A 230686-nucleotide genomic window follows, 5' to 3' on the forward strand; every position below is an offset into this window, starting at 1 on the left:
CCGTTGAAGAACGGCCGGGTCCTCTTTCTCATGGAAGCGCGATAGACCAAAAACTGAGGATGGAATGAAAGTAAGTTTGTTTTTTGAAAGTGCGGGAGTGGCAATTCTCGCATTGTTGCCCTTTTTGTGGGAATTTTTGCTGCCAGACCATTTGGTGATTTATCACAATCTTCAACCGGTCTCTACCATTACTGGTTCCCTTGCCATCATCCTGCTTCTGGCCATTGTTTTTGCCTTGATTCTTCTGTTCTTTCTTGACCGATTTGATCCTGGGTATAACAGCCTGGGGTGGGCTGCCGTCCTGATATGGGCCTTTGCCCGGAGCACGGGCAACTTGTTCTTTTTGCTCAGTTATTACGATGTGGAGACCTTTCCCGGAAGGCATGTGAAAACCCTCCTCCAGTACGGAATTGCGGCTATCGTTCTGTTCCTCTGGTGGCGATTGCGCGGGAAATTCCAAAGCGCGGTCCGGGCCAGCCGGGTCTTATTTTTCTCCATTGGATGCTGCGTTGTATGGATGCTTCCTCAGCTGGTCGCCATTACTGTACACTGTGCGGCCCCGGTCCAGTCTTTCTCCCGCCCAAAGCTGAAGGACTCTGTCAACTCTTCATCGGCCCGAATTGTCTGGGTCCTTTTTGATGAATTGTCGTATGCCCAGGTTTTTGAGCATCCTCAGCCCGGGCTTTCTCTGCCAAATTTCGAGCAATTCAAGAAAAAAAGCGTCTCTTTTGCCAATGTTCAGCCAGCCGGGTACTTTACCGACATTATTGTCCCCTCGCTTTTTCTGGGGCGGAGATTAGACAAGGTCCGAAGCTCAATCCAGGGAGACTTGTTCATTTATCCCAGAGAGACGCAAAAGTGGGAGCCTTTTCGTCCGGACGAGACGGTCTTTCATGATGCGCAGCATCTGGGATGGAGCACCGGTGTTGCAGGCTGGTATAACCCATATTGCCACATCCTTGCCAGCGTTTTGGATTTCTGCTTCTGGGAATCTATCAATCCGTTCTTTCACGGAATGTCAGACCGCGCTCCCATGCTGGTGAATGTCCGCGACTTTTTGGTCGAACTCAGCTTCTCCCGAATCAAGGGAAACTCCGCCAGTGTGCATTTTGCCAGTAACGCACATGCGCAGGAATATGAAAATATTCTCCCTGCCGCCGAGGCCCTGGCCGGCAATGATGCTATTCGATTTGCTTTTATCCACCTTCCCGTGCCGCATCCTCCGGGAATTTATAACCGGGCCACGCATACCTACAGCGAGCATGGTACGTATCTTGATAATCTTGTCCTGGCAGACCAGACGTTCTGTGCTCTTTTACAGGCCCTCAAGCACGGCGGCGGCGATTCTCATACCATTTTGATTGTCTCTTCGGACCATTCCTGGCGTGTTGGGATGTGGAAGATGAACAACACGACGTGGACGAAGGAGGAAGAGCGGGCCAGCGGCGGAAAGTTTGACCCTCGTCCTGTATTGATGGTGCATTTCCCGGACGAGACCACCGGAGAAACAATTGCTCAACCGTTTGCAGAAATCAAAACACGGCAACTGATTGATGCCATGTTGCAGGGCCAATTGCATTCACCGCAGGACCTGGACCGCTGGCTTGCCACCAAATAATGCAGGCGCCCCGTGAGGCGCCTGCATCTTCCAGTCTTGCAGCATCCCTCCCCCCAGTGAAGCTGCATGACTGAAACCTGCTTTACATGGGCAATCCGTTATATGCATCCACGTAGGGCTTTAACTGGTCGAGCACGACTTCAATGGGTACGGCCTGTCCCTGCTCTACCTTCAGGCGTGGGTCCTCTACGATTGGCACCAGTACCAGCCTGTCCTCCACACGTCGGCCCACAAAGTACATATTGAAGGCCGGGATGCGAACAACAAACTCATTCTCATTGTGACGGTTGCCTGCAAGGCGTTTCACAATGTCTGCATTGCCAAAGCTGGAGGGCGTGTAACCGGATTCGTTATGGACAATGGTTACGCCTGTCTTCACCTGACCATCTACCGTAACGGGGTACATGGTTTCGGTGCTCTGCGTCAGCAACGTATTCGGGTCCTGGCCGGCCTGATAGCTTTTCAATCTGTCCAGACCAATGTTGTAGACCTGCAGAGGCGGGGCCAGCTGCGCACGCCGGACCTGGTCCAGTGAGTCAAAGCCCAGGCTTTTGTAGTTTTGTTCGTTGACAAGCTTCTGTAACACGCCGATGGCGTCCTGTGCTGCCTGCTGCGGCTGCTGCGCCGGAGGCTTAGGCTGACTGGGGTGCTTAGAGCAACCTGCCATGAAAAGAACACCCAGGGCAAAAATTCCCAGATACCGCATGTTATTGCCCTCCCGTGTAGGTGATGTTGTAGAAATCGTTCCAGTGGGTGTGGTCCCAGCCCGTGCCACCCACATATTTGTCATAGGTATAGACTTCCTGCACGCCACCTGTAGGGGGCCATGGATTGTTCACGCTCACATAATTTGTGCCGTCTATCGTTACATATCCAGTGGCCACCATCATGTGCCCACCTCCGCCATTCCAGTGCCAGGAGAAGGCAAAGGGCTTCTTGGAGCAATAAATCTGGCTTTGGATCTGCGCCCAGCTCAAGGGTGCATCCGAAGTACTATCTGCTTTGAAGCTGTATTTGTCATATTCCGGCCAACCGCCATTGACACAAGCCGAGGGTACAGGAGAATTGCAGCAGTCGCTGCGTCCGAACTCCTTGTTCGCCTCATCACACTGCTGGATGTTCGAAGCCGGATGAATGTAGTTCATTGTCATTTGTCCGCTCGCCGCCCAGCACCACATATTGGTCTGCTGTCCATTGAGCGTCACTGGTACGGAACCAATGTTGCCCGGGTTGCAGCATCCCGCCAAAGAAGCAGACAACGCAAAAATGCACGCCGTCTGCACCGCTTTCCACATGGAACGCCTCCTCGCGCCGGCCCTCCTTCAGGACTTGCGGGCCATTTGCTATGCAGGGTAGTGCGTTGCAATGCAAGGGCGTTTCATCAGAAGTGCGTCATTTCACGCAAAACACGCTAGTATTTGGAAAAACAATGCCTTTCTTGCGAACAACGCGCCGTTTTTTCCGTCAACGCCGACTGGGCAGGCGGGCCATTTTTGTCCAACCGGACCGTAACCTGAGAGAGCGCACGCAGTCCTTTTGTGAAGCATCGACGGCCATGGCCCGCAGGCGTCATCTTGTGGCCCTGTTTTCGTATATCTGGCACCGGCCCAACGAACGGGGATTCGCCTTTGTTTTGCTGCGCTGGATCCGTCTACTGGAACAAAACAAAGAGCTTCGGCTCAAGTTTGAAAGCGCCTGGAAGGTCTTTCTTGCAGAGCATGACACAGTGCCGCTTCTCTCAGACACAGGGCTTTCCTTCCATCCTGCCCTCATCCCCGAAGTTTTTCGGCGGTTTTTTCAGAGATTGTTGCCCTCCGCGCGTGAAGACGAGGACATCGGCCGTTTATTCACGGCGATTTTTTCATCGCCCCATGCGGTCCGACGCTTTCTGGATTTGGACGGAACAACTTTCCGTCGTCTGATCCGTTTGTTATGGCCAAAGCACGGACTTGCTGCGTTGCCCCGCTTACGCGAAGACTTGTGCCAGTCATTGATTCTGCTGGCTACACGCGTAGCCGGACGAGGTGCTTCCGCTGCGCTCCGCCGACGAAGCACAACTGCACGGGTCGAGGACTCGCCCTTTTACAAACTTATCTTCGCCACGGAGACCTTTGTCCAGTCTGTTGAAAAAGACCCTCACAGCGCGTTGCAGCAGCTTCTGGAGGCAGTGCAGGCGTGTCGCGCTGAGATGCGTCAGATTCACGCTCACATGGAGGAAGCAGGAGTCAGCACGTCCCTGGTCTTTGACCTCAACAGTATGGACGCGTCGCTCGATCGTATGCAGCAGATTGCCGCTGCGTTTGTGTCGAATATCAAACAGGACCTGCGTCCTGTGCGTCAGTTGCTTACTGCTCTGATTGAAGGACGGCTGGAAGACACGCGCATTCTGCCGTTGATCCGTCAGAATGTGAATCTGCTTGCACGTAAGACCGTCGAAAGGACAGGACACAGCGGCGAGCACTATATCGCAAACAATCGTGAAGAATATTGGCAGATGTGGCTGGCTGCCGCCGGAGGAGGTCTGCTCACGGTCTTTACAGCGGCCCTCAAGCTGCGCATCATGGAGAGCCCGCACTCGCTTTTTGTAGAAGGATTTCTGATTGGCACAGACTACGCCATCAGTTTTCTGTTGATGCACACACTCGGTCTTGCGCTTGCCACCAAACAGCCCTCCATGACCGCTGCGGCCTTTGCTGGAATCGTACGTGAAAACCGAGGCGTTTCTCGCTGGAGCAAGATTGCAGAGTTTGCAGCGCGGATCTGTCGGACGCAGCTTGCCGCGGCCTTTGGCAATGTGCTCGCAGTCTGCCTGGGGGCGGTGGCTTTTGAGCAGTTATGGGTGCGCATTTTTTCGGCGCCTTATCTGCCGCAAAAAACTGCGGCCTATGTGTATGAATCGTTGCATCCGCTGACTTCCGGTACGGCCATCTACGCTGCTGTTACTGGAGTGATTTTGTGGCTTGCCGCAGTCATTGGCGGTTGGTGCGAAAACTTTGCCGTATACAATCGCATACCCCAGGCAATTGCCCAACATCCGCTGGGCACAAAAATTGGTGCACGCCGGATGCAGCGCCTCGCAAACTGGTTTGAGAACAATATTTCTGGCTGGAGCACAAACATCACGCTCGGCTATATGCTGGGTTTTACGCCAGCGATTGCGCACTTTTTCGGCGTCCCGCTTGATGTGCGCCACGTAACGCTGAGTACTGGAATGATGGCCCTCGCTGCTGCGCGTTTTGGGCTGAGCACGCTTGGTCATCACTGGTTTTACATGGCAATCGCCGGTTTGGGGATTACCTTTTTTCTGAATCTCGGCGTCAGTTTTTTAATTGCTGCCAATACGGGACTGCGTGCCTACAATGTTCCCCATCATGAGCGGATGCAGATCCTCAAATACCTCGTCAGTCAGATATTCCGCTCTCCGATACGGTTTGTATTGCCCATGTATGGAAAGGAAGTGGGTCCTCTGTCAGACAAAAACTCCGGAGTTGCGGCGGAGCGCCCGTATCACGATGCCGAATCATGGCGCACGTAGGTTATTGAGAGATGTCCTGCCCTGGAGCATCCCATCAGGAAAGTGGTTGGGGCGTCTGGACTGTAACTGCATGTTAAAAAATTTCATTGACATCAACGAGACAAAACAATGATCTTCATCGACTCCAATATCTTCTAAGCTTGATGTCAGGAGGAGGGCCCATTGCGAATCAGCGCTACGTCAGCCGTCTATCCGCCGCACTATTACACACAGCGGCAGGTCGTAGAGGCACTGCTGGAGTTCTGGGGTAGCAATCCGGAAAAGGCCCAGGTCCTGGAGCGTCTCCACGCGCGAACGGGTGTGGAGGGGAGATACTTTTCGTGCAGGCTGGAGGAGTATCGCGCGCTAGACACATGGGGAAAAGCCAACGATATCTGGATCAAAGTTGCTGAGCAGCTTGGGGAAAGGGCGATTGATTGTGCGTTACAATCAGCCGGACTCGCCCGCGACCAGATAAACGCAATCTTTTTTGTGTCTGTTACCGGCGTTGCCAGTCCATCCATCGATGCTTTGTTGGTAAATCGTCTTGGACTTTCGGCTCATATCAAGCGAAATCCTATGTTTGGACTTGGTTGTGTCGCCGGAGCGGCCGGCTTGGCGCGTGCTGCTGACTATGTGCGCGCTTATCCGGATCAGATTGCTTTGCTGCTCTCGGTAGAGCTGTGCTCGCTTACATGGCAGCGTGATGATCTTTCCGTAGCAAACCTGATTTCCTCCGGTCTGTTTGGCGACGGCGCAGCGGCTGTGCTGATTGCAGGCGAAAAGACAGGGCTGAAGGGGCCGCGCATTCTGGGGAACCATCAGGTCTTTTACCCGAATACGAAGGACGTGATGGGCTGGAGAATTTCTGAGAAGGGCTTCACAATTGTGCTTTCCCCAGATGTGCCAAGGGTTGTTGAGGAGAACCTTGGCCGCGATGTAGACGCCTTTCTGATGGCCCAGGGGATGACGCGCAAGGACATTGGGAGGTGGATCATGCACACCGGAGGGCCAAAAATTCTGGAGGCCACGGCCAGGTCTCTGGGGCTGAAAGACAGTGATCTTGCTGTTTCCTGGGAGATGCTGCGCCGTGTGGGAAATCTTTCCTCTGCTTCGGTCCTGGTGGTACTGGATGAAGTGATGAAAAAACATCGTCCGCAGCCAGGCACCACGAGTGTTCTGGCCGCCATGGGGCCAGGTTTTTGCGCAGAGATGCTGCTTCTGGAGTGGTAGGAAGAAAACCGGAGCGCCGGGCATCTGACGCTCCGGAAATCAACAGGAACACACTTTACTGGAACTGCTTGATTGCGTCCCACACATAGACGCCAATTATGGTTGCGGACAAGATACAGGTTGCGCCTGTTGCCAGGCGGACAAGAGGTTGAAGTCGGTTTACCTTCTGCACAATCTCACTCTGTTGCTGCTCTTCATGGCTTCCTGCCGGATCGAGAAAGAGCTGGTCTTCCTCATAACGGGTGAGTGTTCCACGATAAGCGAGAAGGACCAGAAGGAAGGCTGTGACGACGGCCCAGACGATCCACAGAACAAGCATGATGCTCATGGAGCACCTCAAGGGTTCGAATTAGAGCCGGTCCCAGGTACGAGCGGGCCGAACGGATGGCCCGGGGGTAAGTGAGGCCGTTCGCAGACATATTAGTCCCAAACGCCTCAAAATGAATAGTGTCTTTTTGTTGAGAATGAAGCTGGATTGGCAACCTCTTGCTATGCAAGCGATTCCATATAGCTGTATCGCTTGACGGAGGGCCATTCAGCATGATTTCGTCCCGGAAATTTCGTTCCGTCCAGTGGGTTGCTACTCTGCTGGCCAGCGTTGCCCTCATCTGGTTGGCCGGCTGCACGTCAAGGCCCCACTCGGATGAACAGCTACAGCAGCAGGCAGCCAAAACTACGGAACAGGTAAAGGCCGGAGCCAAGCAGGCGGCTGAGGATGCCAAGGTCGCAGCGGCCAACGCCGAACGCAAGATCAACGATGTTGCTCAGGGGGTAAAAGAGGGATGGAAGAGCGGCTCCCCGGCCCGGGTCAATATCAACACAGCTTCCCAGCAGACCCTGGAAACCCTGCCCGGAATTACGCGGTCCCGGGCAGCACGCATCATTCAGGGACGACCCTATGCGGACCGGCAGGACCTGGTCAGTAAAGGGATCCTCACGCAGCAGCAACTGGACCGGATCTCAGAAAAAATCACCACAGAATAGCAGAGAAAGATGATTTTCCCACCCGATTGAGCAACAGAGAGGTTGAATCCAGCGCGGTCTCCCTTTCATCCAATAAACCGAGTTTGTGCGTTAAACTGATAGAAGCAGCTTTCTCAAGGAGAACCGCATGGCAACGACAACGGTAACCCCCGAAACCACGGAAGTGAAAAAAACGCCGATTACGCTTACCAGTAAGGCAGTGGAAAAGGTCCGTGAAATTATGGCAACGCAGGACCCTCTTCCGGCAGGGCTGCGCATCGGTGTAGTGGGTGGCGGATGTTCCGGTTTCCAGTATTCGATGTCATTTGAGAATCAATCTGGCATGATGGACAAGGTCTTCAACTTTGATGGCTTGAAGGTCTTCGTGGATGCGACCTCGCTGATGTATCTGAATGGCTGCACAGTGGATTACGTCGAGACCCTGGAAGCGGCTGGCTTCAAGTTTGACAATCCTAACACCAAGAGCACCTGCGGTTGCGGATCTTCTTTCAGCGTATAAGCTATCGGCTGGCGGGGTAGGACAGGGTCTGAAGAGAAAGGCGTGGTCATCCACGCCTTTTCTATTTGAGCGAACTCCCGATGGGTCCTCTGGAAACCTGCTGCACCTCTCTGGAATAGGTAATGTAGCCGGTCCCTACACGCATATGGTGATGCAGGGAGTCGGGTACGGTGACGGCAACGCAAATCCCTAAGACGGCGTGTGCCATGCCCAGCGTATAGAGATTGCGATAGCGCAGATAAAGCGGACAGGCAATCAGTCCCCAGAGCAATGTAAGTACGGTCAGGACTGGATTTGGCAGATGTGCGATGGCAAACAGACCAGAGCTGAGGCCTATGGCAATTGCACGATTACGGAAAAGATGCAGCAGACGCAGCAGAAAATAGACCTGCAAAATGAATTCCTGAAGCAATGACCACAAAGCATACCCGCCGATACGCACAGCCAGCGGCGCTTTTTTGCCAAAAAGAGGATGGAATGTTCCGACGCGCATTGCGATGAGGACGGCAATGCCGCAAAGGGTAGCGGCAGCGAACAGGACCCAAAGAGAAGGCAGCAGGCCGCTGAACGTCAGGCCCATCGCAGAAGGTTTTTCGCCCCGGAGAAACGTAATGAGAAGGACCCAGGCAAAGGCAATCCAGAACAGGATTTGCTGCGCAGGCATTGGGGTCCAGAGGACGGCAAGAATCAGGGCATAGGCGGAGACAATCTCAAAGGAATCGCGCAACTGCGGCCGGGGATTCATAAGGCCCGTTCTGCAAGCAGTACCGGTATGTTGTCTTCTATTGGATACTTGCGGCCGCAATTACGGCAAAGAACAGCATTTTCATCCCATGCAAGGCTGCCGTGGCATACCGGACAGACAAGCTGGGAGAGAATTTCCGGCGAAAGAACAGGTGCTGGCATAAGAACAGTGTACGCATCCTTTACCATGAACATGAGATGACTACTCCACGCATTCTTGATGGAAACGCGATTGCCACGCAGATTAAAGCGGAGGTAGCTGCAGAGGTCCGGCAGCTGTCCGGGCAGGGAGTGCGCCCTGGCCTGGCGGCGGTGCTGGTTGGGCATGTGCCGGCTTCAGAGATTTACGTGCGCAACAAGGTCCGCACCAGTGAGCAGCTGGGACTGTATTCAGACCTGATTACTCCCCCGGACACGGTAACGACCGAAGAGATGCTGGACCTTATCGCCGCGCTGAATGCGCGCGAGGACATCGACGGCATCCTCATTCAACTTCCGCTACCCAAACAGGTGGACGCGAAACGGCTTCTGGAAGCTGTTGCACCTGAGAAAGACGTGGATGGATTTCATCCGGTGAATGTGGGTCGCCTGCAGACCGGACAACCAGCACTGTCCCCCTGCACCCCGGCTGGAATGATCGAAATCCTCAAGCGCAGCCATCTGCCGATTGCAGGCCAGAATGCTGTCGTCCTTGGCCGCAGTGATATTGTTGGCAAGCCCATTTCCATCCTGCTCTTGCAGGAAAACGCAACCGTGACCATCTGCCACAGCAAGACGCGCGACCTTGCGAGCTTTACCCGGAAGGCAGACATTCTTGTGGCTGCCATCGGGCGTCCCGGGTATGTAACGCCGGACATGGTCAAGCCCGGCGCGACGATTCTGGATGTGGGCATCAACCGCATTACTACACGCGAGGAGTTCGATCAGTATTTCGCTGGAGACAAGAAGCGCGAAGAAGCCTTTCTGCTAAAGGGTTCTACGATTGTCGGGGATGTGCATCCGGCGGCTTTTCGACATGCCGGTGCCTATACGCCTGTGCCGGGTGGGGTTGGTCCACTGACCATCGCCATGCTGATGTCAAATACTGTGCGCGCGGCCAAGCTGCGGCGTGGACTCTGATGCTTCGTGTAGGACTCACCGGCGGCCTAGGCAGTGGAAAGAGCACTGTGGCCCGAATGTTTGCTGAGCGGGGAGTTTTTGTCACTTCTGCTGATGAAGTCGGCCGCAGGCTTATGCAGCCAGGAGAAGCGGTCTATCAGAAAATTCTTGAGTGCTTTGGCCCTGAGGTATTACTGCCCGGAGGAGAACTGGACCGCAGGAAGCTGGCGACCCTGGCTTTTCAGCAGGGCAGGCTCGATGAACTGAACAGAATTGTTCATCCGGCCGTGATTGCTGACCAGGAAAAGTGGATGGAGGCAATTTTTGTCCACAACCCGGGTGCGATTGCCATGGTCGAGTCGGCGCTGGTTTTTGAGGCCGGTGCTTCCGGCAGCGTCCCGGGTTGGCACAAGCGCTTTGACCGCATCGTTCTCGTCACGGCCCCGGACGAATTCAAGGTCCGGCGCTTTGTAGAGCGTGTGGCGGCGGACAAGAGCGAAATCGAGCGGCAGCAAATCGAAGCGGACGCAAAAGCAAGACTACGGGCGCAGATGCCGGATGACCAGAAACTCTCCTGGTCCGATTATGTGATTGACAACAGCGGACCATTGGAAAACACTGCGCAGCAGGTAGAAAAGGTACTGGCCCAGCTTCGCAACCATGCAAATTATTAAAATGGAAGGTGATGCTTTCTACGTGCCTGCGTCGATGGGAGCAGGCAGGATTGGACAATGATTGCCATGATCTTTCGCAGAATTGTTTTGGTGCTTTTGCTGGTGGGCGGTTTTTGGTATGTAGTCAACCACAACCACCCAGCAAGCCTGCAAACCGGCAGCGGTTTTGGTGACCTGCATCTGACCGAGGCCCATGCTGCCCCGGAGTATGACGCCGAAGAGCTGAACAATATCGCCGTCTATAAGAAAGTGCTGCCTTCGGTGGTGAACATCACTGCCACATCGCAGGCCTTCAACTTTTTCTACGGAATCGTACCGCAACAGGGACAGGGGTCCGGTTTCATCCTCACGGCCGACGGCAAAATCCTCACCAATTTTCACGTAATTTCCAACGGCAATTCTCGTGTCAGCCGCGGCACGGTCGTGGATGTAACGACCTACGACAAACATCACTATAAAGCCAGTATCGTGGACGTGGATCCGCATCATGACCTTGCCCTGCTGCAGATCCGAGGTGCGGCTCATCTGACGCCGGCAGTCCTGGCTGATTCGCGGAATCTCGTCGTAGGACAGAAAGTTTATGCCATTGGTAACCCATTTGGCCTGAATGGAACCATGACCACGGGCATCATCAGCGCCATTCGTTCGATTCACGGTCCGATGGGAGACCCGATTGAAAACGCAATCCAGACCGACGCTGCCATAAATCCGGGCAATTCCGGTGGCCCACTGCTCAATTCGCGCGGTGAGGTCATCGGCATCACTTCGCTGATTGCTACCAATCCCAATGAACCGGTCGAGCAGAACGCAGGCATTGGCTTCGCGATTCCCATCGATACCGCAAAGGCCGTTCTGAGCGATTTCCAAAAGTACGGCCGTGTGCGTCGGCCCTGGCTGGGCATCTCGTCTCTTGAGATAGGCCCGGACCTGGCCGAGCAAATGGGCCTGCCCGCCGAATATGGCCTTCTGATTGATCGGGTCATTCCCGGAGGGCCTGCGGAGCGTGCAGGGCTGCGTGGTGGCAATGAGCCCGCTTTGCTGGACAACCAGCAGATCCACATTGGCGGTGATTTGATTGTGGCCATTGATGGGAGGCAGGTGACCAGCCAACAGGACCTGGCCGACATCATGGTCAACCATCAGGTAGGAGACACCGTAAATGTGACCTTCTATCGTGGGCGGAGGAAACTCTCTACGCGCGTCACTCTGGGAGAAGCCCCCAGCGACCGGTCTTTATGAAAGCCGTCTCTCTTTCCAGCTTTTCCGCCATCCGTGTTCTCGATGGCGGAATGGCCACGGAGCTGGAGCGTAGAGGATGCAATATCAGCGGCCCTTTGTGGTCAGCGCACGTTCTTGAAGACAGTCCGGAGACCATCGAGGCCGTCCATCTCAGTTATCTTGAGGCCGGGGCCGACTGCATCCTGACTGCCAGCTATCAGGTCTCTGCCCTGGGATACGGAGACATGCAAAAAGCGGCCGTGGCGCTACGGCGGTCTGTGGAGCTGGCCCTTCGTGCCCGGGAACAGTATTGCCGGCAATCGCTTCGTCCCGTCTGGATAGGGGCCTCGCTCGGCCCTTATGGCGCGTCCCTGCACAATGGCGCAGAGTATCACGGAAACTATGAGATCAGCCACGCCCAGCTGGTCCAGTTTCATGCAGAACGGCTGGCGGTCCTTCAAGACACAGAGGCGGACTTTGTGGCCTTTGAAACTGTTCCCTCCCTTGAAGAGGCCAGTGCCATCATTGAGGCGCTACGGCAATTTCCTGAAGTACGAGGTTGGGTCTCCTTCACGTGCAAAGACGAAGTACACGTTGCACACGGAGAGAGATTGGCGGACTGTGCTGCTTTTCTGGATACTGTGCCGCAGGTCCTCGCCGTGGGTGTGAACTGCACGCATCCTAAATATGTGCGTTCACTGGTCCACGAGCTGAAGCGGAGCACTCAGAAGGCGATTGTCGCTTATCCCAACTCTGGCGAGGTGTGGGACGCGGAAAGGCGCTGCTGGACGGGGAAGTCCAATGCGGCGGAATTTGGCCGTCTTGCTTCAGAGTGGGCCGAGGCTGGTGCGCAGACGATTGGTGGATGTTGCCGCACCGGCCCGGAACATATTCGGTGTGTTGCCGAAGCCCTAAAAGCGGAATAGAACACGGAAGGCCGCCACGTTGTGCTAGATGGACGAGTTTCTGGCGTTAAATCATCTCCGTTTCCCATAGATCATGCAGATGGATCACCCCCTCGATCTCTCTGTCGCGGTTGACGACAATCAAAGAAGTGATTTTCTTTTCTTCCATGATGCGTAGGGCTTCCACCGCAAATTCTTCTGCGTGGATGGTCTTGGGAGAAGGGTTCATGGCCTCTCCGGCGGATTTTTCAAGTGTTCGTGGACCTTCGCGCTGGAGCAGGCGGCGCAGGTCGCCGTCGCTGATGATGCCTGCGAGTTTTCCATCCTTCTCCACCGTCGTGATGCCGAGGCCCTTGCGTGACATCTCATAAATCACCTCGTCCATCCGTGTTTCTGGTCCCACTCTGGGTACTGAGTCGCCGGTATGCATCATATCGCGCACGCGAGAGAGCCTTTTTCCCAGCTTGCCGCCCGGATGCAGTGCGGCGAAGTCCTCAGCTCGGAAGCCTTTACGCAGAGAAACGGCAATGGCGAGCGCGTCACCAAGGGCGAGCATGGCTGTGGTGGAAGCCGTCGGCGCCAGCCCCAGACCACAGGCCTCTTGCCTGACGCTGCAATCCAGCGCAACATCGCTGGCCTGGGCGAGTGTAGACGCCATGTTGCAGCAAAAAGAAATCACCGCATCACCAATACGCTTGATCGTTGCCAGCAAACGCAGGATCTCTTCCGTCTCGCCACTGGCCGAAAGTGCAAGGATAATGTCACCCCGCGTGACCATACCCAGGTCGCCATGCACTGCCTCTGCCGGATGCAGAAAGAGTGCCGGACTTCCGGTCGAGCTGAGGGTGGCTGCGATCTTCTGCGCGATGATGCCGCTCTTACCCATGCCGGTCACAACGATGCGCCCTCTGGACTGACTGCATTGGACAATCAGATCTACGGCGCGCTCAAAGTCCACTGACATAGGGCCTTCCAGACGTGTGGCAAGCTCTTCGAGCGCCTGCGCTTCAATGCGCACCAGTTCTGCTGGAGTCAGGTGATTCATAGGATCAAAATGGATGGTAACAGGCGCGTCCCGTAAAATTGTAGTCAAGATGAAACGTAATCATGCAGTCCTGCTGGTTCTGGTGGTAACGCTTGTACTGATGGTCTGGGCAGGAATCAGCAATTATCGCCGGCGCAAGGCCGAAGAGGCACGCATGCGCCAGATGCAGGCCTTACTCATGTCGTCCGCTCCTGCGGCAAGTTCCTCCTCGTCGGACGAGGATGAAAAGTCCCCCTTGGAGGGGAAGCCTGCTCCGCAATTTGAGTTGGAGGACCTGAGCGGAAAGAAAGTATCACTTGCCAGCTACAGGGGCAAGGCGGTGCTGGTGAATTTCATGGCGACATGGTGCGCTCCCTGTAAGGTGGAGACGCCTTGGCTGATTCAGCTCCGCAACCAGTATGCTCCCCAGGGATTTGAAATTCTCGGCATTTCCACTGACGATCTGGACAAGGACGATCAGAAAAAGAACGCGGAGGACAAGGCGGAAATTGCCAAGTACGCTGCCAACATGCACATCGATTATCCAGTGCTAATTGATGGCGAGTCCATTTCACAGAAATATGGCGGCGTGGATGCCCTTCCCACATCGTTTTTCATTGATCGCAGCGGGAAGATTGTTGCTGCGACAACTGGTCTGCATGACCGAGATGAGCTTGAGGCCGACATTAAAAAGGCGCTGGCAAGTGGGGGTGCTTGATGCTGAAGATTTTCCTTATGGCGATCTTGCTTGCACCCTTTGCCGGGCCTGCACAAAAACTCGCCTGGCAGTCTGAGGCGCAATCAAAACTGCCGCAGCAGGTGCAATTTCTTTACCCGGAACAGGTGACCATGCCCGCCGGGAAGCCAGGCACGGTAGAACTGCACTTTCGGGTCAATGAAGGCCTGCACATCAATTCCCACACGCCAAGGGAAAAGAGCCTCATTCCTACACAATTGCTTGTGGAAGAGCCAGCGGGATTAAAGGTCGTCTCCGTAGACTTTCCCTCAGGCACGGACTATTCGCCTGCTTTCAGTCCCAAGGATGTCTTGAGTGTCTATACGGGCGAGTTTGTGCTGCGTATGCATGTGATAGCGCAGGCTGGGGAACACCTGATGCAGGCAGCGCTGCGCTACCAGGCATGCGATGCAAATTCGTGCTATCCACCAAAGAAGGCCCCGGTGGCCGTGGATGTCGTCGGCAGATAGCTTTCCGCGGTTGATGTTCATGCAATCCGGGGTGCAAGGGCCAGCCGTCGGACCGTCCGCTCCCTGCCCAGATTTACCATCACGGCAAAAAGACTCGGAGCTACCGCCTGCCCAGTCAGCGCCACGCGGGCCCCATTGATGAGTGCTCCTGCCTTTATGCCCTTCTCTTCAGCGAAGGCGCGGAGTGTCTGCTCGGCAGAGGCTTCACTCAATTCAGCACTGGATTCGTAGCGTGATGCAAGTTCGGCCAGAAGGTGGCGTACGGATTCCTCTTTGAGAAATTTTGCAACTGCTGCGGGATCATATTCAAAGCGATCGCAGAAGTAAGCACGGAAGGCCCCAGCAAAGTCCTTTAAATTGCGCGCTCGGGGCTTTACTAAATCGATGGTCGAGAGAATTTCTTCTTTAGGCCGCTCTGGGGTAAAGCCGGTCTTACCCCATTCTTCCTCAATCAGCGGCAAAAGCTTTTCTGCGGAATACGCGCGGATGTACTCGGTATTAAACCAGGCGAGCTTGTCGTTGTCGAAGACGGCATTGGACTTCGAAATCCCTTCCAGCGAAAAAAGCTGGACCAACTCCTCAGAGTTGAAGATCTCGCGATCTTTATAGGCCGGTCCGGGGGTCCAGCCGAGCAGGGCGAGGAAGTTACGGAAGGCTTCAGGGACGATGCCCATGTCTTTGTATGCCATTACGCTGGTGGCGCCGTGGCGCTTGGAAAGGCGCGTCTTGTCTGGACCAAGAATGAGGGGCACATGTGCAAAGACAGGCAGGGGTGCGCCGAGTGCGCGATATTGCAGCACCTGCTTGGGCGTGTTGGAGATATGGTCCGCGCCGCGGATGATGTGGGTAAGGCGCATGTCGATATCGTCCGCCACGACGCTGAGATGATACGTGGGTATGCCATCGGAGCGGAGCAGCACAAAGTCTTCAATCTCAGCATTTGCAAACTCGACCTTGCCAAAGACCGCGTCATCGAAGCTGGTCGAGCCTTCTTCCGGAACAGCAAAGCGCACGGCGCAGGCTTCTCCAGAGGCTTTGCGTGCGCTGGCGACGGCCGGATCGATCTGGCGGCAGCGGCGGTCATACATTGGCGGACGTCCTGCTGCTGCGGCTTCTGCTCGGCGCTTTTCCAGCTCTTCTTTGGTGCAAAAACAGTAGTAGGCGTGTCCGCTGGCAAGGAGCTTTTCCGCTGTCTGGCGATAGAGGTCAAGGCGCTTCGACTGGTAAAAGGGGCCTTCATCCCAGTTCAGTCCGATCCAGCGCATGCCTTCAAGAATGCCTTCGACCATGTCCTCAGAGGAGCGCTCGAAATCAGTGTCCTCGATACGGAGAATGAATGTTCCGCCAAAGTGGCGGGCGAAGAGCCAGTTAAAGAGAGCAGTGCGCGCTCCTCCAACATGGAGATAGCCGGTGGGTGAGGGTGCAAAACGAACACGGGGAGCAACTGGAGATTCTGACATCATATTTGGAGCCACTTTTTGATGCTACGAGAGCCTGCGTGTCAGTGCAAAATGCTGGAACTCAAAGTGGTCATCGCGGCCTGCGGATTAAGCCCTTCTATGTGTTTTCATAGGCTGGATAGCTAAATTCTTCATAAATTGGAAATCGATCGTTCCCTAGTTATCAAAGGAAAGAATAATGAAATCGTTAAATGATAAGTAAGTATAAAGTATATTCCCAGTTAACAACTCCCTTGTCTGTCTCAAAAAAAAACAGCATTTCCTCTCATTTGAAGGACCTTTTCGGCTTTCGAAAAATGAATGCATTTGCAAAATGGCATGGCAAATGCATACGGAACGACAAAATTTCACATGAAAATGTGGTTCGGCACTTACTTGGACCTAGAACACCAGGAAGTCAATTTTCATAGAGAGGGGTGGGATTGCATGAAAAGAACAATTTATCTGTTCTTGGTATTTTTGGTGTCTTCGTTGCTTGCGCTGGGACAAGGCATCACTACCGGAGGAGTTTCAGCCACTGTCGTAGACAGCAGTGGGGCCGTGATTCAAAATGCGCAAATCACAGCAGTAAATGATGCAACGGGTGAAAAGTTTATGCAGGAAACCCGACAGGATGGGACCTTTTCCTTCGTTGCGATTCCTCGTGGGACTTATACGATCACGATTGACGCCTCTGGTTTCAAGAGCCTGAAGCTGGTAGGCGTGAATGTGGATGTAGGGATTATTCAGCTTGGACAAGAGAAATTGTCTGTGGCTACCAGTGAGAGCGTCGAGGTCACGGCTGAAAGCCAGTTGCTGGAAACCTCAGAAGCACAAGTCTCTGCAACTTTTGATACACAACAAATCGTAAACCTGCCTTTTGGTGGCGGCTTTGATACAACGGCGCTGCTGACACCCGGAGTTGTGATTACCCATGACAACAGCTTCAGCAACAACAATGGTGCCTATGGCGGGTTTTCTTCCCAGGGAGAGCGCGGCCGCTCCAACAATTTTGAGATTGACGGGCAATCCAACAACGATAATTCTGTAGCTGGGCCTCAGGTCTTTTTCTCTAACCAGGACGCCATTAGCGCAATCCAGGTCATTACGAATAACTTCAGCGCACAGTATGGTCGCAATGCTGGTTCTGTAGTCAATTACCTTACGCGTACTGGCACTAATTCATTTCATGGTACTTTGTTTGAATTCTATGAGGGCAACTGGGGAGAGTCCTTTGCGCAGGGACAAAAGAGTCCCTTTTTAGGGTTTTGTGCTCCCGGAGAAAGCCCCGCGACGACAAACTGCACACCCGCTACACTTCCTCGATATGTTGACAATCGTTTTGGAGGTAGTTTGGGTGGTCCGATACTCAAAAACCGCCTTTGGTTTTTCGGCAGCGCCTACTTTGATCGTTATCGCAATGGAGGTGGCACGTCGGTCAGTGGGCCTACAACTCTGACCCCGACGCCAACGGGACTGCAGCAGCTGCAAAGCGCTTTTCCTAACCAGCCTGGTGTTGCAGCCCTCGTCAATAATGGTCCTTACTCCATCAAAACAGGGAATCCACGGGTCATTGGCACACCTGTAAATCTGCCGGTTACCGTGAATGGCAAGACAGCACCCATTGAGTTTAGCGAAATTGGACGAACGGTCCCATCGTTGTCCAATGATGAAGAACTGCTGGGAAGGATCGACTGGTCCCCGACATCAAAAGACCATGTCTTCATCCGATATTTCTACCAGGATGATCCCTATTTCAATGCCGGAGGGAGTGTAACCGCAGGTAGTTGGTATAACGTACCGGACACTGCCCATTCCGTAGGTGCAGACCTGACACATACATTTTCGCCCTCATGGGTCAATCAGATCCGATATAGCTTTCAGCAAACTTCTTTGTTGTTCCAGGGTGGTGCTCAACCTAAGTGTGTGGCCACCTCGCCTAACCAGTGCACCGCCAGCATAGGAATTGCCGGCAAGATTGCTGCTGGAACTGCCTACACCAATCTTGGATTTGGTTACGCAGCCAACATCCCTCAGGGGCGGGTAGTGAAAGTAACGCAGGTCCAGGACAATGCCACATGGACCCATGGAAGACAGACCATCCTGTTTGGAGGGGAATTTGATTATCAGAATTCTCCCAATCCCTTCCTGCCTGACTATTCCGGGGCCTTCAGCTTCAGTAGCTTTAGCGGATTTCTTTCCGGGACAGGTTCGTTGACCCTGGGGAATGGGAACTTTACGACCAAGTTCACTGAGCCTGACGCGGCCGCGTACATTCAGGATGACTGGAAAGTGTCTCCCACAGTGACGCTGAATCTTGGATTGCGCTGGGAGTTTTTTGGGCAGGCTGTGAATCTCCTGCACGATGAGACTGTGAAGCGCGAAACAAATCCCGCCACTGCGTTTTGGGACATGTCTCTCCCGCTTTCCGTTCGGACATTTCCTTCGACAAACGAAAACTACAAGAACTTCCAACCCAGAATTGGATTTGCCTGGAATCCAGAGAGGTTTAAGAGCCGTTTTGTCGTTCGCGGTGGGTTTGCAATCAATTTCGATCCCGAGTTTTACAATATGTTCCTGAACTCGGCCACCGCTGCTCCGGTTGTGAATCTGGGTACAATTACAGGATGTGGCACCACGAAACAGTGCCTGCCGTCCAATGGGGCTTTGGGTACTCAGGTCCGGGCGCAGTCTTTGGGATATATACCGATTGGTGCGGGGGTAAATCCCGGAGGCCGCAATACGACGATAAACACGCCGAACTTTCATAATCCTTATACCGAGTCCTATAGTCTGGGAGTTCAGTATGGGCTTGGCGAGCACGCGGTCATCGATATTCACTATGCCGGCAATCATCAGGTCGGAAATTTCCTAAGTACCGATGGAAATCCTTATCTGCTTCCGATAGCGCAAAAGTATCCGAACTACACCTCCGGCGTGACGCTGTGCGGCACCTCTGGTGCAATCGGATATGGGCGTCTGGACTGCACCCATGCCAACGTTCGTGAACGCACCAATGGAGGTTTCGCCATTTACAACTCTCTGCAGGCGAAACTCTCTACTCGTAGCTGGCACGGGCTTCTTTCAGACCTAAACTATACATACAGTCGCACAATTGATAACGGATCAGAGGTATTTAGCACTTTTGCTGGTGGCAACACCATCGCATTTGCTGAAAACCCATTAAACACCGACCAGCCGGAACGGGCAGTCAGCGGGATTTCCATGACTCATGTAGTCTCGGCCGACTTCGTCTATGAACTTCCCTGGTTCAAAGAACAACATGGTTTCCTGGGAAAACTCCTGGGGGGATACCAGCTTAACGGTATCTATACCTTCAATACAGGACAGCCAGTCAGTGTATATCAGTATGGATTTTTCGGGTCAGGCGCAGGTTACCAAAGCTATTGCAGCGACATAAACTTTATGAACTGGCAGTTGAGTGGATACGATGTCTGCCGCCCGGTTTTATCAAATCCAAAAGCGCCTGTGACAACCGTTGGTGTTTATGACGGAACAGGATATTACGATTGGTATACAGGCAACGCTATCTCTCCGTCCGATGTGCATTGGTTACGAAATACACAAACGCTGGCAAGCCTGCAGGGCACAAATCCGTATATTGGCGTAGGAAGGAACACTCTCCGTGGCCAGTCATGGAACAACCTGGATGCCAGTCTGTTTAAGTCAACGAAGTTGTCAGAAAAGCTGACGTTGCAGCTTCAGTTGATTGCATTCAATTCGCTCAACCGCCAGTATCTGGGCGCTCCGGATACGTTAATTGATGATGTTGGCGGGTCCTTTATGGATTATCGCTATAACTACGGCAGTAATCGAAATACACAACTCGGCATCAAGTTTATTTTCTGAATTTTCAGGTTTTGGTGGTTTTTCCGGGGCCCTGTAGGGCCCCTTTTTTATTTCCAGCCTTGGTGGATCCTCTCCAGCTGATTCAGGTGGTTCAGGTCATGGCCGGCCATGGTTTGCACGATGGTAAAAAAAGACATGGTGCCCCGTTCAGGATGGGTGACTGGTTTCAGTCGCTGCTCCGGAGTTGTGCTTCGGATCAGGGCGAGGTTCCAGCGGCGCAAAGAGGAAAATACAGCAAAGGCAGCATTCGTGTCGTAAGCTGCGTAGTTTGCGGCCCAAATTGCCTGGTCGAAGGGCTGGATGATGTGGTGATCTTCGGCGAGGGTCTGGCGCAGACGGAAGGCGAAGGCAATTTCGCAGTCGGCCAGATGTGCCAGGATCTCGCGGGCGTTCCATTTGCCAGGAGCAGGTGGTTTTTCCATGCCCTCCGGGCCGAGTTCTTTCAGAAACATTCCAAGCTGGCCTGCAGTTTCGGAAAGGACTTCGAGCGGGTCCCGGGCTCCGAGAAATTTTGTGTATGGATTGAGTTCCATCCTCCGATTCTACTGGCAGTTCTTCAGATATTTCTCTCGCGCTTGTTTCAATTGATCGACGGCCGTGTTTTCCAACGGACGGGGAGAGCCGATTTCGCACGTCGCGAGGCACACCTGGGCGAAGTGTTCTGTGGTTTCCATTTTCATCATCGCGTCCTGTAGGTCTTTCCCGAAGGTGACAGCGCCGTGATTGGCCAGCAGGATCGCATCGTGGTCCGGCAAGAGCGGTTCGATACTCGCGCCCAGCTCTTCTGTTCCAGGAGTGGCATAGGGGGCCAGTGGGATGGAACCCAGCGCCATGACGAGTTCGGCGCAGAGAGGTGTATCCAGGGCGAGTCCGCAGGAGGCAAAGGCAGTTGCGATAGGGGGATGGGCATGGACGACGGCCTCGACATCAGGCCGGTTGCGGTAGATGGTCAGATGCATTCCGATTTCGCTGGTGACGTTGCGAGTGCCCGAAAGAAGATGGCCGTCGAGGTCGGTGATGACCATATCTGAAGGGCGCAAAAGGTACTTGCTGCATCCGGTGGGAGTGGCGAGGATGCGTTCCTTGTCCAGGCGTACCGAGAGGTTTCCAGCCGTGCCCGGGGCATAGCCAAGGCGGGAGGTCCACTTTGAGAAGCGGGCAAGTTCGCGGCGCAATTCGGTTTCGCGCAGCTCCAGTTTGGCTGCGTCAATCCGGACAACGTTGTCCTGCGGCCGAAATTGCCAGGGCCTGCCACTGACAGCATCGCGAAGCAAGCGCTGTGGCGTATCGAGCAGTTTCGTGAGAGGAATCCCGGCTGCGATCCTGCTATAGCCTGCCAAGGCCAGTCGAAAAATCAGCGTTTGCGATTTCATGTCTCTCCTCCTGCGGGATGGGCTTTTTCATATTCCGGGAGAGCGACGGTACCCATTAACAGCGTAAGACCGCGGTTTGGGGCAAAGGAGGGTGAGGCGGTATGGAGCAGGGTGCAGGTAAAGCGGCAAAACAGGCCGGAAGGGCATGCGGCGGCTGGATCACGACATGGCGGAAACTGGCTGCCAGGCCGGCCAGCATGACCAATGCTGCTAGTTTAAGCGCCTGCGGAGTGGTTTGCGGCGGATCTACCCAGGGGGCGACTGCGAGCGCAACCAGGCAGGCAAGGCAAAGCAAAATGATTGCTATCCGGTCCTTTGCCATCATCGTAAGTAGATTAGTGTTTGGGCTTTGTAAACTGCAACAGATCCATGAACAGAAAATCTGGTTGCATTTGAAATCCTGTGCCGGGAGGAGTAATCTAAGAGTGCAGACGAATTTGTCCGCGCTGTTTCCGTGAGTCTGCCGGAGCGCGGAGGAATGAGTGGGCCTGAAGCCCACTTTTCTTTTGCTGCAAAGCTCTTCAGCCAGATGGCTCTGAATCTCGACCAAATTCGCGCTACAGCAGAGCGGGTCGCCGCTTCCCACAGGCTTGACGTTGTCGACCTGGAGTTCCAGGGAGGAGGGAAGCACCGTATTTTGCGCGTCTTTATTGAAAAGAATGCAGAAGAGCGGGCCAGGCTGGCGCAGGCCGGGGGGCTTCCTCCGGGTGTGGAGGCTGACCAGTTGGCGGGCGTGACGCATGGTGACTGCGAGGCCTTCAGCCGGGACTTTGGGACAGTGTTGGATGTGGAAGATCTGGTCCCTGGGGCCGAATATACGCTGGAAGTTTCCTCGCCGGGCCTGGACCGCCGGCTGTTTGGGGAGAAGGATTATCGCCGCTTCGCAGGCAGTCTGGTCAAAGTCCAGACATTCGATCCGGTCTTGGGCAACCGTCACTGGCGGGGAAGGCTCACAGAAGTGAAGGAGGGGCGCGTGGTCCTGGAGCCCGGTACGGTGCGGCAGAAGGGCAAAGGAAAAGGGCCAGGGCCAGTGGAAGCCGTTGAGATTGAGATGAGCAATATTGAAAAAGCGAACCTCATTCCGGAAATATGAAACAAGCGGTGGCATCTCTGGTGGGAGTGAAAAGTTGCCGCCCGGGGCAGGATGGAAAGAGATTTTGTTAAAACCGGGCAGATGTGCCGTTTTAGAAAGAGTTTGAAAAGAGATCCATATGGCAAGTGCGCTGTATCAAAGTATTGAAGCATTAAGCCGGGACAAGGGCATTGATCCCGCAATTGTCGTTTCCGCTGTTGAAGACGCGATCGCACTGGCTACGCGCAAGTATTACAAAACACAGGAAAATATGCGCGCCGAGCTGGACAAGGAAACCGGTGAAATCCGGGCCTATGCGTATAAGACCGTCGTCGAGTCGCCAGAGCAGATTGAGGACCCAGTCAATCAGATAGCGCTTGAGGAGGCGCGGCAGATTGCCCCCGACGTAGAGGCCGGAGGCGAAATCCGCTACTACAAGCCGACTGACGTGCTGGGGCGAATCGCGGCCCAGATGGCCAAGCAGGTCATCTTCCAGAAGGTACGCGAGGCCGAAAGGGACATTGTTTTTCAGGAATACAATCATCGCGTCGGTGAAGTGCTCACGGCCACAGTAAAGCGGATTGAGCCGCAGGACGTAATTTTTGACCTGGGCAAGGCCGAGGCACGGATGCCAAAGCGCGAGCAGTCGCGTCTGGAGCAGTTTGCTGTGGGCGAGCGCGTGCGGGTCGTGCTGCTGCGGGTGGACAAAGCGGCAAAGGGGCCGCAGGTGATTGTTTCCCGCGCCGCCCCGGAACTGGTGCAGAACCTCTTCCAGACCGAAGTGCCGGAGATTTATGACGGGACCGTGGCCATCAAGGCCATTGCGCGCGAAGCAGGGGAGCGGACCAAGATTGCCGTGCAGTCCCGCGACAAGGACGTGGACCCGGTCGGCGCTTGTGTGGGCATGAAGGGAATGCGCGTGCAGTCCATTATCCGCGAGCTGCGCGGCGAGAAGATTGACATTATCGAATACAGCGACGAGGTGACCACCTTTGCTGAGAAGGCCCTGCAGCCAGCAAAGGTGAGTCGGGTGAGCATTACCGACCTCGGGGAAAAGCAATTGGAGGTCATCGTAGACGACACGCAGCTTTCTCTGGCCATCGGCAAGAAGGGCCAGAATGTGCGGCTGGCGGCGAAACTCCTCGGCTGGAAGATTGACATCAAGAGCGAGGAAGAGAAGCGGCAGGAGGTCGAGCAGCAGATGCAGGCCATGGCTGGCGGCCCAACGACCCCGATCGAGCGGGTCAGCGAGCTGGGTGACGCGATCATCCAGAAACTGATTGCCGCAGGCATTACCACGGTGGAAGGCCTTGCCGATATGACTCCCGAGCAGCTTGAGGAGATTCCGGGCATCGGAGAAAAGACCCTGGAAAAGATCGGGACAGCCGTGCGCCATTACTTCGGGCAATATGAGGAAGGCGAGGACCGGCCGGCTGGGGAGGACCTTGCCCAGGCGGTGCACATTGCTGATGCTCAGGCTGCGGTGGAAGTGGATTCTTTAAAGCAGGACCTGAAGCAATCCGGTGAAGACAGTCCAGCTGAGGATGGTTCCGGTTTCATCAGCGACGAGGTTGCCGAAGAGCGCATTGCTGAAGTGACAGAGACCGGGCCTGCACTGGAGGACGAGGGCGCATCGACCGTGGTCCCGGGAAGGGAAGACACTAGCCAGGAACTGGCCGCACACCACGCCGGAGCCGAATCGACGCAGGCGGATGAGGGTGGACGGCAGGAAACTGAGGAAGCAGAAAAAGATGAGGGGGGCGCATAATGCGCCGCCTGCAAGATGACAGGCCTGAGAAGAAGATTTCAGGGGATAATACAAACAGTAATGACTCCCACGGCCATGAGGTTGCTATGAACAGCTGAAGCTTGGGACGGTATAAAGATAAAGGGGCGGATGAGTAAAGTCAGAATCAACGATTTGGCGCGCGAGCTGGAAGTCAAGAGCAAAGCGATCCTGGATGTGCTGCCGGAAATTGGCGTGACAGAGAAAAAGACGCATTCCAGTTCGCTTGAGGCAGATGAAGCAGAACGTGTGCGTGCGCATTTTCAGCGCGGCGGCAACAAAGCCGGAACAGCCGCCTCAAAAACCGAGGCTGAGCCGAAGCCGAAAATAGACTGGTCGCGTGTTTCCAAGCCTGGTGATGTTCTGAAGGCAATCCAGCAGCGCAAGGAGCAGGAAGAGGCCTCCGCACGCAGCGCGGCGGCGAAGTCGGCAGCCGCACCCGTTCCCCCGCCCCAACCCAAGCCAGCTCCTCCTGCACCCCAGCAGCCCGCCGCGGCAAAACCGAGCACACCAGCTCCCGCCCCGACTGTGGCGGCAGCGCCGCCAGCACCGCGAAAGATCGTTCCCCAGCCCCGGCCAGCGCCCGCAGTCATCGCGCCGCCCCCTCCAGCGCAGCAGTCGCCTGCGATTGCCGCCAAGCCCCCGGCGGGTCCAGTGGTCGCTAAGCCTCCCGTGCCTGCTTCCGGCACGGAGATGAAGCCTGCCATTGCTACTCCGCCTCCGGCAGCTCCGGTTGCAGTAAAGCCGCCCGCAGCTCCGACGGTCCCGACGCCTGCTCCGGTTCCGGGGCCAGCGCCGGCGCCAGTGGTCCGGGAAGTCCAGGCTCCGGCAGCAGCGTCAGCACCAGCGGCGCCGGTTACACCGGCTGCGCCCTCTACATCATCTGCTCCATCTGCCCCTGCTGCTTCGTCTGCACCCGCTGCACCGGCGGCCCCGGCACCTCCCGCCGCTCCGGCGCGTCGCGTCATTATGCCTCAGACTGGGCCGCGTCCTGTCTATACGGCCCCACCTCAGGCCGCAGCGACGATTGCTGGTGGACTGCAGCGCGGCAAGCCCATCTTTGACCGGCGTCCCGCCACAACACAGAGACCGCCACAGCAGCAGTATCCAGGCGGACGCCGCCCCATGCATCCCACACGGAGCCAGCCGGGAGGGGGTGCTCCTGGAGGGCCGCGGCCAGGATTTGGGCAACGTCCGGGCGGGCGTCCGGGCATGGGCGCTCCTGCGCTGATTCCTCCGCCTCCGGGGGAGGCGCCCCGCGGACAGCGTCCCGGGGGGCCGCAGCGCCGCGGTCGTCAGGAGTATGAGATCAAAGAAGGCCCGATGAAGGGCTTTGCGCCACCGCGGATTGGTGCAGCGCAGGTCCCCAGTGGGCCAGTCCCGATTACACGCACCATTACGGTCACCGAAGGGATCAGCGTCAAAGACCTGGCAGAAAAGCTTGAGATCCGGGCCAAGGACCTGATTGCCACGCTGCTGATGCGGGGTGTTTTCGTCACGGTGAACCAGTCACTTGATACTGAGCTGGTGAAGGACGTGGCACGCCAGTTTGGTGCAGATACACAGGTCATTTCCTTTGAAGAGCAAATGGCCAATGAGGCCCTGGAAAGTATGCTTCAGCAGGAGAACCCGGATGAACTTGAGGTGCCGCGTCCTCCTGTTGTGACCGTCATGGGCCACGTAGACCACGGCAAAACATCGCTGCTCGACGCCATCCGGGAGACGGACGTGGCCGGCGGTGAGGCCGGAGGCATCACGCAGCACATCGGGGCATACAAAGTCCGCATCGGCAAGCAGGATTCGCCTGCCTTCGGCCGCGAAATCGTCTTTCTGGATACGCCGGGGCATGAAGCCTTTACCCGGATGCGTGCCCGCGGCGCCAAGGTCACAGACATTGTTGTTGTGGTGGTTGCAGCCGACGATGGTGTCATGCCGCAGACCCTGGAGGCCATCGACCACGCGCGGGCGGCCAACGTTCCGATCATCGTCGCCGTCAACAAGATAGACAAACCAGAAGCACAGCCGGAGCGCGTCAAGAAGCAGCTTGCAGACCGTGGTCTGGTCCCCGAGGACTGGGGTGGTTCCACCGTCTTTGTTGAGGTTTCGGCCAAGAAACACCAGAACCTGGACCTGTTACTGGAGATGATCTGTCTGGTTGCCGATCTGCAAAATCTGAAGGCGACGCCGGGACGCTCCGCAGTGGGTACAGTGATTGAAGCCAAACTTGACCGTGGACGCGGCGCTGTGGCCTCAGTGCTGGTCCAGAACGGTACGCTCCGTCATCAGGACAGCTTCATCGTCGGAAACACCTTCGGCAAAGTCCGGGCCATGTTTGACGACCGGGGCCGGGCCGTCGAAGAGGCCGGGCCTTCCACGCCGGTTGAAATCCTCGGACTTGAAGGCATTCCGGATGCCGGAGACACTTTCCTGGTGGTCAGCGACCGCGACAAAGCCAAGAGCATCGCGCAGTACCGTAAGATGAAGGAGCGCGAGGCGCAATTGGCCAAGTCTTCCCGGGTCTCTCTCGAAGGGCTGGCCGAGCAGATTCGTCAAGCCGGAGTCAAGGAACTCCCCATTATCCTCAAAGGTGACGTGCAGGGATCCGTCGAAGTGCTGGCTGATTCACTGCAGAAGATGTCGACCGAGAAAGTGCGCATTAAAGTCATTCGCTCGGGCGTCGGCGCAATCACTGAGAGCGATGTCCTGCTGGCTTCAGCATCCAATGCCATCATCATTGGCTTCAATGTGCGCCCGGAGCGCAAGGCGGCCGATCTGGCCGAGCAGGAGAGCGTGGAAATCCGCCTGCACTCGATCATTTACGAATTGCAGGATGAGATCCGCAAGGCCATGCTTGGGCTGCTTGAACCGGTCTTCAAAGAAAACTACCTGGGTCGCGCTGAAGTGCTCAACGTCTTCAAGATCCCGAAGGTGGGCACCATTGCCGGCTGCCGCGTGACCGATGGTGTTCTGCGGCGCGATGCTGACATCCGTCTTATGCGCGATGGAGAGCAGGTCTATAAGGGCAAACTTACCTCGCTCAAGCGCTTCAAAGATGACGTTCGCGAAGTTACGAATGGCATGGAGTGCGGCGTAGGCCTGAATTTTGGTGACATCAAAGTCGGCGACACGGTCGAGGCCTTCATCACAGAAAAGGTCGCCGCTGAGCTGACAGCCAGCTAAAAACCACACGGCGCAGTCCCCCTGCGCCGTCGCTCTTTTTCTACCCTTCTGGCCCTAAGGCCACATCTTTTATGTTGCTCGGCACTGTTCTCGGAAAACGAGCACGACTGTTTCTCCCGACGAAAGTTTGATTGCCTTCTTGTAACGCTTTCCGGCAAACTATCGACCATTCCCCCAGAAGAGGAAACTTCATGGCGCTTTTTGACATGGTTTTCAAAGGCGGCGGCGCCAAGGGAATGGCGTTTGTCGGAGCATTGCAGGCCTTTTCGGCCGCAAATCATCAACACCGGCGTCTGATAGGGACATCGGCTGGTGCCATCACGGCCATCATGACAGGAGCCGGGTATTCTCCGCAGGAAATGCTGGAGGAATGTACAAAGACGGACGCTGTCTCCGGCAAACCCATCTTTGCCACCTTCATGGATGCTCCGAAGGAGGACGATTTTTCTCCGCAAATGGTGGACAACTGCGAAACCATGACCTTAATCCGACAGGCGGGATTGACCCTGCCGGGACTGGCGATGGTGGAAGAGAAGATCATCAAGGGCCTCCTTCATCTGGAACTGTACCGTGAGCTGTTTTCCTTTAATGAGTGCGGCGGATTTTATGCCGGAGATGCAGCGCTGAACTGGATCCGGGACCGTCTGGTACAGAAGGGCCTTGCTGCAGATGTCACCTGGGCACAGTTCGAGCAGACCACTGGCAAGGACGTTTCCGTAGTCACGACCGATGTCACTGAGGAAGAGATGGTGGTATTGAATGCACGTACTGCTCCCCAGTGTCCTGTGGCAGAATCTGTGCGCATGTCGATGAGCATCCCTTTTGTCTGGCGCGAAATGATCTGGCAGCCGGAGTGGGGCCAGTATAGGGGGCGGGACAAATCAGGGCACATTTTTGTTGATGGTGGTGTGCTGTCCAACTTTCCGCTGCGACTGATTGCCGAATCGACTCCGGACGTAGTGGCCATTATGGGGAGTACGGATCCGAATGGGGCCGGGAACCTCGGACTTTTTCTCGATAGTTCTGTTATGGTTCCGGGAGCGCAGGAATCAGACACGGTCCGGCCCCGGCTGAGGGTCGCCGATCGTGTGACCCGGCTGATGGACACACTTACCGACAGCGCGGACCTGGCCGTCATGCGACGTTACCAGAACGATGTTTGCTGCATCCCGGTTGGCGGCTATGGCACGACAGAGTTCCGCATGTCGAGTGCACGGCAACAGTTGCTGATTGCTTCCGGCAAGACAGCCATGGAGAAATATCTGGCCGGGAACGCATAGATGGGCTGCTGCAGTGCGGGCAAGTATCATTTCTTTTGTGGACGCTCTGCTCGAACTCGACCAACTCTCCATTTCATTTGATGGGCGCATGGCAAGGCCGGCCGTCGACCGGTTGACGCTGCGTCTTTGTTCCGGAGAAGTCCTGGGACTGGTAGGCGAATCCGGATCAGGAAAGTCGGTCACAGCTTTGGCCATTCTGCGCCTGCTGGACCCTGCGGCCCGGGTGGAGGGCGCAATCCATTTTCAAGGTCGCGACCTGTTGGCCCTGAGCCAAGAACAGATGCGGCGCCTGCGCGGCAGTGAGATTTCCATGGTCTTTCAGGAGCCGATGACGGCCTTGAATCCGGTAATGCCTGTAGGAGAGCAGATTGCTGAGGCCGTGCGGGCACACCACCCAAAATACAACCGCAGACAGGTAAGGGAGGCCGTGTTGGAAGCCATGCACGCCGTGGCCCTGCCCGAGCCGGAGCAGCGGATGCGCGACTTTCCACATCAGTTTTCCGGAGGCCAGCGCCAGCGCATCCTGATTGCCATGGCGATTGTCAACCGTCCACGCCTGTTGATCGCCGACGAGCCGACCACGGCGCTCGATGTGACGGTGCAGGCGCAGATCCTCGATCTGCTGGCCAGTTTGCAGACGCGCTATGGGCTTTCCATGCTTTTTATCTCGCATGATCTTGCTGTGGTTTCCAGAATTGCCGATCGTGTTGCGGTGATGCGGCACGGCCTGCTGCTGGAAGAGGGGCCAAAGACGGCAATTTTTCAGTCGCCGCAACACCCTTATACGCGCAGTCTGCTGGGGGCCGTACCTACCATGCAGATGGAGATTGCACGGCCTTTGTCCACCCTGCCTGCGGAAATCTCCCAGGGCCATACATGGCGGGAGTCTTCGCCAGGACACTGGGTCCGCTGCTAAAGCATCTATATTAGATTGGAAGTTGATGCGCGCACTCATCATCTCGGACATCCATGCCAATCTGGAAGCGCTCCAGGCAGTTCTGGAGGCCGCACCATCGCATGACGTGGTATGGAACCTTGGGGACGTGGTGGGTTATGGCGCCAGCCCTAACGAAGTCATTGACCGGGTGCGTGCTCTGGGGAATGTGTTTGTGCGTGGAAACCATGACCGCGTCTGTAGCGGCCTGCCGGGCATCGAGGATTTCAATCCCATCGCCAGCCGTGCAGCGCGATGGACCCAGTGTGTGCTCTCGGCGCAGCATATCGCCTGGCTACGGCAGCTTTCCGAAGGGCCAGTGATGCCGGACGGGCCCAATGTCGCCTGTACCCACGGTTCCCCGCTGGATGAAGACGAGTACATCCTTTCGATGCGCGATGCCTGGCAGCCGCTGTTGAAAGTGACCACAGGGATCAACTTCTTCGGGCACACCCATTTGCAAGGGGGCTTTGCCACCAATGGGGAAGAATGGTTCAAGCTCGTTCCAGATTATGCAACGCACAATGAGCCAGAAGAATATGAAATCCAGCTTCGTGAAGGCGTGCGCTATTTATTGAATCCTGGATCTGTAGGGCAGCCGCGGGACGGAGACTGGCGGTCCGCCTTTGCGATTTATGATGATGCCCGGCGCGCGGTAACGTTTTACCGTATTCCCTATGATGTGCGTATGGCCCAGATGCGCATCCTGCGCGCAGGACTGCCCGACCGTCTGGCCACCCGTCTGCGCGATGGGCGCTGAATCTATCTCCCGCGCAGCCGGACGAGCTGGCGGCGCTCCCGCTTGGTGGGCCGGCCTTCAAGGAAGTCAAATTGCGGCATGGCTTTCCGCTCTTCTGCGAGCTTTCGGCGAAGCTCGCGACTGGCCTCGGTTTCGCGGTAAAGCGTCTGGGCGACAGCAGCTGGGCCGCGTGTATCGCTCAATTGCAGAACTTCCACCTGAAATTCCCCGCTCTCGTTCTTGATGTGCAACAGGTCTCCCACATGCACTTCGCGGGCCGGCTTGGCAATCTGTCCATTGGACGTGATGCGGCCAAGCTCGCAGGCGCGTGCAGCCAGAGCGCGGGTCTTGAAGAACCGCGCTGCCCAGAGCCATTTGTCCATGCGGACGGAGGTCATGAGGGCAGTTTAAACCCTCGGCTCCCAACCTTTTTCATAGGTACGGCGGCGAAGCCTGTTGGCTTCCTCGTCTCCGAGAAAGGCGCTGGTAGAGGAATCGAGCTTTAACTCGCGCTGTATCTCCCAAGCAATGTTCGACATCAGCAGGATAGAGACGGAGGGATATACCTCGTCGATGGGAGAATGCAGTTTCGCCCCTGTCCGGATGCCATCAATAAAGTTCTTGAAGTGCAACTGCGTCATGGAATCACTGCCGACAAGATCCGCGCTCGATGTCTTTCCAGCTTTCGGCACACGGTATTGGTTGATCAGCTTTCCCTTCAGGTCGCGGACCTCGTAACCATCACGGTCCACAATCACGGTGCCGTCCGTGCCGTGGATGGCCGATCCGCGGTCGCGATCATACAAGGGCATTCCATTGCAGGACATGCTCTCCCAGGAGATCAATTTGTCGGGATATTCAAAGCTGGTTACCAACGTATCGTAGAACTGCCAGTCATCTTTGTAGTGATAGCGGCCGCCGGAAGAGGTGATGCGCTCGGGCCATTTCACATCAAGCGCCCACCGGCAGACATCGACCTCGTGTGTGCCGTTATTGAGCGCCTCGCCGGTTCCGTAAATTCTGAGCCAATGCCAGTTATAGGGATGAATATTGTCCTTGTAAGGACGGCGCGGAGCAGGGCCCTGCCACAGGTCCCAGTCGAGATTCGGTGGTACGGGAACAACTTTTCCTGTACCCATGGACTTGCGCACATTGCTGTACCAGGCTTTAGCAAAATAAGCGCGGCCAATCAGACCGGAGTGGATCTTCTCAATGATTTCTATGGTATGCGGCGACGAGCGCTGCTGGTTGCCCATCTGCACCAGCTTGTTATATTTCCTCTGCGCCATCACCAGGAGTTCACACTCATGGACATTCTGACTGCACGGCTTTTCGACATATACGTGCTTCCCTGCCTGCAGCGCCATGATGGCCATCGGAGTGTGCCAGTGGTCCGGCGTGGCAATCGTAAGCGCATCCACGTCTTTGGATTCGAGTGTTTTGCGAAAGTCCTGGTCAGCTTTGGGAGCAGATCCGGTGACCTTTTCGACAAAGCCCGCATATTTGCCCAGGATATTGGTGTCCACATCAGCAACATGGGTAATCCGAGCCGTATCGCGATTTGCATGGAGTCCATCAAAATGCGCATAGGCACGGCTGTTGAGGCCAGCGATGGCAAAATTGACGCGCTCATTGGCCCCCATAATCTGGGAGTAGCTTTTTGCCGTCGTGGCAACTGAGAGTCCGGCTGTCGTAGCAAGTCCTTTGGCAAATTCGCGGCGTGTGAACATGGTTCTCCAAAAGAAAGTTGATTGTAACGCGCAGCACTTTCCCGGTTGGGTCAAGTGGGAATTGCAGAAAGAAAATTTCTGCAAGAACCAAGCCTATCAGGAGGAGAGACACCTGTGTACCGATGGGTGAAACAGGCGCGCAAAATGAAAGAAGCCACCCGGCAACAGGGCGGCTTCCTTCCTTAGGGAGAATAGTTCCAACGGAGGCAAAACCATCAGAACTTTCTGGCGAAATACTATGGGCACGCCGGAGGGGTGTCAAGGCAAAATCCGGACGAGATATAAACCATGAAAATTCAGTTACTTAAACTGGAGAGATTTGACAGATCCCAGGCTGGATATTTTCTCCTTTTCTTCGTATTTTCCTCGTGCTAAGGACCTAACCTGTCTATTTTGTTAGATTTACCCGTAGATGCACAGTTCGATGTGCAGTTGCGTCCACGACATCATGGCGCAGGGGGTAGGTCAGCGCAGCTTGAGCCGGATGAATTCCTCATCGCTCAACGAAGAGACGGGCTTCCCTCTCAGGCGGCGCAAGAGAGCGCGGCCTCCGCCGAAGAAGAAACCGAGAAGTATGGCAGCAGCACCGAGGATACCAACGAGGGCAGCGATCCCCAGAAGAAGCCGTGCTGTTTTTGAGGCTTCGCTGACATAGCCTTCGGTATGGTTCCACGTTACGTCCGCGGTGTAGTTTACGGATTCCAGCAGGCGGCGCGCTTCCGTGGCAGAAAAATTTCCGTTAGTGATGGCGAGAATGGGGCCGCTGCGGCGTATTTGCAGCGCTTCGCTCGAACTCTCAGCAAGCGGCTGCGGCCATTGCGGTGAGCTGCCGGATTTTAAGAAGTTCTCGATGGCCTTTGCACGCTCTCTTGCAATCTGTGGAGTCGGATACATGAGCAGCGTTAAAGTACCTCCGCCATGTGCCGAGGAGTAATGGGCAGTCACGGCTTCAGCATCTCGGTCAAAGCCCACCTGGGCCGGGACAAGGACACCTCCGCCCAGGCGATAAGAGTCAGGACCCAAAGCGTAACGAACGCTGCTGCTTTCCAGGGCGGCAGGGGGCAGATATGAGGGCAGAGCAGGCGGTATAGAACTAGGGCCGGAGATGCCGGGCAGTTGCTGTGCCAGCTCACGCAGTTGCGCTGCCGACATCGCAGAGAGATGTTCGAAAGACGCATCCACGAGGACTGCGCCTTTCCAGAAGAGCACATGGGAGCCGTCGAAGGCGCCTTCAGTGCCAATATCTTCCCGGCGCATTTCCGGCTGGCGGTAAAAAGTAAATGCTCCATAGGCTCCGGTGGCGTCTCCAAAGCGTATGGCACGGATGCTGAGCCTGTTGCCGGGCTGACTATAGTTGGCGGACACAAACTCAGCGAAACCATATTCGCGCAGGACGGAGGCGTTGACTGGGTCTGCGGCGTCAGGGGACGTGCTCTGCTGCGCTGGAGCAATCTCGTGCCATCCGGCAAAATCGCCAGGCAGGAGCGTTGCCTGCTGGGTCGCAAGGGCCGTCCGGGCAGCAAGCGGACTGAGGAAGACAAGAACAATCGCGATGGAAAGCCAGCGGCGCAGCATAGATACAGCCTGCCTTGAGACTACCACTGCGTGCTCTTTTATGCAGCGCTATGGTTTGGCCGGCGCAGACTTCCCCTCCAGAATGTTTCCGCCAAATCGAAATGCCAGACCGATGGAAGCGCGGGTGGTCCAGCGGCTGTCTTTGAGCAGATCATTGAACAAGTGGTTGTAGACCTGGTCCGCCTGGAGGCGCAGGGCCAAGTGTCGGGAGAAATTCCAGTCCATTCCGCCGCCGAAGCCGTAGAAGCTGGCCCAGCTGGTTTTATGTCCAGAAGGTGCGAGCTGCTGCACGATGAGCACGGCAATCGGGTCCCGAGGGCGCGGCGTAGCTTCTTCACGGATCGCGCCCAGGTCTGGGCGGACGAAAAGCGTGACGGGGACAAAGTGCCGGTAGGAAAACTGTGTTCCCGCGGCAAAGGTCTGTGTCGAGGAATCCGTGGGGACCGAAAGCTGATACCCAGGGGGAAGCAGCCCGGCCAGCGCCAGGTCTTTTAGTGCTGTGGCCACCTGGAGTTGCAGAGATTCGGTCAGTAGATCGGGTGTGAGGGAATTATGCCCTGTAACAATGGAATAGTCGAAACCAAGCGTCAGCAGCCGGCTTGTGTTGTATCCAGCTTGAAGATGGTAGCCATGTTCGGCCAGGTTCAGACTGGGCGAACTGAAGTAGGTAAAGCCTGAATAGAGGTCCAGGCGTTCAATGTCCGTTTGCTGTGCCTGCAAAAAAAGAGGAAAACCAAGCAGAACAGCAGCGGTGGCAAGGAAGAGTTTCATGGCCATGCGGTCCTCCGGGGAAAGGAACAGCCCTCTTTCTCAAAGACAGACGAGATTACTCATGCCACAAGGGGATTGGCAAGAGTTAGTTTCAATCTCTTTGGAAAAGTCTGGCCAGATGGAAGTAACGACGGGCCTGCTGCACATCGCGCAGAATCTGCTCCTTGAGCGCATCCGGGGTCGGAAAGCGCATCTCCGGACGGATGCGACGGAGAAAGATAAGTTCCAGTGGCGTGGTGTCGGACAACTCTACAGGCTGGAAGTCGAGAAGGTGCGTTTCCACGGCAAAGGACACTCCGTCAAATGTGGGACGGTTGCCGATGTTGGTGACTGCATCCAGGACGGGGCCATTGCCAATGCTCATGCGTGTGATGTAGACCCCGTTGGCGGGAAGCAGTTCGTCATAGGGGGCAAGATTGATGGTCGGAACGGTAAGCTTGGATCCGATGCCGCGTCCGCGCGTCGGAGTGGAGTGGACCGAAAAGGGCCGGCCCAGAAGGGCACGGGCCGCGGTCATGTTTCCGGAAGCAATTAATTCGCGGATTTTGCTGCTGGATACAGGAAATCCACGCACGATGCGTGTGGGATGTGCAATGACGGAAAATCCGTAGAGATTTCCCATCGCGATGAGGTCGCGGATCCCGGCCTGCGCCTGGTGGCCAAAGCGGAAGTTGTCGCCTTCGTGGACCTCGACTGCGTGCAGGCCGTCGCGCAATATGCTGCGGGCAAACGTCTCGGCAGATAGGCAGGAGAACTCGCTGGTGAAAGGTAGTACAAGGGTGGCATCAAGGCCGGTCCCAGCCAGCAGGCGTAGGCGTTCCGGCAGGGGAGTAATCAGCCGGGGTGCAGCTTCAGGCCGCAGCACGCGCACTGGATGAGGATCGAAAGTCACAGCCACGCATTTTGCACGGAGCTTCTCTGCCCGTTGCCGAGCGTGGTCAATGATCCAGCGGTGGCCGCAATGGACGCCATCAAAATTGCCAATGGCGATGACGGTTGGGCCATAGCTGGCGGGAAGATCTGAGAGCGCGCGAAATACCTGCATCGTTATAACTCAAAGGGAATACGCAGCCCGTCGTAAGCCAGACGGACGTGGGGTGGAAGCTCTTCCTCAGTTTCGGCGTGAAGCAGTTCATGCGACATGTGTGTGAACCATGCAGCGCGGGGTTTCAGGACCTCGACCCAGCGCAGGGCCTCTTCGAGATTGGCATGACTGGGATGCGGTGCTTTCCGCAAGGCGTCCATGATGACGATGTCCAAGTCCATGAGCAGCGGAAGGCTCTCGTCCGGAATGCGGTTCATGTCAGTGAGATAGGCAGCTTTCCCAAAGCGAAAGCCCGCGGCCTGCTGCTGGCCATGAATGAGCGGGATGCGTTGAAAAGAAACACCCTGGACGATGACAGATTCTGTGCCTTCCAGCCGGTTCATCCTGACACGGGCGCGGGTCGGATATTTCGATTCCGCTGAGAAGGTATAGTCGAAGACCTTTTCAATAATGCCGGCGGAGAAATCATCCGCATAAAGAGGGATATGCCCGTTGGGATGATGGAAGCTGAGCGGACGCAGGTCATCAAGGCCAAGAATGTGGTCGGCATGGGAATGTGTATAGAAGACAGCGTCCACGTGACGAATGTTTTCGCGCAGGGCCTGCATGCGAAAATCTGGTCCTGTATCAATGAGTACGCAGTGGCCTTCCCATCCAATGGCCACCGAGGGGCGCGAACGTCGGTCGCGAGGATCGCGCGATGTGCAGACACGACATTCGCACCCCAGCGTGGGCACGCCCATGGATGTTCCGCTGCCGAGAATGGTAAGAGTGGCTTGCATGATTGAGGCAAATGAGAAACGGAAAGCACACAGAAGCCTCAGGACCGGGTATCGCGCAGACCTACAGCAAACTCATACGCGAAGTGGCCCGCTGGCTGAAATCAGGGCTTATTTCCTTCCCGGCGGAGGCTGCTGTGCTGATTTTGAAATGGCATTCGTAATCTCGACATACATCATACGCAGGTCGAAGAGGGCATTCTGCAGCAGTCGTAACTCCTTTTCTGTCAGGTTGCCCTGGGTCTTCTGTTCCAGGACAGCAAGCATATCAATGCTCTGGCGGGCGCCCAAAATATCAATGCGGGCCTTCTGGCCGGGTTCAGTGCCCGCGCCCATGGCCACCAGGGCCGAAAGATAAATGGACTGAATGACGTGCTCGAATGTGACCTCCTGGGGCGCATCCAGGTCCGGGTTGGCCTGGCGCAGCATGTGATCGATTTCGCGCGTGGACTTCTGATAGGCTGCATGCTGCTCGGCAGATTCCTGGGCGGTCGGTCCTGTCTGTGGTTCCGAGAGGGTCTCAGGTGCGGGGGCAGGGTCCTGCTTGGGCGCGGGCATGGTAATGACGCGCGCGCTGGTTTCCGCAGGCCTGTCCTGTTGTTCTGGTTTCAATTCGCCTTCTGCGGTAAATTTACGGCGGTCTGTGACCGTAAATGCTGGCTGTTTCTCGTCCATAATTCCCTTTCCAGATTAAGGCAAGACCGGCGGAGCTTGCAGCGGTACAGCGGTACCACCCGCATAACGCAGGGCCGTCTTGCGCTCTAAAATTTCTACCCGGACATAGCCGAGCGCGAGCGCGCGGGTAAATCCAGGCAGGGCAAAATGCGCGGCGCTGGTCAATTCTCCCACCGGTTTGTCTTCGCCTTCGGCATAAAGCTCCGTACCCGGTTGGGGCAGGTCCCCGTCTAACTCAAACTGCCGCAGAGAGCGATGGATGGTGGCCCGGGAGCGGATGCGTTCGACAATCTCCTGCCCGAGGTAGCATCCTTTGCTGAAATTTAAGGCGCGCATCTGGTTGGTTTCCTGCGGCAGATGGCGGTCGAAGATATCAACCCCGTATTGTGGTACTCCGGCAAAGATGCGCAGTGCATCCACGGCGGCAAAGCCTGCGGGTCTGGCCCCGGCATCAGACAGGAGCTTCCACATGGTGCCCACATGACTGGCATCAAACCAAAGTTCAAAGCTGGGGACGTGGACGTCTTCCAGGCGGACGAGGGTCACCGGGACACCGCCGATTTCCGTGGGTACAAAGCGCAGATTTTCCGGGACAGGGGCCTTGAAAGATTCCAGAAGCTCGATGGTCTGAGGTCCACAGAGGCCCAGAGCGGTCTCTGATGCGTCTAACTCATGGAGTACTACATCATCCATGATGATGTAGTGGTTCAGATGGTTGAGGAGCCGGGGCGCTTGCAGGCGGTCAGTTTCCATCAGAAAATCCTCCGCCGAGCGGAAGACATGGCCATCGCCCTGGATCCGCCCCTGGGCGTTCAACACAAAGGTGTACAGGACGGAGCCTTCGGCCATGTCCCGTACGTTATTGCTGACCATTCCATTCAGCCAGCGAACGCGGTCTCTTCCCGTAATGCGGATGCGTGTTCGGTAGCCCAGGTCATAGATGGTAGCGGCGTGCATCAGATGGCCCAGCTCCAATGCGCAGTCCTCAAAGGCCTGGGGCGTAAGCTGGCCAAAGTGCATCTGAAGGTCAGATGCAATCCCGAGCGCTGCCAGCGGAGTGCGGTGGTCCTCAATGGCTGGTGGCGTTTGGCCCATAACAAAATTATAGTCGGGTAAGGATGCTGAGGATGAAGACGGTAAATTGGCTTGCTCTGGTGTGGATGGTGGTATTGGGAATGTGTTTCGGGCAGGCCGCCGAGAAAGTCGCCCCGCGAGAGACGCACATTACCCCGGCGCAGGCCCGGGAATTGTTTCATTCTGTAGGGGTGATTCTGAAGTTTGCTTCCGAGGACACCGGTCTGCCTGTCCGGCATGATGTGAAGCGCAAACTGACCACACGTGAAGCGGTGGAACAGTACCTCATCGAGAAAATGAACGATGATAAGGACGCCCGGCGCATGGAGCGGTCCGAGATTGTTCTGAAAAAGTTTGGTTTGCTGGACCGCGACTTCCAGCTGCGGCCCTTTTTGCTGGCGCTGCTCAAGGAACAGATCGAGGCCTACTATGACAGCAAGACCAAAACTGTGAATCTGCTGGACTGGGCAACACCCGAGACACAGAAGCCAGTTCTGGCCCATGAGCTGACACATGCCCTCCAGGACCAGCATGTAGACCTGGACAAATGGGAAGATGTGACCAGCGAAGACCTCTCGCGTACTGCAAAGCAGGACAACGAGCACATACAAACGGACGAGGCCGATACGGCGCGAGAGGCGGTCCTCGAAGGTCAGGCAATGGCCGTCTATGTCGACTATTCGCTGGCCCCTTCGGGCAAGAGCCTTCTGACGGCGCCAGACCTGGATGCCGAAGATCTGGGCGGCGACTCATCGGATTCCCCTGTACTTTCCCGTGCTCCGCTGGTTCTGAAGGAGTCGCTGTTGTTTCCATACCAGGACGGATTGCACTTCGAGCAGGTGCTGCTCAAGAGTGAGGGCAAGGACGCTGCCTTTGCCGGAGTGCTCGACCGCCCTCCCGCATCAAGCTATGAAATCATGAACCCGCGCGCTTACATGAGAAGGCAAAAGGTCCCAGTGCTTGCCATGCCCGATGTGCATCCGCTGCTCGATGCGGACTACAACCCATACGATGTGGGCGTCATGGGGCAGTTGGATGTAAGAATGCTGACGGAATTATTCGGCGGCGACCAGCTTTCCCGACTGCTTACACCCGCATGGGACGGCGGCATTTATTATGCAGTGCAGAGCAAAAGGGCGAAGACCGATGCTGAAAAGGACTCGACGGCCTCTGTTGCATTGCTCTACCTTTCCCGCTGGAAATCACCAGAGGCGGCAGCCGCATTCGCGAAAATGTATGCCGGCGAGCTGAGCAAGAAATATTCCGGAGTGAAAAGGGACCAGGGCCAGGAAGCCGACCAGACCGAACAGGTTTACCAGACCAGTGAAGGTCCTGCGCTTATGGTTACAAGAGACCGGATGGTCTTTATCAGTGAGAGCTTTGACCTCGCTACGGCCCGCAAGCTCGCTTTCATGATGATGGGGGCGCAGCAGGACGAAGGGAGCCTGCAGGCGGTAAAGCTGCATATGGCGCGTCCGGTGCGGCATGAATTAACAGCCAGCATGGTCCGCTTTTTCGCCGGCTGTGGTCTGATGCGCTCCGCAGTCCGTTAAATAAACTTACACCTTGTTCGGGTGTAGATGCATCCCTTGGGACGTGGACCGATTGCATCCGCTTGAAAATCTTATTTGGCATTCGCTGTCTGCAAATCATATGCGGTTTGCAGAAGGGAATGCTCTGGCCCTGCGGTATCTGCCTGAGATTGGGCCGCTGGCGGCCGTGCGGGAACAAAGCCCCGGTGCATACAAGGCGCTGGCGGAATTGCTGGGGCAAGAGGAGGTGGCGGTGCTTTTCCTGGATGCTCCGCCACAAGTACCAGAGGGATGGCGTATCGTACTCCATACCAGGATGGAGCAGATGGTGCTTGAGGGCGAAGTTCCCGCTTCAGAGCATGGCAGGCATCTCCAGGAACTTTGCCTCAAAGACGTTCCGGAGATGGTCGCCCTGGCACGCCTTACCGAACCTGGACCATTCCGTGAGCGCACCATAGAGCTGGGAGGATACTACGGCCTTCGTGAGCAGGGACGCCTGGTGGCGATGGCAGGACAACGCACGAATCCGCCGGGCTTTGTTGAGGTAAGCGCTGTCTGTACCCATCCGGATTTCCGTGGCCGCGGATATGCGCAGTTATTGGTCTCCTCAGTGGCACGCGCCATAGTTTGCTCTGGTCAGACGCCGTTTCTTCATGTGCGACAGGAGAATACGACGGCGATTCGTGTCTATCAAAGGCTCGGTTTCAGGAGCCAGAGATCAGTTGACTTATTGGTCCTGAAACGCCCCGTTTGAAACTTATTTTCCCTGCACTGCGTCATCATCCTCACGCATTTTCTGCCGAAGTCTGCTATTCTTCACACTTCCTTGGAAAACCTTTTGGAGGACCTAAGCATGTTTGATTGTTGCCGCCGGGCGCTTCCGGCCTTCCTGTTGATTGCATCCATTCCGGTATTTGCTGCAGACAAGACCAAGTCCAAAGCTCCGGTCGAAGACAACACTCCATCCTATGACCAGCCCCAGCCAGCCATAGAAAAGATTGATCTCACAATGTACCAACGTATCCGAGAAGAGGGGCTGCAGCATTCGCATGTGATGGAATATGCATCGGCATTGACCGATGACATTGGGCCGCGCCTGACCGGGTCGCCGAACATGGCCAAGGCCAATGCCTGGACCCGCGATCAATTGGCTGCGATGGGCTGCGTGAATGCGCATCTTGAGGACTGGGGTGAGTTCGGAATGGGCTGGCAGCAGCTGAATACGTGGGTGCGTATGACCTCTCCGGACACTGCCGTGTTGATCGCCCAGGCCACACCCTGGTCTCCTTCTACAAACGGTGCTGTGAGCGGCGAAGCTGTGTATGTGAATATTCAGGAGGAGAAGGACTTTGACAAGTATCGTGGCAAGCTCGCCGGAAAAATTGTTTTCCTCGGCGAGATGCGTGATGTGCCTCCGGTGGACAAGCCCCTCTTTGAGCGGTATTCCGAGAAAGAACTGGAAGAGATAGCGCAGTATCCGGTGAGCGACCGAGAAGGGCGGGACATGCAGGCCCGTCTGCGTATGTACTTGCAACGGTATCAGTTGGTAGACAAGATTGCGCAGTTTCTCGCCGATGAGAAGGCACTGGCCGTAGTCCGCCCCAGCCGCGATGGCAAAAACGGCGGTGGCTCCGGTGGAACGATCTTTGATGATAACGGCGCCGCGCTTGGGCGGCAGCCTTACCTGGCCGACCATAAAGTGAAGGTGCCCGTAGTCGTGATGGCGATTGAAAACTATGGCCGCGTTTACCGTCTGTTGCAGGCCCATGTTCCTGTGACCATTGAGATGGATGTGGAAACAAAATTCACTGGAGAGCACGAGCACGGCTATGACACCATCGCGGAAATTCCCGGAACGGACCCGAAGTTGAAAGACGAAATTGTGATGGTCGGGGGCCATCTCGACAGCTGGATTGCCGGTACAGGCGCAACCGATAACGGTGCAGGTTCCGTCGTTGCGATGGAAGTGATGCGCATTCTCAAGGCGCTCGACGTGCATCCACGGCGGACCATTCGGATTGCGTTGTGGAGCGGCGAAGAAGAAGGGCTCTTTGGTTCGCGCGGATATGTCAAGCAGCATTTTGGCTTTGCTCCTCCCCTGGAAATGCCCGACCAGAAGGCTCTGCCGGAGTTTTTGCGCAAGACCGGGCCGCTTGAGATCAAGCCAGAGCAGAAGCTCGTCTCTGCCTACTTCAATGTAGACAATGGATCAGGCAGGATCCGTGGTGTGTATTTGCAGGAGAATGCTGCTGTTGCGCCCATCTTTGCGCAGTGGATCGCCCCGCTCAAAGACCTGGGCGTCACCACGCTTTCCATGCGCAATACCGGAGGCACGGACCATCTCTCCTTTGATGCGGTCGGCATTCCCGGATTCCAGTTCATCCAGGATGATCTGGACTACGAAAGCCGGACCCACCATTCAAACATGGATACTTATGAGCGTCTTCAGGCTGCGGACCTCAAGCAGATTGCAACGGTGGAGGCAATCTTTGTTTACAATGCGGCGATGCGCGAACAAATGCTTCCGCGCAAGCCCTTGCCGCATCCTGAGCTGCGGGACAAACAAAATGCACCCATTCCGGACCTTTTCCCGGGAGCGGTGCCGCCAGCAAAGGAGCAAAAGTAGCAACTACAACACAGGGGGCGTGGCGTCCATGCCGCGCCCTCCGGTTTGCTGGAAAGGGTGGGGGATGTCATCCTTAAGGGATGCGGCGAAATTTTTTGCTTCTCTTGATCATGGGACTGCTCCAGGCAGGCAGTCTCACTGTGCTTGCGCAGGAGTTGGGTTACTGGCGCGCAACCAGTTCGACGGCCCAGTCCATTACCGGGGACATCGCCTTTTCTGACGCCAAACTGCTGATTAATTTTACGGCTTTTCCCATTGTGCAGGCGCGAGACCTTGCCCCGGCCGAGGTAAGCGCAGTTTTTGATGCCGACAGCAACTCCGGCGCAAAGGGGCATCTTTACAAGATTGATGTCCCCGCACAAAAGAAATTTCTACATAAAAACACGCTGTGCGGCCAGGAAGATGTGCAGTGGATGGCCACCTTTGTGCAGGGAAGGTCTTTGTCCGTCGCCTTCTTCTCCGGGCAAAAGCCGCCCATGTTCACACTCGATGCTATTCAGAATTCGACCAGCCTTTGCGGGACCTTCTTCTATTCACGCTGATGGAGCACTCTGACGCCATATCGAAGGCCTTTGGGCCGGCCGCGGCGGCCTATCTTACCAGCGCCGTCCATGCGCAGGGTCAAGAACTGGAACTGGTGGCCTGCCAGATTGCTGCTACTCCGCAATCGCGTGTGCTCGATGTAGGCTGCGGGGCGGGACATATGAGCTTTGCCGCAGCCTCTTCCGCCCAGGAAGTGGTTGCCTATGACCTTACGCCGGAGATGCTTGCGGTGGTCGAGCAGGAAGCGGCACGCCGAGGACTTTCCAATATCAAAACCCGGCAGGGAAGCGCGGAAGCGCTGCCTTTTCAAGATGCAAGCTATGACTGGGTCGTCAGCCGCTATAGCGCCCACCACTGGCGCGATCTCCGGCAGGCGCTCCGGGAGATCCGGCGCGTGCTGAAACCCGGAGGCACTCTCTGCCTGATAGACATTACAGGTGGACATGAGCCTTTGCTCGATACCTATCTTCAGGCCGTTGAAGTACTGCGGGACCCCTCCCATGTGCGCGATTACACAGAGTCGGAATGGCTTGCCTTCCTGCACGAGGCCGGATTCCGGTCCGAGGTCGCGCGCCGCTGGCGTGTTCCGATTGAATTTGCGGCCTGGGTCCGGCGCATCGGTACTCCTCAGGACCGTGCTTTGGCCATCCTTTCGTTATGGATGGCCGCTCCTGCGGTTGTCCGGCAGGCCTACTGCGTGCAGCCTGATGGTTCCTTTGTGATGGATGCGTGCATGATGATGGGGACCTAGCAGATCTTCAAAGGCCTTTCTCACGGTCCTTTGTCCCCGCCCCCGCTCAGATTTTCGGTTGTCAGATGCTTTGGTTTCTATAATATAGAAAAACAAACGTTTGTCTTTGTAAAATCGAGAGACTGTTTTGGATTTTCTTCAAAGTAAAACGTTTGAGCTTGACGAACGGCTTTTGCAGCCGATAGCATCTCATCGAAGAATTTCCGGAAGGAAGACCCAGATTCATGCGTATGTTGAGGAAATATCTGCCAGTGGTACTGCTGGCGTCCCTCCCTGCTTTTGCCCAGGACCGTCCCTGGATGAACAAAGGACTGTCTCCGGAGGAGCGTGCCGATCTTGTTCTGAAGCAGATGACCCTGGACGAGAAAATCGATCTGCTGCACGGCAACGGGATGGCCCACACTGGAAACTGGCAGATGCCGCTCACGCACCTGTCCAACGGGGGCGCGGGCTATGTCGTAGGTGTGCCGCGTCTGGGAATTTCCCCTCTGTATATTTCTGATGCCGCCTATGGAGTGCGCTCCAGCGGTGAAAATGGACGCTACTCTACTGCGCTGCCCTCAAACCTGGGTGCGGCCTCAAGCTGGGACCCGCAGGCAGCCTGCGAATATGGCGCCTTAATCGGGCGCGAACTGCGTGCGCAGGGCTATAACATGACACTCGGTGGCGGTGTGAACCTGACGCGCGAGCCCCGCAATGGTCGTACCTTCGAGTACATGGGTGAAGACCCGCTGCTGGCTGGAACCATGGTTGGCAATCTGATGAAGTGTGAGCAGGCGCAGCACGTGGTGGGTGACATCAAGCATTACGCCATGAATGACCAGGAGACGGGGCGCAACATTGTCAATGCCGTCATTTCCAAACGCGCGATGCGTGAAAGCGATTTGCTGGCTTTCCAGATTGGATTGAGGATCTCCAATGCTGCTGCGGTGATGTGTTCATACAACCGCGTGAATGGCGACTTTTCCTGTGAAAACAAGTATCTGTTGACCGATGTTCTGAAGCATGACTGGAACTTCAAAGGCTTTGTGCTTTCCGACTGGGGTGGCACGCACAGCACAGAAAAAGCCTCGGCTGCAGGGCTGGACCAGGAGCAGCCCATGGCAGACTATTTCGGGCCAAAGCTGAAGGAGGCCGTGGAGGCAGGACGTGTGCCCATGTCTGAAATTGACGACCATGCGCGCCGCGTGCTCTGGGCCGAATTTGCTTCCGGAGTTATCGATGATCCGGTGCAGAAGAGCGTGGTAGATGCCGAGGGTGGTCTAGAAATTGCCCAGCATCTGGAAGAGCAGAGTATTGTCCTGCTGAAGAATGAAAAAGGCGTTCTGCCGCTCGACGCGGCAAAGTTGCACCGTGTGGCCGTCATTGGAGGACACGCTGATGTGGGTATGATCTCAGGCGGCGGTTCGGCTCAGGTTGACCCGCCGGGTGGAAACGCCATTGCTCCGCCGGGACAAAAGGCTACCACCTGGCAGGCGCATATCTGGTTCCCAACCTCTCCTTTGAAGGCATTGCGTACAGAGCTGCCGAATGCAAAGGTTGAATACAACTCCGGCGAAGATCCGGATGCGGCCGCGGAGCTGGCGAAGAACTCTGATGTGGCCATTGTCTTTGCCTATCAGTGGGAGTCCGAAGGGATGGACCTGCCGAATCTGTCGCTACCAGACAACCAGGACGCATTGATTGAGCGCGTGGCCGCTGCAAATCCCCATACGATCGTGGTGCTGGAAACAGGCACAGCCGTGACCATGCCCTGGATCAATCAGGTCAGCGGGATTGTAGAGGCATGGTACGCGGGCAGCAGCGGACATCGCGCGGTTGCGAATGTCCTGCTGGGTAAGGTAAACCCGAGTGCCAAGCTTGCCATGACCTTTCCGAAGAGCGAGCAGGACCTGCCGCGTCCGGTGATCGCCCCGCTTTCGCGGGAAGACTTCGGGCAGGGAACGGGAGCTGTGAACGGTCCTGCCCATGTGCAATCCAGGTACAGCGTGCATTATGACGAAGGAGTAAAAGTCGGATACAAGTGGTATGAAGCTGAGCACAAAGCGCCGCTGTTTCCCTTTGGATTTGGCCTGTCATATACAAGCTATGCTTATTCCGGCATAAAGACAGACAGCGCGCAGAGGACCGTCACCTTCACCGTAAAAAACACAGGCAAGCGGGCCGGGACAGAAATTGCCCAAGTTTATGCCGTGCTGCCGGAAGCGGCTGGGGAGCCTTTCAAGCGGCTCGTTGGCTGGCAGCGTGTCTCGCTTCAGCCCGGAGAAGCAAAGACGGTGTCCGTTGTTGTGGACCCATTGATGTTGTCCATTTTCGATGAGCAGAAAGACGGATGGGAGCTGCTCCCGGGTACTTACGCCATTTTGGCCGGTCCTTCTTCAGAGGAGACACCGCTGCACGGAACATTCGAGATCCATTGAGTTTTTAGCTGGAAGGACTCTCCGGCTATCTCCCGCCCATCTTCCTGATGGAAGATGGGCTTTTTTCTCTCCGGCTTGAAAGTCAGTAGCGATACAGGCGTGGTCTGGAGCGGGTTCGCGATTTTGGGGCCATTCTGTGGAGATATTTCCATCAACTCCTGGAAACCGCGGGGCCATCCGGCCAGACGATTTTTGTATCAGTATCCTGCAGCCTTGCCATAATGGTGCCGGTGGTCCTGTCCACCCTCAAGCTCACCGGTTTGTGGATCGACAGCGATGCATTCGCCGTCGCTCCAGTGTCCCTTGCTGACTTTTACCTCGTATCCAAAGGCGCGGAGGGAGTTCACCGTGGCATCTGGAAATTCGGGTTCAAGGTAGAGAACATCAGGCAAGTACTGGTGGTGAAAGCGTGGTGCATCCACCGCCTGCTGAATGTTCAGGCCCTCTTCAGCGACGCTGAGAAAGATATTGGCGACGGTTGTAATAATACGTCCCCCTCCGGGAGATCCAAGCACCATGGCCACCTTACCATCTTTAAGAATGATGGTTGGCGTCATGCTGGAAAGAGGCCGCTTGCCTGGAGCAATGGAGTTGGCCGGTCCCTGGATTAGGCCAAACATGTTCGGTGAGCCTTGCTTTGAGGCAAAGTCGTCCATCTCATCGTTAAGGAGAAAACCGAGTCCTGCGGCGGTGACATAAGAGCCGAAGCTGTTGTTCAGTGTTGTCGTTACCGAGACGGCGTTCCCGTCGGCATCCATTACCGAGTAATGCGTCGTCTGCGGCGATTCATGGCGGACATCGGCCATCGTCGGCGGAGGCGGCAGGAAGCCTGCAGGGCGCTTCAATGCGGCCGAGGGAGTGGCCTGGTCTTCACGGATTCCGGCGCGCCATGCGGCAGCGTATTTCTTGTCCGTCAGTTGCTCGATGGGAATCTTGACATAATCGGGATCGCCAAGGTAATCCGAGCGGTCCATGTAGGCGCGGCGGAAGGCCTCAGTGATAAGGTGCATCTCGGCCGGAGAGCGGTCGCCAAAGCGGCTGAGGTTGTAGCCCTCCAGAATGTTCAGGATTTCCAGCAAGGCCACGCCTCCTGAGGAGGGAGGCGGCGAGGAAATGACCGTATAGTCCTTGTAGGTCCCGATGAGGGGCTCGCGCTCTTTCACTTCATAGGAGGCCAGGTCTTTTTCTGTAATCAGACCGCCCCCCTTCTCAATGTCCGCGGCAAGCTGTTTTGCAATCTGGCCGTGATAAAAATCCTGCGGGTCTTTGGCAATACGACGCAAAGTTGCAGCGAGCTCCGGCTGCTTGAAGACCTCGCCCGCATGATAATAGTTGCCGTCCCGCTGGAAAATATGCTTCGATTCCGGAAACTCGGCCAGGCCGGATTCATGCAACTCCTGTGCCTCCTCTTCTGTCAGAACAAATCCCTCAGAGGCCAGTCGGATGGCGGGTTCCATGACCTTGGCCAGCGTCAGTCTGCCATATTTCTGTTCTGCGTAGGCCATGCCGGCGACGGAACCGGGAACACCAATGGCCTTATAGCCAACAACACTCATTTCGGGGACAACATTGCCTTTGCCGTCGAGGTACATATTCGCTGAGGCAGCAAGAGGGGCCTTTTCCCGATAGTCCAGAAATGTGGACTTCCCATCGTGGAAGTGGATCAGCATGAATCCCCCTCCGCCAAGGTTTCCTGCCGCCGGATGCACTACCGCAAGTGCGAACCCTGTGGCCACGGCAGCATCCACAGCATTGCCGCCTTCTTTGAGGACCTCCACGCCTGCATCCGTGGCCAGGTGGTGGATGCTGACTACCATGGCATGTTTGGTCCGGACCGGCGTTTCCTGTTGTACCGCAGCCGGAACGGTCTGAGCGGCGAGAAAGAGGGAGCAGAGGCAGAGAGCAAAAAAAGCAAGTACGCGTTGGCTCATGGTTAGCGCCAGTGTAACGCGATAGAATCCTTTCTGAAATGAACTTTCGGAAGGTCCTTATTGCGAACCGGGGTGAGATTGCTCTGCGCATCCTTCGCGCCTGCCGTGAGCTTGGCATCCGTACTGTGGCTGTTTATTCAGATGCGGACCGCGCCGCGTTGCATGTCATGGAGGCCGATGAGGCCTATCGTCTTGGTCCGGCTCCGGCAACGGAATCCTACCTGCGCGGCGACCTGATTCTGAACATTGCGCACCAGACCGGGACAGATGCAATCCATCCTGGATACGGGTTTCTCTCAGAAAATGCAAACTTCGCTGAAGCCTGCGAAAAGGCCGGAGTCAAGTTCATCGGGCCGCCGTCCTCGGCGATGCGCGCGCTCGGCTCGAAGACAAGCGCCCGGCAAGTGGCCGATTCTGTGGGAATGCCGCGAACGCCCGGGTCCGTGAAAGGGCTGGCCTCACTCGAAGAGGCACGCGCCGTCGCTGCCGAGATTGGCTATCCTGTCATGCTGAAGGCGGCCGCCGGAGGAGGCGGTAAGGGAATGCGCGCTGTCTTTTCTTCCAGCGATCTTCCCTCCGCATTTACTGCGGCAGCCAGTGAGGCCGAACGGGCCTTTGGCTCTGGCGAGGTCTACCTGGAGAAGCTGATTGAGCGCCCCCGTCACATTGAGATCCAGGTGCTGGCCGATGAGCACGGCAACTGTGTTTCTCTTGGAGAGCGCGAGTGCTCTGTGCAGCGCCGTCATCAGAAAGTCATCGAAGAGGCCCCCTCCGCAGTTGTCGATGAGGACCTGCGTCGCCGGATGGGTGAAGCAGCAGTGCGGCTGGCAAAATCTGCCGGATACACCAATGCGGGTACGGTGGAATTTCTCCTGGACGAGGCCAGGAACTTTTACTTTCTTGAGATGAATACGCGCCTGCAAGTGGAGCATCCCGTGACAGAGCTGGTTACCGGGCTGGACCTTGTTCATCTGCAGATCCACATTGCGCAGGGAGGGGAGATTCCATTCCGGCAGGAAGAGGTCCGTCTGCGCGGACATGCCATGGAATGCCGCATCTATGCTGAAGACCCTGAGAATGGCTTCTTTCCTTCGCCGGGCCGAATCACACGGCTGCTGCAACCAGGTGGACCAGGGATCCGCGAAGACTCAGGCGTTTACGAAGGCTGGGTCGTGCCGATGGAGTATGATCCGATGCTCTCCAAGCTGATCTCGTATGCTCCAGACCGGCATATCGCCATTCAGCGGCTGCTGCGCGCACTGGATGAGTATGTGATCGGCGGCATCCGGTCAAACCTGAATTTGTTCCGTGTTGTTCTTCGTGACCCCGATTTTCAGGCTGCTCGGATTGATACTGGCTATCTGGAACGCCTGCTTTCCACGACCAGCCTTTCCAGGAAGCCGGATGCGGAACATCAGGAAATTGCCGCTCTGGCTGCGGCCATCTTTGAAAGTTCTCGGGCAGCGAATGGTGGTCAGCCAATGTCGTCCGCAAACAAGAACCGCAGCGCGTGGAAGCAGGCTGCGCGACAGGAGGCACTGCGCGCATGATCCTGCAACTGGAGATGGATGGCCAGCTGCGCCGCGTGGAACTGAGCGCGGGGGAAGCTCCGGGCAGCTTCCGTGCTGTGCTGGATGGCAGCATAGAAAGACAAGTCGAGGCCCACTGGATTCGTCCCGGAGTGCTTGCTCTCCAGGTTGCCTGCAGGTCCTATCGGTGTGTGTTGGAAGAAAGCATCGAAGGCCCAGTCCTGCATGTAGCAGGTGCCCGGGTACCCTATCACGTGGAGGACCCGCGGTCCCTGAAGTCCCGCCGCAGCCGGACTGGCGGACACGAGGGACCGAAAGCAGTGACAGCTCCTATGCCCGGGCGGGTCGTGCGCGTCCTTGTCAACGAAGGCGAAGAAGTGCAGTCGCAGCAAGGCACGGTTGTGATTGAAGCAATGAAGATGCAGAACGAGCTGAAGTCGCCCAAGGCCGGAAAGGTCATCGAGGTACGGGTGCAGCCAGGCGGGACAGTGGCCGCGGGCGAGGTATTGGTTGTGGTCGAGTGACGCACCCTCGCGAATTGATTTTGTCCGGAACCCGCTTCTGCTCTATAGTCAAATTAGGATGCGTGTTTTCTACCTCCATAAGCGCATGCAAGCTTCCTGGCTTCGATGGCTAGGAGTGCTCTGTATTGCGCTGGTTTTGCTGACCGGGTTCATCCAGGTCACACACACGCATACCGATGGCCATGCCGACCATGAGGGCTGCTCACTGTGCGTTACGGCACACCATGTGGTGCAGACGGTCGCGCTGATCATACTGGCAGTCTCTGTTCAGCCGGTTTCACCGCTTGCTGCAGAAAAGGGCCAGGACATGCCCCGCCAGCGGTTTCTATTAAAACTGGCCAATCGGCCTCCGCCCGAAGCCCGGAATACGGTCCATCCGTTGTTTGAGCGGCCTGCTTTTGCCTAAGCAGGTCCTTCCTATTCTCAGAAGTCCGGTCGATTTGGAGGATCCATTTATGCGCACGTTGTTGCGTCGCATTGCCTTTTCTCTTTTTCTTGTCTGCTTTTTTTCCGGCGCGCTTCACGCGCAATCCACGAGCAACTCTGGCACCATAACTGGTACGGTCACCGACCCCACTGGAGCGGTTGTCCCTGGCGCCACGGTGACCATTCACAATCCCGTCAGCCAGTATGAGCGTTCTGTCACCACCGACAAAACAGGGCATTTTCAATTTCCCAATGTTCCGTTCAATCCTTATCACCTTACAGTCACGATGTCGGGTTTCAGTAATGCGGCCCAGGATGTGGATGTGAACTCCATTGTCCCCGTAACAGCAAACATCAGCCTGAAACTTGGTGAGGCCTCAAACACCACGGTCGTTGTGACCGGAGAAGACCTGGTGGAAAATGACACCACCATGCACACTGACATAGACCGCAGCATGATGCAGAAGCTGCCTTTGGAGAGCCAGTCTTCCTCCATCAGTTCTCTGGTAACGCTGGCTTCCCCTGGTGTGGCTGCCGATTCCAACGGGCTGTTTCATGGATTAGGGGATCATGCTTCGAACTCATTTTCTGTGGACGGACAACCCATCAGTGACCAGCAGAGCAAGGTCTTCTCCAATCAGATCCCCGGCGATTCCGTGCAGTCTCTGGAGGTAATTGACGGAGCACCCCCTGCCGAATATGGGGACAAGACGAGCCTTGTGATCAAGGTCACCACCCGCTCCGGACAAGGCATGAAGAGGCCCACCGGCAGCATCAACACTTCTTATGGGACTTTCGGTTCGGTGAATGGAGGTTTCGACCTTGGCTACGGCGGCGATAACTGGGGCAATTTCATTGCTGCGAACGGCCTGAATACAGGACGCTTTCTTGATCCGCCCGAATTTCGGGTATTTCACGCCAAGGGCAACGAAGAAAACATCTTCGATCGTGTGGACTATAACTTTACCCAGGCCGACTCTATTCATCTGAATCTGCAATACACCCGTTCCTGGTTCCAGACGCCGAACGCCTACGACAACCTCAATGTTCTGGACCAGTTTGGAAACAGCGTGGGTGAAACTGACCAGAAGTCGAAGATTGAGACCTTCAACATCGCGCCTACCTATACTCGACTCATCAATAATGATGCCGTCTTCAATTTTGGCGCTTATGCACGTAAGGACGCGTATAACTATTACCCCAGCGGCAATCCTTTAGCAGATTTTTCGCCAACGCAGTCAGAGACGGTGCAGCAGCGCCGGACCCTGTTGAATGCCGGCGTACACTCGGACATCTCCTACGTTAAGGGTGCGCACAACTTTAAAGCAGGGGCTGTATACGAGCATACCTTCCTGCGTGAAAATGATTCTCTCGGAATTGTGAACCCTACGTTGAACTCTCCCTGTGTGGATGCAAATGGCAATCCGCTGAACGGATTCACCGACCCTTCGCAATGTGCGGCGGCAGGGGACCGGCCTAATCCAGGATTCAATTCCGTTCTACTGCCTTATGATCTGACGCGAGGTGGCAGTCTGTACGCTTTTTATGGTCCGGCTGACATCAAGGAACTGGCATTGTATGCAGAGGACCAGATTACAGCCGGGAACTGGCTTTTCAACCTGGGGATGCGCGGTGACCTTTACAACGGCCTTACCCGCGAACGGCAGGCGGAGCCGCGACTGGGCGCTTCTTACAGCATCAAGCCCACCAACACGGTCCTGCGTGTTTCCTACGCGCGCACGCTGGAAACGCCTTTTAATGAAAACCTGGTCCTGTCGAGCACAGGCTGCGCAAATTCTGTGCTTTCACCTCTGCTCTCGTGTACTCCGGGAGTGTCCGGTAAATTAAACCCGGGTTTTCGGAATGAATTTCACGCCGGATTTCAGCAGGCATTCGGTAAATATGCTGTTGTCAGCGGAGAGTACATCTGGAAATACACGCACAATGCATTTGACTTCAGCGTGCTGGGCAATACTCCCATTACCTTTCCGATCGACTGGCACAATTCGAAGATCCCAGGGTTTACGCTGCGTGCGGATGTGCCAAACTTCCACAATATCAGCGCTTTTGTTGTGATGTCGTCTGTTGCCGCGCGCTTCTTTCCACCGCAGATTGGGGGCGCCGGGGCGACCGTCGGACAAAGTGGATATCCTTTTCGCATTGACCATGACGAGCGCTACAACGAAACCACCCACCTCCAGTACCAGATTCCGTGGCGAAAGAGCCTGTGGTACAGCTTCAACTGGAGGTATGACAGCGGTCTGGTTGCTGGTTCTGTGCCTTGCTACAACGTGACGGACCCGAACAGCAGCTGCAATCCCATCAATGGAGGCACGTCCATTACTCTACCCAATGGTCAGCCGGGGATTGATCTGAGCAAACTCTCTGCGGACCAGCAGTTTCAGGCCGGACTTACCTGCGACGGCGTGCGGGCCACGCCCACCTCTGGCTTTACGGTGTGTGATGCCGCCGGACTTACTTCCAAACTGGTGAAAGTGCCCGCTCCAGGGACCGAGAACGATGACAAAAACCCACCGCGTATTCAGCCGCGCAGTCTCTTTGACATGGCCCTCGGCGATGACAATCTGTTCCATGGCGACCACTATAAGTGGGGGCTGCGCCTCACGGCTGTCAATGTGACGAATAAATATGCGCTCTACAACTTTCTCTCAACCTTTAGCGGAACGCACTACGTGACGCCCAGGACTGTAACCGGAGAGGTGAACTTTTCCTTCTGATGTGCAGCCAAGCACTGATTTCAGGCCGCCTCCAGCAATGGCAGAGGCGGCCTTTTCTGCAGGCCGCTCTGTCTGGATTGATTCCTTATCGTTTCTCCGGTAGCGTCTGAGTATGGCTGGAGTTTTGTTGTCCCTGGCAGGCAGGGTGGCCCTGATTACGGGCGGTTCACGCGGAATTGGCGCCGAATGTGTGCGATTGTTTCATGAAGCAGGGGCAAAGGTGGCCTTCAGTTGCCGTTCGGTCCGGGCCGAAGCGCAGAAGCTGACGTCTCAATGCGGTGGTGAGACCATTGCTTTGGAACAGGAGCTTTCTTCCTCAAAGGATGGACGCGCTCTGGTGGAGAAGACTGTGACGGCCTTCAGCCGTCTCGACTGCCTCGTTGTGAACCACGGGATCTGGCCTCCGGAAGATATTTCGATTGCTGAGATGAGTGACGCGCAATGGCGTGGGACGTTGGCAGTCAATCTCGATAGCGTCTTCGGGCTGGTGCAGGCCGCTGTGGCCCAGATGAAACGGCAGAAGTCCGGAGGGCATATCGTTCTGATTAGCTCGACGGCCGGGCAGCGGGGGGAGGCGTATCACGCCGATTATGCCGCAGCCAAAGGGGCCCTGATCAGTCTGACCAAGAGCCTGTCCAGCGAACTGGCCGGAGAAGGCATTTACGTGAACTGCGTTGCTCCTGGGTGGGTGGCGACAGAGATGTCTGCTCCCGCCTTGCTGGACCCGGCCCGCAGAGAAAAAATCTTTTCGACGATTCCGCTGGGGCGGGTGGCTTCTCCACGGGAGATTGCAGGTCCCGTTCTGTTTCTGTGTACACCGTTTGCAGGTTTCATCAGCGGAGAAATCGTCAATGTGAATGGTGGCGCAGTTCTGGTGGGGTAAAGATGGTCTGGATGGTTCTAAATCAGAAAGAGGGCCGCTGCAGGAGTCTGGTGGCGCGATGCATCAGCATGGGGGTCCTGGTGTGGGCGTTGGTTTTGCAGGGGAATTCTGTTCACGCTCAGGGGGCCCCATCACAGGACCCAGGCGCCAAGAAGGCCCAGATGCTGCTGGATGCCATGGTCCAGGCGATGGGCGGAGACCGCTGGCTCCATCTGCAGAATAGCTATATTGAAGGGCGCACCTCTGGTTTCTATCAGGGCAAGCCCACCGGAATGATAGGAGATTTCTACTGGTGGCACATCTTTCCCAGCCAGGACAGGATTGATCTGAGCAAGAAGCACGACGTAGTGGAGATCTTTGACGGCAGGCAAGGGTGGGAAATTACGTATCGTGGCAAGCGTCCTCTGCCTCAGGACCAGGTGGATGATTTTCTCCGCCGTCGCGACCACTCCATTGAAACAGTCGTAAAGGTCTGGATGAAAGACCCGAACACTATGTATTTATACGAAGGCCAGACACTGGCTGAACGTCATCTTGCAGACCAGGTGACACTCATCTCAGCCAGCAATGACTCCGTAACAATTCTGCTTGATGCCGATACGCACCTGCCGCTCAGACGTTCCTTCCAATGGCGCGACCCTCTTTACAAAGACAAGAATGAGGAAGTGGAAGAATACGACGACTACCACACGATTGATGGCATCCCAACTCCATTTACCATTACCCGTTTCCATAACGGCGATGAAACCAATCAGCGGTATGTATTCAAGGCCGCGTATAACGTGCCGCTTCCGCCAGACGGCTTTGATGCCGATGCCTTGGCCAAAAAAATCAGGAAATAGGACGCTTTTCTGTGGGCAGGAAGTACTGTGTTCCGTTTACCGGTCCTGTAATGCGCTTAAGAAGCCGCTGCAAATGGGCGGGGTTCCTGACGAAGTCGATCTCTGAGGTGTTGACGACCAGCAGATCGCTGGCCGTGTAATGAAAGAAAAAATGTTCATAAGCGGCGGCCAGTTGCTCAATATATCCATCGCTGATGGCCCGTTCTTCAGCAATGCCCTTGCGCTTCAGCCGCTGCTTCAGGACCTCTGGCGTGGCCTGAAGATAGATCACAAGGTCAGGCAGGGGCACATCTTGGCGTAGTTGCTGATAATAGCGGTTGTATAGCGCAAGCTCTGCATCACTGAGGTTTACATAAGCGAAGATTTTGTCTTTTTCAAAGATGTAGTCGGAAACAACCGGCCCGGCATTTCCCCCGGCCTTTTGCAGCTGCTCATGCCGCTCTTTCAGGAACCACATCTGCGCAGCAAACGCCATTCCCGGTTCGCCGCGATAAAAACGGTCGAGAAAAGGATTGTTTTCTGGTTCCGCAAGATGCTTCGTACCCAGCTGGTCTGCAAGCAGCTTTGCCAGTGTGGATTTGCCCACGCGTATCGGACCTTCCACAGCAATAAAACGGGAATCTTTCAGGGACCTGGGCATAATAGAATAAAAAGCGAAAATACCATATTTGCAGAGAGCACCTCAACGCGCAAGTTACACTAATTTTTCTGATGCTTGCTACGCTTGCCACTGCCGGGGCCGTTACTCTGGCTGCCGGAGCATACACTTATGCGGCCATGTCGCCTACATCGCAGATTTTTGGCCGCACCATCATCGGCGGTCCGGACCCGCACGAGTTTGCACTGACCTACGACGATGGCCCCAACGATCCTTACACTCAGCAACTGCTCGATTTGCTGGCCGAGCAGAATGTCCGCGCAACCTTTTTTCTGATTGGCCGCTTTGTGCGCCGGCGTCCGGAGATAGTGCGGGCCATTCAAAAGGCCGGACACCTTATCGGCAACCATACAATGACGCATCCGGTACTCTTGTTCCAGTCTCACCGGCGCGTGCAGGATGAGTTGAAGGCCTGCAACGCTGCGCTGGAGGATGTGCTCGGTCACCCCGTCCGCTATTTTCGGCCTCCCCATGGAGCACGTCGCCCAGATGTGTTGCGCGCAGCGCGCGAACTGGGACTGACGTCGGTCCTATGGAATGCAATGGGATATGACTGGAGGCCCACCACGCCTGAAGCCGTGCTTGCCAACCTGCAGAAAGGCATACGCCGTAATCGTAAGCGCGGCAGAGGATCGAATCTTCTTTTGCATGATGGTGGACAAGCAGGTATTGGCCAGGACCGCAGACACACAGTTCTGGCCACCGCTTCGCTACTCAGATCGGCCAGGGACGCCGGCATTCGGTTTGTGACCGTGGATGCTTGGGCGCAAACTACTGATTGAAAACCCTTTAGGCACGGAAGGCCTCTCGTGCTGCAGAAATTGTCGCATCGACGTCTGCCATGGTATGGGCCGCACTCAGAAATGCCGCTTCAAACTGCGAAGGAGGAAGCCAAATCCCGTTTTCCAGCATGGCGCGATGAAAACGGGCGAATGTGCTCGTGTTGGAAGTAGATGCCGAGGCAAAATCCTTTACCGGTTCGCCAGTAAAGAACCAGGTAAACATAGACCCGGCACGATTGGCAGTCAGGTGGATGCCAGCACTTGCCGCCTCTGCGGTCACTCCGTCCACAACTGCGGCCGCCAGTCTTTCCAGCTGCGGATAGATGCTGTCGCGATGTGTCCTCAGGTGGGTCAGAGTGGCCAGGCCGGCAGCCATGGCCAGCGGGTTCCCGCTGAGCGTTCCCGCCTGATAGACCGGGCCCAGCGGGGCCAGTAGGTCCATGATTTCTTTACGCCCGCCAAATGCAGCGCAAGGCAGGCCCCCTCCGAGGATTTTTCCCAACACTGTAAGGTCTGGCCGTACGCCATAGACCTCCTGAGCTCCGCCAAAGGCCAGACGAAATCCTGTCATGACCTCATCAAAGATGAGCAGAACACCTTCCTGCTGCGTGAGCCTGCGCAGCGCTTCCAGATATCCCTCCGCAGGCAGCACGCACCCCATATTTCCCACCACCGGTTCCACGAGGATGCAGGCAATCTCGTCCCGATGTGCCTCCAGGGCCATTTCTACTGCCTGCACGTCATTGAACGGCAGGGCCAGCGTAAAATGCGCCACCTCCTCAGGAACTCCGGCAGAGCCGGGGAGACCAAAAGTGGCGACCCCCGATCCGGCTTTGACCAGTAGCCCGTCAGCATGCCCGTGATAACAGCCCTCGAACTTAACAATATATTTCCGTCCTGTATAGGCACGCGCTAAGCGGATGGCGGACATGGCCGCTTCGGTCCCTGAGTTGACAAAACGCAGTTTCTCGATCGAAGGGAAGGCAAGTGTGACCAGCTCCGCAAGGTCGGCCTCCGCCGGAGTGGATGCTCCAAAGCTGGTGCTGTTTGCTGCTGCTGCCCGAATGGCCTCAACCACAGGAGGAAAGGCATGGCCCAGAATCATGGGTCCCCAGGACCCGAAATAGTCAAGATAACGGTTGCCGTCGGCGTCCCATAAAAAAGCCCCTTCCCCGCGAATGGCAAAGGGAGGATTGCCCCCAACGGCGCGAAAGGCGCGTACCGGCGAATCAACTCCGCCGGGAAGATACTTTTCCGCACGGGCCTGCAGGGCTGCAGAACGAGAAAGGGTCCGTCTCAAAGTACTGGGCATCACCAACCAGTATAGGGCTTCATGGCAGCGCCATTTGCCCAGGCAGTCAGAAGCGTTGCTTCCGGCTGCTGTGCATCGGCTTCAAGACCTGAGTACGGTGCGGATGTGCAGCTCCTTAAGTTGCGCGTCGCTCACCGGAGTCGGCGCATCCACCATCAGGTCAATGGCCTTGGCCGTCTTGGGAAAAGCGATTACTTCGCGCAGGCTTGATGCTCCGGCGAGGATCATCACCAGACGGTCCAGTCCAAGTGCAATTCCCCCATGTGGAGGAGTTCCGTATTGCAATGCTTCGAGAAAGAAGCCAAAGCGTTCCTTCGCTTCTTCTTCGGACATGCCAAGCGCCCGAAAGATCTGCTGCTGCACGTCCTGCCGGTGAATACGGATCGAACCGGAGCCTAGCTCAAGCCCGTTCATCGCAAGGTCGTAATAGCGAGCGCGCACCGATGCAGGGTCAGAAACCAGCCGGTCCATGTCCTCTTCATGTGGGGACGTGAACGGATGGTGTGCTGGCATCCACTTTCCGGTTTCGATGTCGTGCTCGAACATCGGGAAGTCCGTGACCCAGATGGGGCGGAAAGCGGCAGAGCCATCCACGATACCGGAATTGCGTTCCGGCGATGCGACAACCTGTTCGGTCACCGCAAATGCGCCGTGGCGGTCGGCATATTTCTTCGCCAGCTCCACACGGAAGCTTCCCGCGGCCGAATACACAGCAATCTCGCGCTCAGACAGCCGGCCCTCAAATTTCGTATCACTGGCCTGAATGTGCGTCGCTGCGTCTCCGGCCACGATGATGAGCAGATCGCCTTCCTCTGCCTTCGTCAGCTCGCGCAGTTTGGCAACCGCGTTCGGGAAGGACTTTTCCAGGCGTTTAAGGTCATCGATATATTTCGCTCCCTTGCGCGTATCGAAGAGCGGGCGGTTGTCGTCACGCTCTTTGCGCGAAAGCTCCCCAACTTTAGGAATCCGCAGTGCGACTACGGGCAAGGCGGGATCAATGGCCAGCGCTGCCAGGTCGCTTTCAGAAAAGATTTCTTTCACATCGGTCAGGCCAGGCAGACGGAGATCGGGCTTGTCGATACCAAACTGCCGCATGGCTTCGTCATAGGTAATCTGCGGAAACGGCGTCGGCAATGCAATGCCAACCGCTGCAAAGGCGGCCTTCAGAAAGCCTTCCACCGCACGGAAGATCGTCTTCTGCTGTGGAAATGTCATTTCCAGATCAATCTGGGTGAACTCCGGCTGGCGGTCGGCGCGCAGGTCTTCATCGCGGAAGCAGCGTGCGATCTGAAAATAACGGTCGAAGCCGGAGATCATCAAAATCTGCTTAAACAATTGCGGCGACTGCGGCAACGCGTAGAACGTTCCCGGATGCACGCGGCTGGGCACCAGATAATCACGCGCTCCCTCCGGTGTGGAGCGTGTCATAAAGGGCGTTTCAATCTCAAAGAAGTTCTGCTGTGAAAGATATTCACGCACAGCCAGGGTGATTTTATGACGCACCTCAAAGTTGTGCTGCATCTCAGCACGGCGCAGGTCAAGATAGCGATATTTCAGCCTCACCTCTTCGTTGCTGATGGCTTCCTCGGCAGGCGAAAACGGCGGGACTTTGGCGTCGTTGAGCAGGCGCAGTTCTTCGGCGACTACCTCAATCTCACCGGTGGCCATTTTAGGATTGATGACGTCTTTGCCGCGCAACCGCACTTTCCCGATGGCGGCCACGACATATTCCGGCCGCGCCTGTTCGGCCTTCGCGTGAGCAGCCGGCCCGAGCTCCTTATCAAACACAACCTGAGTAATGCCATAACGGTCGCGCAGATCAAGAAAGATGAGATTGCCATGGTCGCGGCGGCGGTTCACCCATCCCAGCAAAACAACGGATTTCCCCGCGTCCTCAGAGCGAAGCTCTCCGCAGGTATGCGTGCGTTCCAGTGTTCCTAAAAAATCCAGCAAGGTCTGTATCCTTATTTAACAAGAAGCAAATTCCTACGCAAATTCAGGCCAGCGAAATGTGCTGAGCGCGCATGCGAGGTTCTTGCAGGGGGCCAGTTCCATCGTGGGCCCCCATTGCTTCGCCTACCCGAAGCGTCGAAACTACAAGCGTCGGATTAGCCCTGACGCAAAACTGTTACCAGCTCCGCCCGGGCCACCTTCACCTGCTCACCCTTTGCAAAATCCTTTACCGTCAAGATACCGGATTTCACTTCGTCCTCGCCCAGCAACACGATCTTTCGCGCCAGCTTGTTCCCAATCTCGAACGACTTTTTTACCCGAAAGCTGCCATCGCCCAGCTCTACTTGCAGGCCTGCGCGACGCAATTCGCGGGCAAGATCAAGCGCTGCTGCGTTTTGTGCTTCTCCCACCGGGGCGACATATGCATCCGCCAGTTTGCCGTGCTGGGCAGCCTGGGCCTGAAGCGTCAGAACCAACCGGTCTTCACCCATAGCAAAACCGATGCCCGGTGCTTTCGGTCCCCCAATGACTTCCGACAAACCGTCATAGCGTCCGCCACCAAGCAGCGCGTTCTGTGCGCCCAGACCGCCATGCGTGAACTCAAACGTCGTGCGCGTGTAGTAGTCCAGCCCGCGTACCAGTCTCGGATTCACTTCATACTTCACGCCGCAGGCATCGAGTGCCGCGCAGACCGCCGCAAAGTGCGCCCTGGAATCTTCATCCAGGTAATCTGCAATCTTCGGCAGCGATTCGATGATCGGCTGGTCCTCCGGGACCTTGCAGTCGAGTACGCGCAGTGGGTTTGTTTCCGCGCGTCGCTGGCAGTCCACACACATCTGCAGGGCCTTGTCCTGGAGTGCCTCGCGCAATGCCGCCACATACCGGGGGCGGTCGCTTGACGAACCTACCGAATTGAGCACCAGCTTCCATCCGTGAATGCCAAGTTCATCGAGCAACGTGGCCAGCATCTCCAGCACTTCGGCATCGCGCAAGGGTGATTCAGACCCCGCACTGGGAGGTCCGATCACTTCAGCGCCAATCTGGTAGAACTGCCGATAGCGACCCTTCTGTGGGCGCTCTCTGCGAAACTGCGGCCCAATATAGTAGAGCTTTTGCAGCAGTCCTGTCTCGCCAAGCTTGTGCTCGATATATGCGCGGACCACGCCGGCTGTATTTTCAGGCCGCAACGTCAGAGACTGCGACTTTTCCGACTGTGCCCGCGCACGGTCTTCCCACGTGTACATCTCCTTGGAGACGATGTCAGTTTCTTCTCCGACGCCCCGCGTAAAGAGCTGCGTCTCCTCAAAAATGGGCGTGCGGATCTCCCAGAAGTTATAGCGGGCAAAGACGCGCCGCGCCGTTTCTTCAACGAAGTTCCACAGTCCAGTTTCCGGCGGCAGAAGGTCCCGTGTGCCGCGAACGGCTTTCAATGTACTCATTTGCTGTGAATTGGCCTAATCCTTAGATTAACAGGGGAATGGGCCTCATGCAGCAAGAGGGATTGACTTCCCGTTCTAGCTGGTTGCAGAGGACCTGCTCGGTCAAAATTCTTCCGAGTGGGTAGAATCCACGCTCTTGTCTCTGATTCTGGAACTGCCAAAGACCCGGAAATCCGAGACCTCTTTTAAGCGGAAGATGGGGCCATGGCTGTCTTTCGGGACCTTGATGCGGAAGAAGTCTGCTTCATGAACATCTTCAAGCACAAAGGCAGGACGGAGGTCCGGAGCGGCCGAGGCAATTTCCACATCCGTCAACTCGACATTCTTTACGTGGCGCAAATAAAAGCCGTGAGCGGGCAGGGGTCCAAACATGTGCGGGTCAGGATAGGCGTCCTCTTTTTCCGGCACCTGAAGGTTCGCTGCTTGCGCGTCCCCGCCGCCCTGGTGATGCAGGTAAAGATTGTTAAACCGGATCTCTTCGACCGGATGGCCGGGAATCCCGCTAATCAGCACAGCCTGGTGTGAGGCAGAATTGTAACTGACAATGTTACTGAACAGGATACGGCGCGCATCACCCACCGGCACACCCTGTGGTCCTCTCATCCGGCTGCCCAGACGCACAAAGATGGGCGTATTCATGATGTCGCGCATGGTGATGTTGGTAATTGCAATATCTTCAAGCAGGGCCCCATCCACGCTCTCAAGCGCAAATCCGCCGCACCCTTCAAAGACACAATTCGAGATGGTGATGTTTTTGAAGCCGCCGTTTGATTCTGTGCCGCACTTGATCCGCCCGGTACGAGGGACTCGCTGACCGGGGGGAAATTTCTTGAAGGTCCCGTCCAGCAAAGTGCCGAGCTCATATGTACCAGTGACATAACAATTCGTAATCGTCAGGTTTTCTGTGGCGCGTGCGTAGCCGAGTGCAAAAGAGCTTTTCGGGCAAATACCATCGTCCCAAGGCGAATTGACGCTGCAATTTGAGACACGGACGTTCTTGCAGCAATCAATGTCCATCCCGTCGCGGTTCGTGTCGATCTTCAGATTGTCAATCGTAAAATTGTCTACGCCAGTCGCAAGGATGCCAAAATGGCCGCCTTTCAGAATTGAAAAGTCACGCAGAATGACATTGCGACAGTTCTTTAGGGCGATCGCTTTATTGCCTACGCGCGGGTTTTCCGCCAGTGGCTGCTCATTCGCCCATCCGCGGCTGAGGCCTTTTCCATAAATCAGGCCTGGGCCGCAAATGGTCACATCGTGTAGGTCCTCACCCCAGATCAGGCTGTTGTGCCAGTGATTATGTCCGTAATCCTGATAGCTTTCCCATGGCGCATTGGATTCTGCAGGATCATAGCCCTCATTTCCCGTCGCAGGCGTTTCCGCAGCAAGAATCGTGGCGCCCTGTGACAGGTACAAAGCAACATTGCTCTTCAGGCGAATGGAAAAAGAATGATATGTGCCGGCAGGAAACAGAACCGTGCCGCCTCCCGCATTGGCCGCCGCTTCGATGGCTTTGTTGATGGCCGAGGAGTCGATCGACTTGCCGTCGCCAGTTGCGCCAAAGGCGCGCACATCGTAAATGCTTCCATGCGCTGGTGGAGCAGAGACTGTTGTCTGCGCTCCAATGCCCAGAGGGGCAAAGGCGCCGGCGGCTCCGACGGTTGCATATTTCAGAAAATCACGGCGGGGTTTCTGCATCGGGTACGTTCTCCTTGTGGTCAGACCTCGTAGAAACAATACAGCATCACCCATCGATTTGTCTGTTGGAGTTGTATACAAAGATGTATACTTAGCGCCAGTACGGTTCACGAGGGAATTCCATGCTCAGGAAATTGTGCATCTTTGCTGCGGGCTTGTACTTTACGTCATGCTTGCATGGACAGGTTACAGTTGCTGATTACGAGCGCGCCAACCATCTGCGCGACAAATATAAGGGGCTTGCGCTGAATCTTCCTGAGGAGCCGCACTGGATCGAGAAGACAGACAGCTTCTGGTACCGCAAAACCGTTGAGGGTGGACACGCCTTTGTCCTGGTGGATGCCAGTTCGCTGGCCAAACGACCGGCATTTGATCATGAAAAGCTGGCAGCGGCCCTCTCTTCGGCGAGCGGAGAAAAGTACTCAGCGGTTACGTTGCCGTTCTCGCGGTTTGAGTATGCCGAGAACCAGAGCGTCATCCGGTTCAGAATAGACCGCCAGCGTTGGCGTTGTGATGTGGTGAAGTATACGTGCGATAAGGCTGGACCGCCGGAACCGGAGGATGACGATGGCGGCTATGATGATACTCCTAAAGCCGTAAACAGCGAGACTGAAACTGTTCCATCACCCGATGGCAAGCTCGAAGCTTTTATCGAAAATTACAATGTCTATGTACGCCCGAAAGGCAAGTCGGAGAAAACCGCGCTGAGCTGGGACGGCTCTGAGGACAATTACTACGCACTCAGTACAGTGGTTTGGTCGCCGGACTCGCGGCATCTGGTGGCTTACCGTGTCCGTCCTGGATACAAGCGCGAGGTGCACTATATCGAATCATCACCCTCAGACCAGCTTCAGCCGAAGTATTCTTCCATGGTCTACCCTAAGGCCGGAGATGTGCTCGCTCTGCCCCAGCCGGTGCTCTTTGATGTGCAGCGGAAAGATGCGATTTCCATCGACAACGCGCTCTTTCCTAATCCTTACGAGTTGTCTCCGGCAGAATGGTGGAAGGACGGCCGCGGCTTTACTTTTGAGTATAACCAGCGCGGACATCAGGTATATCGCGTGATTGAAGTCAATGCTGCGACTGGCGCAGCGCGAACGCTGATTGAGGAAACCAGCAAGACGTTCATTGATTACCGGCCCCTGGTTCCCGACCAGTTTGACACGGGTAAGCGGGTCCGCATCGATATTCACGATGGAAAGGAAGTGCTCTGGGCATCGGAACGCGATGGATGGGAGCACCTTTACCTGTATGACGGGGTGACCGGCAAGGTAAAGAACCAGATTACAAGAGGAGACTGGGTTGTTCGCGCGATTGATGATGTAGACCCGGAAAAGCGCATGATCTGGTTTGAAGCCAGTGGCATGGAACCGGGCAAAGACCCTTATTATATGCACCCATACCGTATCAACTTTGATGGGACTGGCCTGACACCACTTTCAAAAGAAGACGCAGATCATCGCGTGGTCTTTTCACCGGACGGAAAATATTACGTCGTCACTTGGTCGCGGATTGATCTGGCTCCTGTGATGGAATTGCGGCGCACGGAAGACAATAAGACCCTGATGACGGTCGAGCAGGGCGATATTCATAAGCTGCTCGATGCCGGTTGGCACCCGCCGGAAGTCTTTACGGCAAAGGGGCGCGACGGCAAAACAGATATCTGGGGCGTGATTTACCGGCCTGCGAATTTTGATCCGCACAAGAAATATCCTGTGGTCGAGTCCATCTATGCCGGACCGCAAGGTTCCTTTGTGCCGAAATCATTCGGGCTATGGGCGCAGCCGTTAACGGAGCTTGGCTTCGTCGTCGTTCAGATTGACGGAATGGGAACGAACAACCGCTCAAAGGCATTTCACGATGTGGCGTGGCAGAATCTGAAGGATGCTGGCTTCGAGGACCGTATCCTGTGGCACAAAGCAGTGGCGGCCAGATACCCATGGTATGATATTTCGCGTGTGGGTATCTTCGGCACCTCCGCAGGCGGACAGAGTGCCCTGGGCGCGCTTCTTTTTCATCCTGAGTTTTACAAGGTAGCTGTCGCCAACAGTGGATGCTACGACAACCGCATGGACAAAATCTGGTGGAACGAGCAATGGATGGGCTGGCCGGTCGGACCGCAATATGCTGCATCATCGGATGTAGACAACGCTTGGCGGCTGAAGGGGAAACTCTTGCTAATTGTAGGGGAAATGGACAAGAACGTGGATCCCTCGTCTACATTCCAGGTGGTCAATGCGCTCATCAAAGCGAAGAAGACCTTCAGTCTGCTTGACGTTCCGGGAGGGGGCCACGGCGCAGGCGGCGAATACGGCCAGCGCGCGTTGGAAGACTTTTTTGTTCATAACTTGCTCGGACAGGAGCCTCCCGACTGGAATGCGATGGATGGTCATTAGTCTGGGCAGGCCAGACTTGGGCCTTAAAGATCTTGCGCCGTGCCGGTTCGCCAGCTTTGGTAGGCCATATCCAGCACACGTTGGTTATGGAGGCCGTCTTCTCCCGGCGCCAGATACTTGCCACGTCCTTCAATCGCGGCGGAAAAACTATCGATCATGCGGCTGTAGGCATCGGCGTTGGAGACACGCTGGTGGGCCGCAACTTTTCCGTTTCGATAAAGGACCACATCCACTGGATGGTCCACAGTCATGGCGTTTTCACAAACAATCACACCGGATTGGCCGGAAACTTCAATCAGGCTGCGATAAGCAGCCCGTGTGGTAACGGAAACCGATCCAATCGCCCCGTTCCCGAAGGAAACGGCCAAGACCGCGTGTGATTCAACCTCACCTGACCGGGCGTCTCTCCGTGCCAGCGTGCTCACGCGGGTGATATCGGTAGCCAGTAGAAACCGCAGGGCATCGAGGCAATGGATGGCAACGTCACCGATCGGGCCGCCTAGAGCCAGTTTCGGGTCATAAATCCAGGTCCGTGGGCTTCGCTCTGCTTCATAGCAGAATTGCGAATGTAACAGCGCGGGGGCGCCGATGCGTCCTTCAGCAATCCATTCACGGATAAGCTGAACACTGGCGTTGTAGCGCATGTTCTGCGCAACTCCAAAGACTACGCCTGCCGCCCGTGTGGCAAAGAGCATTTGCTCGGCTTCCGCAGCATTCATGGCCAGAGGTTTTTCGCAAAGAATATGTTTGCCATGCTGCGCAGCCAGCAGAACATGTGGCAAATGCAGTGCGTCCGGCGATGCGATAAAAACTGCATCGATCTCCGGCGAGGCGCAGAGGTCTTCCGGAGTACTGAAAACATGAGGAATGTGAAATTCGCGCGCGTTGGCGCTGGCCTTTGCCAAGTCACGCCGCCAGATTCCGGTGAGGTGCCTTCCTGCAAAAGCGGGAACCAGCCTTTTGACGGCGTGGTGTCCAAAGCCGAGGATCCCATAGCGGACCATAAGCGTCCTTAGTTTTCTTGCTGGCTACAACCCTTTCATGGCCAGGCTTCCGCGGCCTTCAGGAAGCAAATCCGAGGGCTGCGAGTCAATGGCTGCTGACCGAATCCGGGCGTCTACTGCGCACCATTTTTGAAGATTTCTTCGGCGAAGAAATTCTCCACCCTGGCCTGGTCGCGCAACATCTCCAGATACGCATTCCGCAACAACTGGGAACGGGCATCACGCAACTGGCTGCGGATACTCTGTTGCACCCGGGGATCATTCAGCTCTCGCTGGCCTGCTGCTTCTTTGTCCAGCAATTTGTAGATGGCATAGCCGACCACTTTATGTTGGGCGTCATACACGGGCAATACTTCAGTAATTTGCCCAGGTTTGATTTTTGCAATCGCAGCATATACTTCCGGGCTGCTGTGGAGTTGAGATTCAGAGACAAAACCCATGTCCCCGCCGTTGGATGCCGTATCCGGGCGTTCCGAGAAGTTCTGCGCTAGAAGCCCGAAGTCCTCGCCGCTTTCCAGGCGGTTGTGCAGCATCTCAATTTTTTTCCTGGCCTCAGCATCATTTGTGGCTTTGCTGTTTTGCAGGTTGGCCGTCTGCTGCTGTTGTGGAAGAGGTTGAGAGGTGACGATAATCTGCGCCAGATGGTACATCGGCTCAATCAGATTGAACTCTGACTTGTGCGCATTGTAGTAACTGGAGATATCAGCGTCTGTTATGTTGATTTTGGAATTGATTTCCTTGTTCAGAAGTTTGTCTTCGGTCTTCGAGCGGCGGATCTGGCGTTTCAGGTCCTCCAGCGTCAGGTGCTTTTCTGCCAGCCGGCGATTGAATTCTTCCTGGGTAAAGGGAGCTTTCAGCTCATTTAACTGATTGTCCACCTCTTCGTCGGTCGCCGTTAGGTTCAGCTTGGCCGCGCGCTGCATCAGGATTTCCTCGTCAATCAACTGACGGATAATGTTCAGGCGGACAATGTCAGCCTGTTCTTTTGACGGCTGCTGTTGGGAGTCGCCAAGGTTGTTCTGGTAGAGCTGTTCCACCTCAGCGCGCATGATGGGTTTGCCGTTCACAGTGGCAACCACGTCCGGTCCATGCGCGCGATGGCATCCCCATGCTGCGGCAATGGCCAGGGAAGCGATGCCGACCGCTGCCATCTGGTGCAGGCGAGGAATCAAAGCCGAGGACTTATGAGGAATGATCAATGCACGTAGCAACGCTTATCTCCCTGGGACAGTTCCGATGTAACCCACAAATTCTGAATGTATCATTCATTTCCCCTGGCCCTTATCGGCGGCGGGTACTTCTGGTTTTCCGGCCGGTGGCGGGGTCACTCCCTCCGCGGCCAGTGCCCGGTCAATCGCCATCCAGAGCTGCTCTTCGGGTAATGCACCGGAGAGCCGTTCACCGTTGATGAAGAGCGTGGGTGTGCCATCCACGCCCAGCGCGTCGCCTTCCTTCATGGAAGCGCGCACAACGGAATCATCTTGTTTGGCAAGGCACGCATCGAGTTTACCCGAATCCAGTTTGCTGCGCTGGCCTTCGTCCCGTGCCAGCTTGTCCAGTGTGGCAGCAGACTTGGCGGGATCGCGCTGGGGCCCGCTGATGTCTTCCCCATGGGTATGCAGATAATCCACATAGCTCCAGTACGCCGTGGGACTTTGCGCTGCCAGACAGTTCGCGTCCACCGCCGCATGGAGCGCCCAGGGATGGATCTCAACCAGAGGAAAGTCTTTATAGATGACGCGAACCAACCCCTTATAGTGGTCCATCGTGTCCGGAAAGAGCTGCGCGTGCATACGTGCACAGTAGGGGCATTCCAGATCGTCAAAGTTGATGATGGTCACCTTGGCGTCAGGGTTTCCACGCACAGGGCGGTTGGCGATAGAAATCAGATCGGCAGGGTTCTTGCTCAGGTCCCATTTGGAGAGTCGCGCCAGGGTATTGCCGTCTTTGGAAAGCAGAAAATTCAGGGTCTGCTGCTTTGACGGATCACTGGTAGAAGAAAAGGTAATGGGAATGGCATCGAAGCCCGGAATGTCACTCTTAGAACGTGGCCCCACGCTGACCTTCCAGTCCTGTGGAACATTCAACTGGGAACGCACCAGAATTTCAATACGGCGGTCCACTTTCGGATTGTTAGGGGTGTCCTGGGCCTTGCAGCCTGCTGCCAGAAGGAAAGCGAGGCAGCCAAAAAGGAAGCGGGTTCGAAGCAAGAAAACCACCTTTCCCAAAGGGGAGAAATCTGTTCTCTGATTATCTCATCCGCGGGGCAAATTGAAGGCGGCAATAAAGAAAGGGCTGCGGCTTTCCCAAAGGAGTTATATGGTTTTCCTCCACACTTTCCCTCAATTGGAAATCCTCACCTAGCTCCCGCATGAGCGTTTCAGCACTATAACGGAGGACCTCCAGTCCACTACATTTTTCCGGACCGTTGAAAGCAAAGGTGGCCAATATGATGTGACCACCAGGTCTCAGCGCTTCCTGTACTTGATGAAGATAGAGGCTCCGTTGTTTTGCTTTTGTCAAAAAATGGAAGACAGCGCGGTCGTGCCATAAGTCATACTTATGTTTGGGAAGGCTGATTGAGGTGATGTCAGCAGCAATCCAGTGAATCTGATCGGCACGGCTTTGTAATCGCTCCTTCGCAAGGGAGAGTGCGGTTTCTGAAATATCCAGGACGGAAATATTCTCGTAGCCGCGCGCCAATAAGTCATCAGCTAGCGTCGAGGCCCCTCCACCCACATCAAGGATGCAGGCGCTTCGTTTGAGCCCCGTGTTTTCAATCAGCTTAAGTGAAGTTTCAAGATGAGAACGGTACCAGCTGACCTCATCTGCCTTATGTGTGCCATAGATATATTCCCAATACGCTCTATCCATCGATCATGTGAACCGGCCCTTTGATATTTGCGCTGCAAGACTAAAAAATACGCACAGCTCTTCTTAAACTTCCCGCAGAACCCACCCCGGCCAGCGTAAAGCTGTAGAGATACTGTGTATCATCGCGTACTGCGCCGAGAGAGTATCGGCGGACTTCCAGACTCAGGCCACAGCAGTCCCAGTTCCAGGAGCTCTGGATTGCTCCATATTGCAACTGGTTCTGTACGAAATCATAGCCCAGCGTACCTCCAGCGCTCAGCCCTCCTTTTGTGGAAGAGCCATAGCTCGCCGTAAGGCGCAGCTGATTATAGTTAGAGATAATATTTGTGGCTTGCGTGCCCTGGCCTACAGTGGCGGGCGCTTCTGGGGCATTCAGATGAAATTCGCCCAGGTTGAAGCTGTAGTCTCCCACTTTGTAGCCCGCATACACATTGCTGGCGGTCATGCGGCCCAGCCGCGGATCGTAATCCATGTCCCATTCAAGGTCTGTAGCGGATGTTGTCCGCATCCTGAGCCGCGATATGATGGGCGAAAATGTGCGCGGTCCGGTGAGAAAGGCGATCCCGGTCAGATCGAGCGTGGGGGCCAGTACGTTCCTCGTTCCATTGGTGACTGCTCCGCCAAAAGTATTGTTCAGGAAATATTTCTGCGCCAGCTGCCAGGAGATCCAGTCTTCTGTTCCGCCTCCGCACAGTTCGTCAGGTCCGAGTGCTTCGTCACCCTTGCAGGGATGAGGCCGGAGATGGCGCAGGAAAAGCCGCTGGGTCAGCGAGTAATCAAGTTCATTCGTATCGCTGGCAATGTCCACATCATCAAAGCGCAGGATCGAATCAAAATTTCCAATGCCAGCAACATAGTGATACTGAAAATCCGGCTCAATGGAGTGACGCAGGCTGCCTCCAAAGAGGCGCACCAGCCATGGCGCTGTGAAATCGCGCTCCAGGGCGGGAGGATGAATGTCGATGCCTGCTTCCAGATCTTTTCGGTTCACACTAGCGTCGCGTAGTGAAGGGACAGTGCCCAGGGGGGCCGGCGTCTGGCTCTTTCCATAGAATGTCTCGCGGACAGCAGCTTCGGGCCGGAAAGTCCACTCGCCAAGCTGAAAGGGGAGAGCAATGTGTGGATAGAGGTCCACGCGGGGCACAAAATAGGCATGGAATGTGGCAGTGTTCAGACTATTGGAGGGTTCGGAGCGCGAAAGAGCAGCTACCGATGCGGTCCCTCCCCACATCAGCGCAGTATCGCCCAGATAATGGTCTTCAGCCTCCATTTGCAGTTCCGGAAGGTGCAGGATCCTGATTTCCGCATTCGTTGCGGTGTTCTGGAAGCTCTGATAGCGATCAAAACGCAGATTTTGTGAGAATCCCCCGAGGGAATGTACGCCAAAGATCTGTGATTTCACCTCTGAGTCAATCGCTGTAGCGTAGTTTTCCTCAAAGGCCTGTCGATAGATGTAGGAGCTGAGGTATTCAGCATCCACAATGCCTCGTGTATGACTTCCCCAGTCGCGACGTCCATCCACCATTAGGTCTGTGCCGCCCTGGTTGATGTTGTCTGGTGCGAGGCCACGGTCGAAGAGAGCATGAAAACGCACATTCAGAAAATTCTCACCGAATCCGCGATACCGAAAGAGCCCCATGGGTGAAAAGCCGCGTTTCGAAAAATATTCTGTGCCGATGGTGAGGTCCGAATTGCGGCTTAACGCAAAATAAATCTCTTCCCCAAAAATGAAGCCTTTTGTTGTGCTGTTGCCGGCGATGGGCAGGAGAATGCCCGTAGTGCGATCCTCTTCACTGACCGCATGGGTGGCATAAGGCAAATAAAGCAGAGGGACATGCCATAGCTGGAAAATCGTGTTTCGGGCCGCCGCCTGATTATCATTTACATTGATTTCTTTGGCCAGCAACCGCCAGTCCGGCTGCGGCAGGCGGCAGGAGGTCATAGTGCCGTCAATGAGTTTATAGTTTCCCTGGCCCAGCTGTATCAATTCCCGTCCTGTAACGGCAAAAGGATTGGGTGAAGTGAACACCTTCTTGTTGCGTTGCATCGTCCGGTTTGTACCGGTCCCGATGGTCCCGATTACGTCATAAAAACGCCCTGTGTCTTCATCCAGATTCATTTCACCGTGGGTGGCCGTAAGATGCAGGTCATCCCGACTGCTGTCCAGGGTCAGATGGCCATCTGCAACGACCTCTCCCGTGTCCCGGTTATAGATGATTTTGTCGGCCTGAATGACGTAGTCCCGATAATGGATGACCACATTGCCTTCGAGTGTGTAGATATTGTCCTTTTCCCGCTGCGAGACAGCGCGAATCTCTACAGGCACCCCACCCTGGGGCGCCGGAATGACCCGTGCCACCGGAACACTCGGAGCGTCCGGCAACTGAGATGCGGGGGGAAACTGCTTTGTCACTGTCTGCGGCCAAAGAGGCGGATGACAGAGAAACAGCAGCGTGATACACAAAAAGATGCGGGCTCTCATCACGAGGGGCGATCTGGAAATTTCAGCATAACAGGCTTCCGATCTGCTCTTCACAAGGAGAAGCGCGCTGCTCTGGCTTTCAACAACCCGATTTCGCCGCTCCAGCTTGTGTATAGCTGGAGACAGGTTGTGTGTCTCCGCGAGGCCTCCCGCTTTCCAACAGAAACGGTCATTCACTTTGAACGGGGAACTCCATTGAGCACTTCGACTTCTAGTCTTTCATCTGCCTCTGCCGCGAATTGGAAAGATGAGATCAATGCCCGTCTGGCTGCGCACCGAACGCGGCGCACCCGTGTACCGGAAACCCAGGCTTCCCTTCCCGGTCTGGATTTAACGCCTGAAGCCGCTGGCGGCCGGCGAAATGTCGCGGCGCGTGTGGCGGAGCGTTACGCGAAGGCCCCTTCGTATCAGGAGCTTCTGGCGGCGCAGGCTGCCGCCGCGCGTGCCGCTGAAGCGGCGGCTGAAGCTGCGGCCCAGGCCCATGCCGTCACCCAGGCAGCCCTGGCTGGCATGGAGGAGCGGGAGGAAGCTTCCGGACAGGACCACGTTGAAACAGCGGCGTCCCATCCGCAAATGGCACTCGCTGAGGTAACAGACCCGCTTGAGGAAGTCGCCATCACACCACCTCAGCCTTTGCCAGCCAAATTGATCGAATTTCCCCGGGAATTGATTGCTCCTCGAAAGGCGCGGCCCCGTCTCGCGGAAGGGCCCCTGCGTGAGGCGGACCCGAACCCGGAAGGGCCGCAACTGCGCATTTTTGAGGTGGAGCCAGAAAGTATCTCCAAAGAACCAGCCGTCGAACCAGTGCTTCCTGAATGGCACTCCATCCGCCTGGATCCAGAACCACAGGAGAACAGGCAAGCAAGCGAAACGGCTGCTCCGGTGAACTATGACCATCTTTTTGATCTGCCACTTCAAGTGGCATCCCTCGAAGACCGCCTGATGGCAGGAATTGTAGACTTGGCCCTGGTCATGGCAGCGTTCTTTGTCTTTGTGCTGGTTTTCGTGGCCTGTACTGCCCATCCACCAACGGGGAAGCCCGCAATCGCCGGAGCAGGTGTGGCTCTGGCGACGTTGTTTGTGCTGTATCAGTGGCTCTTTTTTGCTTATTCTGACGCCACGCCGGGAATGCGGTATGCAAAAATTGCTCTCTGCACCTTTGACGACGAGAATCCCACACGCAGAATGATGCGCAATCGCGTGGGGGCGCTTCTGCTCTCCGTTCTGCCGATGGGGTTGGGTTTCCTGTGGTGTTTTTTTGATGAGGACCGGCTGGGGTGGCACGACCGCATGACCAGGACCTACCAGAGAAGCTATCGGTAGGGCGTTTCTCTTTGCTGCTGTCGCCAATTTATGGTTTACCCTGATTTGGATGACGATGCGCATGGGCAGCGACCACTACGGTCCGATCCTGGTAACTGGCGGGGCAGGCTTTATTGGCTCCAATTTTGTGCTGGAATGGCTTCGGCACATTGGCACCCCGGTCCTCAATCTTGACGGCCTTACCTATGCAGGGAACCTCGAAAACCTCCGCTCTCTTGAAGGCGACGCGCGCCACATTTTTGTTCACGGAGACATCTCGGATGAAAAACTCGTGGCTGCACTTCTGCAAGAGTATCGGCCCCAGGCCATTGTTCATTTTGCAGCCGAAAGTCATGTAGACCGCTCGATCGTGTCTCCTGATGCGTTTATCCGGACCAATGTCTTCGGGACATTTGCTCTATTGCAGGCAGCGCGCTCCTATTTTTCAGCGCTGGGCGAAGAGCAAAAAAAGACCTTCCGTTTTCTGCATGTTTCCACGGACGAAGTGTATGGGTCCCTGACGCCCGAGGACCCAGCGTTTACGGAAGATACGCCTTATGCTCCCAATAGCCCTTATGCTGCGTCCAAGGCGGCCTCGGACCATCTGGTTCGCGCATATTTTCACACCTACGGGCTGCCTGTGCTTACCACGAACTGCTCGAACAACTATGGGCCATTCCAGTTTCCGGAAAAGCTGATCCCGCTGATGATTCTGAATGGACTGGAGGGCAAACCCTTGCCTGTTTACGGCGATGGCCGGAATGTACGGGACTGGCTCTTTGTCGAAGACCACTGCTCGGCCATCCGCGCGGTGCTCGAAGGCGGAAGGCCGGGAGAGACCTATAACATAGGCGGGTCGAGCGAGCGGACCAATCTTGAAGTCGTGGCTACAATCTGCGACCTGCTGGATGAACTGTCTCCAGACCAGAAGATTGGCAGCCGCCGGAATCTGATGACCTTTGTTCCGGACCGTCCCGGTCATGATCGCCGCTATGCCATCAATGCGGAGAAAATCAGACGCGAACTGGGCTGGTCGCCGGTGGAGAAATTTGAGACGGGGATCCGCAAGACCGTCCAGTGGTACCTGGAACACAGAGACTGGGTCGAGCATGTGCGTTCCGGCGCGTATTTGCAGTGGATTGAGACAAACTATGCGGGGCGAAACGCATGATGAAAGGGATTGTGCTGGCAGGAGGATCAGGAACGCGCCTGTATCCGGTAACGCATGTGGTTTCCAAGCAGCTGCTTCCGGTTTATGACAAGCCCATGATCTATTACCCGCTGAGCACGCTGATGCTGGCCGGAATCCGGAACATTCTCATTATTTCCACGCCGCAGGACACTGCGCGCTTTGCTGACCTTCTGGGATCGGGTGAACAGTGGGGAATGAGCTTTTCCTATGCCGTCCAGCCCAGCCCGGATGGTCTGGCGCAGGCTTTCCTCATTGGAAAGGACTTCATTGGCCAGGACCCTTGTGCTCTGGTTCTGGGGGACAACATCTTTTACGGACAGACTCTTTCCTCGCAGTTGCAACGCGCAGCGAAAAAGACCGTTGGGGCGACGGTCTTCGCTTACCCTGTCCATGACCCGGAGCGATACGGTGTGGTGGAATTTGATGCGAACGGACGGGCCATGAGCCTGGAGGAGAAGCCTGCAAAACCAAAGTCGCGTTATGCCGTGACCGGACTGTATTTTTATGACAATGATGTGGTCGGGCTGGCTTCTGGGTTGAAACCTTCCGCGCGAGGAGAGCTGGAAATCACGGACTTAAATCGCTGCTATCTGGAACGGGGCACTCTGGATGTGGAACGAATGGGCCGCGGCATGGCCTGGCTGGATACCGGGACCCATGATTCACTCTTTGAGGCTGGACTTTTTATTCAGACGATCGAGCGGCGACAGGGTCTTAAGGTGGCCTGTCCGGAAGAGATCGCCTATCGCTCGGGTTATATTACCTCCGAGCAATTGATGAAGCTGGCCGATCCGGTGCGTAAAAGCGGATATGGGCAGTATCTGATCTCGCTGTTGAATGAACCCTATTTTCCGGCCGGGGCATAAAAATCCATGAATGTGATAGAGACGGCATTGCCAGGGGTGCTGATTCTCGAACCGCGCATCTTCCGTGATGCCCGGGGATCTTTCTGCGAAATCTATAATGAGCGCACCATGGCGGCCCTGGGGCTGCCTACCAATTGGGTGCAGGACAATTTTTCTCTGTCAAAGCAATATGTGGTGCGCGGGATTCATTATCAAGTCCAGAACACGCAGGGAAAACTGGTGCGCGTCACCCATGGAGCAGTTTGGGACGTTGCTGTCGATCTCAGGCAGAAATCGCCCACCTTTGGGAGGCACATTGGGGTGGAGCTGTCCGGGGAAAACAACCGTATGCTCTGGATTCCGCAGGGTTTTGGCCACGGATTTGTGGTTTTGTCGGAGAGCGCAGGTTTCGCCTATAAGGTGACCGACTACTATTCGCCTGCCGGAGAGCGCACGCTGCTCTGGAATGATCCAGACCTGGCCATTCCCTGGCCAGTGACGGCCGAGCAGGCAATCGTATCAGAAAAAGACCGACAGGGCAGCTCCTTGCGTGAGGCGGAGTTGTTTCCATGACTGGACAGAAGGTCCTGCTGCTGGGAGCGGGCGGACAGGTAGGCACCGAGCTTCGCCGCAGTTTTTCCGGGGCGCCAGAGCTGCTGGCCTGCGGACGTCAGCAGGCAGATCTTTCACGGCCTGAGAAGCTGCGGGACCTGGTGCGGGAGTTCCGGCCCGATGTGATTCTGAACGCGGCCGCTTATACGGCTGTGGACCGGGCCGAATCCGAGCCAGACCTGGCCATGATGGTCAATGCGGCCGCACCGGGGGTTCTGGCCGAGGAAGCCGCAAGATTGGGGGCGCTGCTGGTCCACTATTCCACCGATTATGTTTTTGACGGCACAAAGAGCGGTCCATGGCTGGAATCGGACGCGACTGGCCCCTTGAATGTTTATGGCAGAAGTAAGCTGGCCGGCGAAGAAGCCATCCAGAGGGTCGGCGGGAGATATTTCATCTTCCGGACGAGCTGGGTCTATGGTCCGCATGGCAGCAATTTTCTGCTGACAATGCTGCGACTGGGCAGAGAGAGGCCCCAGTTGCGCATTGTCGATGACCAGACGGGCGCACCGACCTCTTCCATCGAGATTTCCCGGGCGACACTTGCGGCACTCAAGCGCGCGTCGGATGCGCCTTCGGGAATTTACCATATGAGCTGCGGCGGGTGGACCTCCTGGTATGGCTTTGCCTGTGCCATCTTCAGGCAGGCGGGCACCTCCGCGGAGCTGCTTCCGATTCCTTCGGAGCAATATCCGACCCCGGCCAGGCGTCCACGGAACTCGGTCCTCAGCAATGAAAAGCTGCGGGCCGTCTTTGGAGTGGAACTGGCGGGCTGGGAAGAGGCATTGCAGGAAGTTTTTCCAAGGCTTTGATGCCTGGGTGTCCTCCTCCATTCAAGTTTCTCCCGCAAGCGACGATAACCAGGACATGGGAACCGTTGGCCTCTCCTTTGGATCTCCTACGGGCGGAAGCGGGTTTGATGTCACGTCCACGGTCAACCAGATCGTGACGAACATGCAGGCGATTGAGACGCCGTGGAAGAACCAGCTGACTACGCTCCAGAATAAAGACACAGCGCTGACCACGATCGGGACCGATCTCAGCTCTCTGACGACTGCGCTCCAGTCGCTTACGGATTTTTCCGGGGTCCTTTCGCAGAAAGAGGGCTCCAGTTCGGACACCAGCGTATTGCAGCTGACCTCGGCAGCATCGAGTGCCGTGGCCGGCACCCACACGGTCACCGTGCAGTCGTTGGCCCAGACGGCCTCCTATGTCACAGGAACGATTGCGAACGCCAGTGATACCCTGAGCGGCAGCCTGAGCATCGGGGGACAGTCGATTGATGCAAGCGGTATGACGCTCTCTTCTCTGGCGGCCGCGATCAATGGCGGCGGCTACGGCGTCTCTGCCAACCTCATTACAGATTCTTCGGGCACGCGGATGGTGCTGGTCAGTCAGACAAGCGGCGCTGCCGGCAATCTTTCCATCTCCAGCAGTCTGCAGGATGGATCGACGGCCATCGGAATCACCCAGTCCCAGACCGGGCAGGACGCGCAGCTTACGGTGGATGGGGTCCAGATGACCAGCTCGTCGAACACCGTGACCAATGCCATCCAGGGGGTGAGTTTTCAGCTGCTTAGCGCAGCGGCCGGGGAGCAGGTGCAGGTCATCATCACCAACAACAACAGCGCGATTGAATCGGCCATGAGCACATTTGTGAGCGCCTACAACAAAGTGGTGGGCGACCTGAATACCCAGGAGGGGAAGGACTCATCAGGAAACGCCGAGCCGCTTTTTGGCAGCTCTGTGTTGGCCACGCTCCAGGAAAACCTGCAACAGGCACTGGTTTTTACCCAGGCGGCAGGAAATGGGGCGATTACCTCGATCACACAGCTTGGCATCAGCGTGAACAATGACGGCACACTGTCACTGAACACGGACACTCTTGATAGCGTGCTGAATACGAACTTCAATGATGTGGTGAGCTTTTTTGAACCAAGCGTCACCTATACCTCGTTCGGGGGCAATTTCAACAATGTGCTGAACAACCTTGGCAATCAGGCCCCGGATGGTCTGGTGTATCTGGCCCTGCAGGAGGATGCCAGTACGGAGAACGAGCTGAATACAAACATCAGCAATGAGGAGACTTTGATCAGCGCGCAGAAGACGCAACTGACCACAGAGCTGAACGAGGCCAACTATATTCTGACTTCCATCCCACAGGAGCTGGACCAGATCAACGAGATATACAGCGCCATTACCGGTTATAACCAGAAGGGCTAGGCCCCATGCAGAACAGACATTATCACCAGCAGTCGCTGGCAGGCAGTAATCCGGTGGAGCTGATTGTTGCTCTCTACGATGGCATGGCCCGTTTTTTGAACCGGGCCATCGCCGCGACAGAGGCCGGAGATGTTCAGGCCCGACGGGTCGCCGTCAAACGGGTGCTGGACATTCTCATGCATCTGCAATCGCGGCTGCGCATGGAAGTGGGCGGCCCGGCCAGGACGCTGGCGGAGTTCTATGCGGCCGTCTTTGCCTTATGTCTGGAGGGCTCGCGATTGTCCTCATCCGACCGCTTCCGCGAAGCGGTACGCTGTGTCCTGAATGTACGCGAGGCCTGGCAGCAGGTGGCCCGGGACCCGGAGGTATGTGCGATGTATGCTCCGCCCTCAGGGCCTGGGTCGGAAGCTACGTCGGTCTCCGGCTGGACGATTTAACCGGTGACGGCCAGCTCTTCTTCAAGCAACTGCTTCTGGAAGAGGCTGGCGTAGTGGCCGTTGCGGGCCAGAAGCTCCTCGTGGGTGCCCAGCTCGACAATGCGGCCGTGGACGAGCACGGCAATCTGGCTGGCATGGCGTACGGTGGAGATGCGGTGGGAGATGAGGACGGTGGTGCGGCCCTGCATCAGCTCGTGGAGCTCTTCGAGGATGCGCTCTTCCGTATACGTATCCACGCTGGCCAGGGCATCATCGAGGACCAGGATGGAAGGATTGCGCAGGATGGCTCGGGCCAGTGCCGTGCGCTGCTTTTGGCCGCCGGAGAGCGTGACGCCACGCTCGCCGACCATGGTCTGGAATCCGCGAGGAAATTCTTCAAACTCGCGGCGGATATGGGCGGCTTCCGCAGCGCGGAGGACCTGGTCGAGATCGGCCTGAGGCGCGCCGAAGGCGATGTTTTCCTGAATGGTTTCGCTGAAGAGAAAGGTCTCCTGAGGAACGAAGCCGATGCTGGCGCGCAGAACGTCGAGCGGATAGTCGCCGATGGGCCGACCGTCAATGAAGAGGGTCCCTGGGGGCGCATCATAGACGCGGGCGATGAGCTGGACCAGGGTCGTTTTTCCCGACCCGGTGGGGCCAACCAGTGCCAGGCTGGTGCCGGCCGGGACGCGGAGCGAGATGTTGTGCAGTACCTCAACGGGGCGGCCCTCTTGGTTGGAGTAGGAAAAGCTGAGGTCCCGGAACTCGATCTCACCGCGCAGCCTATGATTGGGCGGAACGGAGGGGTCGGCGGTGCGGTCGTCGATGGCGGGTTTGGCCTTCAGTAATGCATCAATACGGGCGACCGAAGCGGTACCGCGCTGGACCAGGTTGACGACCCATCCGAGGGCGATGATGGGCCAGGTGAGCATGAGCATATAGGTGTTGAAGGCGACGAAGTCGCCGACGCTGATGCGGTGGGAGAGGACTTCGTGTCCGCCGACGAGCAGAGTGATGGCCAGGGCGAGGCCGAGAATGAACTCCAGGGTAGGCCAGAGCATACCCATGAGCTGGACCAGGCGCAGGGCGCGACGGATGTATTCCTGGTTGGATTTTTCAAAGGCAGCGATCTGGGCCTCTTCCTGGGCAAAAGCGCGGACCAGGCGCGCGCCGGAGAAGTTTTCCTGGGCCTGGGCGGAGATGTCCGAATACATGGCCTGGATGCGCTCGAAGCGTTCGTGAATCCTGCGTCCCATGGTCTGCACCAGGACGCTGGCCAGGGGAAGGGGGACCAGGGCCACCAGGGTGAGGAAGGGGCTGATCTTGAGCAGGAAGTAGAGTGCCCCCAGGGAGAAGAGCAGTGTATTGGCGCTGTACATGATGGCCGGTCCTAAGAGCATACGGACGGCGTTCAGATCATTGGTCATGCGCGCCATGATGTCGCCGGTGCGGTGCTGCTGGTACCATGCGGCCGGCTGCTTTTCCAGCTGCAGGAAGAGGTCGTTGCGCAGGTCAAATTCGATGTCCCGCGAGAGGCCGATGATGATCCAGCGGGTGAGATACAGGAAGACCCCTTTGGCAAGGGAGACAGCGACGAGCAGGCCGGCGTAGAGCCAGATTTTTCTTTCCGTGACGCCCTGATTGAGGTCATCAATGGCGATACGGATGATCTGGGGGAAGAAGATCCAGATAAGGTTGCTGAGGACCACAGAGACCCCTCCCCAGAAGAAGCCTCTGCGGTAACGGCGGAGATAAGGGAAGAGGGGCCGGAGTTTCTGAAGCATGAGTTGATTTTATCCGGCCCTGCGAGCGCCTTAAAAAGTGAACTTCAATGACATTTCGGAAATACGCCGTCCAGTTCGGAGCGGAGCAGTTCCAAAGACCGCGGCATTTGTATTGGTTGCCGTTGCCAGGGCGGTGGGGAGCGGGACTGCAGAGGTTGTCGTATTTCCGTTGACAAGATTGCTGTAGTTCAGGGTGATATTGCTGGGTTCTACAGCGCTGGTAAAGGTCGTGTTGGCATGATTGAGAAAGTTAAATGCGGCGAAGCGGAATTGGAGGGCACGGCCTTCACCCAAATGGAAGGCTTTTTGCACAGTGAGATCGCTGTCTGTAAATGCAGGTCCATGAAGGTAAGGCATACGATAGGGCCCGTTGACACCTGTGGTTACTGGCAGAGCAAAACAATTCCCGTTTACATATTGATGTGGGCCACGTGTAACAGCCGGATTGCACAGCTGGCGCGGCATCAAATAAACGTCAGGGGTTCCAAGAAGCTGAGTATTGCTGACCGGGATCGTCAAAGACTCTCCATTGGGGCCAAGGACATACAATGAGCCGCCGATGGAGAAGTCAGGATTGTTCTGGGCAAAGATATTGCCACCGCTCTGCATGGTGGTAATCCCGGAGATCATCCAGCGATTGGCGAGTGCTGCCAGAAAGCGTTTGTGCACGACATCTCCGAGGGTGTAGGAATACGTTGCGTTGAAGATGTGCGTACGGTCGAAGGCTTCGGGACCGTAATCGTTGCGATAGTTGAAGGGATCGGCCGGGGTCCCGTTTCCATCTGCGCCCAGAACGCCCAGGGCCTTCGAAAAGGTGTAATCCACGCCATAGAGAAAGTGACCCTGCTGTTTGTTCCAAATGGCCTGGAGCGAATTGTAGTTTGTATTGATATTATGTCGCGCCACATAGAGGTGAGAGTATTGGGGATACGGGCGGAAGTCATTGACTTCCTGGGTTGTCAGTCCGCTTACTGTGGTAGTCCCCGGGGGGCCAATGATTGGGTAGGTAACACCTGTGATTGGATCGGGCCCAAAGAGTGCACCAACGTGGAGAGCATTGATGTCATCCAGCACGGTGGGCTGAGTAGAACCATTGTTTAACAAGTGACGGCTGACATTTCCGATGTAGGAGATCTGAAGCAGCGAGTTGAAGATGGTTTTCTGGTCGATTGCCAGGTTGTAAGTATAAACCTGGGGCTGGTGATCGTCATCGGGAAAGAAGCCGTAGCCGTTCTGGGTAGGAACAAAAGCATTGCCAGCAGTTGCCGATGGGCCCTGGGAGGGAACAGAAGACAGAAGGATGGGTCCTGTAATCTGCACGCTTCGCTCGCCGATGGAATAGCTGGCTGGGGTTTCAATGTCATTGGAGGAATCGTGGGCGGTATAAATGCCAAATCCGCCGCGGAGGACAGTATTCCCATTGCGATACACGTCCCAGGCGAAGCCGACACGTGGTTCAACAAATGCCCAGCGGGAAGGTAGACCCGAGGCGGGGACACTGCGATCCACCGAGTGCCAGAGGAAACCGGGAAGCAGGGGGTTCTGTTTGGTGGAGTAAGTGGATGGCATCCAGACTGGGATTCCAACACCGTGTGCATCGGTCCAGGGGGTAAAGTGATCGAGGCGGACACCATAGTCGATGGAGAACCAGGGTGTGATCCTGAAATGGTCTTGCGCGTAGCCAGCGATGTCCCAGAAGTAAACGTTGGGCGCAGGGGAAATATTCGTTTGCGAGTACTGGAACACACCCCCTTCCAGAAAGTCGGCAAGATAGTTGCCTCCATTTCCACTGCCGACTTTGCCGGTGTTATGGACTGTGCCTTGCACAGGATCGTTATAGGTTTCACCAAAGTAATAGAGGTCAAGCGCACCGTTTGTGGTGACGAAGGGAGTTACCTGGTGGTTGGTGTCCATCTGGGCGAAAAACCCGAGACGGAATGTATGGTGGCCCAATACCTTTGTTAGGTTGTCACCACCGGTGCGGACCCACTTCTTGGCGTAAATGCCGCCAAAGGTGGTATCTGGGTAGAGGTTTACGGGCAAGCCATCATAGCCATAGTCCTGGAATTCAGGAATGACTTTGGAGCCGTTATTAAAAAGGCCCTGATTTTTCCATGCACCATTGAGCGTTAGGGCGGAGAAATTTTTAGCGACGAAGGCATTATTAAACCAGGCACCGGAGAGGTAAAACTCATTGGTGAGCGTCGGGCTGAAGAGTGTGGTCCAGTTCAGTGAGCCAATCTGAGTATTCAGGTCGCTCAGAAGGCCGCCTCCGGGAGTATTGGTGCCTCCCATGCTTCCGCGCGGAGAGTAGTACTCGACCTGGGGTACGCCGGCCTTGCCCCGTTCGGTGCTGTACATGATGAACAACTTATTTTTGTCGCTGATGGCATCGTCGATGCGGCCTTGGGCCTGCCAAAGGTCATTGTTCACAAGATTGGTAATGATGTAGTTGTATCCCTGACTGGTGGTTGCAGTATTCGGCAAAGGCAGCGTGTTAAGGAGCAACTGGTTTACCGAATCGATATTGGATCCGAGTTGGCCATTGGTGAGAGGAGCACCATTTTTACCGGTGGCCGGCACCTGACTCAGATTGGCATATGTAGCACTATTGACCAAGGGCCCCAGATATTGGTTGATTTGTGTCTGACTGAAATCGCCATTGCGCATTCCTGCCGTTGGAACCAGGGCAGAGAGGATGGCGCTGCTTGAATTGCCATAAGCATATTCATTGCGTTGCGCGTAGTCTTCGGCACCAGCGAAGAAAGTAAGTCTGCGACTATGGTTGAAACCTGTCCCAGGAATGAGCACGGGACCACCTAAAGTAAATCCGGGATAGACTTCGCGGTCCGTTGGTTTGGGCTGGTTGGTGTAATTGGAGAGCCAGTCGGTTGAATCCAACTGATAGGTGCGGGCATAGGTATAGAGGGAGCCGTGAAATCGGGGACCTCCAGAGATGCCGACCGCATTAATCACAATGGGTCCGTGGGCTTGGTCGGCTGCAATGCTGGAGGTCTGTACTTTGACCTCGCTGACCTGGTCATAATTGATGTTCTGCAACATGCTGGCATAGGCACCCGGATCGGTCACGTCAACCCCGTTGTAGAGCAAGGCAACAGAGCTGCTGATGGTCCCTTCCCCGGAGTAGGAACCATAGGCCCCGGTGACTGTGACCTGTGAAGGGTCGTAGGTGGTATTTGTGATGTTGTTATTGCCGTTTGTAATGGCAAAACCGGGCAGTATCTTGAGCAGTTCGGTAACGTCGCGCCCTTCGACCGACAGGTTCTGAATGTCCTGTGCAGAGATTAAAGTGCTGGCTTCGCCGGAATCCAGTGTGATGGCCTCGGTAGCCTCTTTGACCTGAACTGTTTGAGTCGCCGCACCAGGCGTCAATTGAAGAGTGCGGAGGCTGCGCTGGTCGCCGGGATCGAGATGAATCCCGGCCTCTTTAAAATTCTGAAAGCCCTGGGCTGCGATATCAATTTCGTAATCGCCTACCGGTAGTGCGGAGAAGGTAAAGTCACCAGAGCCATTGCTCTGGCTTTGGCGAGTGTCATTCGTCGTCAGGTTTTTTAGTGTAACTATCGCATTTGGGATGACCGCGCCTGAGGGATCTACGACTGTACCGCTGAGACTGGCTGTTACGCCTGCCTGCGCATGAAGTCTGTTCGCAGCCGTAATTACCAGCAAAAGAACGACTGCGCATAGAGAAATACTGGAAATGAGCCTTTTCTGTGTTTTCACTGCCACCGCCTCCATGAAAGTTTGTAGGTAAGCTTTTTCGGGAATTACGATTTATGCACTCCCGGTGCACCCGATATTTCTCCATGGAGCAACAAGGACTGTCAACAGAAAAATCGTTTTTCTTTTTGACTATATCGATTTATTTCGATTGAAATTGTTTCTTTGCTAAGACCCGTTCCGGTGCAAATTGGAGGCAGCCCTTTTGAGGTGGTCGTGAGGGGTCATTTCGTGGATCAGGAGAAAGCGATTTCTGGATGGGGGTTTTCTCTCATGTTTCCAGCAGAAGCCCTGGATACCAGCCGCGGGCTGGGGTGCGCAAAAAATCTGTAAATTCTTGCAAGGACGTGGTTTGCAGAAAGATTCGGCCTTGACGGTGGGCAAGGTGCCGGGTTGGGGCGGGTCTGGTTCGAAGCCGAAGAAGCGGGCACCCCGCTCGCTGTTGCGGATCTTTTCCTCAAGTTCGGCCTTTTCGCGGCGTCTCCGCTCCCGGAAGAGCTCGGCTTCTTTCAGCAGAAGGCGGCCCAGGCTCCATTTGGATTCGGGGACGGGGATTTCTTCTGGATCAGGGCACTCTTTGGGCGGAGCAATCAGGGTGCCGTCGGCATGAGGGCAGGTTTCGCGAACGGTTTCTGGCTGATAGATTTTCGGCTCTTCTTCCTGCGGCTTGTTTTCGAGCTGTTGGCGGGCGGCCAGGGTATGACGGAAGTTCTGGCTGGCGATGCGAAGGACCATGGCCAGAGTGCGGGCGCGACGGACTTCCATCCTGCCGCTGGCGATGGCCTGGGCCAGTTGCGAGAGGGCGAGCTGGATGGCGTCGGGGTCTTCGAGCGGAGGCAGTTGCAGATCGGATGTGACTTCGGCATCCGGACGGACGCGGTGTACGGAGTGGAAATAGCAGAAGTCATGGTTCCGGAGCGCGGGGGACTGGCACCGCTTTCCATTGGGGAGAATATGCCTGCATTCGTGATACATCGGGCCGCCTTTCTGCGTGTTTGCGGAGGTAGAGCTGGCGGAGATGGTATATCGCCTTCCGCCGGGCACAAGCAAAAAGGCCAGACGGAGTGCGTCTGGCCTTTGAGAGGTGCTGTTTTGATTCCTTAATTTCAGGATAGCAAAAAAGGTGGAAATTCCCTGCCACTTCTTGCGGAAAATTTTTAAGGGGGCGGCAGGAATGCGTTTCGCGTTTCGGTGAGTTCAACGCAGATGCTGGTGGCCGGACGAGGAAACCGGTCTCAGGTATGGGTGCGCAGGAGCAGATAGCTGCCCGCCAGTCCGAAGAGGACATCTGGCGACCAGGCGGCGAGGAAGGCCGGCAGAAGGTTGACATTGCCCATGGCTTCAAAGGTCCCGTCAACGAACATGTAGGCGATGGCCATGCCGATGGCCACGGCGATTCCGGCAAGCGAACCCTTTCTTCCCATCGACAGGGCAAAGGGGATGGCGAGGATGGCCATGACAAGGGTGATGAGAGGATAGGCCACTTTGCGGTTGAGCTGGACGCGGAGGCGCATGGTGTCAAATCCGCTCTGGCGGAGGGCCTGAATGTAGCGGCGCAGCTCATTAAAGCTCATTTCCTGGGACGGGCGCAGCTCCTGCTTGAAGTACGAGGGCGGTTCGGTGACCTCAGGAAAGGTATTGACCTCGAAGGTTTTGTAGCCGGTAATTTCATCGCCATCAAAGCTGCGTTCCCAGCCATGCTCGAAGATCCAGCGGTTCCACTGCGGGTCCCAGTGGGCGCTGGCGGCGAAGATCCGGCGAGTGAGGGAAAAGGTGGCCGGGTCAAATTCAAAGACGGTGATATTGGCAAAGCGGTCGTTGTAGGCGTCGAAGAACTCGTAATAAAAGATGCGTCCGGGCTTGCCGCGCTGTTGATTGCCGAACATCCATTTGCGGTCGAGGCTCTGGTAGGTCTGGGCGGGCCTGCCTTTGATGATGTTGCGCAGCTCTTCTTGTTTGCGGTTCGCCGAGGGCAGATAGAGCTCATCGAAGATGAACAGGGAGAGGGCGAGCACAGAGGCAATGACCAGCACAGGCACGATCATGCGGTAAAGACTGATGCCGGTGGCCTTCATGGCGGTGATTTCGTTGGTGCGGTTGAGCAGTCCGAAGACGACCAGCACGGAAATCAGCACGCTGAGGGGCGTGAGGTTATAGACCATGTTCGGCGTGAGGTTGATGAGGTATTCGCCGACGATGATGAGGGGTGTCTGGTTGCGGATGATGTCGCCGAGCAGCTCGAAGAAGGTAAAGACCAGCATCAGCATGACGAAGGCGACGAGGACCATGAGAAATGTGCCGAGAAACTGGCGCAGGATGTATTCGTCGAGGATGAGGGGAAAGCGGCCGCGGATGTGGCGGCGCGAGACGGTCCTCTCCTGCGGTTGGGGCAGGTCGGCGGCGGCGGACTTCAGGGGCCGGGTCCTGAGGCTGATGGAGGCAACGGCAGCAACGGCGGCGCCCCCGGTAGACATCTGGCGAAGGAAGAAAATTCCGCAGACGCCGAAGAGGAGATTGGCGGCCCAGACGCCGAGGAAGATGGGCAGCTTGTGCTGGCGGGCTAGTGCGATTCCGGTAGAAGAGAGAAAGTAGTAGATGAAGACGAGAAGGATGGTGAGGACAAAGCCTGCACTTTTGCCGCCGCGTTTGGAGGAGATTCCGAGAGGGACGCCGACGAGCATGAGGACGAGGCAGGCAGCCGGGTAAGCGAAGCGCTTTTGCAATTCAATCTGGTACCAGTGGCCGCCTTTGCGGGCGCGTTCGAGCAGCTCACGGTTGGACATGGCCAGGACGGGGGCATCGCTGTGACCGAGATGGGGGTCCGAGGTGGACTCTGACTCAAAGTGCATGTCGGTCTGGTCGAAGGTGGAGACGGTGTATCCGTCGGGCTTGCCGGAGGAGATTTCGTGCTGCGCGCCGTTGCGCAGGCGCATGATCAGGCCCTGATTGTCACTGCTGACGACGGTGGCTTCTTCGGCGGTGGTCACTTTGGGGGCGGTGGGATCGGTGAGGTCGGCGAGAAAGACCTGGTGCCAGTTTGAGGCACCGGTGCCGGCCCGCACGTCCTCGACGTAAAGAACCGCGTTCTTCAGATCTTCATAAAAAACGCGTGGCTGGATTTCGTAGGTGGCCTGGGTGTTTTTCAGGTTGTCTTCCAGATGGAGCAGCCGGGCGGAGGCCTTCGGCGCCAGATACAGGCTGTTGGCCATGCCCAGGCACCAGGCGCAGACGGCCACTACGGCCACGATGCCGACAAAGCGCCAGACCCCAATGCCGGAGGCGCGCATGGCGGTGATTTCACTGTCTGCGGCAAGGCGGCTGAGGCCGAGGAGTATGCCCACCAGGACCGCCATGGGAATGGTGACGGTAAGCATGTTGGGCAGCATGAGAAGGAAGACTTCAAAGACCGTGCTGAGGGAGGTGGTGTTGCGCACGGCAAGCTCGACCAGCGGCCCCAGCTCCTTCATGAAGAGGACAAAGGTGAACAGCACACCCCCGATCAGGGCATGGGAAATGACCTCGCGCAGAACATAACGGGTGAGGATACGCACAGAGAAGCTTCCAGATTCCAGTTTACAGCGGTCGGGAGGAGGACGCGGATGCTTCCGTGCGCCGGCGGACACGGCCCGGATCAGCGGGAGTGCTTGTAGATGAGATCGAGGACCTCGTTGTACATCTGCTCGGCGCTTTCGGGGCCTTTTCGAATTGCATCTGTGGCGCAGTGCTTCAGGTGGTTGTACATCAGGTGACGGCTGGTCCCGCGCAAAGCTTCCTGTACAGAGGAGATCTGCACGAGGATGTCAGCGCAGTAGCGCTCCTCTTCGACCATCTTCTGGATGCCGCGGACCTGTCCGGCGATGCGTGCGAGGCGGCGCAGGGTGGCGGCTTTGATTTCGGGATCAACCTGAACGGCCTTGCGCTGGTCTCCGCAGGCGCAGTGGGCGTGGTCTGTTTTTTTGCTCATGGATGAAAACCTTTCAATCGCAGACTGTTGCTCAAGACGCTGACAGAACTGAGGGCCATGGCAGCGCTGGCGATGACCGGGCTGAGCAGGATGCCAAGTGCGGGATAGAGAAGGCCGGCGGCCAGGGGGAGCCCGATGAGGTTATAGGCCATGGCCCAGGCAAGGTTCTGGCGCATGACGCGCAGGGTCTGACGGGCGAGACGGATGGCTTCCACTACCTGGCGCGGATTGCCGTGCAGCAGCACGGCGTCGCCGGCTTCGCGGGCGAGGTCGGCACCCGTGCCGATGGCAAGGCCGGCGTCGGCCTGGGCGAGAGCGGCCGCATCGTTGATGCCGTCGCCCACCATGGCGATCTTGCGGCCCGCCTTTTGCATCTGGCGAATGGCGGAAAGTTTCTCCTCAGGAAGGAGCTCGGCGCGGAAATCGTCGATCCCGAGCTCGCGGGCCATGGCGGCGGCGGCCTGCTGATGGTCGCCGGTGAGCATGACGGTGCGGAGTCCCAGCGTGTGCAGCGAGGCCACGGCCTGCTGTGCGCCGGCACGCAGGGTGTCCTGCGCTTCCAGATGGCCGATGCAGGTCTGGTCCAGCGCGAGGTACAAAAGGGTGGCCACCGACGCCGAACCGGCAGGGACGGAGATGCCGAGGTCCCGCATGAGGGCGGCATTTCCTGCTGCGGCCCATTTGCCCTGGATGGTCCCGGTCAGGCCTTTTCCGGGGACGACATGGAGGTCAGCGGCAGGGGAGGGAGAGATGCCCTCGGTCCGGGCGCGCTCCATCACGGCGCGGGCCAGAGGGTGCTCGGAGTGCTGTTCGAGGGCCGCGGCGACGGAGAGAAGCTGTTGCGTGTCCCATCCGCTGGCCGGATGGATGGCAGTGATCCGGGGCCTGCCTTCGGTCAGGGTCCCGGTCTTGTCAAAGACGATGGTATCGACGCGGGCAAGTCGCTCGATGCTTTCGCCGCCTTTGAAGAGGATGCCAAGCTGGGCGGCGCGTCCGATGGCGACGGTGAGGGCAGCAGGAACGGCCAGCCCCATGGCGCAGGGACATGCGATGACCAGCACGGTGACGGCAGTGGCAAAGGCACGGCTGACTTCTCCGGAGGGGACCACCCACGCCCAGACGATGAAGGTGACCGCAGCCAAAGCAAGCACGACGGGAACAAAGACAGAGCTGACGCGGTCAGCAAGCTGCTGCATGGGTGCGCGCGAAGATTGGGCCTGCTCCATGAGGCGCAGCATCTGGCCGAGGACGCTTTCGGCCCCCAGCGAGGTGGCGCGGCCGGTGAGCACGCCATCAAAATTGACGGACCCGCCGATGATGCGGTCGCCGGTCTGGCGCGGGACCGGGACCGATTCGCCGGTGATGAGGGACTCGTCCACGCTACTGGCGCCGGCGGTCACGACGCCGTCTACGGGAATGCGTTCCCCAGGGCGGACGAGGAAGATGTCTCCGGGATGGACCTCAGCCAGCGGGACCTCGACTTCAAGGCCGTCACGGAGGAGGCGGACGGTCTGTGGCTGCATTCTGGCGAAGGCCTCCAGAGCATCCAGGGTGCGGCGCCGCGCCCGCGACTCCAGCCACTTGCCAAGCAGAAGAAAGCCAAGAATCAGAAGGACGGAGTCATAGTAGACATCGGGGTGGAGGCCATGCCGCAGGAAAAGCCGTGGTGCGAGGGTGGCCAGGGCTGAATCGAGAAATGCCGCGAGCGTGCCCAGAGAAACCAGCGTATTCATGTTGCTGGAGCCGTGGAGAGCGGCCCGCCAGGCCCCACGGTAGATCGGCAGCCCGGCCCAGAACATGCCGAGGAGGGTGATGCCCATCAGGGCATAGGCAAGCGCCGGGTGCGGAATGCGATCGAGCCAGGGAAAGATGCGCATCCAGGCTTCATGCGTATGCATGAGAGGCAGGGAGAGCACCATGGCGAGTGCCCCTGCGGCGAGGGTGGCGATGGCGCGCAGCTTCAGGGTGGCTTCGTTGCCGGCATCGTCATGGGCGTGCTGGTGTCCATGCGTCTGTCCATGCTCCTGGGGCACCACGGCGTCGTATCCGGCTTCACGGACGGCATGAACGAGGTGTTCGGGCTGCGCGACCTCGGGATCATAGGTGACGCGGGCGCGATGGTCCATTAGGTTCACCTGCGCATCGTTGACGCCCGGAGTCTGGCGAAGGGCCCTTTCGACGTGGACCTGACAGGCGGCGCAGCTCATGCCTGAGATGGGCAGTACAAGGGTTTTCGCAGGGGATTTCGCGGCGGTTTTCGCGGGCCCGGGCATGGCGCTACTCCAGATGGGCGGAATAGCCCGACTTGGCCAGGGCATCAAGGATGGTGGAAGGGGCCAGGGTGTCGGGCACAGAAAGACGCGCCCCGCCTACCCGCACTTCCAGCACCTGGGCATTGGGAATGTTGCTGAGGGCCTGGGTGACGCGGCGGACGCAGGCACCGCAGTGCATTCCATCAATGTGGAGCGTGAGATCTTTCATCGGTATACCCCCTATCCCTATTATGCACCCAGAGCGCCGGCCCGACAAGCGGGCGAGAGCAGGAGTGGAGGGGAAGTCATTCCCCATCGGGGGTGAAACGATATCCAACGCCGCGCACGGTCCGGAGAAAGATGGGGCTGGCGGGGTCCTCTTCGAGGTAGCGGCGGAGGCGCACGATGAAGTTATCAATGGCGCGGGTGTCGGTGTCTTCGCGCACGTGCCAGACCTGTTCGAGGATCTCCTTGCGGGAGACGATGCGTCCGGGATTCTGTGTGAGATAGCGGAGAAGGCCGGCCTCCATGACGGTGAGGCGCACCTGTTTGCCGGGAGCGGTGAGTTCGAGTGAGTCAAAGTCAATGCAGCGTCCTGCAAATTCAAATCGGGAGGGGGACGGCCCGGTCTGACCGGACGAGGGAAGGTGCCAGGCGACGCGACGCAGCAGGCCGTGAAGACGCGCAAGCAGGACGGAGAGGTCGAAGGGCTTGGGAAGATAGTCGTCGGCGCCGGCGGCAAAGCCGTTAAGGACATCTTCGGTACGGCCGCGCGCGGTGAGCATGAGGATGGGAACGTAGTTCTGCTGGCTGCGCAGGTGGCGGGCGACGGTAAAGCCGTCCTTGCCGGGGAGCATGACGTCGAGGATGATGGCGTCAAATGCGGGACTGGCGGCGATGGCAGAGAGCGCCGCTTCTCCGTCCGAGGCCAACTCGACTTCATAACCTTCCGCCTGAAGGTTAAAGAAGAGGCCCTGTGCGAGATGGGCTTCATCTTCGACGACAAGGATGCGTGCAGCGTTTGCAGGCATACATTCCACTGTATCGCGGGGGCCGGGTGCGGGGACTACTCCAATGGGGAAGGAGAGGCGTGTTCGAGCAGACGCGGCAGCAGCAGGCGGATGGTGGTGCCGCGGCCTTCACCTGCGCTCTCTGCCGTTACGTCCCCGCCGTGCTGACGTGCGATGGAGCGAACCAGGAAGAGCCCCAGCCCAGTCCCTTTGGTGCGGAGGACCTGACGGGCGGGCACACGATAGAAGCGCTTGAAGATCCGTTTGAGATGGGCCGGAGCGATCCCGATGCCTTCATCGGAGACGCTGAGCACGATCCAGGCATCGCCTTCCGGGGCCAGGCGGACACGCGCGCGGAGGCCATGGGGAGAGTACTTGACTGAGTTGTTGAGAATGTTCATGACCGCGGTCTGCAGCTCATCGGGATTGCCGCGCACCAGCAGAGGGGAGCCAGAGGCGGTGAAGGAGATGGTGTCTGCGGCGAGGTGGTGCTGGAGGAGAGTGGTTTCCACACAGTGACGCACGAGCTCGGCCATGTCCACTTCTACGCGGACCTGGTTGCGTGCGCGCTGGCCGACTTCACCGGCCTTGAGGACCTGCTCGACGGTGGCCAGGAGACGTTCGCTATCGGCCAGCATGATGCTGTAGAAGTGCTGCCGCTGCTCCTCACTGAGGACGCGGCGCTGGAGGGTCTCAAGATAGAGTCGGATGGAGGTGATGGGGGTCTTGAGTTCGTGGGTCACGGCGTTGAGGAAGCTATCATGCCGCTCGTTGCGGCGGACCTCACGGACGAGAAAGATGGTGTTCAGCACGACCCCCGCGATCAAAAGAAGAAAGAAAGGGATGCCCACCAGCATGGGCCAGTCGCGGCGCCAGTTGAGGATGATCCAGCCAATGTTGAGCGCAATGGCCACACCGACAAGACAGACACCCAGGGCGATGAAGAAGATGATGGCAGGGCGGCGTCGGGTGATGCGCATGGTTGTTGGTTAAGAGTGTAAGTCACGATGGGCAGCGGACGACCCTCAGCGTACAGGAGGGTCAGGCCGCGCCAGCGGGCCGGGGATCTTCAGGATCGTACTGGGCGATTTTGACGTCGTGCGCCAGACCCAGCTTTTTGAGCAGCCAGATGCCATAGTAGTTGGGGTCAAACTCATACCACTTGAGGCCGTGGCGGGCAGAGACGGGATGGGCGTGATGATTATTGTGCCAGCCCTCCCCACCGGTCAGCAGGGCGACCCACCAGTTGTTGCGTGAATCGTCGCGGGTCTGGAAGCGGCGCGAACCCCACATGTGGGTGGCGGAATTGACGAGCCAGGTGGCGTGCAGTCCGACAATGACACGGAAGAAGATGCCCCACAGGACCCAGCTCCAGCCGCCGATGGCGAGCAGGATGACGCCGAGGACGGTGAGGGGCACCCAGTGATATTCACTGAGCCATACGTAGAAGCGGTCCCGGGAGAGGTCCGGCGCATAGCGGGCATGGATGGCCGTCTGTGAGTGCATGGTTTCGCCGCTGAGGATCCAGCCGAGGTGTGCCCACCATCCGCCTTCATGCGGGGTGTGGGGGTCACCTTCGCGGTCAGAAAGCTGATGGTGCACGCGATGTGTGGCCACCCAGAAGATGGGACCGCCTTCAAGGGCGAGCGTGCCGCAGACGGCGATGCAATATTCAAGCCACTTGGGGACCTTATATCCGCGATGGGTCAGCAGACGGTGATAGCCCATGCCGATGCCGACATTGACAGCGACGGCGTAAAGCAGAATGGAGACGAGGATGGCGCTCCAGGAGAAGAAAAAAAGCGCTGCCAGGGCGCCGAGGTGGAAGGCGATCATAAAGGACGTGGTCAGCCAGTTGGTGCGTCCGCCCTGGGCTGCGCGCCCCAGCGTGGGGACTTCTGGCCGGGCAGCATAACGTTTCCGAGTGACTTCTGCTTCCGCAGCGACGGGTCTTTCGAGTAATTCAACAGGCATCTGGAGCAACATCCTTCAGGAAAAATCTTCCTGTTTCTACCGTATCAGCGAGGGGCTGGCGCGGATGTAAGACTTTTGTAATGTCACCGTGATAGCGTGCTAACGAGCCATGAAAAAGGACCTGCTGCTGCTTCTGTTGTGTGGCGCCTGTGCGGCGCAAACGATTCCTCTGCCCACCAGCAAGAAACTGATGGAACCTGTGCCGGGTTCGCCGCAACGGCTGAACAGTCTGCCGATGATGATGGCCTGGTCACCGGACCATCGCCATCTGGCCATGGTGAATGCAGGTTATGGGACGGTCGAGTCCAGCTATGCGCAGTCGATTGCAGTGCTCGACACGGAGACGCAGAAGCTGGCGGATTTTCCGCAGGAGCAGACGGCCCCCGGATCGGCGCAGACGCTTTACAACGGGCTGGCCTTTAGTCTGGACGGAAGCCATCTGTACGCGAGCCTGGACTCGCTGGCCCAACCGGAGAGCGGCAATGTGATTGCGGTCTACCGCTATGACGGAACAACGCTCCAGTTTGAGCGGAACATCACGGTGCCGCTGCAGAAGCTGGCCGCCGGCCACGTGCAAAATCCGCTGGGCGGGAACGTACCGGCTGGCATGGCGATCCCGGTGCCGACGGGGCTGGCGGTGGTGAAGGGGCAGTCCGGCGGGGAAGAGGTCCTTGTGGCCGATGAATTCTCCGATGATGTGCTGCTGATGGATGCGGCCTCAGGGAAGGTCCTGGAGCGGTTTGATTTTGCCGACCATGCGATGGTGCCCTCGGAGTATCCGATTACGGTGATTGCCAGTCGGGACAGCCGCCGGGCCTTTGTTGCGCTATGGAACGGATCAGCGGTAGCGGAGCTGGACCTGCATCAAGGAAAGATCGTGCAAAAGCTCGCGCTGCTGCCGCCAGACAAGGCGACGTCGCCGGGGTCGCATCCGGCTGCGCTGGTGCTCTCTCCGGATGAGAAGGTGCTGTATGTGGCGCTGGCCAATCGGGACGCGGTGGCCGCGGTCCGGCTCCATGGAGAGAAGATGCAGCTTGCCGGGATGTACAACACGCAACTGCCGGGGCAGCGGTATTTCGGGGCGATTCCGGAGGCGCTGGCGCTCTCAGAGGACGGCAGGACGCTGTATGTTGCGAATGGGGGTTCGGATGCGGTTGCAGTGTTTGCCACCAGCGAGCTGAAGCCGGGCGCGATGACGGAGGCCAAGGGCTTTCTGCCCACAGAGTGGTTCCCGACAGCACTGGCGGTGAAAGGCGGTCACCTCTATGTTGCCGCGGGAAAGGGACGGGGCACGGCTGCAAATGTTGCTCCGCAGCCTCTACCGGAGCGAACATGGGGGCAAACGCGGAGGGTGCGTCGTCCGCATACCTACATTGCGACGATGTTGCACGGGTCTCTGGCAGATGTGGACCTGGAGCAGGCACAAAGGGAGCTGCCCCGGCTCACGTCTGAGGTGCTGGCCAGCAACATGATGGAGGCAGCGTCGCAGCACCTGCAATTCGCCGGTGGAACCAACCCCATCCACCATGTGATTTACATCATCAAAGAAAACCGCACCTACGACCAGATTTTTGGCGATCTGGGGGTGGGAAACGGCGACCCTTCGCTGACGATGTATGGTAAGAGCATCACGCCCAATCTGCACAAGCTGGCGTTGCAGTTTGGTGTGCTGGACAACTTCTACGATTCGGGCGAGGTTTCCGGAGACGGCCACGTGTGGTCGAATGCGGCCATCAGCAGCGACTACACCGAAAAGACATGGCAACAGGCGTATCGCGGCAGTGCGCGAGTATACGACTTTGAGGGCATTGTCGAGAAAGGCAATCCGTACCGGGAAGGGATTCCGGACGTGAATGAGCCAGCCAGCAGCTACATCTGGACGGACCTGGCAAAACACGGCAAGACGCTCTACCACTTTGGGGAGTACATTGCGACGACCTTCTGCCAGGAGGAGACGGAGCAAGCCAGGGAGAAGTCTCCGCTGGCGGGAACGCCGGAGCCGGCACCGGAGCAGTGTGCTGCTCCCGTCATTCATCCGGGCCAGCCGATTCCGGCAAATTATGGCGGGGGAGTGAGCCGGTATCCATGGGACATTCCGCTGATTGCAAAAAATGTGGCCACCAAGCCGGAGCTGGAAGGGCATTTCGATCCGCAGTATCCGGACTTTGAGCTGGCCTTTCCGGACCAGCTTCGCGTTGAAGAGTTCCTGACGCACTTTCGCCGGTGGGTTGCAGAGCGCAAGCAGGGACAGGACACGATGCCGGACTTTGTGATGCTGCGGCTGCCCAATGACCACACGGCGGGGACGCGCCCGGGGATGCCGACTCCGCGGGCCTCGATTGCAGACAATGATCTGGCGGTGGGCCGGGCGGTGGAGGCGGTTTCGCACAGCCCCTACTGGGACGACACGGCGTTTTTCATCCTGGAGGACGATGCGCAGGACGGGGCCGACCATGTGGATGCGCACCGCAGTACGGCGCTGATTATCAGCAAATACGCACCGCGTCATGCGCAGCCCCTGGTGGACTCAAACTTCTACACGACGGTGAGCTTTCTGCGCACGATGGAGGACCTGCTGGGGATTCCGCCAATGAACAACAATGACGCGCTGGCGCCGCTCATCTCTTCTGTGTTTGCCGGAGCCGGGGACCAGCCGCCCTTTGACGCGGACTATTCGAACCGCGACAACGGGCTGATTTATACGGCCAACACGCCAAAGTCGCCGGGAGCAAAGGAATCAAGCCGGATGGACTTTACCCATGAAGACCGCGCCGATCCGGTGAAGCTGAATGTGATTCTCTGGCGGGACGCCATGGGCGACAGGCCGGTCCCCTGGATGGTGCTGCATCCGCACAACGGGCACAGAGACGATGATGATGGTGGGGAATGAGAGGACGACACGAGGCCGAGGGCTACATCCGGGGCGAGAACCGGCGGCAGGTTACACTGACTAGTCATGAAGCTATCTCGCCCCATACTGGCCGTTCTGTGTGTTGTTCTTTGCTGGAGCGCCGCAGGAAGCGCTCTTGATCGTTCCTCAGGTGCGGACTATCACGCGCGCCGTGCTGCTCTGGCAGGCAAACTGAATGGCGGAGTGGCCGTGCTGTTTGCCGGGGAAGAACCGCTGCTGGATTTCATGCCGTATCGGCAGGATTCGGACTTCTACTATCTGACCGGATGGAACGAGCCGGGCGCCGCACTGTTGATTGAGGCCCCGGCAGCGGCGCAGGGAACACGGCCTGCGCGTGCTTACCGCGAAGTGATGTTTTTGCCCACGCGCAATCTGCGCATGGAGCTGTTTACGGGCAGAAAGCTGGATGCGGCCTCTCCAGATGCTCCGCGGCTGACAGGGGTGGATGAGGTAAGGCCGATGAGCGACCTTGCGGTGATCCTGAACCAGATTGCGGCGGGGGACCGAACGATGATGTATCGCGTTTGGTCTGAGCCGGAGACGGAGCAGGCAAAATCGCTGCTGGCCTGGACGGCAGCCACGCTGGGGATGGAACATGCTCCTCCGATGAAGGACGTGCGCGGAGCGGTGGCGGAGCTGCGGGCGGTCAAAGATGCCGATGAGCTGATGCTGCTCCGGAAGGCCGCTGATGCTTCTGTACAGGCGCAGCTGGCGATGATGAAGGCCGTGCATCCGGGCCAGAGAGAACGTACCGTGGCCGGCATCATCCTCGAAAAGCTCATGGAGAACGGATGTGAACGGCCCTCCTATGCGCCGATTGTGGGATCAGGGGAGAAATCGACGGAGCTGCACTACGCTGAAAACAGCCAGACGATGCAGGCGGGTGATGTGGTGGTGGTGGATGCAGCCGGCGAGTATTCCATGTATGCCTCAGACATTACGCGCACGCTGCCAGTCAACGGACACTTCAGCGCGCGGCAGCGTGAGATTTACGACATTGTGCTGGGGGCGCAGAGGGCAGCGATGGAGGCCTTTGTGGCCGGGAAATCCCGCATCAATGATCCGCAGCACAAATATCCGGACTCACTCGATACGATTGCGTGGAACTACATGAATGCCCATGGCAAGGACCTGCACGGCGACCCGTTGGGCAAGTACTTTATCCACGGTATCGGACATTCGGTAGGGATTGACGTGCATGATCCCTATGACTACTCGCAGCCCATCCAGAAAGGGATGGTCTTTACCATCGAGCCGGGGATTTACATTCCAGAAGAAAAGCTGGGGGTGCGGATTGAAGATGTGTTCTATGTAAAGCAGGACGGCACGCTGGAGTGCCTGACCTGCGCGCTTCCTAAAGAGGCCGAGGCGGTAGAAAAGGAAATGCGCAGCCGATGAAGGAGATTGCGCAGTCTTTCTTTGTAATTTTGTCCGGTTTTGTGACCGTTGTGGGGCTTTCCGGAATTGTGGCGGCAGTGGTGAAGCGGACCTTTCCTGGGCTGGAGGAGAAGACGCCTGCCGACCCCTTTGCCATGGCCATGAACGTGGGCGTGGGTCTGGCCGCCTCGCTTACGGGCGGTTATGTGACCGCGCGGCTCTCGGCGGGCAATCCGATTGTTCATACGCTGATGCTGGCATTGGTGGTGCTGCTGTTCAGCGCCTTCTCTGCGGTGCAGATGAAGGACCGGCAGCCCATCCTCTATTTGCTGGTGCTGACGGTGGTTCCGCCGCTGGCGGTGCTTTGCGGAGGGTTGCTGCGGCTGAGGCAGCTGGGGATCGCTTGGTAAACAGCAAAGGGCGGAAACCAGGTCCGCCCTTTTTGATTTCGGAATCCGCCGGGATTACCAGCGCACGCCAAAGGTGACAGGAAGCGTTCCGAAGCTCCCGGTGCCCTGCTGGGTAGCAGAGGCAGAGGGCGAATCGACCCAGACATAGCGGACTTCTGCAAAGAGCTTGCCGTTGCTGTCCGGACCGAAGGCCTTCCATATGAAGCCTGTGCCGATGTTCATGCCGCCCTGATTGCTGGAGAAGTGCCCGATGGTGACATTGGCGACGCCTTCATAACAGAAGCCGAAATAATCGCAATAGAGCACGGCCTGGGGCGATGTAAATGTGGTGACCTTGCGGTAGAAGCCGCCTCCACCAGTAAAGTAGGCCCCGAAGCTCCCTTTGGAAGGCAGATAAACGATGGGGTCCACGGTGAAGGACCAGACATGCACATTGCCACCCGGGGCACCGACGGCGGCCAAAGTGCGGCCGGGGATTTTGTCATCCATGAACTGATATTCGACGAGGGTGCCCAGCCATTTATTGAAGTTCCAGCCTGCGCCCAGGGTGAGATTGCCGCCATAGGTGGCATAGTTGGTCGTGTGGCCGACCGGAGCATTGAACCCGCCGCCTGCTTCAAAGGCGATATGGCTCCAACGGCTCTGGTAAGAGGGGTAAGAGTTGCCTTGCCCGTACTGCGGCTTCGCCGAGGCGGAAGGAGCAGGATTCGGAGCAGCGGCAAGCGAGGCCCCATCAATATCTTCGGTCAGATAGGCCTTGTAGTCCGATGAGCTGGAGACCCCGGGACCGCTGGTCTGGGCCGAGGCTGAAGATGGAAATGCCGCCAGGGCCAAAGCAGAACATGCCATGGCAATTTTGAAAAGAAAAGAACGGGGAGTTGAACTGACCACCATAGAATTTCCCTCAGTGTTTTGGATTTGGGGCCTTCGTGGGCCGGGCCCCTGACAAACTGGTTAACACTATTCCGATGCTTTTGACTCGGTAAATGATGTTTCTGCGTGAAACACAGGGATTTTCCGGGGCCGCCGGCAGCCATCGGGACGACGCGGTTGCGCTACCATAAGAGAGAATGTCCGCTGCCCGTTCCAAAGCTGTCGTGAGCCTCTCCGGAGGCATGGATTCGTGTGTCTGCGCTGCTTTGGCCGCGCGAGATTTTGACGCTTATGCGATCCACTTCAGCTATGGACAGCGCACCGAAGCCAGGGAGCTCAAGGCGGCCCAAGCGGTGGCGGCGCAACTGGGGTTCCGGGATTTTCTGCATCTGAAGACAGACCTTTTCCGGAGGATTGGAGGATCGGCACTGACTGACGCCGGGATCGGGGTGCCGGAGGCCCCGGAAGATGGGCAGATTGGCGCGGAAATTCCGGTGACCTATGTGCCTTTCCGCAATGCGCATTTTCTTTCCGCGGCGGTGAGCTGGGCCGAAGTGCTGGGGGCGCAGAGGATCTATATTGGCGCCGTCGAGCAGGACAGCTCCGGGTATCCGGATTGCCGTCCGGCCTATTATGAGGCCTTTCAGCAACTTGTGCGCAGGGGGACCAAAGAGGGAGACATCGAAATTGTGACTCCGCTCATCCATCTCCGCAAGAAGGAGATTGTGCGGATCGGTCTTGAACTTGGTGCGCCGCTCCATTTAACGTGGTCATGCTATTCAGGCGAAGAGACCGCCTGCGGTGTATGTGAAAGCTGTGTGCTGCGGCTGCGCGCTTTTGAAGAGGCCGGAGCGCAGGACCGCATTCCCTACGCTGTGCGCCGGAGAGGGACAGGCAGGGAGTAGAGGGTTCAAAACATAAGCGCTTCCAGAGGAGGCGCAAGGAGAGGAACATGAGAAAGATGAAGCTCTGGCTGGCATTGGCCGTTGCCTTTTGCTTGCCGGTGTTTGCACAGGAGCAAACGGGAAAAATCCACGGCCATATTCAGGACCCGGCAGGGGTGGCGGTGACCGATGGGATTGTGACGCTTTCCACCGATGGAGGTAAGACGGCCAAATACACCTTCAAGGCCGACTCCAATGGCGATTACAAGGGCGACGGGATCGCCCCCGGCACGTACACGGTTTCTCTGCGGCGTCCAGACACTCCTGCCGACAAGGTCCTGGACCAATTTCTGAATGTAAAAATCACGGCCGGTGAGGACACGCAGCAGGACTTTGATATGACCCGCGCCGACTATATCTCCAAGCTGACGCCGGAACAGCGCAAGCAATTGGAGGAGCTGAAGCAGAAAAATGCCGAAGCGATGAAGGAAAACGCGGTCATCAAAAACCTGAACGCGGACCTGAAGCAGGCGCGCGATGACAATCACAACAAAAACTTTGCCGCCGCCGAGCAACTGATGCTGAAAGACACGCAGGCAAAGCCGGACGCCTCAGTACTGTGGCTGGAGCTGGGCGTGGCCCAGGCGGGCGAAAAGAAGTGGCCCGACGCTGAGACCTCTCTGAAGAAGGCCATTGATCTGGAAAGCCAGAGCAAGAAGCCGAATCCGGAGGTGCAGGCCGCGGCGAACAACTCGCTGGGCGAGGTGCTGGCCAACGAAGGCAAGATCCAGGACGCGCAGGCTGCCTATGAGGCGGCGGCGAAGGTGAATCCGACGCAGGCCGGCATGTACTACAGCAACGAGGCAATTGTGATGAGCCGCGCCGGGCAGACCGACGCCACGGTGGCAGCAGCCGACAAGGCCATTGCCGCCGACCCGAACAAGCCGATTCCGTACTATTTGAAGGGGCAGGCGCTCATCAGCAAGGCGACGGTAGACCCGAAGACGGGCAAGATTGTGGCTCCTCCGGGGACGACCGAAGCATACCAGAAGTATCTGGAGCTGGACCCGAACGGTCCGTTTGCGAATGAAGTGAAAGGCGTGCTGCAGGGCATGGGTGAGACCATCAAGAGCAGCTATAAGGCGCCGAAGAAGTAAGCAGGAGCGAGGAAGAAAAAAGAGGCAGGGAGCGTTCCCTGCCTCTTTTGTTTTTTGGGGGGGCTACTGGAGGAGTTTTTCAACCAGCTGCTGCGCGCTGTTGGCCTGGGCCAGGGCGCTGATGCCGGTCTGGCTCAGGATTTCGTATTTGGAGAGGTTGGAGGTAGCAGTGGCGTAGTCGGTAGCCATGACGTCATTTTCCGCCGAGAGTGTGTTGGTGGACTCGGTGCTCATGACGTTGGAAACCGCCTGTAGGGTGTTGATCTGTGCGCCGACGGTACCGCGGTCGGCGGCGATGGTGGAGATGGCGGAGGTGATCTTGGTCAGTTCCGCCTGGGCTGTGGCCTGGTCTGTGAAGCCGGCAAAGGTCAGTCCAAGTGTTGTGGAGTCGACCTGGGCCAGGGCCGTGGTATCGTTCTGCTGGCTGGTCGTGCCGTCGGAGGTGTAAATGGCGGCCGTGGTGCCGAAGGTCTTGATGCCGTTGTACTCGGTGTTGGTGTTGATGTTGTTGATCTCACCGATGATGTTGAGGTACTCGGAGTTGGCCGCTGAGATCTGGGTGGAGTTCAGCGTGCCGTTGGAGGCCTCCGTTGCCAGTGTTACTGCGCGGTTGAGCAGGCTGGTGATCTGAGACATGGCCCCGTCGGCCACTTGCAGGAAGTCGACGCCTTCGCTGGCGTTGCTGGCTGACTGCGAAAGGGCCGTGGAGGCCGCCTGCAGGCCATTGGCCAGAGAGAGACCGGCGGCGTCATCGGCGCCGGAGTTGATGCGTGAACCGGAGGAAAGCTGCTGGAGGGTCTTCTGCAGGTTGAGCTGCGTCTGGTTGAGGTTGTTTGCTGCATAGACAGCGGAGATATTATTCAGGACACCCAGTGACATAGATGCTGTGCTCCTCTTGATTTTGAATTTGGGGGGCCAGCATTTCCTGCGGCCCGGATTACCCACTGGCTTCATCGGCGCGGGCGACGGGGGCTTTATGGGGCGGGTCCGGTTTGGCACACTACGTGCGCCGGAGAAGGGTGAGAACGGGCGGTCCTCCCACATTTGAACCTTTTCCTCTCCTTGCCGATAAGCCCCTTATCACAGACAAGGACCCTCCACGCATGATTGAACTGACAAGATTGAACGGGCAGCCGATGGTTGTGAACAGCGACCTGATCAAATACGTCGAGTCGTCTCCGGACACGATGCTGACCCTGATCCACGGCGAAAAGATTGTCGTGGCCGAGCCGGGCGAGGAGGTGGTCCGGCGCGTGACCGAATACCGGACGCGGCTGCTGGCCGAAGTGATGAGACGGGTTGCCGGCGGCGATGCGGCGGCGATGGGTACGGCAGCGTCCGGCGCCGCGGGGCTACGGATTGTGGCCGCGCAGGCGGCGTTGGAAGATGCGCCCGGGGAAGAGGAAGCGCTGCTGCAGCGCAGACGCAGGGACAGATCCATCCAATTGTGAGACGCGACCATGGACAAAAGCAGCTTTACAGGATTGTTGCTGGCGCTGGCCGGAATTCTGGCCGGACTGCTCATCGAAGGCGGGCATATCGGGCAGATTCTGCAGCCGACGGCGGCCATGATTGTGCTGGGGGGCACCATCGGGGCGGTGATGCTTCAGTATCCTCTGGCCACAGTGGGAGCGGCCTTCGGGCGGCTGGCGCAGGTATTCTTCGCCAAAAACAAGGACGCGGAGGCGACGGTGAAGCTGCTGCTGGGCTTTGCCAACAAGGCGCGGCGCAGCGGCATTGTTTCCCTGGACCAGGACCTGGCCTCGATTGGCGATCCATTTCTGAAGCAGGCGCTGATGCTGGCCGTCGATGGTACCGAGCCGGCCGAGCTGCGCAAGATCATGGAGCTGCACCTGGAGAACCAGGCCGAATCCGAAGATGCCATACCGGCGGTTTTTGAGTCGGCGGGAGGATTTGCGCCGACGATTGGCATTATTGGCGCGGTGATGGGGCTGATCCAGGTGATGCAGCGGCTGGACCACATGGATGAAGTGGGCCGGGGCATCGCGGTGGCCTTTGTGGCGACCATTTACGGTGTGGGATGCGCGAACATCTTTTTTCTTCCGGCGGCGGGCAAGCTGCGTCACCGGATCAGCGAGGAGCGCCGGTTGAAGGAGATGGTGCTGGAAGGCGTGATCTCGATTCTGGAGGGCATGAACCCGCGCATGATTGAGATCAAGCTGCAGGGGTTTCATCCGACCACGGGCAGGAAAACGAAGAAAGAGAAAGGCGCGGTGGAGACGCAGGCGGCATGAAGCAGAAACACGAAAAGCATGCTCCGAACCACGAGCGGTGGCTGGTTTCCTATGCTGACTTCATCACGTTGATGTTTGCTTTTTTTGTCGTGATGTACGCCAGTTCCAAGGCAGACCTGAAGAAGCAGGCCGCCGTGGCCCAGGCGATCAATTCGGCATTCCAGTCCCTGGGGCTGTTTCAGTCCCCGGAGAAGGAACAGAACAAGGCGGCCGCAGCGCTGGCCACTTCGCAGGACGCGCCGGTTTCTCCGATGAATGTGGTGATGGGCGAGCAGATGATGGCATCGTCGGAGGTGCGGGAAGACCTGGAGCGCATCAAGAAGCACCTGGAGCGGCTGCTCTCCAACCAGATTGCGCGGCACGTGGTGGCGATCCGGATTGGACGGGACGGGCTGGTGATTTCTCTGCGCGAGGCCGGTTTTTATGAGAGCGGCTCGGCGGCGCCGCAACCGGAGTCGGTCAGGACGCTGGATGAAATTGCCGAGGCGCTGCGGACAACGCCATATGACATTCGCATTGAGGGGCACACGGACAATGTGCCGATCCACAACGGGCAGTTTGATTCGAACTGGGAGCTTTCGACGGCGCGGGCGACGCGGCTGGCCCGGATGTTTATTGTGGCCCACCACTATGCACCGGCGCGGCTTTCAGCCTCAGGCTATGCGGAGTTTCATCCGGTGGCGAGCAATGATTCGGCCGACGGGCGTTCGCAGAACCGGCGTGTGGACATCATTGTGCTGCCCAGCATGACGGCGCCCGCGCGCGCTCCGGCAGTTGTGGTGCGGGACCTGAAGCCGGAGGCGATCAATGCCGCGTTGGCCCGGCCACTCCCAGCAGCTTCACGATGACGCGTTTGCGGCGCTGGCCATCAAATTCGGCATAGAAGGCGCGCTGCCAGGTGCCGAGGTCCAGATGGCCGTCGGTGATGGGCAGAGTGACTTCATGGTGCAGCAGCAGGGACTTCAGGTGCGCGTCGGCGTTGTCCTCCCCGGTCTGATGATGGCGGTAATCGGGGCGTGCGGGGGCGAGCCGTTCCAGCCACTCTTCGATGTCGGCAATCAGGCCACTCTCATGATCGTTGACATAGACGGCGGCGGTGATGTGCATGGGAGAGACAAAGCAAAAGCCATCGCGGATGCCGCTGCGGGCAACGATTTCCTCAAGCTGCGGCGTGATGTGGACGATCTCCTGCCGCTTTCTGGTGTGGAAGACCAGATACTCCGTGTACGTCTTCAGCATTCCTGTGGCTTCCGGCATGCTTTTTATTTTGCCGCAAGCAGGAACAAAAGTGGGACGGGGTGAGGGAAATCTTCCGGCGGCCTACTTTTTGGACATGGAGCGCAGATAGATGACCAGGTTCCAGATTTCGTCCGGCTTGGCGCGCGGTCCTTCGCCGGGCATCTGGCCTTTGCCGTTTTCGATGATGTCGTAGAGCTGGCGGTCGGAGAAGTCCTTGAGCGCATCGGGTTTGGTGTAGTCGCGGAGGGTGAGCTTCATGTCGCTGGCGACATCGCCTTTGCCGTCGCCTTTCTCGCCGTGGCACATGGCGCAATCGTAGCTATAGATTTTTTTGGCGCGGGCCTGGGACTCGGGTGTGGGCCTGACGGGATTGCTCTGCGGCCCGGATGAGGACGGCGATGAAGGTTGTTGCGATGATGGCTGGTCCTGTGCGGCAGAAAAGAGAGCAACCAGCAGCAGCGCTGAAGAGACGAGCAAAGGCTTCAACACAGCGGCCTCCAGAGAGATGTAGGGTGGAACCGGGAAGAATGGTACACCCCTCGGGAGGGAAAGGGAAAGATGTTCCTTGATGGGATGGAAACTGCGATGCGGCGGCCCAGGTAGGGCGGGGTCATTGTTTCAGCTGCTGCCTGTACCACTCCACGGTGCGGCGAAGCCCCTCCTCGAAACTGATGGAAGGTTCATAACCAAAGGCCTCGCGGGCGGCGCTGATGTCGGCCAGCGAGTTCTGGATATCGCCGGTACGCGGCGGTCCGTAGACGGGGGGCTGATGGAAGCCGGTGAGTTCGGCGAGGACCTTGTAGGTCTGATTGAGGGTGTGCCGCTGGCCGCAGGCCACATTGAAGACACGTCCGGCCACCTTTTCCGCAGGTGCGGCGGCGGCGAGAAGATTGGCGGAAACGGCATTTTCCACATAGGTGAAATCACGGCCCTGTTCGCCGTCGCCGAAGATGGTGGGCTGCTGGCCGTGGAGCATCTGGAGGGCAAATTTCGCCATGACGCCGCTGTAAGGAGAGTTGGGGTCCTGGCGGGGACCGAAGATGTTGAAATAGCGCAGGCAGACGGTTTCAATACCATAGACCTGCCAATAGCTGCGCATGTAGAGCTCACCGGCCATTTTCTGGACGGGGTAAGGGGCAATGGGCATGGGCACCATGGTCTCTACACGCGGAAAGCCTGGCTGGTTTCCATAGGCAGAGGAGGAGGCAGCGTAGAGGATGCGTCTGACTCCAGCTGCGCGTGCGCCTTCGAGCACGTGGAAGGTGCCGTCGATGTTGGCGGTGTGGCTGGTGCGGGGGTCTTTGATGGAGCGGGGAACGGAGGGCAGCGCACCCTGGTGAAAGATGATCTCGACCCCCTGACAGGCCCGCGCGACGGCGGCCTGGTCGCGCAAATCGCCCTCAATGAATTCGATGCGGTCCAGAAATCCGGAGAGGTTTTCCCGGTGTCCGGTTTCAAAATTATCAAAGCCGCGGACGGTTTCTCCGCGTTCTACGAGTGCTTGCGTGATCCAGGAACCAATAAAACCAGCGCATCCGGTGACCAAATAACGTGCCATCTTTTTATGGTACCGGGAGAGAGAGGACTTGCAGAAATGAGAAGAAGGCCCACACATCGCGCGGAGGAGACGGGATGCGTGGGCCGGGAAGCCAGCTTCAGAAGGTAATTTTTCCGCCAAGCTGGAGAATGCGTCCAGGCCGGGCCGATGTGATTTTGCCGAAGTTGGTATTCGGGCTGGGGGGCTGGTCGTTGACGTTGCGGTCGACAGCGCCGGTGCCGGGTCCGCTTGCAGCCGCCGAGGGCGAGCTGGGATCGACGCCCCATTGGGTGTGGTTGAAGGTGTTGAAGGACTCAAGACGGAGCTGGAAGTTCACCCTTTCACCGAAGGAGAAGTTCTTGAGCAGGCCCATGTCCCAGTTATTGATGCCGGGGTCACGGAGGATATTGCGTCCGCTGTTGCCGAAGGCACCGGCCAAGGGCTGAGAGAAGGCCGCGGTATTGAACCACTGGTTGATGCTCTTATGGAAGCCCTTGTTGGGGTTGCCCACGACATTGGCCCGCTGGTTGTAGGCTTCCAGCAAGCCGAAGCTGTCATTGGCCATGACAGAGAAGGGGAAGCCGCGCTGGAAGGTGCCGATGCCGGTAAGCTGCCATCCGCCCAGAGCGAGGTCCGTCGCCTTGTTGGCGTTGGTCAGAAAGCGCTTGCCCTTTCCGATGGGCAGGTTGGCCACATAGCTGACGACAAAGCGATGGTCTACGTCGAAATCAGACCGGGCATAGTCGAGCTTGGGATTGTGGTCGTCCATGTGCCCGGCAAAGCCGTTGGTGGCCCCGATGCCGGCGGCGGCGGACTTGTCGTCCATGCTGCGCGCATAGGTGTAGACGGCAAGCAGGGCAAGGTCGTTGGTGCGACGCTCCAGCTTTACGTTGCCAGCGTTGTAGTTGGAGTAGCCGTCCCAGCGGCTGTCGAGGGTGCCGGTGGTGTTGGTGAAGTTGAGATAAGGCACACGGGCACGCGCCGGGCAATCCCCTGCGGTGGGGTTGGTCTGGCAAAGCGCAGGGTCCGAAGCGGGATAGGGTTGGTTGATGTTCGTGCGGTCCAGCAGGTGGGTCCCTTTGTTGCCGACGTAGTTGATTTCCAGAGTGGTGTTGGGGGCCAGTTCGCGCTCAACAGACAGAGACCACTGCTGCACGTAGGGATTGATGGGGTGTTCTGAGATGATGACGGCGATGAACTGGCTGCCCGCCGGATAGGTGGTCCCGTTATTGGAGCCGACGGCAACGGGCAGGAGCGTGCTGGTGACAGGGAAGAGGTTATTGGTGAGCTTGGGAACGTTGGGGTTTGTGGTGGGCGACAGACTGGTGCGAATGACAAAGGGATAGAGGTCACCAGAGTCGTCAATCTCGCGCGTTTCCGAGGAATCAAAGAAGATGCCATAGCCGCCGCGGACGACCATCTTGTTATCAATCGAAGGCCGATAGGCAAAGCCAATGCGCGGAGCAAAGGTGAGATACGACGGGTCGCGAGGATTGTTGCGTCCGCAGTAGCGATAAAAGCCGTTGCCGGCGGGCGCGATGCCATCGGTGAGCAGGGCCTGATTGGCAAAGCACAGACCGCCGCCGGTGTTCTGGGTGTCAATCCAGAACATCTTGTTGTCCTGCTCGAAGGGGATGGTGCGGAAGTCCCAGCGCAGGCCCAGATTGAGGGTCAGGTTGGGAGTGGCCTTCCAGTCGTCCTGAAAGTAAGGCCCGATGTATTTGAAGTGATAACGGTTGGTGTTTCCAGGATTGCCGGTGGTGGGGCTGAAGGGGCCGGGCTGGAAGGTGCTGGCGCCGCCATAATAGCCCAGCAGAAAGTCTGCCACAGCATTGCCGGTGCCACAGTAAGGGGTTGTGCAGTTGTTGGTGCCATTGTTGCCGTTCTGCAGGACCGTGGTGTTGTTGAAGGTGTAGCTGCCCAGGAAGTTGGTGGAAAGATCGCGCTTCTGCACCCATGTACGGAAGTCAAAGCCCATGCTGAAAGAGTGGCTGCCGTGAATCAGAGAGAACGAATCGGCGTATTCCCACATGGGGATGTCGCTGGTGGTGGGGTTGTTCCCGGGACTGCCGACACCGCCGCTCAGATTCTGGAGCGAGATGCCGGGATAGCCGCGAGCATAATTGGGCAGGTTGGTGAAGACGCCGGTGAGGCCAAGTGCATCCACGTCTGACTGCGGTGCGGGGCTGTCGCCCTGAATGACGGTGGCGCCGAGATATCCGACGCGGAAGTTATTGATGATGTTATGGCCAAGGGGGATGGTGTGAGAGATCTCCCAACTGGTGGAATCTTCGTTAAAGATGTTGAGGCCGGCGGGGATGGAAACGGTGCTGGCGGTTTCCAGCCCGTAGTTGGCTTTGGTGTAGCGGAAGAAGACAGAGCCGAGTTTTCCCAGGTTCTGGTCAAGGCGATAGGTCTGCTGGTCGGTGTCATTGGGCAGATTCACGTTCAGGTGATAGTTGCCCAGAGGGTTTGTGGAATTCGGGGCGGGAAAGAGTTTGGCCGTGACATTCGCCAGCCGGCTGAAGCGGCTGGAAGGGATGACGTTTCCAGGAAAGGGCTGGCCCGTAGTGGGGTCAATCGGCATACAGGCGTTGTTACTGTTCAAGGCAGCGGTGCAGGCCGGGGTGCCGAAGGCGGGCAGGCCTGAGGAGGCAAAGTTGCCGGCCACCTGCGCGGGGTCCGGAACATTGTAGTAATTACTGGTACCGTTGATGATGCGCCACCCCTCATAGTTGGCGAGAAAGAAGGTCCGGTTGCGCCCATCATAAAGCTTGGGGACCCAGACGGGGCCATCGAGCACATAACCGAACTGGTTCTGGCGCAGGCGCGGTTTTACGGGCTGAAAGTGCGTGCTGGCATCGAAGGCATCGTTGCGCGCGAATTCAAATACTGAACCGTGGAACTGATTGCCGCCGCTCTTGCTGACGATGTTGACCTGGTTGGCGCTGAAGCCGTATTCGGCAGAATACGTCTCGCTCTGAACTTTGAATTCCTGAATGGCGTCCTGGGAGAGAATGACGGCCGGAGTGTTCAGGGCGGTGTCCGTATTCACCATACCGTCGAGGGTGTAGTTGTTCGATTCTGGACGCGCGCCATTGATGCTGATGGCGTTGCCTTCACCCTGGCGCATCTGGCCTTGCTCGCCGACGGTCTGGACGGCGCCGGCGCCGATGAAGAGCAGGTTGAGGAAGTTACGGCCATTCAAGGGCAGCTGGTTGACCTGCTTCTGGCTGACGAGCTGGGAGACGGCCGAGGTGTCCGTGTCGAGCGCAACAGCACCGGCACTGACCTGAATGGTTTCTGCGGCGGCGCCAGGCTTGAGAGTAAAGTTCACGCGCGCCTGCTGCGCGACCACGAGGGTAATATTGCTGACCTGTTGGCTACCGAATCCGGTTGCGTTGACCGTCACCGAATAGGGGCCGGGCTGCAGGTCCGGAACCGAGTAGTCTCCTGATGCGGTGGTCTGGGTCTGATGGGAGATCCCTGTCGCTGTATTTGTAACAACGACGGTTGCATTGGGCAGGACGGCCCCGGTGGAGTCAGTGACTGTGCCGAGGATGGTCCCGGTTGCGGTTCCCTGACCATAGACTGTGCTGAGCATTCCTGGTCCGAAGAAGACGGAAAGGATGCAGAGCAGACAACTGATTTTGCGAATCATCGAGCGCCTCCCGAAATGGTTCTTTCTGCGGTAAGACCGAAAAAATGGCCTGGGCTGATGTGAGTTTTTCCAGGCAGGCGGCAAGGTAGTCTCTGGAAAGTTCGTCTGTCAAGAGAAAAATTTATTCTCAAATGAAACAAACATATACCGGGCTTCGGGAAGCGCCATCGCGCTGAAACGGGAGCAACGGGGCAGGGAACGTGCAAGATAGAGCAAGGCAGAGCGATTGTCTGCAGGTAAGGGGATTTTCTTAAGGAAAACACGAGGAATGAGGGGCGGGAACACGCCGCGTTTTTTGGCGCGAATCTCAAATGAGAAACATTTTCCTTCCACACCATTGAGTGCGCGTGCTATGCTTCAGGACGCTTCCGGGAAGATGTATTTCTGCTCTTCCCGCCAACTTCCCGAGCAGGAGTGAAAGGACCATTTGCATGAAAGCGTTGTTGGCAGCAGGTGTGTTGTTTGTGGGGTTCTCTGTGGCTGGAGCACAGAACAGTGTGGACCCGCTGAAGAAGGGTTTTGAAAATCCGCCGGAGAGTGCGCGGCCGCGTGTGTGGTGGCACTGGATGAACGGCAATATTTCGAAAGAGGGAATCAAGCTGGACCTGGAATGGATGCACCGTGTTGGGATTGCCGGGTTCCAGAATTTTGACGCGGCGCTGGCGACGCCGCAGGTGGTGCCGCACCGGCTGGCGTATATGACTCCGGAATGGAAGGACGCCTTCCGCTATGCAATTGGACTGGGCGACCAGCTTGGGATGGAGATGGCGATTGCGGGATCTCCGGGATGGAGCGAAACGGGTGGTCCGTGGGTGCCACCGTCGCAGGGCATGAAGAAGTATGTGTGGAGTGAGACGGTGGTGGAGGGAGGCAAACCATTTACCGGAACCCTGCCGCATCCACCATCGAACACGGGCGCGTTCCAGAACATTGGCGTGCGGGACATGCTGGAGGCTCCGGAGGGACACAAGACGCCACAGTTTTATGCAGACGCGGCGGTGGTTGCGTACCGTATGCCTGCGGAGGACGTTTCGATCGAAGACCTTCATGCCAGGATTACGGCGAGTGCGGGCGCTCCGGACACGGCCATGCTGCGCGATGGAGACCTGGAACACACGACGAAGCTGCCGATCCCGGCCGAGGGGCAGAGTGCGTGGATCCAGTATGAGTTTCCGCAGCCGGAGACGATGCGCTCGATCACGATTGTGACCAAGGGGGTGAACTGGATCACCGCCATGGTGGCAGGGATTGGAAATCCTGAGAAGTCGCTGGAGGCGAGCGATGACGGACAGAACTGGAGGGAGATTGTCAAGCTGCCAGATGGAGGCTCTCCGGAGCACACGGTTTCATTTCCTGCGGTAAAGGCGAAGTATTTCCGCGTCGTCTTCCGGCGCGTGCCGCCGCCGCCGCGGCCGGCCTGGGCCGAGGGCATTGATCCGAAATCGCTGGGTTTCCATCTGCCGCCTACGCCGACGGACTACGAAATTGCCGAACTGGTCCTGCATCCGGGTGCACGTGTGAACCACTTTGAAGACAAGGCGGCATTTGCGCCCGTGCCGGACCTCTATGAGTTTGCAACGCCGCCTGTGGATGCTGGCGAGGCGGTAGCAAAAAATGATGTGATTGACCTGACCGCAAAGATGAAGCCCGATGGCACGCTCGACTGGACACCACCGCCGGGCAGGTGGGTGGTACTGCGCATCGGGTATTCCCTGCTGGGGATCACAAACCATCCGGCGACGGCTGAGGCGACGGGGCTGGAAGTGGACAAGCTGAACCATGTGTACGTGAAGAACTACATGGACCATTACCTGGACAGCTATCAAGAGACCGTCGGCGCGGAGATGATGGGCAAGCGCGGCATTCAGTATGTGATTACCGATAGCTGGGAGGCGGGATCACAAAACTGGACCGATGACATGCTGGAACAGTTTCAAAAGCGGCGTGGATATGATCCAAGGCCGTGGCTGCCGGTCCTGGCCGGACACATTGTGGAAAGCTCCGAGGCCAGCGACCGCTTTTTGTGGGACTTCCGCAAGACGATTGCCGACCTGATTGCCGATGAGCACTATGGGCAGGTGCAGGCATCGCTCAAAGAGCGCGGCATCGGCCATTATGGCGAGTCGCATGAGAGCGGACGCGCCTTTGTGGCCGATGGCATGGAAGTGAAGAAGCTCGATGATGTTCCCATGAGTGCGATGTGGACACAGGTACCGGGTGTTTACAAGGAGCAGTACGGCTATGACGCAGATGATCGCGAGTCGGCATCGGTGGCGCACATTTATGGGCAGAACATTGCTGCGGCAGAATCGCTGACTGCGGCAGCGGCGCCGTGGGCGTGGTCTCCGGCGACGCTGAAACCGGTGGCGGACCAGGAGCTTCTGAACGGGATCAACCGTTTCGTGATTCACGAGTCTGCGCACCAGCCTCTGGTGGGCAAAGCGCCGGGGTTGACCCTTGGGCCTTTCGGACAATGGTTCAACCGCAATGAAACATGGGCGGAGGAAGCCGGGCCGTGGATGGATTATCTGGCACGCAGCAGCTACATGCTGCAGCAGGGGCATTTCGGCGCGGACCTGGTGTACTTCTACGGCGAAGACTCGAACCTGACGGCAATTTTCGCCAACAAGCCGCCGGAGGTCCCTGCGGGCCACGGCTTTGATTACATCAATGCTGATGGCCTGATCCATGAGCTGAGTGTTTCCGACGGGCGTATGACGACCAGGAGCGGCATGAGCTATCGCGTGCTGGGGCTGGACCCTTACAGCAGGCACATGTCCCTGCCCGTGCTGCAGGCCATTTACAAGCTGGTGGAAGAAGGCGCAGTGGTGGCCGGGCCGAAGCCGGTGGATGACCCGAGCCTGGCCGATGATCAGGCTGCATTCCGCAGGCTCAGCGACGAGCTCTTTGGCGATGGTAGCGGCGTGCATCATGTGGGCAAAGGCACGGTGTATGCAGGCGCAAACCTGAAGGAGGTCTTCGATGCTCTGAAGCTGGCGCCGGATTTTGACTGCACTGGGGCCGAAGGCGAGAACGCCATCCGGTTTGCGCACCGCAGGCTGGGCAACGGGGACATCTATTTCGTAGACAACCAGAGCGACCGTCCGCAGAAGATTGAGGCAACGTTCCGGGTGGCCGGATATGCGCCGGAGCTGTGGTATGCGGAGACCGGGAAAGCAAAACCGGTGTCCTACAGGACCGTGGACGGGCGCACGACGGTCCCACTGCAGATGGAGCCCTGGGGCACCGTGTTTGTGGTCTTCCGCAAGAAGGCAGCGGCCAGTTCGCGCACCCTGCCGGACCCGGTGGAGACACAAGTCGCGACGGTGGAGGGGCCGTGGACGGTCAGCTTCCAACCGGACCGCGGAGCACCGGCGAGCATTACGCTCGACCATTTGTCTTCCTGGAGCGAAAATGCGGACCCGGGGGTGAAGTATTTCTCCGGAACAGGGACCTATACGAAGACCATCCAGGCCCCGGCGAGCTGGTTCAAGAAGGGCGCATCTGTCTGGATTGATCTAGGCGATGTGAAGAACCTGGCTGAGGTAAGCGTCAACGGAAAGGACCTGGGCGTGGTCTGGCATGGTCCTTATCGCGTCGACGCCACCAGCGCCCTGAAGCCGGGCGCCAATCAGCTGACGATCAAGGTCACCAATTCCTGGGTCAACCGCCTGATTGGCGACCAGCAACCGGACGCAACCACCAAATACACATTCACGGACGTAAAGCCGTACAAGGCCGACTCTCCGCTGCTGCCTTCGGGCCTGCTGGGGCCGGTGCGGGTGTACGCGGTTTCTGAGTAAACGCATGGGCCTGCATTGTTGCCCTCAGGGGCAGATGCGGGCCTTGTCTGTTTCTGATTAGGGCAATTTACAGCAGTCGCCAGCGGAAGGCGGCTCGTCGCTGCTTGACTCCAGGGCGACTTTCCACGACCCGTCAGGCTGTCTTTTCCAGATGGTCAGGTATCGGCCTGATGTTGTTACCGGGTTGCCGTTGTGGTCTTTGGCCCGGCCCTCATAGTGTCCCCAGGTATAACCCATGTCGCCGGAGGGAGAGAGCTGGCCGCCCTGCGGTGTCCAGGTGAGCTGATAGTCCTTTGGGTCCCAGGTGGCCTGAGCGGCGATGGCGGCACGTCCACGGACGGGGGCCTTGCCATTGGCGAGCGTGACACCGTCGTCGGCAAACCAGGAGGCAAAGGCTTTGCCACCTCCCCGGGCGGTCTCCTGCGCGAACCTTGCTTCAAGCTGGTAAAGGAAAGCGACTCCGGGGGAGAGTGTCGGGTCCGTGAGAGCGGCGCTCATGTTGGAGGAGGGTGCCGGTTTGGCCAAAGGGTCCAGTTGAAGCTGCTGTGCCAGGAGCGGAACGCAAGCCATCAGGCAGAGAAAAGACCAACGCATTCTGAAAATCTGGACCTCCCACTGGCTTTATGCTACGCCGTTTTTTTCTGATACTGTGGTAGGTCTTCTGCATTCCATGAAAGAGAAAAGAGCCATAAAAACGGCGGCGGGTGGAATTTTGTGCGCCGGTCTGTATCTGGCGGGGCTGGCCCTGCATGGATGGCAGCCCTCGGTGCTCCTTCGCCTGCTGGCGCTGCTGGCTTTTTCTGCCATCGCTTTTCGCCGCAGGAGATTGACGGTGTGGATCGTCTGGGGAATGCTGGCGGGTCTGGAGCTGGGCACAGATGCTCCGCAGGCCGCCCTGCAGGCGAAGGTCTTCAGCGATATTTTTTTGCGGTTGATTCAGGTCATCGTTGCTCCGTTGATTCTGGGCACGCTGATTACCGGCATTGCAGGCCATGGGGAAATACGCAGTGTGGGACGGATGGGGCTGAAGTCGCTGGTTTATTTTGAAGTGTTGACGACGGTGGCGCTGGTCCTCGGGCTGCTGGCAATCAACCTATCGAAGGCCGGCGAAGGGCTTTCGTCGCTGCCGATGCCGCGGCAGATGGAGGGCCAGGTCCGCGTGGAGGTGCGTGCGGGGTTTTCGCAGACGGAGCCAGCGGCGCTTTCCTGGCAGCAATTTCTGCTGCGCGCCTTTCCTGAGAACATCGCCAAATCCATTGCCGAGGACCAGATCCTTCAGGTGGCGGTCTTTGCCCTGATGTTTGGGCTGGCGCTGGGACGTCTGAAAGAAGAGCAGCGCACTCCGCTGTTGCGGGTGGCTGAGTCGCTGACGCAGACGATGTTTGCTTTTACCAACCTGGTCATGTACTACGCGCCGATTGGTGTGGGGGCGGCGCTGGCCTACACAGTGGCCCACGCGGGGCTGGGGGTGATGGCGAACCTGGTGAAGCTGGTGGCCACACTGTACCTTGCGCTGGCTGCGTTTGTGTTGCTGGCGATGCTGCCTGCGGCCTTGCTGGCGCGCGTTCCTCTGCGGGAGTTTCTTGCCGCGGTGGCAGAGCCGGCGACCATTGCCTTTGCCACCAGCACCTCAGAGGCGGCGCTGCCCAGCGCGATGGAGGCGATGGAGGCCTTTGGAGTGCCTCGGCGGATGGTGGCCTTCGTGATTCCCACCGGCTACAGCTTCAATCTGGCCGGGTCAGCGCTGTATCTGGCAATCGCTGCGGTCTTTGTGGCGCAGGCCGGAGGCATGCATCTGGACTGGAAGCAACAGCTCTTTATGCTTGGAGTGCTGATGCTGATGAGCAAAGGGGTGGCCGGGGTACCGCGTGCCGTGCTGGTGGTGCTGCTGGCGACCTCCTCGGTCTTCCATCTTCCGCAGGAGCCGATCTTTCTGATCCTGGGAATTGACGCCATCATGGACATGGGACGGACGGCGGTCAATGTGGCGGGCAACTGTCTGGCGTCGGCGGTGGTGGCCAGGTGGGAAGGAGAGTTTCGCGCAGAAAGTGCGGAGGGCGAAGGACTTGCGGTCCAACCCGGCTGATGCTGCCCATTTCTTGATATACTTGGCATTCAGAGGATTTACCTTTTCCGTTTCGATGAAGGCCCGATGCAGCGGGTCTTTTTTGATAGGCAGAGGTGGCGCCTGAGACGAAGTTGGGACGGGCGTCCGGATCACTGAATGGGACATTTACTCGACACTATCCACTCGCCAGCCGACCTGAAAAAACTCTCTGTGGCCGAACTGGAACCACTGGCACAGGAAATTCGTGAGCGGCTCATCCGTACACTCTCCAAAACCGGCGGGCATCTGGGGCCGAACCTGGGTGTTGTAGAGCTGACGCTTGCGATGCACTACGTCTTTGAAACTCCGAAGGACAAATTTGTCTTTGATGTGAGCCATCAGGCCTATGTGCACAAGCTGCTGACGGGGCGCCGCGAGCAGTTTGAGACCATCCGGCAGCCAGGCGGCCTGAATGGATTTATGCTGCGTACGGAAAGCGAACACGACTGCTATGGTGCAGGCCATGCGGGCACAGCGCTTTCCGCGGCCCTGGGCATGGCGGTGGCGCGCGACCTGGCCGGAGGCAAAGAGCACGTTGTTGCGCTGGCCGGAGATGCGGCGTTCACCAATGGCATTTCCTTTGAGGCGCTGAACAACATTGCCGACCAGACAAAGCGCCTGATTGTTGTACTGAATGACAACGAGTGGTCCATTGACCGCAATGTGGGCGCAATCGCGCGCTATCTGCACAAGATTGTGACCAATGAGCGGCTGAACCATCTGCACGAGGGCGCTGCTCGTCTGCTGGAACGGCTGGGGGGCAAGACGGGCAAGACCGCCGTCAACGTGGTGCGCCGGGCCGAGGAAGCCGCCAAGGGGCTGCTGTGGCCTTCGGTGATCTTTGAAGAGTTCGGGCTCACGTATTACGGGCCGCTCGACGGGCACAACATCGGACTGCTGGTGGAGACCTTCCAGTTCCTGAAGACGCAGGAGCGTCCGGTGCTGCTGCACGCCATTACCCAGAAAGGGCGGGGCTTCCAGCCTGCTTTGGACAAGCAGAAGAAATTCCATGGACTGGGCCCGTATGATCCGGAGACAGGCGAGACAAAATCTGCCGGGCAGCCGACCTATTCAGAGGTCTTTGCCAACACTTTGGTCAAGCTGGCCAACGAGAACGACAAGCTGATTGCCATTACCGCGGCCATGCCCAACGGTACGGCGCTGGACCTGTTCCGGCCACACCATCCGAAGAAGTATTTTGACGTGGGCATTGCGGAAGAACATGCCGTCATCTTTGCGGCGGGAATGGCCACGCAGGGATACAGGCCCTTCTGCGCAATCTATTCGACCTTTTTGCAGAGGGCGTTTGATCCGATTGTGCATGACGTCTGTCTCCAGAACTTGCCGGTTGTGTTCTGCATGGACCGCGGCGGACTGAGCGGGGATGATGGGCCGACGCACCACGGGCTGTTTGACATCAGCTATCTGCGCGGCATTCCGAACATCGTCCATATGGTGCCTAAGGACGAGGACGAGCTGGCGGACATGCTCTACACCGCCATGCTGCACGATGGGCCGTCGGCGGTGCGGTATCCGCGCGGGACTGGGCCGGGCACGCCGGTAAAAGAGCATCCGGTGGCGATTCCGATCGGGACGGCCGAGGTGATCCAGGACGGCGAGGACGTTGCTCTCTTTGGCCTCGGCGCGCTGCTGCCGATGGCAAGGGAACTGGCGGCAAGGCTTGAAGAGCAGGGCCATTCGGCGGCGGTCATCAATCCGCGATTTGTAAAACCGTTGGACCGCGAGGTCCTGGCGCGCTATGCGCGACGCGTAGGCGTGATTGTGACCTTTGAAGACCATGTGCTGATGGGCGGCTTCGGCAGTGCTGTGATGGAGGCGCTTAACGAGATGCAGCTTTCTGCTCCGGTGGTGCGGATTGGCTGGCCAGACCGCTTTATTGAGCACGGCAAGGTGGAGCAACTCCGCGCGAAGTACGGCATCAGTGTGGAGGCTGCGCTGGAGAAGCTGGGGCCCTATCTGAAGCGCCTTTCCCGGGCAGGTGTGGGAGTGCGGTAAGGCGCACCTGGCTCGTTGCCCTTGTCCCCTCTCCCATACGCTCTCTTTGGATGAAAAGCTGGTGAAGGAAGTCCGCAAGATATCGGCAGAGAGGGACACTGTCCTGACTTGACGCCGCCTCCTGAAACATGGCCTCGGCGCCATCGACCTGGCGGGCGGGTGGGAGCCGATCCAGGCAGCATCTTTACCGCAGGGCGGATGTGGGCATGGGTCGGGGTGTTCAGGGTTGGATTTTCTGCTACTGATCCGCTGCGACAGGACAACAAAACGTATCATGGTGATCAGGGAGTGGTGATTGACAGGGCAGCATTCAGGTGCGCGGTTGAACCGCGGTATTGTTCTCATCGGTTTTTTCAAGCTGCTCAAAGGCGTTCTGTTTGTGCTGCTGGGCATTGGCGCTTTCCGGCTGATTCATCGCGATGTTCTGGACGTGGTGACCGGATGGCTCATCAATATGCACTTTGATCCAGAGAGCCGGCTGGTGAACCTGGTCCTGGACAAGGCCGCGCTGATCGATGCGCACCGGATGAAGCAGATCAGCATTGCCATCTTCTGCTACGCGGGGCTGGATTTTATCGAGGGTACGGGACTGGTCCTGGAAAAGAGCTGGGCCGAGTATCTGACGCTGGTTTTGACCGCTTCTTTTCTTCCCTGGGAATTCTTTGAGATTCTGCGGCACCCCACATGGCTCAAAGCCGTTCTGACACTGGTCAACCTGCTGGTCGTGGTCTATCTCCTCTTTTACGTGCAGTGGAGCCTGCGCCAGAAGAGGAAGAAGGCGACGCAGGAGGCGCAAGAGGGAGAAGGTTAGGCGAAACTGTCTTATCGTGAGTCAGAAAATCTGACAAGTAGGGAAAAGGGCGGTCGAACCAACTAAGTAAACACAATATATTGTGTTCCGACATCTCAAACACCCAGAGTAATTGGATTTTGCTCTCTCCGTGTCGTTCTTCGCGGGAGCAGGCTGGAAAAATCTGAATCTCCACAACAAAACAGGCTTTGAGTGCAGCATCTACTGGGTTACGATGTGAGTGGACCAAAGTGGTAAAAAATGGTCTGACGGGCACGAAATTTGGTCAGAATGATTCTGATTTTGATGCCTGCCGCCGATGAAGGCTTTAAGCATGTTTCGGGGTAACCATCCAGCCCGGGTTGATGAAAAAGGGAGGCTCAAGCTTCCGGCCGAATTCAAGCGCCGGATTGAAGAGGGCTACGGGAGCCAGTTTTACATCACCAGCAAGGACGGGAAGGTGGCCGAGATCTACCCCCTTCAGGAATGGGAAAAGATCGAGCAGAAGATCGCGGCGATTCCCAGCTTTAATCCTGCGAAGAAAAAGCTGCTGGACCGTGTGAACTATTACGGCCAGATGGCAGAGATGGACCAGCAGGGACGCGTATTGATTCCCCAGATTCTGCGTCAGACGGCGAAGGTGGAAGGCGACGTGGTGGTGTTCGGAATGCAGACCTATCTTGAGGTGACCAACCGCGAGGCATTCGAGCAGAAACTGGCGAGCGAGCCTTTGACCGAAGAGGACGCGCAGACGTTGGCAAGTTTTGGTTTGTAACCCCCAAGGGGGAGCACATGACGCAAAGTGAACGGCATGTGCCGGTTCTTTTAAAAGAAGCGATCCGATCCCTGAATGTGCGGCCGGGCGGTACCTATTGCGATGCAACGCTGGGGCTGGCCGGGCACGCAACGGCCATTGCGCGGCAGATTGGGCCGCGCGGCACGCTGATTGCGTTTGACCGCGACCCGGAGGCGATGGCGCTGGCACGCGGACGGCTGGATGCGCTCCGCGAGACGCTGGGGCCGGCGATGCCGAAGGTGGTGCTGCACGAAGCTGCTTTTTCTGAGATGGCGCATCGGCTTCCAGCCGGGAGTCTGGATGGGCTGCTGGCGGACTTCGGCGTGAGCTCGATGCAGCTGGACGAGGCGCACAGGGGATTCAGTTTTCGGGCGGAAGGACCTCTGGACATGCGGATGGACCCGCGCAGAGGGTTGACCGCCGAACAGGTGGTAAACCAGGCCAGCGAAAAAGAGCTTGCTGACCTGATTTACGAATTCGGAGAGGAAAGGAGGTCGCGGAGAATCGCCAGAGCCATTGTCAGGGCGCGGCCGGTGACGACGACGGCACAGCTTGCCAGCGTCGTAGCGGCCGCGGCCCCGGCGATGAAATCCGAGCGGATCCATCCGGCGACGCGGACCTTTCAGGCCCTCCGGATTTACGTCAATGCCGAGCTCAAGGAGATACAAGCCCTGCTTGAGGCGGCGCCGCAGCTGTTGCGAGCGGGAGGAAGACTGGTGGCGATCAGTTTTCACTCCCTGGAAGACCGGCTGGTAAAAGATGCGCTACGCGAAGGCGCCCGGCAGGGAATTTACGAAATACTGACGCGAAGGCCGGTTGTGGCAGAAGCGGAGGAGATGGATCGCAATCCGCGGGCGCGCAGCGCGAAGCTGCGGGCGGCGGAGAAGAAAGCAGTGTTTCGCGGCGAGCTGCCAAGGGTTGAGGCCCAAAGTGGGCAGTGAGCGGCGAAAAACGAAGAGCAGAACAGGATCGGGCCGGGGTCGTCCCACCGTAGTACAAGGCGAAAGTAAAGTAAGACGACTTCAGTTGTGTCCCTCCTCAGAAACAGCGGCCCTGGCCCGGTCGCTGGGGGGAGAAAAAGCGAAGCAGAAGAGGCAGGACCGTGCGTGCTGCCCACGCTTTGCTGGAGGACGATCAAGGGTTTTGTAGTTGGATTTGGAGAAGAACAATGGCGACACAGGTCATCGCAACACAGGCAGTCATCACAGGCGGGCGCAGGGGCATGGAGGCCGTGGCCGCCGAGCGGAACCTGTCCCTGATGGCGCAGCAGCAGCGGGCGCGCCGGGGGCCGACGCCGGAGGTCTTCTTTGTCAAGCGGTTTGACAATTCGCGGCTGGTGAAGGCCGCCGATCCGCAGCGCGTCAAGGAAATGCGCAGTTTTGCCTGCGCCATGGCGGCGCTGCTTCTGCTGGTCATGGTCTATGGCTGGCAGCATTTTTCCAGCATCGAATACGGTTATCGTGTTGAGGCGGAAAAGCAGCAGATGCAGCAGCTGGAGGAGCAGAACCGGCAGCTCCGCCTGACCGAGGCGCAGCTGGCTTCCCCTGAGCGGATTGACCGCATTGCACGGCAATATGGCTTGCAGGCTCCGGCCCCGGGACAGGTGGTGCGTCCGGATGCGAGCGTCGACCCGAATGCGCCGGTGATGGCGAAGATGACGCCGGTGGCGCCGGTACGCTAAGTTTGAGAGGGGACCTCCCCGGCGGCAGAGGCGGCAGGGGAAAGGTCCTGGTGCGGCCCCGGGCCGCGCCGTTGTCATTCTAAAGAGCCTTACAAGGCCCACGGTGAGGCCGGCGCATTGAAGCATTTCTCCTTTCAGTCCGGGAAAAAACCAGCAGTTTCAGCTTCCACGTCATTAGAGCCAGGGGTCATTACGCCGATCCGCAAGCTGCGTCTGGTGTATGCGCTGGCGATTTTTGTTGTGTGGGCGGGGTTAATCGGGCTACGGCTGGTGTGGCTGCAGGTCATCCGTCACCATGAATACGTGGAGCGTGCGGCGCGGCAGCAGCAGCGGACCTTTGAAGTGGCCCCGCGGCGGGGCGTGCTGTACGACCGCAATCTGCATGAGCTGGCGATGACGGTGCTGGCTGACTCGATCTACGCGGTGCCGTCGGAGATGGGCGACGCCAAGGCGGCGACGGCCGCGGCGCTGGCCAAAGTCGTCCATACAGATCCCTCCGATTCCTTTACCTCCGAACAGCAGATCCTGGCGCGGCTGAATACATCGAGGAATTTTGCCTGGGTGGCGCGCAAGCAGGACCCGGCCACCATTGCCAAAGTCAAGGCGCTGAACCTGAAGGGTGTGTATTTCCAGAAGGAATTCAAGCGGTTTTATCCGGACAACGAACTTGCGGCTCAGGTGCTGGGCTATGTGGGGCTGGACGACAATGGTCTGGGCGGACTGGAGCAGAATTTTGATGATGAACTGCACGGTACCCCGGGGCGTATGCTGACTGCCATTGACGCCCGCCGCCATGTGCTGGGCAGTGAGGAACGCGAGCCGCTGCCGGGCGACAACATTGTGCTGACGCTGGATGCCAACATCCAGTTCATGGCCGAGCAGGCGCTGGACCGCAATATGGAGCGGACCCACGCGGAGAATGGAACGATTGTTGTGCAGGACCCGCACACGGGGCAGATCCTGGCACTGGCCATCCGGCCAACGTTTAATCCGAATGATTTTCGCCATGCCACGACGGACCTGCTCAAGAACCATGCGGTGAGTGATGTCTATGAGCCGGGTTCGACCTTCAAGCCGGTGACCTATTCTGCGGCGCTGGAAGAGAAGCTGATTACGCCGGACACGATCCTGGACTGCGGTGGAGGCCAGATCAACATTGCAGGCCACACGATCCACGATGCTCCGGGGGAGCATTACGGGCAGGTCCCGGCATGGAAGGCGCTGGCGGTTTCAAGCAATGTATGTGCAATCCGTGTGGGACAGCGTCTGGGTGCGGAGCGGCTGTACAAATATATCCGGGCCTTTGGTTTTGGCGAGCGCAGCGGCATTGAGCTTCCTGCCGAGACGCGGGGGCTGCTGGAGCCGGTGAAGCGCTGGGGGCCGGCTTCCATGGGGGCGATCCCGATGGGGCAGGGGATCGCGGTGACGCCGATCCAGATTGTCAGCATGGTGTCCACGATTGCGAATGGAGGGGTCTATCTGCCACCGCACATTCTGTTAAAGAGCACGGAGCTGATGAAAGGAGACCCCCGGTTGCAGCCTGTGGCCTTTCATCCGGGAAGCAGTCTGCCAGACCCGTTACCGGAAGGTGCGCACCGCGTGATTTCCGAGATGACGGCGGCCGAGATGCGCAAGATGATGCAGGACGTGGTGCTGATGGGCACAGCACATGCAGCCGTCCATCTGAACGGATACAGCGCGGCGGGAAAAACGGGAACGGCGCAGAAGATTGATCCACGGACGCACACGTACTCCAAAACAAAGTTTGTGGCATCGTTTGTCGGCTTTGCACCGGTCAATAATCCTGCGATTGCGATTGCGATTGTGATGGATTCGCCGGACCACAGTATGCACTTTGGAGCGCAGGCCAGTGCGCCTGTTTTCCAGGACCTGGCGCAGCAGGTGCTGGAGTATCTGGGGGTGCCGCATGACCAGGAGATGACGTCTCCGGCGCTGATGGCAAAGACCCAGACGCCAGCGGTGGAGGAGGACGACCATCCGGAGGAAGGGGACGCGGAGCTGGACGCCCTTTTTGCCGCTGTGAATGACCTTCCTGCCGACGACCCGCTGCGAGCACCCCAGGCGGGGCAGGCAGTTGCTGCATCGGCAGCGAAGGACGCTGGTCTGGCGGCCGGAGCCACGATGGCGCCGCAGCCTGCCGCCATGGCAAGGGTAGAAGATGGGAGCGCTTTGACGGAGAAGCGGGCCTCTTCGGCGACCGCGGCAGCAGTCCGGGGCACGGAGACGATGCCGGCCCTGAAGATGGCACCCATCCAGGGGACACAGCAGGGTGCGGTGGTGGTCCAGGCCGGAAAGCGGGTGCAGGTGCCGTCCTTTACGGGGCAGTCTGTCAGGAGCGTGATCGAACACGCAGGAGAGGTTGGTCTGGGAGTGCAGGTGCTGGGTTCAGGGATTGCGCGCGAGCAGGTCCCCGCTGCCGGAACGACGGTGCCCGAGGGTACGGAAGTCGTAGTCCGGTTTACACGGTAAAAGCAGGCGCTCGATTTCCAGTTCATCGTTGACTTCGCTCCGGGGCGGTGGATCGAAGGGACGGAGGGCCCAGAGGAGGGCCGCGACCCAGCCTGCGATGGTCCAGCCAAGAAGAAGATTGAGCAGCAGGATGTGGCCGCGTCTGGGGTGGGCACGGAAGATGGCCGTCCAGGCCGGGACGAGGTAGAGTCCGATCAGCGCAAAGAGGGCCAGGTAGGACAATACGAAGAGAAGGGCTTCATGCAGGTCCATGGTTTTCCCGTTTTGGAACGCTGCCTTCCACATCGGTACGCCAGGAGAGAAGATTCACGGCTGTGCCAGAACAGAACAAAGCGGAGGGAAGTTTGTGGGTGGAGAGGCGGTCCTGATGGAGCGGACCGGGGGCGTGATTGGCTGCGGGCGAAGGAGTGGAGGGCGAGGCCCTAGAATCGAATCAGCTTTTATGCAAATGGATGAAGTATTGCGCGGGGCCGGGACGGTGCGGCGGGCTGGTCCCGCAGTGGAAGTGACAGGTGTGGAGTATGACTCGCGGCGGACCGGGCCGGGGTCCTTGTTCGTAGCCATGCGGGGCGGAACGACGGACGGTAACCGCTACGTGGATGCGGCCGTGGAGCGAGGAGCGAGCGCGGTGGTGACCGACAGTGCGGCATCGTTCGAGGCGGTGGCGAGGAAGTATCCGCGGCTTGCGCTGGCGGAGGTGGAGCATGGGAGGCGCGCCCTGGCAGTGCTGGCGGGGAACTTCTTCGGACATCCGGAGAGGAAGCTGGCTGTGAGCGGTGTGACCGGCACCAACGGGAAGACGACGACGGCCTTTCTGCTGGACGCGATGCTGAACAGCGCAGGGCGCAGCACGGTCCTGGCGGGGACGATTGAGTATCGTGTGGCTGGAAAGGTGGTGGAATCTCCACATACGACGCCGGAGTCCAGAGACCTGCTGGCTTTGTTTGCCGATGGGGTGAGGGCAGGGGCGGGCGAGGCGGTGATCGAGGTCTCATCGCATGCACTGGAGCAGGGCAGGGTATGGTCACTGCCATTTGATGTGGCAATGTTTACCAACCTGACGCGGGACCATCTGGATTATCACGGCACGATGGAGAACTATTTTTCCGCCAAGGCCATGCTGTTTGACGGCAGGAACGGGGCGGTGCCGCGTGTGGCGGTCATCAATGTGGAGGACGCCTATGGCGCCGAGCTGGCGCTGCGGGCCAGAGAGGCGGGAGCAGAGATTTTCTCCTATGGCCTGGAGGTGGGTGAGTTCCGGGCAGAGCATGTGCGCATGGGGGCGGGAGGCATGAGCTTTCAGCTGGCAACGCCTGCGGGGACGGAGCTGGTGGAGAGCCGGCTGACGGGCCGTGTGAATGTCTATAACCTGCTGGCGGCAGCAGCGGCGGCCTATGCGCGAGGGCTGACGCTCGGGCAGATTGTGCAAGGGGCGGCATCGCTGGCCTGCGTTCCGGGCCGGTTCCAGACGGTGGGGTCGGGACAACCTTTTACGGTCGTGGTGGACTATGCGCACACGGACGATGCGCTGCGGAACCTGATTGCGCTGGCCCGGGAGTTTGTAAAGCCGGGCGGCGGGCGGGTGATTACGCTGTTTGGCTGCGGTGGGGACCGCGACCGGACCAAGCGTCCGATGATGGGGCGGGCAGCGGGCGAGGGGAGCGACTTTGTCGTGCTGACTTCAGACAATCCGCGCAGCGAAGATCCGGAAGCGATCCTGCGCGATGTTTTGCCGGGCCTGGAACAGACAGGAGTCAGGTTTGTGGTGGAAGTGGACCGCGAGAAGGCCATTCAGCGGGCCGTGGAGGCAGCGCAGCCGGGAGACATTGTTCTGCTGGCGGGCAAGGGACATGAAAAGACGCAGACCCTGCGGGACCGCGTCATTCCATTCGATGACGCGAAAGTTGCGGCGCAGGCGCTGTCCCGGCTGAGAGGAGAGAAGGCATGAAGCTGGACCTGGAACAGGTGGCGCGATGGACGGGAGGGACACTGCACGGACATGGCGCGGAGCTGGCGAAGCGGCAGGCCAGGGGCTATTCGATTGATTCCCGTACGCTGCAGCAGGGAGACCTGTTTTTTGCCGTTCGCGGAGAGCGGTTTGATGCGCACGATTTTGTTTTGATGGCGCTGGAGCGTGGGGCCTGTGCCGCGGTGGTGGCAAAAAATAAAGTGCTGGAACTGCCGGAGGCGGCGCGGCAGCAGGGTCTGGTGATTGTAGAAGACCCATTGACCGCCCTGCAGACCCTGGCAGCGGCCGTGCGGCGGCACTGGGGCAGACGCGTGGTGGGAGTGACGGGCAGTGCAGGCAAGACGACGACCAAAGAGGCGATTGCCGCGGTGCTGGGAATGAAGTATGTCGTGCTGAAATCGCAGGGCAATCTGAACAACGGATACGGACTGCCGCTCCAGTTGCTGCGTCTGGAAACCGAGCATGAAATTGCGGTGATCGAGATGGGCATGTCCCATTCCGGAGAGATCACGGCTCTGGCGCGCATCGCGGCCCCCAACTGGGGAGTGGTCACCAATGTGGGCAATGCCCATGCTGAGAATTTCTCGGACGGGACCGCCGGCGTGGCCCGTGCGAAATATGAGCTGATTGCCAGCCTGCCCGCAGAAGGGGTGGCATTTCTGAACTGTGATGATGCGTATGTTTCGCAGTTCGGGCGCGATTTCCGGGGCAAGACGGTGTACTTTGGCAGAGGTCCGTGTGCGGACCCGCGCGCCGAATCGGTGGAGGAGATGGGAACGGAGGGCCTGCGCATCCGGGTGCGCGCCGGGCAGCAGGAGGTGGAAGCAAGGCTGCAACTGCTGGGACAGCACAATGCGGCCAATGCAATGGCGGCCATCGCGGTCGGGCTGGAGGCCGGTGTACCACTGGCGGACTGCACGGCCGCTCTGGCCATGCTCCGGCCGGGGGACAAGCGCGGGGAGGCGATCCGGGTGCGGGGCGCGACGCTCATCAATGATTGCTATAACTCGAACCCGGAAGCGCTGAAGGCCATGGTCGGTGCGCTGATGGCGGTACCCGGGCAGAGGCACATTCTGATTGCGGGCGAGATGCTGGAGCTGGGGCAGGAGAGCGCGGCGCTGCATGAAAGCTGCGGCGAAGCAGCGGCAGCGGCGGGTGTGGACCTGGTGGTGGGAGTGCGGGGACAGGCCGCCCTGATTGCAGAAGGGGCAAAGAAGGCCGGGGCGGAGGCCATCTTTGTTGAATCGCCGGAGCTGGCCGGGGCCTGGCTCAACCGCAACCTGCGTGATGGAGATGCGGTACTGCTGAAGGCGTCCAGAGGGGTACGCCTGGAGAAGGCGCTGGAATCCTTGAGGCCGGAATAGGCCCTGCAGGCAGTATCCGGGGAGGGACGCGCCGCAGGGCAGCGGGCTGAAGATGCTTCAGAAACGCACCAACTCGGTAATAGCCTGATAGATCCGCTCCGGCTGGGGCAGGATCACATCTTCAAGCAGGGGCTGATACGCGACGAAGGTGTCCATGGCTGCGACCCGCTTGACGGGAGCATCGAGGTCTTCAAAAAGCTCGTCGGCGATGCGGGCGGCAATTTCAGCGCCGTAGCCCCAGCTCAGCATGTCCTCGTGGGCAACGATGACGCGGCTGGTTTTCTTCACGGATGTGGCAATGGCCTCCCAGTCATAGGGGCTGAGAGTGCGCAGATCGAGGACCTCCGTCTCGATTCCATGTTCGCGCTGGGCCTTCTGTGCGGCCTGCAGGGCGCGCGGCACAACCGCACCGTAGGTCACAAGGGTGAGATGTGTGCCTTCGCGCACGATTTTTGCCTTGCCGAAGGGAACCATATAGTCCGGGCCGGGGTAGGGCGCGCGGCCGAAGGTTTCCCGGTAAAGGCGCTTGTGCTCCAGGAAGAGCACCGGGTCATCGCAGCGGATGGCGGTGCGCAGCAGGCCATTGGCGTCCAGAGCGTTCGAAGGAAAGACGACGCGAATGCCGGGCGTATGGGTGAAGATGCTCTCTCCGCACTGGGAGTGATAAATGGCGCCACCGGTCAGGTATCCACCAATGGCGACGCGGACCACGGCCGGGGCGGAGAAGGTGTTGTTGGAGCGCCAGCGCAGGACACTGAGTTCGTTGCGCATCTGGTGGGTGGCGGGCCAGATGTAGTCAAAAAACTGGATTTCCACCACAGGTTTTAGGCCGCGTACGGCCTGGCCCAGGGCGCGTCCGACGATATTGGCTTCGGCCAGCGGGGAATTGAAGACGCGGTCGCTGCCAAATTCAGACTGAAGGCCGGCCGTGAGCTTGAAGACCCCGCCCTTGCCCTTGACCAGTCCGTCCTTGAGGTATTCTTCCCGGCTGCAGTCGGCCACGTCTTCTCCAAAGATGACGATGCGTGGATCGCGGCGCATTTCATCGCGGAGGCAGGCATTGATGAGGTCGGCCATGGTGCGTTCCTGCGATTCGGCAGTCTGCGCCGGCCGGGTTTGCAGCTCGGGACGAGTGGGATCGTAGTTTTCCGAGTAGACGTAAAGGGGAATGGAAGATGGCCCAGGGAAGGGCGCGCGCAAGGCGCGTTCGGCGGCGAGGCGCACCTCTTCGTCCACCTGCTTTTCGAGCCGATTGATGGCTTCCGCGTCGAGGATGCCTTCGCGCAGAAGATACATCTGCAATTTGTGGATGGGGTCACGCAGCGCATCGGCGTCTAACTCGCTTTTGGGGCGGTAGAGGCGGTCGTCATCAGAAAGAGAGTGGGAGTAGGGGCGGATGACGTGTCCGTGCACAAAGGCCGGGCCGGCCCCGGAGCGGCAGTGGGCCACGGCCTTTTCAAAGGCGAGGTAGCTTTCGACCGGGTCAGTGCCATCGACCTCGGCGAAGTAAAAATTCGGGAAATTTGCTACCAGCTTTGAGATGTTTCCGCCGGGCGTATTGACTTCAACCGGGACAGAGATGGCATAGCCGTTGTCTTCGACGACAAAGAGAACGGGCAGCTTTTGGTTGGAGGCGGTATTGAGCGCCTCCCAGAATTCGCCCTGACTGGTGGAGCCTTCTCCGAGCGAGGTATAGACGACTTCATCGCCATGGAAGGAGACATCTTTCCAGGCGCGATAGTCGTCTTGGTGCTTTTCGGCGGCCTCGGGATGGCGAGAGAAGTAGCGGCCGGCCTCGGCACAGCCGACGGCATGGAGGACCTGGGTTGCCGTGGCAGAGGATTGCGAGACGATGTTGAGCTTTTTGCTGCCCCAGTGCGAGGGCATCTGGCGTCCGCCGCTGGAAGGATCGGCGGCCGCACCGACGGCCTGAAGGAGCATGTCTTCCACGCTGACGCCGAGGGTGAGGCAGAGGGCGCGGTCACGGTAATACGGAAAGAACCAGTCGTAACCGGGACGGAGGGCCATTCCAGCGGCCACCAGGAGGGCCTCATGGCCAGCACCTGAGATCTGGAAAAAGATCTTCTGCTGCCGCTTGAGCATGATTTCGCGGTCGTCGGTGCGCCGCGAAAGATACATCAGGCGGTACATCTCGATGAGGCGCTCAGGGGCCAGGGCCGAAGGCACCCGTTCTATTGTGGACACTGCCGTTTTGGCCATTCGTTCAACCTCTTGCCGTCACTACTGGCCGCCTGGATTCTGCCAGGCGACAGGTGATTGTACAACTTTGCCGCGCGGCTGTCTTTTTGTCAGGGACCGCCTGCCTGGATGTGACCTTCCTTGCGGCGCAGGGAAGGAACTTCCTTCTCTATTGTAAAAGTGGGAAAGGGTGGACCGGGCGGGGTGGTTTTTGCATCCCAGAGATTTTGCCTCCGCTGTTTTCTGGCGGCGAAACGCATGGCAGGAAAAGGCGCTGAGCGAGGGCGGAGGGCTGACGACAATTGACTATCGTTTTCTCCGCGTGTTTGAATGCAGAGTTTTGTGGGCATGTTTCCGGATGTTTTCCCAAGGGCTGGCCTGCGTTGACGGAATTCGTCATTTCTCAGGAGCAACAGGGTTGACCACGGACCCCAAAAGCTGGTTGCTTATTTTTCTGGAGGACATGGAATGCCGTTTTCCTTAGCTGTGGCTGCATCTTTTTTGCAGACCAATGCCGTTTCTTCTTCAAACCCGGAGAGTGTTTATTTGTGGGCGGCACTGGCGGCCGGGGTGGTGGGGCTGCTGGCCGCGCTTGCCTTTGCACGCTCGGTCCTGGGCTCAGACTCCGGCTCGCCGGAGATGCAGCGTATTTCAAATGCGATCCGTCAGGGGGCAGAGGCCTTTATGCGGAGGCAGTACGGCACGATTGCGATCATTGCGGTTGTCCTCGCCATCATTCTTTTTCTTGGATATCGCCTGTCGCCGTTGACTGCTCCTTACGCAAACAAGGTCGTCATCAGCTTTCTGATCGGGGCCGCATGCTCGGCGATTGCCGGACAGACGGGGATGTGGGTCTCCATCCGCTCTAATATCCGCACGGCGGCGGCGGCGCGGACCAGCTTCAGCCGGGCATTGCAGATAGCCCTGCGCGGCGGCGCGGTGACGGGGCTGATTGTTGTGGCGCTCTCGCTGCTGGGCATCGGGGTGCTCTTTGTGCTGTTCGGGGGGCTGCGGAACCCGCAGCAGGCCCCTTACCAGCTTGTGGGTTTTGGGTTTGGGGCGTCGCTGGTGGCGCTGTTCGCGCAGCTGGGCGGAGGCATCTATACCAAAGCGGCGGACGTGGGCGCGGACCTGGTGGGAAAGGTCGAGGCCGGTATTCCGGAAGATGATCCGCGAAATCCGGCGGTGATTGCTGATCTGGTGGGGGACAATGTGGGCGACTGCGCCGGACGCGGCGCGGACATCTTCGAGTCCACTGCGGCGGAGAACGTGGGCGCGATGATTCTGGGCGCGGCGCTCTATCCGGTCTTCGGGATGAAAGGCATCCTCTTTCCCCTGATTGTGCAGGCCATCAACCTGGTGGCGAGCATTGCCGGCGTGGCTGTGGTGCGCAGCAAGGAAGACGAAGATCCGATGCACGCGCTGAACCGCGGCTATTACGTCACAACGCTGCTGGCGCTGGCAGGCTTTGCCGGGGCCGTCTACTTTATGCTGCAAGGACGGTGGTGGCTGCTGGGCTGCGGGGTCTGCGGCATCATCACGTCATTCCTGTTTGTGCGCATTACCGAATACTACACGGAGACGCGCTTCCGCCCGGTGCGGTCGATTGCGCTGGCTTCGACGACCGGCCCGGCGACGAACATCATCAGCGGGCTGGCTGTAGGCATGGAGACACCGGCGGTCCCGGTAATCGTCATCAGCGCGGCACTGCTGCTGAGCTACTATTTCGGCACGCTGGGACTAGCAGATGTGACGGCCATTTCCTCCTATGCCAAAGGCATCTACGGAACGGCCATTGCAACCATGGGGATGCTGTCCTCGGCGGCCTACATTCTGGCCATGGACACCTTCGGCCCGATTACCGACAATGCGGGCGGCATTGTGGAGATGAGCAACCAGCCGGACTCTGTCCGCGAAAAGACGGACAAGCTGGATGCGGCGGGAAATACGACCAAGGCGCTGACCAAGGGCTATGCTATCGGCTCAGCGTCACTGGCGGCGTTTCTGCTGTTCTCGGCCTATCTTGAGAGCGTGCATGACATTGTGAGCCAGCGAGCCGCAGCAGGAGGCGATGCACTGCCTTCGACATGGAGCTTCTCGAATGTGAACCTGGCATCCGTGCCCGTGTTTGTGGGCGCACTGCTGGGGGCGATGCTGGTCTATCTGTTCTCGTCACTGGCCATCAAGGCGGTGGGACGTGCGGCGCAGGCCGTGATCCAGGACGTGCATGAGCAGTTCCGGGAAAACCCGGGCATCATGGAAGGCACCTCGCAGCCGGACTATGGGCGGTGTGTAGGGATTGTGACCAAGTCTGCGCTGAAAGAGATGGTGCTGCCGGGGGCGCTCGCGGTGCTGATGCCGCTGGCGGTGGGGGTGATTTTCCGCCATTTCAGCACAAGCTTCCGTCTGAATGAGGCCATGAGCGCGCCGATGGTCAATGGGCATGTGATCAATCTCGGCGGCGCCGAGGCGGTGGCTGCGCTGCTGATGGTGGGTACCATCTCCGGCATTCTGATGGCCATGCTGATGAACAACGGCGGTGGGGCCTGGGACAATGCCAAAAAGTACATTGAAACCGGACAGTATGGCGGCAAGCGCTCCGAAGCGCACAAGGCCGCGGTGGTAGGCGACACGGTCGGGGACCCATTCAAAGACACTGCCGGGCCTTCGCTGCATGTGCTCATCAAGCTGCTGGCCACGGTGACGCTGGTGCTGGCCCCGCTTTTTGTCTGAACCTGAGGGTAAGAGCCACCCGTATCCGTGGCCGGTGCGGGTGGCTTTTTTCTGGCGCAGAATTCCGGGAAATCTTTCTTTTTTTCATCGGGGGTCTGCTATTGTTCTGGCAATGAGCGAAGGCAAGCAAGTTTTCTGGTATCGGCGCGAACCCGAGGAGCTCCGCTACTACCGGACGGTGCCCTTCAGCCGCTTGTGGCCGTTGTTTGGTGCGGTTTTCTGCCTGTTTGCGGTGATCGGCGCTTTCAACGACCTGATGGAGCTGGGGCGCCTGCCCAATCTGATCCTTGCTGCGAACATGGCCGCCGGCGGGGCCATTGCGATCACATATCTCTACGTTTCAGTCCGTCTGCGCAAATATTTTTATGTCATCATTTCGCTTTTGCAGATCCCATTCTGGATTGTGTTCAGCAAGAGCGCAACGATTGCCATCCGAAGATTCGGGCTGGCTGAGAACACACCGGAGCGGGGCATCCGGATCGCCGCTTTCGCGGTCTTTTTTCTCATCATCGCATCGTATGTCCTCTTCATCGTGTTTCTGCGGGGAGAAGGGCGTGAGTCGGTCCGCATCCGCAATGAGCTGCAGCTGGCGCACGGGATCCAGAAGACGCTGGTCCCGCCGGTTTATCTGCACGAAGGACGGTTCGAGCTGTATGGGCGCTCCATACCGAGCGACAAGGTCGGCGGAGACCTGGTGGATGCGATTTCTTTGCGCGGCGGCGGAACGGTGGCTTATCTGGCCGATATTGCCGGCCATGGCCTCCAGGCGGGCATTCTGATGGGGATGCTGAAGACGGCCGCGCGCACGGTCCTGCTGGATGCAAAAGGCGAGGACGCGGTGGAAGTGCTTCCGTCGTTGATGCGGCGGCTGAACTGTGTGCTGCCCAGCGTGAAGGAACCCCAGATGTATGCCACATTTGCCGGATTTTTTCTGGGAGAAGACGGCAGTATGCGATATGCGCTGGCAGGGCACCCACCGGTACTGCTTTTCCGCGGAGGGGCCGGTTTCGAGCGGATCCAATACGAGCAGTTTCCGCTGGGGCTGCTTTCGGTGGAGGGCTTTTCTTCTGCATCGGCTGTGATGCAATCCGGAGACCTGCTGGTCGCGGTCACCGATGGCATTCTGGAGGCCACCAACAAGGCGGGAGAAGAGCTGGGCACAGAACGACTCCAGCAGATCATTGCTGCACACGCGGCAGAACCGCTTCCGCTGCTGGCCGATTCCATTCTGGATGCCGTGGGGGTCTTTGGAAAACAGACGGATGACCGGACGCTGCTGCTTGTCCGGAAACATTAGACCGGCATCAGGCCGCCGTATTGAGTGCGGCGCGGATGGCAGAGAGCGCCATGAGTCGTGTGATGCCGCTTATCAGCAGGTTGACGCCCACAATGGTTGCGATGGCCCAGGCTGAGCTGGAGGGCCAGTGGGCAAGAATCAGAAAAGCCAGGACCAGGGTAACGATGCCATCGACGAGAAGCCAGGCGGCGCCTCCGGTGCTGCGTATCTGAAAGAACCCGATGATGTAGAAAATGCCTTCCAGTAGAAAGATGAAGCCCAGCACCAGAGTAAAGGAGACCAGCCCAAGGACAGGGTGCATAAAGAGCCAGATGCCCCCGATGATGTAAACGATGCCGACCAGCGTGCGCCAGAGATAGCCTCCGAAACCACCGGCGACCGGAGCGGTGGTCAGGTGAATGACGCCGGAAACCAGGACCAGAACGGAAAGAGCAATGGCCGTGCTGATGCCCGCCACCACGGGCAGGGCCAGCGAGATGATGCCGCACAGAATGAGAATCGCGGCCCAGACCATACCGAGGGTAGTGCCATGCTTTAAGGCGGTGGTGAGGGGATCGGCTGACATGCTGCTTTTTCCTCCTGTGAGCGAAGGTGGCCCATCACTGCTACAGTCAGGTTTGGATGCTGTGCAGGTGGAATCAGCTTCCTTTCATTTTTTCCTTGACTGATTTGGCCAGCTTTTCGATCTCTTCAGCTTTTTTGATGACAGAAAGCGAAAGCTGGTCCTGATTGGTTTTATCAACCTCGGCCTTGAGCTGCTGGGCGAGCTGAAGCAGTTTGTTTGTATCGTTTACGATGTCCTGCTGGCGCTGCTGGTTGCGTTTCTTTGCCTGTTCCAGCATGATCCGACGGGCCAAAGGGTCGGGGCCGGAGTCGTCACCAGCCATGCCGGGCTGGCCGGGCGATGTGGGGCGCGAGGCGGGGGCAGGAATCTGGGGAAGCTGCTGTTGCTGCTGTGCAGGCGAGGCCACCGGGCCGCCGGCGAGAAGGACCAGCGAAAGCAGCAGCGCCTGCCAACGGAAATTGGCATCCAAGTACTGCATCCGGTCATTATAGGAATGTTGCCTATGCTTTTAACAGATGCAAATTCCCTGTTCTCTTTTGCCATCCAGAACGGCGGGCACCTGGCAAAGCTGAACACAGAGTTAATTGACGACCTGATGGACTTTGCCTACAAGGCATTGCCGAAGATCGTGGTCACCATCATTGCGGCCTGGATCTTTGTGCGTATGCTGAAGGCCTTTACGCGGCACATTGTGCGGATTACGGAACGCCATGCGGCCAGCGCTTCCCGGATTGGGCAGGTGAAGACCCTGGCCTCGGTGATGCATGCCAGCGGGATTGGCTTTATTGTCTTTGTCGCTGCGCTGGAGGTGCTGCCGCTGTTTGGCTTTAAGCTGGAGCCGCTGCTGGCCAGCGCGGGAATTGCCGGCGTTGCCATCGGCCTGGCGGCGCAGACCATCGTCAAGGACTGTTTGAACGGCATTCTGATTCTGGTAGAAGACCAGTACAACGTGGGAGACAAGGTCCGCGTGGCCGGGGTGACGGGGATTGTGGAGTCGCTTTCCCTGCGCAAAACCATGGTACGGGACGGAGACGGTACGCTTTACTTCATCCCGAACTCGCAGATTACGACGGTGGCGAACCTGACCCGGGACTACTCGGTAGCGACGATCAACGTATCTGTGGACTTTTCCGCCGACCCGGACAAGGTGATGAAACTGTTGATGGAAGTGGCGATGAGCGTGCGCAATGATCCGGAATACAGGGACGTCTTTCTGGCCGACCCCACGCTTCTGGGTGTGGACACGATCAAGGGCTCGCAGGTGATCTATCCGGTGCAGTTGAAGACCAAGGCAGACAAGCACTGGGGGGCCATGCGTGAGACCCAGCGCCGCATCCGCATTGCTCTGGAAAAGAACGGGCTGTTACCGGGAGACCCGCTGCGTGTTTACGGGAGCGGGGTGGCCGGGCAGCTCCAGCACAGGCCTGAGGCTGCGGTTGCGGTGGCCGACCCCACGACGGCAAAGGCGAATGAGGTGAATCCGTTTACCGGGGAAGGAATGTAGGTCTGTCGAGAAGGAGCGGGGCTGCGCCGATGTCAGTGGCCGTTGGGGACGCGGGCCTTGAGCCGTTCGATGACGAATTGAGGGACCAGTCCCTCGATGGACCCGCCGAGGGTAAAGACCTCCTTGACTAGGCGGGAGCTGACGAAGGAGTACTTGCCATCGGGCATGAGAAAGACCGTTTCAAGGTCGGGGGCGAGACGGCGGTTCATGAGGGCCATCTGTAGCTCGTATTCGTAATCGCTGATGGCGCGAATGCCGCGCATGACGGCCTGAGCATGTTGTTCGCGGACGAAGTCTACCAGCAGACCGTCGAAGGTCGCAACGGAGACATTTTGAAAGCCGGAAAGCGCCTGCGAGAGCATCTCGACGCGCTCTTCGACAGAAAACAGGGGATTTTTTCCGGAGTTGCGAAGGATCGCGACGACCAGATGGTCAAAGATTTTGGTCCCTCGCGCAATCAGGTCGAGGTGGCCGTTGGTCACTGGATCAAAGCTGCCCGGATAGATGGCCTTTACAGTATTCACGCCAAAGGCATTGTATCGCGTGAAGAGGACCAGGAGCAGGGCCCAGCGGAAGAGGAGCGGCCGAAGCAGGTTAAAATAAGTTGCAGTGGCCCCGTAGCTCAGGTGGATAGAGCAGCAGTTTCCTAAACTGCGTGTCGGAAGTTCGAATCTTCCCGGGGTCACCAGCTCTACAGTTAAGGCGCAGGCGTCTTGAGAGCATGAGGACTGATGGCCAGCGCTTTCTTCTCTGTCTGCTGTGCGGCGATCCCATTTCCCGTAAGTTTCTGCGCCACTGCCAGCGATACGAGCGCCCTGGGATTGGCCAGCGGCATCTGCGATACCCGCGCGGCCACTTCCTCAAGCTCAAGTTTTGCCGCGACATCCGAGGGATTGCTTTGCACGGTGTGCGCCAGTTGCTGCATTTGTGTGACGGCGTCGATTTTGCTCTTGAGAGCCAGGGCCGCGGGCTGGCGGGGATCCATCTGTAACGCCCGGGCGAGGTTCTGCTGTGCAGGCCCTTCCTGGCCGAGGGCATACTGGGCGCTGGCCACAGCCGTCAGGGTTGCCGCATTGCCAGGCCGAGAGGCCAGCTGGGCGGTGATCTGCGCGAGGCGGCTGCGTGCGGCCTGGTCGGCAGGGTTGGCGGCGACCTGCTGGAGCTGGTTGTTCAGTGTGACGGTCAGATGGTTGTACTGGATGGACTGGACGCTGGGCCATCCAATCATGGCGAGCGAGAGGATGAAGAGCGGGACCAGAATGGCGGAAATCTTACCGCGCACGAGTCCGGCAACCAGTCCGATCAGCAGGACCAGGAACAGAAGAATGCCGCCAACGAGCAGCACAACCTCAAACGGATACAAACCTTGGGTGAAGGCGGCGAAGCTGGTCATGCATGGATGGTGCGCGAGACCAAGAGTGCGTTACGCGCACAAAGCGGTGGTTTTTGACATTGCTTTCCGTGTCACGAATAATCATAGTTTCCGGCACAGGAAGGAACGGAAGCAGACAGGGACGGACGTCCGTGTCTTTGCTGTCTCTGTGACGGAAGAAACGCATGAGGTGTTCGGGAAGGCGGTGAGAATCCGCCACTGCCCCGCAACTGTAAGCGCGTAGCGCAAGCTGGCGCCATGCCTTCAGCCACTGGTTTGGCCGGGAAGGCGGCATGGCAGGACGCGCAGAGTCAGGAGACCGGCCTCAGGCGCACAAAACCCAGTTCCGAGGGGAACGGAGGAAAGATGCGAGAACTTCTGCGGCGCCGCCGCTTTGTTTTTCTATGGATTTGTATTTTGCTTGCCGTATCTCCCATACGCGCCGTGGTGGTGCATGGGCGTGTGACAGACCCGTTGGGCGCCGGGATTGCCAATGCCGACGTTGCCCTGGTCTATAACGGCAAGGTCATTGTAGCGGGCAAGACCGAAAGCGACGGCAGCTATTCTCTTTCCACATCATCGAGCGGCAGGTTTTATGTGCTGGCCAGCGGGAGCTCGTTTCGTCAGCTTGCCACGCAGAGCTTTTACGGTGGTGCTCTGGATGTAGTGGATCAGGAGATTGTGCTTGAGCCGGAGTGGGTGCGCCAGTCTGTGGTGGTCACGGCCACGGGAACACCGCTGCCGCAGGCGCAGGTGAGTGCATCGGTCACCGGGCTGAGCAAGACCGAATTTCTGAATCGGGCAGACATGGTGGATGTGCTGCGCCAGGTGGCCGGGATCAACGTTGTGCAGCAGGGGCAGCGCGGCGGGCTGACAAGCATCTTTATCCGAGGCGGAAATTCGGACGCCAACAAGGTGTTGCTGGACGGCGCCCCGATGGAAGACATTGGCGGACGCTTTGATTTTTCCACGCTCTCATCAACGGGAGTGGAGAAGGCGGAGGCATACCGTGGACCGAACAGCGTGCTGTATGGTTCCGACGCTGCAGCCGGTGTGGTTGCATTTACAACGCCGCGCGGCTCAACGCCATTCCCCTCGCTGATGTATGAGGGAGATGCGGGGAACTTCGGGACCTACCGCAATGAGGTCCAGCTGGGCGGCACGCACGGCGCGCTGGATTACTATGGCGGATTCAGCGACCTGCAGACGAAAAATGCGATTCCGCAGGACGAGTATCACAATCTTGTGGAGACGGCGAACCTGGGATGGGCCTGGTCTTCAGCCACGACGGTGCGCGGGACATTCCGCAACGCGGACATTGCGACGGGGCTGCCGGGGGCCTATGAGTTTTATCGGATTGCCAATGATGGAAAGCAATCGGACCAGGACATTTATGCGACGGGGAGCATCGACCATACATTTTCTGACCGTCTGCATGGGCTGGTGCGATATGGCCTGGCGCGCAAGCGGGAAGAGGACACGCAATGGTCTCCGACCGGGATCTATGAGCCGGACATGGGGGTGTATCTGGGGCTGCCGGTGACCATCCGGGGGCCAACGGATATACGGTGAGTGGACAGGCAATTCTGAATTATGCCGGCACGTATCCGGTGACTTCAGAGCTGGTGTCCAACCGGGACAATCTGTATGCACAGGCGGACTATCAGTTTACGCCGCACCTTCTGGCGGTGGCAGGGTTCCGCTTTGAAGATGAGCGCGGCAAAGACTATTACCCCGGGTATGTGAATGACACTCTGGAGCGGGCCAACTATGACTTCATGCTCCAGATTGCCGGCGACTTTCGCAACCGGTTGTTTTATTCGCTGGGTGGAGGCATTGAGAAAAACCAGCTTTACGGAACGGAAGGCACGCCGCGGGTGGGAGTGTCTTACTATCTGGTGCGTCCGGGAGCGGGCAGTTTTCACGGGACCAAGCTGAACTTTAATTTTGCCAAGGGCGTAAAAGAGCCGACACTGACCGACCAGTTTGACTCACTGTATCAGGTGCTGAACACTTACGGCGGAGCGGGTGCGGCAGCGCAGTTTGGCATCCGCCCGATTGGCGCGGAGCGGTCGCGCAGTTATGACGGTGGAGTGGAGCAAAGTCTGTTCAGCGAGCGGGTGCTGGTGCGCGCAACTTACTTCCATAATGAATTTGGCGACCAGATTGAGAGCGTGCCGGCAACCGCGCTGTATGAGCTTCTGCCGCAACTGCCGCCCAATGAGGTAGAGCAGATCATCGCTGTGCTCAATACGGCGTTTGTGTCGCCCACGCTCAACTCGCAGGCCTTCCGGGCCCAGGGGTTTGAGACCGAGGTGCAGTACGGCATCGGCAAGGACCTCTTCCTGCGCGGCGGGTACACCTATCTGGACGCGGTGGTACAGCGTTCGTTCAGCTCGGATGCACTCCAGCCCACCTACAACACCGCATCCTCGTTTGCGGATCTTCCCATTGGCGTGTATTCGCCGCTGCGGGGAGCGCGGCCCTTCCGGCGGCCGCCGCATACGGGTTTTGTGTCGGCCACGTATACGGGCAAGCACTTTACGCTGATCGGGGACGGGGCCTTTGCCAGCCGGAGCGATGATTCGACATTTCTGGGTTACAGCGACGCCTCCTTCGGCAATTCTTTGCTGCTGCCAAACCGCAATCTCGATTCCGGATACGCAAAGCTCGACTTTGGCGGCGTTTATCAGGTGACACACTGGGTGGGAGTGTATGCCCAACTGGACAACATCCTGAGCAGCCAGCACATCGGGCCGATCGGCTATCCATCGCTGCCGTTGAACTTCCGCACCGGACTGAGGTTTGCGCTGGGCAAGGCAAAGAAATAAAGGGCCGGGGCCTGGGCTGTGCCCGCTGCCTGCAGGCCGGCGCAGCAGAGGCCCTGCGTCCTGCGCGTTGGTACACTAAACCTGTGAAGGTAGCGCTAGCCCAGATCAATCCCACCATCGGTGACTTCACCGGAAACATCGTCAAAATCCTTGATTTTACGCGGCAGGCCGCTGCGGGCGGGGCGCACCTGGTGCTCTTTCCGGAGCTGGCGGTCTGCGGTTATCCGCCGGCGGATTTTCTGGACAAGCCTTCCTTTGTGGCGAGGTCAGAGGAGGCGGTGCGGGAGATTGCCGAGGCCACAGCCGATCTGGAGATTGCCAGCATCGTCGGTTATGTGACGCATGCGCCTGCCGGGACAGGCAAGAAGGTGATGAACTCTGCCGCGCTGCTGCAGAGAGGAGAAATCGCCTTTGTGCAGTCGAAGATGCTGCTGCCGTTTTATGACGTCTTTGACGACCAGCGTTATTTTGCTGCGGCGGAGAAGCAGCATCTGGTGCACTTTTGCGGAAAGCGCGTCGCCCTGACCATCTGCGAAGATGCATGGAACGATAAGAACTTCTGGCACAAGCGGCTTCATGCGGTGGACCCGGTGGAGGAACTGATGCGCGAAGGCGGCAATCTGATCCTGAACATCTCGGCCTCCCCCTACTGGCGCGGAAAGCGCAGGACGCGGCGAGAGATGCTGGCCGCGATCGCCCGGCACCACTGTGCTCCGGTGGTGATGGTGAACCAGGTGGGCGGGATGGACAGCCTGATCTTTGACGGATCGAGCCTGGTGCTCTCGCGCGACGGCGAGGTAGTCGCGCAGGGCAAGTCGTTTGAAGAAGATTTGGTCTTCGCCGATCTTGAGACTGGCAAGGGCGATGTTCATGACCAGACCGAAGACATCGACGAGGCGGTTTACAGCGCTCTGGTGCTGGGCACGCGGGATTATGTGCGCAAGTGCGGCTTTTCCAAAGCGATTGTTGCACTGAGCGGCGGGATTGATTCTGCGCTGGTGGCGACGATTGCCGCCGATGCCCTGGGACCGGAAAATGTGCTGGGAGTGGGGATGCCCAGCCCGTATTCATCCCAGGGGTCGATTGATGACAGCTACCGGCTGGCGGAGAACCTGGGCATCCGGTTTGAAATCATTCGCATTGACGACCTCTTTGCAGGCTACAACAAGGCGCTCGCGCCCTTGTTTGCGGGGACGAAGCCGGACATTACCGAGGAAAATCTCCAGTCGCGCATTCGCGGGACATTGCTGATGGCGCTCTCGAACAAATTCAACTCCCTGGTGCTGACGACAGGAAACAAGTCGGAGATGGCGACCGGTTATTGCACGCTGTATGGCGACATGGTGGGCGCACTGGCCGTGATTGGCGACCTGATGAAGACGCGGGTCTATGACCTGTGCCGTTTCCTTAACCGGGCCGGGGAACGGATCCCGCAGGCGATCCTGGACAAGCCTCCTTCAGCCGAGCTGCGGCCGGGCCAAAAGGACACCGATTCGCTGCCTCCCTATGAGGTGCTGGACCCGATCCTGGAAGCCTATGTGGAGAACTACGAGACACCGGAAGAGATCGCTGCCAAGCAGAGGGTCGACATCGAACTGGTGCGGCGTGTCGTCAAACTGGTGGAGCGGAGCGAGTACAAACGGCAGCAGGCGGCCCCGGTGTTAAAAGTCACAAAGAAGGCCTTCGGGCCGGGGCGGCGTTTTCCGATTGCGGTGAAAGTGCAGGTTTAGAGACAGACCCTCCGCAGCTGCGAAGGCCGCAGGGGGTGTTGAGCGCAACCATGAGCCATGGGAGATGCGGCAGCAGAGACAGGTTTTACGATTTAGACTTTGTTTAGTGTTCCGGAAAGGACTTCGATGCATCTTTTGACCCCCGCCCGCAGCGTTTTGCTTGCGATGACCCTTACTGCGGTTGTGCCTGTCATGGCGCAACAGAGCCAGCAACAGCAGCGGACCGCACCGACGGCCTCCACCGAAGAGGTGCCGACGGCCCCGAGCGCGCCTGCTCCGACGGCGGGAGCGCCGAATTTTCCTCCTGTTGATCCTGGGAATTTTACCGCCGCTTCCCCGAGCAAAGAGACAGTGAATGCGTTTCTCCAGCAGCTGTGGGGATACGATCCGGACCGGGTGTGGCAGGTGCAGGCCATCCAGAAGACTGCCGCGCCGGGGGTGAGCAAGGTGACCGTGCTGGCAGCGCAGAAGACGAACCCGCAGCAGATTGGTTCGCTGCAGTTTTTCGTCACGCCGGATGGCCAGCACCTGATCTCCAACGAGGTGATGCCTTTCGGAGCGCGTCCTTTTGATGCGGCACGCAAGGTGCTTCAGGCCAGCGCCAATGGCCCGTCGCGGGGGGCGGCATCGAAGGAGCTTCTTCTGGTGGAGTTTGCGGACTTTCAGTGTCCGCACTGCAAGGAGGCACAGCCCACCGTACAGCGGCTGCTGGCCGACTTTCCGAATGCGCATTTTGTTTTTGAGAACCTGCCTCTGACGTCCATCCATCCGGAGGCGTACAAGGCTGCAGCCTACGGGGTATGTGTGGCCAAGCTGGGCGGCAATGATGCGTTTTTCCAGTATGCGGAGACGGTCTTTACGAACCAGGCCAGTCTGACGCCGGAAGCGGCCGCCACGACGCTGAACGATGCGGCCACCAAGGCGGGTGTGGATGCGGCCAAAGCAGCGGCCTGCGCGGACTCACCAGAGGCCAGGGGCGCCGTGGATGCGTCGCTGCATCTGGCCCAGGAGCTGAACGTGAATGAAACTCCCTGGCTGTTTATTAACGGACGCGGCCTGCCGCTGAACTCGGTGCCTTATGAAACGTTGAAAAAAATTGTGGAATTCCAGGCTCAGAGCGACAAGTAAAGACCATTACAATAACAGAAGCACCATGCCTGCTGGCCGCTTGGAACCAGCAGGCATTTTCCTGTTCCCCGGCAATACAGGCCATCCCATCAGCGCCCCAGGTTCCGGAAATAAAAGAAATTTTTATGCTCTTTTCACCCTACGGGTGTGGACTGAAAAGAGCAGGTCATGAGGTTGAAGGAATGGAACAAGGCCGCTGGGTCCTGCTGATTGCAAGCGAAGCAGGCGGGACGGATTCTGTAGCAGACCAGGCCATGGAGCGCCTGGTGCAGGCAATCCAGGAAGAAGGTTACCGTGTCGTGCGCACCTCAACGCCGGAGGACGGTCTGGCGCTGGTGACGTCCGACCCGTCGTACAGCGCCATTTTGCTGGACTGGGACCTGCCGGAGAACAACCAGTTTGATGAGCGCGCTGCGCTGCGGATTGTCCGTGCGGTGCGGCGCCGGAACAAGAAACTGCCCATCTTCCTGATTGCAGACCGCACACTGGTCAGCGAGCTGCCGCTGGAAGTGGTCAAGCAGGTCCACGAGTATATCCATCTTTTCGGGGACACGCCTGCTTTCATTGCGAACCGCGTGGATTTCGCAGTGGAGCGCTACCACGAGCAGCTGCTGCCGCCCTATTTCCGGGAGCTGGTGAAATACACCGACCAGGGAGCATATTCGTGGGACGCTCCGGGACACATGGGAGGGGTGGCATACCTGAAGCATCCGGTGGGCATGGCCTTCCACAAATTTTTTGGCGAGAACCTGCTGCGCTCTGACCTGGGTATCTCTACGTCGCAGCTGGGGTCATGGCTGGACCATATCGGTCCTCCGGCCGAATCGGAGCGGAATGCGGCGCGCATCTTTGGCGCGGACTGGACCTTTTACGTTCTGGGGGGATCGTCTACTTCAAACCAGATTGTGGGACACGGCGTGATTGCGCAGGATGAGATGGTGCTGGCAGACCTGAACTGCCACAAATCCATCTGTCACTCGCTGACGGTCACCGGGGCGCGGCCCGTGTATTTTAAGCCGACGCGCAACGGCTTTGGCATGATCGGGCTGGTCCCTCTGGCGCGTTTCCGTCCGGAGAACATCCAGGAGCAGATCAGCAAAAGTCCGTTTCTGGCCGGGGCCGTTTCAAAGAACCCCAGCTATGCGGTCGTCACCAATTCGACCTATGACGGATTTTGTTATGACGTCAACGCAGTGGTAGAAGAGCTGAAGAAAAGCGTGCCGCGGGTGCATTTTGATGAGGCCTGGTATGCTTATGCGAAATTCCATTCGCTTTATCGTGGACGTTTTGCCATGGACGTACCGGATGAAATGCCGGACCGTCCGCTGCTGTTTGCAGTGCAGTCCACGCACAAGATGCTGCCGGCCTTTTCGATGGCCTCGATGATCCATGTGAAGCTAAGCCCGCGCGCGCCGCTGGAGTTTGACCAGTTCAATGAATCATTCATGATGCGGGGCACTACGTCGCCCTTTTATCCCATGATTGCCTCGATTGACGTGGCCACGGCGATGATGGATGAACCGGCCGGGTCCACTCTGATGATGGAGACCATTGAGGACGCCATCAGCTTTCGCAAGGCGATGGCGTCGGTGGCGCACCGTCTGAAGGCCGAGGAAGGCGGAGGCTGGTTTTTCGGGATGTTCCAGCCGGACACGGTGACGGACCCGGAGACGGGAGAGGTCTATCGCTTTGAGGACGCACCGGATGATCTGCTTTCGGAATCACCCCAATGCTGGACCCTGAAGCAGGGTGAAAGCTGGCACGGCTTTCGGGACGAAGACATCGCCAACGATTATGTCCTGCTCGACCCGACGAAGGTCACGATCCTGACCCCGGGAATTGATGCGCAGGGAAGAATGGCGGATTGGGGCATTCCGGCGGCGATCCTGACGGCGTTTCTGGATGCGCGCCGGGTAGAAATTGCCCGCACGGGCGATTACACGATCCTGACGCTGTTTTCTGTGGGCACCAGCAAGGGGAAGTGGGGCAGTTTGCTGGAGACGCTCTTTGAGTTTCGCAGACTTTACGATACCGAGGCCCCGCTCAATGAGGCCCTGCCGCAGCTTGTGGCCAAGTATCCGGAGCGCTACGGCATGATGGACCTGAAGCAGCTCAGCGACGAGATGCACGCCGCCATGAAGGAGCTGAACCTGCCTGGGCTGCTACAGGAGGCCTTCGACATTGATCTGCCCCAGGTAATGACGCCCTCGCAGGCCTATCAGAAGCTGATCCGCGAAGGTACGGAGAAGGTGCGGCTTACCGAGATGCCCGGACGCATCTCCGCCGTCATGCTGGTGCCGTATCCGCCGGGGATTCCGATGTGTATGCCGGGTGAGCGGCTGGGAGATGCCAATAGCCCGACCATCCGGTTTCTGCTGGCGCTGGAGGAATTCGGCCGGCGCTTCCCGGGCTTTGAACGCGAGGTGCACGGCATCGAGGTGGACAGCGAGGGCAATTTCTGGATGCGCGGGATCATTGAAACTCCGGGAAAGAAGACCAACGGAAGAAGCAAGCCGAGGACGCATCCATCCTCCCGGGTTGCAAAGTAAAGCCTACAGAGAGAAAAAGCCGAAGTCACCTTCGGCTTTTTGGTTTTCCGGCAAGGGGTTCAGGCGGCCTTGCCGTGGGTACGGGTGCGGTTTTGCAGGCCGCGGGCCTGGGCCAGGGCCATGCTGGTGAGATACACCGGGGCCGGGGTGACAATGGCGACCAGGATCCAGGCCAGGATGGAAACAAGCAGGCCAAAAACGGCCGCAGCCTGGAGCGTGAGGACCACCTCCATCTGGCGCAGGTGCAGATTCACGACCGCCCAGTTGCGCAAAGGCTCGACCCGGTGAATCACGGCCAGCGCGAGAAGGAATGCAAGCATGGAAAAAGTGGCCACGCCGATGAGCACGACATCCACGGTGCGGTGGATGCGCTGGCGGGAACGGCAATGCTGGCATTCTTCGAGGTGATGTTCGTAGTCGGTGCGCATCTCAGGCGAGATGCCGGAAATGTCATATCTCCAACTGGACAATATGTCGCCAACCACTGGATCCGTGCAGGATGTCATAAGTATTTACTCCGCTTTCATTGATCTGCTGGCGATCCCGGCCCATCGGTGCTGCTGAAAGCAGCCGATTGTATGTCCGAAAGATCTGGGCCGTGGGTAACTTCCTTTAGTATAAACGACTTTCAGGCTAGAGCAGAATCGGTCCTATTGCCGTATTTTGTTCGGCCAGGACCAACTTGTTTCCCAGCAACGTCATACGCTCCCGTAAGGCGCGCTCTGCGGCCAGCCTTGCCAGCTCCGGCAAATTATTGCTTTCCGACAAATGGGCCAGCACTATATAAGACGCCTGGCCGTCGTAATGCGATTCCAGAAAACTGGCGGCGGCGTCATTTGACAGGTGACCGACACGGGACATGACGCGCTGTTTGACAGACCAGGGATACGGGCCGTCGCGCAGCATTTCCAGGTCATGGTTGGATTCCAGCATGAGGACATCACAGCCGCGCAGTTGCAGGCTGACGTTGGGGGGCATGTAGCCGAGGTCCGTGGCGATGCCGATGCGTATCCCTTCTGCCTGAAAGACAAATCCTACAGGATCGATGGCGTCATGCGGGATGGTGAAGGCATTGACGGTGATGTCGCCAATGGAAAACTGGCTGCCGGCGCGGAAATACTCGACGGCAGGAAGGGCGCAGGGGTCGGCGGTCTGCTGCTTTTCTCCTGTGCTGAGCTCCTCTTCCTCGGCGGCACATTCGGCCAGTTCCCGTTCACGATAGAAGGGGTTGGCGGAGTCTGCATCTGGTTCCAGGCCGCGGGCCTCTGCTTCTGCCTTCTTTTTTTTGGCTTCTTGTTTGCGCTCTTCAAGCCAGGCGGCATAGGTGAGACGCTTGCGGGGCGTCATCCAACGCATCCATGCGCGATGGGTGGCCTCTGTGAAATAGACCGGAATGCCCAGCTTGCGCGCGGTGACAGAAAGTCCCTGAACGTGGTCCTGGTGTTCGTGGGTAATCAGGATGGCGTCCAGCGCTTCGGGGTCTTCGTTGACGGAGCGCATCCGCTTGAAAAGCTCGCGGCAGGAAAGTCCGGCGTCCACGAGGATGCGTGTCCGGGAGGTGGCGACAATGGCGCTGTTACCTTTGGAACCACTGGCGAGCACCGTCATCCGGACCATGTTGTTCAGGATACTGCCAATCGGTGTGGAAGAGAGGGAGAATTGCCGGGGAGGAACCTGTTTGGGCATCGCTTCCAGCGCAGAGATTCTGGCCGGATTCCGAAGGAACGAGGAAAGGGTAGAGACTGTCCAGTAAGACTGTTCCCAGGAAGGAGGAAGCATCCTGAGGGAGGATTTTGCATCGAAACTATCTCAGGTGCTTTGTGTATCAAGCATAGAAAGGCCTTTGCGGGGGTTTGCAACATTTGAGCAGACACCGTATCGTGTTTACTTAACAGAAAGAAGCATTTGCCTCGCGGCATTTGGCATAAATTTTTAACGCAGTACGATTCAGCAAATTCCATATAGGAACAGGAGATCGGCACAATGGACAACAAGCCGGCACAAAATATTCAGGACACATTTCTCAATACGGTCCGGAAAGACAAAACCCCCATCACGATCTATCTGGTAAGCGGAGTAAAACTTACTGGCCGGATCCGTTCTTTTGACAAGTATTCCGTGCTGCTGGAGAACAATAACCAGGAACAGCTCATCTTCAAACATGCGATTTCCACTGTGGTGAGCACGCGGGCCGTGCTGCATACGGAGCACAAAGGCCCGGCGACGCACACCGCGACGCAGCCCGCCGCTGCCAACAGTGTTCCCACGGCGGAACAGCAGAGCGCCTGAGCCGGAAGTATTCGTTCGTGGAGGAGCTTCATCGCGCAAAAGACCGCGTTCTTTTGGTAGCGGTGGAGTTCTCCGCGCGCCGTGCGGCCCTGCTGCCTTCAGCGCTGCTTGCGCGTGAGGTCCGAAAGCTGGCCGAGCCCGCACCAGCGACCCAGGCCCGGGAGGTCCCGGCCGCCGGCGAGCTCCTGATGGAATTCCGCGAACTGGTGCTCAGCGCTGGAGCGGAAATCGCGGGCGAATTTGTCCAGAGGCGGCCGAAGCCGGATCCTGCCACGCTGATTGGCAGTGGCAAGGTAAGAGAACTGGCCGGTGTGGTTGCCGCGACAGGGGCCAATGCGGCCCTATTTGATCACGATCTGACGCCAACCCAGCTGCGGAACCTGGAAGCAGCACTCCCCTGCCGTGTTCTTGACCGGACGCAGTTGATCCTTGACATTTTTGCCCGCCATGCGCGCACGCGCGAAGGGCAGCTGCAGGTGGAACTGGCGCAGCTGGAATACCTGCTGCCGCGACTGGCCGGGCGGGGAAAAGCGATGTCGCAGCTTGGCGGCGGCATCGGTACCCGCGGGCCGGGGGAAACGCAGCTGGAAACGGACCGGCGCAAACTTCAGCGGCGCATCGTGCAATTGAAACATGACCTGGAAGCGGTGCGGCGTGTACGCGGCCAACAGCGGCAGCGGCGTGAGGCGGTCCCGGTGCCGACTGTGGCGCTGGTGGGATATACCAATGCGGGCAAGAGCACGCTTTTAATGCGCTGACCCAGGCAGGCGTGGTGGAGTCGTCGCGCATGTTTGCCACGCTGGACCCCAAGCTCAAGGCCGTGGTCCTGCCTTCGCGGAGGAAGGTCCTGCTGTCAGATACGGTGGGTTTTATTCGGAACCTGCCGCATACTCTGGTCAGCTCCTTCCGCGCGACGCTGGAAGAGGTGCAGAAGGCTGAAGTGCTGCTGCATGTGCGGGACGCCTCCAGTCCGGCGCGCGATGAGCACAAGGCGGAGGTAGAAAAAGTGCTGGCGGAGCTGGAGGCTGTGAACAAGCCCTGCATTGAGGTCATGAACAAAGTGGACCTGCTTTCTGCTGAGGAGCGCGAGACGGCAGCATCCGGCGGCGGGGTCCTAGTCTCAGCCAGAATGCGGGAGGGCCTGGATGCTCTGCTGGCCCGGCTAGATGAGGCCCTGGTGGGGGACCCGGTGATGGAGCAGACCATGATCGTGCCGCAGTCGCGCGGGGACGTTCTGGCGGCGCTTGAAGCGGGCGCGGTCATTCGGGAGCGGGAGTTTCGCGACAATGCGGTGCGGATGCAGTTGGCCGGGCCGGCGTCGCTTCTGGGCCGTTATCGGGAATTCCGGGAAAAAGCAAAAACGGACCGAGCATCCGGGAGCGGTGGAGATTCCCAGATGCCCGGTCCGTCGGACCCTGAACCGGGTCATAGGTGGTAAGTCCAGTCTACGCCTGTGGAAAGGTCCGTCAAGAGCTTTTTTTGCCAGGTTGCTCGGGAAACGGGCCGGATTTTCAGGGGAAGAACCTGTAAGATGAACCCAGAACTCCATTGCCCGCCGGAGGAAGTTTGCTCTACTGGCTTCTTTATCAGAAACTTTTCCCTTACTTCAGACCCTTTCGCATCTTCCGGTATCTGACCTTCCGCACCGCCTTTGCATCTCTGACGGCGCTGTTGATTGCGCTCATCATCGGCCCGTATGTCATTGAAAAACTGCGGGAGTTTCAGATTGGACAGTATATCCGTGAGGAGGGGCCGAAGGAGCACCAGAAGAAGGCGGGAACGCCCACGATGGGTGGTGTGCTCATCTGCATTGCGATTCTGCTGCCGACGCTGCTCTGGGCCGATCTGTCGAACCCGTTTGTCTGGTTGGTGATCGGCTCCACGGTGGCCTTTGGCGCCATTGGTTTTGCCGATGACTACATCAAAGTGGTCAAGCGGCGGAACCTGGGACTGACGGCGCGGGCCAAGATGGGGTATCAGGTCCTGGCCAGCCTGGCGATCGCCATTTCTCTGGTTTTCATGCAAATGCAGGGCATCTACTCCACCAAGCTGATGGTGCCTTTTGTGAAGTGGCTGAAGCCGGACTTTGCAATTGAGGCGCTGCGGCATGTTCCGCATTTTGGGCTGGTGGCGTTTCTGCCCTTCATTGTGTTTACGGTGCTGGTGATTGTGTTTTCCAGCAATGCTGTGAACCTTACGGACGGGCTGGACGGGCTGGCCATCGGCTGTACGATTATTGCCGCCGGTGCGCTGACCGTGCTGACGTATGTCAGCGGGCATGTGGTGTTTGCCGATTATCTGGAGTTGCAGCGGATGCCCATGGTAGGCGAGCTCTCCATCTTCTGCGGCTCGATGGTGGGGGCGAGTATTGGCTTTCTGTGGTACAACGCACATCCGGCCGAGGTGTTTATGGGCGACGTGGGATCGCTGGCGCTGGGCGGGGCCATCGGGACGGTCGCTGTTGCCATCAAGCAGGAGCTGCTGCTGCCCTTCATCGGCGGAATCTTCGTTCTGGAGGCGCTCTCGGTAATTCTGCAGGTGGGCAGCTACAAGCTGCGCAAGAAGCGCATTTTCAAGATGGCCCCGCTGCATCATCACTTTGAGCTGATGGGCTGGTCAGAATCAAAAGTAATTGCACGCTTCTGGATCGGGGCGCTGGTGTTTGCACTCTTGGCGCTCACCACATTAAAGCTGCGCTGAAGTGTATTCCACATGACACAATGGCCAGTCAGGCCGGAGAATCGTAGGCATGGAGTTCAAAGGCAAAAAAGTTCTGGTTGTGGGGCTGGGCAAGTCAGGCCTGGCCGCCGCCCTTTTTCTGCGTCGTCGAGGCGCGCAGGTGACAGTTTCTGACATTCGGAGCGCCGAGGAGCTGGGCAAGGACATTCCCGCACTGCTCGAAGAAGGGATTCCTGTAGAAGCAGGCGGTCACGGCCTGCTCACCTTTCGCCGTCAGGACCTGATTGTCGTGAGCCCCGGTGTTCCGCTCAATACGCCGGAACTGGTGCAGGTGAAGACCTTCGGCCTGCCCATTCTCGGAGAGCTGGAGCTGGCTTCGCGCTTCCTCAAAGGGAAAGCGCTTGCCATCACCGGATCGAATGGAAAGACCACGACGACTGCGCTTACCGGAGAGATCCTGAAGGCCGGGGGAATGAAGACGCAGGTGGGAGGAAACATCGGCGTGCCGGTGATTGCGCTGGTGGATGAAAGCCGTGAAGACGGCTGGTCCGTGCTGGAGGTATCGAGCTTTCAGCTGGAGACGACCGAAAGGTTCCGGCCCGACATTGCCGTGGTGCTGAATGTGACACCCGATCATCTGGACCGTCACGGGAGCTTTGAAAATTATGTCGCGGCCAAGGAGCGTATCTTCGCCAATCAGACGGCAGAAGACGCCCTGGTCCTGAATGCGGATGACGATGTGACCTCGCGGATGGCGGCGCGTGCTGTGTCCCGTATCTTCTGGTTCAGTGCGAAGCGTGTGGTGCGCCAGGGGGCGTTCGTGCATGAGGGCGCGATTGTCTTCCGCATGTCAGAGCTGGCCGCGCCCGAGTTCATTCTGAAAGTGGAAGAGATTCCGCTCAAGGGCCATCACAATGTTGAGAATGTGCTGGCGGCGGTTTGCGCCGCACGCCTTGCCGGAGTCGCGCCGGAGGCCATCCGCAGCGCAGTGGGGTCGTTCCGGGCGGTGGAGCACCGGCTGGAATATGTTGCCACTATCCAGGGCGTGGACTACTACAACGATTCCAAAGCGACCAATGTGGATGCGGCGGCCAAGGCCATTGAGGCCTTCCCGGGAGGCATTCATCTGATTTTGGGCGGAAAAGACAAGAACTCGGACTACCGCCAGCTTCGTCCGTTACTGGAGAAGCGCGTCAGGGCGGTTTATACCATCGGCGCAGCGGCAGAGAAGATCGAAACGCATCTTTATGGTGCGGTCCCGGTCGTGCGCGCCGGGACGATGGAGAATGCCGTGGCGAAGGCCGCCGAAGCGGCACAGCCGGGAGAGATTGTGCTGCTGGCCCCGGCCTGTTCCAGCTTTGACCAGTTCCAGAATTATGAGCATCGCGGCCAGGTCTTTAAAGACCTGGTGCTGGCGCGGCAGGGTGTATGGCAAAACGCGTAGGCGTGGACAAATGGCTTTACTGCACCACGCTGATTTTGGTGGTCATCGGGCTGGCCATGGTTTTCAGCGCTTCGGCGGTGATGGCCAAGGCACGCTTTGGATCGCCCTACTATTTCGTCGTGCGGCAGGCGGTCTGGGCCGCTGCCGGACTGGCGGCCATGACCCTGCTGATGCGCGTGGATTATCGCAAGTACAACCGGCCCAACGTGGTTTTTCCCGCTGTTGCGATCACGGTCATCTTCCTGATGGCCGCTTTTCTGATGCGCGACTCGCACAATACTCATCGCTGGATCCGCTTCGGTCTTTTGTCCTTCCAGCCTTCGGAGCTGGCCAAGCCCGCCCTGGTGCTCTTTCTGGCATGGTTTCTGCAGAACCGGATGCAGACCATTGATGACTGGCGCGGGACCGTGCTGCCGGCCGCGCTGCCCAGTCTTGTTTTTATTGTGCTGATTCTCAAGGAACCTGACCTTGGAACGGCGCTGGTCTGCGCAGGAGTGACCGCGCTGATGCTTTATCTTGCCGGAATGGAGATGAAATATCTGGGCTATGCCGCGCTGGCGTCGCTGCCGGTCCTCTATCTCATGCTCTTCCGGGTGAAATGGCGGCGGGACAGACTGCTGGCGTTTGTGAATCCAGAGGCAGACCCTCTGGGCAAAGGCTTCCACATTATTCAATCGCTGATTGCGGTGGGCACAGGAGGACTGCACGGGCTGGGTTACATGGAAGGGCGCCAGAAGCTGTTCTACCTGCCGGAGCCGCATACGGACTATATCTTTGCCAATGTTGCGGAAGAGCTGGGACTGATTGGGGCCGTCATTGTGGTGGGGCTATTCATTGTGCTTGGCTACCGCGGAATGCGCGCCGCCATCCTCTCAAAGGACCCGTTTGCGCGCTTTCTGGCCTTTGGACTGACGGCGACGATCCTGATCCAGGCCTTCTTTAACATCAGCGTGGTGCTGGCGCTGGTCCCGACTAAGGGCATCACGCTGCCGTTTATCTCCTACGGTGGGACGTCGCTGTTTATTATGCTGGCCTGCATCGGTGTGCTGCTGAACATTACGCGGGAGATTGAATAACTCGGGCCGCAGGGGGAACTGGCAGATGTCCTGTTCCTGACTGCATCGACACGGCACCATAGCAGGAGACCAAGGACCGGAAAGTAGGATGATGCGCGTTCTGATTGCCGGCGGCGGCACCGGGGGACACATTATGCCCGCTCTCGCCATTGCCGAAGCCCTGAAGCAGGAACATCAAGCGGAGCTCCTTTTTGTAGGGACGCCCCGGGGGCTGGAGTTACGGCTGGTCCCGCAGGCAGGCCACAGGCTGGAACTGATCCAGGTAGGCCAGTTCAACAACGTAAGCCTGGCCACACGTCTGCGGACTCTGGCGGACCTTCCGGCAAGCCTGCTGCACTGCCGCAGGCTGCTCAAGCAGTACCGGCCAGATGTGGTCATCAGTGTAGGCGGATATGCTTCGGGTCCAGCAACGATGGCGGCGATCCTGGCGGGGATTCCTACTTTAGCGGTAGAGCCGAATGCTTATCCGGGAATGGCGAACCGGCTGGTGGGCAAGCATGTTTCAGCCGCAGCCGTAAATTTTGCGCCGGCGATGAAGTACTTCCGCAACGCGCAGGTCACGGGCATTCCGGTGCGCGCAGAATTCTTCCGTTTGCAGACGCGTCGGGATGATGCGCCGCCCCATCTACTGGTTTTTGGCGGAAGCCAGGGGGCGCGGGCGCTGAACCGGACCATGCCTCAAATTGCAGCCCGGCTGCTGGATGCTGTTCCGGGGCTGACGATCCTGCATCAGGCCGGGGCCCGTCACGCTGAGGAGACCCAGGCCGCTTATGCCGCAGGTGGGGCCGATCCGGCGCGGTGGCAGGTCCATGCATTTCTGGACGACATGCCGCGGCGGTTTGAGGCCGCGGACCTGATCCTTTCCCGCAGCGGGGCCAGTACGGTTGCCGAAGAGATGGCGGCCGGCAAGCCTGCGCTGCTGGTGCCATTTCCGGGGGCGGCCGATGATCATCAGCGCAAAAATGCTGAGGTGATGGTCGCTGCCAATGCTGCTCGGCTGCTGGTCGAATCGGAGATGACCCCGGAGAGGCTGCTGGAAACCCTGACCGCCCTTTTGCCGGACCGTCAGGCCCTCCGCCGGATGGGGGAGAATGCGCGAAAGCTGGCGCATCCGGATGCGGCGGCAAGGATTGCGCGAATGGTAGCGGATCTGGCTGCCAGCACATGATGGGCACAAAGCCGAGGCCGGCAGGACATGAGGGGGTTCAGGCCATTTTCCCGGGGAGTTCCGCCGAGGGACGAATCAGGCAGGAATATTTTTTTTTCTGCGGCTGAGGACGAAATCATTGTCGCGCTTGCGGCGGACGGCAGTGGCACGGTCAATCTTGCGCCAGAAGGCCCAGAAATAATCAATGGCAGAGATGGTTGAGACCAGCACCATGAAATAGATGGCGGTAATCGCCACCGGGCGAACGGGCATCAGAAACCAGCCGAAGTGCCAATAGTCCCAGCGGTGCGCGAGGACAGTTGCCACGACGGAGACGATCTGGATGACGGTCTTGAGTTTCCCCAAGTCACTGGCTTCGATGGTAAAGCCTTCGGTGCTGGCAATACTGCGCAGGCCGCTGACCAGAAATTCACGGCCGATGACCAGTACGGCAATCCAGGGCTTCATGATGTCCGGCGTGTACTGCACCAGACAGATAAAGGCCGCAGTAATCAGCAGCTTGTCCGCCAGCGGATCGAGCAGCATTCCGATGGTCGTAATCTGGCCACGCCGACGGGCCAGATAGCCGTCGACGCCGTCGGAAATGGAAACCAGGATAAAAAAGAGCGATGTGAAAAGTTCCTGCTCCCCGCCTGGTCCGCGCAGAGGGAAATGCGGCGAAAGCATCCAGAGAAGAAGCGGCACGCACAGAATGCGGCCCATCGTAATGGAGTTGGGAAGATTCACAACACGCCCGGGCGAGAAGTGCGCTCTCCTTCAATTATGCACCAGAGAGGGGGAAACGGAGGCTGCAAGGAGGGAAGAGGAGGCACATTTTTGATGCACCTCCAAGCCGGTGCAGCGAAGCCTGATATGGTTGCCGGAAAGGACGGCGGGAAGGCCGTCCTTTCGTTTCTTATGCGTAGATGCCGCGCTGTTTGATGGTGAAGGCGACACGATCAATGGCGAGCATATAGGCAGCGATGCGGTTGTTGACGCCGTGGGCCTCCGAGTAGCGGACCACATCATCGAAGCTGGTGGCAAGGATGTGCTCCAGCTGCTCATTGACGAAGGACTCCTTCCAGAAGTAGCCCTGGCGGTCCTGCACCCATTCAAAGTACGAAGCGGTGACCCCGCCGGAGTTGGCCAGGATGTCCGGAATAATGAAGACTTTCTTGTCGGCCAGAATTTCGTCAGCGACCGCTGTGGTGGGGCCGTTTGCGCCTTCGCAGATAATGCGGGCCTTGATCTTTTCGGCATTGCGGCTGGTGATGACGTTTTCCGTGGCGGCGGGGATAAGGATTTCGCACTCGGTGGTCAGTAGTTCGTGCGAGTCGAATGGCTCTGCGCCCTTGAAGCCGAGCACCGTGCCGTTGCGCTGGCGGTATTCGAGCAGCGAGCAGATATCGATGCCATTCGGGTTGTAGAGGCCGCCGTCATATTCGGCGATGCCGATGATTTTGTAGCCTTTTTCGCGCAGAAGATTGGCAGCATTGGAGCCGACGTTGCCGAAACCCTGGATGATGACGCGGCAGCCTTCAATGGGAAGGTTGAGATACCTGAGGGCCTCATCGCACATAACGGAGATGCCACGCCCTGTGGCCTCGCGCCGGCCGCGCGATCCGCCAATATTGATGGGTTTCCCGGTCACTACGCTGGTGACGGTCTGACGCATGTGCATGGAGTAGGTATCCATGATCCAGGCCATCGTCTGCTCGTTGGTATTCATGTCCGGGGCGGGAACGTCTTTTTCCGGGCCGATAAATTCGATGATTTCAGCGGTGTAGCGGCGTGTCATGCGCTCCAGCTCGCCGATGGACATTTTTTTCGGGTCACAGATGACGCCGCCCTTGGCGCCTCCGAAAGGGATATTCACGACGGCGCACTTCCAGGTCATCCAGCTGGCAAGAGCGCGTACCTCGTCGAGGGAAACATCGGGAGCATAGCGGATGCCGCCTTTACCCGGCCCGCGCGCCTGGGAGTGCAGCACACGGAATCCAGTAAACATTTCAATCCGGCCATCGTCCATCTGCACCGGAAAATGTACGATGATTTCGCGCGAGGGGTGCCGCAGCACGCGCCACAACCCCTCGTCGAGGTTCAGCTTGCGTGCCGCAAAGTCGAATCGAGCAGCTTGTGCTTCCCAGGGGTTGATCTCCTGCTCGAGCGTAATGGTAGCCATAGGAAGATTCTCTCCAAATTGTCCTCAGACCGATTGAAACGCCGCAGCCATGCGGCAAGAGGTGACCCGGAACGGTCGCATCCGGGGCACCTGCCAGTCAAAACGAGTCTGGCCCGCTGCGCAATCGATGCGGCTTGTGGCCAAACCTTCCGAGTATAGGCCCGTCCTGCCAGGTCGGGCAAGCACAAAGACCAGGCAGGGGTAGAAATCGCTGTGCCTCTCCCCAACAGTTAGACGCATGGATGAGCAGACGGAGGTCTCCTGTTTCCATTACGGTCTCCGGCAGGGAGGCGGAAGACCCCGCCGCACATCGCATTGGCAGGCTGCGGCGGCCCCCACAAGCGGCAAATTTCTCCGCATCCTGCCAGCCCCTATACTGGAACCACATGCCACAACAAGAAACATCGCTTCCCAGCCGTGCTGAATTTCTGAAACTGGCACAGGCGCATACGCTGGTGCCGGTCTACCGTACCTTGACGGCGGACCTGGAGACGCCGGTGACGGCCTTTCTGCGCCTTGCTGCCGACGAGCCGGAATGCTTTCTGCTTGAGTCCGTGGAGCAGGGCGAAAAAATCGGCCGCTATACCTTTATCGGCATCCGGCCGTTCCGGAAGATTGTGTCCTGGGGACGGGAAATCGAGATTACAGAGAACGGCAAGAAGCGGCGCATGGAAGGCGACATTTTCCTGCTGATGAAAGAGCTTCTGAGCAGCCACAGACCGGCGCGGATTGCCGGCCTGCCGCCATTTACGGCTGGGGCCGTTGGATTTTTTGCCTACGATGTGGTGCGGCAGATTGAGCGGCTTCCGGTAAAGGCAAAGGACGACCTAGAAGTGCCGGACGCCTGCCTGATGTTTTTCCATGAAGTGCTGGCGTTTGACCATGTGCGGAAGGAGATGCTGCTCATGGTCACCGCCGATGTGAAAGAGCAGAAGCCACAGCAGGCATATGCAGAGGCACTCCGGCGCCTGGACCGCTTTGAGAAGCGCCTGGCTGCTCCGCTGCCCCGCATCCGGCGGAGGCCTGCGGGCGGCAAGCTGAAACTGGAACCCCGCACGCGCAAGAGAAACTTTCTCAAGGCGGTGGAGAAGGCCAAAGAGTACATTGCCGCAGGGGACATCTTTCAGGTCGTGCTGTCGCAGCGGTTTGACGTAGAAACAGGCGTGGACCCGTTCTCGGTTTACCGTGCCCTGCGCATCGTGAATCCGTCTCCGTATTTGTACTTTCTGCGCACGGGAGTAAAAAAGCCAGGGGACACGCAGATCGCCGGCTCTTCACCGGAACTGCTGGTGAGGGTGCAACAGGGAAGGATCCAGTATCGTCCGATTGCGGGCACCAAGCCGCGCGGCGAGAGCGAAGAGGACGACCAGCGCATTGCTGAAGAGATGCTGCGGGACGAAAAAGAACGTGCCGAGCACGTGATGCTGGTGGACCTGGGCCGGAATGATGTGGGACGGGTGAGCGAATACGGTTCCGTGCAGGTGAAGGAACTCATGGTCGTCGAGCGCTATTCGCACGTCATGCATATTGTCAGCGGAATTGAAGGCAGGCTGCGTCCGGAACTCCATGCAGTGGATGCTCTGCGCGCCTGTTTTCCGGCCGGGACCCTGAGCGGGGCGCCCAAGGTGCGGGCCATGGAGATCATCGAAGAACTGGAGCCGACACGGCGCGGCATTTATGGAGGCAGCGTGCTCTATGCGGACTACTCTGGAAATTTGGACTCGTGCATTGCCATCCGGACGCTTCTGCAGCGCGGCCGCCGGGGACATATTCAGGCCGGTGCGGGAATCGTGGCAGATTCGGTGCCGGAAAAGGAATACGAAGAGTCCATCAACAAGGCGCGGGCCGTGGTCCGGGCGATTGAAAAAGCAAGAGGGCAGTGATTGGTCAGCAGAGATGCGGAGATGGGCACGCGGTCCTTCGCATTTCGCCACGCGTGTTCCGGGAGACGCCCCGAGTAACGGGCCCGGCGGTGAGAACAGAGAGCCAGGGCGAACGGCGGCGGCCGCCATGGCCATCAGGTACCGGAGCTGACGGACGCTGTGCCGCCAGCTGACATTTTCAGTCTTTATGGAATCCCGAGCTTGTTCCAGATCGCATCCACGCGCGCCTTGGTTGCCGCATCCATCTCAATCATTGGAGGCCAGGGGCGGGTAAATCCTTCCGCTGCCCATTTGCGGGTGGCGTCAATACCCATCTTGCTGCCGTAGTTGGGCAGGCGGGAGGCATGGTCCAGCGAGTCGACCGGGCCCAGTGTGAACTGGATGTCGCGCTCCGGGTCAATGTTGTTCGCCACGCGGAGGGTGACTTCGCGCAGGTCCTGCACATCGCAGTCTTCATCGACCACGATGATGCACTTGGTAAACATGGCCTGGCCCATCGCCCAGATGCCGTTCATCACTTTGCGCGCCTGGCCGGCATAGCTTTTGCGAATGGAGACAATCATCAGGTTATGAAAGACGGCCTCGACAGGAAGGTTGACATCTACAATTTCCGGCAGCGTAAGCCGCATCAGCGGTAAAAAGATACGTTCGACGGCCTTGCCCATCCAGGCGTCTTCCATGGGCGGTTTGCCTACAATCGTTGAGGCGTAAATGGGGTCCCGACGATGGGTCATGCAGGTGATGTGAAAGACAGGATACTCCTCTTCCATGGTGTAAAAGCCGGTGTGGTCGCCAAAGGGACCTTCGGTGCGCAGCTCATCGAGCTTTACATAGCCTTCAAGAACGATCTCGGCGTGGGCCGGGACCTCAAGGTCCACGGTTTCGCATTTCACCAGATCGACCGGTTTCTGGCGGAGGAAGCCCGCAATCATAAACTCTTCCACCTCGGGCGGAGCAGGTACGATGGCGGCAAACGTCATCGCAGGATCGGTCCCGATGGCGACGGCCACCTCAAGGCGGTCGTCTTTCTGGTTTGTCCATGTGATGTTTGTCGTGCCGCCTGCAGTTTCCGCCATTACGTTGACGTGGGACGAGGGCGAGTCTCCGGCGGCAGCGCGCAGGCGCTCGCGGAGGTGTTCGGCGGCGTTTTTCTGGCGCTGCCAGTGCATCCCGGTGGTCTGGCCGTCGTAGACCTGCATCCGATACATGCCCACGTTGCGTTTGCGGGTCTTTGGGTCGCGGGTCATGACGCAGGGCAGGGTGATAAAGCGGCCCCCGTCGAGGGGCCAGCATTGCAGGACCGGGAAGTCAAGGACGCTGAAGTTCTCGCGCTTGATGACTTCCTTACAGGGAGCATCTTTGGCCGAAACGGTCTTGGGAAAGAACTTGCCAATGTCGGCCAGCATGGGAAGCATCTTCAATTTTTCCAGAAGGCCTTCGGGCGACTTTACATCGAGCAGTGCACGAATGCGTCCCGCAACTTCGTCCAGAGAATCCACCTCAAGGGCCAGCTTCATGCGGCGCTCACTGCCAAACTGGTTCATCAGAACGGGAATGCCGGGATGTCCCTTCACGTTTTCAAAGAGCAGGGCGGGGCCGCCATTTGCAGATTTCGAGGCGCGGTCGGTAATCTCCGTAATTTCCAGAATGGGATCCACTTCCTGGCGAATGCGCTTCAGCTCGCCTGATTTTTCCAATGTTTTGATCCAGTCGCGTAGGTCCGCGTAAGGCACTGTGCCCTCCCGAAGTCCATGTTACCTGATGGAAAAATGATGGAATTTTCACTTGACGCATAATTACGACTAAATTAGTCTGCAAATAAATAAGACCAATCAAGTCTTAATTAGCGAATGGGCTGGATTTCATTCGTATCTTGTTCATTTTTGAGGCTTTCATTGCATCCATTGGTTTCCATTTTTCTTCGGAAGTTCCTTATGCTCTTTGCGCTTGGCGCGGGGCTGGTGTTGGCCGTCCCCGGGGCGGACGCCCAGGAGCCACCTTACTTTGTGACCTATTCTCATGCACTCGAAGAGCCGGACAATCTGGAAATTGCCTTTAAGGGCACGCAGGGAGCGCCCAAGTACGGCAATTCCTTTGCCGGGGGCACGGTGGAGATTGAGTATGGCGCACGGGCCTGGTGGACGACGGAGGTGTATCTGTCCGGGCAGTCCACGGCCAACGACAGCACGGTCTTCACCGGGTTTCGCTGGGAGAACCGCTTCCGTCCGCTGCTGGAGGAGCACTGGATCAATCCTGTTTTTTACGTTGAGTACGAGGACCACAACACCGCGGACCGTAGTCTGCTGGAAGTTGTGGGGCATGACAGCGTATCGGACATGCTCATCAGCAATGCTGCGGCCCGCAAGGACGTTGAGCATGAGATGGAGCTGAAGCTGATCCTTTCGAGCAACGCGAAAGGCTGGAATTTTGCAGAGAACTTTATCTCGGAGAAGAACCTGACCCAGCCTGAGCCGTGGTCGTTTGGATATGCGCTGGGGGCCAGCCGGCCGCTTTCGCTGCGGGCAACGGCGCGAAAGTGCGTTTTCTGCATGGAAAACTTCGCCGCAGGGGCTGAACTTTATGGCGGACTGGGAGACGCCGATGGCTTCGGCCTGAAACAGACGTCGCACTACTTTGGGCCGAATCTTCAGTGGAACCTTCCGAATGGGCCTGCGATTTCGTTTTCCCCCAACTTTGGCCTGAACGACAACAGTCTGGGCGTGCTGTATCGCGTAGGGGTCTCCTATGAAGTGCAGCAGTTGCTGGGACGTTTCCATCGCGGGCAGCGAGGTGTGCAATGAGCCGGTCTGCTGGTGGCATCCTTCTGGCCCTCTGCGTGGGCCTTTGTGCGGCTGGGGCATGGGCCGCGGGCGAAAAGGAATGGCCGCAGCGTGTTCCGGAAAAGGACCGCCAGCGGGTGAATCCTTTGCGCGGCCAGGCGGACGCCGCGGTTGCAGGGGCCAAGCTCTATGCGCAGCACTGCGCGAAGTGCCACGGCGAGAATCTGGAGGGCAACGGAAGCAGGCCCAGCCTGCGCAGCGAGACGGTGCAGCAGGCGACGGACGGAGAGCTGTTCTGGATGCTGAAAAATGGCGACCTGCTGCACGGGATGCCCTCCTGGAGCAGCCTTCCGGAACCAGCGCGATGGCAGATTATCGCGTTCCTGAAGGATGCGAATTCATCGGGGAAGACGAAATAGAAGCAGTCTCCCCTTCGTTTGCCATGGCAGAACGCCATGCAAAGCCAGAGTTTTTGTTCAGAGGACCAGGTCAGTGAAAAGTACGTGTAAGAAGTGGTTGGTTTGTCTGGCAGCGGGCAGCATCCTGAGCGCAAGTTTCGTGTTGGGATGCGGCAGCGGCCTTGCCCCGAATTTCCCCTCAGAAAACGATGCGACGCCGGCGGCCGATTCGATTGGCGAGGCGCTTTTTCTGGATACCCGCTTCTCTGAATTTTTTGCCACGCACATGACGGGCGTCAATGATCCGCTGGCAGCGGGCGATCCCGTTGTGGAGCAGGTACAGACGATCAACGGCACACTGCCGGGGCCGTTCGCCGGGCAGTCGATCAACTGCCGGTCCTGCCACTTTGTGACCGAATTTGAAGGCGTTGCGGGTGCTGGAAACCGGACATATGCCGATTTCACGACGCGCAGTCCGATTCCGCGGCCTCTGAATGGTTTTGACCACACGCAGCGGAATGCTATGCAGATGGTTGGTTCGCTGCAAACGCACAGCGGCCCGACGTTTCTGCACTTTGATGGAGAGTTTTCCTCTCCGGAGGACCTGGTCGAAGCGACCATCACCGGGCGCAATTTCGGATGGGGCCCGACGGAGTATCAGCAGGCAGTGGCCCACATTGCACGTGTCATCCGCGAAGATGACGGATCGGGCAAACTGGCAGCAGACCGGTTGAATGGGCTTTCCTATTCGGTGATCTTCAAGGGTACGGACCCGCGCATCCCGAGTGACCTGCGGCTGCCAGAATCGCAGCGCCTGGATGTGCAGATGGCGACGGACCAGCAGATTCTGGATGAAATTGCACTTTGCATTTCGACCTATATGCAGGACCTGCTATTCAAGCAGGACGAGTTCGGGCGCTACATCGCTTCGCCCTATGACGTATTTCTGCGGATCAACCATCTTCCTGTTCAGCCGCGCGTGGGGCAGAGTCCGGCTGCCTATGCGCAGGAACTTTTACAGGCGCTGGATTCGCTGAGCAGCCCGCTGTGGGTGGATTCCACTTACGGGTCCTTTTTGTACCATAATCAGAAATTTCAGTTCGGGCCGCAGGAGCTGGCCGGATTGAAGATCTTTCTGCGCAGTGCGACCCATGCTGTAGACGGCTCGCAACATGCGGGCAATTGTGCTGCGTGCCATCTGCCTCCGGATTTTACCGACTTTCAGTTCCACAACACGGGCGTGACGCAGGAAGAGTACGACGCCGTGCATGGCAGCGGGGCTTTTCTGCAGCTGTATGTTCCTCCGCTTTCTGTGCGGAACCAGAATTACGACCAGTGGCTGCCGGTGACCACGAACCATCCGAATGCACTGGAGCCTTTTCGGCGCGCGGCATCGGCCGAGCAGGCAGCCTATGCAGATCTCGGCCTGTGGAACATCTATCTCAATCCGGACCGGCCAAAGCCGCAGGCAGCACTCAAGAGCATCGTTTGCGCAAATGGTGCGGACTGCTCTGTTGACCAGGGACTGGCAAATACGATCGCTGAATTCAAGACGCCTACGCTGCGTGACCTGGAAGATTCGGCCCCGTATTTTCACAACGGAAGCGCGCTGACGTTTAACGATGTCGTGGAGTTCTATATCCGTAGCTCGGCCCTGGCGCGGCAGGGATTGCTCCGGAACGCTCCAGCGCAATTTGCAAATATGTCCTTGTCCGAGGAGGATGTGGCCGCGCTGGTGGCGTTTCTGCAATCGCTCACGGAAGACTACGACGACAGCTAGCTGTTGGCCTGGCAGCGCGCCGCCATGGCCAAGGGAACACTGCCCGGGCCATGGCAGGCCAGTGATCAAGCAGCCAGACCGGTCAATCCTGTACCACGTTCACCTGACCAATGCCGACAGTCGCCTGGAGTCTGTAGAGGCCCTGGACTGAAGTGCGATGGGTCTTCGGGAAGAACCCTTCGGAATGCTGGTGTGAGGTATTGTCCTCGGCCTCACCGAGTTTTGAGCTGGTCTGGATCTCGTGGTAGCTGGATCCGTCTCCGGCGCCGACGGTCAGTTCTCCAATTCCTACATGCAGGTCTTTGTTGCCTTCCACTTCTTTGACCGTCAGCTCGCCAACGCCCACTTCCACCTTCAGATCGGTCTGTGCGGGGACAGCGACTGTAATTTCCGGGCCGGAGTGGTGGCCGTCTCCGTGACTTGGCAGTTTCAGGTCAATGAAGGCGCGTCCTCCAGCCACATCAAACCGACGCACCCATGACCTGACGGTTGCCTCATCATAAAAGACCTTTGGATCGATCGTAAGCTGGATGGTCTTGTCCTCTTTGCTGCGCACGATGCGCAGCTCACCTACATTGACCTCCATGACCAGCGTGCCTTTGTCCGGGAGCGTTTTGGTGAGGACGGATGGAGCAGGTTTGGGAAGGTCCAGCTTCTGGCGTGCGGTATTGTCCTGCGCAGGAAGAAGAGCGCTGCTGAGGCAAAGCATACAAACAGTGAGCGTGGTTTTTGTCATTGCGGCGGTCCTATTCCTGAGTGATGTCCAGACTGCCCATCCCAACATTGACTTCCATGGGGCCATTGCCGGTGCCGCTATCGTTACGGCTGACGACGATATGCCCATTGCGGCCGCCGGGGCGGCGGTCGTGGAGCGAACCCATTCCGATGTTGACTTCCAGGCCGGAGTAGTCCTTGTCTCCATTTAAAAGCAGCTTCATGTCGCCCATGCCAACGTTGATTTCGCGCTGACCCGCAGTGCCAATGGCATCAAAGACAAGGTTTCCCCGGCCAAGGTTGAATTCATTTCTGGAATTGGCCTCCATCGGAACGATCAAGGTGACAGTGGCATGGGCTGACTTGGGAAATTTGAGATGAATGGTTCCGTGTGCGGGCGTGACGTCAAAAAGATGAACATAATCCACAGCATCGTGGCCGTCCGGCCGGGACTGCATCTCCACCTGCAACTTCAGTTGTTTTGCCTGTTTGTCGGGACGTATGTGCAGATCCGCATCGCAGACGCTTACCTCAAGTCCGCCGGTGCCTGTATAGGGCCGGACCAGCTCCAGATGCTGCGGCTGCACGAGGTCTCCGGCTTGTGGCTGAAAGGGACGGTCTGCGACAGGCTGCCCGTTGCAGTTCATATTGTCGGCGCGCGCCAGGATGCCGCAGGAAAAGACCAGCAACAGCAAGGAAAATCGGAGCCAGAGGCTGCCTATTTGTTTTTTGTCCTTCATGGGAAACCATACGCAAAAGGCCGATCTGTTGTTCCCTTGAGATTTGCCCTCAAAACTCAATCTCTCTACAATCAAAAGAACCACTTTGAGTGATCAACGGCTGTATTGACAGCGGTCCTACAACCCGCGAAGCCCTCTTCGCACCTGAAGAACAACATGATTGAGCACCCAGTCCCTGAAGCGCTTACTTTTGACGATGTATTACTGGTCCCGGCCTACAGTGAAGTTGTTCCGGCCCTGGTCAGCACGCAAACCAGGCTTACCAACCGTATCCGGCTGAATACGCCGCTGTTGAGCGCGGCCATGGACACGGTGACCGAATCGCGCCTGGCCATCGCGATGGCCCAGCAGGGAGGCATCGGGATTGTCCATCGCAACCTGACCATCGAGCAGCAGGCGGCAGAGATTGACAAGGTGAAGCGTTCAGAAAGCGGCATGATTGTGGACCCGGTCACCATCAGTCCGGAACAGCACATCTCGGATGCGCTGGAAGTCATGCGCAAATACAAAATTTCCGGCGTACCGGTGACCAAGGGCAAGAAGCTGGTCGGTATCCTGACCAACCGCGACCTGCGCTTTGAGACGCGCACCGACATTCCCATTGGCGACGTGATGACAAAGGAAAACCTCATCACCGTGCCCGTAGGGACAACGCTCGAAGAGGCCGAGCGGATTTTGCACCAGCACCGCGTGGAAAAGCTGCTGGTTGTCAACGAGCAGTACGAACTGAAGGGCCTGATCACGGTCAAAGACATCCAGAAAAAACTGAAATATCCCAACGCCGCAAAGGACGAGCAGGGCCGTCTGCGGGTAGGCGCGGCCATTGGTGCCACGGGTGATTTTCTGGAACGCGCCGCTGAGATGGTCCGCTACCGGGTGGATGTTCTTGCCATTGATTCAGCGCACGGACACTCATCGCGCGTGCTGGAGGCGGTGCGCGAAGTGAAACGGCGTTTCCCTGATGTAGACCTGCTGGCCGGAAACGTTGCTACTTATGAAGGTGCAAGGGCGCTGATGCAGGCGGGGGCCGATGCGGTGAAGGTCGGCATCGGACCCGGCTCCATCTGCACCACACGCATGGTGACTGGGGCCGGAATGCCGCAGATTACGGCCATCAGCGAGGCCTACCGCGCAGGGCGCGAGTTCAACATTCCGATCATCGCCGACGGGGGCATCAAGTATTCCGGTGACATTGCCAAAGCGATTGCTGCCGGGGCCAGCAGTGTGATGATCGGGTCACTGTTTGCCGGTGTGGATGAAAGCCCGGGAGAAACGATCCTTTACCAGGGCCGTTCGTTCAAGGCCTACCGCGGCATGGGTTCGCTTTCAGCCATGGCCCAGGGTTCCGGCGAGCGGTACTTCCAGAGCAGCCGAGACATTGAACAGGCCGCCGAACGCTCGACAGGGGTGGTTTCGCGGGAAGGCAATGGACAGAACCGTCTGGCCAAATTTGTTCCCGAGGGGATTGAGGGCCGCGTACCCCATCGCGGGCCGCTGGAAGCAATGGTCTACCAGCTGGTCGGGGGCCTACGTTCAGGCATGGGTTACCTCGGTTGCGCCACGATCGAAGAGCTCCAGACCAAATCGCGTTTCGTGCGCATTACCAATGCCGGGCTGCGGGAAAGCCATGTGCATGACGTCATCATTACGCGCGAGGCCCCAAACTATCACGTGGAGTAGAGCTACTCAATCTGCTGGGGCGTAATCTCAGTGCTGGAGGGGTGCGAGGCCGAGGCCTGGTTTTTCAGCCTGGCGAACTCCTCAAGCGCGTGCTTCTGCTCTTCCGGGTGTCCGAGCGCCCGTTCTGCCTGTGCCAGCCGATACCACGCTACCGGGTCTTTGGGGTCCAGTGCCAGGGCCTGGTGCAGCTGCTGTTCGGCCAGATCGGGACGGCTCTGCATGACTGCGGCGGCAAGCCCAACGTGCGCCTCTTCAAATTCGGGCCAGTGGGAGAGGGCCTGTTCAAAGTATTTTGCGGCTTCTGATTCCTGCCCCTGCTGGCGATAGATTTCCGCCAGCTCATAGGCTGCATTGGCGTTGGAGGGGTCGATGGCGAGCTCCTGCTGAAATTCTGAGGCGGCCTCGGCTGCGTTTTTGGGACCCTCTTTGAGGAGCGCGCGACCGATGCGGAAGTGGATATTTGGTTTTTCCGGGTCAAGTCTGAGGACTTCGCGGTAATCGCGGATGGCTTCTTCTGTCTGGCCCTGGCTTTCCTGCGCCTCTCCGGCGGCCATCAGCCCCCAGACCGAATGGGGCGCACTTTGGAAGAGCTTTTGTGCAGCAAGAAAGGCCTCATTGCCGAAGATCTTGCTGGCGTAATAGAGGATTTCCGGGTCCTCGGGGTAGGCCTTTTGCAGGGCAAGCGCCGTTTCAACGGCCTGGGTGTCATCGTGCAGGGAGATGTATGCGCGTTCCAGACGCAGGCCGCACATCCTCTTCAGTTCGGTCCCGGAAGCCCGGAAGCACTTTTCCAGACCGGGCAGCGCCTGTTGAAACTGGCCTTGTTCTGAAAGAGACATGGCCAACAGTGCGTCTACCTGAGGAAGAGAAGGCTTCATCTGGCGGGCGCGACGCAATTCAGCTGCCGCAAGGTCGAATTTGCCTTCCTTGAAATAGACCACGCCCAGCGCGGCGTGGATTTCAGGGGTTTCCGGCTGTAACCTGACAAGCCGCTGATAGGCCTGCTCGGCGGTGGCGTATTGTCCTTGTTCAAGCGCTTTCTGGCCTTGCTGCAAGAGGGACTGCGCATCGTCCTGTGCGCGGCCTGCCGTGGGGCAGCACAACAGAAGACAGAGGGCCGCAACGGTGGTCCAGTTCTGCATAGATGGGAGTCTATCTCTAAAGCGCGGAGAGAGGCCACAGCAACGATGTGTGATGCCGGGAGAGCGTCGTTTCAGGCATACTGAAAGTACATGCAAGCCTTACACCCATTCAGACTTGCTCCTTATTTTCGGACCCGCATCTGGGGGTTCCACGACCTTTCACCCTGGTTTGATTACAAAACCGAAGGCGAGCCGATTGGCGAAGTCTGGCTGACCGGCGAGATGTGCACGGCCGACACCGGCCCCTTCAAAGGCCAGCCCCTTAAGGAAATTACCGCAGCAAATGGCGAAGCGCTGCTGGGCGAAGGGCGCGCGGGAGAGGAATTTCCTCTGCTGATTAAGGTCTTGTTTCCAAAGGAAAAGCTCAGCGTGCAGGTGCATCCGGACGATGCGATGGCGCAGCGTTATGGCGAGCCGCGCGGCAAGACCGAATGCTGGTATGCGCTCGACGCTGGGCCAGGAGCGGAGGTCGCCCTGGGGATCAAGCCGGGAACCAGTCCGGAGCAGGTGCGTGCTGCGATTGAGGAGTCCCGGCTGGAAGATTTGCTGACGATTATCCCGGTCCACAAAGGGGACATGATTTTTGTGGACGCCGGGACCGTCCATGCAATCTGGCCCGGTGCGGTATTGCTGGAAACGCAGCAGACCAGCGATCTGACATATCGGATGTATGATTACGGACGCCCGCGTGAGCTGCATCTGGACAAATCGATGGAAGCGATGCGCTTGACGACTGGAGCAGGTAAAGTGGCCCCGAGGAATGTGAACGGGCATTCGGTCCTGATTGACCAGAAATATTTCCGGGTGGAGAAATGGAACGGCACGCTTCCGTCGGCCCAAAACGCTTCTGCCAATGTGGTGCAGATGCTGTTTGTGGCGGAAGGGAAGCTGACCCTCGAAGGGGAGGGACTAGAGCCGTTTTCCCTGGACCGCTGCCAACTTGCGGTCATCCCGGCCAGCGCAAAGGACTGGACACTCAAATCAGATGGCGCTGCTGAAGTGATGCGTATTCTTCCACAATCTGCCTGAAAACTCACGGATGGAGGCACATGCCCAAGGCAATTGATTTTCGGCCCGTCATTCTGGCTGGGGGAAGCGGTACGCGCTTCTGGCCGCGAAGCCGTAAAGCGCGCGCCAAACAGGTGCTGGCGCTCGATGGCGAACGTACGATGATCCAGCGCACGGTGGACCGCCTGCTTCCGCTGGCAAAACGAGAGGACTTCTGGGTCATCACCAATGATCTGCTTTCCCCCACGATTTGCGAGCAGCTGGATATTGTTCCGCAGCAGCAGGTGGTCTGCGAACCTGCGGCGCGCAACACTGCTCCGGCAGCCGGACTGGCTGCGTTTCTGGTGGAGAAGCAAAACCCCGATGCTGTGCTGGGCATCTTTCCAGCCGACCACGTAATCGGCGATGAAGCGGCCTTCCTCTCCGTGCTGGAGCACGCTGTAAAGATTGCGGCCGCTGGCGAGAACATGGTGGTGCTGGGAGTAACACCCACACGCCCGGAGACCGGCTACGGCTATATCGAAACCGGAGAAGCGCTCGCTGACGGCTCACTGCGCGTGCGCCGCTTTACCGAAAAGCCGAACCAGGAAAAGGCAGAAGAGTTTGTCGCCGCGGGCAATTACCACTGGAACAGCGGCATCTTTATCTGGAGTGCCCGCACGCTGGCCAACGCGGTCCGCGAGCACCTTCCGGAGACGGCGCCGTATCTGGAGGAGATTGCCGCAGCCTATGGTTCGCCTGGTTTTCGTAAGGTGTTCGAGGAACTGTATCCCAAATGCGAGAACATCAGCGTGGATTACGCAGTCCTGGAGCCGCGTTCGGCCAAAGGGGAGCACTATTCGGACCTATATTGTCTGCCGGCAAATTTTGGCTGGAATGACCTTGGCTCCTGGGCCGCGCTTTATGAGCACCAGCTGTCTCAGGCACAATTCGTGGACAAGCACGGCAATGTGACCGAAAGTGCAGGCAGCCTGCCCGTGGATGCGCATGGGAATTACGTCTTCAGCCCGAAGAAATTTGTGGCGCTGGTGGGGGTCAAAGACCTGGTCGTGGTTGAGACCGAGGATGCCATTCTGATTGCGGGCCGGGACCACTCGCAGGATGTAGGAAAAGTGGTAAAGCAGCTTGCTGCCGAGGGCCGGAAAGAGTTGATTTAGCGAACCTGACAAATTCATTGCTGCGATTGGGGCATGGCAAATGCCGCGGTGCCCCTGAGCGGTCCTGGTTGGAATGCCAACCTGAATGAATTCGCACAGGACGACAATTGGTTTAGGGGAAACATGGGGAATTCAAGCGTCATCAAGTTCGGCACCGACGGCTGGCGAGGAGTCATCGCCGATGATTTTACCTTTGACAATGTCCGTCTCGCGGCGGCGGCAATCGGACATTACATCCTGTCCAGAAAGGACCCGGGCGAAGGCGTTTGCATCGGATACGACACGCGCTTCGGGTCCCAGGCCTTTGCTCAGACCGTAGCTGAAGTCCTTGCCTTCGCAGGCATACCTGTCAAACTGGCGGACCGCATCACGCCGACGCCGGCGCTTTCCTATGGTGTGCGCGCGCACTGTGCGGCAGGCGGAGTGATGATTACGTCGAGCCACAATCCTTACCAATGGAACGGTGTGAAATACAAGGCCTACTATGGCGGGTCTGGCAGGCCCACGATCATTTCGGAAATCGAAAGCTATCTGGGCAAGCCACTACCGAAGGCCGCATCTTCGGCAAAGATTGAGATGGTGGATTTCCAGACGCCCTATGTGGAAGCCATCTCAAAATTCGCCGATCTCGACCTCATCCGCAAATCCGGCCTGAAGTTTGCTGTGGACTGCATGTATGGTGCGGGCCGCGGCGTTCTTGCCGACATCTTTACCCAAATTGGTGTGGAGTTCGTTGAGATCCGTGCGCAGCATGATCCGCTCTTTCCGGGAATCAATCCGGAGCCGATCGAGCCGCACATCCGCGCCTTACAGGAAGCTACAGTGCAGCACGGCTGCCACGCCGGATTTGCCACCGATGGCGATGCCGACCGCATTGGTGCCGTCGATGAGCACGGGAACTTTGTGGACCCGCACAAGATTTTCTCTGTCTTGCTGCAATGGCTGCTGGAACGCAAGAAATGGCCCGGCGATGTGACCCGCGCCTTCAACACAACAAAGATGCTGGACCGCATCTGCGCACGTTATGGGCGCACACTGCACGAGCACGGCATTGGCTTCAAATACGTCTGTGACCTGATGCTGGAAAAGGACATTCTCATCGGCGGCGAGGAATCCGGAGGCATTGGCATCAAGCGGCACCTGCCGGAGCGTGATGGTCTGCTGAACGCCCTGCTTTTGGCCAACGTCATGGCGGAAGAGGGCCGCACGCTGGGGCAACTGGTCGCACGACTACAGGAAGAATATGGCGAGCACCAGTACGGCCGCCTGGACCTGCACATCCAGGACGATCTGAAAAACGCGACCATTGCAAAAGCGCGCGCCGGCGTAAAAGAATTTGCCGGAATGCCCGTGGAGCACGTGGAAACGCTGGACGGCATCAAATTCTTTTTGAAGAACCCGGAAGCGGCATCCAAACCCAAGGCTGCGGAAACCTGGCTGCTGCTGCGCGCCTCAGGGACAGAGCCGCTGCTGCGGATCTATTCTGAGTCCTGCTCGAAGGAGTCTGTAAACAAACTGCTGGAAGCAGCACGTGAATTTGCGATGAACAGCCTAGGGTAAAAAAACAGACGTTTGCAAAAGGAATGGGGGACCAGCTTTACAGCATCCCTGCGATCTCTGAAGACCCAGCCGTCGAAAGAAAGGAAGCCATATGGCCACTCAAGTCCCGTCCGCTCCGCTGACGCAGCTTACTGCGTGGAAGGCACTGGAATCACACTATCAGCAGGTCAAAGACCTTTCTCTGCGCACCCTGTTTGCCGAGGACCCCAAACGCGGCGAGCGCTTTTCTTTAGAAGCCGTCGGCATTTACCTGGATTACTCGAAAAACCGCATCACGGAAGAAACGCTGCGCCTGCTGCTGCAACTGGCTGAAGAGAGCGGCCTGCGCCAGCACATCGATGCCATGTTCCGCGGAGACAAGATCAATGTGACAGAAAACCGCGCTGTGCTGCACACTGCGCTGCGCGCGCCCCGAGGGGCCGACATCCAGGTTGATGGAAGGAACGTGGTTCCTGAAGTGCATGAGGTACTTGACCGCATGGCGGCGTTTTCTGATCGTGTACGCAGCGGCGAATGGAAGGGCTTTACGGGCAAGCGCATCCGTAATGTTGTCAATATCGGGATCGGCGGTTCGGACCTTGGTCCGGTGATGGCCTATGAGGCGCTGCGTCATTACAGCCGCCGCGACATGGTCTTTCGCTTTGTCTCCAATGTGGACGGAACGGATTTTGCGGAAGCCACGATCGACCTGGACCCGGAAGAGACGCTTTTCATTATCTCTTCGAAGACCTTCACCACGCTAGAAACCATGACCAACGCGCAGACGGCCCGCGAGTGGAGCCTGAAGAAGCTGGGCGATCCCAAGGCGGTGGCCAAGCACTTTGTTGCGGTTTCCACCAATGCCGCCGAAGTGTCAAAGTTTGGCATTGATACGGCCAACATGTTCGGCTTCTGGGACTGGGTCGGCGGGCGTTATTCGATGGATTCGGCCATTGGACTTTCGACGATGCTGGCCATCGGTCCGGACAACTTCAGGAAGATGCTGGCCGGATTCCGTGAGATGGACGAGCACTTCCGCACTGCTCCTTTTGAGAAGAACCTGCCGGTGCTGATGGGCCTGCTGACGGTGTGGTATGCAGACTTCTTCGGTGCAGAAACAGTGGCCGTGCTGCCCTATGATCAATATCTGAAGCGATTTCCCGCCTACCTGCAGCAGCTCACCATGGAGAGCAACGGAAAATCGGTGACACTGGGCGGCGCGCGCGTGGACTACCAGACGGGGGCCATCTTCTGGGGTGAGCCGGGGACCAATGGACAGCATTCGTTCTACCAGCTCATCCATCAGGGAACCCATCTGATTCCGTGTGATTTTCTTGGTTTTGCCAAAACGCTGAATCCGCTGGGCAACCACCATGACCTTCTGATGGCCAATGTCTTTGCGCAAGGTGAGGCGCTGGCCTTTGGCAAGACGCCGGAACAGGTGAAGGCCGAGGGTACTCCGGACTGGCTGGTCCCGCACCGCGTCTTTGAGGGCAACCGTCCGTCGAACACGCTTCTGCTGGAAAAGCTTACGCCGGAAGCATTGGGCAAACTTGTGGCCCTCTATGAGCACAGTGTCTTTACTCAGGGTGTTATCTGGCAGATCAATTCCTTTGACCAGTGGGGTGTGGAACTGGGCAAGGTGCTGGCTAAAAACATCATCTCTGAGCTAGAGGGCAAGGGAGAGGGCAAGCACGACAGCTCAACCAGTGCGCTGATTGCGCGCTACCAAAAACTGAAGGGATAAATCGCGCATGGGAAAGGGGAAGGCAGGCTTTCACCTTCCCCTGCATTGGATTTGGGCCGCTGCGCCGTCCCTGCCGTAACTTTTTCCTGGCAAATGTGTTTTTACAAGTGACGCGGAAATAAAGCCAACGTCTATCCAGAAGAAAGTGGCCACGTTCCGCGCTGCTTTCGAGGTTGTTGCGATGAAGAAGTTGCAGATTTTGGCCGTTTCCCTGATGTTTGCTTTTGGTGCGGCAGGCTTGTCTGTTTCTGCCCCGGCAGCCCTGGCACAGTCGGTCCGTACAGATGCGGACATTCAATCCGACGTTAGCAATGCGCTGACCAGTGCGCCCCAGCTTCAGGGGCAGAGCATTACGGCTGCAACCATCAATGGAGATGTTACGCTCTCCGGAACGGTGCGGGACAACGCTTCCAGGCAGTTGGCCGAAGACCTGGCCTCCCGGGTCACCGGCGTCCGGTCCGTCACAAACAACCTTACCGTAAGCAGCACACCCGCACCGCAGACACAGGCCCCGGCACAGCCGAGCCAGGAGGACCAGGTGCCTCCGCCTCCGCCATACAACCAGGGCGTTTCCCAGCCTGATCAGGCCCAGGACAATCAGAACGGTCTGTCTGCCGAACAGGCCATGGCACCGGTGACGATTCCTGCCGGGACGCTGCTGACCGTGCGTACCAGCGAGCCGCTGGACGCGCGCCAGCTGCAGATTGGCTCCATGTTCCAGGCGACGGTGGCCAATGATATTTATTCAGGCAATGTGCTGGCGATCCCGCGGGGAGCGGTAGTGACTGGGCAGGTCGTGAACGTGCAAAAGTCGGGCGACCTTGCGGGCAAGTCGGGACTTCAGTTGCAGATTACGCAGCTTCAGCTTGGCGGGCAGACGTATCCCCTGATGACGGACGCATGGAAGGGCGAGGCCCCCAGCAAAGCCGGTTATTCAGCTGGCAATACTGCTGGCGGAGCGGCCCTGGGCGCCATTATCGGCGCCATTGCAGGCGGCGGTCCGGGCGCTGCCATCGGTGCTGTAGCGGGTGGTGCTACCGGGATGGCGGCCTCGGCTGCAACGAAAGGCCCGCAAGTGGTGATTCCGCCCGAGGCCTTATTGGACTTCCATCTGGCCAGCCCGGTGACAGTCACACCTGTGTCACAACAGGAAGCCCAGCGTCTTGCTGCCTCGGCAGCCGGGCCCCGGCAGCCGAGGCTGGTGCGCCGCCCAGTCTATGTGGCAGCGCCCTATCCTTATCCCTACTACTACCCGTATCCCTATTATTACGGGCCGGGGTTCTACTATTATCACTACTGGCGATAATGGCCACGGGGCTGGCTGCATCATCCGATGGCCGGCGATCATACGCGAAAGTGGAGAACGGGGGGCATGACGAGGGACGCCATGCCCTTTGCTTAAGCTTTCCCTGTTTTTGCGGCTTCTTCTGAACGCTGCCGCAAGGCGTGGACAACCACCCGGAACATTTCTTCTTCCGGGGCCGGTTTTCCGGTCCAGATTTCAAACTGGCGGGCGCCCTGGTGGACGAACATCTCGACTCCGGTCACAACAGGGACGCCTTTTTCGCGGGCCATGCGTAGCAGCGGCGTTTCGATGGGGTTGTATACCATATCGAAGACCAGGCGGGCGTTGATTTCCTTTGGTTCCAGAATGTGGTTTGGCTTTACCCCCTGCATCCCTACAGGAGTTGCATTGATGATGACGTCAAACTGCGTTTTGGCCAGCTGGTCCCGGCGGAAGGTACGGGCCTTGGCCTGACGGGCAAGCTTCTGGCCGTCAGCTGCGGTGCGGTTCAGGATGAAGACCTCGGCCCCTTTTTCTTTCAGGCCGAAGACGGCGGCGCGGGCAGCTCCACCAGCGCCCAGCACCAGGACCTTGGCCCCATTGAGCTGCAGGCGGCGTTCCAGGGGGCGGACGACTGCGGCAACGTCTGTATTGAAGCCGTAGAGTTTGCCGTCCTGAGCACGAACTACGGTGTTGCAGGCGCCAATTTTCTCTGAAATCGCGTCGGTCTTTTCCAGATACTCCAGAATTTCCTCTTTCAGAGGCATGGTGACGGCCAGCCCGTGGATGGGGACTTCACGTACCAGCGTAAGCAGGTCTTTGAGTTTTGTAGCCTGAAGGGCGAGGAAGACGGCGTTGACGGTCTCGCGGCGGAAGGCCGTGTTGAGCATCAACGGTGAAAGCGAGTGCTTGATGGGGTTTCCCGCCACGCCATAGACCCGGGTTGCAGCGTCAATCTGGTCAATTCGGTAGGTTTCCCGCAGGGTGCGGGCGGCAATCTGGCCGGGACCGGTTTCTTCTCCGGGGGTGGCGGCAGCAAAAGTGAAGACGCTGCCCGCGCGGATGGCGAGGACACGGCTGATGATGCCCTGGTCGCCCATACAGATGCCAATCATGTTGGCCATGTCGCGGGTGCGTTCGAGGAAGTGCATCATTGTGACGTTGTCAGAAAGGTTTTTGGCCGTGGAAACGATTTTGACAAAGTCCGGATCAAAGGGACGGATGCGCTCGAAGATGCCATCGAGGTCTTTGGTAGCGGTAAAGTCGTGCCATGAGATGATGATGGCGGCCCCGCGCGCGCGCAGCTTTTCCAGCTCAGCCTCTTTGACGTTCTCTGCGGTCTGTAATTCCACATCCACCAGATGGAAGCCAGCTGCCGCGGCCTTGTTCAGGACCTCAAGCTCCTCGGCAATTTTGCCCTTGAACTTGCCGCCGGCGGCCGCACGGCGACAGGTGGCGATGGCCGTAACGTCGGCACGGTCGGCCAGAAACTGCCTGAGTTTTGGAATGGCAGCCAGTGGTTTGTCCAGGTAATCCAGGCGGAACTCAAGAAAGGTGTTCTCACGAATGGTTTCCTGTGCCTTTTCAAGCATTTCGGCTGGGGTAGATCCGATGATGGCCACACACACCTTTCCGATGCGTGACCGGATAAACTGGGGCGAAACTACTGGAATGGTCTGGTTCATTGGAAATCAGTGCAAATCTTGCCGACCCGTAAGGGAAAACGCGCCTGTGGCGCATTCTAACCTTATATGCCAACCTGGAATTTCTTTCCAGACACTCCGCGCCATACGCGCGAAGTCAAAAGCTAGGCTAACCTGAATCTAAGGATTTGAGGAAAATTTTTGTGTCTGAATCTGTATCTATGTGGGAAACAAACATGACCCGTCCCTGGGAGGGCGCGGCGGATGAGTCGGGTCTGGAGAGCTGGGTTGAGGCGGCGCTCGAAAGACACCACCATGCTTTGCAGCAGTTGACGGCCGTTTCCGGCCCGCGGACGGTGGAAAATACTCTGGTTTTTTATGATAACGCCGTTGCCGAACTGAGCACGGCGCGCTCCCTGACGGCACTGCTGAACAGCGTGCATCCGGAGAAGAAGGTCCGGGACAAGGCACAGGAGCTTCTTGAGAAACTGGCTGAGGCGGCCACGCTTTTGGCCTTGAACCAGGATGTTTATCGCGCCCTGCGCGGGCTGGACCTCTCCGGCATGGACGGGGGTACCCGGCATTATGTGGAGCGGACGCTGCTCCAATACCGCCTGGCCGGAGTGGACAAGGACGAGGCAACCCGATCCAGACTAAAGGACCTGCACGAGAAAGCCACACGGCTGTCGCTGGCCTTTCGCCGCAATGTGCAGGAAAACGTCAATAAAGTTGTCGTCGAGGACAGGTCTGAACTGGAAGGTCTGCCGGAGGACTTTCTTGCCAGCCATCCTGCAGACGAACACGGCCAGATTACGCTGACGACGGATTTTCCCGATTATCTTCCGGTGATGACTTTTGCCAGCAATCCGAAACTGCGTCTACGCATGTTTCTGGCCTACAATACCCGGGCGTATCCGGCAAACGAAGGCGTCCTGCTGGACCTGCTGAAGACGCGGCGGGAAATTGCCAATCTGCTGGGATTTGAGACCTGGGCCGATCTGGCGACTGCCGACCAGATGATGGAATCGGCACAGAATCTGCGGGCGTTCCTCGATGATCTGGACAAGGCGACCAAACCCGGGGCGGAGCGGGAGTATGCAGCGGTCCTTGCGTTTGCGCGGCAGCGCGAACCCAGGCTGGTAGCCATCGATGCCGATAGTCGCTCGTATTGGTATGAGCAATATCGTCGTGCGGCCTATGACTTCGATTCGCAGACGGTGAGGCCCTACTTCCCCTATGAACGAGTGGAAAAGGGGGTCCTCGAAACGGCGCAGAAGCTCTTCCGGGTCAGCTTTCGTCCGGCCGAGGATGTCGAAGTCTGGCACCCCTCGGTGGGAGCATGGGAGGTCTTTGACGGGGAGCAGCGCATCGGGCGGTTTTACCTTGACATGCATCCGCGCGAGGGCAAGGACAAGTGGTTCAGCGCCCATCCGCTGATACCCGGCATCGCAGGCAGACAGTTGCCCGAAGCAGCGCTGGTGTGCAATTTCCCTGAGCCGAAGCAAGGGAATCCGGCGCTGTTGCAGTACTCCGACGTGGTGACTTTCTTTCATGAATTCGGCCATCTGATGCACGCCTTACTGGGCGGACAGCAGAAGTGGGCGGGCATCAGCGGCATTGCTACCGAGGACGATTTTGTGGAAGTGCCTTCGCAGATGCTGGAGGAATTTTTCCGTGACGCAAAATTGCTGGCGACTTTTGCCAGGCATTTTCAGACCGACGAGGCGATTCCGGCAGAGCTGGTCGCCAAAATGAACCGCGCCGGGGCCTTTGGACGCGCAGACTGGGTGCGCACCCAGCTCTTCTACACCACATATTCGTTTGACACGCACTACGATGATCCTGCGACGTTGAATCTGGATGTGCTTTTGCAGGCCGATTACACGAAGTTTCTTCCCTATACGTGGATTGATGGAAACCGGATGTATGCCAGCTTCACCCACCTTACGGGGTATTCCTCGAACTACTACACCTACCTGTATGACAAGGTGATTGCACTGGATTTCTTCAGCCAGTTTGACCGCAGCCATCTGCTGGAAGATCCGGCGGCCATGCGTTATCGCAAAACGGTTCTGGAGCCAGGCGGGTCGGTCCCTGGGAAAGAAATTGTCCGGCAATTTCTGGGCAGAGAGCAGAGCCTGGATGCATTTACGCGGTGGATCGGGGAAGAGTTTGAGCCGGCCCCTGTGCTGCAAACCTAGCTGCGCTTTCGATCGGCGAGGGACTGGACGCCTGGGAAACCGCAAACCATGAGGATCGTGGAAGAAACGTAGATGCAGAACGAAAAGAGGCTTCGTGGCGTATGCCAGGGCAAATGGGCGCTGGTGACCGGCGCCAGCGCTGGAATCGGGCTGGCGCTTGCGAAGCAGCTGGCAGAGGCGGGAGCAAACCTGGTACTGACGGCCCGGCGTAGAGACCGCCTGGAAGCGTTGGCCTTAGGTCTGGAAAAGGATCATGGTGTTCAAACGCTTACCATACCTGCGGACCTGGCCGAGCCGGCTGCCCCTGAGGAGCTGTTGGCTGCTACTGAGGGGGCGGGGCTTCCGGTGGAAATCCTCGTGAACAATGCCGGGTTTGGGTACTACGGCGAATTTGTAAAAGGCGATGCCGCCTGGCAGCGGACCATGGTAGAAGTCAACTGTACGGCGGTGGTCCATCTGACGCGGCTGTTTCTGCCCAGGATGATGGAGCGTCGACGAGGGTATATCATGATCGTCTCGTCCACGGCTTCTTACCAGCCAGTTCCGTATATGAGCACCTATGCGGCAACAAAGGTCTTTGATCGCTTTCTGGCTGAAGCGCTGGCGTATGAGGCCTGCGAATATGGAGTCAAGGTCAGCGCACTCTGCCCCGGCCCAACGGAATCGGAATTCCATGAGATTGCAGGAACACGCAATCAGTTTGGACGCGGGCGCCAGTCCGCCGAAGAGGTGGCCCGGATGGGGTTGGAGGGGCTCATCGACGGAAAACACTGGGTGATTCCTTATCGCGCCGGAAGGGCCATGGTTGTTATGGAGCGTTTTTTGCCGAGAAGGTGGATTTCGGCGCTGGCGGCACGGGCCTTCCGGCCTGAAAAATCTAGCTGATGATCCCCTGCTGCTGCGGAACGGGGCCATCCCGTTCTGCCGGGTGGATTTGCTGTAAGGGATAACCCAGGCGCTTCCATTCATCGAAGCCCCCACGCAGAGGGCGCACCCGATAGATTCCTGCTTTGCGCAAGGTGAGTGCCATTCTGGCCGCAGTTGCTTCGCTGGGGCAGGTGCAGAACAAAACCACATCGCGATCCCGCGGGATGTCGGCGGTTTTTTGCACCAGCTTGTCGGGCGTCAGCATGACGGCGCCTGGAATCGTGCGCGGGTCCGGCAGGTAATCCAGTGGGTGCCGCAGGTCCACGACATACACTTGCTGGTTTTGCTCCAGCATTTCTTTCAGTTCAGCAGGATCTACCCGTGCGGCCCTCATTTCCTTGAGGAAAGCGCGCTGCCGGAAGAACCTATAGATCAGAAACCCGACCAGCAGCAGGACAAAAAGCACGCCTGCCGTGTGGCTCACGCTGGGGAAAACGCTGGAGTGGTGCTTCAGAAAGTCCCCGAAAAAGCGCCCCCCAAGAATGAAGGTGAGTGCCCATAAAAGCGAGCCTGCTGCGTCATACAGAAGGAAAGAACGCATGGCCATGCCTGTCTGACCGGCAATGGGGGCCGCTACGGTGCTGAGACCAGGAACGAATTTGGCCAGAAGAAGCGCCCGAGCGCCATTGCGCGAGAAATAGCTTTCGGTCTTTTTCACACAGGTATTGCTCTCCATGGACAGACGGCACAGCAGTCGCACGACCGCCCCCCCAAACCGCTTGCCCATGGAATACCAGAGGACATCGCTGAAGAGGCAGGCAGCGACAACCACTCCCAGAGAGAGTACAAGGTGCAGGCGATGCGTTGCCGTCAGGGTGCCTGTCGTAATCAGAAGAGGCGCGCTGGGAACAGGAACGCCGAGCTGCTCTGCCAGCACCCACAAGAACAGGATGAGGTAGCCGTATTTGACAAAGAAATCAAGGGCGACTGGCATGGTTAACAGGATGTCATTTAGATGCGCCAATGGCAACGAAGGGAGCAGAACGCTTGCGCGCCGGCGCGGCATCTGAAAAACTGGCATCGGTCTCATCAAAATCGCGTATGGTCCGTCATTACCTCGTCAAAGGCCGGGTACAGGGAGTAGGGTTTCGCTGGTATGTGCATCGCGAAGCTGCCTCGCTAGACCTGCGAGGGTGGGTGCGCAACACCGAAGATGGCCACGTCGAGGTGGTTGCCGCAGGCGCAGCAGAAGATCTGGCCGTGCTGCGCGATGCCCTTCAGAAAGGCTCGCGCGGCAGCCGGGTGGACGCCGTGATCGAACATGAACTCGACGAATCAGAAGCCGAAGGACTGGGACCATTTCAGATTGAAGGAGCCTGGTAAAACCAGCATGAGCCATACTCTTGATTGTGAGCCGTTGAAGGCCCTCGTTCGCACTGTGCCCGACTTCCCCAAGCCGGGGATCCTCTTCTATGACATTACGACGCTGCTGAAAGACAAGATCGGGTTTGCACAGCTGATTGATGCGCTGGCTGCGCACTATATCGGCAAAGAAGTGGACCTGGTCCTGGGAATTGAGGCCCGCGGCTTCATCTTTGGGCCCGCGCTGGCCTATCGGCTGAATGCGGGATTCGTTCCCGTCCGTAAACCGAAAAAGCTCCCCGCGCAGGTGGCCCGCGTTACCTATGATCTTGAATATGGCAGCGACTCGCTGGAAATCCACCTTGATGCCATTGAGCCGGGCCAGAATGTTGTGATTGTAGATGACCTGCTGGCAACCGGCGGGACCATGGAAGCCACAGTCAAGCTGGTGCAACAGATCGGTGGCCACATTGCTGGACTGGGTTTTGCCGTGGAGCTCGATTTTCTGAAGGGCCGAGAGAAGTTCAAAGACTACGATGTCTTTAGCCTGCTGCACTACAGCGAGTAGGACGCCTCTCTGCCAGGAACTGGCGTCACGCCTTTGCGAAGAATGAGATTGCCATAAGCGCGAAGTTCGCCCGTCATCAGAACAGCGTATGCGGACTTCGCGCGCTCATAAAACTCCTTTCGCGCCAGCCGCATGGGCCGAGAAATTTCCGGCGAGTACCTGCGTACCTCAGCCAGATAGTCAGACTCCACGGTCGCGTCCGGTGAATCGCCTGTATCCGGCTCCATCATGATGAGCGCGGTGCTGCTGCGGTCGAGTTCAAACAGGGGAAGGATCGCTGCCAGTATTTGACAGATGTTCAGGCCATCGGCGCGCAGGACGCGCATTCCCAAACTGTGACCCGGAAAGTGCGCATCGGCAAGCAGCAGTTCATCGCCATGCCCCATTTCGCATAGTGTTTTCAGCAATTCCGGACCGAGAAAAGGCGAAATACCTTTCAACATGCATCAACTCCAGGAGTGGACCGGCCCAACTCGGTAGCCGTGTGATTGCAGTTCTTTGCCCGATACGGTGTGCGCTGGACGACCGTTCCAGGAAATGCTGTATTGCCGAGCCGGGTCTACCCCTGCAAAGTGGACAAGGAAGGTCCGCAGCTGCGCGGACGATTCAAGGTCGAATGCAATCGTTCCATTGGAGACACGGACATTGCGGACCGTACATTCATCAAAACCGACACCTCTGCTGCTTTTCAGATCAATGTATGCGTCGCCTAGGAGAGGGGCCATGATCTCAATCGAAGTCATCGCGCTGCCTGTCCCCCAGTGGAACCCTGTCAGCGCCCCCGGTTCGTCCTTATATCCGGTATGCGCCCAGTTCTCCCACGGAGCGACGGCAAAGGACGCCCGCGCCGCGGCCACAGCGCGCTCCAGGTATTCAAAGTCACCGGTTGCGCGGTAGTAATCAAACAGGACCACGGCGGCATAGCCCTGGCGGGCATCACTCCACTCGGCGTCTGTATTCTGAGTGGTAAAACCCCCCAGCAGCTTCGGAGAAAACAGAGGATTGCTCCAGACCTGCTGCGTCAGCAGCAGATAATCCAGGGCCTTCACGCCATTGTCCAGATCTTCGCGCCGGTTAGTGGCGTGATATAGGGCCAGCCATGCCTCAGGCGCCTGAATTTCCGCGAGGTTGTTTTGCGGAAACTGCGCTGTCCAGGGGTCATAAAAGTCGTAGTTTTTTCTTGCGCAGGAAAGAAATGTTTCAAAATCGTACCATCTTTGCCGCGGGACCACCCGTTCTGTGATGAAATCCATCGCGCGTTCTGCCGCAGAAATGTATTTGCGCTCTCCGGTGACGGCCCCAAACGAGGCCAGAAACAGCGCGGACACCACGGTCTCTGCATTGAAGTCGCGGAACTCTGGACGCGGCCGGAGGGAAGACAGTTCATACCATGAAGGGACCACGCCGCTGGGCAACTGCTGGCGCAGTAGAAAATCAGCATAGGGCCTTAAAAAACGGAATATCTCAGGCTTTCGCCGCGGGACCAGGTCTTCGGCCCAGCGCAGTATCCAGTATGCCGTCCAGGACATGCAGAAGGCATGGTAATCATTCTGATATCCGGCCCATCCGTCATCGGCAATCCATGTATGGCTTTTGACCAGATAGATGGTCGGGAAGGCCCCGTCTTTCTGGGGGGCGGAGAGGGCGAGGGTCAAGATGCTCTCGGCTTTTGACAGGACCGCTCTGTCCTGGGCTTCTTTGCCATAGATGTACCATCCATAGGCAGTGCGAAGCGTCTGGAACCAGGCATTGAACCATGCATCGGGTTCTGAATGGGCCCAGTCTCCAGAATCGTTCCGGTTGCTTTTGAGCGTTCCGCAGACCTTCCCGTCGCAATCAAAACTGGAATAGATTTGATTCGCATCCTGCACCCACGCTTCTTGCTGCCACGAACGAAAGGAAGCCAGCTCAGGACGGATGACATTCTGCTGCATGTCTGGCGAATCCAGCAGAGCGGGATGGCCATATTGCCTCCATAGCCAGCGGACCACGCGCCGGTAACCCAGTCTCTCTGGTTGCCTTGATGCCAGGATCGCATAGGAGTACTCCACGAAACCGGCCAGCTCTGCCGGGCCGCCTTCCGGTGCCCTTCGGAAATAGCTATGGCCATGTGGCTGGGCGGGGATGGCCCCATAGGCAATCCAGGGCCGCGTATCGGAGGTCACATCCAGATCGAGTGCCAGAGGTCCAGTTTTTCGGCTGCTTAGGTCGGGCAGCAGTGCGACGAACACTTCGCCCTGTTGCAGCATGACGGCGGGAGATTTAAAACCATACGTCGGGATGAAGTCATCGGCCTCGCTTTTGATATTTTGTGACCAGACGAAATCCAGGGGCCCTTTCTGTGCGGTCTGATCAGAATGACGCTCTGGCACGAAGCGATAGCGGTCTTCAACGGAACGGAGGCTGGCGCCAGGACCCAAGGCAATCCTGCTCGATATGGCGAGGGTGTCTTCATCCGGAGTGAGCATGATGTGCTGCTCGAAGCCACTGAGACCGCAGTTCCCGGTCACGAGAAGCCCGTTCTCTACTGGCAAAACAGTCTTGATGGCACATCTCTGTGCGCCGGCCTGTGCATGTATCAGCATCGAGGAGCCTGTCACCGACAGGGCCGGCGTCCAGCCATGGCCGGTTTTTATGGAAATGGTTTCCTCTGCATCCGGTCCCGTGCCTTGTATCTCAACGCGCAGCGTATGCTGGTGGTTTTCAAGCAAAGCCGCGGCGGCATTCGAGAGAGGTAATAGGAGGCAGAGCAGCGTCGCTGTTTGAAAAAGCATGGGTTTGCCGTTTGTCCCGGGGAAGGTCCCTCCTGATGATTTAATCGTTTCAATCCTAAACATGCAAGATATAATCTCAAGGAAATCAACCCTGTGGTCTTCCATCCTCTTTTGAGAAAACGATGTCCACCATTATTGAAGTAGCAAAACGGGCAAATGTTTCAATCGCGACAGTTTCCAATGTCATCCGCGGGACCCGGCGGGTCAGCGACAAGTTGACTGCGCGTGTCCAGGCAGCCATCCGTGAGTTGAACTATTCGCCGAATGAAATTGCCCGCAGCCTGAAAGTCCGCCAGACGCGGATGCTGGGCATGGTCCTGCCGGACATCACCAATCCGTTTTTTCCGGAGATCATTCGAGGTGCGGAAGACACTGCATTTGAGCGCGGATATTTTCTGGTGACAGCAAATACCGACGAGCAGATCGGCAGGGAAAAGAGGATTGTTGCTGCCCTGCGCGCCTACCGCGTGGATGGCATTCTTCTGGCGTCTGCCAGCGGCAAGGACATCTCTCATCTGAAAAGTACTCTGGATGCTGGCATGGCTGTGGTTTGTCTCGACCGGACTGTTCCGGGAATGAAGACCGATGCGGTCCTGCTGGACAATGTGCGTGGTGCGCGGGAATGCGTCCGCCACCTCATCCAGAAAGGGCATAAGCGGATTGCCATCATTACCGGAGCATTAGACTTGCAGACAGGCCGGGAGCGTCTGCGCGGTTATGAAGAGGCATTGGAGGAGGCCGGAATTGCGATTGATCCTCGCCTGATCTACCGGGGCGATTTTCGTTATGAATCGGGCTACAGGCTCGGCGAGCAGATCGTAAAGCAGGCCCGGCGCCCCTCGGCAATCTTTGTGTGCAATGGAGTCATGGCCATTGGCGTCCTGAAGGCATTTGAAGAATCAGAAATCGAGTGCCCGCAGGACATGGCCCTGGCCACGTTTGATGACATCAAGCTGGACAGTCCCTTCCACCCGCGGCTCACCACCGTGGTGCAACCCAGCTATGAGATGGGGGCGCGCGCCGCCACCATTCTGATGGACCGCATTGAAGGAAAGCTCAAGAAAGAGGCTGTACTGGTGCGCGTTTCTCCCACGCTCGTTCTTCGTGAATCGACTGAAAATTACATGCTTCCTTCTGGCAGGGGAAAGGGCCGCCGTTCCAGGAGGTAAATCGGGCGCTTGACATGGTCTGACAGGGTATGGTCTGATAGCCGAGAAATTTAAAGGTTTAAAAATCTCGATCTCTGTATTGCGAGCCGATCCATGAAAGAAGCGTTGCTGATTACAAGCGGAGACCTTCGCGAGTCCGCCAACAAGACCTGCTGGCCGGCCCAGGAAGAGCTTGAGCTTCGGCTGACCGAATGCTTTCAGAAAGAAGGCGTGGCGCTGCGACGCGCTTTTCCTGTAGACAAGGAGCGCGGACACGGGTTTCTTTCCAGCCAGCGTATGGGGATGGATGTCTTCGCAAAGATCCCGGCGGATGCAAACCTCGTCTTTGCAACAGCGGCATGGCAGTACACGCACCACGTTCTGCCGGGAATGCGCAGCCACCAGGGGCCGATTCTTACTGTGGCAAATTGGTCAGGCCAGTGGCCTGGTCTGGTGGGACTGCTCAATCTGAATGGCTCACTCGTCAAGGCGGGCAAGCCATTCAGCACATTGTGGAGCGAGCGGTTTGAGGACCCGTGGTTTCTGAACAAGCTGCATGAGTGGATTACAACCGGCCGGGTGACACACGATCTGTCACATGTGCGGTCTCTGGATGTGGAGAAGCTGCCTGCTGGTCCTGCAGCCTTGGGGCGGAAGCTCGCAGAGGAACTGCTGAAAAGGAAAGTCATTCTGGGGGTCTTTGATGAAGGCTGCATGGGCATGTATAACGCCATCATTGATGACGAGCTGCTGAACCCCTGCGGCTTTTTCAAAGAGCGTCTGAGCCAGTCAGCGCTGGTAGCGAAGATGCGTACCATTGGCGACAACGAGGCATCTGCCGTCCGCAAGTGGCTGGATGACCGAGGCGTTACGTTTGAAACCGGAAAAGACCCGCTCACAGAATTGACGGACGAACAAATCCATGAGCAATGCAAGATGTACATTGCTGCTACGCGTATGGCGCATGAATTTGGCTGCGATGCGATTGGCATTCAGTATCAGCAGGGGCTCAAGGACATGGTCGCGGCCTCTGATTTAGCAGAAGGGCTTCTGAATAATGCAGACCGGCCGCCGGTCTTTGATGAATCCGGACGCGAGCTGTATGCCGGTGGTCCTCTGCCGCACTTTAATGAAGTGGATGAAGGCGCAGGAGTAGACGCGGTTGTAACCAGCCGCTGCTGGAGGGCGCTTGGTCTTGATCCCTCCACAACCCTGCACGATGTCCGCTGGGGAGAGCCGTATCTGCTCCATGGCAAAGAGGAATTTGTCTGGGTGTTGCAGATTTCCGGCGCTGCTCCGGCCAACCACTTTGTCCATGGATATGCAGGGGCGGTCAGCAGCCGTCAGCCAGCGATGTATTTTCCACTAGGCGGGGGGACGCTGAAGGGAATCGGCAGGCCGGGAAGAATTGTCTGGAGCCGTGTTTTTGTAGAAGGTGGCGCGCTGCACGTGGACATGGGGCTAGGCTCGGTGGTCCTGCTTCCAGAAGAGGAGACGAGACGCCGCTGGGAGCAGACCACCCCTCAATGGCCGCTGGTGAATGCCATTTTTGATGGCGTGTCCAGAGATGCACTTATGGCCAGGCACCGCGCGAACCATGTCAACCTTGTGTATGCTCCCAGCGCAGAAGATGCCGCCAGGGCACTCGCCGTGAAAGCGGCCATGATGGATGCTTTGGGAATCCGCGTGCATTTGTGCGGAGAGGTACAGGTTGGCTGAAAAGGCCAGGAAGAATTCGTTCGCAGGCAGGTTATTTGCATGAGCTTATCGCGGCACGTCATCAAAAGCACAGTGGTGGGGGCGCTGGGCGGCCTGCTTTTTGGCTTTGATACGGCTGTCATCTCCGGGACCACGCAGGCACTGACGGCACAGTTCCATCTTTCTCCGGGAATGCTTGGCTTTACGGTGGCCAGCGCTCTGTGGGGTACGGTACTTGGGGCCATCACTGCTGGGATTCCCGGGCAGAAATACGGACGCAGGGACAGCCTTCGCGTCATGGCGCTCTTTTATGTCATTTCAGCCCTGGGATGCGCGCTGGCGTGGAACATTGAGTCGCTGATTGTCTTCCGCTTCCTGTGCGGTCTGGCCATCGGAGGCTCGTCCGTATTGGGGCCGATGTATATTGCCGAACTGTCTCCGCCAAAGTGGAGAGGCAGGCTGGTCGGCTTCTTTCAAGTCAATATTGTGGTCGGCATCCTGCTTGCCTACATGTCCAACTACGCCATTGCAGCCCTGCAGTTGGGAAGCACGGAGTGGCGCTGGCAGCTTGGTGTTTCCGGGCTTCCGGCAATGTTGTTTCTCATCATGCTGTTCCTGATCCCACGCAGTCCGCGCTGGCTGACAACACAGTCGCGGCTGGACGAAGCATACAGCGTGCTGCTGCTGACCGGTGTAGAGGACCCGCAGAAAGAGCTGGAGGAAATCCGCAACTCGCTGCATGGTGCATTGCAGGACGGAGAAGATTCGCTGTGGTCGCGGAAGTACCGCCTGCCGGTCTTTCTTGCGCTGAGCGTGGGTGCCTTCAGCCAGCTTACCGGAATCAACGCGGTCCTCTATTACCTGAATGACATTTTTGCTCTGGCCGGGGCGAGCAAGATTTCCGGCAGCTTGCAGGCCGTCGCAGTAGGGGCGATGAACCTTGCCGCTACGCTGATTGCAATGTCTGTGATCGATAAGTTCGGGCGCAAGAAGCTGCTGTTGAGCGGAACGGTCGGACTTGCCATCTGTTTGACTGCGATCGGCGTCTTGTTTTTAACCCACAGCCATCTGCATCTCCTGGTCTGGCTACTGATGATCTATATTGCGCTCTTTGCTGTCTCTCATGGCGCGGTGGTGTGGGTCTACATCAGCGAGGTGTTTCCGAACCGTGTTCGGGCCAAGGGGCAAAGCCTGGGCAGCTCGGCGCACTGGGTATCGAATGCGATCATTTCGCTGGTTTTTCCCATCTTTGCCAAGGCATCAGGAGCGGTACCATTCATCTTTTTTGCCGCCATGATGGTGTTGGATTTTTTCCTTGTGCTGTTTCTATATCCCGAGACGGCAGGCGTCTCTCTTGAGAGGATGCAGGAGCGTCTCGAATCTACTCCCGTAGCGAGGTAAGAGAACAATGCGTTTCATCACTGGGTTTCTTCTTGGGGCGATGGCCATTTCCGCATCAGCACAGATGCAGTCCTGGCAGCCGGACCTGACACGGCAGCAGACCTACACGCTGCATCGCGAATCGAGCACCGACCCCACCGGAGCCAATGCGGACTTTCGCGTTGTGGCGCCAGGTGCAACGCAAACGGTACTCGACGTGGATGGCCCCGGAGTCATTTCCCATATCTGGTTTACGATTGCTGATCCTGAGCCTTACCATCTGAAGCGCATTGTGCTGCGCATGTACTGGGACAATGAGGCCAGTCCAAGCGTGGAGGCCCCCATTGGAGATTTCTTCGGGCTGGGGCTCGGCACGTATCACAACTGGGAATCGAAGATGCTGTCTGTGGGCAGTGAGAATGCGCTGAACTGCTTTTTTCCCATGCCCTTTGAACGGCACGCGCGCATTACCGTGACCAATGAAGGTGCGCAGCCCATTCATGCGCTCTACTACAACATTGATTATCGGAAGCTCTCCGTCAGCCTGCCGGCTGATACGCTTTATTTTCATGCGCAATACCGGCAGGCCCAGCCCAACCACGGCACCGTTTCCGGATGGCGGGACAATGGAGACCCTAAGGTGAATGACCGGAAGAACCTTGACGGTGCAGACAACTATGTGTGGATGGAGGCAAAGGGGCACGGGCAATATGTAGGCGTGACCATGTCTGTGCTGCAAAACCAGGATGGATGGTGGGGCGAAGGCGACGACATGTTTTTTATTGATGGTGAGCAGAAGCCCTCCATCGTCGGCACAGGTTCAGAAGATTATTTCCTGGGCGCGTGGGACTTTGGCGGACACGCATTTTCTTATCAGTTCTATGGAGCGCCGGTGGTCGGTCAGGAACTGGCCGGTGGCCGTTCCAGCGTGTACCGCTTTCATTTGGATTCCCCCATTCCGTTTACGAAGTCTTTCAAAGCAACGATTGAGCATGGGCATGCGAACGCACGCTCGGACAACTATTACTCTGTCGCCTACTGGTATCAGGCCGAGCCGCATGAAGCGTTTCCGCCACTGCCTCCAATGGCGCAGCGGATTCCGGCTCTCCAATTGGTGGGCGGCCCCGGGAATGACGCAGCCCGGTAAAAGTTCCGGTCGGGCAACGGTTCCGGCTTTCCCATTCGTTTGCGTGTTGCCGGCCAAAGGGTGGGAAAGCAGCTTATGGAATGCTGCTGGCAAGCCGGTCGAGAAAAACGACCTGTCCTTTTAAGATGCGCTTGCGGGCCTCCTCGATAGGGAACCACTCCCAGCGGTCCACTTCTGGGAACTCAGCCATTTTTCCCGAACGCGGCGGCCACTCGATCTGGAACGTGTTGCTTCTCAGGCCGGAAGGGTCGCAATCGCCTTCCACCGCCCAGACACTGATCGTTTTGCCGCTTGCCATTTTCTCCTCACCCAGCGGCAGAAAATTGCCCTGGACGACGATGCCGGTCTCTTCCTCAAACTCGCGCCGCGCAGCAGCCAGAGGCGGCTCGCCGGGCATACATTCGCCCTTTGGTATCGACCACGCACCCGCATCTTTTCTGGACCAAAAGGGGCCACCGGGATGGGCGAGAAGGACCTCGATGTGACCGCCGTGAGTGCGATACATCAGGACCCCGGCACTCAGTCTGGGCATAGGTCAGTCGCTCCAATACTCCAGCCGTTTCAGGCGGGGGAAATAGAGGCCAAAGCGCAGGCGGAGCGCGTTGCCGTGAATTTTTTGCAATGCATGGCCATAAGCGGCCAGCTGCGGTGCATATTGTTTCCGCTGTGCGGCGAGAAACTGGTCCACATCCTTGCCGGCATAGGAAGTTGTTTTATAGTCCACGACCCAGAGAAATTCTTTTCCCGTGGACAACGGGAGGCTGCCGGCACGGAATACCCTGTCGGCGCGGACTGTACGCAGCATTCCATCCAGCCATCCTGTCCAGGACGCCTCCGATTGTGCATCAGGATGCGGAAAGAGCAGCCATCTTCCCTGCGGGTCCTCAAGGACGGCCTGTAAGGACGCTACGATCTCGTGATACGCGCGTGTCGCCAATTCTTCAGGAAGCGCCGCGGTCCGCAGAAGGGCTGACGTATGGCGCTCCATCCATGAAGATGCTTCCTCGGCGGAAATCTGCATCTGGGAAAGTCTTTCCAGTAAGACATGAAGCATGCTCCCAATCAGGCGCTGCGCGCGTCCGCCCTCGGGGCGGGCAAAGAGCTCTCCTGTGTCAAATGCAGAAACGGTCCCGGGTGTCTGTACATTGGTGCCGGCCACCGGTGGAGACACGTCCCCGGGCAACCGTCGCAGCACCAGAGGTGGGTGTAGTGGTGCTGCGGCGGCAGCAATGGCTACGGTGCCCGATTGAGGGACGGAAAAATGCAGGATTTTCTGCTGTTGCTGCCGCTGATAAGCAGTCAAGAATTCCTCTTCCAGTGCCGGCCATGCAGCGCAGAGTAGAGTATCCGTTTTGGACCCGGGTTGAAGTTTTCCCTCTTTTGTAACTGTGGCAGTGCCAAATAGGTGGAGACACTCTCGGGCACGTGTGCAGGCAACATAGAAAACACGTTTTCGTTCTTCCTCTTCCCGGATTTCACGCTGTTTTCGCACCCACCGATAGAGTGGATGCGTATTCCCGCCGCGGCTGTCGATCGGAGCCACCAGCAGTTCATCTGCATTCTGGGTCGCGCTGGCCCTTTGCAGCATGATGATCAGCGGTTTGTCGTCGCGCCGCGCCTTGTGTTCCAGTCCCGGAACAAGCACGACGTTAAAGCCAAGGCCTTTGGCTTTATGAATGGTCATTAACTGCACTCCGGCGCGTTCACTTACCCGCGGATCAGGCTGTGCAAAAAGCCGTTCCAGTTGACGGTCCAGTGCCTCGCCCAGGCAGGCAATGCCATCGGATGAAAAGCCATCCAGCATGGAGAAAAAAACGCGTGCATTTTCCTTCTGCTCCTGATCAAGACAAAGAGGGCCGCCAAGCGTGTTCCAGGTGCGCTCGATCCAGGTGGAAAGAGACTGCCCCTCCTGATAGCGGTCCTGCTGCGCCTTTCTGAGCACCGGCAAGACGCGCCCAATCCGCTGTTGTCCATCGCTGCTGAGGAGTGCAAGCCGCTCTTCCATCAGATGCTCAAGCGGCACACGAGCCAAGCGCCGGTCGTCCTCGCCGCAAAGCGTGTGGAGGTCCTGAAGCGTAAGTCCGCACCAGGGCGCACGGAGAACCGACAGCCAGGCAATACGGTCCATGGGGTGCAGCAGCGCGCGGGTGAGAGACATCAGGTCCCGAACCTCCTGACATTGACCAAGCGACTCAATCTCGACAGAACGGTAGGGAATGCCATTCTCGCGCAGCTTCTGTGCAATCAGAGCCAGATGCTGACGGGCCCGGGCGAGCACTGCGACAGTAAAGGAATCTTCCGGATCTTCTTCTGCTCTTTGAATGCGCTCCCTGTAGCTGTGAATGATTTGCACAATCTCTTCAGCCTCGTGCTGTGCAGCAGCTGCGACTTCCTGCGGATTCCTGCTGGAGATAAATTGCGGGTGCAGCACTACGGATTCAACAGGGGGCGCGGGTTGAACAGCAATTGAAGGTGAAAAAGATACAGCAGCGGCATTGTCGGAAGCCTGGTCATGAAAAATTGGCTGAAACCACTGGTTCAACCGCTCCGTCAGTCCGCGATGAGAGCGGAAATTTGCGGACAAGCGGATGGGTTGAAAAGCATGGTGTTCGATTCCGCGTTCGAGGACCTGCCCGAACAGTTCCACTTCGGCCTGCCGGAACATGTAGATGGATTGCATCGGGTCGCCGACCAGAAAGCAGGTCTGCTTGCCGCCGGGTTCCCACACGCGGAGCAGCATCTCCAGAAGGCGAAGCTGGCGGCGTGAGGTGTCCTGAAATTCATCCACCAAAAGGTGCCGGACCTGCTCGCCCAGGCGCAAGACATTGTCGGTCGGATCTTCGAGCACCTGCAATGCGGCGATGCCGAGCTCAATAAAATCAATTGCATTGCGCTCTGCAAACAAGACCCGCAGTTCGGCAACGGCATAGCGCAGGACGACAAAAAGCTGACGAAGGGTGTGCCACTGCTCTTCGTTGTAGTGGAGCGGAGGCAGGTCTGCGATTTCATTGAGTGTCGCGAGCAGGCCGGGGATGGTACGAAGACCCTGCTGGACCAGGGCCTTGATTCGCCGGCTGGGCCTTTGTCCTTCCGGCAGGTGCTTTTCTTCATCTGCGGGAAAGCCTTGCGTCTTTGAATATTGTCTGCGCCAGTCTTTGTCTCTCGTCAGAAACCTTACGAGACATTTCCAGTGGTCTACCAGCCCGGTGTTGGGAAGTTCCCGTAATTCTGCAAGAAGCGCAAACTCTCCGCAATACTGGCTGGCATACCGTCCAAGCTCCAGAAGCTCGCTGACAAGCAGTTGGGAGCGGGAGAGAAGAGAGTGGGCCTGTTCCAGCACACGTTTTACAGCATGTTGAAAGGGTGCTTCCAGTTTGCGCCGGCCCTTCGTCCATTGCTCTTCGCTTATCTGGTTGCTGAGGGGGAAGACATGCAGCCACTGGTCGCGCTTTGCCAGCATCTCTGCAATCAGGCGCTGCACATCGCCCAGATGATTGTCCCGCATGGCCAGCACGTGCATCAGTGCAGCATGAATCTCATGTCTGGGACTGCCCAGATATGCAAGGGTGCGGCGGGCCGCCTCCTCATAGAGAAGGGAGGCATCATCCTGCGGTTGCAGATGACCGCCCATGCGCGCCAGCAGTGGCTGCTCATGGGCCAGGCGCATGCACAGAGAGTCGATGGTTTGAATGTTGAGCCGATGCGGCTGTTCGAGCAGCTTCCAGCCGCGTGCTTCGGCATGGGCCAGCGCCCGTCTGGCCATTTCCAGGGCGGGACCGCGGGGCCCGGATCGTGCTTTTTCCAGCTGCTGCAAAACGCGAAACCGCATTTCAGCCGTAGCTGCACGGGTGAAAGTAATGGCCAGAATCTGCTCAGGCTCATCCACTTCAGACAACAATTTGACAAAGCGCTGGGTCAGCAGCTCAGTCTTCCCAGACCCGGCAGGGGCCTGCACAATGCAGGAAATGGCCGTATTCAGGGCTTCATCGCGCTGCGCCTGGTCTGGCGCCTGAGCATCCAGCCTATTCATCCTGAGGGTCCTCCGGCTGGGTGGTGGTCTGTGTTTCCGCAACGCGGCACAAGCCTGGCAACGGGCAGTACCGGCAGGTCTTTGCACCTTGTTTCGGGTCCACAGAGGCTTCGCCGCGCAGGAACTCTTCGGCAAGGCCCAGCAGGGACTGCTGCCAGTTTTGTTTCATGCTGCTGTTATAGGGCTGCTGCATCAGCGCGCTCTTGGCGTCCAGGTCGCTCTGCAGCTGCTGCTGGGGATCGGCCACATGTCCGACAAAGCCGATACGGCCTGCGCGGATCCGTGCGAAAAGCAGACCGCTTACGTTCTCTACATTTCCATAGACGGCATAAAGCGGGAGCTGCGGTTCGTTCATCCGCTCGCCCTTCCAGTCGGCGGTAGAGACGTCCCCTGTTTTGTAATCAATCAGAAGACGGTTGTCATCCGGCAACAGGTCAATTCGGTCTGCACGCAAATTGAGTTTGAGTCCACCTACGCAAACGTCTCGCAATCTTTCTTCGCGGCACTCCACCGTAAAAGGCTGCCGGCGCGCCTCACACTCCAGCCATTCTTTTAACGAGCGTTGCATGCGGTCCTGCTCTGAGACCAGATAGGCGGTCATCCAGGGGTCGGCGGCACTTTCCGTCATCAATTCGGAAAAGGCAGCGTTGATGTGATAACGCAACACTTCATCCAGGCGGCCTGCGCCGTGAAGGCGCTGCAGATCATTCCACCCGGTCATCCGAAACGGCTCTGGCGTCTCCGGTGACCAGAGGTCCTCCAAGATGGCATGGACCAGATTGCCGCGCTGCATTGCATTCAACCCCCATGCCGCGCGGTCCAGAGGTAGCGCTCCCAGGCGGCGGGTGGCAAATGCCTGAAAAGGACATGCAGCCTGCTCTTTAAGAATGCCGGCGCCGCCAGCCACGCGTTCTCGCGGCCAGGGAACGGCCTCTGAGGACTGGATCCACATCTCCAGCTCCTGCCGAGAGGCAGTTGCCGACCCCATCTGCAATTCGGCCCGCAATGCATGAGTGGAGATTGGCGTGTGGTTGATTCCCAGAACGTAAGCGGGCAAAGAAGAAGGTCGTAAGGCCCCTTCCTTATTGGAACGTGCGTAGCTGAAGACAAACTCCGGGGCCGAGTTCGCAATTCGCTGTGTGACCGAAAGTGCCAGTGCCGTGTCTACGGCGGCGCAGCAGTGCGGCATCTGTGCCTGGAGTTGCTCCCTGAGCGGAAGCAGCGGATGCGGTCTTCCCGCGACGGGCCATTGCGAGTCGTCCGCGCCCAGAAACCAGACCGCATCGAACGCCTGGCCGGAGGACTCAAAAGCGCCCATGATCTGGACCGGAGCATGGCGTGATTCTGGCGTGAAGAGGGTGTTTGAAGCATGCAGCTCCAGTGCTTGAACGAAATCTTTGAATACCGCGCGGTGTCCGGAAAAGTCGAGGAGGGCCATTTCATCCAGGAGTTTTTGCCAGCGCGTCCGCGCCTGATATTGCACGCTGTCCAGGTGGTGAAATCCGGGCCATCGGGCTGCGCGCAGCAGGGCCTCTGCCATTTCACAGTGCCCTGCATAGGTCAAGGGCGTCTTCCGGGCGTCATCTTTTTCCAGCATCCGCTGGATGCGGAGCAGGCGAGTGCGGAAGGCACCGGGGCCTGTTTTTTTGAGAAAGCCGTCCAGCGAAATCTCCGGTGAGAGCAGTCCGGAACGGCGCAGTCCAAGGTCGACCCATGCGAGCTTGCCGACCTCCGCCGGATGTTTACAGAAAAAGCCCGACAGTGTGAGCCAGGTGACCTCTTCCAGTTGCAGCGGCCGAGTAGTCCACCGCAGCATCAATAAGGCGGCGCGGATTACGGGAACATCCGCGAGGGGCAGGCCGAGTGAGAATTCATAGGCCGGCGTGCCCGCTCCCTTTGTAATATCCAGTGACTCGGGCATCAGTACGGCGCGGAACACGCGGTCAGCTTCTGCCCGGATGCTATGGAGGTCCGGAGCGATGACCCCAATTCGTTTGGCCCCCTTCTTCTCCAGCTGATGTCGGCACCACTGGGCGCAGGCGAGAAGCTCGTCGCGTAAGTCATCGGCAGCGACCTGCCTGCCGGTACAGTCCTGGTAAGGTCCCGGTCCGGGGCTTTCTACTCTGGAGCCAGTTTCGCGAAGTACGGCAATCAAGCGCTCTTGCTTGGGCGTCAGCCGGTCAAACCCGACCAGAAAAAGATTTTCCGATACTCGGAGGACCCCGGAGCGCACCGCATCGGCCAGCAGTTCTTCTGCCTTGCTCCGGCTTGCCCAGTTACGGCTGCGGCAAAGATCGTCAAAATCAGCGGCCCATTTGCGGAAGCGCTCTGCATCTGGTCCGTCCCAGGGAAATCTTCGCGCATCGTGCTTCCGGTAGGCGCTCAGCAGCGCGTATGCATCCTGGGCAAGGGAGGCCATCCCGTCAGGAGAAACAACCAGACCTGCGTCCTCCCGCTGCACTTGCTTCCATAAAAACCGCTCTTGAATCGGGCCCAGAAGCAGCGGTGGTTCCGGCGCAACAAATGTCAGCTCCTGCCACAGTTCCGTGATCCAGCTTTCCCAATCGGAGATCCGGGGAGAGGCCCACATCTCCAGCCCGCTGGCGCGCTGCTGCTCAGCATAGGCCTGCCGCAAAAACCGCGCCGCGCGTGCGCTTGCCGCAACAACCCTGGAGCCATCCCTCAGAGCATGGCTGACTTTTTCCACCAGGGTCTGCGGTTCGGGCGAATCAAAGAGTGGGAGCACACAAAAAGTGTAAACTGGGCTGTGGCTTTTTCTTCACGCCGGTTGTGTGTCGTAGCTTTCACCTGTTTTCTGCTGGCTGGCGGATGCCGTAGGACGGCGCCGGAAGCCGGCCAGTCCGCTTCTGAAGCGGGTGCTAAGCACTATCCTGTGCGCGGCAAAATCGTCACGGTGGACCCGCAGCATGGCGAAATTGTCCTGGATGCGGCGGCCATTCCCGGCTATATGGAAGCCATGACGATGCCCTACAAGCTGAAGAATCCCAGCATTCTCGGTGAATTGCATCCGGGCGACAGCATTACGGCAACGCTGATTGCAACCGAGGACTCTGACCTTCTGGACCAGATCGTCATCATTGCGCAGGCCAAGCCGGACTACAAACCCAGCTTCTTTTACCACCCCATCCAGCCCGGAGACAAGGTGCCGGACTTCAAGCTGCTGAACCAGAATGGGAAACAAATCCATCTTGCGCAGTTTCACGGCAAGGTCCTGCTGGTGACCTTTATCTACACGCGCTGCCCTCTGGCTGATTACTGTCCACGCATGAGCCGCAATTTTGCTGAGATCGACAAAGCGCTCGCCAAGGCCCCGGAGCTTTACAGCAAAACGCACTTGTTGAGCGTGAGCTTTGATCCTGATTACGACACACCGAAGGTGCTGCGCAGCTATGGCAGCGCCTATACCGGAAACTATACAAAAGAAACCTTTGCGCACTGGGACTTCGCCGCACCGAGCCGCAACGACCTGCCGGCCGTGCTGCGTTATTTTGACGTAGGCGCTACGCCGGAAAAAGACCGCACGATTACACATTCGCTTTCGACGTTGGTGATCGGGCCGGACGGCAGGGTGTTCAAGTGGTATCCCACCAACGACTGGACGCCGGACCAGATTCTCAGCGACGTGAAACAATTAGTGGCAAAGCAGGGGAAAGCATGATCGTGATTGTGATGGGCGTCAGTGGTTCAGGAAAGACCACAACCGCCTTGGCATTGCAAAAGCTTACCGGATGGCAGTTTGCCGAGGGCGATGATTACCACTCGGAAGCAAACCGGCAGAAGATGGCCTCAGGCATCCCGCTGACGGACGAGGACCGCACTCCATGGCTTGCCGCTTTGCATGATCTGGTCCGCGGCTGGTATGAGCGCGGGGAAAACGGCATCCTCACCTGTTCAGCACTCAAGCAGGCCTACCGGGACATGCTGGTGGCCGGGCTTCCGCATGATGCCTATCGCTTTGCTCTGATGGATGCGCCAAAAGGTGTGATTGCAGAGCGCATGCGCCAGAGGCAGCACTTTATGCCCCCGGCGCTGCTGGAAAGCCAGCTTGCTACTTTGCAGCCCCCGGAAGATGCGCTGCATATTTCCGCGCTTCAGCCGCCGGAAGATGCTGCCCGGGAAATTCTGGACGCGCTGAGGATTGTTCCGGCAGCACAATAAATAGAGTCGCCATTCCTCTGTCCGCGTCTTATGAAGCAGGTGCAGTCTGCCGCATATACACTGAATCCAGAGCGGAGGCCATTCCCGAATATGGCGAGAACTACAGTCGTCTTTGGTGTCATTCTGATCCTCCTTGGCATCTTTGGTTTTGTTGCCACAGGCAGCCACGCACCCACCGCACTGATTCCTGCATATGTAGGGATCGTGCTGGGCATTCTGGGCCTTCTTTCCATGACGGAGGACGCCGGCAAGCGCAAGCTCTACATGCATCTTGCCGTGACCATTGGCCTGCTGGGTTTTCTGGGCACAGCCAAGAGTATTTACGACTATATTCGACTCGTACAGGGACAGCAGTACGCCCATCCGGCGGCGGTCGAGGCCAAAGCGGCCATGGCCGGTATCCTGCTGGTCTTCGTCATTCTTTGCGTGCGTTCCTTCATCGCGGCCCGGCGAGCAAGGGCCTAGGTTGCCTGAAATGCGGCCCGGCTCCATGACGACGATGCGCGCAGAGCGCAGTGGCGGGTCCCGCGCCCATCTCCGCACTGCCGAAGACCCGGCCAAAAAGAAGCCGGATTTCAGGAAGGTGCTTCCTGAAATCTGGAAACTCATCCGTCCCCGCCGCTGGGTCCTGCTCCTGGGCCTGCTGCTGATGGCCATCAACCGGGTTGCCGGGCTGGTGCTGCCCGCATCCACGAAATTTTTTATTGATACGGTCTTGCGGCAGCATCACGAAGACAAGCTGCTGCCCCTGGTCAGTGTGGTCTTTGCAGCCACTGCCATCCAGGCCGTCACCTCCTTTTCGCTCACCCAGTTACTTTCCAAGGCGGCCCAGCGCATGATTGCCGACCTGCGTAAGCAGGTGCAGCAGCACATCGGTTTGCTCCCGGTCAGTTTTTATGACAGCAACCGCACCGGCACTCTGGTTTCGCGCATCATGACGGACGTCGAAGGTGTCCGCAATCTGATTGGCACAGGGCTGGTTGAATTTCTGGGCGGGATCATGACCGCCATCATGGCCTTTGCCGTGCTCATGCATACCAGCCGCAAGATTACGTTGATTGTCTTTGCTGTCATTGCCGCCTTTGTGCTGGTCCTTCAAAGGGCCTTCAAGACCATTCGCCCTATCTTTCGGGAGCGGGGAAGGATCAACGCCGAGGTCACCGGGCGGCTTACGGAATCGCTTGGCGGCGTGCGCGTCGTCAAAGGCTATCACGCGGAATCGCGCGAGGCCGGCGTTTTTGCGCAGGGCGTGCAGCGCCTGCTGGACAACGTGATGCGCTCACTGACGGCCACCAGTGCGCTTTCCTTTGCAGCGACGACGGTGCTCGGCATTGTGGGCGGTCTGGTCATGCTTCTGGGCGGCCGCGATTATTTTGCCCACCGGCTCACTCTGGGCGATTATTTCCAATACAACATGTTTCTCGCGTTCATGATTGCTCCTGTCTTCCAGGTCGTGAATATCGGCACGCAGCTGACGGAAGCGGTGGCTGGACTCGACCGCACGATCGAGATCATGAGCGAGATGGACGAATTCAGCGACCCTCAGAGGACGGTCGCCATTGGAGAAATCCGCGGAGAGGTGGAGTTTCAGGATGTTCGCTTCAGCTATGAGCCGGACAAGCCCGTGCTGCATGGAATTTCATTCCGCGCGCAGCCAGGAACCGTCACGGCGCTGGTCGGCTCTTCCGGATCCGGCAAATCCACCATCATCAGCCTGGTCTGCGGCTTTCATAAGCCGGACTCCGGCCGCGTGCTGGTAGATGGCATCGACCTTGCCACGGTCCGGCTGGACAGCTACCGCAGTCAGCTTGGTGTGGTCCTGCAGGAATCGTTTTTGTTCGATGGCACCATCCGCGAAAACGTGTTGTTTTCCTATCCCGATGCCACCGAAGAGCAGTTTCTGGAAGCATGCCGCATCGCCCGCGTGGACGAGTTTGCGGAGCGGTTTCCTGAACGATATGACACGATTGTGGGCGAACGCGGCGTCAAACTCTCCGGAGGCCAGCGCCAGAGGCTTTCGATCGCCCGCGCCATCCTGGCCGATCCGCGCATTCTGATCCTGGACGAAGCGACGTCTTCGCTCGATTCCGAATCCGAACAGATGATTCAGCATGGTCTGAGCTACCTGATGCAGGGCCGCACAACCTTTGTGATTGCCCATCGCCTCTCGACCATCCGACGCGCGGACCAGATCCTGGTCGTCGAGGGAGGCTGGATTGTGGAGCGAGGAACGCATGAGAGCCTCTACGCGCTGGGAGGCCGGTATTACGATCTCTACACGCGCCAGCATGGGCTGGAAACCAATCTTTTTCTGGCGCCTGGCGAAGGCGATACAGTGGAGGAGCGGGCCTAGGAGGGTCTCAGGAGGTTTCCGGAAAACTTCCCTCGTTGACCGGAGAAAAAAGGCGCTGGGGGACGGGATTCTGCCGGGAATTAGGGCAGACTTCCGGTGGGAAGGCCACCGCCGACGAAATGGACGATCTCCAGCTTGTCGCCTGATTGGACCGGTGCGGAGTCCCAGCAGGAACGAGGGATGATTTCTCCGTTCTGCTCAATGGCGACGCGGTCGCTTTTCAGCCCCAGATGCGCGACCAGTTCTGACACGGTTGCATTGCCAGAGAGAGAAGGGAATTCTTTGACCTGGCCATTAATCACAAGCTGCATAATTCTGAGGGTAGCAGAGACAGTCGAGGGACTGCGTGGCCTCATCGTCTTTTCTGTTCAGGCTAGCGCAGCCACCGCCAGGCACTCCAGAGAGCCAAGCCCAGCACTACAAGGCCTGCATTGAACAGAAGCACAAAAGCAAGCGCCCGCATGGCCCCCAGGCCATCCTTTGCCGGCGGGGCAGAGGTCGCCGAGTCCTGGGCAGCAGCGGAGAGATTGTCCAGACCCGGAAGGGAATGACCGAGTGTACCCACAGAGTTTTCTCCTTAGAGCAATCTATCGGCTGTGGAAGCGGGCAGCTTGAGAAAACTCTTCATACGGGCCTTTCATTGTCCCGCTTTAGGACAGCGGTTGCAGTTTGGGAATGCAGAAGGGAGGCTAGGGCTGTGTTTCTTGACTTTGCGACGTGGAATCCTTGCCTGGCGGGGACCATGGGGGCCGGGTGTGAAGAGTGAAAAAATTCCAGTCTTCATGCAGGAATTACGCTACCTTCCTTGACGGCCTCACCATTCAGAAACTACTCTCAAGAGAGAGGCTTTGGGCCAGGAGACAGAATGCAGGACGCACACTACTACTGGAACTATTTGCCGCTTTTGCTTCAGATTCTTGCCGCTGTGGCTTTGGCCGGGGGCATGGTTGCGGCATCCTGGCTGATTGGCCGTCGTCGCAACACCAGGGCCAAGCTGGATGCGTATGAATGCGGCATTCCGGTCGAAGGGGACACCCGCGGGCGCTTCTCCGTTGGCTTCTACATGGTGGCGATGCTTTTCATCCTGTTTGACGTGGAAGCAGTCTTCATGCTGCCGTGGGCGGTGATTTACCGCGAACTGCCAAAAATTGCCGGTTCGCGCCTCTTTGGTTTCTGGGAGATGCTGGTTTATCTCGGATTTGTTGCCGTGGGCATCTTCTACGTCTGGAAAAAGGGCATTCTCGACTGGTCGCAGGACAAGGGCGACCTGTAAGTTTCAACTTCTCAGGGGGACATCCTGCCGGGGTGCAGGACTGGACCTCGTCAGAGCATTGCGGCCGCCACCGGCTGAGATGAATTCGTAAAGGATGCAATGGACCCAGCAGTTCTAGGAAAAGACGCCGTGCTTGCGGCCTTGCCGGAAAACCGGGCGCTTTCTTCTCTTCTGGCGTGGAATGCTGATGCTGTTCTGGATGCCATCTATGACCGCAGGGAGCTGACCGTTACCATCGCCAGCAGCCAGATCCGCGGCGCGTGCCAGACGCTGAAAGGCGCAGGCTACAACTTTCTGGAAGATGTGACCTGTGTGGACTGGTATCCTTCAGAGCCGCGCTTTCAGGTGACGTACCATATTCTTTCGCATCTGCTGAAGGAGCGCGTCCGGGTCCTCTGTCCGGTCGAGAGCCTTGATCCGGGCATTGACAGCATCACTTCCATCTGGCCCTCGGCAAATTACTATGAGCGCGAGGTCTGGGACCTGTTTGGGGTACGCTTTCATGGCCACCCTGACCTGCGTCGTATCATGATGCCGGAAGAGTGGGAGGGCCATCCTCTGCGCAAAGACTATCCTGTGGAGGGCTACCGCTGATGCCGAAGGCCCCGGAGCTTGCACATTTCGTTGAGACCTCTACGCTGTTGAAGCCGCGTCCGGAAGAGGGGGCCAAAGACCGCACCATGGTCCTCAATATGGGCCCGCAGCACCCTTCTACTCACGGGGTGCTCCGTCTGGTCATTGAGATTGACGGCGAGACGGTCCTGAAGGTCGTTCCCGACATCGGTTACCTGCATACGGGCATTGAGAAGACCTGCGAGGCGAAGTTCTATCAGCAGGTCGTTCCCATGACCGACCGCATTGATTATTTGTGCCCGATGACCAACAACCTGGCCTACTGCCTGGCGGTCGAAAAGCTGCTCCAGCTGGAGATTCCGGACCGCGCGCAGTGGATGCGCGTGCTTCTGAACGAGCTGACACGCCTGAATTCGCACCTGGTGTGGCTGGGTACGCATGCCATGGACATTGGTGCGCTGACGGTCTTTCTGTATTGCTTCCGCGAGCGGGAAGAGATCCTGCGCATCTTTGAGCATGTCTCTGGCCAGCGCATGATGACCTCTTACTTCCGCATTGGAGGACTCGCGCTGGAGCCTCCGGTGGACTTTTTTGACCGTGTGCGGAAGTTCATCAAAATCATGCCGGAGAAGATTGACGAATATGAGAATCTTCTTACCGGAAACCCCATCTTCATGAACCGCCTCAAAGGCGTGGGCTATCTTAGCGCTGAAGACGCGATTTCCCTTGGTGTGACCGGGCCCCCACTGCGTGCCAGCGGTGTGGACTGGGACCTGCGGCGCGACATGCCCTATTCGAGCTACGATAAGTTCCAGTTCAAGGTGCCTGTTTCTACCGATGGCGATGTATGGGCGCGTTATCTGGTCCGCATTCAGGAGATGCGGGAATCGGTCAAGATCGTTGAACAGGCGCTTGAGGGAATGCCGGAAGGACGCATTACCGCCGATGCGCCGAAGGTCGTTCTGCCCGACCGCGAGAAGATGAAGACCCAGATGGAGTCGCTCATCTATCACTTCAAGATTGTGACCGAGGGCTTTACGGTCCCGGCGGGGCAGGTGTACCAGGCGGTCGAGTCGCCGCGTGGGGAGATGGGTTATTACGTGGTCAGCGATGGAACAGCGAAGCCCTATCGCGTGCATATGCGGAACCCGTCGTTTGCGACGTTGCAGGCCCTGCAAACGATGTGCGCCGGACGCCTGATCGCCGATGTGGTCGCGGTGATCGGTTCGATTGACATCGTGCTGGGAGAGATTGACCGGTGATCAAGGCTGCGCCCGACCCACGGCTTTTTACCGAGCTATGGGTTTCGTTTGCGGCGCTCATTCGGTCGTATGTGGCGGCGCACGATCTGGGCAGGCCGACAGGCCACGCCTCCATAGATGACGGAGCAGAAGGCCGTTTGAGCATTCGTGCCGAGAAGAAGGTCCTGGCGATTGATTTCGACGGAAGTTCCGGCAAGGGGGAGTGGACGTTATACGAGAATGTTCCAGGCCCGGAACGGGTACTGGCCACAGGCAGGTTCGAGTTCAGTGCCGACAGTACGGTGAAGTTCAGCGACCGTCGCGGCAGTGTTGAGCTCGAAATTGCGGCAGAGGCTTTTACGGCCAGGGTTTTTGATGAGAATTAGAAGCTTGTAGCAGCCGGGGGAGCGAACGCTTTTGGGGGAATTTCGCTCTCTTTGGACGCTTCGCTCAGGATGACAAAAGGAAATTTAGGATGAGCACTCCTGCAACCACAATTTTTTCACCGGAACTGGCGGCGCGCTTTGACCGCCTGGTGACGCTCTATCCGGTGCGGCGTTCGGCGCTGATTCCTATGCTGCTTTATGCGCAGGATGAGGTTGGCTATATCTCGGATGAAGTTGTAAGGGAAGTGGCAGAGCGGATTGGCATTACTGAGCTTGACGTGCGCAATGTGCTCAGCTACTACTCCATGCTGCGCACAAGGCCGGCGGGAAAATACAATTTTCAGGTCTGTACCAATATCTCCTGTATGCTGCGCGGGGGGTACGAAATTCTTGAGCACTGCAAGAAGCGGCTGGGCATTGGGCACAAGGAAGTCACGCCTGACGGGCAGTTTTCGCTGGAAGAGGTAGAGTGTATTGGTGCCTGCTGCTGGGCGCCTGCCATGCAGGTCAATTATGATTTCTACGATGAGCTGACGCCGCAGAAGGTAGACCAGATCATCGAGGACTACAAGGCCGGACGTGGAAAGGAGACCAGGTAAGATGCCACGGCTCGTCTCCCATCCCGAAGAAGTGAAGATCATCTCCCGCCGCTTTGGTCTCGGCGCTGAGAACATTGACAAATATCTCGAACTGGATGGCTACAAGGCCACACAGATGGCCATCGAAAAAGGTCCCGACTGGATCATCAGCGAAATGAAGGCCAGCGGCCTGCGCGGGCGCGGCGGTGCCGGCTTCCCCACTGGAATGAAGTGGTCGTTTGTGCCCAAGCAGTCGGAGCGGCCCAAATACGTCCTGGTCAACGGTGACGAGAGTGAACCGGGGACCTGCAAAGACCACCTGATCTTTCTGCATGATCCCCATGCAGTCATTGAAGGCACCATCATTGCCGGAATCGCCATCGGCGCCAAGATGGGCTTCATTTACTTGCGTGGTGAGTACCGTTATCTGCTCAAGATCATGGAGAAGGCCGTGGCCGACGCTTATGCGCGCGGCTTTCTGGGCAAGAACATCTTTGGGTCCGGCGTGGACTTTGACATCGTGACCCAGACCGGCGCAGGCGCTTACGAGGTCGGCGAAGAGTCGGCGCTGATGGAATCGCTCGAAGGCAAGCGCGGTGTGCCGCGCATCAAGCCGCCCTTCCCCGCCGTGGTCGGACTCTATGGCGGACCGACGGTCATCAACAATGCCGAGACGATTGCCACCGTCCCGCATGTCCTGCTGATGGGCGGCGAGCCATACGCCAAGGTCGGCTCCGAGCGTAATGGAGGAACTCGTCTTTTCGGCATCAGTGGGCACGTGGAGCGCCCGGGGGTTTACGAGCTGCCCATGGGCTACAACCTGAAGAAAGCCATTTATGAGGTGGCGGGCGGAGTGCGCGGCGGACGCAAGCTCAAGGCCGTGGTCCCCGGAGGCTCTTCGACCCCTGTGCTAACCGCCGATGAAATTGATGTGGGGCTGGATTTTGACCAGATGGGCAAGGCAGGAACGATGCTGGGCTCCGGAGGGATTGTCGTCATTGACGACCAGACCTGCATCGTTGAATTTGCGCTGCGCACCATTGCCTTCTATCAGCATGAAAGCTGCGGATGGTGTATTCCGTGCCGTGAAGGAACGGACTGGCTGAAGAAGACGATTGGACGGGTCCATGCCGGCGGCGGAGTGGACAAGGACCTCGACAATATCCGTTATCTGGCGGAAAACATGCTGGGCCGTACCTTCTGCCCGCTGGGCGATGCGGCGGCCATGCCGACGATTGGATTTATCAAGAAGTTCCGGAAAGAGTTTGAAGACCACTTGAACGGGAAGCCCTGCCCTTATGCCAGGCACGAAGAGCTGGTAGGCGCATGAAGGCGCGGGGAGAGGGGCAAGATGATTGAGGCCAAGGGCCGGGGGTTTCTTGGTAAACGGAGCAGCCACCGGCAACAGCTTCGTCCTGTGAAGAAGGGCTGCGCGACTGTTTCTGGTGCATGGAACAGGCTTTCGGCATAAAGGAATTTGAATGGCTGACGTAACTTTTACCGTTGATGGCAAGAAGCTGACCGCACCTGCCGGGACGCTGCTGATTGATGCCTGCAAGGCCGCAGGCATCGAAATCCCCGCTTTTTGCTACTATCCCGGACTCTCTCTGCAGGCGGCCTGCCGCATGTGTGTGGTGCGCATCGAGAAGATGCCGAAGCTGCAGACGGCCTGCACGACTCCTGTGGCTGAAGGCATGGTCGTCCAGACCGAGACGGACGAGATCAAGCAGGCGCGCAAGGCCACCATTGAACTGCTGCTCGGCAATCACCCGCTGGATTGTCCCGTCTGCGATGCGGGCGGCGAGTGCGAGCTGCAGGACATGACATTCAAATACGGTGCGGCGGAATCAAAGTACGTCGAAATCAAGCAACACCGCGAAGAGCAGCAGTGGTCGCCGGTGGTCTACTTTGACCGCCCTCGCTGCATTCTTTGCTATCGCTGTGTCCGCGTCTGCGGCGAGGGTATGGACGTCTGGGCGCTGGGGATCCAGAACCGCGGCGTCAGTGCCGTCATCGCCCCCAATGGTCAGGACCACCTCGAATGCGAAGAGTGCGGCATGTGCATTGACATCTGCCCGGTCGGCGCTCTTACCTCCGGTACCTATCGTTATAAAACGCGCCCCTGGGAGATGACCCATGTGGCCACCATCTGCACGCATTGCGGCGACGGCTGCAAGACCACTCTGGGCACGCGCCGTTCCAATGATGGGATGGAGATTGTGCGCGGCGACAACCGTGACAAGAGCGGCATCAACGGCGACTTCCTCTGCATCAAAGGGCGCTACGCCTTCGATTTTGCGAACCGCACCGAGCGCCTGACAAAACCGCTTGTCCGCCAGTCTGACGGCCAGTTGAAGGAAGTGGCCTGGGACGAGGCCCTGGATTTTGCAGCAAAGAAACTGCGCGAAATTCGGGACGCCCGTGGCGGACAGTCCATCGGCGTCATTGGCTCCAATCGCACCACGAACGAAGAAAACTATCTCCTGCAGAAGTTTGCGCGTACGGTGCTGGGTACGAACAATGTGGATCATCATCGTACGGCGGACTATGTATCCTTTGCCGCGGCGCTGGCCGGAAAGGCAGACCGCACGGCCTCTCTGCGCGATACGGCATCGGCCCCGGCCGTCCTGCTTCTGGGCAATGATCCAACGGAGCAACATCCGGCCCTGGCCTGGAACCTTCGCAGCAATGTCCGTTTGAACCGTGCGCGGCTTTACATTGCCAACCATGCGGAGATCAAGCTGCGCCGTCAGGCAAAGCAGTTTGTGCAGGTCCCGCAGGATGGCTACGCGGCCCTGGTGCAGTATCTGGCCGGAAACAACTCGGCCATTGCCGCCAATGAACAGACGGCGGCCTTCCGCGATGCCATCCGCAAAGAAGAGTCGCTGCTGATTGTTTTCGGTTCTGAATTCCGTGGACGCGACATCCAATCGCTGGTAGATTTTGGGCTTTCTCTGCCGAACACCAAATTTGCCCTGCTGGGCGATTACGTCAACTCGCGCGGCGCAGCCGACATGGGGCTGCTGCCGGACTATCTGCCCGGCTACCGCCCGGTTTCCGATGCCGGCCATTTTGCGGAAGAGTACGGCGCCACCTTGCCGACGACACCTGGGCTGGACCTTCTGCAGATGTTTGACGCAGCGCAAAACGGCAGCCTGGCGGCGCTTTATGTCGTCGGAGCAAACCCCATTGCGCGGTACAACGTAGATCCGGCCGCGTTGAAGAACACATTTGTGGTGGTGCAGGACATGTTCCTGACCGAGACGGCCCAGCTTGCCGACGTAGTCTTCCCCGCAGCGAATCTTTACGAGAAGGCCGGGACCGTCACCAACACGTATGGCGACATTCAGCTGGTCAAAAAGGCCGCTGACAAGGCCGGTACACGTGCAGACTTTGAGTTGATCGTCCGCCTGGCAGACCGTATGGCCGCCAATCCGAAGAAGCTGGTCCCCTTCGGCCGTGGCGTTCACGCCGATATGGGGCAGACGCGTGGTGCTCAGTCCGGGGAGGCCGACCGTCACAGCGTTTGGCTTGCGGCCCATAACCTGGAGCCGAAGCTCAGTCCGTTTGACCCGTTCGCTACGCTCGATGAGATCCAGCGGCTGGTGCCGAGCTACAGCTTTTCGCGTCTGGAACTGCTGGCTGGAAGCGACCAGCATTCGAATCCAGGACTGGTGCAGATCACTTCAGCTGCGGCGCGTCGCGATCTGGTGCTGCCGGCCGAAGACGGCCTCTTTACCTCAGGAACTTTGGGGCGTTACAGCGACAAGCTCAAGGAAGTACTGGAGTCACATACGACGCCCAAGCCGGTTGAGGCTGCGGCAGACTGAAGTTCTCAGGATTCAGGCGAAGGCATGAGGCCTTTGCCCGGGAAACACGAGCGTGCAGCAAAGGGGCCCCGGCCCCGGCCAAATTTTTTTGGAAGGCCTGATGGAAGCAAGTATCTGGATTTTTCTGCTGTTGAGTGTGCTGAAGGTCGCCGTCGTCACGGTGGTCCTGCTGACAGCGGTGGCGTATACGGTCCTTCTGGAGCGGAAAGTCGTTGGACGCATCCAGAACCGCTGGGGACCCAGCCGTGTCGGCCCCTTCGGGCTGTTGCAGCCCCTGGCCGATGGCATCAAGCTCTTCCTGAAGGAAGACCTGTTGCCAACCCATGTGTACAAGCCGCTCTACATTCTTGCACCGGTGATTGCGCTGACCTGCGCGCTGATCTCGATCGCCGTGGTCCCCTTCGGCAGAGAGATTTCCGTCAAAGGCGTCGATCTCTTTCAGATCTCCGACCTGAACATCGGCCTGCTGGTCATTCTTGGCGTTACCTCGGTGGGCGTGTACGGCATCGCCCTTTCCGGATGGTCTTCCAACAGTAAGTACTCGCTGCTGGGTGCGCTGCGTTCGAGTGCCCAGCTTGTGAGCTATGAGCTTGCTCTGGGGCTTTCCCTGGTCGGAGTGGTGTTGCGCGCCGGGTCCTTCCGCCTGCGCGATATCGTGGACATCCAGGCAACGCACGGGCTTCTTTCCTGGAACGTCTTTGGCGGACTCCAATTCGTGGCCTTCTTCATTTATCTGACTGCGGCCTATGCGGAAACCAACCGCGCTCCCTTTGATCTTCCGGAGGCGGAAAGCGAACTCACCGCTGGATACCATACCGAATACAGCTCGATGAAGTTTGCTATGTTCTTTATGGCTGAATACGCCAACATGATTACCGTAAGCTGCGTGGCCACCCTGCTGTTCCTAGGTGGATGGTCCAGCCCGTTTGGAAATCTTCTTTCGGCCTGGGGAGGGCCGGTGGTCCAGGCGCTGCTTCCGGTCTTCTGGTTTGTCGTCAAGGTATTTTTCTTCTTGTTTCTCTATATTTGGGTACGCGGAACACTGCCGCGTTTCCGTTACGACCAACTGATGGGCTTTGGCTGGAAGTTTCTGCTGCCCGTTGCAATTCTCAACATTATTGCGACAAGCCTCTGGCTGGCTTATCGCGCCTGAGTAGAGTTAGAGCGCCGGGCCCGGCCCGGAACAGATAGAAGTTCACGGACATGCACTTAGCTTTGTTCTTTATCTTCGGAGGGTTGTGCGTTGCAGGGGCCCTGAATCTGCTGTTGCAACGCCATCCTATCAACAGCGCGCTGTCGCTGATTGTGGTGATGACCTCACTCGCTGTGCTGTATCTGCTGCTCGGAGCGGAATTTCTCGCCGCTGCGCAGGTCATCGTCTACTCCGGCGCAATCATGGTGCTGTTTACCTTTGTCATCATGCTGCTGAATGCCGGACGCGAAGAGAAGACCCACGGCAGCAAGGCCGCCTACATCGCCGGTATCCCGGGGGCGGCGGCGATCCTGGGGGTGCTGGCCTACATCTTTCTCAAGCAGGGCGATGCGCTCGGGTCGGCGAAGCTGGGCGAATCTCTGGTCACCACGCAGGACCTCAGCCGCGTGCTCTTTCGAGATCTTCTGCTGCCCTTCGAGGTCACCTCTGTACTGATCCTGGTTGCCATTCTGGGTGCTGTGGCGCTGGCAAGAAAGGGGCACGAATAGCATGGTCCCCATCTCCTATTATCTGGTCCTGAGCGCGGTCCTGTTCTCGATTGGGGTCGGGGCGTTTCTCATCAAGCGCAACATTATTACCGTCTTCATGTCCATTGAGCTGATGCTGAACGCGGTCAACCTGACCTTTGTTGCCTTCGCGCACCAGTGGCGGCACGTCAGCGGACAGATCTTTGTCTTCTTCGTCATGGTCGTGGCCGCAGCTGAAGCCGCAGTCGGGTTGGCGATCATCATCGCCATCTTCCGCACCCGCAATACCCTCAACGTTGACCAAGTGGATTTGATGAAACTATGACCAGTTCCCTCCATCTCTGGCTGATTCCGATCGTCCCCTTCGCCGGATTTCTGGTGAACGGTCTGCTGGGCCGCCGCTTTCCCAAGGCCCTGGTGACGGCCGTGGCCTGGATTGCCACGCTCGTCCCTTTCCTTCAGGTGCTGACCATCGCGGCGCGCTTCCATGGCCTGACGCTGCCTTATACCGAAAACCTCGGTTCCTGGATTGCCGCCGGCAATTTCCACGCCGACTTTGCCTTTGCGCTCGACCAGCTTACGCTCATCATGCTGATGGTGGTCTCCGGCGTGGGCTTTGTCATCCATGTCTACTCGGCCGGATACATGGCCGAAGAGGACGGATACTGGCGCTTCTTCGCCTATCTGAACCTCTTCATGTTCTTCATGCTGACGCTGGTGCTGGCGGAAAACTTTCTGCTCATGTTCGTGGGCTGGGAAGGCGTGGGTCTGGCTTCATACCTGCTGATTGGCTATTACTTCACGCGCGACTCTGCCGCCAATGCGGGCAAAAAGGCCTTCGTCGTCAACCGTGTGGGTGACTTTGGTTTTCTGATTGCGCTCTTTCTGCTGATCGCACATTTCGGCACCCTGAGCTTCCACGGCATCTTTGCGCAGATTGCGCAGCATCCGGAATGGCAGGGGGGCTTCCTCACCGCGATTGCGCTCTTTCTCGTTCTCGGTGCAACGGGAAAGTCCGCCCAGATTCCGCTCTACGTCTGGCTGCCGGACGCGATGGAAGGACCGACGCCCGTCTCTGCGCTGATTCACGCAGCCACCATGGTCACAGCAGGCGTCTATATGGTCGCACGCTCGCACGCCATCTTTGACCGCTCGCCTTTCGCCCTGACGACGGTTGCCATCATCGGCGCCGCAACGGCGCTTTTTGCAGCGACCATCGGACTGGTCCAGACGGACATCAAGCGTGTGCTGGCCTACTCCACGGTCTCGCAGCTGGGCTACATGTTTCTGGCCTGTGGTGTGGCCGCATACTCGTCGGGCATCTTCCATCTGCTGACCCACGCTTTCTTCAAGGCCCTGCTCTTTCTGGCCGCAGGTTCCGTCATCCATGCCTTGAGCGGCGAGCAGGATATGCGCCTGATGGGCGGCCTGCGCAAAAAAATCCCCGTCACCTTCTGGACGATGACGGCCGCCGTCTTCGCGATTGCTGGCTTTCCGCCCTTTGCCGGCTTCTTCAGCAAAGACGAGATTCTTTATCAGGCATTTATCTCGCCCAACAGCATCGGCAAAATTCTTTGGTTCATTGGTCTACTCACCGCCGGGCTGACCTCCTTCTATATGTTCCGCCTCTGGTATCTCACCTTCTTCGGCGAGGGCCGCATGAAGGAAACACCTGCAGAGGGCCATGGACACGGACACGGACATGGACACGGCGTGCATGAAAGCCCGGCGGTCATGACGATTCCGCTCATGATCCTCGCCATTCTCTCCGTTATCGGTGGATGGGTCGGGGTTCCTGCGGCGCTCGGCGGACACAACGAAATCGAGCACTTCCTGTCTCCGGTCATGCATACTGAGCCGCTCTCTTTTGAGCAGGTGAGCGTGGCCATGAACACACAGCCGCAGACGGTGGTCCATCCCGCGCCCCAGGAGGCACCGGAAGGCAGCAAATCGCTGGAGCTGGTGCTCGCAGCTGTCTCTGTCGCAGTTGCCGGCATCGGATGGTTCTTTGCCCATCTTTTCTACTTCATGAAGCCGGAGCTGCCTGCGCAGCTTGCGGCAAAGCTGCGCGGTGTCTACACACTGCTGCTAAACAAATACTGGGTGGACGAGCTTTACGGGGCCGTCCTTGTTACTCCGCTGCTGCTGATTTCGCGCTACGTGCTTAAAGGGCTGCTCGACACGGGTGTGCTCACCGGCGGAAGCCTTGCGGTGGCCTATTCCACGCAGGGCATCGGTTCCATTGTGCAGCGGTGGCAGTCGGGGAACATTCGCTCGTATGCCGGATGGCTTGCCATCGGCGCAGCAGCGTTATTGCTGCTGACTTATTTTGGATTTGGCGCGCACTTCTCCTTTCGGTAAGTGCGCAAATGGTCCGTCATTTCTGAAGGTAGAGAGTGGCGAAGAACCTCAACAGAGGATGCAGTGCGAGGGTTCTTCCTGGTCCTGGCCGCGAGAATGACGACCGAAAAGTCATAGAAGGAACGTATTCGTGTTGAACGATTCCATCCTGTCGCTGATTACGTTTGTGCCCACCGCAGGCGCATTCGTCGTCGCCTTTCTGCCGAGGCGGGGAAAGACGATCCAGTGGTTTACGCTGCTGGTCACGCTTGCCACCTTCGTGCTCACACTCCATCTGCCCGCACATTTCCACTATGGGCAGACAGGATTTCAGTTTGAGCAGGACCGCTCCTGGATCACCAGCCCCAACATCCGCTACCACGTTGGGGTGGACGGCATCTCGACCTGGCTGGTCGTGCTGGTCGGATTTCTGGGGCCGCTGGCCGTGCTCGCATCCTGGAATGCCATCTCCACGCGGACCAAGGAATTCTACTTTCTCTTCCTCATCCAGCAGACGGCCATGCTTGGCGTCTTTGTCGCGCTCGACATGTTCCTCTACTATGCCTTCTGGGAGCTGTCGCTGGTCCCCATGGCCATTCTCATCGCCATGTTCGGACGCAATCGCGGCCCGCAGGCTGCCATCAAGTTCTTCCTCTACACCTTCATCCCGTCGGCGCTGCTGCTGGTTGCACTGCTCTGGCTCTACGCAAAGACAGGTACCTTCGACTTTGTCGAGACACAGAAGTTTCTTCTCCGCAACGGTGCGTTGCTTTCGCCGCAGTCTCTCTGGTGGGTGTCGCTGGCCTTCCTGGTGGCCTTCGCAGTCAAAGTCCCCGTCTTCCCGCTCCATGGATGGCTTGCGGATGTCTTTTCAGAAGCGCCGACCGCCATGGCAATGGTCGTGGCCGGAAAGCTCGGCCTCTATTCCATCATTCGCTTCAACCTCGGGCTGTTCCCTGAACAGTCGCGGCAGATTGCGCCCCTCATGGTCGCGCTTGCTGTCATCGGCATCATCTACGGGGCCCTGGTCGCCCTCGTGCAGGAGGACATGAAGCGCCTCATCGCCTTCTCCACTGTCGGCCACCTCAGCTTCGTGACCCTCGCCATCTTCTGCTTTACGGTGGTGGGGCTGAACGGGGCGGTCTTTCAGATCATCAACCATGAACTCTCCGGCGCTGCCTTTCTCATCCTGCTCGGCATCCTGTATGAGCGTTACGGTACCTATGAAATGTCCCAGTACGGCGGCCTGGCATCAAAGTTGCCGCGCATGGCGACCCTCTATATCATCACCGCGCTCTCGCTTGTTGGCCTGCCCATCCTCAACGGTTTCGTTGGCGAGTTCCTGATTCTCAGCTCCAGCTACGGCGTGCATCCCGGCTGGACCATCGCCGCTACCACAGGGGTCATTCTCAGCGCAGCTTACATGCTGGGCCTCATCCAGAGGGTCTTTTACGGGCAGGAATCCGCGCTCGTAGCCAGCAGGCCGGCTTCTGATGTGGTCGCGCGGGAAGGCTTTGCGCTCGTGCCCGCTGCTGTGCTGATGCTGGTTCTTGGCGTTGCCTCGCCTTACTGGATCCGCGCCATCCATACCGCGGTCAGCGGACTGGCGCAGAGCGTGGCGCACGTCACCTCGACCCTTACCACCAACGTGGCGGAGAAGCGATAAATGAACATGCAATTGGCCCGTATTCTCCCCGAAGTCGTCCTTACCATCACCGGCGTCCTCATTATGCTCGCCGAGCCCATGCTGGCCAGGAATGCAAGCCGCAGGCCGCTCGGCTGGTTTGCCATTCTTGGTACGCTTGCCGCACTTTTCGCAAGCCTCTGGCAACTGCATCTCCCGGACGGGACCGCCTACTACGGAACGGTGCAAACCGATGTCTACAGCGTCTTTTTCCACGTGCTGATTGCCGGAATCGTGCTGGCAACATTGCTCGTTGCCCTGGACTCGATGGACCGCGAAGCTGAAAGCGTCGGCGAATTTTTCGCCCTCATCTGCTTTGGCGCCACCGGTATGATGCTCATGACATCCGCCGTCGAGCTGCTCCTGGTCTTTATTGGTCTTGAAATCTCTTCCATCTCGACCTACATCATGGCCTGCTTCCGCCGCCGGAGCGCCAAGGGGCCTGAATCAGCCATCAAGTATTTCCTCCTTGGCTCATTTGCCACAGCATTCTTCCTCTACGGTATTGCGCTCGTCTTCGGCGCTACCGGCACCACTGCCATTGCGGCCATTGCCGGGCTACTCACTGTCAGCCAGACGCCGGTTCTTGCCGTCATTGGACTGGCGATGATTCTCATCGGCATCGGCTTCAAGGTCTCCGCCGCGCCATTCCAGGTCTGGACGCCCGATGTTTACGAAGGTGCTCCTTCGCCGGTCGTCGGACTGATGTCCACTGCACCTAAGGCCGCGGCCTTTGCCGTTCTGCTCCGTATCCTCTACGTTGCCTTCCCGCTGCTGCATCATCACTGGCAGCCCCTGGTCTGGTGGATGGCCGTGCTCTCCATGTGCGTGGGGAACCTCGGCGCTTTGCGGCAGCAAAACGTCAAGCGGATGCTGGCCTACTCCTCCATTGCGCACGCAGGATACCTATTGGCCGCCTTCACCGCGCTCTCACAGGAAGGCATTGCCGCCGCCAGTTTTTACGCCATGACCTATGCAGCCATGAATGTGGGCATCTTTGCTGTCATCAGCCATGCCGGAGGTTTCAGCGACCGCCTCACCCTCATTCAGGACTACCGGGGCCTTGCCTACCGCTCGCCTTTGCTCGGCGGCGCCATGGCCTTCTTTCTGATTTCGCTCATTGGCATCCCGTTTACGGGCGGTTTCTTCGGCAAGTTTTATGTCTTTGCCGCGGCACTCCACTCGGGCATGGTCTGGCTCACCATCATTGGACTAATCAACAGCGGTATCGCCGCCTACTACTACCTGAAGCTGCTGGCATCGGTTTACTCTAAGCCTGTCCACACGGACTTGCTGGATGGTATTCCGCGTCCCACAGTTCCTCTGCTGCTTGCGCTGGTCTTGACGGTTGCCGCCACCTTGATTCTGGGCATTGTGCCGGGGCAGGCACTTTCGCTAGCCAGAGCAGGGGCCAACACACTGGCCCCCTTCGTGACCACGGCCATGAAGTAGTTCCAGAGCAGGGCCTGTCTGTTTTTCAGTACAGGCCCTTGCTCTCGTCGTCGCGTATAGAAAGCTTCCCGGTTTCATTCGCTTCCATTGCCTGGAGGCGTAAATTCCACTCCAGCCTGCTGGTTGACCCGGAGCGTGGCCGCAAGGTCAATGCTGCTCAGTGGGATCTCCGGTCTGCGTCCCGTAGAGGCCGCATCGTCGAGCACATACAGGGTCGTGCCGGTCATCGCATAGTTGCGGACCTGCTGGGTGTGGCCGTCTTTGAAGACCAGAGTGACAGCGGCAAGAGTCAGCGGCGGAGACGCGGCCGTCGGTGGCGGCGGATATTCTTGGTTCGATGCTGCACGCTGCTGTGTTCCTTGCTCTGGCTGTGGCTCCGGGTCTGCAGAGCGCTGCATCGCATTCTCCGGGGGGAGCTCCATGCCAGAGTCAGTCGCGTCTACGCTGTATGGTCCGTCCCACCAGGCGTTCAGCAGGCCCGGAACCAGATAGGTGGAGTTGGCATAAAAGTAGGGAACGTAGGTCCTGCGGTCGTGGTCGCCTCGGCCTCGATAAGGCGGCCTGTGCCCGCCGCGATACCAGTTTGCATTCCGTCCAAAACCATAGGGAAGGCGATATGGCGCCGCTGCTGGAAAGCGGGAAGAGAAATGCAACCGGTATGGCGAAGGAAAGGGGGCACTGCGTGGAGCGAAAGCAAAAGCAGGAGAGGATGCAGAACGGAACCCGCCCACAGGATGAGGCGCAGAGAAGCCGCCTCCCATGTGCGCCACGCGCTGCGCTTCCAGAGGCACGCAGATCAGTCCGGCAAGCAACGGGAGTGTCAGAAGGCCACGCATCCTCGGGGACCTTTCTTCTTCCTTATCTCATTAGACGCCTGTTTCTGGCCGGATGTTCGGAGAATTTTCAGCAGACGGAAAGCATCTGGCTCAATGCACAGGCAACATGACCATCTGGCCCGCGGGATGAGGATGGCTGAGGCGGACAATATAAGGGGTAATCAGAACGACCATTTTCGATGTGGTCACATCGGTATTCTGGTTTGCCGTGGCCTGTAAGAATCCCGGCAGTTCGCTCAGCCCGGGGAGGCCGCTGACCGCCAGGCTTTGCTGCTTCGTCAGGTTACTGACCACCAGGGCGCTTTCCCCTTTGGCCAGCGTCACAAAGCCCGTATACTGCCGGTTGCTGAGGATTGGGTTGCCATCCAAAGTTTGTCCGGTAAGCGAGGTAATTTTCAGGTCCAGCTTCAAGGAGACGTCGCGGCCCTGCTGGATCCGCGGCGTGGCGGTCAGAGTCAACCCCAGGTCCTGGTACTGCACCTGAGGAATCGTGGCGTTCAGGCTGCTCTCCAATGCAGCGGCGCTGATGCCCAGGTTCTGCAAGTAGCTGGAAAGTCCGGCCTGGGAGATGCCGTTAATGCTGAGCGACGTTCCGGCAAGATTGGAGTAAGTGGAGGTAATGATCGGATAGCGAGTGCCGCTGCGGAAGGTGGCCTCGTCCTGGTCCTGCACCCGGAGCTGCACGTGGTCAATTTCCCGCGTCTCCGACGAGTTGAGGCTGAGGTTCAGGGTTGCACCTTGGTCCAGTGTGATGCCGCTCTCCGTGATTCCCCCGCCAAAGAGTGCAAAGGGCTGGTTAAAGACCGTTCCTGTTACCGCGCCGGAGGCAATCAGAATGGCGACGATCGCCAGATTATCGCCAGCATTGGCCAGACCCGAGGCGATGATCTGCTGGACCGCGCTCTGATTGTTCTGGAGGATCTGGTTGACTTCTGACGGGACGTTGAAAACGGTGGTCTGTTGCGGTAACTGTGCGCCCAGGTTGACCAGGCGCGACTGGTCAATCTCATAAAGCCGCAGGTCCAGCAGGACCTGACTGCGGCCTTCCAACAGTCCGGCCAGGGTGCGGTTCAGTGCGGCCACGCGCTCTTGCGGTCCGCGTACCGTCAGCGTGTGCTGCTGCTGTTCGACGGTTGCCTGCTGGATTTCAAAGACCTGGCGGACGGCATTGCCAATCTCCGTGGCTTCCTCCTGCGTCAGACCCGGCAGGTAGACCGTTTCTGTCACCTGCCGCTCATATTTCGCGCGGTTCTCTTTGGTGTCGGCGGCAACCAGGACCCGTTTTTCGTCCAGTGGAACAAAAAATGTCCCGGTGGCCAGCTTCAGCAATTGCGCAGCCTGGGCAAAATCCACATTGTCTGCATCAAAGCGGACACTCTGGCTGGGGACCGAGGAATCCAGTGTGGGCTGGATGCCGTATGCATCCAATACCTGCCGGACCACGTCTGTTCCCGGACCCTGCAGGTGAAAGCTGGCCACCGCTGTGTCTGGAGCAAGCTGCACGGCTGGAGACGGCTGCTCTGCGGCAGGCATCACCAGAGCGCGGCGGGGTACAACGTCTTCCGTCAGCTCATCCAGATGCTGTGCGACGATCGGATTCTGCGGGTCCAGCCTGTATGCTTCCGTCAGAGAAGCGCGTGCCTTTGCCTCGTCACCAAGCAGGCGGGCCTTGCTTGCCTCCTGGACAAGCTGCGTCACCAGGTGCTCTTTGGCAATGGTGAGGGAAGCCGCATAGTCGCGATGGCTGGGGTCCAGCTCCGTAGCACGCTCAAAGTCCCGGATGGCCCCGCGCAGGTCGTCCTTTTCCATCGCCTTGGCGCCTTCCACAAAGGCCCGGGTCGCCGCTGCAGGGTCATGCTTGCGAGGAGGATTCTGCGCGTAAGCTGCAATGCCCGTAAGCATCAGCGTCACCATGCAGGTCCGGCAAGGGAAGCGGCGCAGCATCATGATGGCGTACTCAGAAGATCGGCCAGGGTAGAGACGCAGGCCTCAGGCTGGTGTTGCATCAGTTCGTCGAAGCTGTAGTGGCCTGTCGCCACGGCGATGGTGGGCAGGCCGTTGTCCCGTGCCGCTGCGATGTCGAAGGGTGTGTCGCCGATGACACATACGCTGGCCTCCGGCCCGGCCAGGGAGCGCGCCAGCGAAAGCGCATGAGCAATCATGTCTTTGCGGGCCACGAAATGGTCGCTGAAGCCCCCGAAACGGAACCAGTGGCGGATCCCGAGCACCTCCAGCTTGAGCCAGCCGATGGCCTCCAGGTTGCCTGTACCCACTCCCAGGACTGCGCCTCTTTGGTGCAGGAAGGAGAGCACCTCATCCACCCCGGGCATCTTCACCAGGTCCATCTGCGATTTCTGCTCTGCAACCAGCGAACACATGCAGTCAAAGACCGCCTTCAGATGCGGCTCCCAGTGTTCCGGGTCCAGCTCCGCAAGGCGAAAGGCATCGTACAGAATTCCGGGGTCCGTGTTGCCGCTCAGGGTCACGCCATCCAGCACCAGCTCCCGGCCCAGGACCTGGCGCACGCTTTCAGCAAAAGAATTGTAGTGAATGCGGTCGCGACTGCGCAGCAGGGTGCCGTCAATGTCAAACAGATAAGCGTTCTGTTTGTCCCAGCAAAACCCAGGCCGGAAAAAAACGCGCTGCTGTGTCGGCGCAGAAGTCGGTGCGGAATGGCTCAAGGAAAACAGGGTCCTTTTCGAAGTATCTGTCTTCAGGGTAAAGCACGGCACGCTTCAGCGCGAGAGTTACTGCTTTAGGAAGAAACGCCGAATCGCGTGGTCCCTGGCCTTACTTCAAATACAGGACGCTCGCTACGCGGCGGACGCTTGAGCCCGAGGCGGACCTGCGTAGGGTCAATTTCCAGCTCTGCCAGGGTGCGGCTGAGCGTGTTGCGGTGCATGCCGAGCTCTTTTGCTGCCTTGCACTGGTTTCCCCTGTGGTGCGCCAGCACGGTCATCAGATAACGGCGCTTGAATTCACGCACAGCCTCAGCGTAAGTAATGCCACCCGCGTGCATTGCGGCCACAAGATTTTCCAGTTCGCGTTTCACAAGTACCTCGTTTCTCTTTTTTCCGGCTTTTCTCCGGTCAGCATTCAGGCCTGCGGTCTCAGCCAGTCCGGCTGCGCATTGCGGATCATTTTTACTCCCATCCGAATGCGCTGGCCCAGGTCAGACGGCGTCACCATCGCTGCCTCATGTGCAGCAGAAAGAAAATATGGCGCCAGTCTGGACCTTTCCATCCATCCTGGATGAGGCAGAAAAGCTGCTACGGCCATGACGCCGAGCGTAACCAGCACACATCCCTTGACCAGACCAAAGGCCGCGCCCATAAGGCGATCGGCCCAGCCCAGCCCGATCGACCGGACCGACCATCGGATGAACCGCCCGGTCAGACCGGCTGCAATCATGACGGCTACGGCAATTGCCACAAAGGCAATGGCCTCTGCAACTCCGGGGGGATGAATCCATCGCTCCGTCCAGGGGAGGAGCTTCTGGTAGTTCCAGCTGGCCAGGAGCAGTCCTGCAAAAACTCCGGCAAGCGAGAAGGCCTCTACAAAAAAGCCATGCTTTGCCGCGCTTAAAACAGACACAATCAGGATGATGACAATCGCCCAATCCAAAAGTGTCATGCGCGGTCTGTTTCCTCTATGGCCCGCCCGGGCCTTCAGGACCGTGGAGCGGACCCTATACTGGTTTTATTGTTTCAGAGCGCCAACGTTTTTCCCGTGAGCAGCTCATAAGCCTGCAAATATTTTTCCTGCGTCTTTTTCACGACTTCCTCTGGCAAGCCGGGCGCAGGGGCCTGCTTGTTCCAGCGGATACTTTCCAGATAATCACGCACATACTGCTTATCAAAAGAGGGCTGTGCCCCGCCTGGCGCGTATCCATCACGCGGCCAGAAACGCGAGGAGTCCGGCGTAAGCACCTCATCGGCCAGAATGATGCCCTCAGCAGTCGTACCGAATTCAAACTTCGTGTCTGCAAGAACCAGCCCACGGCCCTCCGCGTGGTCAGATGCTTTGCGGTAGATGGCGAGACTGAGATCGCGCAGCCGTTCCGCAGTGCGCGCGCCCACCAGGGCCACCATCTCATCAAACGAGATGTTCTCGTCGTGTTTGCCATGCAGGCTCTTTGTGGCCGGCGTAAAAATCGGCTCAGGCAGTTTGTCCGATTCGCGCAGCCCCGACGGCAACCGGATGCCGCATACTGCGCCCGTGGCCTGATAGTCCTTCCAGCCCGATCCGGAAAGATATCCGCGTACTACGCACTCTACAGGAAACATCTGCGCACGCTTGACCAGCATCGAGCGGCCCCGCAGTTCTTCTTTGTATCCTGCCAGCTCGCGCGGATATTCATCCACGTCCGCCGTGATGAGATGGTTGGGAACGATGTCCTTTAGAAAATCAAACCAGAAGAGGGAAATCTGCGTGAGCACTTTGCCCTTGCCCGGAATCCCGGTGGCCAGCACGTGATCAAATGCCGAGATGCGGTCGGTCGCCACCAGCAGCAGATACTCACCCACCGAGTACAAATCACGCACTTTTCCGCGGGCGTGTAAGACAAGATCACTGAACTCGGTTTCAAGAAGCGCTGGCAATGGGGAAATACCTTTCACAGAGAGGCTGAAAGTTGATTCTGCTTCTGCCAGAAAAGTTTGTCAACGCATTGCAGATGTGGATTTCATGCGGGGAGCGCGCATCCAGCCACTAGTGAGGGACGGCTGTCAAGGGGAAAACAAAGGTAACCGGACAAGGTCCCGGACGTGACGTCCTGTTCCTTGTCCGAGGGAAGATTTATGCAGTGGCACGCTGCTTTTCCAATCCTCCCAGACGAACGCTCACAACCTTGGAGACGCCTGGCTCTTGCATGGTAACGCCGTAGATGAGGTCTGCGGCCTGCATCATACGCTTGGAGTGTGTGACCATCACGAACTGTGTATCTGCGGACATGCTGCGCAGCATCTCCGCCAGACGGCCTACGTTGGTTTCATCCAGCGGCGCGTCCACTTCGTCCAGTACGCAGAAGGGGCTGGGCTGGTATTGGAAGATGCCCATGAGCAGAGAAAGCGCAGTGAGGGCCTTTTCTCCACCGGAGAGCAAAAAGACATTTTGCAGCTTCTTGCCCGGCGGCTGTGCCACAATGTCCACGCCGCTTTCGGCCGCGTTCTCCTCATCGGTGAGGCGCATGAAGGCCTGTCCGCCGCCAAAGAGTCTGGAGAAGACAGCGCTGAAATTCTGATTAATGAGGGCAAAGGCCTCGTCGAATTTTGTGCGCGAAATCTCATCGATCTCTTTAATGGTGGCCTGTGTATTGTCAATCGACTCAAGCAGGTCTTTCCGCTGGGTTTCAAGGAACTGATGGCGCTGCTCCGTCTCCTTGTATTCCTCCAGCGCCATCATATTCACCGGCCCCATATTCTCCAGCTTCTGGCGTAAGGCGCGGCAGGCCTCATCTTCGGCCGTCAGCGCGTCTCCCTCAATGCGCGCGATTTCGGTATCTTCGCGCAGGGCCGCTGCCTCAAGATTCAAATCGCTGATGCAGCTTTCCTCCAGATGCTTCAGCTCAGCGGCCAGCGTTGCGGCAGTGGTGCTCAATTGGCTGCGCTGTTCGCGCAGGGCATCGGTTTCTGCGCGCAGGACCTTCAGCTTCTGTTCGGTCTCTGCCAGGCTGGCGCGCAGCGTCTTCGCCTCTTCCGTCAGGGTGGCCACTTCTTCGAGTGCCTGCTGGCGGACCTGCGTCCACTCCTGCTGCTGGACGGCGAGCTGCTCATTTTCCCGGGTGCGCTGCTGCTGCTCGGCCGCAGCCGAGGCAATCTGCTGCTCCAGCTGGGCAACGCGGCGCTCCATGTCAGCATGGAGACTGGTGATGCGCGAGAAGGCGGCCTCTGCCCCGCGGCGACGCTCTTCGAGTCCCGCCAGTTCGGCGGACATCTGCGCGGCCTCCTGCTGCGCGGTCTCGCGCAAACGGCGCAGCTCCTCCACCTGCTGCTGTAGCTCTACCAGCGACTGTTCCTGGGCGGCGTGCTGCGTTTCAAGCCGAGCAATCTCTTCGCGCTTTTGTTCAATTAAAGTCTGCTTGGCATGGCGCGCGTCCTTGTTTCGCTCGCTTTGCAGGCTCCATTCCTGCAAACGGCGCTCCAGGCGCTGGACCTCGGAGTCCATCTGGCGCAACGCGGCACTTTGGTTGGCGCTTTCCCGTTCTGCCATGCGGCGCTCTTCGCCTTTTGCATCGAGTTGCCTGGTCAGATCAGCCAGTTCCCGGGCAAGGGCCGCCGCTTTCAGGTCGGCCTGCCCCAGTTCCTTTTCAACGGCCTCAAGTTTCTGTTGCACCTCACGCAGGTCCCGTTTCAAAGCCAGGGGGCCGGCCGCGCTGGGTTTCCCGCCCGTCACCGTCACGTTGTGGAAGCATTCGCCGGAGGGTGCAAGGAAAAACGCGTTCGGATTTTCCAGCGCCAGAGAGCGCGCCGTCTCCGGATCTGGAGTTACATAGCCATCGCGCAGCTTAGGCAGAATCACTTCCAGCGATTTGCCAAAGCCATCCAGCACACGGATGCAGTTCTTGAGCGGCACTACTCCGTGCTGTTGTTCATAATGGTTTCCGCTGCTGCCCTCTGCTGCAAAAGAGAACTTTGCCTGGGAATCCTCCGGATGCACGAGAAATGTTGCGCGGCCGTCCACATCGGATTTCAGCAGACGCATCCCTTCATGTGCCGCATCCCAGCTTTTTACAACGATATAATTCAGCTCGTCGCGCAGGAACTCATCTACCACATGCTCGTGCTGTCCGGTGACCTCCAGGAAATCGGCCAGGGTGCCTACCGGGGCCAGTCCGCCGCCGAGAGAGTTGGCGCGCAGCAGTTTTCGCACCGTGTCCGTGGAGTAGCTGTGCTCGCGAATGAGGGCTTCGAGGGAGTTACGGCGTCCGGTAAGCGTAGCATGTTCGGCGCGAAGCTGGTCGCCCCGCTTCCTGGCTTCGATTTCTTCGGTGCGTTTGGCAGAAATTTCGGAGCGAAGCTGGGCAATTTCTGCTTCCAGCCTCTTCAGGGTCTCGGTGGCCGACTCGAACCTGAGCGAGACCTGCCCGCGCTCTGCCCCCAGCGCTTCCAGGTCGCGCCTGACAGACTCCATCTCGGTGGTGAGGCGCTGCGCATCCCGCTCCAATGAGGCCAGCGACTCCTCGGCCTGCGCCATGTGGTTGCGTGCCTGCCCCACCTGTTGCAGAAGCTGCATTGCCTGGCGGCGGGCGGCCTCTGCGCGCTGTTCGGCCGCAGATACGGCCTGCACTGCCTCCCTTGCCTGTTGCTGTCTGGCCTGCGCCTGCTGGCGAAAGCTTTCTGCCTCGGCTGCTGCGGTCTGCAAGAAGACGCGGTTCTGTTCGCGTTCGTTCTTCAGATTCTCAAGCTGCTGTTTTGCCTGCTCCAGCTCTGCGCCGCCGGAAGCAGTGCGTTTGCCCAGCTCGGCGATTCGTTCCTGGTTGGCATTCTGCCTGGAGCTGGCCCGCTCCAGTTCCACGGCGCTCTGGTTGGCGCGGGTGGAAGCATCCTTTGCTGCGGCGTCAAGTTCGTAACCACGCTGCATTCCAGCGGTGTGCTCGGCATCGAGCGCTTCCATCTCAGCGCTGTGGTCATCGATCTTTTGTGTCAGTGCGGCAATCTCCGCCTCCAGACGGGCCTGCTCAGAGTCCATCTGCGCAATTTTGCTGGCCAGCACGACACGCAGGCGGGAACGCATCTCGTCGCGCAGGGCAGCATAGCGCTCGGCCTTGGCTGCCTGGCGCTTTAAAGATGCCATCTGACGCGTGACCTCTTCAAAGATGTCATTCACGCGGGCCAGGTTCTGCTTGGCCTGTTCCAGGCGCAGCTCGGCAAGCCGCTTCTTTGTCTTAAAGCGTGTGATTCCTGCGGCCTCTTCGATAATGGCGCGGCGGTCATGCGGCTTTGAGCTCAGAAGCTGGCCGATGCGCTCCTGCCCGATGATGGCGTAGGACTCCGGCCCCAGGCCCGTTCCCATGAAGATGTCCTGGATGTCGCGGAGACGGCAGAGCTTGCCATTTAACAGATATTCGCTTTCGCCGGTGCGGAAGAGGCGCCGCGTCACCACGATTTCACCCTGCTGCGGGGTCCTCTGAAACTTGCGGCGGCGGATTTTCAGCACCACCTGGGTGCCGTTGCCTTCCGCCTCGGCTTGCGCAGGCGCTTCGGCCTCTACAACCTGCCCGGGCTGCGATTCTGCGATGATCTCTTCGACTTCCGCCATGCGCTCGGCCCGGAGCTTCTCTTCGTCCCAGTCCGGGTCCATCTCGTTCTCAATGACGATTTCCGGCTCCTGCAATAGAGGGCCGCCGGTATAGGCCTCTGGATCAATGAGGGTTATGGAGACCTCCGCCATGCCCAGAGGTTTGCGGTCGCGCGTTCCAGCAAAGATGACGTCCTCCATCTTGCCGCCGCGCAGACTCTTGGCGCTCTGCTCTCCAAGGACCCAGCTCACCCCGTCCAGAATGTTGGACTTCCCGCATCCATTGGGACCCACCACAACTGCGATGCCTTGCCCAGGCAGGGCCACCTCGGTGCGGTCGCAAAAGGACTTAAAGCCCAGGATCTGGATTTTTTTCAGCTTCAGCATAAGGATGTGCTCCTTTACAAGGCCGGAGAGGTGCTTTCAGAGAAAACTGTAGCGTCCGGAAAGAGCAGAATCAACACCTGCACCCCAACATCTTGTGGATAAGGCGTCCCAAACTCCACAAATAGGACATCTTGCCCAAAAAATGTTCCACGTGGAACATTTTCCGGATAGCGGGGACGCGGGAGAGGCCAGATATCGTGAGATTAGTCCGATGAACAGGGCAAAACAAGCAAAAAGCGCGTGAAAAGGTGCTGGTCTTGGTGCGCTTTTCCCTGAAAGTTCTATTCGGAGATGGGAGGATGGGTCTGATGGATTGACGGTGTGGGGTCCAGGGACCTTCGCTGTCCGTATCGAGTAAAAAAGATTGGTGGAGGCGGCGGGAGTCGAACCCGCGTCCGAAATTGCAGTCAGCAGAGAGACTCCATGCTCAGTCGCGTTCCGGAAAGTTTCGCTTTGTGCACTCAGAACGGACAAGATGTGCGCATCGCTAGTCCGTAGATCTTGTCTCTACGGCCCAGACCCAGCCGCAAAGACCAGCCTGCTGTGCGACGTCCTTCCCCGGCCCGCAGGCCAAGCCGTGGAGGACGGCTACTTAGTCAATTAAGCAGCGTATGCCAGTTGATGATCGGCAATTATCATTTTCCAGGCGATTACGGGTGCCCAGCCCCCGGCATGCCTCTTTGCCGCAAACAATTCCGTCGAAACCGTGACGCCCCCAATGTGGAGCCGCTTCGAGGAAGTTTGAAGCGATGAGAAAGAACTAAAGCCTATTCTACGCTCTTTGGATGCGGAAAAGGGCCGGGTGGCTTCTGCTATTGCGATTGCTGCTCGGCGATCTTTTCCTCGATGCGATGCGCGCCGGTGGTCTGCTGCAGGGCGCGCAGCTGCTCAAACTGCTGCAGGGCCTCCCGTGCCTTGTCTGGCTGGCCCTCTTTGCGGTAGAGCCGCACAAGATGATAGTAGGCAGAGCGCCGGGTGTCGGTATCTTCGGGATTGGCGGTTGCAGCAATTTCAAACTCCTCGATGGCCTTCCGGGTCTCGTCCGCGGATTCAGCCGCCCTGCCCAGCCAGAAATGTGCCTGATAGAGACCGGGGTTTCTTTTCAGGGCCTCCTGTAACAAAGGAAGTCCCTCGCTGGGTTGTTCCCGCACGATGTAAAGAGCGCCCAGTTTATAAAGGACCGAAGTGCTGTAGGGGTCGATTTGTCTCTCGGCCTCATAGGCGGCCTTGGCCGCGTCCAGGTCATTGATCATCCATTCAATGTCGCCGAGAGATTCGTGCAGGCCGGGTTCCTGAGGGGCAAGAGCAATGGCCCTCTGGTATTCCCTTGCCGCCTCCTCGGTCTTGTCCTGCTCCTCAAAAGACTGCGCCAGGACCTGATGAATACGCCAGGACTTCGGATACTTTTCGTACATCTGCGAATAGATTTGTTTGGAGACAAGCATGTGTGCTCGGCCACGGTGATACATGATGTCCACGTCGTCCGGGTCCAGGGCGGCGGCCTTGTCCAGGGAGCGGGCGGCATCGTCGTACTTGCCGTCAGCCAACTGGGCGACACCGAGCCACATCCAGACCTTCGCATCTGAGGGGAAGTGAAGGGCAGCGGACCGGAGTACGCGAATGGCCTCGGCGCCATTACCTGTTTTGTAGTAAGCGATGCCCAGAAACAGCTCCGCTCCGCGAAGCTTCGGGTCCAGGGCCACGGCATGTTTCAGTGCCGAGATGGCTTCGTCGGGCTTTTGTGCGCCCTGCAGGGCCAGTCCCAGGTCCAGATAGGCCGGAGCAAAGGTCGGGTTTTGTTGCACCACGGCCCGGAAGTCTGCCGCGGCTTCATCAAAGCGGCCCTGCTGCGCGGCCTGCGTGCCCTGCTGAAAGGCCTGCTGCCAACTGGCAGACTGGCTGCTGGCGGTCCCCAACAGGAGGCAGGCGAGGAGGGAAGAGAGTACGGTCCTGTCCATTTTTATGACCAAAATCCTATCTCATCCTTGAGCAAAATGGGCCGCCGAAGGTGGGCGGCCCGGAAAGTCCTGATGCGGTCCAGGATCAAAATTCGATTTTCATCAGGAACTGTACGTTGCGCGGTCCGTTGACCATCGAGGTCGGACTGACGAAGCCGAAGGTGTAGTAATCGTTGGGCCCGTCGGTGTTGGGCCGGTTAAAGATATGACGATTGAACGCGTCAATCATATCGGCCTCAAATCGGAAGGTGAGTCCCTCTGTGATGGGGATACGTTTAATGATGCTGAAGTCCTCATCGAGGTAACGGAAACTGCGTATCTCGCTTGTGGTGCGGGGCATGTCGCCGAATACATATCCCCGCGAGTTGACCAGACTGGCGCTGTTGGGATCATACATAGCACCGTAATTAAAGTAGCGATATGGGTTGGGGTTGGTCGCCGGATTGTAAACATCATTGCTAAAAATGGCCTGTTTTGCCACGTCAAAGTGTCCGTTACGGACCCAGTTGCTGGCCAGAGGCTGTCCCTGGACGCGGCTATACCGGATGCAGTTATCAAAGCCGGGAATGCCCGTGGCGCAGTAGAAGGAGATGGGCTGGCCGGACTGATAACGCTGTACACCCCCGATCTGCCATCCGCCGACAACCTTGTCCACGACACCGCCTTTCGACAGGAACTTCTTTCCCTTGCCGAAGGGCAGTTCATACAGGTAGCTCAGCACGAAGGTCTGCGGGGTGTCCTGGTTGCTGATGGCCTTCTCGGTCTTTTTGTTGAAGGGGTTCTGGATGACGCCGCCGCCGTGCAGGTTGGAGAAATAGGGCAGGGCATCGTCAGCGTCGGTAAGTGTCTTGGACCAAGTGTAGGACGCCAGCAGATTCAGTCCATCATGGAAGCGCCGCTGGAGAGAGGTTTCCAGCGCATGATAGCTGGATTGACCGAGGTTTTCCAGGCAGCAGTCGGTATTGAAGCCAAAGTACTGCGGATACGGGCGCAGGGCCTGGGCCACGGTCTGCGAAGTAGGAAATGTGCTGTAGGGCAAATGGACTCCGGCCTGCTGCGCGGCTGCGGAAGTTATGGGTGCGCTCAAGGTATTTCCCAGAGCAAAGTATTTTTCCGGCAGGCAGTTCCAGCAATCAAACGTAGAACGCAGGTGGGTGGAGTGCTGGCCGACGTAGGTCATGTCCCAGATCAGGTCGGTTGCTAACTGGTGTTGTACACCAAGGCTCCAGTTTTCCACCATGCCGGGCCGGTTGAAGTTGGGAGAGATGTAGGTCGGCCCGTTGAAATTCAACTGCGTGCCGTCGAGGTTCGGTGGTTTGGTATAGGCCGGGAATCCCGGAGAAGCATCGAGGGTGAAGGACGGGTCGAATCCATTGGGGCTGAAGAAGCCGGGGTTTGCCTGAAAGCCGGTGCGCAGGTCTGTGCCGAAGTCGGCGTAAATCATAGCAGCGTAGATGATGCCTGCCCCGCCGCGGACGACCATTTTGTTGTCCATGGCCTTGGGCGACCAGGCGAAACCGACGCGCGGGCCAAAATCTTTGTGCCAGGGCTTGACCCAGGTCTCTCCGGTGACGCCGGTGCGGCCCTGGCCCTTTCCGGCGAAGACCAGGACGCCGGGAAGGTTGCCGGCGGCAGGGTTCGGAGCAGAAAGATCAATATTGGATGTGTTATCGTCCCGTTCGCGACGCGGAACGTCAACGTCCCAGCGCAGGCCGTAGTTCAGGGTAAGGGTAGGTGTGATCTTAAAGTTGTCCTGAATAAACAACGCATAATAGTGGGCCAGCCATTTGGGTTGGTTGGCATAGGACGTCAGCGTGGCGTAGCCGACCTGTCCTGTCAGCAGGCTGGCCAGACCGTTGCCGGTAGTCGCGACGGTACCATTTGTGGCCGAGGTGGTATAGGAGTCAAAGTCGAGTTCTCCGCTTTCTCCGGCGTGGCTGAGTGGGAAGTAAATCTGATAGCGGTAGTCCAGGCCGAACTTGATTTCGTGTCTGCCGTGGATCCAGGTATAGGTGTCGTTCAGACGATATCCATTGTCAATGGTGTCTCCGTCCACGTTGTCGCCGAAGCCGGTATAGCCGCCGACTACGATGGCAGGGAAAGTGCGGCCGCCGCCATTGCTAATGCCGAGCTTGGAATCCCAGTTGCCGCCATAGCGAATTCCGGCGCCATAATTGCCGCTGTTGGTGCGGTTATAGCCCAGATTGAAGTGATTGAGCTGAGTGGCAGTAAAGGCATAGTCGTAGCCGAAGCGCAGATAGTGAGTGAAGAAGTCCTGGTTACGACCTGCCCCAGCCACGGAGGGGAGCCAGGGATTGGTGGAGAGGCGGGTGTTGTCGCGCGAGTTGTAGGTAAAGTACATCTTCTGCTTCGGGGTAAGGTTCTGGTCCACGCGCACGGTCATGGAGGTGTCCAGAATGGGGAAGGTCCAGCGATAGACGTAGTTGTTGGTGAGGGAGCTGGTCTGCGGAGCGGGATAGTAGCTCTTGAGGTTGTTGATGATGCTCTGGGCCGCAGAACTGAGGGCATAATTGGTGATCTTGTTCCCAGGGAAGGCGGTGCGGCAGTAATTGGAGCCGACGAGTCGGGTGGTGCGGGGATCAAAGATCTGTCCCTGGTAGATGGTCGACCCATCGCATGGATTCGTGCCTACGGGAGTCGTTGTGAGATATGCACTGAAGTCTCCATTGAGCATGGCTGGAGTCGGGATGGTATCGGTGCTGATGCCGCCGGTGGTCTGCCGGTACTGCTCCCAGGAGAAGAAGAAGAAGGTCTTGTCGCGGCCGTTATAGAGTTTCGGGATCCAGACCGGGCCGCCGAGAGTACCGCCGTAGTCGTTCTTTTTGTCCAGAGGGCGCTGGTAGTTCGCGCGCTGTGCGGGGTCGTCCTTGTAGTAAGAGAGGTAAAGGTTATTTCCCCAGTTGTTGGCGTCCAGTGCCTCGTTTTTGAACAGGTCGTAGACTTTTCCGTGAAACTTGTTGGTGCCGGCCGTGGTGCTGAAACTTTCAATGCCGCCGGTGGTCCGTCCCAGCTCAGCCGGCATGGTGGACAGCTCCACTTTATAGGTTGAGATGGCTTCGACCGAGGGAGCGGTCTCATCGAAAGAGGAGCCGTTTTCCGAGCGGTAGATGCTGGCCCCATCGAGAAGGACCTCAGTGGAATAGGCCTGGCCGCCCGAGATTTTGGATTCAAAGGTGCCGCCGTTTCCATTTGCTGTGCCCGGACCGGCAGTGCCGGGCATGAGGAAGACAAACGCCTCAGGCGAACGCATGGCGCTGACCACGCTTCCATTCAGATTCAGAGGAAGATCAAGGGCCTGTTTGGAGGTAATGACGCCGAAGACGTCCGAGGTTTCGGTCTGAATCGTCGGGGCGTCTCCCTGGACGGTGACGGTCTCCTGCGCAGCCCCGACCTGAAGAGTGACATTGACGGCACTGGTGGACCCGACCTGTACCACGACGCCGTGCACGGTCTCAGTTTTGAATCCCGTAGCGGTGACGGTAATGTCATAGGTGCCAATATTGACATTTGGGAACCGGTAGGCACCTGCCCCTGTCGAAACGGTTTCGTAGGTGGTATGCCGGTTTTCTTCAACGGCAGTGAGTCTGGCCCCTCCGATGACGCTTCCGGTCACATCCTGCACATTGCCTGCGATGGCGCCCTGGTTGGTCTGGGCGAACACGGGAAGAGAGCAAAGAGCAAGGGACGTGAGCGCAAAGCAGGAAAGCGAAGGAAACGAGGGCACTTTGCGGAAACGTATTCCCGCAAAACCAAAAAATTTCATACAGCGCCTCCTGGATAACACCTGGTGTTTTTCTTAAAAGAATTTAGAAATCGTTTTCCGAACTGTCCGCAAAAGTACAACAAGAAAATTTCAAGTGCAGAGGATAGTGTCGAAAAAAATCGTTGTCAAGAATTTTTTTGAGCCAGATTTTATGATGATTCCCTAGTAAACAGGCCAAGCACCAGTGGGACCAGAGAAGGTTTTTGGGGCGACTGTGTAAACGATTACTTCAATGTCTGCACGGAGGGGACAAGCAAGACACGGGTCCAGGACCGAGGACGCCTGCCAAAAGAAAAGGCTGCGAGGCAGGGCCCCGCAGCCGGCAAGTCCTTCAGGAGCTTCTAATAATGAATACGCAGTACGACCTGCATGTTTCGCGGTCCGAGGACGAGCTGACCGGTGTTGAACTGGTTCAGGATCTGCCCAAAGGACGGGTCGTATGGGTTGGTATCAGGCTTGGCAAAGACATGGCGGTTGAAGACGTTAAAGGCTTCCAGGCGCAGATCAATGCCCACCTGCTCGTGCACCTGCCATGTCTTGTTGAGGTTCATGTCCTCGTCTGCATAGTTGAAGGTGCGGATGTCGGCGGAGTTTCGCGGCATGGTGCCGAAGTGGTACGGACCGCCGTTGCGGTTTGCATTCGGGTCGGCGAAGGCCGCGCAGTTGAAATAGCCGGTACCATTGCAGGGGCCGGTGTAGTTAAAGGGATTAAATTTATGGTTCCGGGCCACATCGCTATAGACTGAGACCCCGGGGACCCGGTTGAAGCGGATTCCATTGTCAAAGCCGGGAATGCCAATGGCGCCATAAAAGCTCATGGGCTGTCCGGTGACATAGCGCTGGATGCCGCCAATGCGCCAACCACCAAGGATCTGGTTGACGACCGGGTGGGCGTTGGCAAGAAATTTGCGGCCTTTGCCGAAGGGCAAGTCGTAGAGGTAACTGACGACGAAATTATTAGGAACGTCCTGCGCGCTGACGGCCTTTTCTGCCTTCAGATTGTAGGGGTTTTGGGTGCCGCCCTGGCTGAGCAGGGTGTTCCAGTAGGGCTGGATGCTGTCGGCATCGGTGATGGTTTTCGAGAAAGTATAGGAGGCCAGCAAAGTCAGGCCCTGACTGAAACGCCGCTGGAGCTTCGCTTCCAAAGCATTGTAGGTGGCCTGGCCGGTGTTTTGCAGGTAGCTGTCTCCATTGATATAGCCATACTGCGGGAAGGGGCGTAGTGCCTGCTGGACGGTCACATCCGGCCCCCAGGTGTTGGTGAAGTTGGGGTAGGGCGCGCTGATGCCTGCAGCGATGGCCTGCGGAGAATTGATGGTTGCGTTCAGGGTGTCGCCAAGCTGGAGGTATTTTTCCGGCATGTCATTGAGGTAAATGAGCAGCGCGTGCAGGCGAGTCGAGTGCTGCCCCAGATATCCGATGGTGCCGACGAGGTCTTTGGCAATTTCCTGTTGGACCTCAAGGGACCAGGACTGGACCATCGCCGGGCGGCCATAGGATTTGCCGACATAGTCTATGGCCTGACCATTCAGTTGGGTGGGGTCAAGATTGATGCCGCTGGGAGGAGTGGGGAAGCCGTTGTCCAGTGGCCCCCAGGGCAGGAAGCCGTTTGCATTGAAATAGTTGGGGTTGGCGGTAAAGCCCTGGGTCAGGCCCTGTCCATAATCCGCATAGATGAGCGGGCCGTAGTAAATACTGTAATTGCCGCGAAGTACAGACAGGCCCTGAAGGAAGCCCGGAGACCAGGCAAAACCGATGCGCGGAGAAAAGTCTTTGCGGTAGACGTCCGCCCAGGTTTCCTGCATATTGCCATTGCGTCCTGCACCTTTGCCGGCAAATTCCAGTACGCCAGGAATGCCATTGGCACCGGGGTTGGGCGCGGTCGGATTGAGAGCAGAGCTGTTGCCTTCAGCTTCCCAGCGCGGTGTATCCACATCCCAGCGGAAACCGAGATTGAAGGTGAGGTTGGGACGGAACTTCCAGTCATCCTGAAGAAAAGCGCCATAGTAGTGGGAAATCCAGCGGGGGTGATGGTAGAAGATCTGGCGGTTTTCATCCCCCGGGACCCCGAGCAGGAAGGCCGCAACGCTGTTCCCTGTGGGACCGATCTCATTGTTTGTCCCAGCGGTCTGGTTGCGGAAGAAGTTAAAGGAACCGGCCTGCCCGCCATTGTTGATGTAAGAGAACTGCTGCCAGCGGAAGGTCCCGCCGAAGCGGATGCTATGGGCACCCTTCTGCCAGTTGACGTAATCATAAGCAGCGATGGCGTTGTCTACGTTGTCATCGGCATTGGCCTGACCGATGGTGGGGCCATCCTGGCCAAGACTGAATACGGGAAATGTTGGCCCATAGCCATTCTGGATGCCGAGCATCTGGTCCCAGTCTTTGCCGGAGAGTGCAGCGCGAGATGAGTTGTAGCTGTTGATGCGGTTACTGCCGATGACGAACTCGTTCAGGATGCTGGGTGAAAGAATGTAGTCCCATCCGCCGCGGAAGTACTT

The 230686-nt window shown here is 58.0% G+C and carries 186 protein-coding genes, 1 tRNA gene, 1 other RNA gene and 1 riboswitch (2 of these 189 running past the window's edge); of the genes, 109 read left to right on the forward strand and 79 right to left on the reverse strand.

Features of this window, described 5'->3' with window-relative positions:
- Positions 1 to 45: the 3' end of a class I SAM-dependent methyltransferase gene (locus tag N655_RS0109910; RefSeq protein WP_155987561.1), read on the forward strand. 1356 nt of this gene lie to the left of the window's left edge; 45 of the gene's 1401 nt are visible here — the last part of the coding sequence; its start codon lies off the left edge, out of view; the stop codon is at positions 43 to 45.
- Positions 46 to 64: 19 nt separating this feature from the next.
- Positions 65 to 1618, forward strand: a complete 1554-nt coding sequence (locus N655_RS0109915; protein WP_026442864.1) for an alkaline phosphatase family protein — start codon at positions 65 to 67, stop codon at positions 1616 to 1618.
- Positions 1619 to 1700: 82 nt separating this feature from the next.
- Here the strand turns inward: N655_RS0109915 and N655_RS0109920 are convergent, their stop codons facing one another.
- Both N655_RS0109920 and N655_RS0109925 read right to left on the reverse strand, forming a co-directional pair.
- Complete coding sequence (locus N655_RS0109920; RefSeq protein ID WP_026442865.1) at positions 1701 to 2324, reverse strand: hypothetical protein; 624 nt, start codon at positions 2322 to 2324, stop codon at positions 1701 to 1703.
- A 1-nt stretch (position 2325) separates the two neighbouring features.
- A complete protein-coding gene (locus N655_RS0109925; protein ID WP_026442866.1) occupies positions 2326 to 2913 on the reverse strand; it encodes a papain-like cysteine protease family protein in 588 nt (195 codons plus the stop codon).
- A gap of 143 nt (positions 2914 to 3056) precedes the next feature.
- Between N655_RS0109925 and N655_RS0109930 the strand changes: the two genes are divergently transcribed.
- The gene (locus N655_RS0109930; protein ID WP_162173536.1) at positions 3057 to 5153 is read left to right on the forward strand and encodes a site-specific recombinase; all 2097 of its coding nucleotides are present in this window, start codon (positions 3057 to 3059) and stop codon (positions 5151 to 5153) included.
- A 162-nt stretch (positions 5154 to 5315) separates the two neighbouring features.
- The gene (locus N655_RS0109935; protein WP_026442868.1) at positions 5316 to 6365 is read left to right on the forward strand and encodes a type III polyketide synthase; all 1050 of its coding nucleotides are present in this window, start codon (positions 5316 to 5318) and stop codon (positions 6363 to 6365) included.
- 55 nt (positions 6366 to 6420) lie between these two features.
- On the opposite strand, the gene N655_RS0109940 is transcribed toward N655_RS0109935, so the two are convergent.
- Complete coding sequence (locus tag N655_RS0109940; RefSeq protein ID WP_026442869.1) at positions 6421 to 6693, reverse strand: hypothetical protein; 273 nt, start codon at positions 6691 to 6693, stop codon at positions 6421 to 6423.
- Between the two features lie 212 nt (positions 6694 to 6905).
- Between N655_RS0109940 and N655_RS19865 the strand changes: the two genes are divergently transcribed.
- Both N655_RS19865 and N655_RS0109950 read left to right on the forward strand, forming a co-directional pair.
- Complete coding sequence (locus tag N655_RS19865) at positions 6906 to 7349, forward strand: ComEA family DNA-binding protein (RefSeq protein ID WP_049961366.1); 444 nt, start codon at positions 6906 to 6908, stop codon at positions 7347 to 7349.
- 127 nt (positions 7350 to 7476) lie between these two features.
- Positions 7477 to 7848 carry a HesB/IscA family protein gene (locus N655_RS0109950; RefSeq protein ID WP_026442870.1) on the forward strand — a complete coding sequence of 124 codons (372 nt, stop codon included), beginning with the start codon at positions 7477 to 7479 and terminating at the stop codon, positions 7846 to 7848.
- Between the two features lie 61 nt (positions 7849 to 7909).
- Here N655_RS0109950 and N655_RS0109955 read toward each other — a convergent pair whose 3' ends face one another.
- Both N655_RS0109955 and N655_RS21195 read right to left on the reverse strand, forming a co-directional pair.
- Positions 7910 to 8593 carry a CPBP family glutamic-type intramembrane protease gene (locus tag N655_RS0109955; RefSeq protein ID WP_026442871.1) on the reverse strand — a complete coding sequence of 228 codons (684 nt, stop codon included), beginning with the start codon at positions 8591 to 8593 and terminating at the stop codon, positions 7910 to 7912.
- On the reverse strand, positions 8590 to 8787 hold the full coding sequence (locus N655_RS21195; protein WP_081823667.1) for a Trm112 family protein: 198 nt from the start codon (positions 8785 to 8787) through the stop codon (positions 8590 to 8592). Before N655_RS21195 ends, N655_RS0109955 begins: the two co-directional genes overlap by 4 nt.
- A 3-nt stretch (positions 8788 to 8790) precedes the next feature.
- Between N655_RS21195 and N655_RS0109960 the strand changes: the two genes are divergently transcribed.
- From N655_RS0109960 to mmuM, 4 genes are read left to right on the forward strand one after another with little or no spacing between them, the layout of a single operon-like run.
- Complete coding sequence (locus tag N655_RS0109960) at positions 8791 to 9711, forward strand: bifunctional 5,10-methylenetetrahydrofolate dehydrogenase/5,10-methenyltetrahydrofolate cyclohydrolase (protein ID WP_026442872.1); 921 nt, start codon at positions 8791 to 8793, stop codon at positions 9709 to 9711.
- A complete protein-coding gene (coaE, locus tag N655_RS0109965; RefSeq protein ID WP_026442873.1) occupies positions 9711 to 10364 on the forward strand; it encodes a dephospho-CoA kinase in 654 nt (217 codons plus the stop codon). Before N655_RS0109960 ends, coaE begins: the two co-directional genes overlap by 1 nt.
- 57 nt (positions 10365 to 10421) lie before the next feature.
- Positions 10422 to 11603 carry a S1C family serine protease gene (locus N655_RS0109970; protein ID WP_349509477.1) on the forward strand — a complete coding sequence of 394 codons (1182 nt, stop codon included), beginning with the start codon at positions 10422 to 10424 and terminating at the stop codon, positions 11601 to 11603.
- A complete protein-coding gene (mmuM, locus tag N655_RS0109975; RefSeq protein ID WP_026442875.1) occupies positions 11600 to 12508 on the forward strand; it encodes a homocysteine S-methyltransferase in 909 nt (302 codons plus the stop codon). The genes N655_RS0109970 and mmuM overlap by 4 nt, the downstream gene beginning before the upstream one ends.
- Before the next feature lie 46 nt (positions 12509 to 12554).
- Here mmuM and N655_RS0109980 read toward each other — a convergent pair whose 3' ends face one another.
- Complete coding sequence (locus N655_RS0109980; protein ID WP_349509478.1) at positions 12555 to 13580, reverse strand: KpsF/GutQ family sugar-phosphate isomerase; 1026 nt, start codon at positions 13578 to 13580, stop codon at positions 12555 to 12557.
- Position 13581: 1 nt separating this feature from the next.
- On the opposite strand from N655_RS0109980, the gene N655_RS0109985 reads away from it, so the two are divergent.
- Both N655_RS0109985 and N655_RS0109990 read left to right on the forward strand, forming a co-directional pair.
- On the forward strand, positions 13582 to 14229 hold the full coding sequence (locus tag N655_RS0109985; protein WP_026442877.1) for a TlpA family protein disulfide reductase: 648 nt from the start codon (positions 13582 to 13584) through the stop codon (positions 14227 to 14229).
- 17 nt (positions 14230 to 14246) lie between these two features.
- Positions 14247 to 14717, forward strand: coding sequence for a protein-disulfide reductase DsbD domain-containing protein (locus tag N655_RS0109990; protein ID WP_162173537.1), 471 nt, complete (start codon positions 14247 to 14249; stop codon positions 14715 to 14717).
- Between the two features lie 17 nt (positions 14718 to 14734).
- Here N655_RS0109990 and gltX read toward each other — a convergent pair whose 3' ends face one another.
- A complete protein-coding gene (gene gltX / locus N655_RS0109995) occupies positions 14735 to 16180 on the reverse strand; it encodes a glutamate--tRNA ligase (RefSeq protein ID WP_238324650.1) in 1446 nt (481 codons plus the stop codon).
- Positions 16181 to 16603: 423 nt separating this feature from the next.
- On the opposite strand from gltX, the gene N655_RS0110000 reads away from it, so the two are divergent.
- Positions 16604 to 20026 carry a TonB-dependent receptor gene (locus tag N655_RS0110000; protein ID WP_026442880.1) on the forward strand — a complete coding sequence of 1141 codons (3423 nt, stop codon included), beginning with the start codon at positions 16604 to 16606 and terminating at the stop codon, positions 20024 to 20026.
- 47 nt (positions 20027 to 20073) lie between these two features.
- On the opposite strand, the gene N655_RS19870 is transcribed toward N655_RS0110000, so the two are convergent.
- Positions 20074 to 20478: a DinB family protein gene (locus tag N655_RS19870; RefSeq protein ID WP_238324652.1), complete on the reverse strand. Its 405-nt coding sequence runs from the start codon at positions 20476 to 20478 to the stop codon at positions 20074 to 20076.
- A gap of 90 nt (positions 20479 to 20568) precedes the next feature.
- Complete coding sequence (locus N655_RS0110010; RefSeq protein ID WP_081823670.1) at positions 20569 to 21399, reverse strand: class II aldolase/adducin family protein; 831 nt, start codon at positions 21397 to 21399, stop codon at positions 20569 to 20571.
- Between the two features lie 478 nt (positions 21400 to 21877).
- On the opposite strand from N655_RS0110010, the gene rimP reads away from it, so the two are divergent.
- The 6 genes from rimP (at position 21878) to N655_RS0110050 (ending at position 30411) form a co-directional block, all read left to right on the forward strand.
- Positions 21878 to 22492 carry a ribosome maturation factor RimP gene (gene rimP / locus N655_RS0110020; RefSeq protein WP_349509479.1) on the forward strand — a complete coding sequence of 205 codons (615 nt, stop codon included), beginning with the start codon at positions 21878 to 21880 and terminating at the stop codon, positions 22490 to 22492.
- A 118-nt stretch (positions 22493 to 22610) separates the two neighbouring features.
- Positions 22611 to 24239, forward strand: a complete 1629-nt coding sequence (nusA, locus tag N655_RS0110025; protein ID WP_026442885.1) for a transcription termination factor NusA — start codon at positions 22611 to 22613, stop codon at positions 24237 to 24239.
- 129 nt (positions 24240 to 24368) lie between these two features.
- Positions 24369 to 27437 carry a translation initiation factor IF-2 gene (gene infB, locus N655_RS0110035; RefSeq protein ID WP_026442886.1) on the forward strand — a complete coding sequence of 1023 codons (3069 nt, stop codon included), beginning with the start codon at positions 24369 to 24371 and terminating at the stop codon, positions 27435 to 27437.
- 191 nt (positions 27438 to 27628) lie between these two features.
- Positions 27629 to 28717: a patatin-like phospholipase family protein gene (locus N655_RS0110040; RefSeq protein WP_026442887.1), complete on the forward strand. Its 1089-nt coding sequence runs from the start codon at positions 27629 to 27631 to the stop codon at positions 28715 to 28717.
- 37 nt (positions 28718 to 28754) lie between these two features.
- Complete coding sequence (locus N655_RS18300; protein WP_238324654.1) at positions 28755 to 29633, forward strand: ABC transporter ATP-binding protein; 879 nt, start codon at positions 28755 to 28757, stop codon at positions 29631 to 29633.
- A 25-nt stretch (positions 29634 to 29658) separates the two neighbouring features.
- On the forward strand, positions 29659 to 30411 hold the full coding sequence (locus tag N655_RS0110050; protein WP_026442888.1) for a metallophosphoesterase family protein: 753 nt from the start codon (positions 29659 to 29661) through the stop codon (positions 30409 to 30411).
- Positions 30412 to 30413: 2 nt separating this feature from the next.
- Here N655_RS0110050 and N655_RS0110055 read toward each other — a convergent pair whose 3' ends face one another.
- From N655_RS0110055 to ygfZ, 8 genes are all read right to left on the reverse strand, one after another.
- The gene (locus N655_RS0110055) at positions 30414 to 30788 is read right to left on the reverse strand and encodes an RNA-binding S4 domain-containing protein (protein ID WP_026442889.1); all 375 of its coding nucleotides are present in this window, start codon (positions 30786 to 30788) and stop codon (positions 30414 to 30416) included.
- A gap of 9 nt (positions 30789 to 30797) precedes the next feature.
- Entirely contained in the window at positions 30798 to 32120 is a 1323-nt protein-coding gene (locus N655_RS0110060; protein ID WP_026442890.1) for a Gfo/Idh/MocA family protein, read from the reverse strand.
- Positions 32121 to 32585: 465 nt separating this feature from the next.
- Positions 32586 to 33695, reverse strand: coding sequence for a DUF6599 family protein (locus N655_RS0110070; protein ID WP_026442891.1), 1110 nt, complete (start codon positions 33693 to 33695; stop codon positions 32586 to 32588).
- Positions 33696 to 33743: 48 nt separating this feature from the next.
- Positions 33744 to 34472, reverse strand: coding sequence for a hypothetical protein (locus tag N655_RS0110075; RefSeq protein ID WP_202900331.1), 729 nt, complete (start codon positions 34470 to 34472; stop codon positions 33744 to 33746).
- 85 nt (positions 34473 to 34557) lie between these two features.
- Positions 34558 to 35511: a bifunctional riboflavin kinase/FAD synthetase gene (locus tag N655_RS0110080; RefSeq protein ID WP_026442893.1), complete on the reverse strand. Its 954-nt coding sequence runs from the start codon at positions 35509 to 35511 to the stop codon at positions 34558 to 34560.
- 2 nt (positions 35512 to 35513) lie between these two features.
- Complete coding sequence (locus tag N655_RS0110085) at positions 35514 to 36293, reverse strand: MBL fold metallo-hydrolase (protein ID WP_026442894.1); 780 nt, start codon at positions 36291 to 36293, stop codon at positions 35514 to 35516.
- 108 nt (positions 36294 to 36401) lie between these two features.
- Complete coding sequence (locus N655_RS20765; RefSeq protein WP_049961368.1) at positions 36402 to 36965, reverse strand: DUF1844 domain-containing protein; 564 nt, start codon at positions 36963 to 36965, stop codon at positions 36402 to 36404.
- Positions 36966 to 36980: 15 nt separating this feature from the next.
- Positions 36981 to 38060, reverse strand: coding sequence for a CAF17-like 4Fe-4S cluster assembly/insertion protein YgfZ (ygfZ, locus tag N655_RS18310; RefSeq protein WP_049961369.1), 1080 nt, complete (start codon positions 38058 to 38060; stop codon positions 36981 to 36983).
- 32 nt (positions 38061 to 38092) lie between these two features.
- Between ygfZ and N655_RS18315 the strand changes: the two genes are divergently transcribed.
- From N655_RS18315 to N655_RS0110125, 6 genes are all read left to right on the forward strand, one after another.
- Complete coding sequence (locus N655_RS18315; RefSeq protein ID WP_044934394.1) at positions 38093 to 39592, forward strand: hypothetical protein; 1500 nt, start codon at positions 38093 to 38095, stop codon at positions 39590 to 39592.
- 100 nt (positions 39593 to 39692) lie between these two features.
- Positions 39693 to 40325 carry a GNAT family N-acetyltransferase gene (locus tag N655_RS0110105; protein WP_044934397.1) on the forward strand — a complete coding sequence of 211 codons (633 nt, stop codon included), beginning with the start codon at positions 39693 to 39695 and terminating at the stop codon, positions 40323 to 40325.
- A gap of 99 nt (positions 40326 to 40424) precedes the next feature.
- The gene (locus N655_RS0110110; protein ID WP_044934400.1) at positions 40425 to 42197 is read left to right on the forward strand and encodes a M20/M25/M40 family metallo-hydrolase; all 1773 of its coding nucleotides are present in this window, start codon (positions 40425 to 40427) and stop codon (positions 42195 to 42197) included.
- Positions 42198 to 42292: 95 nt separating this feature from the next.
- Positions 42293 to 42739, forward strand: coding sequence for a hypothetical protein (locus tag N655_RS0110115; RefSeq protein WP_238324656.1), 447 nt, complete (start codon positions 42293 to 42295; stop codon positions 42737 to 42739).
- Positions 42712 to 43491 (forward strand): class I SAM-dependent methyltransferase, encoded by a 780-nt coding sequence (locus N655_RS0110120; RefSeq protein ID WP_238324658.1) that lies wholly within the window; start codon positions 42712 to 42714, stop codon positions 43489 to 43491. Before N655_RS0110115 ends, N655_RS0110120 begins: the two co-directional genes overlap by 28 nt.
- A 224-nt stretch (positions 43492 to 43715) precedes the next feature.
- The gene (locus tag N655_RS0110125) at positions 43716 to 45911 is read left to right on the forward strand and encodes a beta-glucosidase (protein ID WP_026442899.1); all 2196 of its coding nucleotides are present in this window, start codon (positions 43716 to 43718) and stop codon (positions 45909 to 45911) included.
- A gap of 197 nt (positions 45912 to 46108) precedes the next feature.
- Here N655_RS0110125 and ggt read toward each other — a convergent pair whose 3' ends face one another.
- On the reverse strand, positions 46109 to 47842 hold the full coding sequence (gene ggt / locus N655_RS0110130; protein ID WP_044934406.1) for a gamma-glutamyltransferase: 1734 nt from the start codon (positions 47840 to 47842) through the stop codon (positions 46109 to 46111).
- Positions 47843 to 47880: 38 nt separating this feature from the next.
- Here ggt and accC point away from each other — a divergent pair, with 38 nt between their 5' ends.
- From accC to N655_RS0110160, 6 genes are all read left to right on the forward strand, one after another.
- Positions 47881 to 49392: an acetyl-CoA carboxylase biotin carboxylase subunit gene (gene accC, locus N655_RS0110135; protein WP_044934408.1), complete on the forward strand. Its 1512-nt coding sequence runs from the start codon at positions 47881 to 47883 to the stop codon at positions 49390 to 49392.
- Complete coding sequence (locus N655_RS18320) at positions 49389 to 49895, forward strand: biotin/lipoyl-containing protein (RefSeq protein WP_049961370.1); 507 nt, start codon at positions 49389 to 49391, stop codon at positions 49893 to 49895. Before accC ends, N655_RS18320 begins: the two co-directional genes overlap by 4 nt.
- 85 nt (positions 49896 to 49980) lie before the next feature.
- On the forward strand, positions 49981 to 50301 hold the full coding sequence (locus tag N655_RS0110145; protein ID WP_155987562.1) for a hypothetical protein: 321 nt from the start codon (positions 49981 to 49983) through the stop codon (positions 50299 to 50301).
- A 49-nt stretch (positions 50302 to 50350) separates the two neighbouring features.
- Positions 50351 to 53059 carry a TonB-dependent receptor gene (locus N655_RS0110150; RefSeq protein WP_026442903.1) on the forward strand — a complete coding sequence of 903 codons (2709 nt, stop codon included), beginning with the start codon at positions 50351 to 50353 and terminating at the stop codon, positions 53057 to 53059.
- A gap of 112 nt (positions 53060 to 53171) precedes the next feature.
- Positions 53172 to 53942 carry an SDR family NAD(P)-dependent oxidoreductase gene (locus N655_RS0110155; RefSeq protein ID WP_026442904.1) on the forward strand — a complete coding sequence of 257 codons (771 nt, stop codon included), beginning with the start codon at positions 53172 to 53174 and terminating at the stop codon, positions 53940 to 53942.
- Between the two features lie 50 nt (positions 53943 to 53992).
- Entirely contained in the window at positions 53993 to 54784 is a 792-nt protein-coding gene (locus tag N655_RS0110160) for a hypothetical protein (protein WP_155987563.1), read from the forward strand.
- On the opposite strand, the gene N655_RS0110165 is transcribed toward N655_RS0110160, so the two are convergent.
- On the reverse strand, positions 54774 to 55424 hold the full coding sequence (locus N655_RS0110165) for a deoxynucleoside kinase (protein WP_026442906.1): 651 nt from the start codon (positions 55422 to 55424) through the stop codon (positions 54774 to 54776). The two genes, N655_RS0110160 and N655_RS0110165, sit on opposite strands and share 11 nt — an antisense overlap.
- 71 nt (positions 55425 to 55495) lie before the next feature.
- Here N655_RS0110165 and N655_RS0110170 point away from each other — a divergent pair, with 71 nt between their 5' ends.
- The gene (locus N655_RS0110170) at positions 55496 to 56224 is read left to right on the forward strand and encodes a polysaccharide deacetylase family protein (RefSeq protein WP_026442907.1); all 729 of its coding nucleotides are present in this window, start codon (positions 55496 to 55498) and stop codon (positions 56222 to 56224) included.
- Positions 56225 to 56231: 7 nt separating this feature from the next.
- Here the strand turns inward: N655_RS0110170 and hemL are convergent, their stop codons facing one another.
- The 4 genes from hemL to N655_RS18325 all read right to left on the reverse strand — a co-directional run bounded on the left by hemL (position 56232) and on the right by N655_RS18325 (position 62626).
- Positions 56232 to 57524 (reverse strand): glutamate-1-semialdehyde 2,1-aminomutase, encoded by a 1293-nt coding sequence (gene hemL, locus N655_RS0110175; protein ID WP_026442908.1) that lies wholly within the window; start codon positions 57522 to 57524, stop codon positions 56232 to 56234.
- Between the two features lie 93 nt (positions 57525 to 57617).
- Positions 57618 to 59489 carry an aspartate--tRNA ligase gene (gene aspS / locus N655_RS0110180; RefSeq protein WP_026442909.1) on the reverse strand — a complete coding sequence of 624 codons (1872 nt, stop codon included), beginning with the start codon at positions 59487 to 59489 and terminating at the stop codon, positions 57618 to 57620.
- 155 nt (positions 59490 to 59644) lie between these two features.
- Positions 59645 to 60928, reverse strand: coding sequence for a histidine--tRNA ligase (hisS, locus tag N655_RS0110185; protein ID WP_026442910.1), 1284 nt, complete (start codon positions 60926 to 60928; stop codon positions 59645 to 59647).
- A gap of 102 nt (positions 60929 to 61030) precedes the next feature.
- Entirely contained in the window at positions 61031 to 62626 is a 1596-nt protein-coding gene (locus tag N655_RS18325; protein WP_044934414.1) for a rhamnogalacturonidase, read from the reverse strand.
- A 122-nt stretch (positions 62627 to 62748) separates the two neighbouring features.
- Here N655_RS18325 and N655_RS18330 point away from each other — a divergent pair, with 122 nt between their 5' ends.
- Positions 62749 to 65022, forward strand: coding sequence for a DPP IV N-terminal domain-containing protein (locus N655_RS18330; RefSeq protein ID WP_044934417.1), 2274 nt, complete (start codon positions 62749 to 62751; stop codon positions 65020 to 65022).
- A gap of 23 nt (positions 65023 to 65045) precedes the next feature.
- Here N655_RS18330 and N655_RS0110200 read toward each other — a convergent pair whose 3' ends face one another.
- The 5 genes from N655_RS0110200 to N655_RS0110220 all read right to left on the reverse strand — a co-directional run bounded on the left by N655_RS0110200 (position 65046) and on the right by N655_RS0110220 (position 71313).
- Positions 65046 to 66026 (reverse strand): Gfo/Idh/MocA family protein, encoded by a 981-nt coding sequence (locus N655_RS0110200; protein WP_026442911.1) that lies wholly within the window; start codon positions 66024 to 66026, stop codon positions 65046 to 65048.
- A 113-nt stretch (positions 66027 to 66139) separates the two neighbouring features.
- The gene (locus N655_RS0110205) at positions 66140 to 67237 is read right to left on the reverse strand and encodes a SurA N-terminal domain-containing protein (protein ID WP_238324662.1); all 1098 of its coding nucleotides are present in this window, start codon (positions 67235 to 67237) and stop codon (positions 66140 to 66142) included.
- 54 nt (positions 67238 to 67291) lie between these two features.
- Complete coding sequence (locus N655_RS18335) at positions 67292 to 68236, reverse strand: DsbA family protein (protein WP_049961532.1); 945 nt, start codon at positions 68234 to 68236, stop codon at positions 67292 to 67294.
- Between the two features lie 40 nt (positions 68237 to 68276).
- Positions 68277 to 68900 carry a class I SAM-dependent methyltransferase gene (locus N655_RS0110215; protein ID WP_026442913.1) on the reverse strand — a complete coding sequence of 208 codons (624 nt, stop codon included), beginning with the start codon at positions 68898 to 68900 and terminating at the stop codon, positions 68277 to 68279.
- Between the two features lie 40 nt (positions 68901 to 68940).
- Positions 68941 to 71313, reverse strand: coding sequence for an LPS-assembly protein LptD (locus N655_RS0110220; RefSeq protein ID WP_049961371.1), 2373 nt, complete (start codon positions 71311 to 71313; stop codon positions 68941 to 68943).
- Positions 71314 to 71334: 21 nt separating this feature from the next.
- Here N655_RS0110220 and N655_RS19880 point away from each other — a divergent pair, with 21 nt between their 5' ends.
- Genes N655_RS19880 through N655_RS18345 form a run of 7 tightly spaced genes read left to right on the forward strand, consistent with a single transcriptional unit; the run spans position 71335 to position 77993 of the window.
- Entirely contained in the window at positions 71335 to 72705 is a 1371-nt protein-coding gene (locus N655_RS19880) for an RDD family protein (protein WP_049961372.1), read from the forward strand.
- Between the two features lie 49 nt (positions 72706 to 72754).
- On the forward strand, positions 72755 to 73855 hold the full coding sequence (gene rfbB, locus N655_RS0110230) for a dTDP-glucose 4,6-dehydratase (protein WP_238324664.1): 1101 nt from the start codon (positions 72755 to 72757) through the stop codon (positions 73853 to 73855).
- The gene (gene rfbA, locus N655_RS0110235) at positions 73855 to 74742 is read left to right on the forward strand and encodes a glucose-1-phosphate thymidylyltransferase RfbA (protein ID WP_026442916.1); all 888 of its coding nucleotides are present in this window, start codon (positions 73855 to 73857) and stop codon (positions 74740 to 74742) included. The genes rfbB and rfbA overlap by 1 nt, the downstream gene beginning before the upstream one ends.
- 6 nt (positions 74743 to 74748) lie before the next feature.
- Entirely contained in the window at positions 74749 to 75294 is a 546-nt protein-coding gene (gene rfbC / locus N655_RS0110240) for a dTDP-4-dehydrorhamnose 3,5-epimerase (protein WP_026442917.1), read from the forward strand.
- Positions 75291 to 76145, forward strand: coding sequence for a dTDP-4-dehydrorhamnose reductase (gene rfbD / locus N655_RS0110245; protein WP_044934429.1), 855 nt, complete (start codon positions 75291 to 75293; stop codon positions 76143 to 76145). Before rfbC ends, rfbD begins: the two co-directional genes overlap by 4 nt.
- A gap of 55 nt (positions 76146 to 76200) precedes the next feature.
- Positions 76201 to 77556, forward strand: a complete 1356-nt coding sequence (gene fliD / locus N655_RS0110250) for a flagellar filament capping protein FliD (protein WP_026442919.1) — start codon at positions 76201 to 76203, stop codon at positions 77554 to 77556.
- Between the two features lie 5 nt (positions 77557 to 77561).
- Positions 77562 to 77993 (forward strand): flagellar export chaperone FliS, encoded by a 432-nt coding sequence (locus N655_RS18345; RefSeq protein ID WP_049961373.1) that lies wholly within the window; start codon positions 77562 to 77564, stop codon positions 77991 to 77993.
- On the opposite strand, the gene N655_RS0110260 is transcribed toward N655_RS18345, so the two are convergent.
- The 10 genes from N655_RS0110260 to N655_RS0110305 all read right to left on the reverse strand — a co-directional run bounded on the left by N655_RS0110260 (position 77990) and on the right by N655_RS0110305 (position 92697).
- On the reverse strand, positions 77990 to 79756 hold the full coding sequence (locus N655_RS0110260; protein WP_026442920.1) for an ABC transporter ATP-binding protein: 1767 nt from the start codon (positions 79754 to 79756) through the stop codon (positions 77990 to 77992). The two genes, N655_RS18345 and N655_RS0110260, sit on opposite strands and share 4 nt — an antisense overlap.
- A gap of 30 nt (positions 79757 to 79786) precedes the next feature.
- Positions 79787 to 83500 carry a carboxypeptidase-like regulatory domain-containing protein gene (locus N655_RS0110265; protein WP_162173538.1) on the reverse strand — a complete coding sequence of 1238 codons (3714 nt, stop codon included), beginning with the start codon at positions 83498 to 83500 and terminating at the stop codon, positions 79787 to 79789.
- 165 nt (positions 83501 to 83665) lie between these two features.
- Entirely contained in the window at positions 83666 to 84472 is an 807-nt protein-coding gene (locus N655_RS0110270) for a hypothetical protein (RefSeq protein WP_026442922.1), read from the reverse strand.
- Positions 84473 to 84732: 260 nt separating this feature from the next.
- Positions 84733 to 87048: an LPS export ABC transporter permease LptG gene (gene lptG / locus N655_RS0110275; RefSeq protein ID WP_026442923.1), complete on the reverse strand. Its 2316-nt coding sequence runs from the start codon at positions 87046 to 87048 to the stop codon at positions 84733 to 84735.
- A gap of 80 nt (positions 87049 to 87128) precedes the next feature.
- Positions 87129 to 87461 (reverse strand): metal-sensitive transcriptional regulator, encoded by a 333-nt coding sequence (locus N655_RS0110280; RefSeq protein WP_026442924.1) that lies wholly within the window; start codon positions 87459 to 87461, stop codon positions 87129 to 87131.
- Positions 87458 to 89668, reverse strand: a complete 2211-nt coding sequence (locus tag N655_RS0110285; protein WP_202900332.1) for a heavy metal translocating P-type ATPase — start codon at positions 89666 to 89668, stop codon at positions 87458 to 87460. The genes N655_RS0110280 and N655_RS0110285 overlap by 4 nt, the downstream gene beginning before the upstream one ends.
- A gap of 70 nt (positions 89669 to 89738) precedes the next feature.
- Entirely contained in the window at positions 89739 to 89942 is a 204-nt protein-coding gene (locus tag N655_RS0110290) for a heavy-metal-associated domain-containing protein (protein ID WP_026442926.1), read from the reverse strand.
- A gap of 76 nt (positions 89943 to 90018) precedes the next feature.
- Positions 90019 to 90744, reverse strand: a complete 726-nt coding sequence (locus N655_RS0110295) for a response regulator transcription factor (protein WP_026442927.1) — start codon at positions 90742 to 90744, stop codon at positions 90019 to 90021.
- A 35-nt stretch (positions 90745 to 90779) separates the two neighbouring features.
- On the reverse strand, positions 90780 to 91703 hold the full coding sequence (locus N655_RS0110300; RefSeq protein WP_026442928.1) for a sensor histidine kinase: 924 nt from the start codon (positions 91701 to 91703) through the stop codon (positions 90780 to 90782).
- Positions 91704 to 91764: 61 nt separating this feature from the next.
- Positions 91765 to 92697: an acyl-CoA desaturase gene (locus tag N655_RS0110305; protein WP_238324666.1), complete on the reverse strand. Its 933-nt coding sequence runs from the start codon at positions 92695 to 92697 to the stop codon at positions 91765 to 91767.
- A 109-nt stretch (positions 92698 to 92806) separates the two neighbouring features.
- Between N655_RS0110305 and N655_RS0110310 the strand changes: the two genes are divergently transcribed.
- The 3 genes from N655_RS0110310 (at position 92807) to N655_RS0110320 (ending at position 97395) form a co-directional block, all read left to right on the forward strand.
- On the forward strand, positions 92807 to 95587 hold the full coding sequence (locus N655_RS0110310; protein ID WP_026442930.1) for a bifunctional YncE family protein/alkaline phosphatase family protein: 2781 nt from the start codon (positions 92807 to 92809) through the stop codon (positions 95585 to 95587).
- 66 nt (positions 95588 to 95653) lie between these two features.
- Positions 95654 to 97006 carry an aminopeptidase P N-terminal domain-containing protein gene (locus N655_RS0110315; RefSeq protein ID WP_026442931.1) on the forward strand — a complete coding sequence of 451 codons (1353 nt, stop codon included), beginning with the start codon at positions 95654 to 95656 and terminating at the stop codon, positions 97004 to 97006.
- Entirely contained in the window at positions 97003 to 97395 is a 393-nt protein-coding gene (locus tag N655_RS0110320) for a hypothetical protein (RefSeq protein WP_026442932.1), read from the forward strand. Before N655_RS0110315 ends, N655_RS0110320 begins: the two co-directional genes overlap by 4 nt.
- A gap of 54 nt (positions 97396 to 97449) precedes the next feature.
- On the opposite strand, the gene N655_RS0110325 is transcribed toward N655_RS0110320, so the two are convergent.
- Positions 97450 to 98244 carry a hypothetical protein gene (locus tag N655_RS0110325; RefSeq protein WP_155987565.1) on the reverse strand — a complete coding sequence of 265 codons (795 nt, stop codon included), beginning with the start codon at positions 98242 to 98244 and terminating at the stop codon, positions 97450 to 97452.
- A gap of 221 nt (positions 98245 to 98465) precedes the next feature.
- On the opposite strand from N655_RS0110325, the gene queC reads away from it, so the two are divergent.
- Both queC and N655_RS0110335 read left to right on the forward strand, forming a co-directional pair.
- Entirely contained in the window at positions 98466 to 99173 is a 708-nt protein-coding gene (gene queC, locus N655_RS0110330; protein WP_026442934.1) for a 7-cyano-7-deazaguanine synthase QueC, read from the forward strand.
- Positions 99174 to 99220: 47 nt separating this feature from the next.
- Complete coding sequence (locus N655_RS0110335) at positions 99221 to 100309, forward strand: carboxypeptidase regulatory-like domain-containing protein (RefSeq protein WP_026442935.1); 1089 nt, start codon at positions 99221 to 99223, stop codon at positions 100307 to 100309.
- A gap of 63 nt (positions 100310 to 100372) precedes the next feature.
- On the opposite strand, the gene N655_RS0110340 is transcribed toward N655_RS0110335, so the two are convergent.
- Entirely contained in the window at positions 100373 to 101188 is an 816-nt protein-coding gene (locus tag N655_RS0110340) for a flagellin (protein WP_026442936.1), read from the reverse strand.
- A 140-nt stretch (positions 101189 to 101328) separates the two neighbouring features.
- On the opposite strand from N655_RS0110340, the gene N655_RS20095 reads away from it, so the two are divergent.
- Genes N655_RS20095 through N655_RS18355 form a run of 3 tightly spaced genes read left to right on the forward strand, consistent with a single transcriptional unit; the run spans position 101329 to position 103412 of the window.
- Entirely contained in the window at positions 101329 to 101760 is a 432-nt protein-coding gene (locus N655_RS20095; protein ID WP_069955820.1) for a flagellar FlbD family protein, read from the forward strand.
- Between the two features lie 9 nt (positions 101761 to 101769).
- Positions 101770 to 102564 (forward strand): flagellar motor protein, encoded by a 795-nt coding sequence (locus N655_RS0110350; protein ID WP_026442937.1) that lies wholly within the window; start codon positions 101770 to 101772, stop codon positions 102562 to 102564.
- Positions 102561 to 103412 carry a flagellar motor protein MotB gene (locus N655_RS18355; RefSeq protein ID WP_069955821.1) on the forward strand — a complete coding sequence of 284 codons (852 nt, stop codon included), beginning with the start codon at positions 102561 to 102563 and terminating at the stop codon, positions 103410 to 103412. Before N655_RS0110350 ends, N655_RS18355 begins: the two co-directional genes overlap by 4 nt.
- Here N655_RS18355 and N655_RS0110360 read toward each other — a convergent pair.
- From N655_RS0110360 to N655_RS0110375, 4 genes are all read right to left on the reverse strand, one after another.
- Entirely contained in the window at positions 103369 to 103821 is a 453-nt protein-coding gene (locus N655_RS0110360) for a secondary thiamine-phosphate synthase enzyme YjbQ (RefSeq protein WP_238324674.1), read from the reverse strand. The two genes, N655_RS18355 and N655_RS0110360, sit on opposite strands and share 44 nt — an antisense overlap.
- Before the next feature lie 63 nt (positions 103822 to 103884).
- The gene (locus N655_RS18360; RefSeq protein WP_044934435.1) at positions 103885 to 104289 is read right to left on the reverse strand and encodes a c-type cytochrome; all 405 of its coding nucleotides are present in this window, start codon (positions 104287 to 104289) and stop codon (positions 103885 to 103887) included.
- 124 nt (positions 104290 to 104413) lie between these two features.
- The gene (locus N655_RS0110370; protein ID WP_026442939.1) at positions 104414 to 105361 is read right to left on the reverse strand and encodes an SDR family oxidoreductase; all 948 of its coding nucleotides are present in this window, start codon (positions 105359 to 105361) and stop codon (positions 104414 to 104416) included.
- 97 nt (positions 105362 to 105458) lie between these two features.
- Positions 105459 to 109001 (reverse strand): TonB-dependent receptor, encoded by a 3543-nt coding sequence (locus tag N655_RS0110375; RefSeq protein ID WP_026442940.1) that lies wholly within the window; start codon positions 108999 to 109001, stop codon positions 105459 to 105461.
- Between the two features lie 431 nt (positions 109002 to 109432).
- Here N655_RS0110375 and N655_RS0110385 point away from each other — a divergent pair, with 431 nt between their 5' ends.
- Entirely contained in the window at positions 109433 to 112804 is a 3372-nt protein-coding gene (locus N655_RS0110385; RefSeq protein WP_026442942.1) for a glycosyl hydrolase, read from the forward strand.
- A gap of 57 nt (positions 112805 to 112861) precedes the next feature.
- Here N655_RS0110385 and N655_RS0110390 read toward each other — a convergent pair whose 3' ends face one another.
- Complete coding sequence (locus N655_RS0110390; protein ID WP_026442943.1) at positions 112862 to 113398, reverse strand: YybH family protein; 537 nt, start codon at positions 113396 to 113398, stop codon at positions 112862 to 112864.
- Positions 113399 to 113474: 76 nt separating this feature from the next.
- Between N655_RS0110390 and N655_RS18365 the strand changes: the two genes are divergently transcribed.
- From N655_RS18365 to N655_RS0110425, 7 genes are all read left to right on the forward strand, one after another.
- Positions 113475 to 114890 carry a dicarboxylate/amino acid:cation symporter gene (locus N655_RS18365; protein ID WP_044934440.1) on the forward strand — a complete coding sequence of 472 codons (1416 nt, stop codon included), beginning with the start codon at positions 113475 to 113477 and terminating at the stop codon, positions 114888 to 114890.
- A 138-nt stretch (positions 114891 to 115028) separates the two neighbouring features.
- On the forward strand, positions 115029 to 116927 hold the full coding sequence (gene dxs, locus N655_RS0110400) for a 1-deoxy-D-xylulose-5-phosphate synthase (protein ID WP_026442944.1): 1899 nt from the start codon (positions 115029 to 115031) through the stop codon (positions 116925 to 116927).
- A gap of 322 nt (positions 116928 to 117249) precedes the next feature.
- Positions 117250 to 117738: a DUF2127 domain-containing protein gene (locus N655_RS0110405; protein ID WP_238324675.1), complete on the forward strand. Its 489-nt coding sequence runs from the start codon at positions 117250 to 117252 to the stop codon at positions 117736 to 117738.
- A gap of 313 nt (positions 117739 to 118051) precedes the next feature.
- Complete coding sequence (locus tag N655_RS0110410; RefSeq protein ID WP_026442946.1) at positions 118052 to 118492, forward strand: division/cell wall cluster transcriptional repressor MraZ; 441 nt, start codon at positions 118052 to 118054, stop codon at positions 118490 to 118492.
- Between the two features lie 17 nt (positions 118493 to 118509).
- Positions 118510 to 119454: a 16S rRNA (cytosine(1402)-N(4))-methyltransferase RsmH gene (gene rsmH / locus N655_RS18370; RefSeq protein WP_044934443.1), complete on the forward strand. Its 945-nt coding sequence runs from the start codon at positions 118510 to 118512 to the stop codon at positions 119452 to 119454.
- A 227-nt stretch (positions 119455 to 119681) separates the two neighbouring features.
- Positions 119682 to 120194: a cell division protein FtsL gene (locus N655_RS0110420; RefSeq protein ID WP_026442947.1), complete on the forward strand. Its 513-nt coding sequence runs from the start codon at positions 119682 to 119684 to the stop codon at positions 120192 to 120194.
- Positions 120195 to 120311: 117 nt separating this feature from the next.
- The gene (locus tag N655_RS0110425) at positions 120312 to 122684 is read left to right on the forward strand and encodes a penicillin-binding protein (RefSeq protein ID WP_238324676.1); all 2373 of its coding nucleotides are present in this window, start codon (positions 120312 to 120314) and stop codon (positions 122682 to 122684) included.
- Here the strand turns inward: N655_RS0110425 and N655_RS20100 are convergent.
- A complete protein-coding gene (locus N655_RS20100) occupies positions 122601 to 122936 on the reverse strand; it encodes a superinfection immunity protein (protein ID WP_202900334.1) in 336 nt (111 codons plus the stop codon). The genes N655_RS0110425 and N655_RS20100 overlap by 84 nt on opposite strands.
- On the opposite strand from N655_RS20100, the gene N655_RS0110435 reads away from it, so the two are divergent.
- Positions 122935 to 124632, forward strand: coding sequence for a UDP-N-acetylmuramoyl-L-alanyl-D-glutamate--2,6-diaminopimelate ligase (locus N655_RS0110435; protein WP_349509481.1), 1698 nt, complete (start codon positions 122935 to 122937; stop codon positions 124630 to 124632). The two genes, N655_RS20100 and N655_RS0110435, sit on opposite strands and share 2 nt — an antisense overlap.
- The gene (locus N655_RS0110440) at positions 124629 to 126017 is read left to right on the forward strand and encodes a UDP-N-acetylmuramoyl-tripeptide--D-alanyl-D-alanine ligase (protein ID WP_026442950.1); all 1389 of its coding nucleotides are present in this window, start codon (positions 124629 to 124631) and stop codon (positions 126015 to 126017) included. The genes N655_RS0110435 and N655_RS0110440 overlap by 4 nt, the downstream gene beginning before the upstream one ends.
- A gap of 57 nt (positions 126018 to 126074) precedes the next feature.
- On the opposite strand, the gene N655_RS0110445 is transcribed toward N655_RS0110440, so the two are convergent.
- Positions 126075 to 128237, reverse strand: a complete 2163-nt coding sequence (locus tag N655_RS0110445; protein WP_044934445.1) for an alpha-ketoacid dehydrogenase subunit alpha/beta — start codon at positions 128235 to 128237, stop codon at positions 126075 to 126077.
- A 447-nt stretch (positions 128238 to 128684) separates the two neighbouring features.
- Here N655_RS0110445 and N655_RS0110455 point away from each other — a divergent pair, with 447 nt between their 5' ends.
- Positions 128685 to 130949, forward strand: a complete 2265-nt coding sequence (locus N655_RS0110455; protein ID WP_081823672.1) for a sodium-translocating pyrophosphatase — start codon at positions 128685 to 128687, stop codon at positions 130947 to 130949.
- A gap of 112 nt (positions 130950 to 131061) precedes the next feature.
- Positions 131062 to 132246, forward strand: coding sequence for a PP2C family protein-serine/threonine phosphatase (locus N655_RS0110460; protein ID WP_155987566.1), 1185 nt, complete (start codon positions 131062 to 131064; stop codon positions 132244 to 132246).
- 7 nt (positions 132247 to 132253) lie between these two features.
- Here N655_RS0110460 and N655_RS0110465 read toward each other — a convergent pair whose 3' ends face one another.
- The gene (locus N655_RS0110465) at positions 132254 to 132811 is read right to left on the reverse strand and encodes an HdeD family acid-resistance protein (RefSeq protein ID WP_026442955.1); all 558 of its coding nucleotides are present in this window, start codon (positions 132809 to 132811) and stop codon (positions 132254 to 132256) included.
- A gap of 73 nt (positions 132812 to 132884) precedes the next feature.
- Positions 132885 to 133280, reverse strand: a complete 396-nt coding sequence (locus N655_RS18380) for a hypothetical protein (protein WP_155987567.1) — start codon at positions 133278 to 133280, stop codon at positions 132885 to 132887.
- Between the two features lie 33 nt (positions 133281 to 133313).
- Between N655_RS18380 and N655_RS18385 the strand changes: the two genes are divergently transcribed.
- Positions 133314 to 134315, forward strand: coding sequence for a mechanosensitive ion channel family protein (locus N655_RS18385; RefSeq protein WP_049961374.1), 1002 nt, complete (start codon positions 133314 to 133316; stop codon positions 134313 to 134315).
- Positions 134316 to 134347: 32 nt separating this feature from the next.
- Here the strand turns inward: N655_RS18385 and coaD are convergent, their stop codons facing one another.
- Complete coding sequence (coaD, locus tag N655_RS0110480; RefSeq protein ID WP_026442957.1) at positions 134348 to 134839, reverse strand: pantetheine-phosphate adenylyltransferase; 492 nt, start codon at positions 134837 to 134839, stop codon at positions 134348 to 134350.
- A gap of 87 nt (positions 134840 to 134926) precedes the next feature.
- On the opposite strand from coaD, the gene N655_RS0110485 reads away from it, so the two are divergent.
- A tRNA-Arg gene (locus N655_RS0110485) sits at positions 134927 to 135003 on the forward strand.
- A 9-nt stretch (positions 135004 to 135012) separates the two neighbouring features.
- Here the strand turns inward: N655_RS0110485 and N655_RS0110490 are convergent.
- Complete coding sequence (locus tag N655_RS0110490; RefSeq protein ID WP_026442958.1) at positions 135013 to 135708, reverse strand: tetratricopeptide repeat protein; 696 nt, start codon at positions 135706 to 135708, stop codon at positions 135013 to 135015.
- 150 nt (positions 135709 to 135858) lie between these two features.
- A riboswitch (cobalamin riboswitch) is annotated at positions 135859 to 136029 on the forward strand.
- Between the two features lie 24 nt (positions 136030 to 136053).
- On the opposite strand from N655_RS0110490, the gene N655_RS20915 reads away from it, so the two are divergent.
- From N655_RS20915 to N655_RS18395, 5 genes are all read left to right on the forward strand, one after another.
- Complete coding sequence (locus tag N655_RS20915; protein WP_238324677.1) at positions 136054 to 137259, forward strand: TonB-dependent receptor plug domain-containing protein; 1206 nt, start codon at positions 136054 to 136056, stop codon at positions 137257 to 137259.
- On the forward strand, positions 137256 to 138518 hold the full coding sequence (locus N655_RS20920) for a TonB-dependent receptor domain-containing protein (protein WP_049961376.1): 1263 nt from the start codon (positions 137256 to 137258) through the stop codon (positions 138516 to 138518). The genes N655_RS20915 and N655_RS20920 overlap by 4 nt, the downstream gene beginning before the upstream one ends.
- Positions 138519 to 138601: 83 nt before the next feature.
- A complete protein-coding gene (locus N655_RS0110500) occupies positions 138602 to 140248 on the forward strand; it encodes an NAD+ synthase (protein ID WP_026442959.1) in 1647 nt (548 codons plus the stop codon).
- A gap of 126 nt (positions 140249 to 140374) precedes the next feature.
- Positions 140375 to 141376 carry a DsbA family protein gene (locus tag N655_RS0110505; protein WP_026442960.1) on the forward strand — a complete coding sequence of 334 codons (1002 nt, stop codon included), beginning with the start codon at positions 140375 to 140377 and terminating at the stop codon, positions 141374 to 141376.
- Between the two features lie 182 nt (positions 141377 to 141558).
- Entirely contained in the window at positions 141559 to 143925 is a 2367-nt protein-coding gene (locus N655_RS18395) for an Orn/Lys/Arg family decarboxylase (protein WP_044935734.1), read from the forward strand.
- Positions 143926 to 143984: 59 nt separating this feature from the next.
- Here N655_RS18395 and N655_RS0110515 read toward each other — a convergent pair whose 3' ends face one another.
- Positions 143985 to 144431 carry a hypothetical protein gene (locus tag N655_RS0110515; protein WP_238324678.1) on the reverse strand — a complete coding sequence of 149 codons (447 nt, stop codon included), beginning with the start codon at positions 144429 to 144431 and terminating at the stop codon, positions 143985 to 143987.
- 127 nt (positions 144432 to 144558) lie between these two features.
- Positions 144559 to 145542 (reverse strand): MBL fold metallo-hydrolase, encoded by a 984-nt coding sequence (locus N655_RS0110520; RefSeq protein ID WP_026442962.1) that lies wholly within the window; start codon positions 145540 to 145542, stop codon positions 144559 to 144561.
- Between the two features lie 366 nt (positions 145543 to 145908).
- On the opposite strand from N655_RS0110520, the gene hfq reads away from it, so the two are divergent.
- From hfq to murG, 7 genes are all read left to right on the forward strand, one after another.
- Positions 145909 to 146214, forward strand: coding sequence for an RNA chaperone Hfq (gene hfq, locus N655_RS0110525; protein WP_026442963.1), 306 nt, complete (start codon positions 145909 to 145911; stop codon positions 146212 to 146214).
- A gap of 17 nt (positions 146215 to 146231) precedes the next feature.
- The gene (gene hflX, locus N655_RS21110) at positions 146232 to 146972 is read left to right on the forward strand and encodes a GTPase HflX (protein WP_349509482.1); all 741 of its coding nucleotides are present in this window, start codon (positions 146232 to 146234) and stop codon (positions 146970 to 146972) included.
- A 29-nt stretch (positions 146973 to 147001) separates the two neighbouring features.
- Entirely contained in the window at positions 147002 to 147652 is a 651-nt protein-coding gene (locus tag N655_RS21115; protein WP_349509483.1) for a GTPase, read from the forward strand.
- Between the two features lie 128 nt (positions 147653 to 147780).
- Positions 147781 to 148914, forward strand: coding sequence for a phospho-N-acetylmuramoyl-pentapeptide-transferase (gene mraY, locus N655_RS0110535; RefSeq protein WP_026442964.1), 1134 nt, complete (start codon positions 147781 to 147783; stop codon positions 148912 to 148914).
- A 49-nt stretch (positions 148915 to 148963) separates the two neighbouring features.
- Complete coding sequence (gene murD, locus N655_RS0110540) at positions 148964 to 150337, forward strand: UDP-N-acetylmuramoyl-L-alanine--D-glutamate ligase (RefSeq protein WP_026442965.1); 1374 nt, start codon at positions 148964 to 148966, stop codon at positions 150335 to 150337.
- Entirely contained in the window at positions 150322 to 151413 is a 1092-nt protein-coding gene (gene ftsW, locus N655_RS0110545) for a putative lipid II flippase FtsW (protein ID WP_026442966.1), read from the forward strand. The genes murD and ftsW overlap by 16 nt, the downstream gene beginning before the upstream one ends.
- A gap of 88 nt (positions 151414 to 151501) precedes the next feature.
- Positions 151502 to 152581: an undecaprenyldiphospho-muramoylpentapeptide beta-N-acetylglucosaminyltransferase gene (gene murG, locus N655_RS0110550; protein WP_349509484.1), complete on the forward strand. Its 1080-nt coding sequence runs from the start codon at positions 151502 to 151504 to the stop codon at positions 152579 to 152581.
- A gap of 75 nt (positions 152582 to 152656) precedes the next feature.
- Here murG and pgsA read toward each other — a convergent pair whose 3' ends face one another.
- Together pgsA and N655_RS0110560 are read right to left on the reverse strand one after the other, a co-directional pair.
- The gene (gene pgsA / locus N655_RS0110555; protein ID WP_026442968.1) at positions 152657 to 153307 is read right to left on the reverse strand and encodes a CDP-diacylglycerol--glycerol-3-phosphate 3-phosphatidyltransferase; all 651 of its coding nucleotides are present in this window, start codon (positions 153305 to 153307) and stop codon (positions 152657 to 152659) included.
- Between the two features lie 169 nt (positions 153308 to 153476).
- Positions 153477 to 154742, reverse strand: coding sequence for a Glu/Leu/Phe/Val family dehydrogenase (locus N655_RS0110560; RefSeq protein WP_026442969.1), 1266 nt, complete (start codon positions 154740 to 154742; stop codon positions 153477 to 153479).
- Between the two features lie 386 nt (positions 154743 to 155128).
- Between N655_RS0110560 and trpE the strand changes: the two genes are divergently transcribed.
- The gene (gene trpE / locus N655_RS0110565; RefSeq protein WP_026442970.1) at positions 155129 to 156625 is read left to right on the forward strand and encodes an anthranilate synthase component I; all 1497 of its coding nucleotides are present in this window, start codon (positions 155129 to 155131) and stop codon (positions 156623 to 156625) included.
- 185 nt (positions 156626 to 156810) lie between these two features.
- Here trpE and N655_RS0110570 read toward each other — a convergent pair whose 3' ends face one another.
- Positions 156811 to 158358 (reverse strand): UbiD family decarboxylase, encoded by a 1548-nt coding sequence (locus N655_RS0110570; RefSeq protein WP_026442971.1) that lies wholly within the window; start codon positions 158356 to 158358, stop codon positions 156811 to 156813.
- A 201-nt stretch (positions 158359 to 158559) separates the two neighbouring features.
- On the opposite strand from N655_RS0110570, the gene N655_RS0110575 reads away from it, so the two are divergent.
- The 3 genes from N655_RS0110575 (at position 158560) to N655_RS0110585 (ending at position 161583) form a co-directional block, all read left to right on the forward strand.
- Positions 158560 to 159426: a hypothetical protein gene (locus tag N655_RS0110575; protein WP_155987568.1), complete on the forward strand. Its 867-nt coding sequence runs from the start codon at positions 158560 to 158562 to the stop codon at positions 159424 to 159426.
- Positions 159423 to 159824, forward strand: a complete 402-nt coding sequence (locus tag N655_RS19895) for a c-type cytochrome (RefSeq protein ID WP_026442973.1) — start codon at positions 159423 to 159425, stop codon at positions 159822 to 159824. The genes N655_RS0110575 and N655_RS19895 overlap by 4 nt, the downstream gene beginning before the upstream one ends.
- 73 nt (positions 159825 to 159897) lie before the next feature.
- A complete protein-coding gene (locus N655_RS0110585; RefSeq protein WP_162173539.1) occupies positions 159898 to 161583 on the forward strand; it encodes a hypothetical protein in 1686 nt (561 codons plus the stop codon).
- An 82-nt stretch (positions 161584 to 161665) separates the two neighbouring features.
- Here N655_RS0110585 and N655_RS0110590 read toward each other — a convergent pair whose 3' ends face one another.
- Both N655_RS0110590 and N655_RS0110595 read right to left on the reverse strand, forming a co-directional pair.
- Positions 161666 to 162319: a hypothetical protein gene (locus N655_RS0110590; protein ID WP_026442975.1), complete on the reverse strand. Its 654-nt coding sequence runs from the start codon at positions 162317 to 162319 to the stop codon at positions 161666 to 161668.
- Between the two features lie 10 nt (positions 162320 to 162329).
- A complete protein-coding gene (locus N655_RS0110595; protein WP_026442976.1) occupies positions 162330 to 163037 on the reverse strand; it encodes a hypothetical protein in 708 nt (235 codons plus the stop codon).
- Positions 163038 to 163193: 156 nt separating this feature from the next.
- Between N655_RS0110595 and guaB the strand changes: the two genes are divergently transcribed.
- On the forward strand, positions 163194 to 164717 hold the full coding sequence (guaB, locus tag N655_RS0110600) for an IMP dehydrogenase (RefSeq protein WP_026442977.1): 1524 nt from the start codon (positions 163194 to 163196) through the stop codon (positions 164715 to 164717).
- Between the two features lie 2 nt (positions 164718 to 164719).
- On the opposite strand, the gene N655_RS0110605 is transcribed toward guaB, so the two are convergent.
- On the reverse strand, positions 164720 to 165859 hold the full coding sequence (locus N655_RS0110605; protein ID WP_026442978.1) for a tetratricopeptide repeat protein: 1140 nt from the start codon (positions 165857 to 165859) through the stop codon (positions 164720 to 164722).
- A gap of 90 nt (positions 165860 to 165949) precedes the next feature.
- Between N655_RS0110605 and N655_RS0110610 the strand changes: the two genes are divergently transcribed.
- The 5 genes from N655_RS0110610 to N655_RS19900 all read left to right on the forward strand — a co-directional run bounded on the left by N655_RS0110610 (position 165950) and on the right by N655_RS19900 (position 172616).
- Positions 165950 to 166888, forward strand: coding sequence for a type I phosphomannose isomerase catalytic subunit (locus N655_RS0110610; protein ID WP_026442979.1), 939 nt, complete (start codon positions 165950 to 165952; stop codon positions 166886 to 166888).
- Positions 166889 to 166908: 20 nt separating this feature from the next.
- Complete coding sequence (locus N655_RS0110615; protein WP_026442980.1) at positions 166909 to 168024, forward strand: mannose-1-phosphate guanylyltransferase; 1116 nt, start codon at positions 166909 to 166911, stop codon at positions 168022 to 168024.
- 123 nt (positions 168025 to 168147) lie between these two features.
- The gene (locus tag N655_RS0110620; RefSeq protein WP_026442981.1) at positions 168148 to 169584 is read left to right on the forward strand and encodes a phosphoglucomutase/phosphomannomutase family protein; all 1437 of its coding nucleotides are present in this window, start codon (positions 168148 to 168150) and stop codon (positions 169582 to 169584) included.
- A gap of 91 nt (positions 169585 to 169675) precedes the next feature.
- A complete protein-coding gene (gene pgi, locus N655_RS0110625) occupies positions 169676 to 171310 on the forward strand; it encodes a glucose-6-phosphate isomerase (RefSeq protein WP_026442982.1) in 1635 nt (544 codons plus the stop codon).
- A 145-nt stretch (positions 171311 to 171455) separates the two neighbouring features.
- Entirely contained in the window at positions 171456 to 172616 is a 1161-nt protein-coding gene (locus N655_RS19900) for a BON domain-containing protein (RefSeq protein WP_049961377.1), read from the forward strand.
- Positions 172617 to 172708: 92 nt separating this feature from the next.
- On the opposite strand, the gene aroE is transcribed toward N655_RS19900, so the two are convergent.
- Entirely contained in the window at positions 172709 to 174280 is a 1572-nt protein-coding gene (gene aroE, locus N655_RS18415; RefSeq protein WP_044934455.1) for a shikimate dehydrogenase, read from the reverse strand.
- Positions 174281 to 174441: 161 nt separating this feature from the next.
- Here aroE and N655_RS18420 point away from each other — a divergent pair, with 161 nt between their 5' ends.
- The gene (locus N655_RS18420; protein ID WP_238324679.1) at positions 174442 to 176439 is read left to right on the forward strand and encodes a M3 family metallopeptidase; all 1998 of its coding nucleotides are present in this window, start codon (positions 174442 to 174444) and stop codon (positions 176437 to 176439) included.
- Between the two features lie 72 nt (positions 176440 to 176511).
- The gene (locus N655_RS0110645) at positions 176512 to 177324 is read left to right on the forward strand and encodes an SDR family NAD(P)-dependent oxidoreductase (RefSeq protein ID WP_044934459.1); all 813 of its coding nucleotides are present in this window, start codon (positions 176512 to 176514) and stop codon (positions 177322 to 177324) included.
- On the opposite strand, the gene N655_RS18425 is transcribed toward N655_RS0110645, so the two are convergent.
- Positions 177317 to 178300, reverse strand: coding sequence for a VTT domain-containing protein (locus N655_RS18425; RefSeq protein ID WP_044935744.1), 984 nt, complete (start codon positions 178298 to 178300; stop codon positions 177317 to 177319). The two genes, N655_RS0110645 and N655_RS18425, sit on opposite strands and share 8 nt — an antisense overlap.
- A 107-nt stretch (positions 178301 to 178407) precedes the next feature.
- Between N655_RS18425 and N655_RS0110655 the strand changes: the two genes are divergently transcribed.
- Together N655_RS0110655 and N655_RS0110660 are read left to right on the forward strand one after the other, a co-directional pair.
- Entirely contained in the window at positions 178408 to 178689 is a 282-nt protein-coding gene (locus tag N655_RS0110655; RefSeq protein ID WP_026442984.1) for an acylphosphatase, read from the forward strand.
- A gap of 7 nt (positions 178690 to 178696) precedes the next feature.
- Complete coding sequence (locus N655_RS0110660) at positions 178697 to 179236, forward strand: adenine phosphoribosyltransferase (RefSeq protein ID WP_026442985.1); 540 nt, start codon at positions 178697 to 178699, stop codon at positions 179234 to 179236.
- Here the strand turns inward: N655_RS0110660 and fucU are convergent.
- Together fucU and N655_RS18430 are read right to left on the reverse strand one after the other, a co-directional pair.
- On the reverse strand, positions 179224 to 179679 hold the full coding sequence (gene fucU / locus N655_RS0110665) for an L-fucose mutarotase (protein ID WP_026442986.1): 456 nt from the start codon (positions 179677 to 179679) through the stop codon (positions 179224 to 179226). The two genes, N655_RS0110660 and fucU, sit on opposite strands and share 13 nt — an antisense overlap.
- A 3-nt stretch (positions 179680 to 179682) precedes the next feature.
- Positions 179683 to 182073 (reverse strand): YyaL domain-containing protein, encoded by a 2391-nt coding sequence (locus N655_RS18430; RefSeq protein ID WP_155987570.1) that lies wholly within the window; start codon positions 182071 to 182073, stop codon positions 179683 to 179685.
- A 59-nt stretch (positions 182074 to 182132) separates the two neighbouring features.
- On the opposite strand from N655_RS18430, the gene N655_RS18435 reads away from it, so the two are divergent.
- From N655_RS18435 to N655_RS18440, 4 genes are all read left to right on the forward strand, one after another.
- Complete coding sequence (locus N655_RS18435; protein ID WP_044934463.1) at positions 182133 to 183179, forward strand: LacI family DNA-binding transcriptional regulator; 1047 nt, start codon at positions 182133 to 182135, stop codon at positions 183177 to 183179.
- A gap of 93 nt (positions 183180 to 183272) precedes the next feature.
- Complete coding sequence (locus N655_RS0110680) at positions 183273 to 184877, forward strand: fucose isomerase (protein WP_044934466.1); 1605 nt, start codon at positions 183273 to 183275, stop codon at positions 184875 to 184877.
- Positions 184878 to 184916: 39 nt separating this feature from the next.
- Positions 184917 to 186257 carry a sugar porter family MFS transporter gene (locus N655_RS0110685; RefSeq protein WP_026442988.1) on the forward strand — a complete coding sequence of 447 codons (1341 nt, stop codon included), beginning with the start codon at positions 184917 to 184919 and terminating at the stop codon, positions 186255 to 186257.
- A 7-nt stretch (positions 186258 to 186264) separates the two neighbouring features.
- Positions 186265 to 187383 (forward strand): glycoside hydrolase family 172 protein, encoded by a 1119-nt coding sequence (locus N655_RS18440; RefSeq protein ID WP_081823673.1) that lies wholly within the window; start codon positions 186265 to 186267, stop codon positions 187381 to 187383.
- 73 nt (positions 187384 to 187456) lie between these two features.
- Here the strand turns inward: N655_RS18440 and N655_RS0110695 are convergent, their stop codons facing one another.
- From N655_RS0110695 to N655_RS0110705, 3 genes are read right to left on the reverse strand one after another with little or no spacing between them, the layout of a single operon-like run.
- Complete coding sequence (locus N655_RS0110695; protein WP_026442989.1) at positions 187457 to 187915, reverse strand: NUDIX hydrolase; 459 nt, start codon at positions 187913 to 187915, stop codon at positions 187457 to 187459.
- A 3-nt stretch (positions 187916 to 187918) separates the two neighbouring features.
- Positions 187919 to 191413, reverse strand: a complete 3495-nt coding sequence (locus N655_RS0110700) for a UvrD-helicase domain-containing protein (protein WP_026442990.1) — start codon at positions 191411 to 191413, stop codon at positions 187919 to 187921.
- On the reverse strand, positions 191406 to 194120 hold the full coding sequence (locus N655_RS0110705; RefSeq protein WP_026442991.1) for a PD-(D/E)XK nuclease family protein: 2715 nt from the start codon (positions 194118 to 194120) through the stop codon (positions 191406 to 191408). Before N655_RS0110705 ends, N655_RS0110700 begins: the two co-directional genes overlap by 8 nt.
- Here N655_RS0110705 and N655_RS0110710 point away from each other — a divergent pair.
- The 4 genes from N655_RS0110710 (at position 194103) to N655_RS0110725 (ending at position 197945) form a co-directional block, all read left to right on the forward strand.
- Positions 194103 to 195092, forward strand: a complete 990-nt coding sequence (locus N655_RS0110710) for an SCO family protein (RefSeq protein WP_081823675.1) — start codon at positions 194103 to 194105, stop codon at positions 195090 to 195092. The genes N655_RS0110705 and N655_RS0110710 overlap by 18 nt on opposite strands.
- Entirely contained in the window at positions 195089 to 195592 is a 504-nt protein-coding gene (locus N655_RS0110715) for a gluconokinase (RefSeq protein WP_026442993.1), read from the forward strand. The genes N655_RS0110710 and N655_RS0110715 overlap by 4 nt, the downstream gene beginning before the upstream one ends.
- 90 nt (positions 195593 to 195682) lie before the next feature.
- The gene (locus N655_RS0110720) at positions 195683 to 196057 is read left to right on the forward strand and encodes a hypothetical protein (protein ID WP_026442994.1); all 375 of its coding nucleotides are present in this window, start codon (positions 195683 to 195685) and stop codon (positions 196055 to 196057) included.
- 34 nt (positions 196058 to 196091) lie between these two features.
- Positions 196092 to 197945, forward strand: coding sequence for an ABC transporter ATP-binding protein (locus N655_RS0110725; protein ID WP_044935757.1), 1854 nt, complete (start codon positions 196092 to 196094; stop codon positions 197943 to 197945).
- Positions 197946 to 198025: 80 nt separating this feature from the next.
- Here N655_RS0110725 and thiS read toward each other — a convergent pair whose 3' ends face one another.
- Positions 198026 to 198301 (reverse strand): sulfur carrier protein ThiS, encoded by a 276-nt coding sequence (gene thiS, locus N655_RS0110730; protein WP_349509485.1) that lies wholly within the window; start codon positions 198299 to 198301, stop codon positions 198026 to 198028.
- Positions 198302 to 198318: 17 nt separating this feature from the next.
- Positions 198319 to 198510 carry a hypothetical protein gene (locus N655_RS0110735; protein ID WP_026442997.1) on the reverse strand — a complete coding sequence of 64 codons (192 nt, stop codon included), beginning with the start codon at positions 198508 to 198510 and terminating at the stop codon, positions 198319 to 198321.
- Positions 198511 to 198810: 300 nt separating this feature from the next.
- Between N655_RS0110735 and N655_RS0110740 the strand changes: the two genes are divergently transcribed.
- The 13 genes from N655_RS0110740 to N655_RS18450 all read left to right on the forward strand — a co-directional run bounded on the left by N655_RS0110740 (position 198811) and on the right by N655_RS18450 (position 212982).
- Complete coding sequence (locus tag N655_RS0110740) at positions 198811 to 199218, forward strand: NADH-quinone oxidoreductase subunit A (RefSeq protein WP_026442998.1); 408 nt, start codon at positions 198811 to 198813, stop codon at positions 199216 to 199218.
- 99 nt (positions 199219 to 199317) lie between these two features.
- Positions 199318 to 199812 carry an NADH-quinone oxidoreductase subunit C gene (locus tag N655_RS0110745; protein ID WP_026442999.1) on the forward strand — a complete coding sequence of 165 codons (495 nt, stop codon included), beginning with the start codon at positions 199318 to 199320 and terminating at the stop codon, positions 199810 to 199812.
- 86 nt (positions 199813 to 199898) lie between these two features.
- Positions 199899 to 201053 carry an NADH dehydrogenase (quinone) subunit D gene (nuoD, locus tag N655_RS0110750; RefSeq protein WP_238324829.1) on the forward strand — a complete coding sequence of 385 codons (1155 nt, stop codon included), beginning with the start codon at positions 199899 to 199901 and terminating at the stop codon, positions 201051 to 201053.
- Entirely contained in the window at positions 201050 to 201418 is a 369-nt protein-coding gene (locus tag N655_RS0110755; protein WP_026443001.1) for a hypothetical protein, read from the forward strand. The genes nuoD and N655_RS0110755 overlap by 4 nt, the downstream gene beginning before the upstream one ends.
- 89 nt (positions 201419 to 201507) lie before the next feature.
- Positions 201508 to 202017 carry an NADH-quinone oxidoreductase subunit NuoE family protein gene (locus tag N655_RS0110760; RefSeq protein ID WP_026443002.1) on the forward strand — a complete coding sequence of 170 codons (510 nt, stop codon included), beginning with the start codon at positions 201508 to 201510 and terminating at the stop codon, positions 202015 to 202017.
- Position 202018: 1 nt separating this feature from the next.
- Positions 202019 to 203326 carry an NADH-quinone oxidoreductase subunit NuoF gene (nuoF, locus tag N655_RS0110765; protein ID WP_026443003.1) on the forward strand — a complete coding sequence of 436 codons (1308 nt, stop codon included), beginning with the start codon at positions 202019 to 202021 and terminating at the stop codon, positions 203324 to 203326.
- 151 nt (positions 203327 to 203477) lie between these two features.
- The gene (gene nuoG / locus N655_RS0110770; RefSeq protein ID WP_026443004.1) at positions 203478 to 205826 is read left to right on the forward strand and encodes an NADH-quinone oxidoreductase subunit NuoG; all 2349 of its coding nucleotides are present in this window, start codon (positions 203478 to 203480) and stop codon (positions 205824 to 205826) included.
- A 100-nt stretch (positions 205827 to 205926) separates the two neighbouring features.
- Positions 205927 to 206979: an NADH-quinone oxidoreductase subunit NuoH gene (nuoH, locus tag N655_RS0110775; protein WP_026443005.1), complete on the forward strand. Its 1053-nt coding sequence runs from the start codon at positions 205927 to 205929 to the stop codon at positions 206977 to 206979.
- 50 nt (positions 206980 to 207029) lie between these two features.
- Entirely contained in the window at positions 207030 to 207527 is a 498-nt protein-coding gene (locus N655_RS0110780; protein ID WP_026443006.1) for an NADH-quinone oxidoreductase subunit J family protein, read from the forward strand.
- A 1-nt stretch (position 207528) separates the two neighbouring features.
- Positions 207529 to 207831, forward strand: coding sequence for an NADH-quinone oxidoreductase subunit NuoK (gene nuoK, locus N655_RS0110785; RefSeq protein ID WP_026443007.1), 303 nt, complete (start codon positions 207529 to 207531; stop codon positions 207829 to 207831).
- Entirely contained in the window at positions 207828 to 209867 is a 2040-nt protein-coding gene (gene nuoL / locus N655_RS0110790) for an NADH-quinone oxidoreductase subunit L (RefSeq protein WP_026443008.1), read from the forward strand. The genes nuoK and nuoL overlap by 4 nt, the downstream gene beginning before the upstream one ends.
- 130 nt (positions 209868 to 209997) lie before the next feature.
- Positions 209998 to 211512, forward strand: a complete 1515-nt coding sequence (locus tag N655_RS18445) for a complex I subunit 4 family protein (RefSeq protein WP_044934470.1) — start codon at positions 209998 to 210000, stop codon at positions 211510 to 211512.
- A complete protein-coding gene (locus N655_RS18450) occupies positions 211513 to 212982 on the forward strand; it encodes an NADH-quinone oxidoreductase subunit N (protein WP_044934472.1) in 1470 nt (489 codons plus the stop codon).
- 74 nt (positions 212983 to 213056) lie between these two features.
- Here the strand turns inward: N655_RS18450 and N655_RS0110805 are convergent, their stop codons facing one another.
- The 11 genes from N655_RS0110805 to N655_RS0110855 all read right to left on the reverse strand — a co-directional run.
- A complete protein-coding gene (locus N655_RS0110805; RefSeq protein ID WP_026443009.1) occupies positions 213057 to 213818 on the reverse strand; it encodes a hypothetical protein in 762 nt (253 codons plus the stop codon).
- 90 nt (positions 213819 to 213908) lie between these two features.
- Complete coding sequence (locus tag N655_RS0110810; protein WP_081823676.1) at positions 213909 to 215765, reverse strand: secretin GspD/PilQ domain-containing protein; 1857 nt, start codon at positions 215763 to 215765, stop codon at positions 213909 to 213911.
- The gene (locus tag N655_RS18455) at positions 215762 to 216499 is read right to left on the reverse strand and encodes an HAD family hydrolase (RefSeq protein ID WP_044935760.1); all 738 of its coding nucleotides are present in this window, start codon (positions 216497 to 216499) and stop codon (positions 215762 to 215764) included. The genes N655_RS0110810 and N655_RS18455 overlap by 4 nt, the downstream gene beginning before the upstream one ends.
- Positions 216500 to 216573: 74 nt before the next feature.
- Positions 216574 to 216870: a helix-turn-helix domain-containing protein gene (locus tag N655_RS0110820; protein WP_026443011.1), complete on the reverse strand. Its 297-nt coding sequence runs from the start codon at positions 216868 to 216870 to the stop codon at positions 216574 to 216576.
- Positions 216871 to 216914: 44 nt separating this feature from the next.
- Positions 216915 to 217451 (reverse strand): CvpA family protein, encoded by a 537-nt coding sequence (locus N655_RS0110825; RefSeq protein WP_026443012.1) that lies wholly within the window; start codon positions 217449 to 217451, stop codon positions 216915 to 216917.
- A 74-nt stretch (positions 217452 to 217525) separates the two neighbouring features.
- Entirely contained in the window at positions 217526 to 218437 is a 912-nt protein-coding gene (locus tag N655_RS0110830; protein ID WP_432757645.1) for a phosphoribosylaminoimidazolesuccinocarboxamide synthase, read from the reverse strand.
- 178 nt (positions 218438 to 218615) lie between these two features.
- Positions 218616 to 222443: a chromosome segregation protein SMC gene (gene smc / locus N655_RS0110835; protein ID WP_026443014.1), complete on the reverse strand. Its 3828-nt coding sequence runs from the start codon at positions 222441 to 222443 to the stop codon at positions 218616 to 218618.
- Between the two features lie 365 nt (positions 222444 to 222808).
- Positions 222809 to 223160: a transfer-messenger RNA gene (ssrA, locus tag N655_RS20110) on the reverse strand.
- A gap of 95 nt (positions 223161 to 223255) precedes the next feature.
- Positions 223256 to 224401 carry a tetratricopeptide repeat protein gene (locus N655_RS0110845; RefSeq protein WP_026443015.1) on the reverse strand — a complete coding sequence of 382 codons (1146 nt, stop codon included), beginning with the start codon at positions 224399 to 224401 and terminating at the stop codon, positions 223256 to 223258.
- A gap of 85 nt (positions 224402 to 224486) precedes the next feature.
- Positions 224487 to 228185, reverse strand: a complete 3699-nt coding sequence (locus N655_RS0110850) for an outer membrane beta-barrel protein (RefSeq protein ID WP_026443016.1) — start codon at positions 228183 to 228185, stop codon at positions 224487 to 224489.
- Between the two features lie 341 nt (positions 228186 to 228526).
- On the reverse strand, positions 228527 to 230686 hold the 3' portion of the coding sequence (locus N655_RS0110855; RefSeq protein ID WP_238324680.1) for an outer membrane beta-barrel protein. 1467 nt of this gene lie beyond the right edge of the window; 2160 of the gene's 3627 nt are visible here — the last part of the coding sequence; its start codon lies beyond the right edge, outside the window — the gene reads right to left on this strand; its stop codon occupies positions 228527 to 228529.

Source organism: Pseudacidobacterium ailaaui, assembly GCF_000688455.1.
GTDB classification, from domain to species: Bacteria; Acidobacteriota; Terriglobia; order Terriglobales; family Acidobacteriaceae; genus Pseudacidobacterium; species Pseudacidobacterium ailaaui.

What these genes read in the sequence shown, in the direction of transcription:
- N655_RS0109915 (WP_026442864.1), top strand. Translation starts at nt 65, where the DNA reads ATGAAAGTAAGTTTGTTTTTTGAAAGTGCGGGAGTGGCAATTCTCGCA.
- N655_RS0109920 (WP_026442865.1), bottom strand. Translation starts at nt 2,324, where the DNA reads ATGCGGTATCTGGGAATTTTTGCCCTGGGTGTTCTTTTCATGGCAGGT.
- N655_RS0109925 (WP_026442866.1), bottom strand. Translation starts at nt 2,913, where the DNA reads ATGTGGAAAGCGGTGCAGACGGCGTGCATTTTTGCGTTGTCTGCTTCT.
- N655_RS0109940 (WP_026442869.1), bottom strand. Translation starts at nt 6,693, where the DNA reads ATGAGCATCATGCTTGTTCTGTGGATCGTCTGGGCCGTCGTCACAGCC.
- N655_RS19865 (WP_049961366.1), top strand. Translation starts at nt 6,906, where the DNA reads ATGATTTCGTCCCGGAAATTTCGTTCCGTCCAGTGGGTTGCTACTCTG.
- N655_RS0109950 (WP_026442870.1), top strand. Translation starts at nt 7,477, where the DNA reads ATGGCAACGACAACGGTAACCCCCGAAACCACGGAAGTGAAAAAAACG.
- N655_RS0109955 (WP_026442871.1), bottom strand. Translation starts at nt 8,593, where the DNA reads ATGAATCCCCGGCCGCAGTTGCGCGATTCCTTTGAGATTGTCTCCGCC.
- N655_RS21195 (WP_081823667.1), bottom strand. Translation starts at nt 8,787, where the DNA reads ATGTTCATGGTAAAGGATGCGTACACTGTTCTTATGCCAGCACCTGTT.
- N655_RS0109960 (WP_026442872.1), top strand. Translation starts at nt 8,791, where the DNA reads ATGACTACTCCACGCATTCTTGATGGAAACGCGATTGCCACGCAGATT.
- coaE (WP_026442873.1), top strand. Translation starts at nt 9,711, where the DNA reads ATGCTTCGTGTAGGACTCACCGGCGGCCTAGGCAGTGGAAAGAGCACT.
- N655_RS0109970 (WP_349509477.1), top strand. Translation starts at nt 10,422, where the DNA reads ATGATTGCCATGATCTTTCGCAGAATTGTTTTGGTGCTTTTGCTGGTG.
- mmuM (WP_026442875.1), top strand. Translation starts at nt 11,600, where the DNA reads ATGAAAGCCGTCTCTCTTTCCAGCTTTTCCGCCATCCGTGTTCTCGAT.
- N655_RS0109985 (WP_026442877.1), top strand. Translation starts at nt 13,582, where the DNA reads ATGAAACGTAATCATGCAGTCCTGCTGGTTCTGGTGGTAACGCTTGTA.
- N655_RS0109990 (WP_162173537.1), top strand. Translation starts at nt 14,247, where the DNA reads ATGGCGATCTTGCTTGCACCCTTTGCCGGGCCTGCACAAAAACTCGCC.
- gltX (WP_238324650.1), bottom strand. Translation starts at nt 16,180, where the DNA reads ATGATGTCAGAATCTCCAGTTGCTCCCCGTGTTCGTTTTGCACCCTCA.
- N655_RS0110000 (WP_026442880.1), top strand. Translation starts at nt 16,604, where the DNA reads ATGAAAAGAACAATTTATCTGTTCTTGGTATTTTTGGTGTCTTCGTTG.
- N655_RS19870 (WP_238324652.1), bottom strand. Translation starts at nt 20,478, where the DNA reads ATGTTTCTGAAAGAACTCGGCCCGGAGGGCATGGAAAAACCACCTGCT.
- N655_RS0110010 (WP_081823670.1), bottom strand. Translation starts at nt 21,399, where the DNA reads ATGAAATCGCAAACGCTGATTTTTCGACTGGCCTTGGCAGGCTATAGC.
- rimP (WP_349509479.1), top strand. Translation starts at nt 21,878, where the DNA reads ATGAGTGGGCCTGAAGCCCACTTTTCTTTTGCTGCAAAGCTCTTCAGC.
- nusA (WP_026442885.1), top strand. Translation starts at nt 22,611, where the DNA reads ATGGCAAGTGCGCTGTATCAAAGTATTGAAGCATTAAGCCGGGACAAG.
- infB (WP_026442886.1), top strand. Translation starts at nt 24,369, where the DNA reads ATGAGTAAAGTCAGAATCAACGATTTGGCGCGCGAGCTGGAAGTCAAG.
- N655_RS0110040 (WP_026442887.1), top strand. Translation starts at nt 27,629, where the DNA reads ATGGCGCTTTTTGACATGGTTTTCAAAGGCGGCGGCGCCAAGGGAATG.
- N655_RS0110050 (WP_026442888.1), top strand. Translation starts at nt 29,659, where the DNA reads ATGCGCGCACTCATCATCTCGGACATCCATGCCAATCTGGAAGCGCTC.
- N655_RS0110055 (WP_026442889.1), bottom strand. Translation starts at nt 30,788, where the DNA reads ATGACCTCCGTCCGCATGGACAAATGGCTCTGGGCAGCGCGGTTCTTC.
- N655_RS0110060 (WP_026442890.1), bottom strand. Translation starts at nt 32,120, where the DNA reads ATGTTCACACGCCGCGAATTTGCCAAAGGACTTGCTACGACAGCCGGA.
- N655_RS0110070 (WP_026442891.1), bottom strand. Translation starts at nt 33,695, where the DNA reads ATGCTGCGCCGCTGGCTTTCCATCGCGATTGTTCTTGTCTTCCTCAGT.
- N655_RS0110075 (WP_202900331.1), bottom strand. Translation starts at nt 34,472, where the DNA reads ATGGCCATGAAACTCTTCCTTGCCACCGCTGCTGTTCTGCTTGGTTTT.
- N655_RS0110080 (WP_026442893.1), bottom strand. Translation starts at nt 35,511, where the DNA reads ATGCAGGTATTTCGCGCGCTCTCAGATCTTCCCGCCAGCTATGGCCCA.
- N655_RS0110085 (WP_026442894.1), bottom strand. Translation starts at nt 36,293, where the DNA reads ATGCAAGCCACTCTTACCATTCTCGGCAGCGGAACATCCATGGGCGTG.
- N655_RS20765 (WP_049961368.1), bottom strand. Translation starts at nt 36,965, where the DNA reads ATGGACGAGAAACAGCCAGCATTTACGGTCACAGACCGCCGTAAATTT.
- ygfZ (WP_049961369.1), bottom strand. Translation starts at nt 38,060, where the DNA reads ATGGGCCAAACGCCACCAGCCATTGAGGACCACCGCACTCCGCTGGCA.
- N655_RS18315 (WP_044934394.1), top strand. Translation starts at nt 38,093, where the DNA reads ATGAAGACGGTAAATTGGCTTGCTCTGGTGTGGATGGTGGTATTGGGA.
- N655_RS0110105 (WP_044934397.1), top strand. Translation starts at nt 39,693, where the DNA reads ATGCGGTTTGCAGAAGGGAATGCTCTGGCCCTGCGGTATCTGCCTGAG.
- N655_RS0110110 (WP_044934400.1), top strand. Translation starts at nt 40,425, where the DNA reads ATGTTTGATTGTTGCCGCCGGGCGCTTCCGGCCTTCCTGTTGATTGCA.
- N655_RS0110125 (WP_026442899.1), top strand. Translation starts at nt 43,716, where the DNA reads ATGCGTATGTTGAGGAAATATCTGCCAGTGGTACTGCTGGCGTCCCTC.
- ggt (WP_044934406.1), bottom strand. Translation starts at nt 47,842, where the DNA reads ATGAGCCAACGCGTACTTGCTTTTTTTGCTCTCTGCCTCTGCTCCCTC.
- accC (WP_044934408.1), top strand. Translation starts at nt 47,881, where the DNA reads ATGAACTTTCGGAAGGTCCTTATTGCGAACCGGGGTGAGATTGCTCTG.
- N655_RS18320 (WP_049961370.1), top strand. Translation starts at nt 49,389, where the DNA reads ATGATCCTGCAACTGGAGATGGATGGCCAGCTGCGCCGCGTGGAACTG.
- N655_RS0110145 (WP_155987562.1), top strand. Translation starts at nt 49,981, where the DNA reads ATGCAAGCTTCCTGGCTTCGATGGCTAGGAGTGCTCTGTATTGCGCTG.
- N655_RS0110150 (WP_026442903.1), top strand. Translation starts at nt 50,351, where the DNA reads ATGCGCACGTTGTTGCGTCGCATTGCCTTTTCTCTTTTTCTTGTCTGC.
- N655_RS0110155 (WP_026442904.1), top strand. Translation starts at nt 53,172, where the DNA reads ATGGCTGGAGTTTTGTTGTCCCTGGCAGGCAGGGTGGCCCTGATTACG.
- N655_RS0110165 (WP_026442906.1), bottom strand. Translation starts at nt 55,424, where the DNA reads ATGCCCAGGTCCCTGAAAGATTCCCGTTTTATTGCTGTGGAAGGTCCG.
- N655_RS0110170 (WP_026442907.1), top strand. Translation starts at nt 55,496, where the DNA reads ATGCTTGCTACGCTTGCCACTGCCGGGGCCGTTACTCTGGCTGCCGGA.
- hisS (WP_026442910.1), bottom strand. Translation starts at nt 60,928, where the DNA reads ATGAGTACATTGAAAGCCGTTCGCGGCACACGGGACCTTCTGCCGCCG.
- N655_RS18325 (WP_044934414.1), bottom strand. Translation starts at nt 62,626, where the DNA reads ATGCAGAAACCCCGCCGTGATTTTCTGAAATATGCAACCGTCGGAGCC.
- N655_RS18330 (WP_044934417.1), top strand. Translation starts at nt 62,749, where the DNA reads ATGCTCAGGAAATTGTGCATCTTTGCTGCGGGCTTGTACTTTACGTCA.
- N655_RS0110200 (WP_026442911.1), bottom strand. Translation starts at nt 66,026, where the DNA reads ATGGTCCGCTATGGGATCCTCGGCTTTGGACACCACGCCGTCAAAAGG.
- N655_RS0110215 (WP_026442913.1), bottom strand. Translation starts at nt 68,900, where the DNA reads ATGGATAGAGCGTATTGGGAATATATCTATGGCACACATAAGGCAGAT.
- N655_RS19880 (WP_049961372.1), top strand. Translation starts at nt 71,335, where the DNA reads ATGACAGAGAAACAGCAGCGTGATACACAAAAAGATGCGGGCTCTCAT.
- rfbB (WP_238324664.1), top strand. Translation starts at nt 72,755, where the DNA reads ATGACGATGCGCATGGGCAGCGACCACTACGGTCCGATCCTGGTAACT.
- rfbA (WP_026442916.1), top strand. Translation starts at nt 73,855, where the DNA reads ATGAAAGGGATTGTGCTGGCAGGAGGATCAGGAACGCGCCTGTATCCG.
- rfbC (WP_026442917.1), top strand. Translation starts at nt 74,749, where the DNA reads ATGAATGTGATAGAGACGGCATTGCCAGGGGTGCTGATTCTCGAACCG.
- rfbD (WP_044934429.1), top strand. Translation starts at nt 75,291, where the DNA reads ATGACTGGACAGAAGGTCCTGCTGCTGGGAGCGGGCGGACAGGTAGGC.
- fliD (WP_026442919.1), top strand. Translation starts at nt 76,201, where the DNA reads ATGGGAACCGTTGGCCTCTCCTTTGGATCTCCTACGGGCGGAAGCGGG.
- N655_RS18345 (WP_049961373.1), top strand. Translation starts at nt 77,562, where the DNA reads ATGCAGAACAGACATTATCACCAGCAGTCGCTGGCAGGCAGTAATCCG.
- N655_RS0110260 (WP_026442920.1), bottom strand. Translation starts at nt 79,756, where the DNA reads ATGCTTCAGAAACTCCGGCCCCTCTTCCCTTATCTCCGCCGTTACCGC.
- N655_RS0110270 (WP_026442922.1), bottom strand. Translation starts at nt 84,472, where the DNA reads ATGTATCACGAATGCAGGCATATTCTCCCCAATGGAAAGCGGTGCCAG.
- N655_RS0110280 (WP_026442924.1), bottom strand. Translation starts at nt 87,461, where the DNA reads ATGAGCAAAAAAACAGACCACGCCCACTGCGCCTGCGGAGACCAGCGC.
- N655_RS0110285 (WP_202900332.1), bottom strand. Translation starts at nt 89,668, where the DNA reads ATGAGCTGCGCCGCCTGTCAGGTCCACGTCGAAAGGGCCCTTCGCCAG.
- N655_RS0110290 (WP_026442926.1), bottom strand. Translation starts at nt 89,942, where the DNA reads ATGAAAGATCTCACGCTCCACATTGATGGAATGCACTGCGGTGCCTGC.
- N655_RS0110295 (WP_026442927.1), bottom strand. Translation starts at nt 90,744, where the DNA reads ATGCCTGCAAACGCTGCACGCATCCTTGTCGTCGAAGATGAAGCCCAT.
- N655_RS0110300 (WP_026442928.1), bottom strand. Translation starts at nt 91,703, where the DNA reads ATGCGCATCACCCGACGCCGCCCTGCCATCATCTTCTTCATCGCCCTG.
- N655_RS0110305 (WP_238324666.1), bottom strand. Translation starts at nt 92,697, where the DNA reads ATGCCTGTTGAATTACTCGAAAGACCCGTCGCTGCGGAAGCAGAAGTC.
- N655_RS0110310 (WP_026442930.1), top strand. Translation starts at nt 92,807, where the DNA reads ATGAAAAAGGACCTGCTGCTGCTTCTGTTGTGTGGCGCCTGTGCGGCG.
- N655_RS0110315 (WP_026442931.1), top strand. Translation starts at nt 95,654, where the DNA reads ATGAAGCTATCTCGCCCCATACTGGCCGTTCTGTGTGTTGTTCTTTGC.
- N655_RS0110320 (WP_026442932.1), top strand. Translation starts at nt 97,003, where the DNA reads ATGAAGGAGATTGCGCAGTCTTTCTTTGTAATTTTGTCCGGTTTTGTG.
- N655_RS0110325 (WP_155987565.1), bottom strand. Translation starts at nt 98,244, where the DNA reads ATGGCATGTTCTGCTTTGGCCCTGGCGGCATTTCCATCTTCAGCCTCG.
- queC (WP_026442934.1), top strand. Translation starts at nt 98,466, where the DNA reads ATGTCCGCTGCCCGTTCCAAAGCTGTCGTGAGCCTCTCCGGAGGCATG.
- N655_RS0110335 (WP_026442935.1), top strand. Translation starts at nt 99,221, where the DNA reads ATGAGAAAGATGAAGCTCTGGCTGGCATTGGCCGTTGCCTTTTGCTTG.
- N655_RS0110340 (WP_026442936.1), bottom strand. Translation starts at nt 101,188, where the DNA reads ATGTCACTGGGTGTCCTGAATAATATCTCCGCTGTCTATGCAGCAAAC.
- N655_RS0110350 (WP_026442937.1), top strand. Translation starts at nt 101,770, where the DNA reads ATGGACAAAAGCAGCTTTACAGGATTGTTGCTGGCGCTGGCCGGAATT.
- N655_RS18355 (WP_069955821.1), top strand. Translation starts at nt 102,561, where the DNA reads ATGAAGCAGAAACACGAAAAGCATGCTCCGAACCACGAGCGGTGGCTG.
- N655_RS0110360 (WP_238324674.1), bottom strand. Translation starts at nt 103,821, where the DNA reads ATGCCGGAAGCCACAGGAATGCTGAAGACGTACACGGAGTATCTGGTC.
- N655_RS0110370 (WP_026442939.1), bottom strand. Translation starts at nt 105,361, where the DNA reads ATGGCACGTTATTTGGTCACCGGATGCGCTGGTTTTATTGGTTCCTGG.
- N655_RS0110375 (WP_026442940.1), bottom strand. Translation starts at nt 109,001, where the DNA reads ATGATTCGCAAAATCAGTTGTCTGCTCTGCATCCTTTCCGTCTTCTTC.
- N655_RS0110385 (WP_026442942.1), top strand. Translation starts at nt 109,433, where the DNA reads ATGAAAGCGTTGTTGGCAGCAGGTGTGTTGTTTGTGGGGTTCTCTGTG.
- N655_RS0110390 (WP_026442943.1), bottom strand. Translation starts at nt 113,398, where the DNA reads ATGCGTTGGTCTTTTCTCTGCCTGATGGCTTGCGTTCCGCTCCTGGCA.
- N655_RS18365 (WP_044934440.1), top strand. Translation starts at nt 113,475, where the DNA reads ATGAAAGAGAAAAGAGCCATAAAAACGGCGGCGGGTGGAATTTTGTGC.
- dxs (WP_026442944.1), top strand. Translation starts at nt 115,029, where the DNA reads ATGGGACATTTACTCGACACTATCCACTCGCCAGCCGACCTGAAAAAA.
- N655_RS0110410 (WP_026442946.1), top strand. Translation starts at nt 118,052, where the DNA reads ATGTTTCGGGGTAACCATCCAGCCCGGGTTGATGAAAAAGGGAGGCTC.
- rsmH (WP_044934443.1), top strand. Translation starts at nt 118,510, where the DNA reads ATGACGCAAAGTGAACGGCATGTGCCGGTTCTTTTAAAAGAAGCGATC.
- N655_RS0110420 (WP_026442947.1), top strand. Translation starts at nt 119,682, where the DNA reads ATGGCGACACAGGTCATCGCAACACAGGCAGTCATCACAGGCGGGCGC.
- N655_RS0110435 (WP_349509481.1), top strand. Translation starts at nt 122,935, where the DNA reads ATGGTTTTCCCGTTTTGGAACGCTGCCTTCCACATCGGTACGCCAGGA.
- N655_RS20100 (WP_202900334.1), bottom strand. Translation starts at nt 122,936, where the DNA reads ATGGACCTGCATGAAGCCCTTCTCTTCGTATTGTCCTACCTGGCCCTC.
- N655_RS0110440 (WP_026442950.1), top strand. Translation starts at nt 124,629, where the DNA reads ATGAAGCTGGACCTGGAACAGGTGGCGCGATGGACGGGAGGGACACTG.
- N655_RS0110445 (WP_044934445.1), bottom strand. Translation starts at nt 128,237, where the DNA reads ATGGCCAAAACGGCAGTGTCCACAATAGAACGGGTGCCTTCGGCCCTG.
- N655_RS0110455 (WP_081823672.1), top strand. Translation starts at nt 128,685, where the DNA reads ATGCCGTTTTCCTTAGCTGTGGCTGCATCTTTTTTGCAGACCAATGCC.
- N655_RS0110460 (WP_155987566.1), top strand. Translation starts at nt 131,062, where the DNA reads ATGAGCGAAGGCAAGCAAGTTTTCTGGTATCGGCGCGAACCCGAGGAG.
- N655_RS0110465 (WP_026442955.1), bottom strand. Translation starts at nt 132,811, where the DNA reads ATGTCAGCCGATCCCCTCACCACCGCCTTAAAGCATGGCACTACCCTC.
- N655_RS18385 (WP_049961374.1), top strand. Translation starts at nt 133,314, where the DNA reads ATGCTTTTAACAGATGCAAATTCCCTGTTCTCTTTTGCCATCCAGAAC.
- N655_RS0110490 (WP_026442958.1), bottom strand. Translation starts at nt 135,708, where the DNA reads ATGACCAGCTTCGCCGCCTTCACCCAAGGTTTGTATCCGTTTGAGGTT.
- N655_RS20915 (WP_238324677.1), top strand. Translation starts at nt 136,054, where the DNA reads ATGCGAGAACTTCTGCGGCGCCGCCGCTTTGTTTTTCTATGGATTTGT.
- N655_RS0110505 (WP_026442960.1), top strand. Translation starts at nt 140,375, where the DNA reads ATGCATCTTTTGACCCCCGCCCGCAGCGTTTTGCTTGCGATGACCCTT.
- N655_RS18395 (WP_044935734.1), top strand. Translation starts at nt 141,559, where the DNA reads ATGGAACAAGGCCGCTGGGTCCTGCTGATTGCAAGCGAAGCAGGCGGG.
- N655_RS0110515 (WP_238324678.1), bottom strand. Translation starts at nt 144,431, where the DNA reads ATGACATCCTGCACGGATCCAGTGGTTGGCGACATATTGTCCAGTTGG.
- N655_RS0110520 (WP_026442962.1), bottom strand. Translation starts at nt 145,542, where the DNA reads ATGGTCCGGATGACGGTGCTCGCCAGTGGTTCCAAAGGTAACAGCGCC.
- hfq (WP_026442963.1), top strand. Translation starts at nt 145,909, where the DNA reads ATGGACAACAAGCCGGCACAAAATATTCAGGACACATTTCTCAATACG.
- N655_RS21115 (WP_349509483.1), top strand. Translation starts at nt 147,002, where the DNA reads ATGTTTGCCACGCTGGACCCCAAGCTCAAGGCCGTGGTCCTGCCTTCG.
- murD (WP_026442965.1), top strand. Translation starts at nt 148,964, where the DNA reads ATGGAGTTCAAAGGCAAAAAAGTTCTGGTTGTGGGGCTGGGCAAGTCA.
- ftsW (WP_026442966.1), top strand. Translation starts at nt 150,322, where the DNA reads ATGGCAAAACGCGTAGGCGTGGACAAATGGCTTTACTGCACCACGCTG.
- murG (WP_349509484.1), top strand. Translation starts at nt 151,502, where the DNA reads ATGATGCGCGTTCTGATTGCCGGCGGCGGCACCGGGGGACACATTATG.
- N655_RS0110560 (WP_026442969.1), bottom strand. Translation starts at nt 154,742, where the DNA reads ATGGCTACCATTACGCTCGAGCAGGAGATCAACCCCTGGGAAGCACAA.
- trpE (WP_026442970.1), top strand. Translation starts at nt 155,129, where the DNA reads ATGCCACAACAAGAAACATCGCTTCCCAGCCGTGCTGAATTTCTGAAA.
- N655_RS0110575 (WP_155987568.1), top strand. Translation starts at nt 158,560, where the DNA reads ATGCTCTTTGCGCTTGGCGCGGGGCTGGTGTTGGCCGTCCCCGGGGCG.
- N655_RS19895 (WP_026442973.1), top strand. Translation starts at nt 159,423, where the DNA reads ATGAGCCGGTCTGCTGGTGGCATCCTTCTGGCCCTCTGCGTGGGCCTT.
- N655_RS0110590 (WP_026442975.1), bottom strand. Translation starts at nt 162,319, where the DNA reads ATGACAAAAACCACGCTCACTGTTTGTATGCTTTGCCTCAGCAGCGCT.
- N655_RS0110595 (WP_026442976.1), bottom strand. Translation starts at nt 163,037, where the DNA reads ATGAAGGACAAAAAACAAATAGGCAGCCTCTGGCTCCGATTTTCCTTG.
- guaB (WP_026442977.1), top strand. Translation starts at nt 163,194, where the DNA reads ATGATTGAGCACCCAGTCCCTGAAGCGCTTACTTTTGACGATGTATTA.
- N655_RS0110605 (WP_026442978.1), bottom strand. Translation starts at nt 165,859, where the DNA reads ATGCAGAACTGGACCACCGTTGCGGCCCTCTGTCTTCTGTTGTGCTGC.
- N655_RS0110610 (WP_026442979.1), top strand. Translation starts at nt 165,950, where the DNA reads ATGCAAGCCTTACACCCATTCAGACTTGCTCCTTATTTTCGGACCCGC.
- N655_RS0110615 (WP_026442980.1), top strand. Translation starts at nt 166,909, where the DNA reads ATGCCCAAGGCAATTGATTTTCGGCCCGTCATTCTGGCTGGGGGAAGC.
- N655_RS0110620 (WP_026442981.1), top strand. Translation starts at nt 168,148, where the DNA reads ATGGGGAATTCAAGCGTCATCAAGTTCGGCACCGACGGCTGGCGAGGA.
- pgi (WP_026442982.1), top strand. Translation starts at nt 169,676, where the DNA reads ATGGCCACTCAAGTCCCGTCCGCTCCGCTGACGCAGCTTACTGCGTGG.
- aroE (WP_044934455.1), bottom strand. Translation starts at nt 174,280, where the DNA reads ATGAACCAGACCATTCCAGTAGTTTCGCCCCAGTTTATCCGGTCACGC.
- N655_RS0110645 (WP_044934459.1), top strand. Translation starts at nt 176,512, where the DNA reads ATGCAGAACGAAAAGAGGCTTCGTGGCGTATGCCAGGGCAAATGGGCG.
- N655_RS18425 (WP_044935744.1), bottom strand. Translation starts at nt 178,300, where the DNA reads ATGCCAGTCGCCCTTGATTTCTTTGTCAAATACGGCTACCTCATCCTG.
- N655_RS0110655 (WP_026442984.1), top strand. Translation starts at nt 178,408, where the DNA reads ATGGTCCGTCATTACCTCGTCAAAGGCCGGGTACAGGGAGTAGGGTTT.
- N655_RS0110660 (WP_026442985.1), top strand. Translation starts at nt 178,697, where the DNA reads ATGAGCCATACTCTTGATTGTGAGCCGTTGAAGGCCCTCGTTCGCACT.
- fucU (WP_026442986.1), bottom strand. Translation starts at nt 179,679, where the DNA reads ATGTTGAAAGGTATTTCGCCTTTTCTCGGTCCGGAATTGCTGAAAACA.
- N655_RS18430 (WP_155987570.1), bottom strand. Translation starts at nt 182,073, where the DNA reads ATGTTTAGGATTGAAACGATTAAATCATCAGGAGGGACCTTCCCCGGG.
- N655_RS18435 (WP_044934463.1), top strand. Translation starts at nt 182,133, where the DNA reads ATGTCCACCATTATTGAAGTAGCAAAACGGGCAAATGTTTCAATCGCG.
- N655_RS0110680 (WP_044934466.1), top strand. Translation starts at nt 183,273, where the DNA reads ATGAAAGAAGCGTTGCTGATTACAAGCGGAGACCTTCGCGAGTCCGCC.
- N655_RS0110685 (WP_026442988.1), top strand. Translation starts at nt 184,917, where the DNA reads ATGAGCTTATCGCGGCACGTCATCAAAAGCACAGTGGTGGGGGCGCTG.
- N655_RS18440 (WP_081823673.1), top strand. Translation starts at nt 186,265, where the DNA reads ATGCGTTTCATCACTGGGTTTCTTCTTGGGGCGATGGCCATTTCCGCA.
- N655_RS0110695 (WP_026442989.1), bottom strand. Translation starts at nt 187,915, where the DNA reads ATGCCCAGACTGAGTGCCGGGGTCCTGATGTATCGCACTCACGGCGGT.
- N655_RS0110700 (WP_026442990.1), bottom strand. Translation starts at nt 191,413, where the DNA reads ATGAATAGGCTGGATGCTCAGGCGCCAGACCAGGCGCAGCGCGATGAA.
- N655_RS0110710 (WP_081823675.1), top strand. Translation starts at nt 194,103, where the DNA reads ATGGCTGACTTTTTCCACCAGGGTCTGCGGTTCGGGCGAATCAAAGAG.
- N655_RS0110715 (WP_026442993.1), top strand. Translation starts at nt 195,089, where the DNA reads ATGATCGTGATTGTGATGGGCGTCAGTGGTTCAGGAAAGACCACAACC.
- N655_RS0110720 (WP_026442994.1), top strand. Translation starts at nt 195,683, where the DNA reads ATGGCGAGAACTACAGTCGTCTTTGGTGTCATTCTGATCCTCCTTGGC.
- N655_RS0110725 (WP_044935757.1), top strand. Translation starts at nt 196,092, where the DNA reads ATGCGCGCAGAGCGCAGTGGCGGGTCCCGCGCCCATCTCCGCACTGCC.
- thiS (WP_349509485.1), bottom strand. Translation starts at nt 198,301, where the DNA reads ATGAGGCCACGCAGTCCCTCGACTGTCTCTGCTACCCTCAGAATTATG.
- N655_RS0110740 (WP_026442998.1), top strand. Translation starts at nt 198,811, where the DNA reads ATGCAGGACGCACACTACTACTGGAACTATTTGCCGCTTTTGCTTCAG.
- N655_RS0110745 (WP_026442999.1), top strand. Translation starts at nt 199,318, where the DNA reads ATGGACCCAGCAGTTCTAGGAAAAGACGCCGTGCTTGCGGCCTTGCCG.
- nuoD (WP_238324829.1), top strand. Translation starts at nt 199,899, where the DNA reads ATGGTCCTCAATATGGGCCCGCAGCACCCTTCTACTCACGGGGTGCTC.
- N655_RS0110760 (WP_026443002.1), top strand. Translation starts at nt 201,508, where the DNA reads ATGAGCACTCCTGCAACCACAATTTTTTCACCGGAACTGGCGGCGCGC.
- nuoF (WP_026443003.1), top strand. Translation starts at nt 202,019, where the DNA reads ATGCCACGGCTCGTCTCCCATCCCGAAGAAGTGAAGATCATCTCCCGC.
- nuoG (WP_026443004.1), top strand. Translation starts at nt 203,478, where the DNA reads ATGGCTGACGTAACTTTTACCGTTGATGGCAAGAAGCTGACCGCACCT.
- nuoH (WP_026443005.1), top strand. Translation starts at nt 205,927, where the DNA reads ATGGAAGCAAGTATCTGGATTTTTCTGCTGTTGAGTGTGCTGAAGGTC.
- N655_RS0110780 (WP_026443006.1), top strand. Translation starts at nt 207,030, where the DNA reads ATGCACTTAGCTTTGTTCTTTATCTTCGGAGGGTTGTGCGTTGCAGGG.
- nuoK (WP_026443007.1), top strand. Translation starts at nt 207,529, where the DNA reads ATGGTCCCCATCTCCTATTATCTGGTCCTGAGCGCGGTCCTGTTCTCG.
- nuoL (WP_026443008.1), top strand. Translation starts at nt 207,828, where the DNA reads ATGACCAGTTCCCTCCATCTCTGGCTGATTCCGATCGTCCCCTTCGCC.
- N655_RS18450 (WP_044934472.1), top strand. Translation starts at nt 211,513, where the DNA reads ATGAACATGCAATTGGCCCGTATTCTCCCCGAAGTCGTCCTTACCATC.
- N655_RS0110805 (WP_026443009.1), bottom strand. Translation starts at nt 213,818, where the DNA reads ATGCGTGGCCTTCTGACACTCCCGTTGCTTGCCGGACTGATCTGCGTG.
- N655_RS0110810 (WP_081823676.1), bottom strand. Translation starts at nt 215,765, where the DNA reads ATGATGCTGCGCCGCTTCCCTTGCCGGACCTGCATGGTGACGCTGATG.
- N655_RS0110825 (WP_026443012.1), bottom strand. Translation starts at nt 217,451, where the DNA reads ATGACACTTTTGGATTGGGCGATTGTCATCATCCTGATTGTGTCTGTT.
- smc (WP_026443014.1), bottom strand. Translation starts at nt 222,443, where the DNA reads ATGCTGAAGCTGAAAAAAATCCAGATCCTGGGCTTTAAGTCCTTTTGC.
- N655_RS0110845 (WP_026443015.1), bottom strand. Translation starts at nt 224,401, where the DNA reads ATGGACAGGACCGTACTCTCTTCCCTCCTCGCCTGCCTCCTGTTGGGG.
- N655_RS0110850 (WP_026443016.1), bottom strand. Translation starts at nt 228,185, where the DNA reads ATGAAATTTTTTGGTTTTGCGGGAATACGTTTCCGCAAAGTGCCCTCG.